This window comes from Paenibacillus sophorae, from assembly GCF_018966525.1.
GTDB classification, from domain to species: domain Bacteria; phylum Bacillota; class Bacilli; order Paenibacillales; family Paenibacillaceae; genus Paenibacillus_AQ; species Paenibacillus_AQ sophorae.
Genome location: NZ_CP076607.1, coordinates 5,465,870 through 5,694,643, shown reverse-complemented (window position 1 = coordinate 5,694,643; position 228,774 = coordinate 5,465,870). Strand labels below are relative to the sequence as shown.

Annotated in this window: 226 protein-coding genes, 15 tRNA genes, 2 rRNA genes, 3 pseudogenes and 1 riboswitch (2 of these 247 only partly in view); of the genes and pseudogenes, 195 read left to right on the top strand and 51 right to left on the bottom strand. The window is 51.5% G+C overall.

Going from position 1 to position 228,774, the window contains the following annotated elements; translation table 11 throughout:
- The 15 genes and pseudogenes from KP014_RS27655 to KP014_RS27585 form a co-directional block, all read left to right on the top strand.
- On the top strand, positions 1-395 hold the 3' portion of the coding sequence (locus tag KP014_RS27655) for an amino acid ABC transporter permease (RefSeq protein ID WP_036590472.1). It extends 322 nt beyond the left edge of the window; the window shows 395 of its 717 coding nt (coding positions 323-717); its start codon lies beyond the left edge, outside the window; the stop codon is at positions 393-395.
- A 29-nt stretch (positions 396-424) separates the two neighbouring features.
- On the top strand, positions 425-1,141 hold the full coding sequence (locus KP014_RS27650; RefSeq protein ID WP_036590469.1) for an amino acid ABC transporter ATP-binding protein: 717 nt from the start codon (positions 425-427) through the stop codon (positions 1,139-1,141).
- A 63-nt stretch (positions 1,142-1,204) separates the two neighbouring features.
- On the top strand, positions 1,205-2,011 hold the full coding sequence (locus KP014_RS27645) for a nitrilase-related carbon-nitrogen hydrolase (protein WP_216700432.1): 807 nt from the start codon (positions 1,205-1,207) through the stop codon (positions 2,009-2,011).
- A gap of 33 nt (positions 2,012-2,044) precedes the next feature.
- Positions 2,045-3,220, top strand: coding sequence for a M24 family metallopeptidase (locus KP014_RS27640; protein WP_036592873.1), 1,176 nt, complete (start codon positions 2,045-2,047; stop codon positions 3,218-3,220).
- Entirely contained in the window at positions 3,217-4,002 is a 786-nt protein-coding gene (locus tag KP014_RS27635) for an SDR family oxidoreductase (protein ID WP_036592871.1), read from the top strand. The genes KP014_RS27640 and KP014_RS27635 overlap by 4 nt, the downstream gene beginning before the upstream one ends.
- The gene (locus KP014_RS27630; RefSeq protein WP_036592870.1) at positions 3,999-5,180 is read left to right on the top strand and encodes a M20 family metallopeptidase; all 1,182 of its coding nucleotides are present in this window, start codon (positions 3,999-4,001) and stop codon (positions 5,178-5,180) included. Before KP014_RS27635 ends, KP014_RS27630 begins: the two co-directional genes overlap by 4 nt.
- A gap of 19 nt (positions 5,181-5,199) precedes the next feature.
- Positions 5,200-6,402 carry a pyridoxal phosphate-dependent aminotransferase gene (locus KP014_RS27625; protein ID WP_051499747.1) on the top strand — a complete coding sequence of 401 codons (1,203 nt, stop codon included), beginning with the start codon at positions 5,200-5,202 and terminating at the stop codon, positions 6,400-6,402.
- A 17-nt stretch (positions 6,403-6,419) separates the two neighbouring features.
- Complete coding sequence (locus KP014_RS27620) at positions 6,420-7,319, top strand: dihydrodipicolinate synthase family protein (RefSeq protein WP_216700431.1); 900 nt, start codon at positions 6,420-6,422, stop codon at positions 7,317-7,319.
- A 155-nt stretch (positions 7,320-7,474) separates the two neighbouring features.
- Positions 7,475-7,777: an ArsR/SmtB family transcription factor gene (locus KP014_RS27615; RefSeq protein ID WP_090834488.1), complete on the top strand. Its 303-nt coding sequence runs from the start codon at positions 7,475-7,477 to the stop codon at positions 7,775-7,777.
- Positions 7,729-7,947, top strand: coding sequence for an ArsR/SmtB family transcription factor (locus tag KP014_RS27610; protein ID WP_139210632.1), 219 nt, complete (start codon positions 7,729-7,731; stop codon positions 7,945-7,947). Before KP014_RS27615 ends, KP014_RS27610 begins: the two co-directional genes overlap by 49 nt.
- Positions 7,948-8,824: pseudogene (arsB, locus tag KP014_RS27605) on the top strand (arsenite/antimonite efflux transporter); the annotation flags it as partial. It abuts the gene before it with no gap.
- A 252-nt stretch (positions 8,825-9,076) separates the two neighbouring features.
- On the top strand, positions 9,077-9,541 hold the full coding sequence (locus KP014_RS27600) for a nuclear transport factor 2 family protein (RefSeq protein ID WP_036602833.1): 465 nt from the start codon (positions 9,077-9,079) through the stop codon (positions 9,539-9,541).
- Between the two features lie 61 nt (positions 9,542-9,602).
- Positions 9,603-10,187 carry a TetR/AcrR family transcriptional regulator gene (locus KP014_RS27595; RefSeq protein WP_036602831.1) on the top strand — a complete coding sequence of 195 codons (585 nt, stop codon included), beginning with the start codon at positions 9,603-9,605 and terminating at the stop codon, positions 10,185-10,187.
- 199 nt (positions 10,188-10,386) lie between these two features.
- Positions 10,387-11,811, top strand: coding sequence for an MFS transporter (locus KP014_RS27590; protein WP_036602830.1), 1,425 nt, complete (start codon positions 10,387-10,389; stop codon positions 11,809-11,811).
- 233 nt (positions 11,812-12,044) lie between these two features.
- On the top strand, positions 12,045-12,449 hold the full coding sequence (locus KP014_RS27585; protein ID WP_246590601.1) for a MerR family transcriptional regulator: 405 nt from the start codon (positions 12,045-12,047) through the stop codon (positions 12,447-12,449).
- 48 nt (positions 12,450-12,497) lie between these two features.
- Here KP014_RS27585 and KP014_RS27580 read toward each other — a convergent pair whose 3' ends face one another.
- Positions 12,498-13,523, bottom strand: coding sequence for an aldo/keto reductase (locus KP014_RS27580; RefSeq protein ID WP_036602827.1), 1,026 nt, complete (start codon positions 13,521-13,523; stop codon positions 12,498-12,500).
- Between the two features lie 223 nt (positions 13,524-13,746).
- A riboswitch (cyclic di-GMP riboswitch) is annotated at positions 13,747-13,840 on the top strand.
- A 43-nt stretch (positions 13,841-13,883) separates the two neighbouring features.
- Here KP014_RS27580 and KP014_RS27575 point away from each other — a divergent pair.
- The 12 genes from KP014_RS27575 (at position 13,884) to KP014_RS27500 (ending at position 30,861) form a co-directional block, all read left to right on the top strand.
- Positions 13,884-15,938, top strand: a complete 2,055-nt coding sequence (locus KP014_RS27575) for an S-layer homology domain-containing protein (protein ID WP_036602826.1) — start codon at positions 13,884-13,886, stop codon at positions 15,936-15,938.
- 59 nt (positions 15,939-15,997) lie between these two features.
- A complete protein-coding gene (locus KP014_RS28965; RefSeq protein WP_246590600.1) occupies positions 15,998-22,531 on the top strand; it encodes a polymorphic toxin-type HINT domain-containing protein in 6,534 nt (2,177 codons plus the stop codon).
- Between the two features lie 20 nt (positions 22,532-22,551).
- Positions 22,552-23,064: a hypothetical protein gene (locus tag KP014_RS27545; protein ID WP_036599146.1), complete on the top strand. Its 513-nt coding sequence runs from the start codon at positions 22,552-22,554 to the stop codon at positions 23,062-23,064.
- A 75-nt stretch (positions 23,065-23,139) separates the two neighbouring features.
- Entirely contained in the window at positions 23,140-24,534 is a 1,395-nt protein-coding gene (locus KP014_RS27540) for an RHS repeat domain-containing protein (RefSeq protein ID WP_090834486.1), read from the top strand.
- Between the two features lie 79 nt (positions 24,535-24,613).
- The gene (locus KP014_RS27535) at positions 24,614-25,543 is read left to right on the top strand and encodes a hypothetical protein (protein ID WP_036604503.1); all 930 of its coding nucleotides are present in this window, start codon (positions 24,614-24,616) and stop codon (positions 25,541-25,543) included.
- Between the two features lie 305 nt (positions 25,544-25,848).
- Positions 25,849-26,031: a hypothetical protein gene (locus tag KP014_RS27530; RefSeq protein ID WP_139210631.1), complete on the top strand. Its 183-nt coding sequence runs from the start codon at positions 25,849-25,851 to the stop codon at positions 26,029-26,031.
- A 189-nt stretch (positions 26,032-26,220) separates the two neighbouring features.
- The gene (locus KP014_RS27525; RefSeq protein ID WP_090834485.1) at positions 26,221-27,006 is read left to right on the top strand and encodes a hypothetical protein; all 786 of its coding nucleotides are present in this window, start codon (positions 26,221-26,223) and stop codon (positions 27,004-27,006) included.
- Positions 27,007-27,575: 569 nt separating this feature from the next.
- Positions 27,576-27,995 (top strand): hypothetical protein, encoded by a 420-nt coding sequence (locus KP014_RS27520; RefSeq protein WP_216700430.1) that lies wholly within the window; start codon positions 27,576-27,578, stop codon positions 27,993-27,995.
- Positions 27,996-28,166: 171 nt separating this feature from the next.
- The gene (locus KP014_RS27515) at positions 28,167-28,469 is read left to right on the top strand and encodes a hypothetical protein (RefSeq protein WP_090834483.1); all 303 of its coding nucleotides are present in this window, start codon (positions 28,167-28,169) and stop codon (positions 28,467-28,469) included.
- 797 nt (positions 28,470-29,266) lie between these two features.
- Positions 29,267-29,764, top strand: a complete 498-nt coding sequence (locus tag KP014_RS27510) for an NUDIX hydrolase (protein ID WP_036592543.1) — start codon at positions 29,267-29,269, stop codon at positions 29,762-29,764.
- A 67-nt stretch (positions 29,765-29,831) separates the two neighbouring features.
- Positions 29,832-30,179: a hypothetical protein gene (locus KP014_RS27505; RefSeq protein WP_036592541.1), complete on the top strand. Its 348-nt coding sequence runs from the start codon at positions 29,832-29,834 to the stop codon at positions 30,177-30,179.
- 118 nt (positions 30,180-30,297) lie between these two features.
- Entirely contained in the window at positions 30,298-30,861 is a 564-nt protein-coding gene (locus tag KP014_RS27500; RefSeq protein ID WP_139210629.1) for a hypothetical protein, read from the top strand.
- A gap of 26 nt (positions 30,862-30,887) precedes the next feature.
- Here the strand turns inward: KP014_RS27500 and KP014_RS27495 are convergent, their stop codons facing one another.
- Complete coding sequence (locus KP014_RS27495; protein ID WP_036605106.1) at positions 30,888-31,970, bottom strand: GerAB/ArcD/ProY family transporter; 1,083 nt, start codon at positions 31,968-31,970, stop codon at positions 30,888-30,890.
- A gap of 125 nt (positions 31,971-32,095) precedes the next feature.
- Here KP014_RS27495 and KP014_RS27490 point away from each other — a divergent pair, with 125 nt between their 5' ends.
- The 3 genes from KP014_RS27490 to KP014_RS27480 all read left to right on the top strand — a co-directional run bounded on the left by KP014_RS27490 (position 32,096) and on the right by KP014_RS27480 (position 35,825).
- Positions 32,096-33,499: a spore germination protein gene (locus tag KP014_RS27490; RefSeq protein WP_090834481.1), complete on the top strand. Its 1,404-nt coding sequence runs from the start codon at positions 32,096-32,098 to the stop codon at positions 33,497-33,499.
- Positions 33,500-33,507: 8 nt separating this feature from the next.
- Positions 33,508-34,632, top strand: coding sequence for a Ger(x)C family spore germination protein (locus KP014_RS27485; protein WP_175491909.1), 1,125 nt, complete (start codon positions 33,508-33,510; stop codon positions 34,630-34,632).
- A gap of 158 nt (positions 34,633-34,790) precedes the next feature.
- Entirely contained in the window at positions 34,791-35,825 is a 1,035-nt protein-coding gene (locus KP014_RS27480; RefSeq protein WP_036605103.1) for an NADH:flavin oxidoreductase/NADH oxidase, read from the top strand.
- 100 nt (positions 35,826-35,925) lie between these two features.
- Here the strand turns inward: KP014_RS27480 and KP014_RS27475 are convergent, their stop codons facing one another.
- The 3 genes from KP014_RS27475 to KP014_RS27465 all read right to left on the bottom strand — a co-directional run bounded on the left by KP014_RS27475 (position 35,926) and on the right by KP014_RS27465 (position 38,744).
- Positions 35,926-36,129, bottom strand: coding sequence for a hypothetical protein (locus tag KP014_RS27475; protein WP_036605101.1), 204 nt, complete (start codon positions 36,127-36,129; stop codon positions 35,926-35,928).
- 283 nt (positions 36,130-36,412) lie between these two features.
- A complete protein-coding gene (locus KP014_RS27470; protein ID WP_175491908.1) occupies positions 36,413-37,621 on the bottom strand; it encodes an N-acetylmuramoyl-L-alanine amidase family protein in 1,209 nt (402 codons plus the stop codon).
- Between the two features lie 25 nt (positions 37,622-37,646).
- Complete coding sequence (locus KP014_RS27465; protein WP_036597930.1) at positions 37,647-38,744, bottom strand: LLM class flavin-dependent oxidoreductase; 1,098 nt, start codon at positions 38,742-38,744, stop codon at positions 37,647-37,649.
- 178 nt (positions 38,745-38,922) lie between these two features.
- On the opposite strand from KP014_RS27465, the gene KP014_RS27460 reads away from it, so the two are divergent.
- The 16 genes from KP014_RS27460 (at position 38,923) to KP014_RS27385 (ending at position 55,530) form a co-directional block, all read left to right on the top strand.
- A complete protein-coding gene (locus tag KP014_RS27460; protein ID WP_036597932.1) occupies positions 38,923-39,696 on the top strand; it encodes a Cof-type HAD-IIB family hydrolase in 774 nt (257 codons plus the stop codon).
- 42 nt (positions 39,697-39,738) lie between these two features.
- Positions 39,739-40,602: a fumarylacetoacetate hydrolase family protein gene (locus KP014_RS27455; protein WP_090834478.1), complete on the top strand. Its 864-nt coding sequence runs from the start codon at positions 39,739-39,741 to the stop codon at positions 40,600-40,602.
- Positions 40,603-40,925: 323 nt separating this feature from the next.
- Positions 40,926-41,237: a hypothetical protein gene (locus KP014_RS27450; RefSeq protein ID WP_090834477.1), complete on the top strand. Its 312-nt coding sequence runs from the start codon at positions 40,926-40,928 to the stop codon at positions 41,235-41,237.
- Positions 41,238-41,364: 127 nt separating this feature from the next.
- Entirely contained in the window at positions 41,365-42,576 is a 1,212-nt protein-coding gene (locus KP014_RS27445) for an outer membrane protein assembly factor BamB family protein (RefSeq protein WP_090834476.1), read from the top strand.
- A 239-nt stretch (positions 42,577-42,815) separates the two neighbouring features.
- A complete protein-coding gene (metK, locus tag KP014_RS27440) occupies positions 42,816-44,042 on the top strand; it encodes a methionine adenosyltransferase (RefSeq protein ID WP_090834475.1) in 1,227 nt (408 codons plus the stop codon).
- A 65-nt stretch (positions 44,043-44,107) separates the two neighbouring features.
- Positions 44,108-44,974 carry a nucleotide-binding protein gene (locus KP014_RS27435; RefSeq protein WP_036595051.1) on the top strand — a complete coding sequence of 289 codons (867 nt, stop codon included), beginning with the start codon at positions 44,108-44,110 and terminating at the stop codon, positions 44,972-44,974.
- An 11-nt stretch (positions 44,975-44,985) separates the two neighbouring features.
- Complete coding sequence (locus KP014_RS27430) at positions 44,986-46,389, top strand: nitrogenase component 1 (RefSeq protein ID WP_036595053.1); 1,404 nt, start codon at positions 44,986-44,988, stop codon at positions 46,387-46,389.
- 1 nt (position 46,390) lies between these two features.
- Positions 46,391-47,809 carry a nitrogenase component 1 gene (locus tag KP014_RS27425; protein WP_051500033.1) on the top strand — a complete coding sequence of 473 codons (1,419 nt, stop codon included), beginning with the start codon at positions 46,391-46,393 and terminating at the stop codon, positions 47,807-47,809.
- Positions 47,760-48,995, top strand: coding sequence for a radical SAM protein (locus KP014_RS27420; RefSeq protein ID WP_036595054.1), 1,236 nt, complete (start codon positions 47,760-47,762; stop codon positions 48,993-48,995). Before KP014_RS27425 ends, KP014_RS27420 begins: the two co-directional genes overlap by 50 nt.
- 273 nt (positions 48,996-49,268) lie before the next feature.
- Entirely contained in the window at positions 49,269-50,045 is a 777-nt protein-coding gene (locus KP014_RS27415) for an ABC transporter ATP-binding protein (RefSeq protein WP_036595057.1), read from the top strand.
- Positions 50,046-50,111: 66 nt separating this feature from the next.
- Entirely contained in the window at positions 50,112-50,915 is an 804-nt protein-coding gene (locus KP014_RS27410; RefSeq protein WP_036595060.1) for an ABC transporter permease, read from the top strand.
- Positions 50,916-50,930: 15 nt separating this feature from the next.
- On the top strand, positions 50,931-51,809 hold the full coding sequence (locus tag KP014_RS27405) for an ABC transporter permease (RefSeq protein ID WP_036595063.1): 879 nt from the start codon (positions 50,931-50,933) through the stop codon (positions 51,807-51,809).
- Positions 51,810-51,880: 71 nt separating this feature from the next.
- A complete protein-coding gene (locus KP014_RS27400) occupies positions 51,881-53,488 on the top strand; it encodes an FAD-dependent oxidoreductase (protein ID WP_036595066.1) in 1,608 nt (535 codons plus the stop codon).
- Positions 53,485-53,817: a 4Fe-4S dicluster domain-containing protein gene (locus KP014_RS27395; RefSeq protein WP_036595068.1), complete on the top strand. Its 333-nt coding sequence runs from the start codon at positions 53,485-53,487 to the stop codon at positions 53,815-53,817. Before KP014_RS27400 ends, KP014_RS27395 begins: the two co-directional genes overlap by 4 nt.
- 50 nt (positions 53,818-53,867) lie before the next feature.
- A complete protein-coding gene (locus KP014_RS27390) occupies positions 53,868-54,941 on the top strand; it encodes an ABC transporter substrate-binding protein (RefSeq protein WP_036595070.1) in 1,074 nt (357 codons plus the stop codon).
- A gap of 226 nt (positions 54,942-55,167) precedes the next feature.
- Complete coding sequence (locus KP014_RS27385; protein ID WP_051500038.1) at positions 55,168-55,530, top strand: Na-translocating system protein MpsC family protein; 363 nt, start codon at positions 55,168-55,170, stop codon at positions 55,528-55,530.
- A 320-nt stretch (positions 55,531-55,850) separates the two neighbouring features.
- On the opposite strand, the gene KP014_RS27380 is transcribed toward KP014_RS27385, so the two are convergent.
- A complete protein-coding gene (locus KP014_RS27380) occupies positions 55,851-56,483 on the bottom strand; it encodes a GGDEF domain-containing protein (RefSeq protein WP_036595073.1) in 633 nt (210 codons plus the stop codon).
- A 159-nt stretch (positions 56,484-56,642) separates the two neighbouring features.
- On the opposite strand from KP014_RS27380, the gene KP014_RS27375 reads away from it, so the two are divergent.
- On the top strand, positions 56,643-58,079 hold the full coding sequence (locus KP014_RS27375) for an amino acid permease (RefSeq protein WP_090834496.1): 1,437 nt from the start codon (positions 56,643-56,645) through the stop codon (positions 58,077-58,079).
- Positions 58,080-58,108: 29 nt separating this feature from the next.
- Here the strand turns inward: KP014_RS27375 and KP014_RS27370 are convergent, their stop codons facing one another.
- On the bottom strand, positions 58,109-58,741 hold the full coding sequence (locus tag KP014_RS27370; RefSeq protein WP_036605005.1) for a LysE family translocator: 633 nt from the start codon (positions 58,739-58,741) through the stop codon (positions 58,109-58,111).
- 23 nt (positions 58,742-58,764) lie between these two features.
- On the opposite strand from KP014_RS27370, the gene KP014_RS27365 reads away from it, so the two are divergent.
- The 11 genes from KP014_RS27365 (at position 58,765) to KP014_RS27315 (ending at position 69,696) form a co-directional block, all read left to right on the top strand.
- Positions 58,765-58,998, top strand: a complete 234-nt coding sequence (locus tag KP014_RS27365; RefSeq protein WP_036605007.1) for a hypothetical protein — start codon at positions 58,765-58,767, stop codon at positions 58,996-58,998.
- Positions 58,999-59,269: 271 nt separating this feature from the next.
- Positions 59,270-60,349 (top strand): bifunctional 3-deoxy-7-phosphoheptulonate synthase/chorismate mutase, encoded by a 1,080-nt coding sequence (locus tag KP014_RS27360; RefSeq protein WP_036605009.1) that lies wholly within the window; start codon positions 59,270-59,272, stop codon positions 60,347-60,349.
- A gap of 157 nt (positions 60,350-60,506) precedes the next feature.
- Positions 60,507-60,755, top strand: coding sequence for an HPr family phosphocarrier protein (locus KP014_RS27355; protein WP_036605011.1), 249 nt, complete (start codon positions 60,507-60,509; stop codon positions 60,753-60,755).
- Positions 60,756-60,783: 28 nt separating this feature from the next.
- Entirely contained in the window at positions 60,784-60,954 is a 171-nt protein-coding gene (locus KP014_RS27350; RefSeq protein WP_175491906.1) for a hypothetical protein, read from the top strand.
- A gap of 168 nt (positions 60,955-61,122) precedes the next feature.
- A complete protein-coding gene (locus KP014_RS27345; RefSeq protein WP_051500701.1) occupies positions 61,123-61,953 on the top strand; it encodes a prohibitin family protein in 831 nt (276 codons plus the stop codon).
- A gap of 235 nt (positions 61,954-62,188) precedes the next feature.
- Positions 62,189-62,866, top strand: a complete 678-nt coding sequence (deoC, locus tag KP014_RS27340; RefSeq protein WP_036605015.1) for a deoxyribose-phosphate aldolase — start codon at positions 62,189-62,191, stop codon at positions 62,864-62,866.
- 202 nt (positions 62,867-63,068) lie between these two features.
- Entirely contained in the window at positions 63,069-64,376 is a 1,308-nt protein-coding gene (locus tag KP014_RS27335) for a homocysteine synthase (protein ID WP_090834474.1), read from the top strand.
- Positions 64,377-64,691: 315 nt separating this feature from the next.
- Positions 64,692-65,663, top strand: a complete 972-nt coding sequence (locus KP014_RS27330) for a hypothetical protein (RefSeq protein WP_090834473.1) — start codon at positions 64,692-64,694, stop codon at positions 65,661-65,663.
- A 565-nt stretch (positions 65,664-66,228) separates the two neighbouring features.
- Positions 66,229-68,280, top strand: a complete 2,052-nt coding sequence (locus KP014_RS27325) for a heavy metal translocating P-type ATPase (RefSeq protein WP_036590613.1) — start codon at positions 66,229-66,231, stop codon at positions 68,278-68,280.
- 175 nt (positions 68,281-68,455) lie between these two features.
- Positions 68,456-69,397 (top strand): thioredoxin-disulfide reductase, encoded by a 942-nt coding sequence (trxB, locus tag KP014_RS27320; protein WP_036590610.1) that lies wholly within the window; start codon positions 68,456-68,458, stop codon positions 69,395-69,397.
- A gap of 62 nt (positions 69,398-69,459) precedes the next feature.
- Positions 69,460-69,696, top strand: a complete 237-nt coding sequence (locus KP014_RS27315; RefSeq protein WP_036590607.1) for a glutaredoxin family protein — start codon at positions 69,460-69,462, stop codon at positions 69,694-69,696.
- 87 nt (positions 69,697-69,783) lie between these two features.
- Here KP014_RS27315 and KP014_RS27310 read toward each other — a convergent pair whose 3' ends face one another.
- Positions 69,784-69,984 carry a hypothetical protein gene (locus KP014_RS27310; protein WP_036590604.1) on the bottom strand — a complete coding sequence of 67 codons (201 nt, stop codon included), beginning with the start codon at positions 69,982-69,984 and terminating at the stop codon, positions 69,784-69,786.
- Positions 69,985-70,364: 380 nt separating this feature from the next.
- Here KP014_RS27310 and KP014_RS27305 point away from each other — a divergent pair, with 380 nt between their 5' ends.
- Positions 70,365-71,489, top strand: coding sequence for a transglutaminase domain-containing protein (locus KP014_RS27305; protein ID WP_036590601.1), 1,125 nt, complete (start codon positions 70,365-70,367; stop codon positions 71,487-71,489).
- Between the two features lie 203 nt (positions 71,490-71,692).
- Here the strand turns inward: KP014_RS27305 and KP014_RS27300 are convergent, their stop codons facing one another.
- A complete protein-coding gene (locus KP014_RS27300; RefSeq protein WP_036590598.1) occupies positions 71,693-72,832 on the bottom strand; it encodes a virulence factor in 1,140 nt (379 codons plus the stop codon).
- 271 nt (positions 72,833-73,103) lie between these two features.
- On the opposite strand from KP014_RS27300, the gene KP014_RS27295 reads away from it, so the two are divergent.
- The 5 genes from KP014_RS27295 (at position 73,104) to KP014_RS27275 (ending at position 80,225) form a co-directional block, all read left to right on the top strand.
- Complete coding sequence (locus KP014_RS27295) at positions 73,104-74,729, top strand: ABC-F family ATP-binding cassette domain-containing protein (protein WP_036590595.1); 1,626 nt, start codon at positions 73,104-73,106, stop codon at positions 74,727-74,729.
- A 209-nt stretch (positions 74,730-74,938) separates the two neighbouring features.
- Positions 74,939-75,625 (top strand): response regulator transcription factor, encoded by a 687-nt coding sequence (locus KP014_RS27290; RefSeq protein WP_036590592.1) that lies wholly within the window; start codon positions 74,939-74,941, stop codon positions 75,623-75,625.
- A complete protein-coding gene (locus KP014_RS27285; RefSeq protein WP_036590589.1) occupies positions 75,622-76,932 on the top strand; it encodes a sensor histidine kinase in 1,311 nt (436 codons plus the stop codon). Before KP014_RS27290 ends, KP014_RS27285 begins: the two co-directional genes overlap by 4 nt.
- Before the next feature lie 127 nt (positions 76,933-77,059).
- Entirely contained in the window at positions 77,060-77,893 is an 834-nt protein-coding gene (locus tag KP014_RS27280; protein WP_246590598.1) for an ABC transporter ATP-binding protein, read from the top strand.
- A gap of 1 nt (position 77,894) precedes the next feature.
- Positions 77,895-80,225 (top strand): FtsX-like permease family protein, encoded by a 2,331-nt coding sequence (locus tag KP014_RS27275; protein ID WP_036603426.1) that lies wholly within the window; start codon positions 77,895-77,897, stop codon positions 80,223-80,225.
- Between the two features lie 75 nt (positions 80,226-80,300).
- Here KP014_RS27275 and KP014_RS27270 read toward each other — a convergent pair whose 3' ends face one another.
- Together KP014_RS27270 and KP014_RS27265 are read right to left on the bottom strand one after the other, a co-directional pair.
- Positions 80,301-80,915, bottom strand: coding sequence for a cyclase family protein (locus KP014_RS27270; RefSeq protein WP_036603424.1), 615 nt, complete (start codon positions 80,913-80,915; stop codon positions 80,301-80,303).
- Between the two features lie 155 nt (positions 80,916-81,070).
- On the bottom strand, positions 81,071-81,253 hold the full coding sequence (locus tag KP014_RS27265; RefSeq protein WP_046723626.1) for a hypothetical protein: 183 nt from the start codon (positions 81,251-81,253) through the stop codon (positions 81,071-81,073).
- Between the two features lie 270 nt (positions 81,254-81,523).
- On the opposite strand from KP014_RS27265, the gene KP014_RS27260 reads away from it, so the two are divergent.
- The 10 genes from KP014_RS27260 to KP014_RS27215 all read left to right on the top strand — a co-directional run bounded on the left by KP014_RS27260 (position 81,524) and on the right by KP014_RS27215 (position 90,688).
- Complete coding sequence (locus KP014_RS27260; RefSeq protein ID WP_175491914.1) at positions 81,524-82,348, top strand: cation diffusion facilitator family transporter; 825 nt, start codon at positions 81,524-81,526, stop codon at positions 82,346-82,348.
- Positions 82,349-82,532: 184 nt separating this feature from the next.
- Positions 82,533-83,342: a C40 family peptidase gene (locus KP014_RS27255; RefSeq protein ID WP_036589656.1), complete on the top strand. Its 810-nt coding sequence runs from the start codon at positions 82,533-82,535 to the stop codon at positions 83,340-83,342.
- Between the two features lie 242 nt (positions 83,343-83,584).
- The gene (locus KP014_RS27250) at positions 83,585-84,202 is read left to right on the top strand and encodes a hypothetical protein (protein WP_051499427.1); all 618 of its coding nucleotides are present in this window, start codon (positions 83,585-83,587) and stop codon (positions 84,200-84,202) included.
- A gap of 236 nt (positions 84,203-84,438) precedes the next feature.
- Positions 84,439-84,939, top strand: coding sequence for a DUF948 domain-containing protein (locus tag KP014_RS27245; protein WP_036589653.1), 501 nt, complete (start codon positions 84,439-84,441; stop codon positions 84,937-84,939).
- 249 nt (positions 84,940-85,188) lie between these two features.
- On the top strand, positions 85,189-86,355 hold the full coding sequence (locus tag KP014_RS27240) for a PP2C family protein-serine/threonine phosphatase (RefSeq protein WP_036589651.1): 1,167 nt from the start codon (positions 85,189-85,191) through the stop codon (positions 86,353-86,355).
- A 100-nt stretch (positions 86,356-86,455) separates the two neighbouring features.
- The gene (locus KP014_RS27235) at positions 86,456-87,325 is read left to right on the top strand and encodes a CheR family methyltransferase (RefSeq protein ID WP_036589649.1); all 870 of its coding nucleotides are present in this window, start codon (positions 86,456-86,458) and stop codon (positions 87,323-87,325) included.
- An 18-nt stretch (positions 87,326-87,343) separates the two neighbouring features.
- Entirely contained in the window at positions 87,344-89,014 is a 1,671-nt protein-coding gene (locus KP014_RS27230) for a response regulator (protein WP_036589647.1), read from the top strand.
- A 97-nt stretch (positions 89,015-89,111) separates the two neighbouring features.
- On the top strand, positions 89,112-89,450 hold the full coding sequence (locus tag KP014_RS27225) for an STAS domain-containing protein (RefSeq protein ID WP_036589646.1): 339 nt from the start codon (positions 89,112-89,114) through the stop codon (positions 89,448-89,450).
- A gap of 18 nt (positions 89,451-89,468) precedes the next feature.
- Positions 89,469-89,921, top strand: coding sequence for an anti-sigma B factor RsbW (gene rsbW / locus KP014_RS27220; protein WP_036589642.1), 453 nt, complete (start codon positions 89,469-89,471; stop codon positions 89,919-89,921).
- Positions 89,918-90,688, top strand: a complete 771-nt coding sequence (locus tag KP014_RS27215) for a sigma-70 family RNA polymerase sigma factor (protein WP_036589640.1) — start codon at positions 89,918-89,920, stop codon at positions 90,686-90,688. The genes rsbW and KP014_RS27215 overlap by 4 nt, the downstream gene beginning before the upstream one ends.
- A gap of 76 nt (positions 90,689-90,764) precedes the next feature.
- On the opposite strand, the gene KP014_RS27210 is transcribed toward KP014_RS27215, so the two are convergent.
- Positions 90,765-91,097, bottom strand: coding sequence for a DUF5665 domain-containing protein (locus KP014_RS27210; protein ID WP_036589638.1), 333 nt, complete (start codon positions 91,095-91,097; stop codon positions 90,765-90,767).
- Between the two features lie 144 nt (positions 91,098-91,241).
- Positions 91,242-91,733: a YtxH domain-containing protein gene (locus KP014_RS27205; protein ID WP_036589635.1), complete on the bottom strand. Its 492-nt coding sequence runs from the start codon at positions 91,731-91,733 to the stop codon at positions 91,242-91,244.
- A gap of 590 nt (positions 91,734-92,323) precedes the next feature.
- Here KP014_RS27205 and KP014_RS27200 point away from each other — a divergent pair.
- Positions 92,324-93,325: an asparaginase gene (locus KP014_RS27200; protein WP_036589632.1), complete on the top strand. Its 1,002-nt coding sequence runs from the start codon at positions 92,324-92,326 to the stop codon at positions 93,323-93,325.
- Positions 93,326-93,414: 89 nt separating this feature from the next.
- On the opposite strand, the gene KP014_RS27195 is transcribed toward KP014_RS27200, so the two are convergent.
- Positions 93,415-93,636 (bottom strand): DUF1128 domain-containing protein, encoded by a 222-nt coding sequence (locus KP014_RS27195; RefSeq protein ID WP_036589629.1) that lies wholly within the window; start codon positions 93,634-93,636, stop codon positions 93,415-93,417.
- 180 nt (positions 93,637-93,816) lie between these two features.
- Between KP014_RS27195 and yyaC the strand changes: the two genes are divergently transcribed.
- Positions 93,817-94,347, top strand: a complete 531-nt coding sequence (gene yyaC / locus KP014_RS27190; protein WP_036589627.1) for a spore protease YyaC — start codon at positions 93,817-93,819, stop codon at positions 94,345-94,347.
- Between the two features lie 93 nt (positions 94,348-94,440).
- Positions 94,441-95,232 carry an alpha/beta fold hydrolase gene (locus KP014_RS27185; RefSeq protein WP_036589625.1) on the top strand — a complete coding sequence of 264 codons (792 nt, stop codon included), beginning with the start codon at positions 94,441-94,443 and terminating at the stop codon, positions 95,230-95,232.
- A gap of 62 nt (positions 95,233-95,294) precedes the next feature.
- On the opposite strand, the gene KP014_RS27180 is transcribed toward KP014_RS27185, so the two are convergent.
- Both KP014_RS27180 and KP014_RS27175 read right to left on the bottom strand, forming a co-directional pair.
- Positions 95,295-96,566 carry an MFS transporter gene (locus KP014_RS27180; RefSeq protein WP_036589665.1) on the bottom strand — a complete coding sequence of 424 codons (1,272 nt, stop codon included), beginning with the start codon at positions 96,564-96,566 and terminating at the stop codon, positions 95,295-95,297.
- Positions 96,556-97,080, bottom strand: a complete 525-nt coding sequence (locus tag KP014_RS27175) for an ArsR/SmtB family transcription factor (RefSeq protein WP_051499425.1) — start codon at positions 97,078-97,080, stop codon at positions 96,556-96,558. Before KP014_RS27175 ends, KP014_RS27180 begins: the two co-directional genes overlap by 11 nt.
- A 348-nt stretch (positions 97,081-97,428) precedes the next feature.
- Between KP014_RS27175 and KP014_RS27170 the strand changes: the two genes are divergently transcribed.
- The 4 genes from KP014_RS27170 to KP014_RS27155 all read left to right on the top strand — a co-directional run bounded on the left by KP014_RS27170 (position 97,429) and on the right by KP014_RS27155 (position 103,068).
- A complete protein-coding gene (locus tag KP014_RS27170) occupies positions 97,429-98,103 on the top strand; it encodes a DUF6483 family protein (protein ID WP_036589623.1) in 675 nt (224 codons plus the stop codon).
- Positions 98,100-98,906 carry a PhzF family phenazine biosynthesis protein gene (locus KP014_RS27165; protein WP_036589621.1) on the top strand — a complete coding sequence of 269 codons (807 nt, stop codon included), beginning with the start codon at positions 98,100-98,102 and terminating at the stop codon, positions 98,904-98,906. Before KP014_RS27170 ends, KP014_RS27165 begins: the two co-directional genes overlap by 4 nt.
- Positions 98,907-98,988: 82 nt before the next feature.
- Positions 98,989-100,176, top strand: coding sequence for a class I SAM-dependent methyltransferase (locus KP014_RS27160; protein WP_036589661.1), 1,188 nt, complete (start codon positions 98,989-98,991; stop codon positions 100,174-100,176).
- Between the two features lie 318 nt (positions 100,177-100,494).
- The gene (locus KP014_RS27155; RefSeq protein ID WP_090834469.1) at positions 100,495-103,068 is read left to right on the top strand and encodes an O-antigen ligase family protein; all 2,574 of its coding nucleotides are present in this window, start codon (positions 100,495-100,497) and stop codon (positions 103,066-103,068) included.
- Here the strand turns inward: KP014_RS27155 and KP014_RS27150 are convergent.
- Together KP014_RS27150 and KP014_RS27145 are read right to left on the bottom strand one after the other, a co-directional pair.
- Positions 103,047-103,700 (bottom strand): SdpI family protein, encoded by a 654-nt coding sequence (locus KP014_RS27150; RefSeq protein WP_036597091.1) that lies wholly within the window; start codon positions 103,698-103,700, stop codon positions 103,047-103,049. The genes KP014_RS27155 and KP014_RS27150 overlap by 22 nt on opposite strands.
- Positions 103,701-103,712: 12 nt before the next feature.
- On the bottom strand, positions 103,713-104,051 hold the full coding sequence (locus KP014_RS27145) for an autorepressor SdpR family transcription factor (protein WP_051500217.1): 339 nt from the start codon (positions 104,049-104,051) through the stop codon (positions 103,713-103,715).
- Positions 104,052-104,286: 235 nt separating this feature from the next.
- On the opposite strand from KP014_RS27145, the gene uptA reads away from it, so the two are divergent.
- The 18 genes from uptA (at position 104,287) to KP014_RS27055 (ending at position 118,897) form a co-directional block, all read left to right on the top strand.
- On the top strand, positions 104,287-104,904 hold the full coding sequence (gene uptA, locus KP014_RS27140; RefSeq protein WP_036597093.1) for an undecaprenyl phosphate transporter UptA: 618 nt from the start codon (positions 104,287-104,289) through the stop codon (positions 104,902-104,904).
- The gene (locus KP014_RS27135) at positions 104,901-105,467 is read left to right on the top strand and encodes a thioredoxin family protein (protein ID WP_036597095.1); all 567 of its coding nucleotides are present in this window, start codon (positions 104,901-104,903) and stop codon (positions 105,465-105,467) included. The genes uptA and KP014_RS27135 overlap by 4 nt, the downstream gene beginning before the upstream one ends.
- A 4-nt stretch (positions 105,468-105,471) precedes the next feature.
- A complete protein-coding gene (locus tag KP014_RS27130) occupies positions 105,472-106,098 on the top strand; it encodes an MBL fold metallo-hydrolase (RefSeq protein WP_036597097.1) in 627 nt (208 codons plus the stop codon).
- Between the two features lie 212 nt (positions 106,099-106,310).
- Positions 106,311-106,613 carry a hypothetical protein gene (locus tag KP014_RS27125; RefSeq protein WP_036597098.1) on the top strand — a complete coding sequence of 101 codons (303 nt, stop codon included), beginning with the start codon at positions 106,311-106,313 and terminating at the stop codon, positions 106,611-106,613.
- A gap of 78 nt (positions 106,614-106,691) precedes the next feature.
- Positions 106,692-107,228, top strand: coding sequence for an RNA polymerase sigma factor SigY (gene sigY / locus KP014_RS27120; protein ID WP_036597100.1), 537 nt, complete (start codon positions 106,692-106,694; stop codon positions 107,226-107,228).
- Entirely contained in the window at positions 107,215-107,622 is a 408-nt protein-coding gene (locus KP014_RS27115; RefSeq protein ID WP_036597102.1) for a YxlC family protein, read from the top strand. The genes sigY and KP014_RS27115 overlap by 14 nt, the downstream gene beginning before the upstream one ends.
- On the top strand, positions 107,619-107,861 hold the full coding sequence (locus tag KP014_RS27110) for a hypothetical protein (RefSeq protein WP_036597104.1): 243 nt from the start codon (positions 107,619-107,621) through the stop codon (positions 107,859-107,861). The genes KP014_RS27115 and KP014_RS27110 overlap by 4 nt, the downstream gene beginning before the upstream one ends.
- 22 nt (positions 107,862-107,883) lie before the next feature.
- The gene (locus KP014_RS27105) at positions 107,884-108,072 is read left to right on the top strand and encodes a PLD nuclease N-terminal domain-containing protein (RefSeq protein WP_036597106.1); all 189 of its coding nucleotides are present in this window, start codon (positions 107,884-107,886) and stop codon (positions 108,070-108,072) included.
- Positions 108,072-108,992 carry an ABC transporter ATP-binding protein gene (locus KP014_RS27100; RefSeq protein WP_036597108.1) on the top strand — a complete coding sequence of 307 codons (921 nt, stop codon included), beginning with the start codon at positions 108,072-108,074 and terminating at the stop codon, positions 108,990-108,992. Before KP014_RS27105 ends, KP014_RS27100 begins: the two co-directional genes overlap by 1 nt.
- A complete protein-coding gene (locus KP014_RS27095; protein ID WP_036597110.1) occupies positions 108,989-109,771 on the top strand; it encodes an ABC transporter permease subunit in 783 nt (260 codons plus the stop codon). Before KP014_RS27100 ends, KP014_RS27095 begins: the two co-directional genes overlap by 4 nt.
- 154 nt (positions 109,772-109,925) lie before the next feature.
- Complete coding sequence (locus KP014_RS27090) at positions 109,926-110,309, top strand: hypothetical protein (protein WP_036597112.1); 384 nt, start codon at positions 109,926-109,928, stop codon at positions 110,307-110,309.
- 288 nt (positions 110,310-110,597) lie between these two features.
- Entirely contained in the window at positions 110,598-110,885 is a 288-nt protein-coding gene (gatC, locus tag KP014_RS27085) for an Asp-tRNA(Asn)/Glu-tRNA(Gln) amidotransferase subunit GatC (RefSeq protein ID WP_036597114.1), read from the top strand.
- A gap of 25 nt (positions 110,886-110,910) precedes the next feature.
- Positions 110,911-112,368 (top strand): Asp-tRNA(Asn)/Glu-tRNA(Gln) amidotransferase subunit GatA, encoded by a 1,458-nt coding sequence (gatA, locus tag KP014_RS27080; protein ID WP_036597116.1) that lies wholly within the window; start codon positions 110,911-110,913, stop codon positions 112,366-112,368.
- A gap of 29 nt (positions 112,369-112,397) precedes the next feature.
- Positions 112,398-113,837 carry an Asp-tRNA(Asn)/Glu-tRNA(Gln) amidotransferase subunit GatB gene (gene gatB / locus KP014_RS27075; protein WP_090834468.1) on the top strand — a complete coding sequence of 480 codons (1,440 nt, stop codon included), beginning with the start codon at positions 112,398-112,400 and terminating at the stop codon, positions 113,835-113,837.
- An 82-nt stretch (positions 113,838-113,919) separates the two neighbouring features.
- Positions 113,920-114,390: a GNAT family N-acetyltransferase gene (locus KP014_RS27070; protein ID WP_036597119.1), complete on the top strand. Its 471-nt coding sequence runs from the start codon at positions 113,920-113,922 to the stop codon at positions 114,388-114,390.
- 35 nt (positions 114,391-114,425) lie between these two features.
- Entirely contained in the window at positions 114,426-116,342 is a 1,917-nt protein-coding gene (locus tag KP014_RS27065) for a DUF4097 family beta strand repeat-containing protein (protein ID WP_051500218.1), read from the top strand.
- A 132-nt stretch (positions 116,343-116,474) separates the two neighbouring features.
- Positions 116,475-116,906 carry a Fur family transcriptional regulator gene (locus KP014_RS27060; protein ID WP_036597121.1) on the top strand — a complete coding sequence of 144 codons (432 nt, stop codon included), beginning with the start codon at positions 116,475-116,477 and terminating at the stop codon, positions 116,904-116,906.
- A 278-nt stretch (positions 116,907-117,184) separates the two neighbouring features.
- Positions 117,185-118,897 (top strand): glycosyl hydrolase family 18 protein, encoded by a 1,713-nt coding sequence (locus KP014_RS27055; RefSeq protein ID WP_036597126.1) that lies wholly within the window; start codon positions 117,185-117,187, stop codon positions 118,895-118,897.
- A 107-nt stretch (positions 118,898-119,004) separates the two neighbouring features.
- Here the strand turns inward: KP014_RS27055 and KP014_RS27050 are convergent, their stop codons facing one another.
- Positions 119,005-119,370: a YgzB family protein gene (locus tag KP014_RS27050; protein ID WP_036597128.1), complete on the bottom strand. Its 366-nt coding sequence runs from the start codon at positions 119,368-119,370 to the stop codon at positions 119,005-119,007.
- A 136-nt stretch (positions 119,371-119,506) separates the two neighbouring features.
- Between KP014_RS27050 and KP014_RS27045 the strand changes: the two genes are divergently transcribed.
- The 18 genes from KP014_RS27045 to KP014_RS26960 all read left to right on the top strand — a co-directional run bounded on the left by KP014_RS27045 (position 119,507) and on the right by KP014_RS26960 (position 127,267).
- Entirely contained in the window at positions 119,507-120,379 is an 873-nt protein-coding gene (locus tag KP014_RS27045) for a nucleotidyltransferase-like protein (protein WP_036597130.1), read from the top strand.
- A gap of 508 nt (positions 120,380-120,887) precedes the next feature.
- Positions 120,888-122,442, top strand: a 16S ribosomal RNA gene (locus KP014_RS27040).
- 229 nt (positions 122,443-122,671) lie between these two features.
- Positions 122,672-125,597 (top strand): 23S ribosomal RNA (locus KP014_RS27035).
- Together the 16S and 23S rRNA genes with 15 tRNA genes alongside form the textbook arrangement of a ribosomal RNA operon.
- A gap of 61 nt (positions 125,598-125,658) precedes the next feature.
- A tRNA-Asn gene (locus tag KP014_RS27030) sits at positions 125,659-125,734 on the top strand.
- 4 nt (positions 125,735-125,738) lie between these two features.
- Positions 125,739-125,830: transfer RNA gene (locus KP014_RS27025), tRNA-Ser, on the top strand.
- A gap of 12 nt (positions 125,831-125,842) precedes the next feature.
- A tRNA-Glu gene (locus KP014_RS27020) sits at positions 125,843-125,917 on the top strand.
- Positions 125,918-125,971: 54 nt separating this feature from the next.
- Positions 125,972-126,047: transfer RNA gene (locus KP014_RS27015), tRNA-Val, on the top strand.
- A gap of 32 nt (positions 126,048-126,079) precedes the next feature.
- Positions 126,080-126,156, top strand: a tRNA-Met gene (locus KP014_RS27010).
- Positions 126,157-126,183: 27 nt separating this feature from the next.
- Positions 126,184-126,260, top strand: a tRNA-Asp gene (locus tag KP014_RS27005).
- Between the two features lie 20 nt (positions 126,261-126,280).
- Positions 126,281-126,356 (top strand) — tRNA-Phe (locus tag KP014_RS27000).
- Positions 126,357-126,376: 20 nt separating this feature from the next.
- A tRNA-Thr gene (locus tag KP014_RS26995) sits at positions 126,377-126,452 on the top strand.
- 7 nt (positions 126,453-126,459) lie between these two features.
- Positions 126,460-126,545 (top strand) — tRNA-Tyr (locus tag KP014_RS26990).
- Between the two features lie 4 nt (positions 126,546-126,549).
- Positions 126,550-126,623: transfer RNA gene (locus KP014_RS26985), tRNA-Trp, on the top strand.
- 27 nt (positions 126,624-126,650) lie between these two features.
- A tRNA-His gene (locus tag KP014_RS26980) sits at positions 126,651-126,726 on the top strand.
- A gap of 21 nt (positions 126,727-126,747) precedes the next feature.
- A tRNA-Gln gene (locus KP014_RS26975) sits at positions 126,748-126,822 on the top strand.
- A gap of 4 nt (positions 126,823-126,826) precedes the next feature.
- A tRNA-Gly gene (locus tag KP014_RS26970) sits at positions 126,827-126,901 on the top strand.
- A 9-nt stretch (positions 126,902-126,910) separates the two neighbouring features.
- Positions 126,911-126,984 (top strand) — tRNA-Cys (locus KP014_RS26965).
- A gap of 200 nt (positions 126,985-127,184) precedes the next feature.
- A tRNA-Leu gene (locus tag KP014_RS26960) sits at positions 127,185-127,267 on the top strand.
- A gap of 51 nt (positions 127,268-127,318) precedes the next feature.
- Here KP014_RS26960 and KP014_RS26955 read toward each other — a convergent pair.
- From KP014_RS26955 to KP014_RS26945, 3 genes and pseudogenes are all read right to left on the bottom strand, one after another.
- Positions 127,319-127,498 (bottom strand): annotated as a pseudogene (locus KP014_RS26955) (tyrosine-type recombinase/integrase); the annotation flags it as partial.
- A 635-nt stretch (positions 127,499-128,133) separates the two neighbouring features.
- Positions 128,134-128,898: an SDR family oxidoreductase gene (locus KP014_RS26950; RefSeq protein WP_036600700.1), complete on the bottom strand. Its 765-nt coding sequence runs from the start codon at positions 128,896-128,898 to the stop codon at positions 128,134-128,136.
- Positions 128,899-129,325: 427 nt separating this feature from the next.
- Positions 129,326-130,324, bottom strand: a complete 999-nt coding sequence (locus tag KP014_RS26945; protein WP_036600701.1) for an oxidoreductase — start codon at positions 130,322-130,324, stop codon at positions 129,326-129,328.
- A 244-nt stretch (positions 130,325-130,568) separates the two neighbouring features.
- Here KP014_RS26945 and KP014_RS26940 point away from each other — a divergent pair, with 244 nt between their 5' ends.
- From KP014_RS26940 to KP014_RS26895, 10 genes are all read left to right on the top strand, one after another.
- Positions 130,569-131,561 (top strand): AraC family transcriptional regulator, encoded by a 993-nt coding sequence (locus KP014_RS26940; protein ID WP_036600702.1) that lies wholly within the window; start codon positions 130,569-130,571, stop codon positions 131,559-131,561.
- A 129-nt stretch (positions 131,562-131,690) separates the two neighbouring features.
- Positions 131,691-132,101 carry a MarR family winged helix-turn-helix transcriptional regulator gene (locus KP014_RS26935; protein WP_036600703.1) on the top strand — a complete coding sequence of 137 codons (411 nt, stop codon included), beginning with the start codon at positions 131,691-131,693 and terminating at the stop codon, positions 132,099-132,101.
- Between the two features lie 93 nt (positions 132,102-132,194).
- Positions 132,195-133,031: an SDR family oxidoreductase gene (locus KP014_RS26930; RefSeq protein WP_036600704.1), complete on the top strand. Its 837-nt coding sequence runs from the start codon at positions 132,195-132,197 to the stop codon at positions 133,029-133,031.
- 64 nt (positions 133,032-133,095) lie between these two features.
- Complete coding sequence (locus KP014_RS26925) at positions 133,096-133,344, top strand: DUF3703 domain-containing protein (RefSeq protein ID WP_036600705.1); 249 nt, start codon at positions 133,096-133,098, stop codon at positions 133,342-133,344.
- A gap of 150 nt (positions 133,345-133,494) precedes the next feature.
- Complete coding sequence (locus tag KP014_RS26920) at positions 133,495-133,998, top strand: VOC family protein (protein ID WP_216700429.1); 504 nt, start codon at positions 133,495-133,497, stop codon at positions 133,996-133,998.
- 149 nt (positions 133,999-134,147) lie between these two features.
- Positions 134,148-134,750 carry a TetR/AcrR family transcriptional regulator gene (locus KP014_RS26915; RefSeq protein ID WP_036600706.1) on the top strand — a complete coding sequence of 201 codons (603 nt, stop codon included), beginning with the start codon at positions 134,148-134,150 and terminating at the stop codon, positions 134,748-134,750.
- A gap of 232 nt (positions 134,751-134,982) precedes the next feature.
- Positions 134,983-135,720 (top strand): SDR family NAD(P)-dependent oxidoreductase, encoded by a 738-nt coding sequence (locus tag KP014_RS26910; protein WP_036600707.1) that lies wholly within the window; start codon positions 134,983-134,985, stop codon positions 135,718-135,720.
- A 249-nt stretch (positions 135,721-135,969) separates the two neighbouring features.
- Positions 135,970-137,058 (top strand): zinc-dependent alcohol dehydrogenase, encoded by a 1,089-nt coding sequence (locus KP014_RS26905; protein WP_090834816.1) that lies wholly within the window; start codon positions 135,970-135,972, stop codon positions 137,056-137,058.
- A 28-nt stretch (positions 137,059-137,086) separates the two neighbouring features.
- The gene (locus tag KP014_RS26900; protein WP_216700428.1) at positions 137,087-137,449 is read left to right on the top strand and encodes a VOC family protein; all 363 of its coding nucleotides are present in this window, start codon (positions 137,087-137,089) and stop codon (positions 137,447-137,449) included.
- A gap of 104 nt (positions 137,450-137,553) precedes the next feature.
- Positions 137,554-138,966: an MFS transporter gene (locus KP014_RS26895; RefSeq protein ID WP_051500437.1), complete on the top strand. Its 1,413-nt coding sequence runs from the start codon at positions 137,554-137,556 to the stop codon at positions 138,964-138,966.
- A gap of 25 nt (positions 138,967-138,991) precedes the next feature.
- Here KP014_RS26895 and KP014_RS26890 read toward each other — a convergent pair whose 3' ends face one another.
- On the bottom strand, positions 138,992-139,798 hold the full coding sequence (locus tag KP014_RS26890; protein ID WP_036600709.1) for a PaaX family transcriptional regulator C-terminal domain-containing protein: 807 nt from the start codon (positions 139,796-139,798) through the stop codon (positions 138,992-138,994).
- A gap of 199 nt (positions 139,799-139,997) precedes the next feature.
- On the opposite strand from KP014_RS26890, the gene KP014_RS26885 reads away from it, so the two are divergent.
- The 3 genes from KP014_RS26885 to KP014_RS26875 all read left to right on the top strand — a co-directional run bounded on the left by KP014_RS26885 (position 139,998) and on the right by KP014_RS26875 (position 142,023).
- Positions 139,998-141,143: an MFS transporter gene (locus KP014_RS26885; protein ID WP_036600710.1), complete on the top strand. Its 1,146-nt coding sequence runs from the start codon at positions 139,998-140,000 to the stop codon at positions 141,141-141,143.
- Between the two features lie 28 nt (positions 141,144-141,171).
- Entirely contained in the window at positions 141,172-141,573 is a 402-nt protein-coding gene (locus tag KP014_RS26880; RefSeq protein WP_246590597.1) for a MerR family transcriptional regulator, read from the top strand.
- A 99-nt stretch (positions 141,574-141,672) separates the two neighbouring features.
- A complete protein-coding gene (locus KP014_RS26875; RefSeq protein WP_216700427.1) occupies positions 141,673-142,023 on the top strand; it encodes an EthD domain-containing protein in 351 nt (116 codons plus the stop codon).
- 239 nt (positions 142,024-142,262) lie between these two features.
- Here KP014_RS26875 and KP014_RS26870 read toward each other — a convergent pair whose 3' ends face one another.
- Both KP014_RS26870 and KP014_RS29200 read right to left on the bottom strand, forming a co-directional pair.
- Positions 142,263-142,640: a ParA family protein gene (locus tag KP014_RS26870; RefSeq protein ID WP_281426439.1), complete on the bottom strand. Its 378-nt coding sequence runs from the start codon at positions 142,638-142,640 to the stop codon at positions 142,263-142,265.
- Complete coding sequence (locus KP014_RS29200) at positions 142,624-142,719, bottom strand: ParA family protein (RefSeq protein WP_254776488.1); 96 nt, start codon at positions 142,717-142,719, stop codon at positions 142,624-142,626. The genes KP014_RS26870 and KP014_RS29200 overlap by 17 nt, the downstream gene beginning before the upstream one ends.
- A 475-nt stretch (positions 142,720-143,194) precedes the next feature.
- Here KP014_RS29200 and KP014_RS26865 point away from each other — a divergent pair, with 475 nt between their 5' ends.
- The 5 genes from KP014_RS26865 to KP014_RS26845 all read left to right on the top strand — a co-directional run bounded on the left by KP014_RS26865 (position 143,195) and on the right by KP014_RS26845 (position 146,210).
- Positions 143,195-144,289 (top strand): low temperature requirement protein A, encoded by a 1,095-nt coding sequence (locus KP014_RS26865; protein WP_036600712.1) that lies wholly within the window; start codon positions 143,195-143,197, stop codon positions 144,287-144,289.
- Positions 144,290-144,320: 31 nt separating this feature from the next.
- Positions 144,321-144,896, top strand: a complete 576-nt coding sequence (locus tag KP014_RS26860; protein ID WP_036600713.1) for an NADPH-dependent FMN reductase — start codon at positions 144,321-144,323, stop codon at positions 144,894-144,896.
- Between the two features lie 16 nt (positions 144,897-144,912).
- Positions 144,913-145,155 (top strand): (4Fe-4S)-binding protein, encoded by a 243-nt coding sequence (locus KP014_RS26855; RefSeq protein WP_025688521.1) that lies wholly within the window; start codon positions 144,913-144,915, stop codon positions 145,153-145,155.
- 2 nt (positions 145,156-145,157) lie between these two features.
- Complete coding sequence (locus KP014_RS26850; RefSeq protein WP_036600719.1) at positions 145,158-145,439, top strand: GNAT family N-acetyltransferase; 282 nt, start codon at positions 145,158-145,160, stop codon at positions 145,437-145,439.
- A 330-nt stretch (positions 145,440-145,769) separates the two neighbouring features.
- Positions 145,770-146,210, top strand: a complete 441-nt coding sequence (locus KP014_RS26845) for an acetylglutamate kinase (RefSeq protein WP_246590596.1) — start codon at positions 145,770-145,772, stop codon at positions 146,208-146,210.
- Between the two features lie 110 nt (positions 146,211-146,320).
- Here KP014_RS26845 and KP014_RS26840 read toward each other — a convergent pair whose 3' ends face one another.
- On the bottom strand, positions 146,321-146,467 hold the full coding sequence (locus tag KP014_RS26840) for a hypothetical protein (RefSeq protein WP_175491975.1): 147 nt from the start codon (positions 146,465-146,467) through the stop codon (positions 146,321-146,323).
- A gap of 740 nt (positions 146,468-147,207) precedes the next feature.
- Here KP014_RS26840 and KP014_RS26835 point away from each other — a divergent pair.
- From KP014_RS26835 to KP014_RS26780, 12 genes are all read left to right on the top strand, one after another.
- Positions 147,208-147,678: a NifB/NifX family molybdenum-iron cluster-binding protein gene (locus KP014_RS26835; protein WP_036600714.1), complete on the top strand. Its 471-nt coding sequence runs from the start codon at positions 147,208-147,210 to the stop codon at positions 147,676-147,678.
- A 72-nt stretch (positions 147,679-147,750) separates the two neighbouring features.
- Complete coding sequence (nifH, locus tag KP014_RS26830) at positions 147,751-148,635, top strand: nitrogenase iron protein (RefSeq protein ID WP_216700426.1); 885 nt, start codon at positions 147,751-147,753, stop codon at positions 148,633-148,635.
- A gap of 240 nt (positions 148,636-148,875) precedes the next feature.
- The gene (locus KP014_RS26825; RefSeq protein ID WP_036596689.1) at positions 148,876-149,178 is read left to right on the top strand and encodes a hypothetical protein; all 303 of its coding nucleotides are present in this window, start codon (positions 148,876-148,878) and stop codon (positions 149,176-149,178) included.
- A gap of 46 nt (positions 149,179-149,224) precedes the next feature.
- Positions 149,225-149,899 carry a PspA/IM30 family protein gene (locus tag KP014_RS26820; RefSeq protein ID WP_036596686.1) on the top strand — a complete coding sequence of 225 codons (675 nt, stop codon included), beginning with the start codon at positions 149,225-149,227 and terminating at the stop codon, positions 149,897-149,899.
- 4 nt (positions 149,900-149,903) lie between these two features.
- Positions 149,904-150,413: a PspC domain-containing protein gene (locus KP014_RS26815; protein ID WP_036596684.1), complete on the top strand. Its 510-nt coding sequence runs from the start codon at positions 149,904-149,906 to the stop codon at positions 150,411-150,413.
- A gap of 3 nt (positions 150,414-150,416) precedes the next feature.
- A complete protein-coding gene (locus tag KP014_RS26810; RefSeq protein WP_036596683.1) occupies positions 150,417-151,118 on the top strand; it encodes a PspA/IM30 family protein in 702 nt (233 codons plus the stop codon).
- A 174-nt stretch (positions 151,119-151,292) separates the two neighbouring features.
- A complete protein-coding gene (gene liaF / locus KP014_RS26805; RefSeq protein ID WP_036596680.1) occupies positions 151,293-151,940 on the top strand; it encodes a cell wall-active antibiotics response protein LiaF in 648 nt (215 codons plus the stop codon).
- A 24-nt stretch (positions 151,941-151,964) separates the two neighbouring features.
- A complete protein-coding gene (locus KP014_RS26800; RefSeq protein ID WP_036596678.1) occupies positions 151,965-153,011 on the top strand; it encodes a sensor histidine kinase in 1,047 nt (348 codons plus the stop codon).
- 324 nt (positions 153,012-153,335) lie between these two features.
- A complete protein-coding gene (locus KP014_RS26795; RefSeq protein ID WP_036596676.1) occupies positions 153,336-153,989 on the top strand; it encodes a response regulator in 654 nt (217 codons plus the stop codon).
- A 120-nt stretch (positions 153,990-154,109) separates the two neighbouring features.
- A complete protein-coding gene (locus KP014_RS26790; protein WP_036596669.1) occupies positions 154,110-154,955 on the top strand; it encodes a YwmB family TATA-box binding protein in 846 nt (281 codons plus the stop codon).
- Between the two features lie 207 nt (positions 154,956-155,162).
- The gene (zwf, locus tag KP014_RS26785) at positions 155,163-156,713 is read left to right on the top strand and encodes a glucose-6-phosphate dehydrogenase (protein ID WP_036596667.1); all 1,551 of its coding nucleotides are present in this window, start codon (positions 155,163-155,165) and stop codon (positions 156,711-156,713) included.
- Positions 156,714-157,015: 302 nt separating this feature from the next.
- Positions 157,016-158,602 carry a peptide chain release factor 3 gene (locus KP014_RS26780; RefSeq protein WP_036596664.1) on the top strand — a complete coding sequence of 529 codons (1,587 nt, stop codon included), beginning with the start codon at positions 157,016-157,018 and terminating at the stop codon, positions 158,600-158,602.
- A gap of 98 nt (positions 158,603-158,700) precedes the next feature.
- Here the strand turns inward: KP014_RS26780 and KP014_RS26775 are convergent, their stop codons facing one another.
- Positions 158,701-158,943, bottom strand: coding sequence for a small acid-soluble spore protein SspI (locus KP014_RS26775; protein ID WP_036596660.1), 243 nt, complete (start codon positions 158,941-158,943; stop codon positions 158,701-158,703).
- A 113-nt stretch (positions 158,944-159,056) separates the two neighbouring features.
- Here KP014_RS26775 and KP014_RS26770 point away from each other — a divergent pair, with 113 nt between their 5' ends.
- Positions 159,057-159,737: a potassium channel family protein gene (locus KP014_RS26770; RefSeq protein ID WP_281426481.1), complete on the top strand. Its 681-nt coding sequence runs from the start codon at positions 159,057-159,059 to the stop codon at positions 159,735-159,737.
- Between the two features lie 29 nt (positions 159,738-159,766).
- Entirely contained in the window at positions 159,767-160,558 is a 792-nt protein-coding gene (locus tag KP014_RS26765) for a TrmH family RNA methyltransferase (protein WP_090834744.1), read from the top strand.
- Between the two features lie 70 nt (positions 160,559-160,628).
- On the opposite strand, the gene KP014_RS26760 is transcribed toward KP014_RS26765, so the two are convergent.
- On the bottom strand, positions 160,629-161,165 hold the full coding sequence (locus KP014_RS26760) for a CueP family metal-binding protein (protein WP_036590532.1): 537 nt from the start codon (positions 161,163-161,165) through the stop codon (positions 160,629-160,631).
- A 600-nt stretch (positions 161,166-161,765) separates the two neighbouring features.
- Between KP014_RS26760 and KP014_RS26755 the strand changes: the two genes are divergently transcribed.
- From KP014_RS26755 to KP014_RS26745, 3 genes are read left to right on the top strand one after another with little or no spacing between them, the layout of a single operon-like run.
- Positions 161,766-162,623: an ABC transporter permease gene (locus KP014_RS26755; RefSeq protein ID WP_425517290.1), complete on the top strand. Its 858-nt coding sequence runs from the start codon at positions 161,766-161,768 to the stop codon at positions 162,621-162,623.
- A gap of 17 nt (positions 162,624-162,640) precedes the next feature.
- Entirely contained in the window at positions 162,641-163,522 is an 882-nt protein-coding gene (locus KP014_RS26750; protein WP_036590536.1) for a carbohydrate ABC transporter permease, read from the top strand.
- Between the two features lie 59 nt (positions 163,523-163,581).
- Positions 163,582-165,198, top strand: a complete 1,617-nt coding sequence (locus KP014_RS26745; RefSeq protein ID WP_036590538.1) for an ABC transporter substrate-binding protein — start codon at positions 163,582-163,584, stop codon at positions 165,196-165,198.
- 143 nt (positions 165,199-165,341) lie between these two features.
- On the opposite strand, the gene KP014_RS26740 is transcribed toward KP014_RS26745, so the two are convergent.
- Both KP014_RS26740 and KP014_RS26735 read right to left on the bottom strand, forming a co-directional pair.
- Positions 165,342-165,692 (bottom strand): hypothetical protein, encoded by a 351-nt coding sequence (locus tag KP014_RS26740; RefSeq protein WP_090834742.1) that lies wholly within the window; start codon positions 165,690-165,692, stop codon positions 165,342-165,344.
- 156 nt (positions 165,693-165,848) lie between these two features.
- Positions 165,849-166,718 (bottom strand): helix-turn-helix domain-containing protein, encoded by an 870-nt coding sequence (locus KP014_RS26735; protein WP_036590540.1) that lies wholly within the window; start codon positions 166,716-166,718, stop codon positions 165,849-165,851.
- Between the two features lie 181 nt (positions 166,719-166,899).
- Here KP014_RS26735 and KP014_RS26730 point away from each other — a divergent pair, with 181 nt between their 5' ends.
- The 6 genes from KP014_RS26730 to KP014_RS26705 all read left to right on the top strand — a co-directional run bounded on the left by KP014_RS26730 (position 166,900) and on the right by KP014_RS26705 (position 173,217).
- Positions 166,900-168,204, top strand: a complete 1,305-nt coding sequence (locus KP014_RS26730; RefSeq protein WP_036590541.1) for an ABC transporter substrate-binding protein — start codon at positions 166,900-166,902, stop codon at positions 168,202-168,204.
- A gap of 75 nt (positions 168,205-168,279) precedes the next feature.
- Positions 168,280-168,432, top strand: a complete 153-nt coding sequence (locus KP014_RS26725) for a hypothetical protein (protein ID WP_175491967.1) — start codon at positions 168,280-168,282, stop codon at positions 168,430-168,432.
- A complete protein-coding gene (locus KP014_RS26720; protein WP_036590542.1) occupies positions 168,429-169,304 on the top strand; it encodes a carbohydrate ABC transporter permease in 876 nt (291 codons plus the stop codon). The genes KP014_RS26725 and KP014_RS26720 overlap by 4 nt, the downstream gene beginning before the upstream one ends.
- Before the next feature lie 12 nt (positions 169,305-169,316).
- Positions 169,317-170,210, top strand: coding sequence for a carbohydrate ABC transporter permease (locus KP014_RS26715; RefSeq protein WP_246590595.1), 894 nt, complete (start codon positions 169,317-169,319; stop codon positions 170,208-170,210).
- Positions 170,211-170,298: 88 nt separating this feature from the next.
- A complete protein-coding gene (locus KP014_RS26710) occupies positions 170,299-171,651 on the top strand; it encodes a glycoside hydrolase family 172 protein (RefSeq protein WP_036590544.1) in 1,353 nt (450 codons plus the stop codon).
- Positions 171,652-171,711: 60 nt separating this feature from the next.
- Complete coding sequence (locus KP014_RS26705) at positions 171,712-173,217, top strand: glycoside hydrolase family 32 protein (protein ID WP_246590594.1); 1,506 nt, start codon at positions 171,712-171,714, stop codon at positions 173,215-173,217.
- A gap of 402 nt (positions 173,218-173,619) precedes the next feature.
- Here the strand turns inward: KP014_RS26705 and KP014_RS26700 are convergent, their stop codons facing one another.
- The 3 genes and pseudogenes from KP014_RS26700 to KP014_RS26690 form a co-directional block, all read right to left on the bottom strand.
- Positions 173,620-174,177 carry a stalk domain-containing protein gene (locus KP014_RS26700; RefSeq protein ID WP_051500368.1) on the bottom strand — a complete coding sequence of 186 codons (558 nt, stop codon included), beginning with the start codon at positions 174,175-174,177 and terminating at the stop codon, positions 173,620-173,622.
- 246 nt (positions 174,178-174,423) lie between these two features.
- Positions 174,424-174,723, bottom strand: a pseudogene (locus KP014_RS26695) (IS30 family transposase); the annotation flags it as partial.
- 166 nt (positions 174,724-174,889) lie between these two features.
- Complete coding sequence (locus tag KP014_RS26690; RefSeq protein WP_246590593.1) at positions 174,890-175,885, bottom strand: hypothetical protein; 996 nt, start codon at positions 175,883-175,885, stop codon at positions 174,890-174,892.
- A gap of 467 nt (positions 175,886-176,352) precedes the next feature.
- On the opposite strand from KP014_RS26690, the gene KP014_RS26685 reads away from it, so the two are divergent.
- The 7 genes from KP014_RS26685 (at position 176,353) to KP014_RS26655 (ending at position 181,402) form a co-directional block, all read left to right on the top strand.
- Positions 176,353-177,291 (top strand): hypothetical protein, encoded by a 939-nt coding sequence (locus tag KP014_RS26685; protein ID WP_036594870.1) that lies wholly within the window; start codon positions 176,353-176,355, stop codon positions 177,289-177,291.
- A gap of 23 nt (positions 177,292-177,314) precedes the next feature.
- Positions 177,315-177,887, top strand: coding sequence for a hypothetical protein (locus tag KP014_RS26680; protein WP_036594867.1), 573 nt, complete (start codon positions 177,315-177,317; stop codon positions 177,885-177,887).
- Positions 177,888-177,911: 24 nt separating this feature from the next.
- Positions 177,912-178,376, top strand: a complete 465-nt coding sequence (locus KP014_RS26675; RefSeq protein ID WP_036594865.1) for a cytochrome b/b6 domain-containing protein — start codon at positions 177,912-177,914, stop codon at positions 178,374-178,376.
- Positions 178,377-178,400: 24 nt separating this feature from the next.
- Entirely contained in the window at positions 178,401-178,700 is a 300-nt protein-coding gene (locus tag KP014_RS26670; RefSeq protein WP_036594863.1) for a hypothetical protein, read from the top strand.
- A 3-nt stretch (positions 178,701-178,703) separates the two neighbouring features.
- Positions 178,704-179,084 carry a hypothetical protein gene (locus KP014_RS26665; RefSeq protein ID WP_036594861.1) on the top strand — a complete coding sequence of 127 codons (381 nt, stop codon included), beginning with the start codon at positions 178,704-178,706 and terminating at the stop codon, positions 179,082-179,084.
- Between the two features lie 170 nt (positions 179,085-179,254).
- Entirely contained in the window at positions 179,255-179,746 is a 492-nt protein-coding gene (locus KP014_RS26660; protein WP_139210669.1) for a hypothetical protein, read from the top strand.
- A 15-nt stretch (positions 179,747-179,761) separates the two neighbouring features.
- Positions 179,762-181,402, top strand: a complete 1,641-nt coding sequence (locus KP014_RS26655) for a multicopper oxidase family protein (RefSeq protein ID WP_090834734.1) — start codon at positions 179,762-179,764, stop codon at positions 181,400-181,402.
- Positions 181,403-181,464: 62 nt separating this feature from the next.
- Here KP014_RS26655 and KP014_RS26650 read toward each other — a convergent pair whose 3' ends face one another.
- The 5 genes from KP014_RS26650 to KP014_RS26630 all read right to left on the bottom strand — a co-directional run bounded on the left by KP014_RS26650 (position 181,465) and on the right by KP014_RS26630 (position 184,812).
- On the bottom strand, positions 181,465-182,088 hold the full coding sequence (locus tag KP014_RS26650) for a class I SAM-dependent methyltransferase (protein WP_036594856.1): 624 nt from the start codon (positions 182,086-182,088) through the stop codon (positions 181,465-181,467).
- 15 nt (positions 182,089-182,103) lie between these two features.
- Positions 182,104-182,568, bottom strand: a complete 465-nt coding sequence (locus KP014_RS26645; RefSeq protein WP_036594854.1) for a hypothetical protein — start codon at positions 182,566-182,568, stop codon at positions 182,104-182,106.
- An 11-nt stretch (positions 182,569-182,579) separates the two neighbouring features.
- Positions 182,580-183,719, bottom strand: coding sequence for a ParM/StbA family protein (locus KP014_RS26640; protein WP_036594853.1), 1,140 nt, complete (start codon positions 183,717-183,719; stop codon positions 182,580-182,582).
- A gap of 27 nt (positions 183,720-183,746) precedes the next feature.
- Entirely contained in the window at positions 183,747-184,022 is a 276-nt protein-coding gene (locus tag KP014_RS26635) for a hypothetical protein (RefSeq protein WP_036594851.1), read from the bottom strand.
- Between the two features lie 208 nt (positions 184,023-184,230).
- Positions 184,231-184,812: a hypothetical protein gene (locus KP014_RS26630; protein WP_036594850.1), complete on the bottom strand. Its 582-nt coding sequence runs from the start codon at positions 184,810-184,812 to the stop codon at positions 184,231-184,233.
- A gap of 183 nt (positions 184,813-184,995) precedes the next feature.
- Here KP014_RS26630 and KP014_RS26625 point away from each other — a divergent pair, with 183 nt between their 5' ends.
- From KP014_RS26625 to KP014_RS26600, 6 genes are all read left to right on the top strand, one after another.
- Positions 184,996-186,186 (top strand): cell wall-binding repeat-containing protein, encoded by a 1,191-nt coding sequence (locus tag KP014_RS26625; protein WP_036594849.1) that lies wholly within the window; start codon positions 184,996-184,998, stop codon positions 186,184-186,186.
- 65 nt (positions 186,187-186,251) lie between these two features.
- On the top strand, positions 186,252-186,389 hold the full coding sequence (locus KP014_RS26620) for a hypothetical protein (RefSeq protein WP_216700425.1): 138 nt from the start codon (positions 186,252-186,254) through the stop codon (positions 186,387-186,389).
- 201 nt (positions 186,390-186,590) lie between these two features.
- Positions 186,591-186,800 (top strand): DUF2933 domain-containing protein, encoded by a 210-nt coding sequence (locus KP014_RS26615; RefSeq protein WP_036594848.1) that lies wholly within the window; start codon positions 186,591-186,593, stop codon positions 186,798-186,800.
- 180 nt (positions 186,801-186,980) lie between these two features.
- Positions 186,981-187,688, top strand: a complete 708-nt coding sequence (locus tag KP014_RS26610; RefSeq protein WP_175491966.1) for a response regulator transcription factor — start codon at positions 186,981-186,983, stop codon at positions 187,686-187,688.
- The gene (locus KP014_RS26605) at positions 187,685-189,094 is read left to right on the top strand and encodes a sensor histidine kinase (RefSeq protein ID WP_036594847.1); all 1,410 of its coding nucleotides are present in this window, start codon (positions 187,685-187,687) and stop codon (positions 189,092-189,094) included. Before KP014_RS26610 ends, KP014_RS26605 begins: the two co-directional genes overlap by 4 nt.
- Positions 189,091-189,291 (top strand): hypothetical protein, encoded by a 201-nt coding sequence (locus KP014_RS26600; RefSeq protein ID WP_036594846.1) that lies wholly within the window; start codon positions 189,091-189,093, stop codon positions 189,289-189,291. Before KP014_RS26605 ends, KP014_RS26600 begins: the two co-directional genes overlap by 4 nt.
- Before the next feature lie 62 nt (positions 189,292-189,353).
- Here KP014_RS26600 and KP014_RS26595 read toward each other — a convergent pair whose 3' ends face one another.
- The 5 genes from KP014_RS26595 to KP014_RS26575 all read right to left on the bottom strand — a co-directional run bounded on the left by KP014_RS26595 (position 189,354) and on the right by KP014_RS26575 (position 195,664).
- Positions 189,354-190,454, bottom strand: a complete 1,101-nt coding sequence (locus KP014_RS26595) for a glycerol dehydrogenase (RefSeq protein WP_036594844.1) — start codon at positions 190,452-190,454, stop codon at positions 189,354-189,356.
- A 248-nt stretch (positions 190,455-190,702) separates the two neighbouring features.
- On the bottom strand, positions 190,703-192,148 hold the full coding sequence (locus KP014_RS26590; RefSeq protein WP_246590592.1) for an alpha/beta hydrolase family protein: 1,446 nt from the start codon (positions 192,146-192,148) through the stop codon (positions 190,703-190,705).
- Positions 192,149-192,239: 91 nt separating this feature from the next.
- Positions 192,240-192,920 (bottom strand): ABC transporter ATP-binding protein, encoded by a 681-nt coding sequence (locus tag KP014_RS26585; protein WP_036594840.1) that lies wholly within the window; start codon positions 192,918-192,920, stop codon positions 192,240-192,242.
- Positions 192,917-194,566, bottom strand: coding sequence for an ABC transporter permease (locus KP014_RS26580; protein WP_036594838.1), 1,650 nt, complete (start codon positions 194,564-194,566; stop codon positions 192,917-192,919). Before KP014_RS26580 ends, KP014_RS26585 begins: the two co-directional genes overlap by 4 nt.
- Positions 194,567-194,569: 3 nt before the next feature.
- Positions 194,570-195,664, bottom strand: coding sequence for a Fe(3+) ABC transporter substrate-binding protein (locus KP014_RS26575; RefSeq protein ID WP_036594836.1), 1,095 nt, complete (start codon positions 195,662-195,664; stop codon positions 194,570-194,572).
- 361 nt (positions 195,665-196,025) lie between these two features.
- Between KP014_RS26575 and KP014_RS26570 the strand changes: the two genes are divergently transcribed.
- Both KP014_RS26570 and ltrA read left to right on the top strand, forming a co-directional pair.
- Complete coding sequence (locus KP014_RS26570) at positions 196,026-196,496, top strand: C40 family peptidase (protein ID WP_036594874.1); 471 nt, start codon at positions 196,026-196,028, stop codon at positions 196,494-196,496.
- Positions 196,497-196,980: 484 nt separating this feature from the next.
- Positions 196,981-198,381 carry a group II intron reverse transcriptase/maturase gene (gene ltrA, locus KP014_RS26565; protein ID WP_036589107.1) on the top strand — a complete coding sequence of 467 codons (1,401 nt, stop codon included), beginning with the start codon at positions 196,981-196,983 and terminating at the stop codon, positions 198,379-198,381.
- A 106-nt stretch (positions 198,382-198,487) separates the two neighbouring features.
- Here the strand turns inward: ltrA and KP014_RS26560 are convergent, their stop codons facing one another.
- Positions 198,488-199,426, bottom strand: a complete 939-nt coding sequence (locus KP014_RS26560; protein ID WP_036587962.1) for a substrate-binding domain-containing protein — start codon at positions 199,424-199,426, stop codon at positions 198,488-198,490.
- Between the two features lie 138 nt (positions 199,427-199,564).
- Between KP014_RS26560 and KP014_RS26555 the strand changes: the two genes are divergently transcribed.
- Positions 199,565-200,419: a sulfite exporter TauE/SafE family protein gene (locus KP014_RS26555; protein WP_090834646.1), complete on the top strand. Its 855-nt coding sequence runs from the start codon at positions 199,565-199,567 to the stop codon at positions 200,417-200,419.
- On the opposite strand, the gene KP014_RS26550 is transcribed toward KP014_RS26555, so the two are convergent.
- The gene (locus KP014_RS26550) at positions 200,391-200,960 is read right to left on the bottom strand and encodes a guanylate kinase (RefSeq protein ID WP_036587960.1); all 570 of its coding nucleotides are present in this window, start codon (positions 200,958-200,960) and stop codon (positions 200,391-200,393) included. The genes KP014_RS26555 and KP014_RS26550 overlap by 29 nt on opposite strands.
- A gap of 74 nt (positions 200,961-201,034) precedes the next feature.
- Positions 201,035-201,484 carry a GNAT family N-acetyltransferase gene (locus KP014_RS26545; RefSeq protein WP_036587959.1) on the bottom strand — a complete coding sequence of 150 codons (450 nt, stop codon included), beginning with the start codon at positions 201,482-201,484 and terminating at the stop codon, positions 201,035-201,037.
- A 177-nt stretch (positions 201,485-201,661) separates the two neighbouring features.
- Between KP014_RS26545 and KP014_RS26540 the strand changes: the two genes are divergently transcribed.
- Positions 201,662-202,114 (top strand): MarR family winged helix-turn-helix transcriptional regulator, encoded by a 453-nt coding sequence (locus tag KP014_RS26540; protein ID WP_036587957.1) that lies wholly within the window; start codon positions 201,662-201,664, stop codon positions 202,112-202,114.
- A 130-nt stretch (positions 202,115-202,244) separates the two neighbouring features.
- Here the strand turns inward: KP014_RS26540 and KP014_RS26535 are convergent, their stop codons facing one another.
- On the bottom strand, positions 202,245-202,802 hold the full coding sequence (locus KP014_RS26535) for a GbsR/MarR family transcriptional regulator (RefSeq protein ID WP_036587955.1): 558 nt from the start codon (positions 202,800-202,802) through the stop codon (positions 202,245-202,247).
- 252 nt (positions 202,803-203,054) lie between these two features.
- Here KP014_RS26535 and KP014_RS26530 point away from each other — a divergent pair, with 252 nt between their 5' ends.
- The 3 genes from KP014_RS26530 to KP014_RS26520 are packed head-to-tail and all read left to right on the top strand — an operon-like array spanning position 203,055 to position 205,992.
- Entirely contained in the window at positions 203,055-204,251 is a 1,197-nt protein-coding gene (locus KP014_RS26530; protein WP_036587953.1) for a quaternary amine ABC transporter ATP-binding protein, read from the top strand.
- A complete protein-coding gene (locus KP014_RS26525) occupies positions 204,251-205,084 on the top strand; it encodes an ABC transporter permease (RefSeq protein WP_090834648.1) in 834 nt (277 codons plus the stop codon). The genes KP014_RS26530 and KP014_RS26525 overlap by 1 nt, the downstream gene beginning before the upstream one ends.
- A gap of 14 nt (positions 205,085-205,098) precedes the next feature.
- Positions 205,099-205,992 (top strand): glycine betaine ABC transporter substrate-binding protein, encoded by an 894-nt coding sequence (locus KP014_RS26520; protein WP_246590591.1) that lies wholly within the window; start codon positions 205,099-205,101, stop codon positions 205,990-205,992.
- Between the two features lie 84 nt (positions 205,993-206,076).
- Here the strand turns inward: KP014_RS26520 and KP014_RS26515 are convergent, their stop codons facing one another.
- The 3 genes from KP014_RS26515 to KP014_RS26505 all read right to left on the bottom strand — a co-directional run bounded on the left by KP014_RS26515 (position 206,077) and on the right by KP014_RS26505 (position 208,779).
- The gene (locus KP014_RS26515; RefSeq protein WP_216700424.1) at positions 206,077-206,652 is read right to left on the bottom strand and encodes a CDP-alcohol phosphatidyltransferase family protein; all 576 of its coding nucleotides are present in this window, start codon (positions 206,650-206,652) and stop codon (positions 206,077-206,079) included.
- A gap of 127 nt (positions 206,653-206,779) precedes the next feature.
- Positions 206,780-208,249, bottom strand: coding sequence for a DUF4179 domain-containing protein (locus KP014_RS26510; protein ID WP_036596169.1), 1,470 nt, complete (start codon positions 208,247-208,249; stop codon positions 206,780-206,782).
- A gap of 20 nt (positions 208,250-208,269) precedes the next feature.
- On the bottom strand, positions 208,270-208,779 hold the full coding sequence (locus tag KP014_RS26505) for an RNA polymerase sigma factor (protein WP_090834649.1): 510 nt from the start codon (positions 208,777-208,779) through the stop codon (positions 208,270-208,272).
- A 360-nt stretch (positions 208,780-209,139) separates the two neighbouring features.
- On the opposite strand from KP014_RS26505, the gene KP014_RS26500 reads away from it, so the two are divergent.
- The 3 genes from KP014_RS26500 to yunB are packed head-to-tail and all read left to right on the top strand — an operon-like array spanning position 209,140 to position 211,074.
- Positions 209,140-209,751 (top strand): TVP38/TMEM64 family protein, encoded by a 612-nt coding sequence (locus tag KP014_RS26500; RefSeq protein WP_036596167.1) that lies wholly within the window; start codon positions 209,140-209,142, stop codon positions 209,749-209,751.
- A 25-nt stretch (positions 209,752-209,776) separates the two neighbouring features.
- Complete coding sequence (locus tag KP014_RS26495) at positions 209,777-209,917, top strand: hypothetical protein (RefSeq protein ID WP_216700423.1); 141 nt, start codon at positions 209,777-209,779, stop codon at positions 209,915-209,917.
- Positions 209,905-211,074: a sporulation protein YunB gene (gene yunB, locus KP014_RS26490; RefSeq protein ID WP_090834651.1), complete on the top strand. Its 1,170-nt coding sequence runs from the start codon at positions 209,905-209,907 to the stop codon at positions 211,072-211,074. Before KP014_RS26495 ends, yunB begins: the two co-directional genes overlap by 13 nt.
- A gap of 413 nt (positions 211,075-211,487) precedes the next feature.
- Here the strand turns inward: yunB and KP014_RS26485 are convergent, their stop codons facing one another.
- On the bottom strand, positions 211,488-212,315 hold the full coding sequence (locus KP014_RS26485) for a DUF559 domain-containing protein (RefSeq protein ID WP_343223027.1): 828 nt from the start codon (positions 212,313-212,315) through the stop codon (positions 211,488-211,490).
- Between the two features lie 98 nt (positions 212,316-212,413).
- On the opposite strand from KP014_RS26485, the gene KP014_RS29195 reads away from it, so the two are divergent.
- The 14 genes from KP014_RS29195 to KP014_RS26420 form a co-directional block, all read left to right on the top strand.
- Positions 212,414-212,542 carry a hypothetical protein gene (locus KP014_RS29195; RefSeq protein ID WP_281426438.1) on the top strand — a complete coding sequence of 43 codons (129 nt, stop codon included), beginning with the start codon at positions 212,414-212,416 and terminating at the stop codon, positions 212,540-212,542.
- Positions 212,543-212,559: 17 nt separating this feature from the next.
- Complete coding sequence (locus KP014_RS26480; protein ID WP_175491955.1) at positions 212,560-212,727, top strand: hypothetical protein; 168 nt, start codon at positions 212,560-212,562, stop codon at positions 212,725-212,727.
- A 239-nt stretch (positions 212,728-212,966) separates the two neighbouring features.
- Positions 212,967-213,056, top strand: coding sequence for a potassium-transporting ATPase subunit F (locus tag KP014_RS26475; RefSeq protein ID WP_139210660.1), 90 nt, complete (start codon positions 212,967-212,969; stop codon positions 213,054-213,056).
- Entirely contained in the window at positions 213,053-214,741 is a 1,689-nt protein-coding gene (gene kdpA, locus KP014_RS26470; RefSeq protein ID WP_036597274.1) for a potassium-transporting ATPase subunit KdpA, read from the top strand. The genes KP014_RS26475 and kdpA overlap by 4 nt, the downstream gene beginning before the upstream one ends.
- Before the next feature lie 25 nt (positions 214,742-214,766).
- Positions 214,767-216,824 (top strand): potassium-transporting ATPase subunit KdpB, encoded by a 2,058-nt coding sequence (gene kdpB / locus KP014_RS26465; RefSeq protein WP_090834652.1) that lies wholly within the window; start codon positions 214,767-214,769, stop codon positions 216,822-216,824.
- Between the two features lie 11 nt (positions 216,825-216,835).
- Complete coding sequence (kdpC, locus tag KP014_RS26460; protein WP_036605295.1) at positions 216,836-217,396, top strand: K(+)-transporting ATPase subunit C; 561 nt, start codon at positions 216,836-216,838, stop codon at positions 217,394-217,396.
- A gap of 124 nt (positions 217,397-217,520) precedes the next feature.
- Complete coding sequence (locus KP014_RS26455) at positions 217,521-220,256, top strand: sensor histidine kinase (protein WP_090834653.1); 2,736 nt, start codon at positions 217,521-217,523, stop codon at positions 220,254-220,256.
- Positions 220,219-220,920, top strand: coding sequence for a response regulator (locus KP014_RS26450; protein ID WP_036595406.1), 702 nt, complete (start codon positions 220,219-220,221; stop codon positions 220,918-220,920). Before KP014_RS26455 ends, KP014_RS26450 begins: the two co-directional genes overlap by 38 nt.
- Before the next feature lie 118 nt (positions 220,921-221,038).
- The gene (locus tag KP014_RS26445) at positions 221,039-221,701 is read left to right on the top strand and encodes an alpha/beta hydrolase (protein ID WP_036595404.1); all 663 of its coding nucleotides are present in this window, start codon (positions 221,039-221,041) and stop codon (positions 221,699-221,701) included.
- 201 nt (positions 221,702-221,902) lie between these two features.
- Positions 221,903-222,922, top strand: a complete 1,020-nt coding sequence (locus KP014_RS26440) for a thiamine pyrophosphate-dependent dehydrogenase E1 component subunit alpha (RefSeq protein ID WP_051500062.1) — start codon at positions 221,903-221,905, stop codon at positions 222,920-222,922.
- Positions 222,919-223,890 carry an alpha-ketoacid dehydrogenase subunit beta gene (locus KP014_RS26435; RefSeq protein ID WP_036595402.1) on the top strand — a complete coding sequence of 324 codons (972 nt, stop codon included), beginning with the start codon at positions 222,919-222,921 and terminating at the stop codon, positions 223,888-223,890. The genes KP014_RS26440 and KP014_RS26435 overlap by 4 nt, the downstream gene beginning before the upstream one ends.
- Positions 223,891-223,930: 40 nt before the next feature.
- On the top strand, positions 223,931-225,358 hold the full coding sequence (locus KP014_RS26430; RefSeq protein WP_090834657.1) for a dihydrolipoamide acetyltransferase family protein: 1,428 nt from the start codon (positions 223,931-223,933) through the stop codon (positions 225,356-225,358).
- Between the two features lie 14 nt (positions 225,359-225,372).
- Positions 225,373-226,758 carry a dihydrolipoyl dehydrogenase gene (gene lpdA / locus KP014_RS26425; RefSeq protein ID WP_090834659.1) on the top strand — a complete coding sequence of 462 codons (1,386 nt, stop codon included), beginning with the start codon at positions 225,373-225,375 and terminating at the stop codon, positions 226,756-226,758.
- A gap of 404 nt (positions 226,759-227,162) precedes the next feature.
- Positions 227,163-228,774: the 5' portion of a sigma-54-dependent Fis family transcriptional regulator gene (locus tag KP014_RS26420; RefSeq protein ID WP_051500554.1), read on the top strand. The gene runs 251 nt beyond the window's last position; 1,612 of the gene's 1,863 nt are visible here — the first part of the coding sequence; the start codon lies at positions 227,163-227,165; its stop codon lies beyond the right edge, outside the window.

The following is a 228,774-nucleotide window of genomic DNA, read 5'->3' as shown; positions in this document are numbered from 1 at the left end:
TGCGTTCCGGCCTCGCATCTGTAGGCAAAGGGCAGCATCGCGCGGCTAACGCTCTCGGAATGAACAGCTGGCAGCGGATGAGATACGTCGTTCTTCCCCAGGCTTTTCGCGTCATCGTCCCGCCGACAGCCAACCAGTTTATCGGCATGCTGAAGACCTCGGCGATGGCCTCGGTCGTAGGCTATACCGATCTGCTGCTGACCGCTCAACAGACCGCCAGCGCCAACTTCGATTATGTCGATACGCTGATCGCGGCCGTCATTTATTACCTTGCCTTTACGGCGCTGTTCACGCTCGTGCAATCTTACCTGGAACGGCGGATGGATATTACCCGTTCGCGAACCCGCAAACCCCGGCTGTTCTCGCTAATGAAGCGCGGGAAGTCAATCCTATAGCTTGAAAAACGGAAAGGAGGCTGAACATTGTGCTGCAAATCGAGCAGGTGTCCAAGCAATACCATGGTGATCCGATCCTAAAAGAGGTCTCCCTCGATATCCGCGAGGGCGAGCGGGTGGTTATTATCGGACCTTCCGGCTCCGGCAAGTCAACACTGCTGAGATGCATGGCGGGGCTTGAACCCATTGACGGCGGACAGATTCTGTACAATGGACAGGATGTGGGCGGATCGCGGCACGCGCGGGCAGAGATCGGCATGGTTTTTCAATCGTTCGATCTGTTCCAGCACCTGAACGCGATCCAGAATATTATGCTGGCTCCGAAAGTAGTGCGCAGGGAAAAAGAGAATGAGGTCCGGGCGCGCGCGGTTCAATTGCTGGAACGGGTACGTCTGAAAGACCGGGCGGAGCATTATCCCGAACAGCTGTCCGGAGGGCAGCAGCAGCGTATCGCGATTGCGCGGGCGCTTGCCATGAATCCGAAGCTGATGCTGTTCGACGAGCCTACCTCGGCGCTTGATCCCGAGATGACGGCCGAGGTTCTGGACGTGATCTCAGATCTCGCCAGAGACGGCATGACCGTCGTCATCGTTACGCATGAAATGGAATTCGCGCGCCGGGTAGGCGACCGCATCATCTTTATGGACCAGGGAAAGGTTGTCGAAGACCTGCCTTCATCGCAGATGGAAGAAGCCGGCAAGCATCCCCGTCTGGCGCAGTTCCTTAACCAGATTACGCAGTACTGAAGGGACAAAGGCTGAGTATCAGCTGTTTGAACTGAGGAATTCATGCTTAAAGGGGGGAGACGCTTGGCAACTGTTAAACTGGCGCTTGTGCAGTTCGAAAGCGCACTGATGGATGTTGCCGCGAATGTCCGTAAAGGCCTGAAGTTCGTTGAACAGGCTTCGCGGGAGGGAGCCGATCTGATCGTGTTCCCGGAGCTGTTCGTCACCGGGTACGATACCGACGTCATCGGCGGCCGCTATCATGAGCTGGCCGAGGATACCGGCGGTTTAACTGTCGGGGCATTCCGGGAAGCCGCCCGGACGCATAACATCAACATAGTAATCCCGATGGCCCTTAAACGGAGTGAAGGCGGGATCGCCAATGGCGCCGTTATTATAAGGCGAAACGGAGAGCTTGCGGGAACGTACAGCAAGGTTCATCTGTGGGAGGATGAAAGGAAGGTTTTTAAACCCGGGGACGTTTGTGCTCCGTATGAACTCGATTTCGGCAAGCTCGGCGTCCTGATTTGTTACGATGCGGGTTTCCCGGAGGCTGCGCGCACTCTTGCACTGCAAGGGGCGAAGCTGATCGTCACGCCATCCGCGTTTTCGCTGGAAGATAAGCACAGATGGGATATTTATTATCCGGCAAGGGCGCTTGAAAATACTTGTTTTGTGGCTGGCATCAACGGGGTGAGCCGCGAAGGCGGACTTCGGTTGTTCGGCAACAATAAGCTCGCGAATCCACGGGGTGAACTGATCCTTAGTGGAATTTTGAATGAAGAGGGCATGCAGGTGCTGGAGATCGATCTGGATGAAGCGGACGAATGCTCCAAGCTCACACCGTATTTAAGGGATTTAAGAATGGACACTTACGGCTATCAGGCTTGAAAACGATGAGTTCAGGGAAAGGGGTAGACCATATTGAGCGCCACATCATTGGTATTTTCCAGGGATGAATTTAATATCCGTCTTCAAAATGTACAACGCGAGCTCGGACTCAAGGGGCTGAACGGAATGCTGATTCACACCCCTGAGAATATTTTTTATCTGACCGGCTATCAGAGCCCGGGCTATTATATGTACCAATGCCTGGTCGTGCCGGCTTCCGGCGATCCGGTGCTTGTGCTTCGCAGAGGCGAGCTTTCCAACGTTCAAACCTACAGCTGGCTGCCTGAAAGCCAGGTCAGAACCTATGACGATACGAACGATCCGGTTGCTTTGACCGCGGATACGGTCAGAGAGATCGGCATCGCTCCCGGTGCGATTGGCCTGGAGACGGGCTCCTGGTTCCTGCCTGTCCGCAACTATCAGAAGTTTGAGAAAATGCTTGGCGATTTCCGGCTCATGGATGCCCAAGGGACGGTTGAAGCGTTCCGGGTCATCAAATCTCCGGCGGAAATTGCGTACATCCGCGAAGCCTGCACGGTGGCCGACCGTTCGATGCAGGCCGGGCTGGATGCAATCCGGGCGGGAGTGAATGAGGACGAGGCCGCCGCGGCGATGTTCTCCGGCATGATTTTGGCCGGGGGTGAGTATTTGGGGATGGAGCCGTTCATCTCCTCCGGCTACCGTTCGGGCAACATGCATGCAGCATGGGGACACAAGGTGATCGGCGACGGGGAGACGCTTCTGCTGGAAGTGGCAGGGGCCCGCAACCGGTACCACGGCGCGCTGATGCGGGCGGCCTATACCGGTACGCCAACCGATGAAATCAAACGGGTGACCGAGGTGTGCATCGCTTCCTTGAACGCCGCGATTGAAGCCGTCCGTCCGGGCGTTACCGCCGGAGAGGTGGACGAAGCCTGCCGGGGAACGATCGAACGTGCAGGGCTGTACGAGCAGTTCCGCAAACGGACCGGCTATTCGATCGGCGTCGCTTTTGCGCCGGACTGGGGAGAAGGCCATATTATGAGCCTTCAGCGGGACGATGACCGCATACTTCTGCCGGGTATGGTCTTCCACATTCCGCCGGCCCTTCGGGTTCCGAACCGCTACGGCGTCGGATTCAGCGAGACGATCCTGGTGACGGAAACCGGCTGCGAAGTGCTGACCAAGCTGCCGCGCGAGCTGACCCTAGCGAAGGGGGTAAAATCATGAGTGGACAATTCGCTGGGAAGATCGCGCTGGTAGCGGCGGCAAGCAAGGGTCTCGGCCGCGCCGTGGCGTTCGAGCTGGCGCGCGGCGGTGCGAAGGTGGCGCTGTTCAGCCGAAATGGTGCAGAGGCTAAAGATGTGGCTGCGGAAATCACCGCCGAAACGGGAATGCCCGCACTCGGCCTTCAGGCTGACGTCTGCTCCGCATCGGACCTGTTTCGCTGCGTGGAAGAGACGGTCGGTGAATTTGGCGGGCTGCATATTCTCGTCACCAATGCGGGCGGTCCTCCCGCCGGGACCTTTGAGTCGCTCAAAGAGGAAGACTGGCAGTACGCCTATGAGCTTAACGTGCTGAGCGTGGTACGTCTTGTCCAGGGTGCGCTTCCGCACTTGAAGGAACAGGGCGGCGCAATCGTCAATCTGGCTTCATCCTCGGTCAAGCAGCCCATCCCTGGGCTGACGCTCTCCAATGTGATGCGGACCGGCGTAGCCGGACTTGGCAAGACGCTGGCGGAAGAACTTGCCCCGTACGGCATCCGGGTGAATACGGTGGCTCCGGGCCGGATCGACACGGATCGGGTCCGTTCCCTGGACCGGATTCGGGCGGACAAGGCAGGGGTTACCCCGGAAGCGATAAAGGCGCAGAGCGAGAAGCAGATTCCGCTCGGGCGCTACGGGCAGCCGGATGAATTCGCCCGCGTAGTGGCTTTTCTGTGCTCGGACGGAGCGAGCTATGTAACCGGCCAGACGCTGCTGGTGGACGGCGGGATGGTGAAATCGCTATGAGCGAGGATCTTCGCACGGTAGAACCGGTGATCCGCCCCGAGCGGACGGTCGAGATACTGGCCGATCTGATCCGCTTTCAAAGCGTGAACCCAAGCGGAACGGAAGGAGAGGCGGCTGATTATGTCGCCAAAATCATGCGGGAAGCGGGCTGTGAAGTCGAGCTTCAGGAGATCGAGCCGGGACGGCCGAATGTGATCGCGCGCCTGAAAGGCACGGGCGGCGGGAAGACGATTATTCTGAATACGCATATGGATGTCGTGCCGGCCGGCGAAGGCTGGAGCTCCGATCCGTTCACCATGCTCCGCAAGGGTGACCGGGTCTACGGCCGGGGCGTAATGGATGCGAAGGGACCTTTGGCCGCCATGATGGCTGCCGTCGAAGCGATTGCCGCATCCGGCGCACAGCTTCCTGGGGACATCGTGCTTGCGGCGGTCGTGGATGAAGAGGCGGCGAGCCTGGGAGCCCGCAGGCTCCCGGACGATCTGCACGGCGATCTGGCGGTGATCGGCGAGGCGACTGACGGCAAGCTCGCGATTGCGCACCGGGGCAGCATACGCCCGGTGCTGGCGGCCGAAGGGGTTTCGGCCCATTCGTCAACGCCTCACCTTGGCGTCAATGCCGTGTCCCTTATGGCGCGCACCCTTGTGGCGCTTGAAGACTTCGCCGAGCAGGAGCTGACGAAGCGGCTGCATCCGTTAACGGGACAGTCGACCCTGTCCGTCACGGTCATTAACGGGGGAATCAAGGAATCGATGATTCCCGACCGCTGCGAGGCGCTGATCGACCGCCGGCTTATTCCCGGCGAAGCGGAAGATGACGCTCTGCGGGAGATCGAGCAGATCATCGCCGGTCTGCCCGCGCTGGACGGCAGGGTCCGCATCGACCGGCTCGTTCCGACGACCGGAGTGGCGTCGGAAACCCGCCCAGATCATCCGATGGTCGAGCTGGCTTCCGCAGCGATCGAACGGGTATACGGACATAAGCCGGAACTTACGGGCCTTACGGCCAATTGCGATATGACCCACTTCGTCAAACGGGGAATTCCTTCCGTCATATACGGACCAGGTGATTTCAGCGTGGCTCATAAAATCGACGAGTGGGTGACATTGTCAGAACTGGAGAATGCAACACGGGTCTACGCTTCCATTGCGGTGGAAGTCGCAGGCTCGTACAGATAAACAGAAGAGGTGATGGACGTTGTTAAACCAACATATTCAGTTGGCGGATTGGGTGGAGCGTGTCCTGCCGTCCCCGACTGCAATGCTGGAGTCCACGGTGGCACAGTATCAGCGGGAAGGCCGAACCGTGTACCGCTTAGGCCTCGGACAGCCGGACTTTCCAACGCCTGACCGGGCCAAAGCTGCCGCGATTCAGGCGATTCAAGATAATTTCACGGGATACACCGACACGAGCGGCATTCTGCCACTGCGCGAAGCGATATGCAGAGCGCTTCACCGGGATATGGGACTCAGCTATGAACCTGGGGATATTGTAGTTACCGTTGGAGGCAAGCATGCGTTGTTCAACGCGATTTGCACGCTGTGCCGGCCGGGAGACGAGGTGCTGATCCCGGTTCCGTATTGGGTGTCGTTTCCCGAGCAGGTTAAATTCGCCGGCGCCAAGCCGGTCTTCGTTCAGACCGATGCTTCCGCCGGATACAAAGTGACGCCGGAGACACTTGCGCCTTTGGTGAACGAGTCGACCCGTCTGCTGATTCTCAACCAGCCGAACAACCCTTCCGGCGCGGTATACAGCGCAGATGAGCTGTTGAGGCTTGCCGAGTTCTGCCGCGAGCGGGATCTTTGGGTCATCAGCGACGAGGTGTATTCCGCATTTGTATTTAAGCCGGAAGGATATACGAGCATCGCATCATTTCCCGGTATGCGGGAGCGGACTGTCGTGATCAACGCGGTGTCCAAGTCGTACGGGATGACCGGCTGGAGAATCGGTTATTCGGCAGCACCGGCGGCTGTTACCGGGGCAATGCTTCGTCTGCAGTCCCATACGACGAGCAACCCGTCATCCATTGCCCAACAAGCGGCGCTTGCAGCTATTGACGGTCCTCAAGACGATCTGACGGAAATCCGGGATGAATACGCCGCGCGCTGCGGCATTCTGGTCGAAGGGGTTCGCCGGATCAAGGGGCTGGAGTGCAGCGTGCCGGACGGCGCTTTCTATGTGTGGGTGGACGCCTCCGCCTGGCGCGGCCAAACCTTGGAGGGACGAATCATATCCACCGCCGACGATCTGGCGGATATCCTGCTGACGAAGGCCGGAGTTGCGGTGATGCCGGGAACCGGGTTCGGCAGCCCGTATCATATCCGCCTGTCTTATGCCGTTTCCCGGGACGAGATGGAGAGCGGAATCGCGGCCATGGAGTCGCTTCTAGGGAGCAAATAAAGGAGGAAGTTCAAGACATGTCCACAACTGATTTGAAAGATAAGCTTAAAGGAATTTACGTGCTCGCCATCACTCCGATGACGGATACGCTCGCCTTCGATCCGGCCGCGCTGCGGCGGAATATCGACCACTATATCGCCTCTGGCGCTCACGGCGTTATTGTCGGGGGCACCTACGCGGAGTATCCGAGCCTGACGATCGACGAACGGAAGCAGTTGTTCACCGCTGCTGCGGACGCGGTAGCCGGCCGGGTTCCGCTGGTCTGCTGCACGGCGGCCAGCGGAACCGACGAAGCCAGCGAGCTGGCGCATGCGGCCAAGCTGGCCGGAGCCGACGGCGTGATGGTAACGCCTCCGTATGTATCGGAGGTGCGGCCGCAGGATATTCTGTATCACTTCCAGCTTCTGAACGAAGCGGCCGAATTGCCGATTTTCATCTACAACAGCGCGAGCATCGGCGTCCATCTGTCGCCGGAAGAAATCGCCGAGTTGGCCAAGCTTGACAACGTCGCCGGAGTCAAGCAGGGCGCTACGGATTTGCATGCGCTGGTGCGGACTGTCGCATACGCAGGTAAAGACATCTCGGTTATGTGCGGTTCGGACGGCCTTATCCTTGGCGGACTGGCTTCCGGCTTGCCTGGCTGCACATCCACGAACGCCAACTTCATGACTTCCGAGTTCGTCGCGCTCTACAACGAATTTCAGCAAGGCGAAAATGCCCTCGCCCTGGAGCGGTATTACCGCTGGCAGCCGATCCGGGATCTGGCCCGCAAGTACGGACAGCCCGCGATGGTCAAGGCCGCGCTGGATATTATCGGCCTGCCTTCGGGACCGGTCCGGGCGCCTTTCCGTACGCTGGGGGAAGAAGCCCGAGCGGATATCGCACGCACCCTGCAGCAGACCGGCATCATAGCATAAGCATCGGCATAGGAACCTCGAAGAGAGCGATTCAAGCTTTCGGCGAGGTTTTTTTGTAATTTAACCCGCACGCCTAACTGTACCTTTCTTGATTTTAAATGATAGGAATTTTAATATTAAAGCATTACGTTCGTACACTCGAGAGGACTGTGCATATGTTCAATGTGGATATGGCCGACAAGCTCAAATTATTAGGCGACAGAACCAGACTGACGATCCTTGGCCTGCTGAAAGACAAAGAATGGTGTGTCTGCGATTTGGTCGGAATCTTAAATATGTCGCAGCCAGGCGTAAGCCAGCACTTGAGAAAGTTAAAAGCTCAGGGCATTGTCAATGAGACGAGACGCAGGCAGTGGGTATACTACTCCTTGAATGTGGAGGATAAACCCTCGTATGCGAGCTTGTTGAGATTTTCAAGACGAGTCAGCCGTCAGTCAGCCAGCATTTGCGGAAGCTGAAAGATGCGGGGTTGGTCAAGGAGAACCGGAAAGGCCAGTGGATTTTTTATTCGGTTAATCCGAGCAGCGCTCAGCGTGAACTCATTCAAAAATTGATTGCCTTCGTTCCTTCACAAGATCATGCACTGGAAGAGCTGGGTAAGAAAGGCATGAGAATTTCATGTGAATAAATGGACGTCAGCGGATTGGTTTCGGTATTGTTAGGGGGTTTCATTTTTGTTGTTACTTTAATCTTTGTCATTTGGCAGCCCCGGAATTTATCGATTGGATGGTCGGCATGCGGCGGGGCGATTTTGGCTCTGCTTGCGGGCGTAGTGAGTTTTAACGATGTGCTCGATGTTACCCTGATTGTATGGAATGCCACGTTAGCTTTTATTGCGATCATTCTCATTTCCTTAATCCTTGATAAGATCCGCTTTTTCGAATGGGCTGCCCTACATATGGCGAGAGCGGCGCGTGGGAACGGAATCCGGATGTTCATCTATGTCACCATTCTTGGCGCGGTGGTGGCCGCCTTTTTTGCCAATGACGGTGCGGCGCTCATCCTGACTCCGATTGTGCTGGCCATGGTGCGTGCGCTCAATTTTGACGAGAAAAAGGTGTTTCCGTTTATCATCGCCAGCGGATTTATTGCGGATACAACCTCACTGCCCCTCGTCGTCAGCAATCTGGTCAACATTGTATCCGCCGACTCCTTCGGAGTTATCTTTATGGAATACGCGGGGCATATGATTATGCCTACCTTGTTTTCCCTGGCGGCCAGTATCTTGGTTTTGCACCTCTTTTTTCCGCCAAAGCATCCCGAGACAGTTTAACAGCTCACAGCTAAAAAATCCCGAAGACGCCATTAAGGACAAGAAAATGTTCAAGCAGTCCTGGATTGTCCTTGCGGTTCTTCTGGCCGGGTACTTCGTCAGTGAGTTCCTGAATATTCCCGTTTCCGCTATCGCCGGGGTGATCGCGATCTTTTTCCTGCTTATGGCAAGAAGAAGTCCTTTCGTACCTACAATGGAAGTGGTTAAAGGGGCGCCTTGGGCGATCGTGTTCAGGCATCATCCTGACCATTCCTACCCTGTTTATCACCCTTAAGCAGAGAGACTGTTCCTCATGGGAATGGTCTTTTTCATTGCCTAAAATTAATAAAAATAATTCTTGACTAAATGATCTGAAAAGGATAAGATGGAATCACAAGGAGGTGGTCAATAGGAACTGCAGCACAAAATTATAATACTTAATGTAAGATATTATTTTTTTGAACATTACAGACTAAATAGTCTAAATTAAAAGGAGGAAAATAAAATGAATAACAACGGACTTACAGCAGGAGCGATTCGCGAGCGGGCACAAGAGGCATTTCGCAATCATTTGAAATATTTGTCGGGTGGAGATATTGAAGCGTGGATCAACCTTTGGCACGAAGACGGTATCCTGGAATTCCCTTACGGACCGGCAGGATTTCCTGAATACAAACAAGGTAAAGCCGACATGTACGAATATATGCTGAACTTCCCGAAACATTTCGAGGTGCAATTTACAGACCTGGAGTTCCATCCGGCTGTCGATCCCGAGCTTGTGATTGCGGAGTTCAAATCGACCGGGAAGCACAGAGAAACGGGGAACCCTTACAATCAGACGTACATCAGTGTAGTCGAAACGAAAGACGGCCTCATTACACGCTATCGGGACTTCTGGAATCCGCTAGTGGCGGTCGAATCGATTGGTAGTATGAATGAGGTTATTCAATTCTCCGGGCATCAAAAATAATATTGACTGAATGATCTGGGAAAGCTAAGATGAATGTCACAGGGAGGTGTACTTGTAAAAAATGGCGAGAAGCAAGGAATTTGATACAACGCTTGTTCTGCACAAGGCTATGGAGGTATTCGGGCATTACGGTTACGAAGGCACTTCGCTGCAAAATTTACTCGATGGGTTAGGCATAGCGCGCCAAAGTCTGTACGATACCTATGGAACCAAGCGGGATCTCTTCATCAAGGCCGTCAAACATTATGTAAATGAGAAATCGGAGGCTGTCATTTCGTATTTGGAGCGTCCAGGCTCAGTTAAGCAAGCGATTGCTGATATTTTCCATGAAATTGTGGCTGTTCTGCAGGATGAGCTGCGCCGCAAGGAATGCTTCATTATGCACAGCGCCATTGATCAAGTCCCTCATGATCCGGAAATCGCAGCGTTTTTTGAACGGGATATGACGCGTTTGGTACAAGCCTTTTATGAAGCGCTGGTTCGCGCCCGAAATCAGGGTGAACTAAGCGGAGACCGTGATTTGCTTGGTCTTGCACGTTATTTGTATCATGAGAGATATGCGCTAACCCAAGTGGCTAAATTAACCACCGATCCTAAAGTTTTGGATGATATTGCTGCCGTTACTCTTTCTAAGCTTGACAATTAATGGAGCGTAAAAAAGACGCTTCATTATATTTTCGAATTTTTAGATCAATCGGTCTGGAATGTGATAGGCTCTTATGTGAGTGGAATTCGGGGGTAGAGTCGACCATTTGTTGAACCTATTCCCGCTGTATTAAATAGGAAGAGAATTTTTTATCTATTTTTTAGACTGAAAGGTCTGATAAAGAAAAGGAGTGGATTTCATGAATTCGACTAGACACAAAGGATTGGCTTTGACGATCCTCGCACTGTCCCAATTAATTTTGGCTCTTGATTACACAATTATTTTTGTAGCTCTGCCTTCCCTTGCAGCAGATTTGGGCTTTGGTGCGAACCAGCTGCAGTGGGTCATCAGCGCGTTTTCCCTGGCCTTTGGAGGATTCCTGCTTATCGGTGGAAGATTGTCCGATTTGCTGGGCAGACGGCGGATGTTCATCATTGCCATGGGGATCTTCGGTCTAGGCTCTCTGCTTGGCGGTATCGCAGACTCTCAGCTGTTCCTCATTATGGCAAGGGGACTCCAAGGCATTGGCGGAGCACTGCTGTCACCGGCTACATTGTCACTGATCATGTCCAATTTTGAAGAAGGCCCGGAACGCAACCGTGCATTAGGCATTTGGGCGGCAATGGGTGGAGTGGGCATGTCCATTGGGTTATTGCTTGGCGGCGTGTTAACAAGCTTTATCGGCTGGGAAGCTACCTTTTTTGTCAATGTACCAATAGCTATTTTCGTTATTATCCTCGCTCCGATCACGCTTTTGGAGAGCAAGGCGGCATCGGCAAAACGCCATTTTGACGCAGCAGGCGCGATTTCCGTAACGGCCGGCATGATCTTGATTGTAAATTATCTTATTCAAGCCCCGGTCGTGGGCTGGCTTCATCCATCAGCTATTATTCCTGGCATTATCGGCGCTATTCTGCTCCTGTTGTTCGTAGTCATTGAAAATCGGACGCAAGATCCTTTGATCCCCTTTAGACTGTTTCGGATACGGAGTTTGACTGGGGCGGCGATTACCGCAGCGTTGTTCTCCGCATCATTCGGTACGTTATACTATTTCCTCACGCTATACACGCAAGAGGTTCTGCATTACTCCGCCATTCAATCCGGATTAAGCTTCCTGCCGCTGACCATTAGTGCTTTTGTAGGTGCGAAGTTGATTAACAAAATGCTGGCAACCGTAGGTGCAGCCGGTACAATTGCAAGCGGCATGGGACTTGGCGCGATTGGTTTTATGCTGCTCACCCAGCTCTCTGAGCATGGATCGGCATGGGGGATCATTCCGGGTACCGTTATCATCGGTATTGGTCAGGCCTTTATTTTTACAACGATGTTCATTGCGGCAAGCACAGGAATTGATATGAAAGAACAGGGTGTTGCATCCGCTATCGTCTCTACCGGACAACAAATTGGCGGAGCGATCGGATTGGCTGTCATTATGGCCATTATCTCTGCAAGCCTCGGTTCAAACGCTACTTTGGAAACGATGGAGCCCTCGGATTTAACCGGAGCGATCCACATGGCATTCATCATTGACGCTGTGATTGCGCTTCTTGGCATTCTCGTATCGTTCATTGCGCTTAAGCAAAAAAATGCCGCTGTTATGGAAGCGAAGTCGCTCCATGAGTAAAAGGCGTGCTTGATGACATCTTTATTTCAATGATCATAAAAGGCCATGAATGTCTGCGCGAGTAGAGTTCAAGGCCTTTTTTGGCGTATGACGGCAAGGGAAGACTGCGATGGCTATCGACCAGCCCGCCGCGCCCCCGTTGAACACTTGACTTCGATCTTACTCTAGGACCTATAATGAAGATAACGTACCTGAATCCAAGGTTCACCTAAAATAAGGCGGAGGTCAAACCTATGAGCCTCAAAATGCAGTATACGATTGGCCAAGTGGCAGAGAAGTCCAATTTGTCAATCCACACCTTAAGATATTATGAAAAAGAAGGCATCCTGCCGTTCATCAAACGAAACGAGGGCGGCATACGCATATATGAGGAAGAACATATTGAGTGGCTTAAATTCATCTGCTGCCTCCGCGATACGGGCATGTCCATTTCACAGCTGAAGGATTTTGTTGAACTTACCGTACAGGGTGACGGAACGACTGAACAGCGTATACAAATGCTTGAGCTGCAGAAAAAAACCGTTCAAGAGCAGGTCAACACCTTGATGTCATATATCGGGATGATTGACTTCAAGATCGATATGTACTCCAAAGAAAAAGACGGAATCAAGAGCACCGGACAACCAGGATCAAACTAAACAAAAGGGACGAACCCAATTGTTCGGCTCATCCCTTTTTTCTGCTGCTTATTTCTGAATGGGGTAACGATCTTCGATATAAACGCTGGGGTTCCATAATGGATACTCCGGCTGCAGACGGCTGACTTGATCAAGACGGGACAGCTCTTCCTCGTTCAAAATGATACCGGATGCTCCAAGATTATCCTGAAGCTGGTCTGGCCGTTTGGCTCCGACAATAACGCTCGTCACGGCCGGTTGATTCAGCAGCCAGGCCAGCGCGATTCTGGCGACCGAGGTTTCCCGCGCTTTTGCGATTTCCTGCAAGACATCAATCAGGCCATAACCTTTCTCCCGGTCAACCGGAGGAAAATCGAATTTGTTGCGCCGATCATCCGCCCCGCCTTGATTGTCCCGTGTATACTTGCCCGACAGAAATCCGCCGGCCAAAGGACTCCACACGAGGAGGCCCACTTTCTGATCCTGAAGCACGGGGATGATATCCCGCTCAATATCGCGTCCGGCGAGTGAATAATAAGATTGGGTTGTTTGGAAGGTATGCAGGCCCAATTCCCGGGAAATGCCGTTCGCCTTCATCATCTGCCAGCCCTGCAGGTTGGAGCAGCCGATATATCGAACCTTGCCGCTGCGAACGAGATCGTCCAGCGCACGCAAGGTCTCTTCCCAATCCGTAAGCGGATCGGGGCCGTGAATCTGGTACAGGTCGATGTAATCTGTTCCAAGACGTTTGAGGCTTTCTTCCGCTTGTTGGATAATATGGCCCCTCGATAATCCTACCTGGTTCGGACCCGGTCCCATCCGGAATCTTACCTTGGTCGCGATCACCGCTTCATGCCGCTTACCTTTAAGCGAACGTCCCAAAATCTCTTCCGACTCTCCTACTCCGTACACATTAGCGGTATCAAAAAAATTAATGCCTGCTTCGAGCGCTTCATTCACAAGCTGCCCAGCCGCCTGCTCATCAAGAGCCCCCATTACAGAACTCATCGGATCATTTTTGCCACCGAACGTCATGGTGCCTAGACAGAATTCCGACACCATCAGACCTGTGCCGCCTAGCTGTTTGTATTTCATGCTTCATCTCTCCCTTGCTGGTTGATTATTGTCTTTGCAAAATCATCATAATACCTAGAGTTTACTCTAGGTCAAGACTTGTATTTTGACGCTCATTCCTGCTAGTAATAAAGTAGTATTTGGGAAAAATAGTATAGCAATAATTTGTAACACGTTGTACAATTTTGGGGAAAGTCAAACTTTTTGACTACACATAAAGCACTAGTGATAAAGAAACCAAGTGCTTGAACAAAGGCAAACCCGTTCGAAAGTCGGGGACGCAAAGCCACGGGCCTACCGTCATGATCCAATCATGACCTGGCAGCCGGGTTGCTCAAGAGGCTTGGTTTTTTGTTGTCACTAACAGGGGGATTGGTGTTTATGAAGAGCATATTGAAGAAATGGATAGCGGGATCACTGGTCGCGGGATTAATGGCAACAGGGATAGTATCCTCTGGGCAACCGGTATCCGCTGAGACGGTCTACACCTACAAGGATGAATTGTCCTCGTTCACTATTGAGGGAAGCGGTATCCGGATATCGGGAACACATGTGGTCTGGCGGTCCAGAGCCGCAAAGTATGCCGGACAGATCTATTACGGCAATACGGATACCGGTCAAAAGCTAGAGATAACCAATCATGGTAAACCAACCGATACGCCTGTCGTTGGCGTCAATGGAAAAGGGGAGCCAATCGTAGTATGGGCTGACAAAAGAGATCAAAACGAAGGTGTCGGCAATCTGAACTGGGATATCTACAGCTACAATGTTAAGACAAAAACCGAGTCCAAGCTAAATACGGATGTCGGTCAGAATCGTATACCTTCCATAGACGGCGATTATATTGTATGGCAGACAAATCCTCAATACGAAATGTACTTATATGACCTGGCGAATAGTACCCTGAAAGATTTGGGGAAAGGGCGAGACCCGGTCATTAAGAACGGGCGCATTGTCTACAAAGGGGGTTCGGACGGCGATCTGTATGAATACGTGATTTCATCCGGAACGGTCCGCAAGCTTCTTGACCTGCCGTACACCTCTTACGTAGAGCGGTTCGTATTCAATGGCGAAGAAATTCTGTGGAAACAGCGTGATCTGGACAGAAATGGGAAGTATGTGTTCCTTGATCTGGGAGTAAGCAATCCGCAGCCGGTGGATTTGACCCAGCCGGTTGCGCTAGGCAAAACCGAATACGCGGAAATGAGTATTTCGGGCGGAACAGCAGCCTGGCTGGAGGCTAGCGGCGACAAGGCTATAGTGCGGAGTGCGGATTTAGCGACCGGGAACCTGTACAGCTTGGGCGTCATCGCACCATCGCAATTCATTGGCTTCAATGGAGAAGACTTTGCTCTGGTTAATAACGGCCGGCTGGTTAGCCGGGAAATCATTTCGAGCGACTCGGCTGCTTCAACGACTGGGGCCGCTGGGGGCACTGGGGGCACCGGGGGCACTGGGGCTGCCGGGAGCACTGGGACTGGGGTCGCTGCGCTTCAGCCAGAAGGGGATCTTATCGGCCCGAGCGGCGGAGTGGCCGCAGGCGGACAAGCGGTACGGCTTGTGTTTGAACCGGGAACATTCGGTAAGGATACACGAGTCGTATTGAAACCGAGCGAAGCGGCCACAGCGCCAAATAAAGAAATGACATGGCTTGGAGTGGCCTGGACGTGGACGTCCGAAGCGAAGCTTAATAAGCCGGCCCTGCTTACCATTGAATTGGAGCAAGCCGCTGCAACGGCCGACCGTGCTAACCGGACGGGCCTTTACCGTTATAACGGGGATACCGGAAAGTGGAGTTACGCCGGCGGAACATTCGACGTCTCTTGGCGGAACATTCGGACACAAGTTCAAGAGCCTGGTTTGTACGCTCTGTTCCTATACGAGCCTTCATTCGCGGATATGAAGATTCATTGGGCAAAAGACGAGGTCGAAGTTCTGGCATCCAAATGGATCGTGAATGGCATGAACACAGGACGCTTCGAGCCCGGCCAATCGGTTACGCGGGCCCAGTTTGCCAAGATGCTGGTTGAAGCCACGGGACTCAGAAGCCAAACGAAGGGGACAGCTTCATTCAAGGATGTTCCTGCGGGCCACTGGGCGTCGGATGCCGTAGAACAAGCGGCTGCGGCTGGCTGGATCAAAGGCTACGAAGGAAGTCTGTTTAAACCGAATGCTTCCATCACCCGTGAGGAGATGATGGTCATGCTGACGAATGCCGCCTCACTGCGGAAGGAAGAGCAGAGTGAAGCGCTAAACGCCTACGCCGATGCCGCGAAGGTCCATTCATGGGCCCAGCCGTCCGTATTGGCTGCGATCAAGAGCGGACTCATTCAGGGGAACGGTGATCGGTTGAATCCAAGAGCTACATGCACAAGAGCCGAGGCTGCGGCCGTAATTTACAGATGGCTGGGTAAGAAAGGGGAAGTGTTTCAATGACTAAGAGAAGGTCTCTAAGAAGCGTATTATGGAGGCGGTGCAAGCGTCTTGGACCGGCTATGAGATATGTTCTGTCCGTTATTATAGTACTGACTGGATTGCCTCTGCTGCCCTATCAGGAATTGCCGAAAGCCTACGCGGACACCTCGCTGCAGATTGACCAGCATACCATAAGTTCAATCTATGGCGGACAGGCAGCGGTAAAGTTCCGTTTTGATAATCCTGACCCGACGGATCCAACGCAGGCATCCCATGATACGGTCATCAAACTTGAGAAAAGCGGTTCTACGGTAGCTACACTAAATTCTAGCAGCTATCCGACCGAAACGGATAACACCTTTGTATGGAACGGCCAGATAAGCGGTAAGCCCGCACCGGAAGGCAGCTATACGATTCGAGTAACGCCTACCCTGTTTCCCAATAACGGCAATTCGGGACAGGTTGAGGTTGTCAATCCGAATCCGCCGGCGCCCAAAGGCCTGCAGGTTGTTTCAAACCCGGCAAGCGAGAAGCACATCATCCGCGGCATTGCGGAGATCGGCACCAAAGTTGAGCTTAAGATGAAGCGGATTCGGCGGGTAGGCAATAATACGACCGTTGATGACGGCCTGGTGGAGACCTTGGTTTCGGGAATTACGGTTAAGCCCCGAACGTCTCCCTGGGCGATGGACATATCTGCTGACAAGACTTACTTTGGTGAGGGTGTGTTCCCGGAACGGACAGACAACCCGGCCTCAAAATATATCGGGGAGTGGGAAATAGAGGTCAAGCTTCCCGCGTACGAAATTGCGGAGATTCAGGCCTTTGCGGTAAGGGATTTTGACAACAAACGGTCGGCTGGGTCGGAGATGCTTCGTGTGCTTCGTTATCCTGCTCCTTCCTGGGGTATCAACTGGGCCGTTGTAGCCAGCTATTATTATAATGTAATCGAGAAGAACGACATCGTGGGAAAAATCGGCGGGATTGCCAGCTTCAACGGCTTCCCGGTTGAGGACTGCAACGATCAGGTCTGCTACGGCCCAATTGATGAGGGCGTTAATCTGTTGATCATGAAGCCGCAGCAGGCGGGTGAGATCGGGCGTAAAGATGATGAGCGAATAAAAGATGAATTTGCAAACCGAAACGGATATCCGATCTCTGATGCGTTTGACCCGGTTAACCTGGCAACAGGCGACTTTGTTTTCAGACAGACGAACATCAGCGCTCAAGCGGTCATGCCGCTTGACTTGGAGCTTACCTACCACAGCAGGGATAGGTATGACGGTGATTTTGGAGTGGGCTGGCATCATTCCTATGAGCGTAAGCTGGAATTCCGGGAGAACGGCGTGCTGTATGTCGTATCCCCGGAAGGTGCAAGCCATCGCTTCGACCCGCTCGGTGACGGCCATTACGAAGGACCGGACGGCTTATACGATACCCTAGTCCGTAATAGTGACGGTACTTATACGCAGCAAACGCCGGATAGGCTTACCTATACCTATCGCAAAGACGGGAAACTGTACCGTATCGATGATAGTAACGGGAACCGAATTCAACTGTCTTATCATGGCAGCCTGCTCACCGAGATCGCCACAGAGGGCGCGAAGCTTACGCTCACTTACGGATCAGGCGGCAAAATCGTCCGGGTAACCGATCACACGGGCCGACACGCAGACTATGAATACGACGCTATAAATCATGATCTGACGGCGATGATTTTACCGGACGGCGCCAAAATTGCCTATACCTACGATGAGAAGCATCGCATGACAGGCATCAAGAACCCGAATGAAACGTCGGAGCTGCTTAACGAGTACGACGATCAGGACCGGGTTGTGCGGCAGCGGGATTTCGCCGGTGTCTGGGGAGACATTCAATATATTCCTGATTCCAACAAGACGGTAACGACGGATGCGCTTGGCCGGAAGACCGTACACGAGTATGACGAGCGGTACCGTAAAACAGCAGTAACCTATGACGATGGCACGACCGAGCGGTTCCAATACGACAAGAATGATAACATGACTCGGATGACCGACCGCAACGGTTCAGAATATGATTACCAGTATGATGGAAACGGCAATCTCATTCGCGCACAAGACCCGGAAGGCTATCAGACGGAAATCCGCTATAATGCCTTCAATCTTCCAGAGGAGATTGTCGACCCGCTCGGACGTAAGACGGTAATGACCTATGATGGAAAGGGAAATCTCACCGCCATCACCGATGCACTCGGCGGTGTTTCCAAGATCATAGTAAATGATAAGGGAGTTCCGGAATCGATTATTAACGCCAAGGGAGAGACGACATCGATTCAGAACGATCCGCAAGGATTCGCCAGCCTGATTACGGACCCGCTTGGCAACCGGCAGGAGTTGGTTCGTGACCCGCTTCACAGAGTTAACGAGATCGTAGATGCGCTCGGGCACCGGACGAAGCTCCAATACGATCCGAGGGACCGGGTTACGGCGCGCATTGATGCGCTGGGGCATACGGAGCGATATGAGTACGATAAGGACAGCAATCTTATCGGCTATACCGATGCTGCCGGTTCCCGAACCGCATACGTCTACGATAGCTATGCCAGACTGTCGTCTGAGACCGATGCCTTGGGTAACACTACCCATTATTCGTATGATAAGGTCGGAAATATGACCGAACAGACGGATGCGGCAGGCTCGAAGACGGTTTATGAGTATGATTCAAGCAACCGGATCGCGTCCATGACTGATCCGGAGGGGAATGTCAGCACATATGAGTACGATGGCACCGGGAACGTAATTGTCGTCAATCAGCCTAATGACAGCACGATCCGGATTGAATATGACAAACGAAATCTGCCTGTGAAGATGACCGATGCGGCTGGCGGAGTAACCACCTTCAGCTACGATGCGGCAGGCCAACTGACGCAGGAGATTGACCCGCTCGGTCACGCCGTACAGTATGTTTACGACGCATTAGGACGGCTGACAGAGGAGAAGGACGCGCTGGACCAAGTCACGTCCTATGGATATGACGAAGCCGGCCAGTTGGTGCGAACCGTGAAGCCGAATGGTGCGGAGTGGAAACTGGATTACGATGCCAGGGGCATGCTGGTGAAGGTTACCGATCCTCTTGGCCAAACGTCCACAATGAATCGTGACGCATTGGGTCAAGTAACCGGACTTACTGATGAGGCTGGAAAGGTAACGTCTTATGAGTATGACGCGCTTGGCAGGGTAACGAGCCTTGTTGACCCGCTGGGACATGTGACGGAGCTTACCTATGATGCCCGTGGTCAACTGACAGGACTGAAGGATGCCAAAGGGCAGTCGACCCGATATGGCTACGATGCGCTGGGCCGCCTGCTGGAGGTAACGAATGCGCTTGGTCATACCACAGCCTACAAATATGACGCGCTAGGCAATATTACATCTAAAACGGATGCTTTGGGCCGGGCTACAACATATGGTTATAATCGCCGCAGTGAACTGATTCGTGAGGCGGGTCCGCTGGGACGTATAACGGAACTTGCCTACGACAGTATGGGCAACATGACCGGTATTACATCGCCGGATGGTAAGCTGACCAGTTATGCTTATGACAGATTGAGCAGATTGACGGGTATTGCATACCCTGATGGAAAACAAGTCGGTTACGAGTATGACGCTGCCGGCCGCAGAACACGGATGACGGACGAACTGGGAACAACAACGTATGCTTACGATGCCCTGAACCGTCTGACTCAGGTTACAGATTCTAACCAGAGAACGATTAAGTATGACTGGACGGCAACCGGTCAGCGGAGCCGGATCGAATATCCGGACGGCACTTCCGTCTCCTACCAGTATGATCTGCTGGATAGAATGACCGGCGTAACCGATGCTGAGGGCCGGACGACGACCTATGACTACGATGCCCGGGGATTGCTTGTTTCCAAGAAGCTTCCGACTCTGGGAGAGAGCACATACACCTATGACGACGCTGGACAGCTGCTTCAACTGACACACAGCAATCAGTTCCAGAAGGTCATGGAGCAGTTGACGTATTCGTATGATCCTGTCGGCAACCGGATACGGAGTGATCGGAAATCAGATGGCAACGATGAAGAAGATTCTGATGAAACTGACAGTGAGGAACGAATCGTAACGGATTATGCGTATGATGCGCTGAACCAACTGGTAGAGGTGCAGACGAAGAATCCGCAATCCGCCGATCTGCCTGCAATCACTCATTATGAGTATGATGCTGTGGGGAACCGGATGCAGAAGACAAGCCAGTGGGGCGAATTGGCGCAGACGGAATCCTACACCTATGATCAGGCGGATCGTCTGACGGAGCTGGCGACCGATGACGAGATTAATAACTACCAGTATGACCCTCGCGGCAACTTGCTGGAGGTCCTGCAAAAGAGTCTGCAGCTGTCGGAGGTAGAAGGTGATGATGAACATCCTTCGGTAACCGATGATGTTTATGAAGCGCCGTCCGACACGGCTGCTAAGGAGACAGATACTGACCCGCTTCTTGCCGCTAAGGACGCTGAGTCTTGGTCGGAACCGGAAGCCATCGAGCAATATGTATGGAACGGAGCCAACCGGCTGATCCAGCAGACCAATGCCAAAGGCGACATTACCCGCTACGCCTACGACGGCGATGGCAACCGGATGAAGATGACCATCGACTACGCCCATGGCGGAACAGGGAACGGCAACGGAAACGGAAACGGTAAAGGTAATGGTAACGGCAACGGAAACGGGAAAGGTAATAATGGTAACGGCAATGGCAACGGTAATGGTAACAACGGAAACGGTAACGGCAATGGTAACAATGGCAACGGTAACGGTAATGGAAATGGTAATGGTAACGGTAACGGCAATGGGTGGGATAATTGCAAAGTCGTACCGCCGGGCTTCATTCCACCAGGGCTTGCTAAGAAGTGCGGTCAGACGGATGAGGAATATCCGGATCTGCATCCGGGCGGACCGCGGGACGGATGGGAGAAGCAGTACAAGAAAGAGCACTGGGAACTGAACTTCACCAATGACGTCAGTCTGGCGCTGCCTGAGCCTCTCCAGGTCACGGAAGCTGACAGCAGTAAATGGAAAGAGTCGTATGTCTACGGAGCCGGAGGCGAGCGCCTTAGCATGACCTACCTGCCTGCCTACGATGATAACAACGGCTGGGAACCGACGCCTGGAGCCGGCGGAGCTGAACCGGGTGTGCAGCCGAAGACGCTATGGTACATGCAGGATGCGCTTGGCAGCACCTTGGGCCTTGTGGAGAAGGACGGGCGCGTATCCTCCCGCTACCATTACGATGAATTCGGCGTACCGCAGGACGCGAAGAAGTTCGATCTCAACTGGCCGGGGCCGGATAACTTGTTCGGTTACACGGGACTGGGTTATGATTTCGCCAGCAGTAATACGTATGCTAGAGCACGCTACTACGAGCCTGAGATTGGCAGGTTTGTAAGTGAGGATACGTATAGAGGAGATATTTGGAATCCGAAGAGTTTGAATTTGTATACGTATGTGAGCAATAATCCTCTAAGATATGTTGATCCGAGTGGACATACGCCTGGGCTGCCTGGGATGCCAGACTTTAGTTGGGCAACGGATTGGTTATACAAAGATCGAACAGACGAAACGAAGGAAATGGCTGAATATGTGTTGGTTGGTGGCTATAAAATTGCTAAGTTTTTGGTAATTGACGACATTAACACAATTCTTGATCCCGATGCGTCAACATTTGACAAAGTTCTTGCAGGTGCTTCTTTTGTGCCCGTTGGTAAAGCGATAAAAGGTGGAAAGCTAGTAATAAAGCTGGCAACGAAAGAAGGCGTTACAATTGAAAGAGCCGTTGAGAAAACTTCTAAGAATATAAAATATTGGAAGGCAGCAAAACTAGGATGTAATTGTTTCGTTGCGGGGACAAAGGTAAAAACGGACAAAGGGGAGAAAAATATCGAAGACATCAAGGTCGGAGATATGGTTCTCTCAAAGGACGAAACAACTGGTGAGGTAGCTTATAAAGAGGTTACGGCTACGTTTAATCACGAAACGGATGAGATTTACAAGATCCATGTAGGTGGTCAAACAATTGAAGCGACCTTTAATCATCCGTTCTATGTGAAAGACAAAGGGTGGACGTTCGTCAAAGACCTTAAACCAGGTGACTTACTAGTTCAGAGTGACGAGCATACACTCAAGGTAGACAGCATCGAACTGGAACGAAAGCATGTCACGGTTTACAACATGACGGTAGATGACTTCCATACGTATTTCGTTAGCGATCTTGGAATTTGGGTGCATAATACTGGATCATGTAGTGTTATAACTGCAGGGAAAAATTTTAAAGACCATTTCATAAGGCATAAACAGATATTGGAAAATGCACTTGGAACTAAGTATCCTAAATATAAAACTGATAGTGCAAGGTTTTTGGAGGATATCGGTAAAATAATTGATGATGGGACAGTTAAACTTGTTGGTCGGGGTACTTTAAAGAAAGGTGGAGAAGTACTTAATATCTATAGAGGTAATGGAATGACCGTAGTAATAAATCCAAATGGAGAATTTGTAACCTTATTAGAGACAGGAAAAGGTATGGATTTAAGTATCCAGTTTATTCCCTAAGAATCGAGGGTGAAGTTTATATGCTCGAAAGTATTAAGCAATTATTAAAAAATAATCCCCTTTCAGATGTCTATTTAGCTGGTTCTATCGATATTGAAGATGGTATTGCAGATTTTTGTCCAGACATGCGTTTTTTATACTTTGAATTAGGAGAAAAGCTGATTGAGTTCGAATCGATTAATCAGTATTCAAAACTATCCTTGAAGATAGTTGATTCAGTTCGGTATCAGTTTGAATTTGATGAAGATATGTTGCCGGGTAAATCGTCAGTACGTCATATTATCTTAACAGATTCAATGTCTGCGACTAATGGTGTGAAAAATATTAATTTTTACAATTTAGAGGAGCAGGAAAGTCAACTGATATGCGATGGTTTACAGATAAGACTCGTTAATGGACAGGAATTATTCCTTGATCCTTCGTTCTATTTTGGAATCAACATAGGTGGTTTGGAGCAGAAAAAGTTTTGGGTTGAAAATCTTACAAATGATTCTGTGCCAAATGAAACCTTTATAGAGATAGTTCATGAATGACTTATTAGGACCTTGAGGGCTTAATCCTCAAGGTTCGTCTTTTATGTCCCAATGCCGAATGGATAGGGTGGCTAAATGAACCAGCTCTCGTCAGCCTTGTATGAATTTTTCCTATTTGGAAGTACGCATGGTTTCATTCAACCTGTTGATATCAGGCCGCGGAACGGATGGGAGAAGCAGTACAAGAAAGAGCACTGGGAACTGAACTTTACCAATGGCGTGAGTTTGGCGCTGCCTGAGCCGCTCCAGGTCACGGAAGCAGACAGCAGTAAATGGAAAGAGTCCTATGTATACGGAGCCGGGGGCGAACGCCTCAGCATGACCTACCTGCCGGCTTACGATGATAACAACGGCTGGGAACCGACGCCTGGAGCCGGCGGAGCTGAACCGGGTGTGCAGCCGAAGACGCTATGGTACATGCAGGATGCGCTTGGCAGCACCTTGGGCCTTGTGGAGAAGGACGGGCGCGTATCCTCCCGCTACCATTACGACGAATTCGGCGTGCCGCAGGACGCGAAGAAGTTCGATCTGAACTGGCCGGGACCGGATAACTTGTTCGGTTATACCGGACTGGGTTATGATTTTACCAGCAGCAATACGTATGCTAGAGCGCGTTACTACGAGCCTGAGATTGGCAGGTTTATAAGTGAGGATACGTTTAGAGGGGATGCTTGGAATCCACAGAGCCAGAATCTTTATACGTATGTGGAGAATAATCCGCTCATTTATGTTGATCCTACAGGATTTGCTGCGGCACTAATCGGCTATGTTTATATCATTGAAGGACCATATGACGGTAAGATTGAAACATATGTAGGATCTACAGCACAGGATATTAAGAAACGGATGGGAAATCATAAATGGAAAGAAATCGTTCGACATCCTGATTCCACAGTAAAAGCAATTGAAGTAACCGCTGATCTTGATATCAAAGGATCGCACAAAGGCACCTATTTTGGTGCTAGAAATGAAGCATTAAGGGCCGCCGAGCAAGAAGTAATTAATAAGTATAAATCGGAAGGGATAAAATTAAAGAATGTAGATGAAGCCGCTACAGCAAAAAATTTGCCTATTTGGAAATCTCGCCATTCAGTCAGTTTCGCTATGAACTCCGCAAAATTGGCTTTAAAAGGAGGTAATCGAATAAACTCTGCTATTGGAGTATTCGATATTTATAAAACGGCTATGGATTTGAGAAGATCACAATTTGAATATGCTCCTTATTATATGCAGGATGAAGGAGGAGTATTTACTATTGGATACTCGAAAGAAGGCTGGTTCTCCAAAACTAAATATCATAAAACCTATCAGACAGGACCGTCTAAAGGAAATAGAATAAACATTGATAAGGAAGAATATAAGTTCTGGAAGGCTGAAGGAGAGGCGCTTTGGGGATATTTAGATGCATGGGGCAATTTTGTTCCAGGACTATTAAACCCCGTACTGCCAAGTTCAGATATAGTTATATAAAGGTGTGAAATTAGCGGCTCTAATGAAACTGACTTTCATTAGAGCCACCCAATAAATCGAATCAGAAAGGATGAATATATTGTCAGAAGAGCTAATCGTAGATGAGTCTAAATTTACACAACTTACAACCATAGAACCGCAATATGACAGTTTGAGAATAAGCAATCCGTCGGAAATTCAAGTAGATGTTGAGGCTTTAATTACCCATTTGAAACGGATAAAAGGCATAGAAAAAGTGGAAAAACTGATAATCGACTATAATTCTTCTTTAGAAAATCTTAGAATAGTAAGCGCATTTATTAATCTGAAGGTTTTGTATGTACATGGACAACATATTCAATCATTAGATGGGATTGAATGTTTTACTGAAGGTGAATATATTAAAATTCAAACCCACCATAACCGTCGTAGAGATCTCTCTCAACTTTCGAATACAAAAGTAACAGGCATTGATCTTTATGTAGAACGAAAAGAGGATTTAACTGCTATTGTAGGGCTCAAGTATCTTAAAACCATAGACATTTATCACTCGATGGAGCCTGATTTCAATGCATGGAAAGATGTCCATTTTGAAAATCTATCATTTAAGAGATGCAAATTCAAAGAATTGGGAAATATAGCTGCGATCTCAGGCTTAGATGATATCAGTGTACTGGGTTGTCGCAGCCTGGAACGTTTCACAGGAGATAACAGCAACATCAAACGGCTGGTTTTGGATGGCAGCAAAAAGCTGGATTTAAGTACGCTAAAAACTTTCGAGGGAATTGAAGTGTTAATTGTAAATAGCTGTACCAAGGAAATGAATCTAACTGAGATTGGAGGGCTAAAGAATGTTAAACACATTGATTTTATATTATGCCAAGTGCAGGTTGATCTAATTCATCTAAAGGAATACTTCCCTAAAATAGAATCACTGCATATCTCACAGATGAAAAAAGACTATGGAATGCAATTGAAGGAACTAAATCCTGATGTGGAGATTACAAGTAGATCTTTTAGGCTTGAGTAGCAAGATAGGTCAGTTATCCGATATGGCTTATTTTCGATACACAATAAGGTTGAATGATATAATCTGATGGACGGAGATTGGAAACAGTCACCGTTCATTTTTGCTCCATGGAGTAGCTTTATAAACTAGGATACGCATAAGGGGCAGATTGATGATCCGCAGAATTTGAATAAGTACTTGAGACAGTCATTAATAATCCTAAGTAAGTAATAACAAGTTATTCAAAACATGTACTTCAACGAATGGAGCAAAGGATAGTTACAGAGGACTTGTTACAATCCTATATATATTGGGGAGAATAAGCGGTGGAAAATAAAGGTGATTACTACTGCAAACTAATCGAAAAAGTTATAGAGTTAGGTCTATGCATGGACATTAACTATGAAAGAGAAAAAATATTCAAAACCAATACTTTAGAAAAACTTGGTATTACAGTAAAAGATGCGGACTCTGCATGTAAAACGTGTCCATATTGCCCACTATGCTAACAATACAAATCCACAACCACTGTAAGGATTTTTCCTCGTTATAAAGCAATGAAAAATAGGCCGTTACTGGCCTGTTTTTCATTGTCGAGGAAACGTATTGAATGCCTCCACCAGCAATTTCTTTGTCATCTGGATATACCGGATGTCCTTCGATCTTAGAATAGCAAGCACTCCCTGAATGGCGAAGAATTGCAAAGTCGTACCGCAGGCTTCATTCCACCAGGACTTGCCAAGAAGTGTGGTCAGACGGATGAAGAATATCCGGACCTGCATCCGGGTGGACCACAGGACGGATGGGAGAAGCAGTACAAGAAAGAGCATTGGGAACTGAACTTCACCAATGACGTAAGTCTGGCGCTGCCTGAGCCGCTTCAGGTCACGGAAGCAGACAGCAGTAAATGGAAAGAGTCCTATGTGTACGGAGCCGGGGGCGAGTGTCTCAGCATGACCTACCTGCCGGCCTACGATGCAAACAAAAACACTGGCTTTGAATTTCTTATGGAACAAGCAAATCGGTTAAGAAACATTTACTATCTAGCTCAATACAAACCAGGATGGGTGAGTATCCTTAATGATTGTTTTGAGTGGGGTGAAGTAGAAGCCTTTGGTCAGAAGTTATCATGTCATATAAATGTGCCTGTTATAACTATTTCGTATTTTGATGACGATTTATTGGAGTTGAGAGTTTTCTCGAAAGGGAGTAATACAACAGTACATCTCTGGTGTTCGAATGAAACTCGCGAGGTATATGGTCTAGCAAAGAAACAAGCTGATATCAGCGTCTTATCAAACCTGCTTGGACCTGAGTATACCGAAGAAATTAATGAGATTCTTGAGATAGATGAAAGCGAAGAAGCAATTGAGAAGCTTCAAGAATTGATTCAGGTTCCTTTATGGATTCATTCTGATTGGCTTAATGATATTGACGATGCAGAGTTAAAAAATAAGTACGTGAAGTATGATTTTAATAAGTAGTTTCAAGAAAGGTATTGACATCCGATAACAATGGTTGTTTACGCTGCGGAGCTCCGTAGCACCGAGTGAGTATATACCTATTCGACGACGAACTCGAAGCACAATCTGCCTATGACCGTCAATCCCAAAATGATGCCAGTTAAAGATCCTACAGTATAAATAAATGAGGTGAAGTCGTTGTGTATCCAAAACTAATAGCACCTTTCGAAATCATACCTTTTGAGATTATGACAAAAAGAGAAGCTAACCATTAGTTTGATTGGTTCATTTCACAGATCCCTGGAATCATTAGTTAAACTATGGACTTGGTTTATTCCACGTATTGAAATGGTTCCTAAAACTATAATAGTTGTCAATAATTCCTCCCTAAGAGCAGTAGAACAAGGTCCAAATGAAAATCAACTTTTTGATCTGTTTAATATCTGGAAAGAATATTTATAAAAGTATTGAGCTAACCACATTCGGGTGTAAGAACTACTCGCATGTTTTTTTGTCTGGGAGGTATTTAGCCTGGCCAACTATATCAACCATAACTCCAAGAAAGAATGATTCGATTGAATTATCCACTTATGATGCCGCCCTTTAATGTTAATTTTGAGGAAATGAAAAGAAAGGAAGCTCAAAATCATTTTGACTGGTTCATAAGTCAAGTTCCGGAGAGAATGAATATTCTAAATAAATATTCTAACGTAGACTTGGATTTTTCTCCTAAGTCCTTAGTAGAATTGTGGGAATATTTTATCCCTCTAATTCAGCTTGTCGATTTAAGTCCATTGCAAGAAGAAGAAATTTCGAAAAATGTACCAGATGGCCTTAGAAAGGTACTCCTAAATAAAATGAATAGGAACGGTTTAACGACTGAAACCTCTGCCATATCATTAGATATCGCAACATACTTTGGTGAGTATTTCCTTAGAAATCATCATCAAATTAAATGGGGATTTGTTACAAAACCTAGATCATTATTTTATCGTACGTTATATCAATAGTAGATGGGCAGACCCTTAAAGTATCGAAAGGGGAGGCAAATGAGCATCAGCTAGTAGATTTATATCAGATATGGATTAAGTACTTAGAATAGTCTGCTATATTTGGTCATTAAAATGGGAGATGTTTATCAAGTGTATGAGTCGTAATATCTAGTAAGGAGTTCGATTTTGTTGAAGGATGAGTATAAGAAAGAGCTGGCTCTCAATAAATGTTTAGACAATGAGACTTATGCTCTTATTACTGGTTTAGTACGTACACGTAGAATGAAGAGAGACGCTGATATGCTGCACTTACAGGGGGATGACGAGGCTAATTATGGTGTAGAAGGAGAGTTTTATTTTGATCCCAATGATTTCAGTAATAAGGGTCAAACAATAGATGATTCTATACTAAATTACAATACCCCTCCGGGTTGCCAGCCTGACCTATGGTTGTTTTGGATACCTGCTAATAATGGTTGCAGTTTAATATGAGAGGGGCCTGATGACTCGGATTATATTTTAGATTGGATAGCCTATTTAATTAAAAAAATTTTTGAACCCAGAGGATATTTACTAAACGGGGGATTTCAAATTTTCGCTGAGAGAGGATTAGAAACAATAGAAATCAAAGATAATCATATTATGAAGAATGGAAAACTAGTAGAGTTAGACGAAGTATTGTTAAATATAATGATGAAAAGGGTGCAGTAATCGAACTCCTCAAATATAAAAAGAAACAAAATAATCAAAATGGAGATGAGTCCAGATCAAAAATGGGCTATAGAGATCGAGAATAGAGATCGTAAAATAGTTGCTGTCTTATCACGTGTTATCAATGGTTTAATCATTCTTTTCGAGTACTATTCAACCTGGAAGTGAAGAGGAGATACAATTAGATTTACCTTTGTAGTGTTTTATTTTGGTTAAATATTTCGAGTTAATTCCCTCAAGGTTTTTACAAACCTATTTGACTGAAGGAATCAGATGCAGTCCTCAATATTTTTGCTACTATACATACAGCCAACACACAAAAATGTGTTTTATCCTGCTTAGAAGGTTGAGTTAGGAGGAGAATGACTAAAAATCAGATTGTACAAATTATCCTGGCAGCCGTGGTTAGTTTCGCTTTAGCGTGCATCTGGGCATTTATCGCATATTTTAGCGGACTTGTTCTATCCATAGGTGAAGTATTTGAGAAAGCAGGCCTTATTCAATTTTCTCTTCTACTGTAGTATACGCTTTTTTTAGTTCATTACTTTGGATTTAAGATGACCTTGAAAGGAACGAATATGACACCACCAAAAACCGTTCTGGTCGTTAGCGTATCGATCCTGCGGGACGGCAAGGTGCTGATGATTAAGGAGAATAAACCATCCGTCCGGGATAAGTGGAATTTCCCATCCGGCCGGATCGAGCCGGGAGAAGATATTCCGGAGGCCGCGCGCCGCGAGGTCAAAGAGGAAACCGGATATGAGGTCAGGCTTACAGCGGCGACGGGGATTTATAATTTTGTCAGCAGCATGGGCGATCAGGATATTTTGTTTCATTTTACCGGGGAAATTGCCGGGGGCTCTCTTCAGCTGGAAGAGAACATCATTGTAGACAGCCGATGGGTAAGCTTACCCGAATTATTGGACTGGGACCCGAAAGAAATACGTGAAGCCGGAGTTATCGCACAAATTACAAACAACCTCATTGCCGGCATAGAGTATCCGATGGCTGTATTTCATCCGCAGCTGCCGACATGCATGCGCAATGTCACATCATCATTTTCAGAAATACGATAAAATTTTCATAAAAATTGATGGTTTTTGATGGAAACCACAGTAGCAAAGTTATAGAGGAGGCATCTTGATGATTAATCAACAGACGCTTGAAAGCTATTATGAGAAGAAGGGCAGACTGCAGCAGAATTTTCTAACGAAACAATTCCAGGCTGATCTTCCCAAGTTTTCGACGCATGAGGAGGCAGCGGGCTGGTTCAAAGAGCTTTTTGGGGACGACTTCATCTTTGTAGAGAAGACGAAAGCGGCTAACGAAACAGAATTCTACTACCTGTACGACATTATTCATGACCGCGAGAGATGGGAACGCAGAGAAAGAGATATTAAGGAGAAGGGCTTCGCGAACGGTTTGGGCATGCTGCTGTGCGCCCAGCGGGTCGATATTTACGAGGACGGTTCGGTAGAGCTGGCATTTTAACAAGCTTTAATGAAACAAGATTCAGGACAAGCAACCGGTCAATGCGCAGGCAGAGTGCATGGCTGGTTTTTGTTTTACTATCAGGATAAAGTACTAGAAAAGGCTAGGGGTCGTTGGTATGAAACTACTAAAATGCGTTTCGATTCTCATTATCCTTCTTGTTTCGTCCGGATGTGGTAACGGTACCACTTCAGCATCGAAGCAGGGTCCAAACGGAACGGCGGCTCCAAAGGCAGTCGTATCGGCAGCACCGACGGCAGCAGCAACAGCGTCTCCTACGGCAGTCCCGTCGGCGGCGCAGGCACCAGTTGTATCGGCGGTCCCGACGGCAGCTCCATCAGCGGCTGGAGAGAGTGAGGAGTTTTGGGCGAAATTGGATAAAGAGCTCGAAAGTGAAGATTACAGCTCCATTGCGGCGGAATTTGAGAAAGTCCCCAATCCAAGCGAAGACCTGACCGCCATTTATAACTTCGCCATGTACAATATTTACGGGCAGGACGGGGACGATGAGAAGTCACTCGAATATTTATACAAAATTCCGGCGGACTACCAGGGCAGACACGCGGATCTCGTATCCTATTGGAAGTTCGTTCATGAATCGTACGCTGAAGGCAAGACGGAGAATATTACGTTTGACGAGTACAAGCAGAAATATTATAAATCCGGCAAAAGCGATAACTAGAGCAGTGGAGCTCTTGCCGGTGGCTTTTATTCTGGATTTAGGCTCCCGGAGGCCCGCGTCTCCTTGAAATAGTAAAGAATGTAGATGATCAGCGGGATGACGAAGAAATTGATCAGCTGAACATACAGCAGATAGTCAAGAATGTGGAACATATCGAACAGATTCTTGGAAAACAGATAAGAGAAAATGATCGTTAGCGCGCAGACGTAATACTCTTTGAATCGTATCTTCATTCCCGACAGCCTTATCAGCTCCATAAGCGCAAACATGCAAACAACATACCGGATATACCAGCCCGCGACAACCTGCAGCATGACAAACAGCTCACCGGCTTCTAAGAAACCGAAAGCGCTGACAATCTGTGTCTGGGTCAGTTTAGGAAAGAGAAGGTCTTCCGCCCGCTCAGGGCCAAAAGTGGTGATAACGCCCAGCATGGAGAAAATCAGCATCTGGATGATGAATAAAAGAGCGATGGTGCTGTGCTTAATGAGCTTGGTTTTGTCCCGGACACTGTCAAGATAGGGAATAAAAATAATGACGCAGCTGAGCGCGCCCAAAATTTTGATGGTGGATAGAAAAAAGCCAGCGGTCATTCCATGCTCCAGAATGGGGTAGATATGCTTTATTTCTTTATACTTATGCGTAAGGAATCCCAGTATGATGCCGGATATGCTGATGAAAAAGATAACAATGATCGTCGTAATGGTCACGGAGGCAATCCCCTTTTTGACAATATAAACCGCAGACAGGGCAGTAACGGCGATAAATACCCATACCGGAGTAAGCAGCTGAAAGCCCGAATGAATGACAATGGCCTCCGCCCCGGCGCTTTCAAATATAGTTAATAGAATGGTCAGCAGAAACAAGCAAGCGAAAAAAGCCCCGACCCATTTCCCCAACGTTTTTGAATAAATATCCAGCAGATTATAGTTCCCCGTTTTTTTATGAATCTTCAGAAGCAACCAGACATACAGCAGGATAATCGGAGACGCCAGAATCATCGCAATCCAGGTGTCTCTCCCGCCAAGCTTAATAAAAGCGGTAGGAAATGTCTTCAAAGTTACAACGGCCAGACTGGTGATAATAAAAAATAATTGTTTTGAATTCATGCTTCCCACATAGAACACCTTCTTTCGGAAAAGAGATACATCTCGTCAGCAGTATCGTCAACTATTAGGAATATTATTCCGGAATCTTGGCATACTACACCGAAAGGTAAAGAAGGGCGGGGAGGATGATGGCAGTAAAAGAAGCTGAAATAACAGCTAAGTTAAGCGGTTGTTTCGATTTTGCAATTAGAGAAATTTATATTAATAAGAGCAGAATCATCCTGTTTTATCTTGAAACCATCTGCGATTCCACTTATATCAGCCAATATATCATTGACCCTTTAGCCCAATTGCAGCAGCATCCTTCAACCAAAGAAGAGATCACCACGGCCATCCTTGCCTCTAAATTCGATGAAGTATCGAATGCCAAGCAGGCTTTGGAGTGTATTTTATCAGGGAGTCCGGTAGTGATCTTTGAAGCAATTGATTATGCCATATATTGTGACGCCCAAAAAATAGAAACAAGAGCCATTGAGAAATCACAATACGAATCCTCCCTGGTGGGTTCGAATGAAAGCTTCAACGAGCTTTTGGTCAACAACATCAGCTTAATAAGAAAAAGAATGGCCACAGAAACGCTAAGAGTGGAAGGCTATGTTCTGGGCAAGCAATCGAAAACGCAGGCGGTCCTGTTATATGTTGAAGGAACTGCACCTGATGATCTTGTGGAAACGGTACGAAAAAAGCTGGAAACGATGGACAATGAGTTTGTGCTGGACATTCATTATGTAGCGGAGACTTTAAGTCCGGGAAGAACTTTATTTGACACGACCGGATTTTCCGATAAGCCGGATTCCGTGGTAGCCAAGCTTTTCGAGGGAAGAATATCGGTGATGGTAAATGGCAATCCGTTTGCGTTGACCGCGCCGTGCTTTTTTTTTGAGAACCTTCAAGCTCAAGATGACTATTCTTCCAATATGCTCTTTGCCACTTTGCTGCGTTTTGTAAGATTGGCATCCGTTATAATTTCGCTGCTGCTGCCCGGGTTTTATGTGGCGCTGACCACCCATCATTTTTCTCTCATCCCTTCGGCCTTTGTCTTTAAGCTCGCGGTTTCCCGCTCAGGGGTCCCTTTTCCGACTGTAATTGAGGTGATCTTGATGTTTCTATTCTTCGAGCTCTCAAGAGAAGCCGGACGGCGGCTTCCGAGTCAGATTGGACAGTCGCTCAGTATTGTCGGCGCATTGATTCTGGGAGATGCCGCCGTAGGCGCGGGGCTTACTTCGCAAACTACCGTTGTGATTACCGGAGTTTATGCCATAACCTCTTTTATTAACCCGAGGTTCACCTCTGCGGTGTCTGTGTGGTCGATATTCTCGATCATTATGTCAGCTTTCTTCGGGCTGCATGGATTTTATCTGGGTTTCATTTTGCTAGTCGCTCATTTGGCTTCGCTTAGAAGCTGTGATTTTCCCTATTTATTCCCGATTGGCACCGAGAAGTCATTTCGTGCTGCGAACAAGGATGTATTTGTACGGGGGCCTCTGAGAAAGATATCCAATTCCTTTGTTTACAGGGGTAGAAAATGATGAAGTACATGAAAAAGATAACGGTGCTCCTGCTGATTCTATCGATCCCGTCGTGCTTGCTGACCTCCTGCCTGGGATACAGGGATCTGGATCATATCGTGTTTGTAACCTCTATTTTGATTGATCGGGATGATGAGAATAATATCGTTTTCTATTTTGAAACCCTTAACTCTATTCGCAGCTCTTCAATGGAAGCGAATCAGGAAAAAAGAATTATCTACAAAATTGGAACCCAGAACCCCGGCGATGCGCTTAACGAACTTGAATCGCATACGAGCGCGCCTGTCACCCTGGCCCATAATAAAGTGCTGCTATTTACGGAAAGATTTGCGCGCGGCGGACTTGACCAGGCCTTTGAACTGTTCGAAAGATGGCAGGACTCCAATGCGCGCACCTTGCTGGGGATTTTCGTGGGGGATACCGATTTCTATGTTAAACCGAACCATCAGGACGAAACGATGACAGGACTGTACCTGTATGACATGCTGGGCGATATGCAATCGGTGACATCAGATGGGGTCAAGATCAATATTAAGGAATTTATGAGCCAAAAATACATTGGGGACCGGGTAAACTCCGTCCCGATTATCAATGTGTCTAAAGACGATGTTACGCAGGGACAGTATTATCTCGATGGTCTGGGGCTGATCAAGGAATACAAGCTGATTGGCAAACTAAACAGCGAGGAGACCGGTTACTATAACTTCCTCGTGGACAAAGGGGTATCCGGTAATATCAATACTAAGAATCCCGAAGACGAGACGAAGACGGTATCTCTGATGCTGCAAAATAACACGCGCTATAAGTCTAAACTGAAGCTTGAAAATGACGTCTTGAAGCTGTTTGTCAAAATAAAGCTTAATACGGATATTTCAGCAGTCCAAGGTAAGCTTAAACTGACGGACGAGACGATTGCGAAAATGGAGGAATCCATGGAGGAGAAGCTTGAGCGGAACTGCCAGAAGATGTTTCGGGAATGGAAGGATAGAAAGATCGATATTTTTGATGTCCAGGAGAAATTTGAAAGAAAATATCCTGCCGACAGGAGAAAGAATATTATTGAAAATACGGAACTGGAAGTGGATTTCAAGGTGAATATTATCGGGACATCTGCGGTCAGGGATGCAACCTAAAGGAAGGCGGTCAGCCGCGCGCCGGCCCATCAATCACCGCCGATTTATCGCCGCCTGTTGATGCGGGAGAAGACTGCCGGAAGGCAAGTTGACTTTCGCTATCATCATGCGATATTATATGCATGAACATGCATTTTGCATAATAAGGAGAGATTCCATTGACCGATTTATTTACTCCGTACAAACTTAAAGGGCTGGAACTCAAGAACCGGATTGTTCTGCCTCCGATGTGCCAGTATTCGGTAACGAATAAAGATGGCATTGCCAATGAGTGGCATCATACCCACTATGTCAGCCGGGCGGTTGGCGGGACTGGACTTATTATTATCGAAATGACCGATGTCGAGCCGGACGGCCGGATTACGGATTATGATCTGGGGCTGTGGTCCGATGAACAAATTCCGGCACTTGCCCGAATTGTGGAAGACTGCCACCGGTATGGCGCGAAGGTCGGCATCCAAATTGCGCACGCCGGCCGTAAAGCCCAAGATGCGTCGGTTCCCGTCTCTTCATCGCCGGTTCCGTTCAACGAGGAGTCGAAGACGCCGCGCGAGCTGTCGACCGATGAAGTGAAAGAGATGGTGGAGAAGTTCCGGCTGGCTGCTCGCCGGGCAGTGCAGGTGGGATTTGACACCATCGAGCTGCATGGCGCTCACGGATATTTGATCCACCAGTTCACCTCACCGCTTACCAACCGGAGAAGTGACGAGTACGGGAAGGATCTGACGAGGTTCGGCTGTGAAGTTATCGCTGCGGTCAAGGGCGAAATGCCGGAAGACATGCCGCTCATTCTGCGTATTTCCGCTCAGGAGTACGTTGAAGGCGGTTATGGAATTGAGGATAGCCTGAAATTCAGCAAAGTATTTAAGGAAGCCGGCGTAGACATGTTCCATATCAGCGCCGGAGGCGAAGGCCCGATCGCTGCGGCCGGCCGCCCGGGTACGCATGCCGCTTACCAGGTGCCGCTCGCGAGAGCGATCAAAGAGGGACTGGACGTTCCGGTCATCGCGGTTGGCCGTCTGGACGATTCCGCGCTTGCAAATGCTGTCATCGGCAACGATGAAGCCGATCTGGTTGCCGTGGGGCGCGGCATGCTGATGAACCCTTACTGGGCTCTGACCGCGGCCGTTGAGCTGCATAAGGAGACGGTAATTCCACAACAGTATGAGCGCGGCTTTGCCTTGTTTAGCTAACAGCGGCTTCATAGTTCCGTTAAGCCGGTAACAAACCGAAAACCCCGTTTCAAGACAAGTGTCCTGGAACGGGGTTATTTTATCTATGGAATGCATGCGCCTAGTTGGCGAAGTTATTGGCGATTACGTTCTCAACGCCTTTCATCTGATACAGCAGATCAGCCAGACGAGGCTTGATACTGCCGACCATGCCGATAATCGTCCGGTGGGTTTCGCGCTGCGTATAGACCTTCAGACCCTCACTTTCAAGAATGTTAACAATGGCCTGCAGTTCTTCCTGTTGGTTGGATGCAACGATCATCATAACTGAAACCTCCCTTTCCCGGATTTGATAGAATAACCTGCTTTCGCACTTTTTAGCTTTTGTGCTTTTACGCTTTTATGCTTTTAGGTGATAAAGTAAATTTAACCGATTCCATGAATTTAGTCAATAGATTTTTGTGCTTTTTTCTATGGATGGATGAAAAAAGCCTGAACGCTTCCTGCACAGAAACGTTTCAGGCTCGTTCAGACTGATGATGGCGGTGCTCTAATACCGGATGCTGCCCGGCAGTAGGACATTATTCACTTTCCTGCGGCTTGACAGCCTATTGTGTTAAATAATCGGCGATACCGTCCGCGATTGCCTGGGCGGCTTTCCTCTGGTAAGAAGCTCTGCGGACGATAGACTCGTCGGTCGGACTGGTCAGAAACCCCAATTCAACTAAGGCAGCCGGCGTTTCATTTGTCCTTAGAATATGGTAATCGCCGAAGGACAACCCGTTGCTTTTTAGGCCGATGCCCTCGCTGAGCCGGTTCTCAATGGCACGGGCCAGCTTCAAATCATCGGACTCCGAATAAAAAAATGTCAGCGTCCCCGATACTTTTTTCGGCGAGGAATTGAAATGCACGCTGATAAAAGCGTCCGCCGAGACCGACTGGGCAAGCTCTGCCCGGGTAGACAGCGAAGGCCGCTCATCGTCCTGTGTCCGCGTCATGGTCACCCGTGCGCCAGCCGCTTTCAAATAATCGCGCAGGTACAGCGCCGTCTGAAGATTCAGGTCTTTTTCCATCGTGCCGTAGGTTGTGCCGATCATCCCCGGATCGTCTCCGCCATGGCCGGGATCGACGACAATCCGCTTGCCGCGAAGACCGGCTGACGCAGGTCTGCTGACATCAGCGCTGCTGCTCGTCCTTCTTATGCCGACAGCGGAGGCTGCCGATGTTCCGGCGGTCACGTACGGCTCCGCGACCCAGCCGGTGACGCCGCCCTCTGCCCGTATGTTCAGCCATCCGGACTGGCGGGAGAGGATGGCAACGGCATCGCGGGCCTGAAGCGAACCGACAACATCATAACCGGTCCCGGGTCCGCTGCGGATACGCAGCGAGTCTGCCGTAACGGTTGCCGTGGAAGGGCGGGAGCTTGTACTCTTTTTCGCCGCAGTAACGGTTGCTTGGCTTGAAGCCGCTGAGCCGCCAGCCTTCTTGAGATAATATCCCGCTACCCAGCCTGTCATGCTTCCGGATCGAATCTTGAGCCACCCATGCTGCTCCTCCGAGACGGTAACAAGTGATCCTCCTTTGACCGAGCCCGTGACCGCCGCTCCGCCCGCCGGCTCGCTGCGCACATTAAGTGAAGTTGTGTACACCTTGGCGGTATAGCTGTCCGCCTGTGTCGTATGTGAAGTAAGTATGAGGCCAAGGAGGGTTATCGCCGCTGCTGCGGCGGCCATCCGCTTGAACACCGTTGGACGGCCAGGCCGGGCCGGATGCTTGGCCGCATTCGGCCTGAGAAAATGATATATTTGTTTATTCATCTGTAGCCTCGCTTTATGTTGGAATTTAAGCCTGAGAAGAACTCTTCTTGCGGGCAATTTCCCGGCGGACGACCGGTGCAACTTCCGTCGCAAGCAGCTCGATGGCCGAAGCGACCTTGGAGAAAGGCATGCCGCCGACATCCATCTGGGCCATGAAGCGGGTATGTCCGAACAGCTCATGCTGGTACAGAATTTTCTCGATGATCTGCTGCGGACTGCCGACGGCCAGCGCTTCGCCGGGCTGGGTGTATGCCTCGAAGTCTTCGCGGGTGAACCGAAATTCAGTTCCCGGCCGGGCCATGAAGCCGTTAAGATAGTTCAAGTAGTAAGGGTAGAAATCATCAAGCGCCTGCTTGGAAGACTTGGCGATATACCCGTGACTGGTGACGGCAATCTTGAGGCTCTCCGGTGACCGGCCGGCTTCGGCCCCCGTCTGCCGGTATAGCTCCGCCAGATGCCTGAACCGTTCCGGACTGCCGGAGAGGATGGCGATCGCCATACCGGTTCCAAGTCTTCCGGCTCTTTCCGCGCTTGCCGGAGTGCCGCCTACGCCGATCCAGAGCGGAAGCCTTGGCTGAAGGGGCCGGGGAGAAATTTCGGCGTCCTTGAGCGGCGGACGGTACGCGCCCTGCCAGTTCACGGTCTCATGCTCGCCAAGCTGCTGAAGGAGAGCGAGATTCTCGGCGAACAGCTGCTGGTAGTCGTTCAGGTCATAGCCGAATAAAGGGAAGGACTCTGTGAACGCGCCGCGTCCGGCCATGATTTCCGCGCGTCCTTCCGACAGAAGGTCGAGAGTGGCGAAATCCTCGAACAGTCTGACGGGATCGATGGTGCCAAGCACCATGGTTGTGCTGGCCAGCTTGATCCGGCTCGTAACCTGGGAAATGGCCGCAAGCACGACGGGAACCGAGGAGACGGCAAAATCCAGCCGGTGATGCTCTCCAACGCCGAATACGTCAAGCCCTGCCTCGTCGGCCAGTTTGGCAGCGGCTACAATATCCTGGAGACGGCGGTGCTGGCTCACGGCTTGTCCCGTTACGGGATCAGGGACGATATCTCCCAAGGTATATACACCAAATTCGAAACTGCCTCGGAGTGCCGATTCATTATTTTGAATAGTCATAAAGATGGCTCCTTTTACGGTCTGTGAACTTGAATCGTTGTGATTATTATAACAGTTTCCAGGTGAAACGCCTTCAGTTTCTTGCCCTTCTGAAATAAATCGTGGTAAGTTAAGGATTGCGAGAGGGAAAGAAACCGCCGGGATATCCCGCACGGCGAAGGGATAGGAGCAGGAAAATATGGCTTATAAAATTGTATTCTTTGATATCGACGGAACATTGGTCAATGAGGAGAAGGAGATTCCGAAAGATACGCTGCAGGCGGTTTCCAAATTAAAGCAGACCGGTGTTGAACCGGTAATCGCCACGGGGCGTGCGCCTTATTTTATCAAGCCTTTGGCGGAAGCGCTGGGCATCGACTCTTATGTATGCCTGAACGGAGCCTATGTCGTGTATAAAGGGAAGACGCTGTACAAGCGGCCCTTGTCCAAGGAAACGATTCAGGCGCTGATTGCGCTGGCGGCCCGGCACCGGCATGCGCTGGTGTTCCAAGGCGAGCATACCTATTTCGCGGACAGCGAGAACCACCCGTTCGTGACTGAATCCGTCAATACGCTTAAGGTGGACCAGCCTGGATTCGACCCTGAATTCTGGAAAAACAATGAGATTTATCAGATGTTCCTCCACTGCGAGGGCCATGAGGAAGCGCTGTATGAAGAACTGCTGTCCCAGCTCCGGCTGATCCGCTGGCATCCGCTTGCAATGGATGTGCTGCCGCCTGGAAGCTCCAAGGCCAAGGGCATCGAAGCTATGCTGAACATGCTTGGCATAAGCTCCGAGGAGTCGGTCGCATTCGGCGACGGCTTGAACGATAAGGAGATGCTGGAGCTGGCCGGTATGGGCATTGCCATGGGGAACGCGCATGAAGAGCTGATTCCCTATGCGGATTACGTAACCAGCCATGTGGACGAAGGCGGCATCTATAACGGCCTGGTGAAAGCGGGTTTGATTTAACCGGGGCAGTGTCCCCGGGGACAAAGGCGAGGAGGAAGGACAATGAAGCTGCTTCAATTTATAAAGGACGGACAGGCAAGACTTGGAGTAAAGACCGCGGAAGGAATTATGGATGTGGAATTAACGGCCCGCCGCAGCGGGCTGGAGCTTCCTTTTTCTATGGAAGAAGTCATCAGGAACAGCGCGGCGTTCATTCCCCGGCTTCAAGCGCTGCTGGGCGGTGACCCGCAGTGGCTGAAGGAAGAGGAGATTCAGTATGCGCCCTGCGTTACGAGTCCCCAGAAAATTATCTGTGTAGGGCTGAATTACAGAAGCCATGCGGCTGAATCCGGGCTGGAGACGCCTTTGGTTCCGGTGCTGTTCAGTAAATTTAACAACAGTCTGGCCGCTCACCGTGAGAAGATAACCCTGCCGGATGGCCCGTCGCAGATTGATTACGAAGCGGAGCTTGTTCTGGTCATCGGCAAACGGACATCCGGGGTGTCGAAGGAGGAGGCTCTTTCCAGCATATTCGGTTATACGGTCGGCAACGATCTGTCCGCAAGAGATTTGCAGTTCCGTACAAGCCAGTGGCTGGTCGGCAAATCGCTGGATGGCTTTGCCCCGGTTGGTCCCTGCGTAGTTACCGCTGATGAAGTCGACCCCGGAAGCCTGAACATTGAGTGCCGGGTCAACGGGGAGCTGCGCCAATCGGCGAATACGCGGGATATGATCTTTGGCTGCGCGGAGCTGGTCAGTTATATTTCGGCATACATAACGCTTGAACCGGGAGATCTGATCTTTACAGGCACGCCGGAAGGCGTCATTCTTGGATATCCCGAGGAAGAGCGGATATGGCTGCGATCCGGTGATGAGGTAACGGTCACGATCGAAGGATTGGGTACACTGGAGAACCGGCTCGGATAATGATTATGATTGGTAATGCCTATGCCGCACACCGGACGCGAGGATCCACGGTTCACCTCCGCGTCGCCGGATGCGCAGCGGGTAGTGGTTTCTTTGTGTGCTACTAACGAAGTGAAGTGATAATGGTATTAAGATTTAACGGCCTGAATGCGGGCGGCTCTGGAACTCAGGTCTTCGGCATTGACAGGCCGTTTTCTATTTGGATTTTACAAACGGTATGAAGAACTGTAAGGGATGAGGCAGGATGGAGAATAATCGGCCGGGCGGACTGCCGGAGATTGCGCTGAAATGGATCGCCGGACTTGGAGGCCGTCAGTGGAATTGTGGACTGGCCGAATGCCTGCCTGGGACCGGCGGGAGCCGACGTGGGCCACTGCGGGCTGAACCTGGCGCAGTTCTATGGCGTGGAGGCAGCGGATGCTTTTTTGCTGGCCTACATGGATCGGGCTGGAGCTTCATTCACCTATCATCCTTACTGGGATCTGCTGTCCCTGTTCGACGGCCTGGCCGGAGGTCCACCGCAGGTGTATGGGGGCTGGAAGGCTTTCGGGATGACGGGCTTGACCGACCGGATCGTAGCGGAGAGGATTGACCGATATCAGGCAAGCTTGATAAATAGATTGGGAGGGAACTAAGCAATGGAAACTTTTACATGGAAAATCCGCCTATCGGCGGCCGCGGTCTCTCTATTCCTGCTGGCCGCAGCCGGCACGGCGGCGTCGGCTCAAAGTGATCCGCGTACTTCGTACGTGGGAAATAATTATGATACGTCCTCGGCATCCATCCCGGCGAAAGAAATCAAGGCGCAGTGGACGGCGGCAATGGATTCGGTATCCGACGATTATGCCATGGGCAAGGGTGTCGTGGCGACCGGCGGGGGGGAAGGCGTTTATTATTCAATCCGGACAACTGGCGGCGCTCAATGTGCAGACCGGAGCGCGGGTATGGAAATTCGGCTCAGGCCTTCAGGCTCCGCTGCTCTACCGGAGCGGCGTGCTATATGCGGCATCGAAGACGGGAGCGGTATATGCAATCAATGCCTCGAACGGCAAAAAGGTGTGGGCTTCTCAAGCAGCTAGCCAGGGTGCCGTGCAGCTTGTGACGGACGGGGAACGGTTGCTGGTGAACAACGGAGACATCCAGACCTATGGACTGAAGGATGGAAAGCTGCTGTGGCGTGTCCATGAAGAAAATGGTTTCATCCAGCCGATTGTAGCCGAGGATGGCCTGGTACTGGGGCAAAATTCGGTGTCCGGAGCCTATACATACGATATTTTGCATGCCTATGATGCGGTGACGGGCAAGCAGTTGTGGAAGGCGGCCAACCATGATCTTCCCGCCGCGGTCAAAGATGGGACGGTCATTTCCCAAAGAGAAGGCACTTTGGTGGAGGCGGTGGACTTGACCTCGCTCGATATTCTGGACGGCAAGACCGGCAAAGTGCTCAAGACGGTGATCTATAATCCGCAGAATGTGAACCTTAAGGATCAAGGGCCTGGGGCAGGGAATTTCCCCGCCTGGTATAGCGGCAACAGGATTTATCTGAACGCCGGGAACAAATTATACAGCTATCCGGCGGATGCTGATCCCGCCAAGACGACCAGAGATACGTATTCCGTTGAGAGCGTCGGATTCAGGGACTTGGTGTATGCGGCCGGACCCTATGATGAACGGATTCTTTTTACGAATAATTCCGGGTTGTACGGCGTTAAAACCACCGATAAATCCACGGTATATTACGGAGGACTCCGAAACGACATTGCCCGCTTTGATCTGATCGGACACGGCCTCTATATTATTCAGACCGATGGCAGACTGATCGCGATGCATCTTTGTACGGCCATACCGGTTGTACAGTTGAAAACGGGCGGCAATGTATTCGGTCCAAGCCTCTCCGTGAACGGAATGATTATTGTGCAGAGCAAAGGAAAGGTGCAAGCTTTTAAAGAGCCGGACAGTCTCAAGATGAAATAGCGAACACGAATTATTCTATTGACAAACTTTGACTGGCAATCGTAAAATATGTTTATTAATCCTATAAGCTTAGTTGGATAAAAGTTGACCGGATAACCGGAGGCTCTGAAGAAACAGCAATGTACCTATGCGTACAGCTGCTGTAATTTTCAGGGCCTTTCTTGTTTATTATCCGGAGGCATAGACATCCTTGTCGTCTTCAGGAGTGAATAAAATCACAATGAAACGGGGTAGAAGCAATGACGAAGTATCTGTTCACATCGGAGTCTGTAACGGAAGGACATCCCGATAAAATTTGCGACCAAATATCAGATGCCATTCTGGATTCGATTCTGGAGCAGGACGCAAATGGCCGGGTGGCTTGCGAGGTGGCGGTGACTACGGGTCTGGTGCTGATCGCGGGAGAAATCTCGACTTCGGCAACCGTCAATATTCCGGCAATTGCCCGGGAGACGATCGTGCGGATCGGTTATGACCATTCCTCTCTCGGCTTCGACGGCAATACCTGCGCCATTCTCAGCTCGCTTGACGAACAATCGGCCGATATCGCCAGAGGCGTGGACAACGCGCTGGAAACCAGACAGCTTGAGAACGCGGAAGAGAACGGCGGCGAAATCGGGGCCGGCGATCAAGGCCTGATGTTCGGCTATGCGACAGATGAGACGCCGGAGCTGTTTCCGCTGCCGATTTCGCTGGCCCACCGGCTGGCCAGAAGACTGGCGGAGGCAAGAAAGAGCGGCCTGCTGCCTTATCTGCGGCCGGACGGCAAGACGCAGGTGACCGTGGAATATGATGGAGACCGTGCGGTCCGGGTAGATACCATCGTCGTCTCGACGCAGCATGCCCCTGAAATCGGGCTTGATCAAATCTGGAAGGACATTGTTCAGCATGTGGTGGAGCCGACGGTTCCGGAAGAACTGCTGGACGAGAACACCAAATACTATATTAATCCGACGGGACGCTTTGTTGTGGGCGGGCCGAACGGTGACGCCGGACTGACCGGCAGAAAAATCATTGTGGATACCTACGGCGGCTACGCGCGGCATGGCGGGGGCGCGTTCAGCGGGAAGGACCCGACGAAGGTAGACAGAAGCGCCGCGTATGCCGCGCGTTATGTAGCCAAGAATATCGTGGCGGCCGGTCTGGCGCGCAGAGCCGAAATCCAGCTTGCCTATGCGATTGGAGTGGCAAGTCCGGTTTCCGTTACGGTGAACAGCTTCGGCACCGGAATTGTGCCGGATGACCGGATCTCGGAAATCGTGAAGGCGACGTTCGACCTGAGACCGGGAGCCATCATTAAGGCGCTTGATCTCAGACGGCCGATCTACAGACAGACGGCGGCCTACGGACATTTTGGAAGAAGCGATCTGAATTTGCCATGGGAGCGCACGGATAAGGCGGAGGCATTAAAAGCCGCAGCCGCTGAACAAGTTATTGGGGCGGCTGAATCGTCTTCCGCCAAATAATCACAAAGCTGGACCGGAGTAATGGCTGGCAGATCAGAAGGATATGCCGACAGGAGGATATAAGGATGGCGAAAACAACAAAGCATATTGCAATCTACGGCAAAGGCGGCATCGGGAAGTCGACAACTACGTCCAATATCAGCGCCGCTCTCGCGGAAGCGGGCTATCGGGTGATCCAGATCGGATGCGATCCCAAAAGCGACTCTACCAATACGCTAAGAGGCGGCGACTATTTGCCGACGGTGATTGACAGCCTGAGAGACAGCGCCAAAGTGAAGCTGCAGGATGTGTCGGCGATCGGATTTAAGGGTGTGCTCTGCATCGAAGCGGGCGGCCCGGTACCTGGCGTGGGCTGCGCGGGGCGCGGCATCAATGCCGCTGTCAGCCTGCTTCAAGAGCTTAATGTCTTTGAAGAATTCGAAGCCGATTATGTGCTGTATGACGTCCTGGGAGATGTGGTGTGCGGCGGCTTCGCCGTACCGATCCGCGACGGAATTACTGACAGAGCCTATGTAGTCAGTTCCTCGGACTTCATGGCGATCTACGCCGCCAACAATCTGTTCAAGGCGATCGGCAAATACGCTCCATCCGGAGGAGCAAAGCTCGGCGGCATCATCGGAAACAGTATTCTGCCCGGTTACCCGGAATCGCTGATCACGGATTTCGCGAAGAGAACAGGCGCAGCTGTAGCCGGTTTCGTCCCACGTTCACCTGTCGTTGCCCAGAGCGAGCTCTACGGCAAAACGGTGATTGAAGCCAATCCAGGCTCGGAGCAGGCCGATGTGTACCGGAAGCTGGCCGCGCATGTGGCCGGCAACGAGAACCTGTCGGTTCCGAGTCCGCTGAATGTCACAGACCTTCGCGATTGGGCCAGAAGCTGGGGAGACGCCATCAATCAGGAGGCGGCTTCTTTCTCCGCCTCAGCACGGTAAGGAGACGAACAATGAACGAGACCAGACAACGGCTTCCCCGTACGAGGGAAAAGCGCAGGGGCGCGCTGACCGCTTACCAAGGCGACTGCGCAGCCCTGGCGGATGAACTGGAGAGGGAAGAGCCAAGGCAAAGAATCCGCACATATTCGGAAACGAGCGACGACGAGGTTATTGGCGCCATTCGGCTTTTGGGCCGAATCAGCGGCAGTGTCACCATTATTCATAGTCCGCCGGGCTGCGGCGCAATCAAGCTTGAAGATGAGCTTAAGGCAGGCGGCAGTCCCTGGTTGATTACGAATATTGAAGAGAACGACTCGATCCTGGGCGCCGATGACAAGCTCAGGGAAGCGGTGGATCTTGCGTACCGGACATGGCGTCCTGAGATTATTTTCATCCTTGCAACGCCTGTGGTGGCCATTAATAATGACGATATCCAGTCCGCAGCGACGGAAAAGGAAGACCTCTACAACATTCCGGTAGTACCGGTATTTGCCGCAGGCTTCCGTTCCAGAACTGCTGTGTACGGTTATGATCTGGTATTTCATGCGCTGGCCAAATACGTATTGAAAGGCGAGCCAAGCGCATCCCCCATCCCGGCTGTTAACTTAATCGGCGCAGCCGGAACAAGAACGGGCAATATTATCAAAGACTTGAACGGAGCTGGTGTTTCGTATAACAACGTATCAGGAAGTTTGTCGATTTCTGCATTACAGCAATCGCTGAGCGCCTCCGCCTCCATTGCCATTGATAAGGATGACGCCCGTTATCTGCTGGAATGGCTGGAAGAGGCGCATGGCGTCGTTCATTTGGAGGAAACCGCGCCGATCGGCCTTGCCGGAACGGAGCGGTGGCTGCTCGCAGCCGCCGGAGCCGGCGGCTCAACCGGACAGGCGCGGGCTTATATTCAAGAGGAGAAAGCTGCGGCGGCGCAAGCTTTGGAGCGGCAGCGGCTGGATGGAGTCTCCGTCTTTGTCGACCTCCCTCCCGAGCAGGCGTTCGGAATAGCGGATTTCGTGGAAGAGCTGGGGGGAGAAGTGGCGGCTTTAAGTTTGACTCACGCCGACAGTTCGCATGCACCAAGACTCAGGGAGTGGGCTCGCCGGAGTAATCCGCAGGTATACATTCAGCCGGGACAGCCTTTCGAGAAGATCAACGCGCTGGGGAAATTAGAGCCCGGTCTATATATCGGGAAGGGCGAGGCTGCCGTATGGGCGGCAAGAGCGGGGATCGCCGCGGTCGCTGTCGATTCCGTTGATTTGTACGGCTTCGGGGGCGTTCGGGAGCTCGCCCCGCTTGTTGCCAACGCGCTGCGCAACACGGCGCTCAGCCGCTATTTAAGCGCCGGAGGCTCCTCTTACCGGGCGGGCTGGCTGAGTAAAAGCGTGAACTGGCATATCAAGCAGGAGGTGAAATAGGATGGGAACGACGACGGCGGGAAACCGGAACAGCTGTATGCTGCATGGAGCGGTCCAGACGATCAAGTCGATTGAAGGCGCTGTGCCCATCATCCATTCCACCTCGGGCTGCGGCGTCCAGCAGTATGCCGGGGTCAGTAGCCTAAGCGGAAACGGCGGTTCAGGCTACACAGGTGGCCTCGGCATTCCGTCGACCAATTTTCTGGAAAGACAGGTCGTGTTCGGCGGAAGCTCAAGACTCAGAGAGCAGCTCAAAAATACGGTGAAGATCAAGGACGGGGACTTCTACGTGGTGCTCACCGGCTGTACGCCTGAGCTTGTCGGCGACGATGTGCCGGCGATGACCAAAGAGCTGCAGGAGCAGCAATATAAAGCCATTCATATCAGCACTCCCGGTTTTAAGGGGAGCGTCCATAACGGTTATACGGCTGCGTTGACCGGCCTGCTGCGCCAGTTCGACAAGATCACCTGTACGCCCGAAGAGCAGCATCCAACCAGAGAGAAGGATGACCGTCTGGTGAATCTGCTTGGCATCATTCCGGAGCAGGATGTGTTCTGGCGCGGAAATCTGAAGGGACTCAAGGATAGCCTGAAGGGGATCGGCGCCTCCGCGAATGTGCTGTTTGGACCGGATGCGGACGAGCAGGAGTGGACAACCATTTTCAACGCGGCACTGAATGTCTCATTCTCCGCGCACAGTCTGGAAATCTGTGAATGGCTGGAAAGCAACGCAGGCATTCCCTATGTTCACTTTGATGGATATCCGGTAGGCGCACAGCAGACCGGGGAACTGTTAAGATGCATCGGGAAGCAGCTTGATCTGGAGCAAGAGAAGGTCGAGGCATGGATCGCCCGCAAAGAAAATAACGAGAGATACTACATCCTGCAGTTTCTGGATGCTTACTACAAGCATGGCTTTCAGAAAAAGTTCGCTCTGGTTGGCGATAGCGCAGTCGTGCTCGGACCGGCCCGCTTTCTGACCGATCCGCTCGGTCTGCTGCCTTCCCTGATTGTTGTAACCGACGACCTCCCGCAGCAGGTCCGCGATTCGATTGTCCGGCAGTGGAATGAACAGCAGCCGGGTTCGGAGGCGAGAATTATATTTGAGAGCGACGCAAAGGTCATTGAGGAACTGTTGATAGCGGAGGATATTGAGCTGCTGCTAGGAAGCTCGATCGAGAGCCGCGCGGCGGAACGGAAGGGCATTCCATTTGTTCCCGTGTCATTTCCGCTTGCAGAGAGAATCGTGCTTACGAAAGGCTATGCCGGCTTTGACGGCGCGTTCACGCTGCTTGAGGATGTGGGAGACGGCATTCTAGGCAATGATTCAAGATATTTACAAGATCTAACGGGTGCGGGGAGTGATAGGGATGAGCAGGGAACAAATCCGAAGCCAGCTTTTTCAGGAATTGAAAATTAAGAATGAGGTGAATATCGAGGGAGTAGCGGCCGATCCGGCCATATTCCGGCATCTGGACCTCGGTGGTGAGTTTCAGGAGCAAGTTCATTTATGCTTTGAAATGGACCATGAAACCCATGAGGACTTCGACCTGCCCACCGGTTATTCCACACCTGGCGGTTTGCGGGTCCCATTTCACTGGGATAGCAGATCGGATTACCGGATTGTATATGACGGCGGTGAATACGTGCTGACGCAAAAGGGCAAAGGACTGTTTCCCGTGTCGTTCGACAAGCGGCCGAAATATTACGGTCTGAGCGCTTCGGATGGAACTCCCTTCTCCCGGATTGCCGGATATTCTACGGGATATGCTGGCGGAGGCACAGTATCCATCGCCTATAGCAATGAATGCTCACTGAAAGAAAAAGGACAGGATTGCCTGTTCTGCAATATCAACGCGACCAAGGATACCTACTCCGAGATTCAGGGCATCGGATGGAAAAATCCGAAGCAGATCGGCGAAGCGGTTGCCGCAGCTTACCGGCTGGATGGGGTGAAGCATACCAATCTGACCGGGGGCTTCGTGCCTGAGCGGCGGGAGGTCGATTATTATTTGGACGTCGCCGAGGCGATTCAGGAGAGCACCGGACTTCAGGATTTCAACGGAACCGCGGTTATTGGCGCCCCGCTGGATCTCAGCATTATCGACCGCTACAAGGAAGCGGGCTTCCGGACCCTGGCGCTGAATCTGGAGATGTGGGACCCGAAATTTTACGCGGCGATTCTTCCGGGCAAGGTAGCGGAATGCGGCGGACGGGAGCACTGGATCAAAGCGATCGAATACGCGGCCAAGGTGTTCGGCAAAGGCAAGGTAAGATCGGGGTTTGTCGCGGGCATCGAACCGAAGAAGGCGACGCTTGCGGGCGTGGAGTATTTCGCTTCCATCGGCGTGTTGTCCCTGACTGGGGCTTGGACGCCCAACCCGGGATCGGCGCTGGAGGGCCACCGGACGCCGCACGCTGAATGGCATTTGGATATGGCTTATCAATGTCACGAGATCTTTAAGAAATACGGATTCTCTTACCAGGACTACTTCGATATTGCGCCAAGCCCGAATTTCCTGATCCATGATCTATTCGCGATTGACGAGGAGATCGTTCCCGCGTTCGGCGAAGCAAAAGAGGGAGAACGAATAGCACAGCGGTAACCCCGCCATACGAGTAGGACGAGTAGGACTGCCTGATCGAGATCGGGCGGTCTTTTTCGAAATATAGGAAAGTATAAGCTGCTTTATTTTTTCGTTGACAGTCTTGCAAATCGATGATATTTTAATAATCATAAATCAGATGAAAATACTATGAATTAAATCACAGTATGCCGACTGTTCATGCAGAGGTGCTGCGTCGTAGACGCAATGCCTCTGCATTTTTTTATGCAAGAACGGATAAGATGGGGCTTGAATGAAAAGGAGGAGCAGACAATGGGAGAGACGCTGCTGGATATATCCAATCTGAATAAGTCTTTTGAAACCGCGGGCGGTCCGGTGCAGGCGCTGCATAATGTTGAGCTGCGTGTGGAGGAAGGGGAATTTATTACGGTCATTGGCCCGAGCGGCTGCGGTAAAAGCACGCTGCTTCGCATCGTCGCTGGTCTGGACAGCGGTTACAGCGGGACGGTGACACTGGAAGGTGCGAAGATCAACGGCCCGGGCATTGACAAGGGATTTATTTTTCAGGAGCACCGCCTTTTTCCCTGGCTGACCGTGGAGAAGAATATCGCTTCCGATCTGTCGCTGCGCGATCCCGGGGTCCGCAGAAGGGTGGATGAACTTATCGAGCTGGTGAAGCTGAAGGGCTTCGAGAAGTCATATCCCCGTGAACTGTCCGGCGGCATGGCCCAGAGGGTGGCGATTGCCCGGGCGCTGCTGCGAAATCCGAAAATTCTTCTGCTTGACGAGCCATTCGGCGCGCTGGATGCTTTTACCCGGGCGCATATGCAGTCAGTGCTGTTGGATATATGGCGCACCAACCGGACGACGATGATCTTTGTAACCCATGATATCGAAGAGGCGGTCTTTCTGGGCAACCGGGTTGTCATTCTTGAGCCGCGGCCAGGGAAGATCCGCAAAATCGTCCGCATTGATCTGCCGTATCCTCGCAAAAAGACGACTACTTCTTTTCAAGAGCTGCGGCTGAAGGTGCTCAGCGAGTTTGAAAAGGTCGAGGAACTGGAGCTAACCGACGGAGCGGGCATTTAGTCTGCCTTATATCCGATTAAATTCATTTGAATTATATGTTTTATTCGAGAGAAGGAGGGAGTATTCATGAGCAACCGTACCGTAGCGATAAGAACCGCGGGCAAGCCTGGAAAATCGGTTCAAATTCTGCTTGGTCTGCTGCTGCCGGTAACCGTTCTAGCTCTTTGGCAAACGCTGGGGCACTACGGAATCATCTCGGATATGCTGTTTCCGACGCCGTACACGATAGCAGCATCTTTTGTTTCGCTTGCGGCCTCGGGGGATTTATGGAGCAATCTTCGGATCAGCGCCGTCCGGGTCCTGCTCGGTTTTGCACTCGGCGGGGGTTCTGGCCTGGCGTTCGGGATTCTGGTCGGACTGTTCAAACGCTCGGAGAAGCTGCTTGATCCTTCACTCCAGATGATCCGCATGATTCCAAGCCTTGCGGTAGTCCCGTTGTTCATCCTCTGGTTTGGCATCGGGGAGGAGTCGAAGGTGCTGCTGATTGCCAAAGCTGCGTTCTTCCCGATTTATATTAATACTTTCATGGGGATCCGCAGCGTGGACAACAAGTTGTTCGAAGTATCCCGGGTGCTCGGCTTCAGCAGACCGAAGCAGATACTTAAGCTCGTGCTCCCGGCGGCGGTGCCGAATATTATGCTCGGCGTCCGCCTGTCGATTGGACTGTCCTGGCTCGGTCTGGTCGTTGCGGAGCTGATCGCATCCACCTCAGGCATTGGCTATATGATGTCCGATGCCCGCCAATTTGCCGATACGCCGGTTGTATTCGTCGGCATTATCATCTTCGCGGTCTGCGGTCTGCTGAGCGATGCGGCGATACGTCTGATTGAACACCGGCTGCTCCGCTGGAAAGAAGAATACAAAGGATAGAAAGGAGAGAAAGCCATGAGTGAAGGAGCCAAAATCATTATGCAGCCGGGAACAGGCGTACGGCAAGAAAGCGGAAAGCTTAAAGCGGTACTCGGAAAAGCGGCGGCAACCCGGCGGACGTTTTCATGGAAACGGTACTTGTCCAATCTTGGCGCCGGGGCGATTATTCCGATATTGGCGGTTGGATTGTGGCAGACCGCCGGGAGCGCGGGATGGGTATCACCCGAATTTCTGCCGACACCGCTGGCCATCGCCCGGTCTTTTGCCCGCCTGGCGGTATCGGGGGGGCTTGCGCACCATCTTGGAGTCAGTCTGGGGCGTGCGTTCCTGGGCTTTCTGATCGGAGGCGCGTTCGGCCTGCTGCTGGGCATCCTGACGGGTCTGTTCCGCAGAGCGGAATATTTGCTTGACCCAAGCGTTCAGGTGCTGCGTCTGGTACCCCATCTGGCGATTGCTCCGCTGATCATTCTTTGGTTCGGCTTTGGGGAAGTGTCTAAAGTGGTCATTATTCTCAGCGGCTCTTTTTTTCCTCTCTACATCAATACCTTTGTGGGTATCCGTCATATGGAGGACAAGCTGCTGGAGGTCGGAAGGGTGCTTGGTTTTAGTCCCTATCAGCGGCTGCGCCGGCTTATCCTGCCAGCGGCCCTGCCTAATATTCTTCTTGGCCTGCGCTTATCGCTGGCGGTCTCCTGGATCGGTCTGGTGGTTGCGGAGCTGATCGGCTCGCAATCGGGCGTTGGTTTCCTTATTAATGAAGCAAAGCAAAATTCCAATACGGAAATTATCTTTGTCGGCATTCTCATATTCGCCTTTGTCGGCAAGCTGATTGATTCCATTGTCCGGGTATTGGAACACCGATTATTGTTCTGGCGGGACAGCTACCGGGGATGATTTCAGAACCCGCTGTCTTGAGATGAAGATGAAGGTGAAATTTACAACATAGATTCGGGGAGGGAACAGCAATGAATGAAACGGTAAAAAAGGGTTCACTGGATTTGAAGGCGGATGTATTGGTGATTGGTGGAGGTCCGGCGGGTACATGGGCCGCTCTGACCGCCTCGGCCAGGGGCGCCAAGGTCGTGCTGGCCGACAAGGGCTACTGCGGCTCCAGCGGCGCAACCGCCCCGTCCGGAACGGGCGTCTGGTATGTGGAACCCGATAAGGAGCTTCGCGAGAATGCGAAGGCAAGCCGTTTCATTCTGGGCGGCAGCTTGGCGGAGCACAGCTGGATGGACCGGGTGCTTAGTCGGACGTATGAGAATATGAACCGTCTCGGCATGTCGGGGTATCCGTATCCGGTGGACGAATTCGGCAATCCGCATCGCCGCAACCTGCAGGGGCCGGAGTATATGAGGCTGATGCGCAAGCTGGTAAAAAAAGCGGGCGTCACAATCCTCGATCACAGCCCGGCCTTGGAACTGCTGGCCGACGGACATGGTGTAGCCGGCGCATTCGGAGTGCAGACGCAGAGCGGGGAAACCTGGCGCGTCATAGCCGGAGCGGTTGTGATCGCCACCGGCGGCTGCGCGTTCTTAAGCAAAGCGCTGGGCTGCAATGTTCTGACAGGCGACGGGCTTTTGCTTGCCGCCGAGGCGGGCGCGGCAATGTCGGGGATGGAGTTCTCCAACGCCTATGCCATCTGCCCGACATTCTCCTCCGTGACCAAGACGGCGTATTACAGCTATGCAAGCTTTTATTATGAGGACGGAAGTATAGTGGAAGGCGCGGGTTCGAAGAAGGGACGCTCCGTCATTGCCCGGAATCTTCTGGAAGGGCGTCAAGTCTATGCCCGGCTGGATCAGGCTCCTGAGGACTTACAGCCAATCCTGCGGGTCGCACAGACGAATTTCTTCCTGCCTTTTGACCGGCTGGGCATCAATCCGTTCAAGGATGCCTTTCCTGTGACGCTTCGGCTGGAAGGCACCGTCCGCGGAACCGGCGGCATCCGGATTACGGACGAGGCTTGCGGAACGGGCGTACCCGGGCTGTACGCGGCCGGGGATGCCGCAACCCGCGAACTGATCTGCGGCGGCTTTACCGGCGGCGGCAGTCACAATGCGGCCTGGGCTATATCCTCTGGCTCCTTTGCCGGAGAGGGGGCGGCCGACTATTCGCTGAGCCTTGGACGGCATGCCTCAGGCCGTGCTCCGGTCGGACTGTCTTCCTTGGCGCTTACGCAACGGACAGCGCAGCCGGACGCGGCTGTCCGAACATCAGAATATATCACTGCCGTACAGGCGGAGGTAGCGCCTTACGACGTTAACCTATTGCGTACCGGGGAACGCCTCGCGGATTCCCTCGGCCGGCTGAACCAGCTGTGGAAGGAGCAGCGCGGTCAGGAGGTGCAGCTTACGGCGCAAGGCGTTAAGCGGCGGGAAGCGGCGGCCATGACGGCAACGGCGCGCTGGATGTATTCCTCGGCGCTTGCCCGGACCGAAACAAGAGGCATGCATAAGCGCGAAGATTACAAGGCAATCGATGGGAATCAGCATTACCGGTTAATCAGCGGCGGACTGGATGAAGTCTGGGTAAAGCCGGAAGAAACGGCAAAGGAGAGTGTGCCGTCATGATAGAGGTTATCAGCGCGGACCGGTGCATCGGCTGCAATCAATGCGTGTCTGTATGCCCGACCAACGTGTTTGACCGGTCGGAAGGTAAGATTCCCGTCATTGCAAGGCAGGACGATTGCCAGACCTGCTTCATGTGTGAGCTGTACTGCCCCGTTGACGCCTTGTATGTGGCGCCGGATTCGGAAGCTGCAACGGATATTACGGAGACGGAGGTTAAGGAGCAGGGGCTGCTCGGCGGTTACCGTGAGAAAGTCGGCTGGGGAAAAGGACGACAGCCTGTGGCCAGCCACGCCTATATGGTCCAATTATCACGCCGGGCGGGTTTCTAGCGGCCCGGCATCATAATAAGCAAATGTTTAACTCGAGGGGAGAAATCGGGATGTCAAAGGTTTATAGAGAGCTTCAAGGGGTCGGCGCTAAAGCTATGCGGCTGGCGCTTATTGCAAGTGTGGTCATGGTTATGCTGATCATTTCAGCCTGCGGAAACAGCGGGAATTCGGGCGGCAATAGTTCCTCGGCTGCGGGAGGAACGGATACGGCATCGGCGACAGACAGCGGGAATGCGGCAAAGAGCAGCGTTCCGGCAGTTTTGAATTACGGCTTCATCGGGGCCAACAAGCTGAATTTGCCCGGCGGGGCGGAGGGCTGGGGTTTCTATAAGGGGATTATTCAGGAAGAACTTAAGAAATACGGTGTTACGGAAGTGAAGCTGACCAGCTTCCCGAACGGTCCCGACCAGACAGAATCGCTGATTAGCGGCCGGCTCGATTTCGGTTCCCTTGGAGACACCCCCGCGATTATTGCTTATGCAGGCGGCGCCAAGACCCGTATTATCGGCCAAGGGTCGGCCCATACCGTCGGTTACCTGATTGCCAAAAAGGATGGTCCAAAGACGGTGAAGGATCTTGAGGGCAAAACCATTGCGACGCAGAAGGGTTCATTCATGCACCGTTACCTGGTAGGACTGCTGAAAGAAGAGGGTGTCACGGACTACAAGCTTGTGCATATGCTCATTCCCGACGCCACTGCCGCCCTCGCGCGCGGAGATATCGACGCAACGACCAACAATGGTGTTCTGGCACTGAAGCAGATTGCTGCCGGTTATCCTCTCCTGGATGATTCCTCCAAGCATCCGAATCTGCTAGGCTCCAGCGTGACCGTTGTATCGGAAGATTATCTGGCGAAGTTTCCAGATTTCGCGAAAGTCTGGAATGAGGCGCGCGAGAAGGCGTTGGCCGATTTGAAGCAGCATGAGGACGAATATTACCAGTTCCTGGCCGAGATTGGGGATACGACGCCGGAAATTGCCAAGCAAGCAAACCCAATTAGCGATTTGAAGGATACGGCCTTTTCGGATGACGGACTTGCGCTGCTGGAAGGGACCAAGAACTTTCTAGTGGAAGAAAAGCTGGCCAAAAAAGATTTCAAAATCAGCGATTGGCAGTTGAAATGAATACGGCTGGCAGCTCGAATAACGCTTCACCGGACAGTTTCGGGGAAAATGAAAATGAGCGAATGCGGGCAAGATAGAAAAAAGGAAGAGGCCGGGAATTCCGGTCTTTTCTTTTGTGGGGGCTGGAAATCAAGTGCATTTTTTATATACGAAGTGCGCAGAAGATAATATACGAAGTTAGCGAACCGTTTTTTTCAGCAGGCACCTCCCCCAGGGCTACCAAGGAATGATTGTGGCTCTGATCAAAGGTGGTGAAGCTTTCACTGATGAATATGCTAAGCAGGATGAAGTCCATAACCAGATTAATGAGGTAAGCAGTAAAGTTCAGAGGTTTCCTGATTTTACGGTTTCCTGGTGGATAAATCCGCGAATGCTGATTATCAAGCGCGAAGGCATAATGATCCCGCTGGAGAAAGAATTGATTGAGCTGGGCTACGAGAATACGCTTAAGACGACCAAACGGAAGATGGAGAAGCGTTATTTGGAGACGACCACCATCGCGCCTTTGCTTGGCAAAGAATTGGCTGATATCTACGTGGACTGGGATTTTGATAAAGATAAGAGCGTCATCGCATATACGTTCAACTAATATATGGTTAAGGCGGAAGTGGGTCGGACATGCAAATGAGCCGAACATAAGCCGAAGGAAGGGGGAAGCATCCCTTTCTTCGGCTTTTTCATTTTTGCGGCAATCATGATATGGTGGGACAGTTACCAGGAGGGTTGGCGAATGGGAGAACATATTCAGAAGGTTCTGTATGTGGAAGATAATCCGCTGAATATGGCGCTGATGCATCATCTATTCAAAAAAAAGCTGCCTTCCGTCCTGCTTCTTGAAGCCGATAGCAAAAGGTGTCCCAGCAGTCACTTTCATGGCTGCTGGGACACCCGCAGTATAAAGTGTAATCCCTACGACTTTTTCTGGTCGTACATATTGCGGTCGGCGAGCGTAATCAGCACGGACACGGTGTTGTCGTCGTCCGGATACAGGGCGGAGCCAATGGAGATATTGACGGGCAGATTCATCTTGCCTGACAGGCGGGCGATGCTATTCTTGATCCGGAGCTTGATCTCTTCCACCTCGGATGGGCTGGAACACAGTCCGCACAACAGAAACTCATCTCCTCCCCAGCGGATGGCAATGGTACGCTTGCCCCTCTCCAGCAGCAGAATCTTGCTGATTTCAATAAGCACGGTGTCTCCGGTCTCATGAGTCAGCGTATCATTGATCCACTTGAAATTATCGCAGTCGATGGCGAGGACAAACACTTTATGCCGGGTGCGGTCTGCGGCTGCCATCATTTTCGCGATTCGGACATCCGTATTTCTTCGGTTCAAGAGTCCGGTCAAAGGATCTCTCTCGGAATTAAAAATGGCCCGGTCGTATTGAAGACCCGCCCAATAGCATATCACCGTAAATAGGGGGTACCCTAACCAGTCCGGCATTGTGATGTCTCTGCCGCTAAGGACGTAGTAAAGGAGATAGAGGCTGTGCAGCACAAGATAAATGCTGATGGCCAGAATCCTTCCTGTATATTTCATATAAAACACCTCATAAGTAGGCTGATAGACCTATTTTAGCAAGTATATCATACTGTTTATCGAATTATTAGTTGTAAATATTAATAAATTGTACATGAAAAAAAGCAATGAAGGCATGATATAAAAAGCATGAAAATTACTTCAAGCGAGGAAAAAAATATGGAAAAACAATCGGCTTCGAAAGACATCGGGAAGCTCAAGTGGTGGCAGTTGTCTTTGCTGGGAGTCGCGGGAACGATCGGAACGGGCTATTTTTTAGGGTCTGGCCTGGCGATTATGATCGGAGGACCGTCTGTACTGATCGCTTACCTTCTGGCCGCAGCCGGAACCTATGTTGTCTTTGACGCACTGGCGCGGATGACGGCGGATCACCCGGAGCAGGGCTCATTCCGTTCATATGCCCAGAAGGCGTTCGGCGGATGGGCGGGATTCGGAAGCGGATATGTTTACTTATGCTCCGAACTGCTTATTATGGGCAGCCAGCTTACGGCCTTGTCCATCTTCTCGCGGTTCTGGTTTCCGTCTGTTCCGATGTGGATATTCGCCGCCGGTTTCGGTTTGCTCAGTCTGATTATCGTCTTTTTTGGGAACAAAGGGTTTGACAAGGTTGAGAATGTGCTTGCCGTCATCAAAATCGCAGCGATACTCATGTTTCTGATTATTGCTGTAGGACTTCTTGCGGGTTGGATCGACGGCGGGCGGTATAAGCCGAACCTGCCGCTGACGGCTGCTGAGATTTTCCCGAGCGGCAGAATGGGGCTGTGGTCGTCATTTATTTTTGCCTTTTACGCGTATGGAGGCATTGAGGTGCTCGGCATCATGTCTTACCGGCTCCGCAAGCCGGAAGAAGCTCCCAAAGCGGGTAAGATCATGCTGCTGACCCTGGCAGTGGTGTATGCCTTGTCGATCGCCCTGGCCGTCACGATGGTGCCGCATTCTAAATTCAACTCGAAAGAGAGCCCGTTTGTGCTGGCTTTAAGCAGCGACCATCTGGCTTTTGTTCCCCATATCTTTAACGGGGTGCTGATTGTTGCCGGCTTCTCGACGATGACCGCTTCGCTGTATGCCGTAACATCCATGATCATCACGCTTGCGCAGGAAGGCGATGCTCCAGGGGTGTTCTCGCGAAAGCTGAAAGGCAAATATCCGCTGCCTGCGCTCGGGCTGATCGCGGCAGGTCTTGCGGCGACCATAGTTATGTCTCTCTTGATGCCAGGAAAAGTATATGAATATATCACCACGGCCGCTGGTCTGATGCTGCTTTATAACTGGGTGTTTATTTTGCTGTCTTCCGCCAAGCTGCTGCAGCCCGCCAAGCTCAGCGGCGTCAAACGCTGGTGCGGGCTGATATTGATATTCGCTGCGGCGGCCGGGACGATATTTCATCATGAGAGCCGGCCCGGGTTATTCATCAGCCTGCTGCTTGTGGCGCTGATTGCCGGGTGCGATGCGGTTGTCCAGCATGTGCGTAAAGGCCGGAGCGGTAAGCCGGGGGAAATGAATGAACCGCAGACGCCTGTCGATGTTCCCCTGCACGGAAGTTTGAGCGGCGGCTTTTGGATTAAGGCGATCCGTCTGCGTAAATCGCGGTCTTAAATATGCGGCTGCACCGGACCTGTGCGGCTTTAGTGGAGAAAGAGGAGCCGGGCCGCTTCCAAGCCAAAGTAAAGACCGAAGCCGACCAGCGACAGTCCGGATAATACGGACAGACATTTTAATACACGATTCGTCAAGAGTTTCCGGAAAAAGCTGGCGGCGCCGGCCATGCTGATGTCCCATAGAAGAATCCCCAGAACAATGCCGCTGCTGTAAAGAAGCAGCTGCTGCGTTGGATATTCTTCAGCAGCCTTGGCCAATACGGAACCGTAAATACCCAGCCAGAATAGAATCGACAGCGGATTGAACAGCGACATCAAAAATCCGGACAGCAAAGATTTACTGAGCCGATTATCTTCACGTCTTGATCCGGAAAATGAAACATGCCCGGCATCTTTTATGCTCTCAATGCCGGTGTAGGTCAGCACAAGAAAGCCGAACAGCCAAAGGAAAGTCTTGATATAAGGGGAATCCAGCAGATGAATGACGCCTAAATAGACAAGCAGCATATATAGAATATCCGCGCAGATGGCGCCAAGCCCGACAAACCAGGCGTGCCAGAAGCCGCTGCGTATGCCTTTGTCCAATTGTGCGGCGTTTATGGGCCCTATAGGGGCGGAAAGCGATAGACCAAGAATAATGTAGCCGATAAAGATTTCCACGGTCACGTCTCCTCGTCAGCCGAATGGATGGTATATTTTATCGTATTCAGTGCGATGGACAGGTACTACATTTTTTTGGAAAAACAGGATTTGAACAAAAACTCTTGCAACAAGGAATAATATCCATTAAGATACCAGAAGAAGTAACCGTGCTGTCCTTTCAGGGACTGCATCTTTTTCATAAACCGGCTGCAGGCCGGATTTGGTTATACCGCAAAGACATTGACGAAGAGAGTAAGCGCAAATTCCGGATCTGAACAGGGAAGGCATGCCGAAGACTGAGAGCTGCCTCTGAGACGACTGTCGCTGAAGTTCACTTCGTAGTCGGTTCCTGAAGTGCCCTTTACAGGGTATGGGTAGGGAAGCCCGCGCCCCGCGTTACAGGGTTTAAGACAGAGTTGATTCTTGCGCAGCTTGCTTGCGCGTCTCAGGAACAGCTCTAAATAAGGGTGGTACCACGGCTCCTCGTCCCTTGACGGAGAGCCTTTTTTACGTTGTTATAACAGAGAAGAGGGAGTGTAACACATTATGAGCAATGCGGAATTAGAACAATTAAGAAACCGGTTGGATGAGATCAACAGCGAACTGCTTGCGCTTATTTCGGAGCGGGCGGCGATTGTCCGTGATATCGGGGCTGTCAAGGAGAAGCAGGGAGTGCCGAAATTCGATCCCGAACGGGAAAAGAAGATGCTCGAGAAGCTCGTTGCCGAAAACAAAGGACCATTCACCGAAAGCACGATTCGCACGCTGTTCAAGCAGATCTTCAAGGCATCGCTTGACCTGCAAAGCGCCGAGCACAAGAAGAGCCTGCTGGTCAGCCGCAAGACCCGTAAGGAAGACACCGTTATCCTCCTTCCTGGAGACGTTGTGGTGGGCGGCAACGCTTCGTTGATGGTGGCCGGTCCCTGCTCGATCGAGAGCGAGAAGCAGACCCGTGCGGTAGCCGCAGCGCTGCAAAAAGCGGGTGTGCGTGTAATGCGTGGCGGTGCGTTCAAGCCCCGCACTTCGCCTTATGATTTCCAAGGACTCGGCATGGACGGACTGCGTATTCTGCGCGAAGCCGCGGATGAATACGGCCTTCTGACGATCAGTGAAATCGTGGACCCGGCGCATATCGAGCCGTCGCTCGACTATGTCGATATTATTCAGATCGGCGCGCGCAACATGCAGAACTTTGAGCTGCTCAAGGCTGCCGGCGAGGTGAACAAGCCGGTGCTGCTGAAGCGCGGACTTGCGGCGACGATGGAGGAGTTCCTGCATGCGGCGGAGTATATTATGTCTCGCGGCAATACTCAGGTCATGCTGATTGAGCGCGGCATCCGCACCTACGAGAAATGGACACGCAACACGCTGGATATTTCCGCCGTGCCGATTCTGAAGCAGGAGAGCCATCTGCCGGTTCTGGTAGACGTGACTCATTCCACCGGCCGCAAGGATATTCTCATTCCATGCGCGAAGGCTGCGCTTGCGGCGGGAGCCGACGGCATTATGGTCGAGGTTCATCCCGATCCGGCGACGGCGCTGTCCGACGCGGCGCAGCAGCTTAACATTGATGAGTTCAACACATTCTTCGACGAAGTGAAGGCGTCGGGATTGTACCGCCAATAATCGCCCGTAAAAGCGTACTGGGGCTGTCTTATACGCACCCGAAGCCGACGGATGCAGGAATGTCCCGATTTTGTCATGATTAATAGGCCGGACTCCCTTTCAAGCTGCTGCGCCCGGTGCTAAAATTTGGGGTAACAACCTTGGGAGGGACCTCTTTATGCGTGTGCACGATATTACTCTGGCCCGCGACTTTTCCTCCGATGACCTCAAGTGCATATCCATGAAAGCGGGAAGCTACCTTTCCGAGATTATTCTGCTTAAGCCGGATGCGGTCATCGATGTGAAAAGCTTGCTGGGAATGATGCTGTATCCGCTCAAAAAAGGCTTTGTCATCACCATCCGCACAAAAGGCAAGGATGAAGAAGAAGCACTGGACTTTATGTGTGAGATTATGGATCCCCGCTAAATCGGCGCCGTCCCGAAAGGCGGGAGAAATGGCTGAGAAGCTGTTTGGTGAAAAACAGGGAGTTGGGCTGGCCGTGCTCAATGAACTGGAAAGCGCAAGCTCATGGTCTATACAGCCCATGAGCTTGCGCTTTTTTGCATTCACGGATTGGAGCCGGGGCCGCCGAACCGTAATTGTGACAAACGGCTTCGTTTTTTAAATGCCCGCGCCGTTTTTTCTTGCGGGCTTGCGACCTATTACGCGGATCGGGCGTATACTTTGTATAGCGGAAGGCCGGCAGAGGCTGGGTCAGAATGACTTTGAGTTGTAGGGCACAATATCCCGGCAAGGGCTTCCCGCAAAATATTTAGGGGGAATGTTTGTGAATATGGAGATCAATCCAAAACAAAGGTCGTTTCGTTCCGGAAGGATTATCAGCACGGTTGCTGCAATACTCCTCGTGCTGCTGATCGGGGGAAATGCATTTTCATCGGTGGAATACGGACATGTGGGGCTGTACAAGACGTTCGGAAAGCTGAACGACAATGTATTGTCGCCGGGCATCCATTTTAAAATACCCTTCATCCAGTCCATCATCCAGGTCAACACGCAGGTGACCAAGGCGGAAACCGACACATCGGCTTCGTCGAAAGATCTTCAGCCCGTATCCACGCATGTAGCGGTTAACTTTTCCGTGAACAAGGAGTCGGCGTACAACCTGATGAACAATATCGGCGGAAGCTTCGATTCAGTCATCATTAATCCCGCTATCCAGGAAATAGTCAAGGAAGTTACGGCGAGATATCCTGCGGAGGATCTGATTACCCGCCGCGACGTTGTCGCCGGCGAGATCAGCGAGCATTTGAAGAACCGGCTTGCCAAATACGATTTGATCGTAAATGATATTAATATTGTAAATTTCAAATTCTCCGAAGCGTTTAACGATTCGATTGAAGCGAAGCAGGTAGCCCAGCAGCAGGCGCTGAAAGCAGAGAACGATCTGAAGCGGATCGAAATCGAGGCGAAGCAAAAGATCGCGCAGGCGCAGGCGGAAGCCCAGTCGCTCAGGCTGAAGAAGCAGGAAGTGACGCCCGAGCTAGTACAGCTGAAGCAGATCGAGGTTCAGGAGAAGGCGCTGGATAAATGGGATGGGAAGCTGCCGACCGTTACCGGAGGCGCGACTCCTTTTATCGACATCAATTCTCTGGCCGCTAAATAAGCCGAACCTTATCACCGGCGCGTGTTGAACCATATGTGTGAATCATAAAAAATGAACCTCCAACAGAGCGATCTGATTTGGAGGTTCTTTTACTGTTACTATTGTGATCGGCTGATATAGGATAAAATGTCCATTCGTAGGACCTTTGAAGGCTGTCCGCTTTGCAAAAAGGTGCCCAATTGGTATGATTAATAGAAGTGCAAGAAGTCACTATTTATTTTGGAGGAACGTGCGAATGAGCGAAATCAATCTGACCCGAATGATCGATCATACGCTGCTGAAAGCGGATGCTCGAAAAGAAGACATTGTAAAACTGGCGGAAGAAGCCAAAAGCTATAAATTCGCCTCCGTATGCGTCAACCCTGCATGGGTTTCCGTTGCCTATGAGGTGTTAAGGGACACGCCAGAGGTAAAGGTATGCACGGTAATCGGCTTTCCGCTGGGCGCTACGACGCCGGAGACAAAGGCTTTTGAAACGGTGAACGCTATCCGAAACGGCGCGGAAGAGGTTGATATGGTCATCAACATCGGCGCTCTAAAGGACGGTAACGACGAGCTGGTGAAACGCGATATCGCCGCCGTGGTGGAAGAGGCGCGCGGGAAGGCGCTGACCAAGGTCATTATTGAGACTAGCCTGCTTACGGAAGAAGAGAAGATCCGGGCCTGCAAGCTGGCTGTGGAAGCCGGGGCCGATTATGTGAAGACATCGACAGGGTTTTCTACCGGCGGGGCAACCAAAGAAGATATTGCGTTAATGCGCAGTATAGTAGGACCAGACATCGGCGTCAAAGCCTCCGGCGGCGTACGCAGCGTGGAAGACGCTCTGGTTATGGTCGGCGCGGGCGCAACGCGGATCGGCACCAGCGGCGGTGTAGCGATTGCCAAAGGAGAGCAGAATATTTCCGGTTATTAAACGACATTTCGGACAAAACAAGCTGCGGCTGAAGCGGGAAACCACTTCGGCTGCAGCTTTTTTTGAGTTTTTTCATTCTTTCTGATAATTCTTAGTGGAATAATAAGAATAAGTCTTTTCAAATGACATTCTTTGTGAGAGAATAGGTGCAGCTCTTACCTCTAACCATTTTTTTCAAATTGAAATTAGGGAGGAAATAACTATGTCAGAACAAGCCAATCTGTCGTTTGAAACGCTCGCCGTCCATGCCGGGCAGCAAATCGATCCAACTACGTTCGCCCGCGCCGTTCCGCTTTATCAGACTACTTCTTACGGATTCAGGGATGCGGAGCATGCGGCCAATCTGTTCGGATTGAAAGAGTTTGGGAACATTTACACGCGTCTGACGAATCCGACGACCGATGTGTTCGAGCAGCGGATTGCTGCGCTGGAAAGCGGGGCAGCTGCGCTGGCGACAGCTTCTGGCGCGTCGGCTATTTCCTTCTCTATTCTAAATATTGCCGGAGCCGGAGATGAAATTGTATCCTCGGCAAGCCTGTACGGGGGCACATACAATCTCTTCTCCACTACACTGCCTAAGCTGGGCATTAAAGTCAATTTCGTAGACTCGGATAATCCGGAGAATTTCCGCAGCGCCATCACCGAGAAGACCAAAGCGCTGTTTGCGGAAACGATCGGCAATCCGCGGGGCGACGTGCTGGACATTGAAGCGGTGGCCGCTATCGCGCATGAGCATGGTATCCCGCTTATTGTTGACAATACGTTTCCGAGCCCCTATCTGCTCCGCCCGATTGAGCACGGAGCCGACATCGTCGTCCATTCGGCTACCAAATTCATTGGGGGCCACGGCACCTCTATCGGCGGAGTGATTGTGGACGGAGGCAAATTCGACTGGAAGGCCAGCGGCAAGTTTCCGGGCCTGACGGAGCCGGATCCAAGCTACCACGGTCTGGTCTATGCCGACGCCCTAGGACCGATCGCCTACATTATCAAGGCCCGTGTTCAACTGCTCCGCGATATTGGAGCGTCGATCTCGCCGTTTAACTCCTGGCTGCTGCTGCAGGGGCTTGAGACGCTGCATCTGCGGGTGGAGCGCCACAGCCAGAACGCCCAGAAGGTGGCGGAATTCCTGGAAGCCCATGAAGACGTGGAATGGGTAAGCTATCCGGGACTGCCGAGCCATCCATCCTACGAGCTCGCGCAGAAGTATTTGCCGAAAGGCCAGGGAGCGATCCTGACCTTTGGCATCAAGGGAGGAAGCGAGGCGGGCCGCAAGGTGATCGAGAATGTGAAGCTGTTCTCGCATCTGGCGAATGTCGGTGATTCCAAGTCGCTGATCATTCATCCGGCCAGCACAACCCATCAGCAGCTGTCGGAAGATGAGCAGCTGTCCGCGGGTGTGACGCCCGAGCTGATCCGCCTGTCGATCGGTACGGAAGCAATCGCCGATATACTGGATGATTTGCGGCAGGCGATTGCGGCCAGCCAGGGAGTAACCGTTGGCTCATAAGGTCCGTCTCTTAACCGCCCGGCTGTCATACAGCCGGGCTATATCTTCAACATCCGGCAATCGTTAAGCGCGTACGGCGCGGATGTTACTGCCCGGCATGGCGCGTCCGCGCCGCCCTTGAGTTCTTTCCGGCTTGGGAGCCGGGAGGAAGCTGCTGAGGAGGGAAGCATTCTCTTGTATAAAGGGAAGCCCGTACCCGCATATTTCATGACCCGCCTCCGTATGCATTAGAGAGGCCGTAAAATAACAACCGGCGGGAAGTATGAGCAGGAAGCGTCCGGCGGCAACTCATAACCGAAAAAGGTGGGTGCGAAGATGAGGGATAAACTTGGGCAGGATAACGTAAGGACTGGCAGAGAATATCCGTTTTCATCCGGAACGGCGGCGGAAAAACCGGCAGATACGGAAAGCCTGTATCTGCTTGGTTCTTCCCGAGTGTTGCGTCCGGCTTTTCTAGTGCTGCCGGAAGGCCGCGAGAACCGTCTGTCTGTCCGCGAACCGGGCACCACTGCGGCTGGACCTTGCCTGGTCAGAAGTGAAGACTGGCTGAAACAGGCGGACCCGCTCTTTGCCGCCTGGCTTGCATCCGGGGATGGACAGGAGGCGGATCTGGCGCTGCGCCGGATTTATTACCGGCTGCGCGACGAATCGGCCGCGCTGCTGGGATCGGCGGACGGAGAGTGGGCCGCGGTCAGCCTGCCGGCCGTTCCGGAGCTTGACTCCCGCCCTGATCGGCTGGCCGAGCTTCAGGACATATTATTGGAAGCGCTTTTTAACGCGCTGGCGGAGCGGCAGCGCGAGGGCGGCGACTGCCGCCTGGATCTGCTGGCGCCCCATCCCGCCAGCGCGCATGAATTCGCTGCTGCGCGCGAATTCATCGAGACGGTGGCCGAACAGACTCTCGGCCACCGCTTCGCGGCGGCGTGCCATATCGGGGCGCTGATCGCCCCCGGTATCAGTCCCGCCGCCGCTGAGGAAATCGTGCGCATCGCCGATTTCCTCGTGCTGGACGGCGCAGCGGACGGGTCCGCGCCGGAGGAAAGCGCCGCCGCGGACCTGGTCTACGCGGCGGAGGGCATTCTCGCCGCCGTGCGGGGCGTGAAGCCGGCGGCGGTCGTGCTCGCCGCTGGCGGTTCGGCGGCGGCCGCGCTGGCTGATCTGTACCGGATCGGCCTGAACGGGATCTTTTGCGGCGCCGAACACCGGACGGAGGCTCTGCTTCGGGCGGCCTGCCTGGTCTGGATGGACCGCCACGAAAGCGCGGACCCGGCTACAGGCTGGCTGTAACGGCACAAGAGAAACGCGGTTTTACGGTTACTTGATCCAGACGCTGATTCGCTGCAAACGGGAAATTTGAGACGAAGCCGATTGCTCAAGCGGGCAGGGAAGTATGTCCGGTAATCACCGGAATAATAAAGAGGGAGCGCTGCATATCGGCGCTCCCTCTTTGTATTATATGTAGGTACGGCCCCCCATAATGGCCGTCCCCAAAAAACAGGCTTCATAGCGCGCAGCATACGTTATGCAGATGGGGGGGTTATCGACAGACGGGAGCGAGACAGAACACGGATCACCAAAATTTGTTAAAAATTAAGCTTGTCTACCGGTTTACAATCGGCGGATGGGGGTATATTATAATTATATGTTGCACTAAGGAAAACATTTTGTACTAATAAAACAATGAATTTCATTCTCATTTATCATGCTGTCCCGGCGTAGCCGGGGCAGCATGTGTCATTTTAAGGGCTCTAAGAATGGCTTTCATTATCAGCTGGGGATGAAGTTCAAATTAAGTCTTAGAACAGTCCGCATGGACCTGATCCAACATCAAACTTTTAGGAAGGTGTCTGCTATGCAAGCTACGAAACAACTGCCGCATATCTCTTCATATGAGGGGCAAGCCCAAAAACCCGGAGCGCCCAAAGGAAGAAAGTTCGATCCGAAAGAAATGATTCAAAACACGGAAATGCAGGCTGCGCTTGGAAGCGGGCTGCTTATGCTTCTGGCCTGGGGACTAAGCGGCTGGCTGCCGGTGCTGTCGGTCGTCGTCTATGCTGCCGCGTATACGGTCGGAGGGTGGATCAAAGCCAAAGAGGGAGTGGAGACACTCGTCAAGGAACATGATCTTGATGTCAACCTGCTCATGATCGCGGCGGCGCTTGGCGCGGCGTCAATCGGCTATTGGAACGAAGGAGCGATGCTGATCTTTATTTTTGCGCTCAGCGGAGCGCTGGAGAGCTATACGATGGACCGCAGCCGCAAGGACATCTCTTCACTGATGGCGCTCAAGCCGGCGACGGCGCTGCGCATCGACAAGGGAGCCATGAATGAGGTGGCGATCGACGAGCTGACCATCGGCGATCTGCTGCTGGTGCGTCCAGGCGAGCTGATTCCCGCCGACGGAACCGTGTACCGGGGGGAATCGTCGGTCGATCAGGCCTCGATTACCGGCGAATCGGTGCCGGTGGAGAAGGTTTACGGGGATGAAGTATTCGCGGGTACGCTGAACGGTGAAGGCGCCCTGTACATTGAGGTGACGAAATCAGCAGAGAACTCGCTGTTTGCCAAAATCGTCAAAATGGTGGAGGACGCTGAAGCCGAGGTTCCGGAATCCCAGCGCTTTATCAAGCGGTTCGAGGCGATTTATGCCCGGGCTGTGGTCGTCCTGACGCTGCTTCTCGTTTTCCTGCCTCCATTTGCGCTGGGCTGGTCTTGGGGCGCTACGTTCTATAAAGCGATGGTCTTCCTCGTTGTCGCCTCTCCATGCGCCCTGGTATCGTCCATCATGCCCGCGATGCTGTCCGCGATTTCCAAGAGCGCGCGCAAAGGCATTCTGTTCAAGGGCGGAGCGCATCTGGAAAATATGGCGCGCACCGCCGTCGTCGCCTTTGACAAGACGGGAACCTTGACGGCAGGGACGCCGGAGGTCACCGATTTCATCGCTGGCGAAGGACATAACCGGCTTGAGCTGCTGACGGTGAGTGCCTCGATTGAGAGTATGTCGCGTCATCCGCTGGCCGAAGCGATTGTCCGCAAAGCCGAAGACGAATGCCTGGAGCTGTGGAGTGTGCAGGATTCCCGTTCCTTGACCGGCTGGGGAGTGGAAGGCAGGGTGAACGGCAAGCTGTGGAGGATCGGCAAATCCAATATTTTGGATGATGGCAAATTTCCGGCTCATGGCGCGGAGACAGCAGCGGAAACCGCCAACGCTGACGGAGCCGGGTCTGACAGCAGCATGACAGACGGCGCACCGGCAGCACTGCGCGGCGAGAATCTGGCGTTCTGGAGAGAACAGCGCACAAGCCTGGAAAAAGACGGCAAGACCGTATCCGTTATTCTAGACGGAGATATAGTGGCGGGCATGATCGCTCTTCAGGATACGGTGCGCCCGGAGGCAGAGGACGCGGTGCGGAAGCTGCAGGAGCTGGGCATTAAGGTGGCGATGCTGACCGGGGACCGGGCAGCCACGGCGCAGGCCATCGGTGCGAAGACGGGGGTAGATCTCGTCTTTTCCGACCTGCTCCCGGAAGACAAAGTGAAGCATATCGCCTCGCTGCGGGAGCAGTACGGCCATACGATCATGGTCGGCGATGGCGTCAACGATGCGCCCGCGCTCGCGCAGGCGACGGTAGGCATGGGAATGGGCATGAAGGGCAGCGGCGCGGCGCTTGAAGTCGCCGATGTGGTGCTGATGAACGACAATATCGGGGAGATTGCTTCGACCATTTCGCTCGCCCGCCGCTGCCAGCGGATTGTGAAGCAGAATATGATTTTTGCCGTAAGCGTCATTGCAGTGCTCATCTTAAGCAATTTTATTAAGGGAATCGCACTCCCCTTCGGCGTCGTCGGCCATGAAGGCAGCACTATTCTCGTGATTCTGAACGGATTACGGCTGCTGCGATGATCGGAACGCATTTTACTAAAAGTTTTTAAAAATTAAATTGTTCACAAAATAGTCCTCGAACTATGGAGTCTGGCATATTGACATTTTCATCCTAGTCGAGCATAATGAAATTACTTTAGAATAATTCTAATTAAGATTTCACATATGTTCAGTCCATTACGAGGAGGATATTATGATGTATAAATCCATTATTGTCGGTACCGGACCTGCGGGTCTGACTGCCGCTATCTATTTGGCCCGGGCCAATATGAATCCGCTGGTTATTGAAGGCCCGCAGCCGGGAGGCCAGCTTACCACGACCACGGAGATCGAGAACTTCCCGGGATTCCCGGAAGGAATCCTGGGTTCGGAGCTGATGGACAATATGCGCGCGCAGGCGGAGCGTTTTGGAGCGAAATTCGTTACCGGCTGGGTGAACAGCGTGGAGCTGGGAGAGCGTCCGTTCAAGCTGAACGTTGAAGATATGGGCACGCTTGAGACCGATACGCTGATCATTTCCACCGGAGCTACAGCGAAGTATCTGGGCATTCCGGGAGAGCAGGATAATGTGGGCCGGGGCGTCAGCACCTGCGCGACCTGCGACGGCTTTTTCTTCCGGAACAAGGAGATTATCGTTGTGGGCGGCGGGGATTCGGCGCTGGAGGAAGCCGGCTTCCTGACCCGCTTCGCCTCGAAGGTGACACTGGTGCATCGCCGGGATGAACTGCGCGCTTCCAAGATTATGCAGGATCGGGTGCGCGACAACGCGAAAGTGGAATGGGCGCTGAACCGTACACCGCTTGAAGTGATCGCGGGCGATAACGGCGTTACCGGGCTGAAGGTGCTGAACAACGAGACCGGCGAAGAAGAAGTAATTGAAGCAAACGGCGTGTTCGTGGCGATCGGCCATCACCCGAATACGGCTTTCCTCGGCGGTCAGATTACCATCGATGCCAGCGGTTATATCGTAACGAATCCGGGCACTTCCGAGACGAACATTCCGGGCGTATTCGCCTGCGGCGATGTTCAGGATACCCGGTACAGACAGGCGATTACGGCGGCAGGAAGCGGCTGCAAGGCAGCAATGGACGCTGAGAAATACATTGAGAGCCTGGAGCATAGCGCGGTAGTGCTGTAAGTTTCATCGAAACGCCGCAGGTGGTATAATATTAAGCAAAAATTACTAGGAGGGAATCAACTATGGAAAATGTTGTGGTATATACATCGACCAACTGTCCGCACTGCCGTCAGGTCAAGAGCTTTTTGAATGAGAAGGGAGTTTCTTTCGAGGAGCGCAACATTGAGCAGAACGAAGAGTTCGCGCAGCAGGTATGGGATATGGGCATGCGCGCTGTTCCGATTACCGTGATCGGCGAACATAAAATCGTCGGCATGAACAAAACGCAGTTCGACAAGATATTGGCGGCTGCGCAGTAATATACAGCTATTGGTCAAAGGAAAGGGCGTCTCCGGGAGCGGAGGCGTCCTTTTTGTATTGGAGGTGAAGCGGGAGACGAAGTGCGGCTAGGCCGGTATGAGGGACATTGCGATCTGAAATACCGCGTACACGGCGATACCGCCGCCGATTAGCATGAGACCCGCCTTTTTTCTGGACTGGAACATACGCAGCACGCCGAGACTGATCATAGGTGCGATGATGAGCAGAAACAGCAGTACGGTGATGAACATCCGGGCCGAAACATCGGAAGTATCCACATAGGTCATGAAGGCTCACTCCATTTTTCGTTCGATATAAGCACTGTTAAGGCTAGCGCTTTCAAAGGATGCCAAGGATGGATAGCACCATCTGGACGACATACACAATACTTTCAATATATTTCACTAAATTCGATTGTATATTTAATGTAGCACGTTCACCTTAGGTCCGCGAGATGCGAAGCGCCGTTCAGTATGTTCAGTACATTTGAGGTACTTATGGAAATATTATTCCTAACCGATAATAGAGAAATAAAGGCGTATTGTTTGTGAATTTTAGCACTTAAGAAGTATTGGAAATCATGATGGACGCATTTAATATATGGAAGTGTAAATAAGAAACTCAACCGTTGATCAGGCAAACTCGCGCCAAGGGGGCTAAAGCAAGAATGGGTAAGATGACGAAGGCGATTGTTTTGGGCATGCTGGTTGCCGCCGCTGTGCCGCCGGCTGTGTATTGGGGGATGGATTATGCCTACGCCGCGACGAAGGGAACCCCAGTGAGTTCCGTCAGCGATATGACCCAGCAGCTGACCACTGCGATGAATAACCGCAAAGAGAGTGTTGCTTTTACATATGAAGGAAATACCTCACGCTTGAAGCCGCAGCTGCAAACCGCGCTGGATCAGGCGATGTCGAACGATCCTTACCTGAACTACATTGTGAACAGCTACAGCTTTTCCTACCGGGGCGGTTCCCGCTCGGCGGCGGTAAGCGTCAAGCTTACCTACCGTGAGTCGCTTCAGCAGACGGCTTATGTAAACGGGCAGGTCAAGATGATTTTGAACAAAATTATAGCGCCGGGGATGACGGGCGATGAAAAGGTAAAGGCGGTCCACGATTGGGTGGTGCTGAACCTGAAATATGACACGACCTACACAAAATATACGGCGTACGAAGGGCTGAAAAGCGGCAGCGCCGTATGCCAGGGCTATTCCTTGCTGACTTATAAGCTGCTGAAGGGCGCGGGAATTCCGAATAAAATCGTGGAAGGCACCGCGTGGCAGGACGGCTCGGGCCAATCGCACGCGTGGAATCTGGTTCAGCTGAGCGGACGCTGGTACCATCTGGATACGACTTGGGACGATCCCTCTCCGGATAAAGCGGGGGCCGTCAGCACGGCCTACTATCTGCGTACAGACAGCCAGATGCGCCGCGACCATACCTGGACCCGTTCCTATCCGGCTGCGGCTGTGGAATACTCCCGTACGCTCAGTGAACTGGCCAGCCTCAAAGGAAAGAAGCAGGCGGCCTATCAGAAGCTGCAGAAGGAGCTCCGGTACGACCTGTACGAAGAGAGCGGAATCGTCGATAACGCGGCTGAGCTGACCGCATTGGCGCAGCAGGCGCGGAAGAAGGGAGAAGCTTCGCTGCTGTTCCGTTATGATGGAAGCGAGAGCAGTCTGGTAAGCGACCTGCAGCAGCTGTACGAGACGGGCTTTAAGGGCTTGAGCTATAAGACATCCTTGTTTGACGATACGGGGGATTTAAAAGTGGAGCTCTACTGGCGGTAATGCCGGTGTCGTGAAAAAGATCGCTCTTCCATCCGTTCGAAAGAACGGCGGAGGGCGATCTTTGTTCGTAAAAATGGGCCGAATGTGCCTGTGTCACTCCGGAAGCCGAGTCATGCCGCATTCCGTCAGCGGCATGATCTACTCTTGCGGAACCGGCGCGCGTCCGGGAAGTAATCAAAGATGCCGTTATATATGCCGCAGCCTCAGCTGCGTCCGCGTCCTGCCATCTGCTGCCAGACCGTTCCGGCCGCTTCCTCGCCGGATTCAATACGTTCCAGCGCCATGCGCGCCTGGAGCCCGACTTCGAACTCGGGATCGTTCACCGCGGCTTCCAGCGCTCCGCGTGCTTCAGCTGTGCCGACCTCGTACAGAAATCGGGCGGCGCGCCAGCGGACGATTTTGCTGCTGTCCTTCAGCGCCCGGGTCATGACCGGCGTGGCGGCGGGATCGCCGATGTCGGACAATGTATCGCCGGCGGTGCGCCGTACGGCGGGAGCTTTGTCACTCATTGCCTCGTACAGCAGTTCCTGCGCTTCGGGCGTGCGCAGATCGCCCAGATAGACGACGGCCAGCCTGCGGATCAGCAGCTTCGGGTCCCGCAGCGCCGTTGATATTTGCGGGATCAGCTCGGGCGAAGGCGTCAAATCTTCAAGCGCCGCGTAGCGTACCCGCCAGTTTTCGCTCGTAAGGTCGCGCAGCAGTTCGTCCTGACCGCGCTTGCTGCGCTGCTCGATGAATTCGCCGCCGGCCGCCCCATGTGCGATAGCCTGCTGCACCAGCGAATCAAGACGCTCCTGCGGATAGGCGGCCTCCAGTTCCTGCTCGACTTCGCGCGCGATCTCGGGCAGCTCACCGTAGCGGACGCCGTAATCCGTCAGCTTGCGCTCTTTGATCAGGACCGCGCTAGCAACATCCGTCACCGCCTCGGTGAACCGCGGCGACAGCGCGATGCGTTCCTCACGCGCTCCGCTCTTTACCCGGATCTGCATCGGAATGGCGCGGAACATTTGGACGAACACCTGCGCCTCGCCGAAATGCGCGCCGGCATTCTCGTCCGTAAGCGTCCAGTCCTGCGCTCCGGCAGCTTCGCCGCCGAAGCGGGACTGCAGCTCCCGGAATATCTCCGCCCAGTCCGCAGAGGGCCTCCGCTCCAGCGCCGCGAAGTCGGCGGTATGAAAGACACTTTCCACCCCCGGAATGGTCAGCATCTCACGCGCCCAGGCCGGCGCAGCGTGCTGATTTTCCAGGGTATAGGTTCGGCGTATTCCCGGCTCCAGACTTTCATCCAGATGAAGCTTCATCGTATGCGGACTCGGTGTCGGTTCAATAAATGTGATCTTCATTCGGGTAAACCTCCTTAGGACGGCAGCCGCCGCATTTACTCACATAGGGTCTGCAAGGGGCGTTTACTCGCATTTTACATCAAATTTGATTGGAAATACAAAACAGCCCGGTTGCGTTCCGGCCCACCAGCGGCGCCAAGCGCCGGAATCTCATTGCTGAGGCCGCCCATTTTTGCCCTTTTCGCGGCAAATCAAGGAGTTTGCGGGCTTTTCGGTCCATTTTTGTGCTATAATATGCCGGAAACCTATGTGTAAAGGATGGTATGCAAAAATGATCAGTACAAGCGGCGTGACACTCCGTTACGGAAAGCGCGCACTTTTTGAAGATGTAAATATAAAGTTCACTCCCGGCAACTGCTACGGCCTGATCGGGGCGAACGGCGCCGGCAAATCTACGTTTCTGAAAATTATGTCCGGTGAGATCGAAGCCAATTCCGGCGAAGTTCATATCACGCCCGGCGAGCGCATGGCCGTATTGAAGCAGAACCACTTCGAATATGACGAAAACCCGGTGCTGGAAACGGTCATTATGGGACACGCTCGCCTGTATGAAATTATGAAAGAGAAGGATGCGCTGTACGCCAAGTCCGACTTCTCCGAAGCCGACGGTCTGCGGGCCGGTGAGCTGGAGGGCGAATTCGCCGAGCTGAACGGCTGGGACGCCGAGCCGGACGCTGCCGCGCTCCTGATTGGCCTCGGTATTCCGCGTGAGCTGCATGACAAGAAGATGGCGGAGCTCAGCGGCAACGAGAAGGTACGGGTACTGCTAGCCCAGGCACTGTTCGGCCGTCCGAACAACCTGCTCCTTGACGAACCTACCAACCACTTGGATCTCGAATCGATCGGTTGGCTGGAGAACTTCCTCATGGACTATGAAGGTACCGTTATCGTCGTATCCCATGACCGTCACTTCCTGAATAAAGTATGTACGCATATCGCGGACATCGACTTCGGCAAAATCCAGATGTACGTCGGCAACTATGACTTCTGGTACGAGTCCAGTCAGCTGGCCCTCACGCTTCAGCGGGAATCGAACAAGAAGAAGGAAGAGAAGATCAAGGAGCTGCAGGCGTTCATTCAGCGCTTCTCGGCCAACGCCTCGAAGTCGAAGCAGGCGACGTCGCGGAAGAAGCAGCTCGACAAGATCACGCTTGACGATATCCGTCCGTCCAACCGGAAATATCCGTTTCTTAACTTTAAACCTGAGCGCGAAGCCGGCAAGCAGCTGCTGACGGTCAGCAATTTGACCAAGAGCATCGAAGGCGAGAAGGTGCTGGACGAAGTCGGCTTTGTCGTCAACAAAGGCGACAAGATTGCTTTAGTCGGTCCGAACGGGCTGCCCAAGTCGACGCTGTTCGATGTCATCATGGGCGAAGCAGAAGCGGACTCGGGAGAATATACCTGGGGCGTCACGACATCCCAGGCTTACTTTCCGAAAGACAATTCCAAGTATTTTGAAGGTGTGAATATGAACCTGGTGGAATGGCTGCGCCAATATTCCAAGGACCAGGACGAAACGTTCCTGCGCGGCTTCCTGGGACGCATGCTGTTCTCCGGCGAAGAAGCGCTGAAGAAGGCAAGCGTATTGTCCGGGGGCGAGAAGGTGCGCTGTATGCTGGCGAAGATGATGCTGAACGGCGCGAACGTGCTCGTCTTCGACGAGCCGACCAACCACTTGGACCTCGAGTCCATCACGGCGCTGAACAACGGGCTGATCGACTTCGACGGCACGATTCTATTCACTTCGCATGACCATCAGTTCATTCAGACGATTGCGAACCGGATCATCGAGATTACGCCAAATGGTATTATCGATCGCGTGATGAGCTATGATGAGTACCTCGAAAGCGACGAAATCAAGGAACTCCGCCAGCGTATGTATCCGGTGGAAGTGTAAAATAAAACCGCAGGGTAAGTCGCGGGGCGGGGAAAGTCTCTGCCGCGCGCAAGCGGGCATATGCTTTTTACAGAAGAAGGCCGACCGGATGATGCTCCGGTCGGCTTTTTTCAAACTACATATAAATTTATCTCGGTCCCCACAAAGCGTCTGAGTAGGCTTCAAAGCCAAGACCCCGCTTGGTGGGGATATCTTGCGGAGGGAAGCTAATGCGTTACGATTGTCTGATCGTCGATGACGAGGCCGTTCTGGCTGAAACCACCAGCGAATATCTTAACCTGTTTGACGTGAAGGCGGCCTATGTGACGTCGGCGGAAGAATGTCTGGCGTTTATGCGCGAGCACGAGGTATCTCTGCTGCTCCTGGACATCAATTTGGAGGGAGCCTCCGGATTCGAGCTTTGCAAGGAGCTGCGCCGGAAGACGGAGATTCCCATTTTGTTCATTAGCGCGCGTTCGAGCGACGATGATATTGTCGTGGCGCTGAACATCGGGGGAGACGACTATATCCGGAAGCCTTACACACTGAGCGTTCTATTGGCGAAAGTTAGAGCGGTGCTGAAAAGATATGGGGGAGTCAAGCCTTCCGAAGGAATATTGCGGGCCGGAAGCCTCGAATTGGACTGCAACCGGTGCAGTCTTCGGGTCGGCGGTGAGGAAGTTCGGCTGAAGACGCTTGAATTCCGGCTGCTCGCGTATCTGGTCCGGAACAGAAACCGGGTGCTGCCCAAGGAGGAATTGTTCCGCGAGGTATGGGGCGATTCCATCACCGGAGACGGTACGCTGAATGTGCATATCCGGCATTTGCGGACCAAAATCGAGACCGACCCCGACAATCCGCGCTATATCAAGACGGTGTGGGGGACGGGCTATTTGTTCGAGGACGGAGGCGCATGAATATCGGAAAAATGCTGTGGGCCATCGGAGGCGTTCTACTGGTGGGGCTTCTTTCGTCTCTGTTCATCCTTCGGAATCAGGAAGGAGAGACAGGCGTTGATATCGTGGCCGTCAATACGGCCGTAAAGGCGGCGGAAGCGCACTGGGAAGAGATTACGAGGGGCGATTTGAACCGTTGGAAAGTCGCTCTTGCGGCGTCCGGCGGCAAATCGGAGAGCGGCTTGGCGGCTCGGCTGACACTTATTGCGGGCGATGGCCGAACGCTTTACGCCGGAGAAGACGCAGCTTTGTCGATCCACGATGCGCTAAGGAACGGCGATACCGTTGCCGATATTACCGTCGGCGGTGTTCCGGCGGGCAAATTGATTATGGCGAGCCGCGCGGCGGAGAAGGAGAAGGAGAAGGCGGCCCGCCGGGAGCTGTACGCCGCGCTTGCGGTTTCGTGGATGGTATGCGCTGCGCTGTGCGCCGCCTATCTCCTGTACCTGCACCGCTCGGTAATCCGGCCCTTCAACAAGCTGCAAAGCTTTGCTCAGCAGGTCGCCCGGGGCAATCTCGATCTGCCGCTGGCGATGGATAGGAACCGCCTGTTCGGCGCTTTCACCGAAAGCTTCGACCTGATGCGGGAGGAACTGGCGGCTGCCAGGGAGAGCGAATACCGGGCCAACCTCAGCAAAAAAGAACTGGTGGCGAGCCTCAGTCATGATATCAAAACTCCGGTCGCCTCCATTAAGGCGGTGACCGAGCTGATGCTTCTTTCCCCAAAGGAAGACAGGATGCGGAAGCGGCTGGAAGCCGTCCTCTCCAAAGCGGAGCAGATCGACGGGCTCGTCACCAACCTGTTTCATGCCACACTTGAGGAACTGGAGCAGCTCAAGGTCGTTCCGACCGAAGAGTACAGCGGCGTTCTCGGCAGAATTTTGGGAAACGCTTGTTATGGATATGACATCCGGATTGATGTCATTCCGGAGTGCATGCTCATGATGGATGTGCTGCGGATGCAGCAGGTTGTCGACAATCTGCTGGCCAATGCGGGAAAATATGCCGGAACGCCGGTCGAGGCGACTTTTGCGGCTGCTGGAGATTATCTGGTTATGCGAATCGAAGACAAGGGAGAAGGCGTCCCGAAAAGCGATCTCCCGCTGCTGTTCAATAAATTTTACCGCGGGAGCAACAGCGCGGGACACGGCGGTTCGGGGCTTGGGCTGTATCTCTCCCGCAGCTTTATGCGGCGGATGGAGGGGGATCTGGTCTGCTATAACACCCGGGGCGGATTTGCGGCGGAGCTGCGCCTGAAGCTGGTCTGACCGGTTCGGCCCGAAATTTAAGGAACGGTTAAGAATCCGGCAACGACCCGTTAAGAAGCGCTGTAGTAAGATGAAATCGAAGTTCAAATTCGAAGTCTTGTTTACAGGGCGAGGGGGAGAAATGGTAATGACGGAACTGACGCAAGAGGCGTCGCGGGCAAGGATGGGGCTGGCGAAGCCGGAGGAGAAGGGACAGGCGGCGCGCAAGACGGTGCTGACTACCGCCAAGCTGTGCAAGACCTTTTCGACCGGCGGCATTCAGCAGCATGTGCTGAAGAATCTGGATATCGAAATCGGGAGCGGCGATTTTACAATCATTATGGGCAGTTCGGGTTCGGGAAAATCCACGCTGCTCTATGCCCTTTCGGGCATGGACAAACCGACGCTGGGAGAAATTTTCTTCATGGGAAAGGAATTGTCGAAGCTGTCCGCGGACCAGCTTGCGGTATTCCGCCGGGACCACTGCGGCTTTGTCTTTCAGCAAATTTATTTGCTCGATACAATGAGCGTTCTGGATAATGTGCTGGCAAGCGGATTGCTGCGGGGTACGGGCAGGAGAGCTGTCTCCGCAAGAGCCAAGGAACTGCTGATGCAGGTAGGACTCGGGGAAGAGGCCTGGGGCAAATTTCCTTCCCAGCTTTCCGGGGGCGAGGCGCAGCGGACGGGGATCGTAAGGGCGCTGATCAACCAGCCGGCCGTGCTGTTTGCCGACGAGCCTACCGGCGCGCTCAATTCCTCGGCAAGCCGGGGCGTGCTGGATGTGCTGACCGGATTCCACCGGGAGGGACAGAGCATCGTCATGGTCACGCATGATGTTAAGACGGCGTTGCGGGGCAACCGGGTGCTGTATCTTCGCGACGGAATCATCCATGGCGAGCTAGTGCTCGGATTGTACCGGGAAGAGGAAGGCCGGGACCGTCTGGACCGGCTGAATGCTTTTCTGGAAAGTATGGGGTGGTAGCATGGCAGTGAACCATTTGGCCTTGTCGATGCTTCGCAAGCATAAAAGCTCCGCTGCCATCCTATTCGTCCTGCTTCTGCTTACAGTGCTTGTTATGAATACCGGGCTCACCCTCTTTCTCCGGCTTAACGCGTTCTACGATGCCAAGACGGCGGAGCTGTCCGGCGCTGACTTTGTCGCCAATTTGCCGGATGACGGCAGTCTGGACAAGAAGAAGACGTTTCTCCTTGACCAGCCTGCCGTAGCCAAGCTGGAGAGCGAAGAGAGCCTTGTGCTGAATGAAATTCAATTTCCATATAACGGAGGCGTCCTGTCGATCCTTCCGGTCTTTCTGGATGCGGACACAGGCCGCACGCTTTCGCCGCTGCGGCTGACCGAACGTCTTCGTAACGTGCAGGAGCCGCAAATATACGCCCCTTATATTCTGAAGAGCGGCGGGGGCTACAAATTGGGTGACAGCCTGACATTAACCGATTCCAGCCTCAAACGGCGTAGCTATATTATCGGAGGTTTTTTTCAGGATACGCTGCTTGGCAACACGCTCGGCGGTAGCTTGAAATTCTATTTTCCGCATCGCGAGTTCGCTGAATTGAAGGCCGAGCTCGGCGGAAATCATTATATATTTCTGTCGGTGCGGACGGCGAACGGCGCCCATCCGGGTAAACTGACGGATACCTTCAATAAAACCTTTCCCATGGACCCCACATCGTCCAGGATTTTGGCTGATACGGACAGCATGTCCTTGAACTACACCCTCCCTCTCACCCTGATCTCCCTTGTGCTGGTTGCGTTTGCGGTGGTCGTCCTTCTGGTGGCGGGGGTTGTAGTGAGATTCAGGGTCGCCAGCGGCATTGAAGACGATATGGAGAGCATCGGCGCACTCAAAGCCATCGGATATACTGGACGGCAGATTACGGCGGCTCTATTTCTTCAGCAGTTTGTTATTCTGTGCATCGCCGGAGCCGCCGGAGCCGTGCTGGCCTGGGCTGTGCTGCCGCTGCTTGGGAATATGATTTCTTCGTCGGTCGGTTTGCTCTGGACGCAGACCGCTGATCCCCGAATTTCGGCGCTGGGCTTTGCGCTGGTTTCGGTATTCGTATGCGCCGTTACCTACTCGTCGGCAAGAAAGGCGCTGAAGGTTACGCCGCTGACCGCACTACGGAAGGGGATCACGACCCACAGCTTTAAGCGGAACAGGTTTTCCCTGGAACACGCCAAAGGCGCCCTGCAGATGTCCCTCGGTCTAAAAAGAATGCTGCACCGTTTCAGGCAAAATGCGCTGGTGGCGGTCATTATCGCAGGCTTGACCTTTACCAGCCTGTGTTCCTTCATCCTCTATTTCAATTTGGCGAAAGACAGCTCTTTCATTTATCGTTTCATTGGAATGGAGCAATGCGATGTTATGGTGGTTGCGGAGGAAGGGCCTTCGGCCGGGAAGATATTTACGGAAATTGAAAATATGGACGGAGTAAAAAAGACAGGCATGCTGGACCGGCTGTATGCCGGTCTGGAGGACCGTTCGGTGCTCATGAACGTATCCTCCGATTATGGCCGTCTGGACTGGGAGACGCTTTATGAAGGCAGGCAGCCCGTCTATGACAATGAAATCTCCATATCCGGCGTGATGTCGCAGAGGCTGGATAAACGGATAGGCGACCTGGTCAAGGTCTCGCTGGGCGGGAAGAGCGGCGAGTACCTGATCACCGGTCTGACCCAGCAGTTCGGCAATGCGGAATCGGCCTCCGTTACGCTGGAGGGATTGCGGCGCATCCATCCGGAGTATCGGCAAAATTCGCTCAGCATCTATCTGGAAGGAGCGGACAGCAAGGAGTTTATCCGCAAGGTGAAAGCGGAATACGGGAAGGATCTCATTATGGTGATGGACGTCAAAGCTACTTTGAACAGTCAAATCGGCTCGCTTGTGAACGCCATTTTCCTGGTAACGGTAGTGGTGATGGCGGCGACCGTACTGGTCGTTGCGTTGATCCTGTATCTCGTCATCCACACTCTGATTGTCAAGCAGAGGACGGAGTTCGGCATTCTAAAAGCGATCGGGCACACCACCCGGCAGCTTATGCTGCAGGTGGCATTCGGCTTTGTTCCGGTTGTCGCCGCAGGCGTTACCGCCGGAGGGCTTGCCGGTGTCGCGCTCACGAACGGCTTTCTGTCGCTGCTCTTTGCGCGCTCAGGCATTTTCAATGCCAACTTCCGGATTCCAGCTCTGCCGGTGACGGCGATTTGCGCGGGATTTGCGGCGGCGGCCTGCCTAATGGTGCTGCTCCTCGCTAGGCGGATCAAACCGATCTCGCCGCGTACCCTGCTCGCGGAGTAACGAAAGAAGAAACGGCCGTACCGTCCTGCGTGGACAGCGCGGCCGTTTTTAATTATCGGAAATAATTGGAATTAATCAAAGGGTACGGGCAATCACCCGGGCTATGGAGGAATCGGCGTCGATATTCAGCGGAAGGGCGGTCACTTCAAACCGGGATAAGGGGAGCAGCGCCGAAAGATTCGTCAGGTTTTCGATGATCGGAATGCGGCGACCAAACAGCAGACGGTGTATCTCGAAAGGATATCTGTCCGGTGATGGAGTGTCCATGCCGACCATTTTAATCTTTTTTCGAATTAGAAGTTCCGCAAGCTCCGGTGTCAGTACCGGAAAATCGGCAAAATAGGCGGGATCTCTGAACAAATCGCCATGTCCGGTGTACAGGATTACGATCTGCCCTTCGCGAACGAGCTGTTCGTATTCGGGCTTGTATCCGATCACTCCGGCTCCCCGAACATCCAGCAAGCAGCCCTCCCCAATAAACGTGCTCAGCGGATACCCGTTCAAATATTCCGTGCAGTCCGTCATGTGCATATGCCCGTCGATATGCGTTCCCGAGTGCATGTTGATGGTCAGGAGATGATTGTTATAGCCGTCCCGGGAGAATTCGGCGGACCTTGCAAGCTGCGTTTGCAGATCCCCCGGATAGACCGGCAGCCCGTCCCGGATGGGGTGGGTCAGATCGATGATCATGGCTTTTAGACTCCTTTACTATAAACTCAAAATAAAAACGAGGCGGTTCTGAAGGCAGCGGGAGCTAAATAAAGCTGCGTTTAGGACGACCTCGTTTGATTTTCTAATCCCTTAGAAGGCTGCCCCTGTGCAAATTTGCAGTGAAGCTGCCCGGATCAGGACCCGCCGGTGCGGCGGCGCTGGTTATTCGGTTTCTTGTTGTTCTGGGTTTTGAACGTTTTGGCTGCGCCGGCTTGAAAAGCGCCCGGTTTGGAGTTGTTCTGCTGCTTCTTCTGCTCTAGCTTTTGCCGGATGGCATCGGCGAGGTTGATTTTGGGCTTGTCGCTGCTCTCGGTCATTGCGTAATCCTCCTTGAAGCTTGTAATGAGAATATTTTAATGGTTTTTGAAAACGCCGACAAGGGCAAGAATAGTTAAAGCGTTCTTTGATACAAGCGTCTTTGGTTGTAGCGATCTTTGCGGCGGGCCAACACTGTTGCTCTAGACCCACAGGTATGTGCTTTGCTAGGATAGAGTGAAACTGGAAAATATGTACTTTTGTATTTTTAAAAAGGAGTGTCGGAATTGGCTGATATTTATGAGGACATTCGAAAAGGCGAGAGGGGGGCGATGATCAGCATAGCAGCTTATATCGTCCTGTCATCTTTCAAGCTAGTCTGTGGCTATCTGTTCGCATCCAGCGCGCTGCTCGCGGACGGTTTCAATAACCTTACCGATATTGTCGCTTCTTTGGCTGTTCTGATCGGTCTGCGTATTTCACGCAAGCCGCCCGATTCGAATCATGCTTACGGACACTTTCGGGCGGAGACGGTAGCCGCGCTGTTGGCCTCTTTTATCATGGCGATGGTTGGTATCCAGGTTATTATTGAATCGGTGCGTTCCCTCTTTCAGGGACATGAGTCCGTTCCGGGTTTGTGGTCGGCCGGCGTGGCGATTGTGTGTGCTCTGGCGATGCTCGGAGTGTACTATTATAACCGCCAGCTTGCGCTCAAGATCAACAATAGTGCGCTTATGGCTGCCGCCAAGGATAATTTCTCGGACGCCATGGTCAGTATCGGCGCGGCGCTCGGCATCATCGGCGCGCAGTTCGGACTTCCGTGGCTGGACCCGGTCGCAGCGTTCGCGGTCGGCCTGCTGATCTGCAGAACGGCATGGGAAATCTTTAGCGACTCGACATACCGCCTTACGGATGGATTTGACGAGAGCCGGCTGATGGATTTACGCAGCACCATCGAGCGGACGCCTGGCGTTGAAGCCATCAAGGACATGAAGGCGCGGATTCACGGAAACCAGGTCCTAGTGGATGTAGTCGTTGAAGTTGATGCGGATCTGACCGTTATGGAAGGCCATAATATCAGCGACTCTATCGAGGAGCGCATGCATAACAAGCACAACATCATGAGCGTGCATGTTCATGTGGAACCCAAATGTTAACAATTCTCACCAAATCCAAGTAGAAATAAAGACTATAGACCTGTACTTTTCCATGAATTGGCATGCCGAATTGTGAAATTTGGTGCATGTTCCCATATCCGGGTGAGCCTATAATGATTGCAGAAAACAATAACGGCGGCGCCACCTTTGTTGATTTCTGATCATATCCATTCGGGGGAACGGTATGAACCAATTAACCAAGCAGCTACTTGCCGCGTTATTATTATCAACCGCAGTTTACGCTTCTTCAGGCGGGCTCGGGGCTCAGCCTGCCCATGCGGCTGAGAATTCGGCCGCTGTTCTGTCCAGTCCCGCCTCGCAATCGGCCGTCATTCAGTCAACGGTCCGGCTCCGCAGCGCGCCTTCCGTAGGCAGCATGGTACTCTCCTATTTGAAAGAAGGGGAGAAGGTACTGATTCTGGAAAAGACGAATGCTTATTTCTATAAGGTCCGCAACAAGGACGGAGAAATCGGCTATTGCAGCTCTCAGGACAAGTATATTGCTCTGATGGCTGCCGGAGCGGTTCCGCAGCCTTTACCGCCTGCTCCTGCGGCAGCGAGTATCGAGTCGGTCATTGGAAGAGGGATGTCCTATCTCGGTACGCCTTATGAATTCGGATCAAGCCGCAGCGACACCTCCACCTTTGATTGCTCGGATTTTGTCCGGCAGATTTATCTCGAAGCGGCGAATATCAAGCTGCCGGCCGATTCCAGACAGCAGGGGAGATGGGTCAGGGAGAATAGTTCCGCCGTAACGGATATATCGGGTCTCAAGCGGGGCGATCTGATGTTCTTTATGAGCTACAAAGGAAGCTCAGCCGCTGCTTATGCCGGGATTGACAAGTCGGCGGAGACGATTACGCATGTCGCTCTATATTTGGGAGACGGACAGATCCTGCACACGTATTCCGTATCTTCCGGGGGCGTGAGAGTGGATAAATTAAGCGCTTCTTGGACCAAGCGGTTCCTCTTCGGAGGTCCGGTTATCCACTGATAATACAGCTTGCCTAGTGCGGAAGCGACAGCAGTACAGTTTGTGACGGGTGCAATACATGAAAAAAGGGTGTTTCCATCGGCGGGTGCTAATGGGGATGCCCTTTTTGCGCTGCGGGCCGGACAATCCGGTATCCAAACCGGGGGATTTTATCTCGACCTGTCATGACAAGGCGCAGCACTGCGGTATACTAGAGATAGTTAGAGCAGAATCGTTGCAGGACAACGAAGGGAAGAGAAAATATGCCTCATTCTAATAAAAAAAGAGCGCCGGGCAAAATCCTTTTCCGGACGCTCGCCGGAGTTGTACTGTTCCTGCTCCTCGCGGGAGTAGCCGCCGCCTGGTACGCCGCACCGGTGAATAAGCTGGATATGTCTTATGACCAGGTGGATCTTGAACCAAAGCTGCTCCAAATGGCAAAAGACAGAAGCCCCGTGCTGACGCTGACCGAAGACGAGCTGAACAACCTGTGCAAAAAAGGGCTGAACGACTATCTGTCCGAGCATCCTTCATCCCTTGTCCGGATTACCGGAGCCCGGTTCCGGCAGAGCGGAGACCGGCTGACTGCGGATATTAACGGGCAGGCCGGTCCGGTGCCGTTCGGTGCGGAAGTCGGCATGATTATGGAGGTTTCGCCGGATTCGGGAGGAACGATTAGGCTGCGTCACGACTATACATCGATCCGGAACCGGAAGGTGCCAAAAGGCATACTATCCATTCCGCCGATATCGGTCCGCTTACGGGATCATATGCCGTTTATGGTAGAGGTCCACAAGATTGAACTGCTGGAGAGCGGTGTGCGCGTCTCATTTGCCGTAGACTGGGGAGATTTGCTTCGTCTGCTGATGAAGCTGAAATAAGCCCGGGAATCCTCCCTTTGCGAGGGAGGGCACCCGGGACTTGCTTCAGCTTATTTTAGTTTGCCGAGCCGCCCTATGCCCTTTTTTTCAGCATGCGATCATACAATTACAATGACCGCCCCTGCGGCAGACGCCTCGCCGAACGGTTGTTTCGGCTGTAGACCCTAGGGGTAACTATGCAATATTAAGGCAGACTTGAGGCCGATAATATTATGAATCGGAAGGAGTTTATACCCATGATCATTAGTCTCAGCGTGGCGCTTATGGCTGTCGCATTCGCAGTTCTCGTATTCTTTCTGATTAAGACTCTGAATTCCGCCAAGGATTCTCTCGACAAAGTGAGCCAGACGCTTCAGGAGGTACAGAAGACGGTCGATGAGCTTACTTATGAAGTAAAAACAACGGTAAGACACGCCAACAAGATTACGGCGGATGTGCAGGGCAAAATAGAGAAAATCGATCCTATTATGGACTCGGTCCAGAATCTGGGCGAGGTGCTCAGCGAACTGACGCTGACCATGAAACAGGTATCGGTAACGGTCATTGAGAGATTCCGCAAAAACCGGGAGCTGAAAGAGAAAGCGGAGCTTGTATCGATTAACAACGCAAAGGTGACCCCCGCTGAGGAGCGGACGATAAATTCCTACAATGCGGTAAACAGCAAGAAGGGGAGATTGGACGCCGTCCTGAAAGGTGTCGACGTCGCCGCCGGTCTTTGGCAAAGATACCGGAAGTAGCGCCCTTGCATCCTGATGAGAAATCCTTTCAGGAAGCATGGAAGGATTAACAGTCCAATAACGTAACCTCCAGCTCCACTGTGGACTGGGGGTTACTTTTAATGGAAAAGTGTCTTTTTGTCTATCTAAGGAAAGAAAAGGCGATGCCTGCAAATGTTGCGGATGGAAAATACCCGGCTAAATATCGTATGATAACATTATGCGCATTTTGGATTTTTCAGTCGAATTATGAGATTGCGAGGTGAAGTAATGAAAATTCTAATTGTTGACGACAATCCTACCAATATTATCATCATCCGTGAAATCCTAAAAAAAGAGGCGTATCGCAATGTGATTACAGCGGCTTCCGCTATTGAAATGCTGGAGCTGCTCGGGGTTGGCGGCGAGAATACCGAACTTAGGCCCAAGCATCCCGATGTCGATCTTATTCTCCTCGATATGATGATGCCCGAAATGGACGGTATCGAGGCCTGCCGGATCGTGCAGCGGTACGCGAATTTGAAGGATATTCCAATTATCATGGTAACCGCCGTCGGCGACTCCAAGAAATTGGCGGAAGCGCTGGATGCCGGCGCGGTCGATTATGTAACCAAGCCGATCAACAAGGTCGAGCTGATGGCGAGAATCCGCTTGGCTCTGCGGCTAAAGGCCGAGAAGGATTGGCATAAGGAAAGGGATCAGCGCATTCAGTATGAGCTGAAGCTTGCGGCGCTGGTGCAGAATGCAGTGCTCAGCCTGCCGCTGAGAGAAGAGCTGTTCGAAGTGCATGCCATTTATCAGCCTTCATTTGAGCTGGCCGGGGATTTATACGCCTGGTACGCGCTGGGAGACGGGCGGTATGGGGTCATTTTGCTGGATATGATGGGACACGGCATTTCATCTTCCCTGTTCTGTATGTTCATCGCTTCCGTACTCAAGGACACGGTCACGACTTACGTCGAGCCGGAGAAAGTCATCCAGGAACTGAACCGGCGCTTCAACCAGCTCTATATCGAAAAGCAGCTTGTACAATACTATTTTACAGCCATTTATCTTGTGATTGATACCAAATTACAGCGTATTGACTATGTGAATGCGGGTCATCCCCCTGCGCTGTTCTTCGAAGGCGACGCCGCCGAACCGGTGTTGCTGGAGAGCAACTGCCATCCGGTGGGGGTGTTCGACCGAATCGAGGCTTCGCCTCAAACGCTCACTTATGAACAGGAAGGCCATTTGGCGATGTATACCGACGGGCTGCTGGAGATGGTGGATGGGGACCAGCAGGAACAGCTGGAATTCCTGATCCGCGAGCTTACGGGGGAGCATGAGTGGCGGGAAGAGCCGATGAAGGCCGCTTTTTTTGATGACAAGGCTCCGGGTGAGCGTGATGACGACAAGTGTCTGGTGTGGATTTCACTGAGAAGGGGAAAGCAATAACGAATGCTTGTATTCGTAATTCCGGATTTGGGGTAATATTCTTACAGGCAGAATAATCAGCCGTTTGCCGGAAGACGGCATCGCAAGGGAGCCGGAATCAATGACAACAACAGAACGAGGAAGCGATGAGCAGCCCCTTGCAGGAACCGATAAGAACGAGCTGGAAAATATCGAAATCGAGCTTCTGCTCTGCGGTATTTATCGCCTATACGGATATGATTTCCGAAATTATTCACTGCCTTCCCTGAGGAGACGGATCTGGCATCGTGTTCATGGGGAGAACCTTTCCAGCATATCCGCGCTGCAGGAGAAGGTGCTTCATGACAGGGCCTGCTTCGAACGTCTTATTTACAGCCTTTCCGTACCGGTCACGGAGATGTTCCGGGACCCCGACATGTTCCTGACTTTCCGCCAGAAGGCCGTTCCTCTTCTGAGGAACTACCCGTATATCCGAATCTGGCATGCCGGCTGCTCTACGGGCGAAGAGGTATACTCCATGGCGATTCTGCTGAAGGAGGAGGGCTTGTACGACAAAGCGCGTATTTACGCCACCGATATAAACAACAGATCGCTTCAGCAGGCCAAGGAAGGCGTATACGAAATCAGTAAAATGCAACAGTATAGCCAAAACCACATGGAGGCGGGCGGTAAGCGCGCCTTTTCGGAATATTATACAGCGAAGTATAATTCGGTCATCTTTCAGCCTGCCTTACGCAAAAACATTACTTTTGCCGAACATAACCTGGCGACCGATACTTCATTCAACGAGTTCAATGTTATATTTTGCCGGAATGTAATGATTTACTTTAACGATGAGCTTCGAGAGCATGTCCACAGCCTGTTTTTCGAGAGCCTCAGCCGATTCGGATTGCTTGTTCTCGGAGCCAAAGAGTCCATTCATTTCACAAGGTACAGTGACAGTTACGAGCCGCTGGACAGAGTGGAAAAGATCTATCGTAAAATCAAATGATGTGTCTAGGAGGGGCCTATGGTGGGTCAAGAACCGATTCACATTCTGCTGGTAGACGATCGTCCCGAAAACTTGCTGGCGCTTGAGGCGGTGCTCGAGAGCAAGAAATACAAATTCATTAAAGCAAATTCCGGCGAAGAGGCCCTAAGCCTCCTAACAAGCCACGAATTTGCTGTCATCGTCCTTGATGTTCAGATGCCGGGAATGGATGGAATTGAGACAGCCAAGCTGATTAAGGCCCGGGACAAGACGAAGGATATTCCGATCATTTTTATTTCGGCGGGCAGCAAGGAAGCGGAGCAGTTGTTTGCCGGATATTCCGCCGGCGCCATCGACTATATGGACAAACCGCTTATTCCGCAGATTCTGAAATCAAAAATTGAAGGCTTTGTCGATATGTTCTTGACTAATAAGAAGCACCAGAACCAATCGATGCTTCTTCAGCAGAAGACGCAGGAATTGGAGCGGATGGGCAAGGAACTGCTCAAAGCGAAGGAAGATGCAGAGAGCGCCGCTAAGGCAAAGACTGCATTTTTGGCGATGATGAGCCATGAAATACGCACGCCGATGAACGGGGTCGTGGGGATGATCGACCTGCTTATGGAAACGGCGCTCACGCCGGAGCAGCAGGAATACGCGGATGTTATCCGCAGAAGCACGGACACTCTCGTCACCGTCATTAACGATATTCTGGATTACACCAAGATGGAATCCGGTAAAATGGAAGTGGAAATCCAGCTGTTCGAGCTGCGCAGCTGCATACAGGAAGTGTTCAGCCTGTTCTCGGTTGAAGCGGGCAAAAAGAATCTCGAATTGGCCTATTTTATTGACCATACTCTGCCAAATCTGTTGTACGGGGACATGGCCCGGCTTCGCCAGGTGCTGATGAATCTCGTATCCAATGCGATCAAGTTCACAAGCCGCGGCGGGGTATACTTGGTCGTCACAGGCACGGAGAGAAGAGACAATCAAATCGTTGTGGAATTTATGGTCAAGGACACCGGCATCGGTATATCCCCGGAAAAGCGCGACCGTCTGTTCCAGCCGTTCTCCCAGCTCGATTCATCGATGGCCCGAAAGTACGGCGGCACCGGGCTTGGGCTGGCCATTTGCAAATCGCTGGTGGGTATGATGGGAGGCGATATTCGGGTGGAATCCATGGAGAAGAAAGGCGCCGCCTTCATATTTACCATTACCGTGGGGCTGCCGGAGGAGGATTCAGGCGGAAGTGGCCATCAGGAGAAGGGAACCGGGTCCTCACGTTGCAAAGAAGGCAGATATAAGGTGCTTGTTGTGGACGAGCATCCCATTAACCAAAGGCTGATAGCCAGCATGCTGGAGAAGCTGGGGATCGCGGCGGATATAGCCGAGAATGGACGGCAGGCCGTGGACATGGCTCTGTCCTGCCCTTACGAGCTTATCTTTATGGATCTTCAAATGCCTGAAATGGACGGCCTGAAGGCCGCGCAAGAGATTCGCGAGGGGAGAAGGCACGATCTTCGGTCTCCCGTCATTATCGCCATGACAGCTGGCGTCGTAGACGATATTCAGAGCCGCTGCCAGGCCGCAGGCATGAACGGTTATATCAGCAAGCCGCTTAAGCTGAGCAGCATCGGGCAAATTTTATCCCGTTATTCCTGTGGGGCAAGTCTGTACCACGGCCGTGATACCACGGTCAATCCCGCATAACCTAGTAATTTCCAGAGCATGAAGTCCGATTTTTTTGTTTCATGGGCATGTCTTTAGGGTTATTGGTAAAGAAAACATCAATCAGGAGAGATTTTCTATGAATACACATAAGAGCGAAAAGTTTCATGCAACGACAAAAACCGAGGCTGGCGTTTGCACAGTCTACTTGAGAGGCGAACTCGATTTGTCGGTCGCTGCCGATTTTCGGTTGGTGATGGAGCCGCTTGTGGGGGATACTGGGCTAGATCTGGCCATTAACATGAAAGAATTGAAATATATCGACAGCACGGGAATTGGAATTCTCCTGTCGATCCTCAAGGCAAGACACGGAATGAATGTTAAATTCACCGTGGAGGAAGTTCCGCCGCAAATACAGAAGCTGTTTGATATGACCGGTATCGCCAAATTTTTTGCCTCCCAAGAGAATTCCCACTAGGAAAGGACCGAACAAAGAATGAGTGATGATATACAAAAAGTGATAATCCAGTTGCCTGCCAGTGCAGAATATGTCGATATTGTCAGACTCAATTTATACGGAATTGCCTCGAAGATGGGCTTTTCGTACGAAGATATAGAAGATATGAAAGTAGCGGTTTCCGAGGCCTGTAACAATTCAGTTCTTTACGCCTATGAGCAGGAGGATGGATTAGTCGATGTCATCTTTGAAGTAAGTGCGGACGCCCTGTCGATCACCGTCAAAGACGAGGGGGAGAGCTTTGACAAAGTGAAAGCATCTGGAGAGCGCATGGCCCTGCATGACAAGGAACTAAGCGATGTTCAAGTCGGGGGGCTCGGCTTCTATCTGATGCAGGCGCTTATGGATGAGGTTAACGTCATAAGCGAATCCGGGAAGGGGACAGTCGTAACTTTGACTAAAAAGCTTCATCTCAGCGAGGAGAGAGTATGAATGAAAGAGTGACTCCCCCAGAGTCCTTGGACGAATCCGTCTCTCTTATTTGGGAATATCAGCAGACCAAAGATAATGACATCGCCACCACTTTGATTCATAGATACGAACCGATGGTCAAGATGGCCGCAGGAAAGATTGCCCGCAACCGCCCCGATCTTTATGAAGACCTCTATCAGGTCGGTCAGATGGCTCTGATCCGCCTCCTGCAGCAATACGATATCAGCCTTGGTATTCCTTTTGAGCCCTATGCCATGAAGAGCATGATCGGGCATATGAAGAATTTTCTCCGCGATAAATCCTGGTACATACAGGTTCCCAGACGCATCAAAGAAAAAGGCGCATTGGTCCAGCAGGCGATTGACGAACTGACCGTCAAGCTGGAGCGTTCACCCGATGTGGGCGAAATCGCGCGTTACCTTGATCTGTCTGTGGAGGAAGCGGTGGAAGTTCTTGCCGGAAGGGAATGTTACCATTACGTATCGCTGGATTCCCCGCTGTCTCAGGAAGAGACCGGCGCCACGCTGGGCGAACTGATCAGCTCGGATGCGAACGACTATGATACCGTAGAGCGGCGCATGGACCTTCAGCAGGCGCTTGGACAATTGAAGGAGCAGGAGCAGAAGGTGCTGCTGCTGGCATTCCAGGAAGGGCAGTCTCAGCGGGCTATCGCCCAGAAGCTGGGTGTATCTCAGATGAGCGTATCGCGAATTCAGAAACGGGCTACCGAGAAGCTGAAACAGATTATGTCCAATTCGACGTATTGATGGACAAACTTCTCTTTAAAATAGGATAGGGCATGGAACCGCTGGAGCGGAACCATGCCCTTTATTTGGCGTGCCCTTAACTGTTGGCGTCAATGTACTTTTTGATTTCGGCGAGATACTCGCCGATGACCGGCACGTTAATAAACAGACTGACGATATAACCCAGTATGCCCAGCACAATGAATGTACCTAGAGACAGACCGAGCCCCCGGGAAATGCCGGCCATGAGATTGGTAATGATCCGCTTCTTGGGGTCTGTATAATTCTCCAGTATATCCTTGAACTCTGATTTCTCCAGTGAGTCGGCGATTTGGTCCAGCCGGGCATTCAGCCGCTTCACTTCATGGCGGAGTTCGAACGGGTGATCGTCCACTTCGTAGTTTCTTGTCTTTTCTGTCGGATTTCCCATAAAGTCCTCCTGCTTTCTTATAGCTGACGGGCCTTGGCTGCTCTGGGAATCAGGCATCATGCATACCGGCAGCCAGCTGATTGCAGCTGGCTGCCGGCTGGAGGAAGAATAGAGCTTAAATCAACCACGCTGTGAGTAAGCCGCTTAATAGCCAGCTTTGACCTCATCCGAAGCGTTCTTTGCTTCTTCGGAGATGTCCTTGGAAGCATCCTTAACGTCATCGCTTACCTCTGTGGAAGCCGTGCTGACCGTATCAGAGACTTTCTTTCCGGTTTCCTGCAAGGTAGCGGCAATTTCCTGCTTGCTGTCGCTGACGGTTGTCCTAATGTCGGATGCTTTGGACGATACGGTACTAGCCAAATCGGAAACCTTGCTGGATACGGTACCGGCCAAATCGGCCACTTTTCCACCGACTGCCGTAGCAAGAGATTTCGTCTTATCGGTAACCGTACCGGAGAATTCTTTTGTCTTGTCGGTAGCTATGCTCAGTTTGCCAGAGAGGTCGCTGCGCATCTCGCGTCCCGGTTTGGGTGCGAAGAGAAGGGCCGCAGCCGCACCGATCAGACCGCCAATAAGAAGACCTTTCGCGAAGGTTGTTCCGCTTTGCACAGGATATTCCAGTTCTTCTTTACTCATCACAATCACTCCTCAGGTAGAATAATCTGAATCCAAAGTCAGGCGGCGCGTCGTATTAGTCTGGGACCAGGCCCAGCAGGAATATGAATAGCACGGTACCGATCATTGCCGAAAGTGATGGCGAGATTGCCAGGTAACGGGGCCAAAGCTGCCGAAGTAAGTATGCTCCCAGCCAAGTACCGATAAATCCGGCAATCATCGAACCGGGATTCCGCCGGGTATATCGCCTACGGCTTTGTATCACCTATAATACCGATGACGACTGCCATCAAGATACTAACGATGATTCCCCGCTTACGAGCGCCTCCTTCGTTTGGAAGTCGGTATTACGATGAATTCATCTTAACTTCTTACTTCGTATATAAACTTTGACGTATGCCCTGAAACAGCAAGGATGTATGGGAAAGACTGGTGGAGCATAGCTGCCGAAAGAGACGAGCGGATGTGAAAGTATAGAGTAAATCGTCTTTTTTGACCCTTTACAAAAGACATCACTTGATTGCTAGATTATATAGTTCTTTCAAAATTAGATAGTTCAAACAGTTTCAATAATATAGGAAAAAACACATAGAGATAAGGGAGAGAGCAACATGGAGACGGTTTTGGTAAAGGAGTATCGGGCCAATCTGATGGAATGCGCCCACAACGGGCATATTGCCATGGTGGGGGAGAATGGAGTGTTAAAAGGATATGCGGGGGACCCCGGCTTTGTTTCCTTTACCCGTTCTTCGGCGAAGCCTCTGCAGGCGATTCCGGGCATTCGCGGCGGAATTATGGATAAATACGGTCTGAGTGCAGATGAAATCGCCCTTATGACCGCTTCGCACCGCGGGGAGAGCTATCACCTTCAGGCCTTGGAGAGCATCGCAGCCAAAACGGGTGTAACGGAAAGCTGCATGATCTGCGCTTCCAGCTATCCGCTTGACGAAGGAAGCCGCGAGGAGGCAATCCGCGGCAATGGCAAGCGAAAGCTGTACCATAACTGCTCTGGCAAGCATCTGGGGCTGCTGTCTTACAGTAAATCTAGGGCACTGCCGCTGGAAGGATACGCTCAGCCGGAGCATCCGGTTCAGCGGGAGATTCTCCAGACGGTCGCCTATATGGCGGGCCTGGCGCAAAAGGATATCAGCCTGGGAACGGACGGCTGCGGATTGCCAGTGTTCGCGCTCCCTTTGACCGGATTGGCCCATGCCTATTTGAAGCTGGCCTGTCCAGAGCTGATCGAAGATAAGGCGACGAGAGAAGCGGTAAAGGTCATCACATCGGCCATGCATGCCCATCCGGAGATGGTTGCTGGACACGGACGGCTGGACTCCCTGCTGCTGGAAGACGAGAATATCGTGTCCAAAGGCGGCTTCAAGGGCGTGTACTGCTTCGGGCTGCGGAATGAACGTCTCGGGTTTGCCTTTAAGATACTGGACGGCTCCGAAGAAGAATGGGGTCTGATTGTACGCGGCATTCTGGAGCAGATCGGATATTCGAACCGGTCGACGTTAAGTAAGCTTGCGGCGGCTTTCACGGGCTATATCGAGAATGATGAAGGAACGCGTGTCGGTCATGCGGAGACGGTATTCAAACTGGAGTTAATCTGATTGTTCCGAGCACAAGACACAGGCCCCTCCCGTCGAACCTCATTTTCACGGATCGATGGCGAGGGGCCTGTTCACTAGGGGGGCAGTTATTATTTCCGTAAGCGCCCCAGTTCTGAGACGAGAGCCTCCACCTGTGAGATACTGAGTCTGTCGCTATCCATAACGACTTCGTAAATATCCCGGATGTCTTCATACTTCTCCAGCGAGAAGGCGGAGGACTGCATGGCGGCGGCGCTGGCCATTTTCAGTTTGGTCTTGATGCTTTCGATCATATATTCCACATTACTTTGGGTCGGGGTCGATAGATCCATTAAGTTCACGTTCATCCTTTCTGCGCGTTAATCTATGTATTTTACCATGCTTAACGCTGCGGACACCATATTTTGTCGCCGAAATTGATTTATTGTAGAATGTATTGAAAAAGCGGTATCCGCTAGAGCGGTGACAGCAGTCTGCTTCACAAGTACACGATCAAAGGGGGAAAGCAGGGCATGGCAATCAGGGAACAGGGGCAGGGAGGCGGAAAGCGAAAGCTGGATGCCGGCGGCCTGACTGCTTTCTTTCGCGAAATCAGAGGGCTGCATAAGCCGGAAAAGATTACCTTCCTCTGCATCGGCACCGACCGTTCCACTGGAGACTCGCTGGGGCCGTTGACGGGAAGCCAACTGCTGGAATACGGATTTCCCCATGTGATCGGCACGCTTCCGTCCCCTTGCGATGCGAATAATCTGACGAAAAGGATGATCGAAATTCCTTCCGGGCATATCGTGATCGCCGTCGATGCCTGCCTCGGTCCGCACGCGGCCGTAGGTTATTATTTTGCCTCCATGGAACCGCTGCACCCGGCCAAATCCGTAGGACTGGCTCTGCCCGCAGTAGGGCATTACAGCCTTGCCGCCGTCGTTGATGCAAACGGACCGAAGCCGTACCGTACGCTTCAGACAACGCCGCTGAACCGTGTGATGGGCATGGCGGGAACCATTGCGACCGCAGCGGCCGCAGGATTCGGGCTGTCCCGCTGAATACGTTTCAATTACACTCGTTTGGCTTAAATAATTACTACCCAATTAGGTAGATAATTGGGTGATTATTTAAGAAGAAAGAAGGAGGCTGTCATGGAAACAGTGCGTCGTGAAGGAGTTCACATTAGTTACAGCGATCAAGGGCAGGGTGAAGTTATTGTTCTGCTTCACGGTTTCTGCGGCAGCGCGGAATACTGGGAGAAGGTTATCCCGATTTTGAGCGGAAGCTACCGCGTCATTGCGCCCGACCTGCGGGGGCATGGTTCTTCCGATGCGCCGCTTGGCGCCTATACGATTGAACAAATGGCCGATGACGTACTTTCGCTGCTGGACGCTCTTGACATTCCAAAGGTTACGCTGCTGGGCCATTCATTGGGCGGGTATATTACACTTTCGTTCGCTCAGCGTTATGCCTCGCGCCTGAATGCCTTCGGACTGATTCATTCCACAGCCTACCCGGACAGCAACGAGGCGAAGGAGAAGCGGCTTAAGGCGGTTGCTGCGATCCAATCGCAAGGAATCACCGACTTTGTGGATGGATTCGTACCCGGACTGTTCGCGCCGGAGACGGCGAAGTCCTCGCCAGAGCTGCTCCAGCGGGCGCGGGAAATCGGCTTTAAGACACCGCCCCAAGGAGCGATTGGAGCCGCCCTGGCCATGCGGGAGCGTCCCGACCGGCGCGATGTGATAACCGCCAGCGAGCTGCCGGTGCTGCTTGTGGCAGGGGAAAAGGACGGTCTTGTACCGGTGGAGAGGACCTTTACCTCGGACAAGCGGAACGCAACGAAGGCGGTCATTTCCGGCGCCGGCCATATGAGTCTGTTTGAAGAGCCGGAGCAGCTTGCCGATGCGATCAAGGATTTTGCCGCTGTCCTGGTAAGATGACGGCTGTCGTTTAAAAAGAGGGCGAGCGGCCCTCTTTTTTTGTTATGCTGCTTATTTTTTTGTTATTGAAACCGACGGATGGAGGGAATGCAGAGCACTAGAAGAATGGCGGATATGCCGAGCCCGGCGAAAATGGCAATGGTCGCGATCCCTCCGATCCAATCGGCCGTCCAGCCCACAACGATATAACCGACCGGCAGCAGCGCGAAGGAACCCATCATATCCAGACTCGCCACGCGTCCGAACGCCTCCTGAGGCACCAGGTCCTGCAGGCTGATTTCCCAGATCATCGAAAAGAGCATGATACCGAAGCCCTCCAGGGCAAATAAGGCGATGGCGGCTCCGGCGGTAGGCGCAAAGCTGAGCGAGAGCAGCGCCAGTCCGCTGATCAGAGCTCCGCCGTAAGCGATAAGTCCTCTGTTTTTCCATTCGCCCCTCATTCCCAGCAGCAGGCCTGCGACGATGGCCCCCATCCCCGAGAAGGTTACGGCAAGCCCATACAGATAAGGTTCCCAGTCGTGATGCACTTTGAACAGCCAGGGGATCAGCACACTTGTTACACCGGTGAAGCAGATGTTGATGAAACAAAAGGCCAGTATAGTAATCCACAGCCACGGGTGGCTGCGCAGAATCGCGATCCCTTCCTTGAAGTCTTCCTTCCAGTGGACAGAACGCTGAACGGATATTTCCCTGGCTTGGGACCGGCTTCCCAGCGCCTTACGGAGATACAGCAGGCAGACCATGGAGATCAGGTAAGTGAACGCGTCGATACCGAAGCCGAAGCCCGCCGACCAATGCGTAATGAGCAGCCCGCCAAGCGCGGGGCCGACCAGGCGGACCGCCTGGGTTGTTATCTGGGACAAGGAATTGGCGGCGATACGGATGTCGGGCGTGAACACGGAAGCGCGGACTGCGGCATAAGCGGGCTGGAATAGGCCGTCCAGCATACCGTACCCTCCGATCAGCACGAGCAGAAGAGGGATGCTCAGCAGATTCGTAAGCGCGAGGACAGCCGTTGCCGCCATAATCAGAAACCGCAGAATATCCGCCAGCAGCATGATTCTGACCCGGTCAACCCTGTCAACAATATGTCCGGCGAAAGGGAGCATCAGCACATTGGGCAGCATATACACAGCCATGACAATGCCCATGGTGGTCGTGGACCCCGTCAGTGAATAAACGAGCACGGGCAGAATGACCATCGTGATCGAGCTGCCCAGGAAAGAAACGAGATGGCCGAGCCATAAGAAAGGAAAAGCCCGTGACTGTGAAAAAGGCGCCGCAAACCTCCGCAGCGGGCTGATCCTCGTCTGTTCGGAGGTTTCAAGGGGCATCATGCCGCTCACCTCCATTGCTGTCCCCCGAGTCGGTAGGATGGAGCAGCCTTCCGATAATCATCTCAACCCCATATTCTTCGCCGTGGGTTGCCTTCGCCTCCCATTCGCCGATCAGCTTCATCACATCCTGCCGAAAAAGGGTCAATTCTTCCGCCGACAAGCTGAGTCTTGTTGTGAAATGCAGGGCGGTATCCTCCTTGCGGAACCCGAATCCGCTGAAGTTCGGCGAACGGAACCAGGTTGCTTTGGAGCGGTAGAATTTCTGCATAATCCCGCCGGCGGCTTCTGTCCGCACAAGCTCCAGCAGACCGCCTTCGAACAGCTTCTGAATGTGGTAATGAACATTTCCGGGCGTCTTGCCCAGTCTTTCCGCCACCTGCTTCGAGGTTAGCGGGTCGCCTGCGAGCGCGTGCATAATCTTAATCCGCAGCGCGCTCTGCAGCAGCTTCTCCTGTTCATCGGAGATGGGCAAGAGGGTGCCCTCCCGTTTGCTGACATCTGAGTCGTTCATAGGCTCTAACCTCCTGTTGTACAAATGGCTTCTAAAATAATTGCTGATCGGGCCTTTCATTGTGTTGATTAATTTTGGCATAACAATCTAATTTGGCATGAAAATCTAAATTGAAATAAAAAAACTAATTCGTAGTACGATCTGTAATATAGATCGATCTTGATTACAGATTAATATGAGACGATCCGGTATGTCAATCTTTGAATTCGCAAGAGACTTTCAGGGCATTCGATTGCAACTGCCAATAGAGAGGACTTCGCTTCCGGCCCAGGGAGCACGGTGGAATTGCGCAGGGGAATCGTTTAAGATAAGGCGTGTGAAGCTATGCTATGGAGGGAGGCGAGACGGATGTTCCGTAGAGATTACATCGTCCGGATGATCGAGGATATGACGGCGATGGTTGCCAAGGTATTCGTTCTGAAACAGGAGCGTAAGACCACGGAAGCGTTATGGGAGGTTGACGAGCTGCTGAATAAGCATTTCAGACTGAACTCCCGCTTGCTGAATTCGCTGTCCGTAGAGGATATTATCGAAATGTTCCGCCTCGGCGGAGGATTAGAAAGCGACAAGCTTCAGGGGATGGCCCGTCTGCTATATGAGGAAGGAACTATCTATGCGGCGGCGGATCAGATCCCCGAGGCGCTGCCGCGGATGATGAAGGCGCTGCATCTGTATCTGTATGCCGCGCTTCACGGCGCGGACCGCGAGCTTCTGGGCTTGCCGAAGGAGATTGACGATTGCCTAAAGGATGTGGAAGCGTACCGTCTTCCGGCGAAGACTGAGCGGCTTCTCATGTCCTACATGGAATCCATGGGCCGGTATGGAAAGGCGGAGGATTCGCTGTACCGTTTGATGGAGCAGGGTGAACGGGTCGCGAAGGAAGGCGAGGAGCTGTATGACCGGCTGCTTGACAAAGATCCCGGCGAGCTGGAGCAGGGAAATCTTCCTCTGGAAGAAGTGCGACAGGGATGGCAGGAATGGCTGAAGCTGAATAGACAGACGAAGGAGACAGGTGCCCAATGAGCGTTCCCATTTATATCGTCGATGCTTTTACCGAGCATGCCTTTGCGGGCAATCCGGCTGCGGTATGCCTGCTGGAGCAGCCCGCCTCCGAAGAATTCATGTCGCAGACGGCAGCGGAAATGAATCTGTCGGAAACGGCATTTTTGTGGCCGGAGAACGGAGGTTACCGGCTGCGCTGGTTTACGCCGGCTGCCGAGGTGAAGCTGTGCGGACACGCCACGCTCGCCAGCGCCCATACACTGTGGGAGACCGGACGCCTTCCACGTGATAAGCGGGCGGAATTCCACACCCTGAGCGGCGTGCTTACGGCGGAGCGGGACGGGGACGGGATAACGCTTTGTTTCCCGGCATATGATCTTGTCCCGGCGGAGCCGTTACCAGGGCTGGCTGCTGCGCTGGGAGCGGAAGAGGCGGACATTGAGGAAGTGTTTTTCTATGCCGATAACGCGCTTGTCCGCCTCCGCGATGAATCTGTGCTTAGAAACTTAAGTCCGGATTTTGCCGCACTGAAGAGCCTGTCTCCCCGCGCCGTTGCGATAACCGCCGAAGGCGGCGGGGAGGGTGTCGACTTTGTCTCCCGTTTCTTTGCGCCCAGTATTGGCGTGAACGAAGACCCTGTGACCGGCTCCGCGCATACGGCTCTGGCCCCTTTTTGGGCGGACAAGCTGAAGCGCCGGGAACTGACCGCTTACCAGGCATCCCGCCGCGGCGGCACACTCCGGCTAAAGATAAGCGAAGATAAGGTCTTCCTGTCCGGACATGCGGTGACGGTTGTCAGCGGATTGTTTCATGCCCGGCCCTAGCGGGGAATCCAAAGAGATCAAGCCGTCAGACGCGAAGATGCTCCTGGCACCATTTTATAAACTTTGAAAGCGGGTTGTGATTGTGGAATCCCTGAATACACTGATAGAACGCATTATCGAAGGCCGCTCCCTGATTTCGGGAACCCTGAGTCAGCTGCGCAAAAAGGAAGGCTCATCTTATACCAAGGTGGGCATCAAGCCCGTGCAGCTAAAAAATGGGCTGCATTACCAGTTTGCTTATTATACCGGCACCCAGGTGGAGCATAGGAATATCCCCGCCGAATCCGCGGCGGAAGAGCTGGGAACGCTGCTGGGCGATATCTTCCGGCAGGGACTGCTCAGCACGGAGGAAGCGGATTACCAGGTGCTGATCAGCAAGAAGCAAAAAGCAACGATCCTGACCAAACCGCCGACGAAAAAAGCGGCCGCCGACCTCTCCCATAACCGGCGTAAACAGTATGTGCTGGAGGAGGGCGAGCCGGTGCCGTTTCTCATTGAGCTTGGCATAATGAACGACAGCGGAAAGGTGCATGCCAAGAAATATGATAAGTTCCGCCAGATCAACCGGTTCCTTGAGATGGTGGAGGATGTGCTGCCTTCTCTCCCGGCGGGCAGGCCGCTGACGATCGTTGACTTTGGCTGCGGCAAATCGTATCTGACGTTTGCGCTGTATCACTATTTGGCTGTTCGGGAAAAGCGGGAGCTGAACATTGTCGGACTTGATCTCAAAGCCGATGTCATTGCCCACTGCGGCGCTCTTGCGGACAAGCTGGGATATGACAAGCTCCGTTTTCTTGTTGGCGACATCGCCGAGTACAACGAGTTGGACCGGGTCGATATGGTCGTCACGCTGCATGCCTGCGATACCGCGACCGATGCCGCGCTGGAAAAAGCGGTGCGCTGGGGCGCCTCGGTTATCCTGTCGGTGCCCTGCTGCCAGCATGAGCTGTTCGCCCAGATCGAGAATGAAATCATGGAGCCGCTGCTGTCGCACGGCATTCTCAAGGAGCGCTTCTCCGCCCTGGCGACCGACGCGATCCGGGCCAAGCTGCTGGACCTGATGGGCTACCGCACCCAACTGCTCGAATTTATCGACATGGAGCATACGCCCAAAAATATTTTGATTCGCGCAGTCAAAAGCGGCAGCGGCGACAGCGATGTAAAATGGCGCGAATATACGGCATTTCGCGATTTTTTGGGAGCGAAGCCTTATCTGGAGCGCGTGTGCGCCGACCTGCTCCCGGGGGGAGCCGTATCGAAGATCAATTAATAATCGCCGAAGAATAATATACGCCGATATCGGTGACGAAACGGGCAGCCTTCTGAATAGGAGACTGCCCGTTTTTGCTGTTTCATGCTCTATTGCCGCTGAAGAGAGGATGCTGCAGGTAGTGAAGGCAGGAGAGATAACACATGTGAATGTGGGGAGAGGAGGGTAGGGAGATCGAACAAATGGCTGGTGAAGCAGAAGGAGGAAATTAGTCGATTCGCAGCGCTTTACCGCCCCGTTCGGTGCTTGAGAGCTATGTGTTTCCCTGAGGAAAAAACCGGAAACAATAATGCTAATCACAATTCGGGGGACTGAGCGATGCGAATGAGCGGTGGGTACAGAGGGTGGGCTGCGAAGTTACAGTTGGCGGATATATACGCGGCAATGGCTGTGGGGCTTGCTTCTGCCGCCTGTCTGAAGCAGGGACTGTTTTTCTCCGAGGATTGGTACCCCATTTTGACTATCTGGTTCTTGCTGTGCGGAGCCGCTGCGGCAATCCGGCTTCAAGGGGGCGTTGAGCGACTGTCAGGAGGACTCGGGTATGCTGGCAGGGCGCAGATGATGGAGTGTAGTCTGGCAGGAGATTCAGAACGAGGAGAGGAGAGCAAATCTGCAGGAAAAAGGAGCCGGGTTCAGATGGTTATGCTGGGCGGCCCTATCGTACTGGCCGCATTATATGCCGTCGCCTGGCTGAGAGGACCCCTATCCGCGCAAGGAACCATGAATGAACTGCTGCGCTGGAGCGGCTGCGGCAGCTTCGCGATACTGGCCTGGAAGGCCGCGTCCGGCGCCAATGCAGGCCGGATGCTCTCGGCAGTCTGGCACGCGGTGGGCATGCTCCTATGTCTGAGCGGGCTGCTGTCCTTTTGTGGGGCGCTCCCGATCCCGTATGCGGTGTTTCAAAGTGCCTCGCCCGAAATCAGCGCCTCAGGCGCAAGGCTTGGAGGGCTGCTTCAGTATCCGAACGCCTTCGGCGCGGTGATGGCTGTATTTCTGCTGGAGCGTCTGTTCGCGGCAGCTCAAAGATATGCTGATGAGAGTGGCGGGCGGCACGGCCGGAAGGGCAAAGATGCAGGCAGCGCGAGTTATAGCAGAGAGGGCAATGCGCCGGGGACGGCGCATGCGGAGCCTTTCGGCCGCTGCGTCCCGGCCAAAGGGCTCCTGAGCGGCGAACTGCTGCACCTCGCGCCGCTGTTCCCCTACGCCGCCGCGCTGCTGCTCAGCGAGTCGCGCGGCGCGTGGCTCGCGGCGGCCTGCGCTGCCGCCGCCGCACTGTCCCTGCAGCGGCGGCTTGCCCTGCCGCTGCTCGCCGCTGGCGCCGCCCCCCTCGCGGCGGCGGCGCTGCTCTACCGCGGGCTGGCCGCCCTGCCCGCGGCTCCGCTGCCCGGCCTGCCGCTGCTGGCCGGGCTCTGGGCCGGCGCGCTGGCCGCCGGCCTGTGGCTGGGCCGCCGCGCGCAGCACGCGGCCGGCCGGGGACGCGCCGCCGCGCTTACGCTGGCGGCGCTGGCCTGGACGGCGGGCGGAGCCGCCGTCCTGATGCTCGTGCGCGCGCGGGGGACGGGACCGTCCTCGACGGTCGCCGCGCGCGGACTGATGTACCGCGACGCCCTGCGGTTCGCGGCGGAGGCGCCCTGGCTGGGCCGGGGCGGGGAGACGTGGCGCAGCGCCTATCTCGCTGTCCAGTCCCGCCCCTATGTGGGCAGCCAGGTGCACAGCGGATACCTCGATCTCCTCCTGAACGTCGGAGTGATCGGAGCAGCGGCCGCCGCCATAAGCCTTGCGGCGGCGGGGTGGCTGATCAAGACCCACGCGCGGCGGCTCTTGCCTCCTTTTCTGGTCATCGTCCTGCACGGCGCCGTTGATTTCGATTGGAGCTACGGCCTGTTCTGGCTGCTGCTGTTCTGGCTGCCCGCTCTGGCCCGAGCCGAATCCGCCAGGGCCGGAAGTCTTTCGGGTCGGCGTACATCCGCATGGAGATTGCCTGCAAAGATTCTGCCTGTGGAGCGTACGCTCATACTGATTCCGAAGCATATGCTTACAGATCACTTATCTAGGTTTTCAACCATAGAGCGTATGCCTACTGATCACTTATCCAGCTTTTCAACTTTAGAGCATTTGCCTGCAGATCACCTATCCAGGTTTTCGTCCCCGAAGCGAATGCACCCGATTCCTGCATCTGCCGGGCACTCGCCCGCCGGGGGCGGGCGGAGAAAGAAGTCCCTTAACCTGTACCCGCTTCCCCGAAGGCTGTTTGCCGCCGGAGCCTGCTGTCTACTGCTTACGCTCAGCCTGCTGTCTTTCCGGGCATACCAGGGAGAAGCGCTGTACCGCGCTGCGGCATCGGCCCGCCAGCCGCAGGAGGCGCTTGCGCTGCTGGAACGGTCGCTTGCCTGGAACCCGCTGTCTCCGAAGAGCGTCGTGGCGCTCGCTTCTTTTTATGAGCCGAAGCGGAAGAAGGAGATATTAATGAGCGGTCTGCATTATTCGCCGATGAACCCTACATTAAACTGGGCAATGGCCGAAGCCGTCTCGGAGGAAGGGCCTCCGGGTGAAGCCTTATACTGGCTGCGCCGCAGCCAGCAGCTTGACGTCTTTAATTACGTTAAACGGACAGAAGCCGTAAGACGAATGCTGACGATGGGTGAGCGCTATCTAGCGGAGGGAGACGGGGGAGAAGCGCTGCGCTGCGCGGAAGCGGGGCGGGAACTGCTAAGGCAGTATTTTTTGCTTGCGGCTGGAACAGCGGAAACGACTTGGCATAACGACCGGAATTTCCGGTTTACAGCCGAAGCCCGCTCCCTTCATGAACGAGTGGAAGCCCTGAGGCGGGAGGCCTCAGGGCTAAGGGGACAACGCAGGGTGGCCGAAGCCTATGCTTTTAAACGGCGGTAATCCGCCCATGAATATACATACGGGAATACGACGGCAAGCAGAAGAGCGGCGATCATGGTAAAGGCAAACCATTTTCCCGGAAGAAATGCGCTAATGATAATAATGACGCCCGCTGCTAACCAGAGCACTCCGGTGAGACGATGGGTCCGTCGCCACACTTCGGGGCTGGCCAGTGTCCAGGGCGTCTTCACGCCGAGGAAGTAGTTGTCCTTAACCTGCGGCATATAATTGCCGATGACAATAAAGGCCGCTCCGAGCACGGCGATTGCAATTCTGGAGGTGGGCAAGGAGACGCCAAGCCCGTATAATACGGAAGCGGCAAGCGCGGAGTCGAAGATCAGGGATATGGCCAGACGGATCATCGCATAAGCATTCTCGAATTTGGCGTAGCGTTCTTTTTTCGGATCAAGGGGACGCGTAATCTGCATCAACACCGGCAGCAGAACCCCAAGCCCGCCAAACAGCAAAATTGCCGAGCCCTTACTCTGAAATCCGTCGAATTCTCCCGATATACCGATATGGGACGGGAGCTGCGCGGGCAGCCGGTGATAGTTGACCAGCGCGAAGCCGACCGTAAGCAGACCCACCGCAACGGCAAAAGTGTCCTGCCATTTCCACTTGAAATCTTTCATCGTTTAATCCTCCTAAGATCGGGTGGAAGATTCATCTTCCGGTTTTGCAGATTTTGAATTTCCCCGCTTTGTCTGTTTCCCATTTTTGCCCTGGACGCCGTCTGTCAACTCGAGCAGCCAGCCGAGCACCTCTTCCAGAACGGTGGTATTGAGCGTGTACCGGATGAACTGTCCCTGCCGCTCGTCCTGTACGAGTCCCGCATGCTTGAGGGCGTTCAGGTGATGGGAAATGCTCGGTTTGGACATGTTGAAAAATTCAGCGATTTCCCCGGCGGTTCGATCCTTGTCGCGCAGCAGGCGGATGATTTGCCGGCGTGTGGGGTCGGCCAGTGCTTTAAAGGATTCGTTCATCGTTTTCAATACCCTTTCGATATTTAGATAATTGCTTAAATGTATAATAATTGGTACCGCTCTGCTTTGTCAATCGTTTCCAGCCCTTTCGCCGCCAAACTAGAAGTCGTAAGCATCCCTATGCTAGAATAAGCTAATAGAAACCTACTGCAAAGACAAGGGTGCGAGCGGGGTCCGGGATTGTACATAGGGCGCACGGATAGCATTCCGAAAGTAACGGGAGGAGGAACGAAAGTTGCATGTCATTTCTGATCTGGTCTCGCAGCTGTTCGAATGGATTCAGAGTCTGGGTTACTTCGGTATTATGATTGGACTTATGATTGAAGTCATCCCTAGCGAAATCGTCCTGGCCTACGGCGGTTATTTGGTTCATTTGGGAGAGATTAATTTCTTCGGGGCCGTTCTGTTCGGTACGATAGGCGGGGTTATAGCGCAGATTTTCGTGTATTGGATTGGACGTTACGGAGGCAGGCCGGTGCTGGAACGGTACGGCAAATACATTTTAATCAAAAAGCATCATATCGACCATGCGGAAGCCTGGTTTGAGAAGTACGGCACTGGCGTTATTTTTACAGCGCGGTTTATACCGGTGGTTCGGCACGCCATTTCCGTCCCTGCGGGAATTTCCCGCATGCCGCTCTGGCGGTTCATTATGCTCACAACGCTGGCCGTCATCCCCTGGAGCGTATTGTTTGTTTATCTAGGCATGAGCCTGGGTGAAAATTGGAAGAATATTGACGAAAAAGCCGCTGCGTATACGCATGAAATCATCATCGGCGCCATTGCGCTTATCGTCGTTTATTTTCTGTTCAAGTGGCTCCAATCCAAAAAGAAAAGAGGTAATGCGGCATGAAGCGAAATCTTGCTTCCAAATACGGACAAGGCCTGACTCCCCGTCAATTTGTGGAGGACATGACCAAGAACCAGCAGGCGTTTGAATCATGGTATGAAGCTTTTTCCTGGCAGGACGAGAGCGACCAGGAGTTTTTTGAAAGCCTTAACCACCGCGACGATCTGCGCTCGCTGATTTTGGCCGCCGACTGGTGCGGCGACGTCGTCCGCAATGTGCCTGCGGTATTCCGGATTATGGAAACGGCTGGAATCAAGACGGAAGTGCTTATTCTGGAGGATAATCAGGATGTGATGGACGATTATCTGACTATGGGCGGACGCGCTGTGCCGATTGTCATTATTGCGGATACGGGCGGGCATGTTCTGGGACATTGGGGTCCGCGCCCGCAGCATGTGCAGAAGCTCATGAACGATTTTAAAAGAGAGAATCCGGACCGCGAGGCTTCGGACTACGAAGGCAAAATCGCGGAGGTCCGCAAGGCGATGGGCCAAGCCTACGGGGAAGGAACGGAATATCAGGCAGTGATCGCCAAGGAACTGCGCGAACTGATTTCCGGGTTTTAATGCGATGCTGAACATTCGGAATTTTAGTCTCGGTCCTTTGCAGACCAATGCCTATTTGCTGACGGGAGCGGACGCCGCCAAAGGCATTATTATCGACCCGGGCATGAACCCGGCCCCGCTATTGCGGGCCATTCAGGACATGGAGATCGAAGCGATCCTGCTGACGCATGCGCATTTTGACCATATCGCCGGTGTTGACGAAATTCGCAAGCTGAAGAACTGCCCGGTTTATCTTCATGCCTTGGAGAGCGATTGGCTGACAAGCGCCAAGCTGAACGGCTCGCTTCTATGGCCGAACGTATCGCCGCCTATTACGACGGATCCCGCCGAGTTCGATCTGGACGAGGGACAAACGCTTGAGCTGATAGGGAATACATTCCGGGTCTTTCACACCCCGGGGCATTCTCCGGGAAGCGTAAGCTTTTTGTGCGGAAACGACTTGTTCGCCGGTGATGTGCTCTTCCGGCTGGGTGTCGGGCGGACCGACCTGCCTGGCGGAAGAGAGCGCGATCTGCTGGATTCCATTCAGGGCAAGCTGTTCAAGCTGGATGACGATGTCACTGTATATCCGGGACACGGCCCGCGCACGAGGATCGGCTTTGAGCGGGCGAACAATCCTTATGTGTCTTGACAGAAGATAACGGTGATCGACAAAAAGCGAGAAATAGGCTGGACAAAAGGATACAAACTTGCTACAATCACGTTAATTAAATGTAACATTTACCTAAGCGAAGCACGCAGACTGTGGAATCATCCCGGTTTGCGTTCTTTTTTTGTCTTGGTTCTTGAACAGACGCCGTCAGGCGTTTCTTCTTAGGTAAAGGGTGAACGGAGGAGCTTTTGTTGAAGAGCGGGATACGCTATCTTCTCGATTACGGGGAGTACTACGATATACTCGAATTTGCCGGCGATGAAGAAAAAATGGATAACGGTGAGGGTAAGCATGCAGCGTCAAACGGGCAGGACGGCATCCGGGAAGAAGGGGCAGCCTATGATGACTCTGCGGATGACGGCTCTGCTTCACATAACGATAAATCCGTTTCGCAGATGCCAACTATCCCTTTATTCTGGAGCTTCCCGAGGGGAAGAGGAGTAAGGCAGCCCTGGCGGAGCAGGCTGTGGGAGCACCAGAGAGATCAATTATAATTTTTTCATAAAGCCTTTGAACGATTCGTACGGACCAAACGTATTACATATGAGAAAAAATAAACGGCGGGAGAACCGATGAGCGACGAGGAATCTCAAATCATCCGCAAGGCGCAGCGCGGTGACCGTCTTGCGCTGGCGCAGCTGCTTCAGCATCATTATGCCTTTATTTATAAGTATTTGCTGAAGTTGACGATGGACCCAGCGCTGGCGGAAGATGTCACCCAGGATACGATAGTCAGATGTATGGAAAAGATCGCGTTATACAACGGCTCGTCCTCTTTTTCTTCCTGGATGATTACGATAGCGACCCGGCTGTATATCGACAGGATGAGGCGGCGCAACCGGGAAGAAGAATGGATTCGGCGTGAGCAGGGTATCCGGTCGATCCGCTGGCGGTTCGAAGCCCAAGGCGAAGAGTGGAGCGATGTGCTGGATGCCCTGTCCCGTGTTCCCTTGCCGCAGCGGATAGCGCTTTTGCTCAAGCATTATTACGGTTACAGCTACGGGGAAATAGGCAGGATTTTGGGAATTCCCGAGGGGACGGCCAAGTCGCGCGCGGCGTATGGGCTGCGGCAGCTGCGAGAGGAGTTGAAAGAGGATGACGAAGGATAATACCGGACTGGACAGCGGCAGTAAATGGGGAGAAGCGTCTGACAAGGACGGCCAGACAAAAGCGGCGGAGGAACGCGCATCCTCGGAATTTGCGCTGCCGGAGCTTATAGCGGGATTGGAACGGCTGGACCGCGCATATGCCAAGGAAGCTGCACCGCCTTCGCTTGGCGAGCTTCAGGCCCAGCTTATTGCCGCAGCCGAAAGACATAGGCGCCGCATGCTGAAGGAATGGCTATTGTTCTGGCTTGTCTCCCTGGTTCTTTTGGGGTTCTCGCTGTTGGCGATTACTTCTGCGCCGCCAGTGTACTGGATGGTTCAGGGGCTTATTCCCATCGCAGGAATTATTGCGCTCATAATGCGTCTCGGACGGAAAGGGCGCGGTGAACGGGAATGAAAGAGCATTCCAATCTGCCGCTTTGGGCTTGGGCCGTACTTGCCGTGCTGCTGATGACCCAGGGCGCGCTGTTGTTCCGTGCCGCTCGCGACCTCGGGAGATGGCGCTGGTTCTGGGGATTATGGGGGATGACAACGTTTCCGCTGCCGACGATTCTCTACTTGCTGTTTGTTGTGTTTCCCGAACGCCGCCGGAAACAGAGAGAAATCGCGGAACAGGACAATAAGATCAGAAAATAAACTCCAAGGGTGGAATGCGTAAATGAAGACAATCGATCTGTCATTATTGTGGCCGCTCTTTGCGCTGCAGGCACTGCTGGCCGTGATCGGACTTGTCTCACTGTCCAGGGCGCGCAGTGTGCGCGGACCGAAATGGATGTGGGTATTCATTATTCTGCTTGGTAATCTGCTTGGCAGCCTAGCCTATTTTACGATAGGGAGGAAAGAATAATGCCGCCGCTGCTTCAAGTTTCGGGGCTTCACAAGGTTTTTCACGGGCAGCCTTGCGTGGACGGAATCAGCTTTGATATGGAGTCGGGACGCTGCGTCGCGCTGCTCGGACCTAATGGCGCCGGCAAGACGACCACGCTGCGCATGCTCGCGGGTCTAATGAACCCGAGCCGGGGCAGTATTTTGTTCGAAGGGAAACCGATTGGGGATAGTTACCGCAGGCAGATTGGCTATCTTCCCCAATCCCCTTCTTTCTATAATTGGATGACGGGAGAAGAGTATATCCTTCTTGCCTCAAAGCTCAGCGGCATGGGCAGGAAGGAGTCTGCCGGCCGTGCCGCCGCTGTGCTTGAGCGGATGGGGCTTCAAGACGCTGCAAGGCGCCGGATCGGAGGCTACTCCGGGGGCATGAAGCAGCGTTTAGGGCTTGCGCAGGCGCTCGTCCACGCTCCGCGTCTGCTGCTGCTGGATGAGCCGGTATCGGCGCTTGATCCCATCGGCCGCCGCGAGATTATGGAACTGCTGCGGGAGATCGGCAAGGAGACGAGCGTGATTTTTTCTACACATGTGCTGCATGATGCCGAAGAGGTTTGCGACGACATTATTATGATGAGCCGGGGAAGGATTGCCGAGCACGGAACGCTGTCTTCCCTTAGAGCTAAGTATAACCGGCCGGTTATTACCCTGCGGGTGGAAGAACAGAAGGAAGCCTTGCAGTGGCTGGAGACATTGAGCACCCGTTCTTTCATCCTTGAGAGACGCATGGAAGTTGACGGTACTGTACTTCTAAAGGTCCAGGACATGGAGTCGGCAAGGTCTGTGATTCTCCGGGAAGCGGCGGAACGCGGAATCCCGCTGCTGCGTTTCGAAGCAGGTTCTTTGTCGCTGGAGGATGTATTTATGGAGGCGGTGGGAGGATGAGAAGCGCTTGGATTTTTTACCGGAAAGAAATGCTGGAGATGATCCGCAGCTATAAGGTACTGTGGATACCGGTCGTGTTCATTATCCTTGGCATCATGCAGCCGATTTCGACCTACTATATGCCAGAGATTCTGAAAATGTCAGGTGACGTGCCACAGGGGTTGCTGGAATTGTATAAGATGCCGGTAGCGGGGGAAGTCATGGCTAAGTCGATCGGGCAGTATGGCACAGTCGGACTGCTGGTGCTCGCGCTTTCGGCGATGAACAGCTTTGCCGGCGAGCGGGAGGGAGGAACCGCGGAACTGGTGCTGGCCAGACCGCTGACTCCACTTACAGCCGCATCCGCCAAATGGCTGGCGCAGATGACCCTGCTCGCGCTGTCTTTGGGGCTGGGCGCCGCATGTGCAGGCTATTATACCGTTCAATTAATCGGCGGCCTCTCCTGGAGCGCAGTGCTGGCCGCATCAGCGCTGTATGGATTATGGCTCCTATGCGCGGTCTCGCTTACGCTTCTATTCAGCGCCTGCCTTCGCGCTCCGGCCGCTGCCTTTCTGTCACTCGCAGCGGCCGCGGGTTTGGCGCTGCTGCATACGCTGCTTCCCCGGCCGCTCCACTGGTCGCCCGCCGCTCTGCCGCAGCTGTCCGCAGAGGCGCTTATGCAGCAGGGGAACGCTGCGTCTGCTTGGGTTTTTCCGGTACTGTCGGGCATAGTGCTGATTGTTCTTTGCTTTTTGGGCGCTTCGCTTCTCTTTGGCCGTAATAAACTGCCTCGATTTTAGACCCCGGCTATAAAATGTAACAACTTTTTTTCAATTTCATATTTTTGTGTATATTTTCAATTTTGCGCCGTTTCTTCCTGTAGACAGCTCTATCTTTTTTTAGTAGACTGTGAAAAAGCACAACATGAAAGATATTGGCTCAGGAGGTAGGGCGATGCTGCGTTTAGGAGAAAAGGTTGTCATTGTCGCGGACGCTTTCGAGCAGAATCTTCCTATCGGGGACTATGGGTACGTGATTGCTTACGACCGTAATCCTGATAATGCGTTTGATTATGTCATTCGCATCCCTCAGGCGAACCGGAACTTTTACGTCACGGCGGAAGACGTTGAGACGGAAGCGGATCTGCTGATCGAGGAAGCGGAGAGAACTACGCAAGAGGCATTGATTGATTATGCCCTGTCCACGCACAACGAGAAACTGTTTTACCAATTGATGAACGGTGAGGCTGAGCAGGCGGAAGATGTAGAGACCAGTCCCAAGGAGAACATGTCCCAGTCGGAATTCATCAAGCAGGTGAATCTTCGGGCCTGGATTTAAGGAAAGCCGGCGCAAGCCGGTTTTTTTGTAATATCAGAGAGTCTGAGCTGCATGAGCAAGCTTCCTGGTGTTATAGAAAACTACTGCCAAAGAAGAACTCGGCTAAAGAAGGATTCAGCAGCCTTTTACAAAAGCACCCATCGGTGCTTTTCTTGTTTTCATCCGTTTCCGAGAAGGGTTGCTCTCGTCATCTGCGGGCATAACCGCATTGAATTGTCCACGTTTCTACAATATAATTAGTAACGTTATCCGGGCGCTTTAGCCCTTTAAACAGGAGGGATACCCAAAATGAGCATTACGGTCAAGGATGTGCAGCATGTAGCCCGTCTGGCTCGTCTGCATTTAAGTCCGGAGGAAGAGGCTATGTTTACGGAGCAGATGAACTCCATTTTACAATATGCGGAGAAATTGAGCGGACTTGATACGGAAGGCGTTCAGCCGACGACTCATGTGCTGCATGTCAGCAATGTTATGCGCGAGGATGTCGTAAAGGAGAGCCTTTCGCTTGAGGAAGCACTGCTTAACGCGCCGGAAGAAGAAGACGGACAGTTCAAAGTTCCGGCGGTTTTGGAATAATTTAAATAGGTAGGGAGATGACATTTTGAGCCTGTTTCAATATCGGTTGTCTGAATTACATAATATGCTGCATTCCGCGCAAGTTTCGGTCAGCGAGCTGACTGAGGAATCGCTGTCGGCAATCGCGCGGGTGGACGGCGATGTGCACGCTTTCCTCACCCTTAATGAAGAAGGCGCCCGCGCGGCAGCCCGCGAATTGGATGACAAGCTGGCATCCGGGGCGTCAAGAGGGCTGCTGTTCGGAATGCCTGCCGGCATTAAGGACAATATTGTGACCAAAGGGCTGCGCACGACCTGCGCGAGCCGTTTCCTTGATAATTACCAGCCGATTTATGACGCAACCGTTGCCGCCAAGCTGCGCCAGGCGGACGCCGTGACGATCGGCAAGCTGAATATGGACGAGTTCGCCATGGGCGGCTCGAACGAGAACTCCGCCTACGGGGCGGTCCGCAATCCTTGGGATTTGGAGCGCGTACCGGGCGGCTCCAGCGGCGGCTCCGCTGCGGCGGTGGCTGCGGGCGAAGTATTCTTTGCCCTCGGCTCAGACACCGGCGGCTCGATCCGCCAGCCCGCTTCGTACTGCGGCGTTGTCGGCCTGAAGCCGACCTACGGCCTTGTCTCCCGCTACGGCCTCGTGGCGTTTGCCTCCTCGCTTGACCAGATCGGCCCGCTGACGCGGACCGTTGAGGATTCCGCCTATGTACTGCAGGCGATTGCCGGTTATGACGCCCAGGACTCCACGTCCGCCAAGGTCGATATTCCCGACTATTTGAGCGCTCTTACCGGCGATATCAAAGGCCTTCGCATTGCCGTGCCGAAGGAATACCTGGGCGAAGGCGTCGACGCTTCCGTCCGCGAGACGGTGCTGTCAGCGCTCAAAGTTCTGGAAGAGCTCGGCGCAGTCTGGGAAGAGGTTTCCCTGCCGCATACCGAATATGCGGTAGCGACTTATTATCTGCTTGCTTCCTCGGAGGCTTCCTCCAATCTGGCCCGTTTCGACGGGGTGCGCTACGGCGTGCGTGTTGACGAGGGCGGCAATCTGCTCGATTTGTATCATAATTCGCGCAGCCATGGTTTTGGCCTGGAAGTTAAGCGCCGGATTATGCTTGGAACCTATGCGCTCAGCTCGGGCTATTACGATGCCTACTATTTGAAGGCGCAGAAGGTGCGCACACTGATTAAGCAGGATTTTGACGAAGTATTTAAGAAGTACGACGTGGTAATTGGACCGACCGCCCCGACGACGGCGTTCAAGCTCGGCTCACAGACCGAGGACCCGCTTACCATGTATTTGAACGATATTTTGACCATTCCGGTCAATCTGGCCGGCATCCCTGCCGTCAGCATTCCTTGCGGTTTTGCCGAAGGACTGCCTGTCGGGCTGCAGATTATCGGCAAAGAATTCGATGAGAGTACGGTGCTGCGCGTCGCGCACGCCTATGAACAGCATACCGATTACCATAAGCAGCGTCCGCAGCTGTAAACGGTCGATAAGGAGGGAAAGAGATTATCATGCCATCATCCAAGTATGAAACAGTCATTGGACTGGAGGTTCACGTCGAGCTTCACACGAAGTCCAAAATTTTCTGCGGCTGCTCCACGGAATTCGGCGCGCCGCCCAATACGCATACCTGTCCCGTCTGTCTGGGACATCCCGGCGTACTGCCCGTATTAAACCGCCAGGCGGTGGATTATGCAATGAAAGCCGCCATGGCGCTGAACTGCACGATCGGCGACGTCAGCAAGTTTGACCGCAAGAACTATTTTTATCCCGATTCGCCGAAGGCTTACCAGATTTCGCAGTATGACCAGCCGATCGGCTTGAACGGATGGATCGATATCGAAGTGAACGGCGAAACGAAGCGAATCGGCATTACCCGGCTGCATCTGGAAGAGGATGCCAGCAAGCTTACGCATGTGGATGGCGGTTTCGGCACGCTCATCGACTTCAACCGGGTAGGGACTCCGCTGATTGAAATCGTCTCCGAGCCGGATCTTCGCTCCCCTGAAGAAGCCCGCGCCTATCTGGAGAAGATGCGGGCGATTATGCAGTACTGCGACGTTTCCGACGTTAAGATGGAAGAAGGCTCTATGCGCTGCGATGCGAACATCAGCCTGCGCCCCTTCGGCCAGAAGGAATTCGGCATCCGAGCCGAGCTGAAGAACATGAACTCCTTCCGCGGCGTGCTGCGCGGTCTGGAGTATGAAGAGTACCGCCAGGCGGATATTCTCGATGGAGGCGGCGAAGTCGTGCAGGAAACCCGCCGCTGGGATGACGCCCAGGGCAAGACTTTTTCCATGCGCGGCAAGGAAGAAGCCCATGACTACCGGTATTTTCCCGATCCGGACCTGATTGTGCTGCATCTTGATGACGCTTGGAAAGAAGCCATCCGTTCTTCCATTCCCGAGCTTCCGGATGCGCGGCGGGTTCGCTATAGCGAGGAGTATGGTCTGCCCGCTTACGACGCCGGAGTAATCACCGCATCCAAACCGGTCGCCGACTTCTTTGAAGGAAGCTTGAATTTCACCAGCGATGCCAAGGCCGTCGCCAACTGGATTATGGGCGATCTGCTCGCTTACCTGAACGGAAACAACCTGGAACTGTCTCAGGTTAAGATTACGCCGCAGGGACTCGGCGAAATGATTGGGCTTATCGCCAAGGGAACCATCAGCAGCAAGATTGCCAAAACCGTATTCAAAGAAATGCTCGAAACCGGCAAGCTTCCGGCACAGATTGTGGAAGAGAAGGGGCTTGTACAGATCAGCGACGAAGGCGCGATCAAGGGAATCGTGGAAGCAGTCGTGGCAGCCAACCCGCAATCCGTGGAGGACTACAAGGCAGGCAAGCAGAAAGCGATCGGCTTCCTTGTGGGTCAAGTCATGAAGGAAAGCAAAGGCAAGGCGAATCCGGGGCTTGTCAACAAGCTTTTGGCTGAAGTGTTGAACGGTTGACATAAGATACAATAAATGGGTAATTAATACTGAGGGCTTGTCGGCAGCGGCAGGCCTTCAGCAATATAAGGAGATACCCGGTATGAGCAAAATAGTGAAGCTGGACCTGCAGGACGAGGGGACGCTTAGTGACCTGTGGAGCCTTCAGCATAAAGCCTACCGCCTGGAAGCACAGTTGATCGGCTTTAATTCCATTCCTCCGCTGCTTGAGACGCGGGATACACTCAGAAATTGCGGCGAGGATTTTTACGGCTGCCTGAGTGAAGACGGGGGACTGTCGGGCGCCGTAGCCACGGAAGAAGAGCGTCCGGACAGCTTAACGATTACACGTATGATGGTCAGTCCAGATCATTTCCGTAAAGGAATTGCCGGTCGGCTGCTGGAGCATGTATTTGCGCTTTATCCGGATAAGGAGCGTTTTATTGTGTCGACGGGCAAAAAGAACGCGCCGGCGGTATCTTTATACCGCAAGCATGGCTTTATTCCCATAACTTCCTCGGAAGTAGCCCCCGGTGTCGAACTGATCGAATTTAACAGGAGCGGCAAACGTTGATTCGGCGAAATTACACGAGAAAGGAGAAGGCCCGAATGAAAAATGAACCCCGTATGACGTTGTCCGCGAAGGAGCAGGAAAGTTATTCTGTAATGGAACGCGGTGATAAGCAGCTTGTCACTGTGGAAGAGAGCGGCGGCGCAGAAGTCATTCCTCCCCGCAAAAAGCAGCGTCCCGTTAAGCGCAAGTTCATAGCCGGTCTGCTGGCAGCCATGGTCCCCGGGACCGGTCATTTGTATTTGGGCCTTCTTCGGAAAGGGATTTCCTTTCCTTTTGTGATTGTGCTGGATATAGCGGCGCTGCTGTATTTTTCTTCCATCGGCATGCAGATCAATGTGCCTCTTCTTATTTTGCTTGCTCTGTTTATTCCGGCTGTCTATTTCTATAATGTATATGATGCTCTGCAATCGGCGGACAGGATGATTCGTCTTCGCAAAATGCCTGGGGCTGCGGATACCGCCATGGATTCCGTTCAGGAGCAGCGCCGGCGTTTCATCAGCGAACCGGGAATCTCATTTGGTCTGCTCCTGCTGCTCGGAGGAATAATGCTGTTCTTTTTCCGGCAAAGACCGGTCTGGCTGAGGTACTTTATCGAGCATCAGGCAGGCGCGGCCGTGGGAATTCTCTTGATCGCGGGAGGAGTGTTCCTTGCAGCGAGGGAGATTGGTATAAAAATGTTCCGCAGGCGGCATGAAGACCGGATCGGACGCTATACCGCTTCCTTCCTGCTGATAGGAGTCGGCATTTTACTGTTCCGGGACTGGCAATGGGGAACCGACCATATGCTGCTGCTGCTGAAATGGTGGCCGGCTCTTCCTGTATTGTGGGGTTTGGAGTACCTGTCTAATTTCTTTATTTCGCGGCGTCCCGGCAAAGCCGTAACCGGTCCAAGATTCCGTCTGGATTTTCGGGGTCTTCTGCCTGCTGTCCTGCTTGGCGCAAGCGTGTTTATCGTCTCGGAGCAGGAGCATTACCTGCATCTGTGGAATAAGGTCAGCCTCAATTTGACGGCTGCCGCCGTTGACTACGGGGAGGCGAAAGGCAGCAAATTTCAGAAGCCTGTGCTGACGGTTCCGGTGGAATTGCGATCCGCCAAGCTTGCCATTGACGCGATCAACGGGGATATCGTTGTGCACCGAAGTCCGATTGATCAGATAGAGGTTACATCTACTGTGTGGGTTGACCAGTTGGAAGGGGCAAGAGCGGAAGCCATCTCGGATCAATCGTTCATTGAAGTTACCGAAGGGCCCACCATAAAGCTGACGACCAAGGGTAAAGCTTATGGTGAATCGGGCAAGCGCCAGCCGCGCATCGATTTGGATATTTCCCTTCCGGACAACCGCCGTTTCAATCTGGATATCAGAACAATGAATGGCGGTATTACGCTGCAAAATACAGAGGCGATCCAGGACATTTCACTTGAAACCGGCAACGGACCGATCATTTTGCATAAGGTCTTCGGCAGTATCAAAGGGAAGACCTACAATGGAGAAGTAAAAGTCAGAGAAATTGAGGGCGATGTGGACCTTTCCACAAACGGGGGCGATATGCGGGCTTGGGACGTTACGGGGTCTTTGAAGCTTTCAACGGCAGTCGGCAATATCAGTGCTGATCGCAGCCGAACCGATATCGACGTCTCCACCAAGAACGGCAATGTGGTGGTGAATGAGGCCAGATCGTCACTTAACGCTCAGTCTCTAAATGGAATTATTGACGTCCGTTCTCCTTATGTACAGGGTGACTGGAATATTTACAGCGCGGTTGGCGATATCAATCTCCACCTGCCTGCAGAAGGGAGCTATTCCTTGAAGGGTTCCAGCAGCTATGGCGACATCATTTCGGACATACCGGGGCTCGTCATCGACAAAAAAACGATCTCCGGCAAAGTGGGTATGGGTGAATATAAGGTGGAGGTTGAAGGGAACAGCAACTTAAATGTGATAGAAAATTGAACAAACTAATTTTTATTAAATAATAATCAATATAATTAACTGACTGCGTTGACAATATTGAAAGGTCGGTCTTACAATAAATACAAGAGCGTTTACTTAATACAAGATCGACATGTAAAGGCGGTGACAGGGATGGGAAGCGGCGTACAGCACGCATTGGAACAATTGAAAACAACCGGTGTCCGTATTACGCCTCAGCGTCATGCGATTTTAACTTATTTGATGGAATCGATGAATCATCCTACCGCAGACGAGATCTATCGTGCACTGGAGCCGAAGTTTCCGAGCATGAGCGTGGCAACCGTGTACAATAACTTGAAAATGTTCATGGAAGCCGGAATGGTTCGCGAACTGACCTATGGCGACAATTCCAGCCGCTTTGATGCTAATGTAACCGATCATTACCATATCATATGCCAGGATTGCGGCAAAATCGAGGATTTTAGTTACCCGGCGCTGCATGAGGTCGAACGCCAGGCGGAATTAACTACCGGCTTCATAGTGAACGGTTTGCGTATGGAACTTTACGGTATTTGCAGCTGCTGTGCGGGCAAGCGGCATTGATGTTGAATGATAACTTAATAATGCATAGCGTAAGACTCCGCCGTCTTGGAAGGCAGGAGACTCTTTTGCCAAAAAGTAACGAGAACGTGCGGGGTCCGAAAAAACAGCGGATAACTCACGTTTTCTTTTTTTAAAATATAAAATTTATAAGTTTCACGCTTTCAATGGCCTTATATTTCGACGAGAAACGTACTTGCGTCCTTCAAGGACGCCATTAGGCGTTTCTTCTTGGCAGCATTTTCCTCACTTTAAATTCAGCAGAGTATGGAGGATCTATTTTGAACAGAAGACAGAAGCATGGACACGGACGCGCCGTTAGGCGAAGCGGTGTTCTTCGCAGACTTGCAGGATTGTTAATCATTGCGGCAGCGGCATATGCGTTAATCTTTTATATACTGCCAAATCCCCTTCACGTCGATCCGGAGTGGAAAGGAACGGACAAGCCTATTTTCGTCAAGGGCCAATATACCGGATTTTCCGCTTCCGGAACCGGGGATAACTTGCTGCTGCCTCTTCCGATTTTGGAGAAAGCGGTAGATCCCTCTATCCGGTACGAATCCGGGACAAAGTCGGTCATTCTTTCAACGGACAGCAAGCTTTTATATATGCAGGCAGACAAGACGGCGGCCAGCCTTAACAATAAGCCGATTCAGCTTAGGCTGGCTCCCGAAGAACGGGATGGAGTCACCTATTTGCCGGCCGAACCGCTTAAAAGCTTATATGGCCTCGATGTGCAGGAGAACGCGGATACGGGAGCGGTTCTGTTAATGGCCGCCGGTGAGACGTTCCCACTCGGAGAAGTGAAGGAAGATAAGGCCGTGCTGCGTACCGAGGCGACGATTCACGCGCCCATCCTAGCCAACATGACGCCCGGGACGAAGCTAAGAATCTGGAGCCGACACGGGGAGTGGCTGTACGCTCAAATGAATAACGGTTTTGCCGGTTATGTGAAGGCGGCGGGTATTGCGGAGACCGGAATCAAGACGGTGGAGAAGACAACATCCGAACCAACCCGGGCGGAGCGCAGTTGGGACGGCAAAGCCGTGAGCTTAACCTGGGAAGCCGTGTACGACCGAAATCCGAACCCTGGTTCCATCGGCAAGCTGAACGGCGTTAATGTCGTGAGTCCTACATGGTTCAAAATTGTGGATGGCGAAGGAAACGTACGCAGCCAGGCAGATCAGGCTTATGTGAAATGGGCACACGATCAAGGGATGGAAGTATGGGGACTTCTAAGTAATGATTTCGATCCCGACTTAACCACACAAGCGTTGTCCACCTATGAAAAACGGATGAGAACGATCGTACAAATGCTGGAATACTGCGATCTTTATAATCTGGACGGCGTTAATATCGATTTTGAAAATGTATATACCAAGGATGGCGGTAATGTAACGCAATTTATGCGCGAGCTGAAGCCGATGGCCCAAGCGAAAAATCTCATTCTATCCATCGACGTCACTCCCAAATCGAACAGCGAAATGTGGTCGCTCTTTCTCGACCGGCGCTCGCTGGGAACATTGGCCGATTTTATGATCGTGATGGCTTATGATGAGCACTGGGCTTCCAGCCCTGAGGCTGGTTCGGTCGCATCGCTCTCCTGGTCGCGGAACTCGGTAGAGCGCATTCTTGAAGAAGATGCAGTGCCGGCGAAGAAGCTTGTTTTGGGCGTTCCGCTGTATACCCGCATTTGGACAGAAAAAAAGGCTGCAGGAAAGACGGAAGTAAGCTCCAAGGCGGTTAGCATGGACGCCGTTGCGGATATTATCCGCTCCAAGAAGCTGACACCCGTATTTTTCGAAAATGCCGGACAAAACTATGTGGAGTACAAGGAAGACGGAGTTCTCCGCAAAATATGGATTGAAGACAAGGTGTCGCTGCAGTCGAGAGTGAAGCTGGCCAAGTCTTTGAACCTGGGAGGTATTGCGACCTGGAACCGCAGCTTTGCGGGAGTTGGGGCATGGGAAGCGCTGAGCGGAATTCATCAATAATAATGCAAATGACAAAAGAGGCTTCCCTGAGTGGGGGCCTCTTTTTCTGTTACAGCCGGTTCTGACTCTACCGCTGCTTTTGTTTCCTTACGCTTCAGATTCGGGGATTATTGCTTAAGTTGTTCGTTTTTTAGCTGTTCGGAGGTTATGGTCGCCTGCTGCGGGTCCAAGGTAAGAATCGTATGACAGAACATGCAGCGATCCGTTTTTCCGAGCATTTTGGTCAGTTTGCCGCATTCCGGGCATTCAATCTGAACGGCGCTTGTAGACAGCATGCCTGCCCAAAAATAAATTGCAAGACTAGCCATCATGGAAACCAAGCCAATCACAAGCCCGAATGCCGCGAAAATTTTGCCCGTCTGACCCCAAAATACAATACCGGCTGTTCCCAGTATCATGAGCCCCATTCCGAACATGGTCAACAGCAGGCCCCATGTGCGAAAAGCGTTAATCTTGGCGGATTTAAAGGTCATGAGTCATTTCTCCCAGCTAAAATATAGTTCGGTCGTCCGGAAGGAACTAACATGGAAATGTAGAATAATTAGATTATAAGATAAGAGAATTATAACTGAATTGACGCAAAATCGCCAAATTTGATGGAGGACGATAATGGAATTATCCAATCTGACATTATTAAATGGAGATATTTTTGACGCGAACGCCCTTGGAGCGATTGCTTTGGACTCCCAAGGCAAGGCCCCTTTTCAGAGCGCCCTTCTTCATGAGTTCGATAGGGTTGTAATGCTTCTGCACGAGGATAGGGAAGAGAACCAGCTTGTTGGCAACATGATTGCAGGCGAATTGCGGACCCAGACTCTTAGAGTTGGGCTTTCGATATTGCAGCGCTCCATTATAACAGGAGGCAATAACGAGCTTATTACCTGTCTGCTGGAAGGAGATATTATTTGGGACCCTCAGGAAGTTCTGGAGCAGCTTCGCGCAGAGGTGAATTCCTTTGAGCAGCCGCTAAGAGAGCGGATACTGTTTATAGAGTTTGCCCGGTTTCTGCACATGTATGTGAAGTCGAAACGTTACTTGCAGGCCGGTTGTATAATGGATTCGTACAATTGTATTCTAATGGCTCTGTATCATTGGGCACGAATGGAGGTCGGCGAGGCTGGCCACTATCCGACACCAGCGGTATGGGAGCAGGTGAAGAGTCTGAACAACTCGGTCTATAAGCTGTACGAGGAATTGACAATCAGCGGCGAAACGATGGATCAGAGAATTCAGCTTGTTCAGCTTGCTTGTGAGTTCTCCCTTGTGTCCAAAATGGGCGATTGCTGCAAATGGTTCCTTGACCTCCTGGAGGAGCGGAAGGGACCGTGGAGCATAGAGGAGCTTCTCGAACTTTCTGAATTAAAATATGTAGAAGCGGAACTGCCGTTTGTTCTTCGCAAGCTGGCATCCCGATCACTGATTCGGGAAATTGCGTCGTGGAGCGACGCGGGCGGCGGGTATCGGGTGCGATATACTTTATAGTCCAATTGTCTAATTTTAAATATCGAGCTTGTTTATGAACTTGAGAGGCGTAGCGCTCTCTTTTTTTATTTTATTAAGGAAATGGGGGAGGATGACAACAATATTTATAGTTGACTGCCTGGTCGTTCATGTGATACATTATAACTCGTCCCTCGGGAGTGAACAGCGATAAAACGTTCACAGAGGCAACCGAAATAAAATTGATTCAAAAAAAAGGTTGACTAATTCGAGGGAAACGTGATATATTATAAAGGTCGCCGCGTGAGACACGGTGATGAACTGAGAGAGACATTGATCTTTGAAAACTGAACAACGAGTGAGTGGGGATTCGCTTCTAGCGAGTTCCAAAAGAGATGGATTTCACAGCGTGGTTCACGCTTTGGAAAGACCATCATGAGAATGTAAATTCTCGTCAGATGTTTCAACATGAGCTAATCGCTCTATCGATAGACTTTTCGGATGGTTATTTTCTCGGAGTGATTTGAGGAAGTGACCGCACGAAAAAACCTTATTGGAGAGTTTGATCCTGGCTCAGGACGAACGCTGGCGGCGTGCCTAATACATGCAAGTCGAGCGGATGTTATCGAAAGCTTGCTTTCGATAACATTAGCGGCGGACGGGTGAGTAACACGTAGGCAACCTGCCCCTTGAACTGGGATAACTACCGGAAACGGTAGCTAATACCGGATAATTCCTCTTGGCACCTGCTGGGAGGCTGAAAGGCGGAGCAATCTGCTGTCAAGGGATGGGCCTGCGGCGCATTAGCTAGTTGGTGGGGTAACGGCTCACCAAGGCGACGATGCGTAGCCGACCTGAGAGGGTGAACGGCCACACTGGGACTGAGACACGGCCCAGACTCCTACGGGAGGCAGCAGTAGGGAATCTTCCGCAATGGGCGAAAGCCTGACGGAGCAACGCCGCGTGAGTGATGAAGGTTTTCGGATCGTAAAGCTCTGTTGCCAGGGAAGAACGTCTTGTAGAGTAACTGCTACAAGAGTGACGGTACCTGAGAAGAAAGCCCCGGCTAACTACGTGCCAGCAGCCGCGGTAATACGTAGGGGGCAAGCGTTGTCCGGAATTATTGGGCGTAAAGCGCGCGCAGGCGGCTGTTTAAGTCTGGTGTTTAAACCATGGGCTCAACCTGTGGTCGCACTGGAAACTGGGCAGCTTGAGTGCAGAAGAGGAAAGTGGAATTCCACGTGTAGCGGTGAAATGCGTAGAGATGTGGAGGAACACCAGTGGCGAAGGCGACTTTCTGGGCTGTAACTGACGCTGAGGCGCGAAAGCGTGGGGAGCAAACAGGATTAGATACCCTGGTAGTCCACGCCGTAAACGATGAGTGCTAGGTGTTAGGGGTTTCGATACCCTTGGTGCCGAAGTTAACACAGTAAGCACTCCGCCTGGGGAGTACGGTCGCAAGACTGAAACTCAAAGGAATTGACGGGGACCCGCACAAGCAGTGGAGTATGTGGTTTAATTCGAAGCAACGCGAAGAACCTTACCAGGTCTTGACATCCCTCTGAATCGCCTAGAGATAGGCGCGGCCTTCGGGACAGAGGAGACAGGTGGTGCATGGTTGTCGTCAGCTCGTGTCGTGAGATGTTGGGTTAAGTCCCGCAACGAGCGCAACCCTTGACTTTAGTTGCCAGCAGGTGAAGCTGGGCACTCTAGAGTGACTGCCGGTGACAAACCGGAGGAAGGTGGGGATGACGTCAAATCATCATGCCCCTTATGACCTGGGCTACACACGTACTACAATGGCCGGTACAACGGGAAGCGAAGCCGCGAGGCGGAGCCAATCTTATAAAGCCGGTCTCAGTTCGGATTGCAGGCTGCAACTCGCCTGCATGAAGTCGGAATTGCTAGTAATCGCGGATCAGCATGCCGCGGTGAATACGTTCCCGGGTCTTGTACACACCGCCCGTCACACCACGAGAGTTTACAACACCCGAAGTCGGTGGGGTAACCCGCAAGGGAGCCAGCCGCCGAAGGTGGGGTAGATGATTGGGGTGAAGTCGTAACAAGGTAGCCGTATCGGAAGGTGCGGCTGGATCACCTCCTTTCTATGGAGAATCGTTTCCCGCAGCGGAAACATTCAAATCGGAAGCTTAGCTTCCAAAACTCAGGTTTAGGCCTGTTGCTCACTCGTTGCTCAGTTTTGAGAGCTCAAACTCTCAAAAGCAAGAACTTGATCCTTGAAAACTGGATACCGAAACGAAAATTGCGTTTTAGAACATCTTTTAGCTGAGCTTGTGTCAAGCGATTGAACAAGTGAAGGAAAAGTGCTTAGTTGGTTAAGCTAGTAAGAGCACACGGAGGATGCCTAGGCGCCAGGAGCCGAAGAAGGACGTGGCGAACAACGAAAAGGCCTCGGGGAGCTGTAAGCAAGCGTGGATCCGGGGGTGTCCGAATGGGGAAACCCGGCTGTGGTAATGCACAGTCACTTCTCTCTGAATTCATAGGAGAGTTAGAGGCAGACCAGGGGAACTGAAACATCTAAGTACCCTGAGGAAGAGAAAACAAGAGTGATTCCGTCAGTAGCGGCGAGCGAACGCGGAACAGCCTAAACCGAAGAGCTTGCTCTTTGGGGTTGTGGGACGTCTCACATGGAGTTACAAAGGAATAGGATAGGTGAAGAGGTCTGGAAAGGCCCGCGATAGAGGTAAAAGCCCTGTAGCCCAAATTCTGTTCCCTCCGAGACGGATCCCGAGTAGTGCGGGGCACGTGAAACCCCGTATGAATCCGGCAGGACCATCTGCCAAGGCTAAATACTCCCTGGCGACCGATAGTGAAACAGTACCGTGAGGGAAAGGTGAAAAGCACCCCGGAAGGGGAGTGAAACAGTACCTGAAACCGTGTGCTTACAAGAAGTCAGAGCCCATTTTAGGGGTGATGGCGTGCCTTTTGTAGAATGAACCGGCGAGTTACGTTTAACGTGCAAGGTTAAGGCGAGAAGCCGGAGCCGCAGCGAAAGCGAGTCTGAATAGGGCGACTAAGTACGTGGGCGTAGACCCGAAACCGTGTGATCTACCCCTGTCCAGGGTGAAGGTGCGGTAACACGCACTGGAGGCCCGAACCCACGCACGTTGAAAAGTGCGGGGATGAGGTGGGGGTAGCGGAGAAATTCCAATCGAACTCGGAGATAGCTGGTTCTCCCCGAAATAGCTTTAGGGCTAGCCTCGGATTTGAAGTCGTGGAGGTAGAGCACTGATTGGGTGCGGGGCCCGCAAGGGTTACCAAGCTCAGTCAAACTCCGAATGCCATGGACTTGCGTCCGGGAGTCAGACAGTGAGTGCTAAGATCCATTGTCAAAAGGGAAACAGCCCAGACCATCAGCTAAGGTCCCCAAGTGTGTGTTTAGTGGGAAAGGATGTGGAGTTGCACAGACAACCAGGATGTTGGCTTAGAAGCAGCCACCATTGAAAGAGTGCGTAATAGCTCACTGGTCGAGTGACTCTGCGCCGAAAATGTAACGGGGCTAAACACACCACCGAAGCTATGGCTTGATGCTTTGCATCAGGGGTAGGGGAGCGTTGTATGCGGGTTGAAGGTTGACTGTAAGGACAGCTGGACTGCATACAAGTGAGAATGCCGGTATGAGTAACGAAAAGATCAGTGAGAATCTGATCCGCCGAAAGCCCAAGGTTTCCTGAGGAAGGCTCGTCCGCTCAGGGTAAGTCGGGACCTAAGGCGAGGCCGACAGGCGTAGTCGAAGGACAACAGGTTGATATTCCTGTACCACCATAATCCGTTATGAGCAATGGGGGGACGCAGGAGGGTAGTGACGCGGACTGATGGATGTCCGTCCAAGCAGCGAGGCTGGTGTATAGGCAAATCCGTACACCATAAGGCTGGGCTGTGATGGGGAGCGAAAATTGTAGTAGCGAAGGTCATGATCTCACACTGCCAAGAAAAGCCTCTAGCCAGGAGAAGGTGCCCGTACCGCAAACCGACACAGGTAGGCGAGAAGAGAATTCTAAGGCGCGCGGAAGAACTCTCGTTAAGGAACTCGGCAAAATGACCCCGTAACTTCGGGAGAAGGGGTGCCTCGGTAGGGTGAATAGCCCGAGGGGGCCGCAGTGAAAAGGCCCAAGCGACTGTTTAGCAAAAACACAGGTCTGTGCGAAGCCGCAAGGCGAAGTATACGGGCTGACGCCTGCCCGGTGCTGGAAGGTTAAGGGGAGCGGTTAGGAGCAATCCGAAGCTGTGAACCGAAGCCCCAGTAAACGGCGGCCGTAACTATAACGGTCCTAAGGTAGCGAAATTCCTTGTCAGGTAAATTCTGACCCGCACGAATGGCGTAACGACTTGGGCGCTGTCTCAACGAGAGATCCGGTGAAATTTTAATACCTGTGAAGATGCAGGTTACCCGCGACAAGACGGAAAGACCCCATGGAGCTTTACTGCAGCTTGATATTGAACTTGGGTACGATCTGTACAGGATAGGTGGGAGCCTTGGAAGCCGGAGCGCCAGCTTCGGTGGAGGCATCGTTGGGATACCACCCTGATCGTATCTAGGTTCTAACCTGGTACCCTAAGCGGGTACGGGGACCGTGTCAGGCGGGCAGTTTGACTGGGGCGGTCGCCTCCTAAAGTGTAACGGAGGCGTCCCAAGGTTCCCTCAGAATGGTTGGAAATCATTCGAAGAGTGCAAAGGCAGAAGGGAGCTTGACTGCGAGACCTACAAGTCGAGCAGGGACGAAAGTCGGGCTTAGTGATCCGGTGGTACCGCATGGAAGGGCCATCGCTCAACGGATAAAAGCTACCCTGGGGATAACAGGCTTATCTCCCCCAAGAGTCCACATCGACGGGGAGGTTTGGCACCTCGATGTCGGCTCATCGCATCCTGGGGCTGAAGTAGGTCCCAAGGGTTGGGCTGTTCGCCCATTAAAGCGGTACGCGAGCTGGGTTCAGAACGTCGTGAGACAGTTCGGTCCCTATCTGTCGTGGGCGTAGGAAATTTGAGAGGAGCTGTCCTTAGTACGAGAGGACCGGGATGGACGTACCGCTGGTGCACCAGTTGTTCCGCCAGGAGCATGGCTGGGTAGCTACGTACGGACGGGATAAGCGCTGAAAGCATCTAAGCGTGAAGCCCCCCTCAAGATGAGATTTCCCAAGTTAGTAAGACCCCTTGAAGACGACGAGGTAGATAGGTTGGAGGTGGAAGTGCTGCAAAGCATGGAGCTGACCAATACTAATCGGTCGAGGGCTTATCCAAAATAACGCAATCTTTCGTTTCGATCCAGTTTTCAGGCGATCAAGCCTGAATTGAATATTGTTCCCTGATAGCTCAGTTGGTAGAGCACTCGACTGTTAATCGAGTTGTCACAGGTTCGAGTCCTGTTCGGGGAGCCATTATGGAGAGGTGTCCGAGTTGGCCGAAGGAGCACGATTGGAAATCGTGTAGGCGTCAAAAGCGTCTCGAGGGTTCGAATCCCTCTCTCTCCGCCATCATTTTAATGAGGCCCGTTGGTCAAGGGGTTAAGACACCTCCCTTTCACGGAGGTAACAGGGGTTCGAATCCCCTACGGGTCACCATATCTTTACTTGATTTCATGTTGTAGAATTTGATAAGATAACAATTGTTATTTTGGAGGCTTAGCTCAGCTGGGAGAGCATCTGCCTTACAAGCAGAGGGTCGGGGGTTCGATCCCCTCAGCCTCCACCATCTATACAACATTTAAATAGATATATTACTGACGCGGGGTGGAGCAGCCCGGTAGCTCGTCGGGCTCATAACCCGAAGGCCGCAGGTTCAAATCCTGCCCCCGCAACCAAATCTTCTTATCAAAGAAGTGCCTCGTGGAACCGTGGTGTAGAGGCCTAACATGCCTGCCTGTCACGCAGGAGATCGCGGGTTCGAATCCCGTCGGTTCCGCCATTTTATGAATCTCAATGTTTGGCTCGGTAGCTCAGTCGGTAGAGCAGAGGACTGAAAATCCTCGTGTCGGCGGTTCGATTCCGTCCCGAGCCACCATGAGTATAATAATTGAATAGGCCGGTGTAGCTCAACTGGTAGAGCAACTGACTTGTAATCAGTAGGTTGGGGGTTCAAGTCCTCTCGCCGGCACCATTTTCTTGGAGGATTAGCGAAGTGGCCAAACGCAGCAGACTGTAAATCTGTTCTCTTACGAGTTCGGTGGTTCGAATCCATCATCCTCCACCAGTTTAGGGGCATAGTTTAAAGGTAGAACAGCGGTCTCCAAAACCGTTAGTGTGGGTTCAATTCCTGCTGCCCCTGCCAATGTAATTTAGCATTCCTTACCATATGGCGGTCGTGGCGAAGGGGTTAACGCACCGGATTGTGGCTCCGGCATTCGTGGGTTCAAGTCCCATCGATCGCCCCATATTTTCAATTTGGAATGCATTGGGGATTAGCCAAGCGGTAAGGCAACGGACTTTGACTCCGTCACGCATAGGTTCGAATCCTATATCCCCAGCCATTTCGCGGACGTGGCTCAGCGGTAGAGCATCGCCTTGCCAAGGCGAGGGTCGCGGGTTCGATTCCCGTCGTCCGCTCCATCTTAATACGGCGCCATAGCCAAGTGGTAAGGCACAGCTCTGCAAAAGCTCTATCCCCAGTTCGAATCTGGGTGGCGCCTCCATTGCTTTTAATAAGCATATGTTAATTTGTTCTGCGCCGGTGTGGCGGAACTGGCAGACGCGCGCGACTCAAAATCGAGTTCGCAAGTCGAAGATTTACCCGCTAAAGCCTTGATATTACTGGTTTTCTTGATTCAATGGTTTTAAGTTCTCTCCTGTAGTTCTCTCCTTTTTCTTGAGAGGCAATGGAGACCATTATTTTGCCGGTGTGGCGGAATGGCAGACGCGGCGGACTCAAAATCCGCTCCTTGCAAGAGGGTGGGGGTTCGAGTCCCTTCACCGGCACTAACAGAGCAGATTTGTAAAATTGCCTTGAGCAGTTTTATGAATCTGCTTTTATATTTTTATAGCCTTATTCATGGTTGCGGCTGAATTAATTTTGGAACTAAACTCAAGGTGTGAATATGTGTTTGCGGTTGTAGAGTAATCACTATGGTCCAACCATTCTTGAACTTCTTTCATACTGACACCGTTGGCTAAAAACAGGGTGGCACAGCTGTGGCGAAGATCGCTTCCGCTTAGTCGCTTCTGGTGTTAGCAGACACAAGAGGAACGTACTTGAAACAGGACGTATAAAGTTGTCAAAGATCACGATGGCTGTAAGGAGAAAGACGCTTCATGAGCGCCCGTTTGTTCCTCCTATATAGTAAATGGGAAGATGTCACCTAAAAAGCAACCATCCCGATAAATTTCTTGATTCGTGAAAAAAATTACAAGCCGTGCGTTGAGAAATGTTCTCCACTAAGCACGGCTTGATACTCTCTTCAGAAGTAACGGTTAAGATCGAAACGGCGAACGGCCAGGATGAATGCGATCATCAATTGTTGTTTGCAATCTTCAAGCATCTACTTGTATCAGGATGAGACAGCGATTCCGAATTCCCTTTGAGGTTCCGTTCGCATAAAGAAGGTGAATTTCGTATTTTTTCATTTGATCACCTTCCCATTTTCTTCTATATAGAGAGGGTGAAACTAAAACATTTTACGGTCAATGAACTAGTGCGCTGACCGATCCAAATATAAGGTTTGTTTGGGGCTATAAACTGAGCAGCACGTACAAATCGCCTCATTCATATTTGAAATTTGATGCGGTCAAGGTACTAGGGTGGGGATTGGAAATAAAACCAAGATTCCTTCCGTTTTCAATTGGAATCAGAGAAACATGCCGCCGGAAGCCTCAATACGCTGCGCATTCACCCAGCTCATATCGGAAGTACATAAGGAAGCGACAACTCCGCCGATATCGTCGGCTTCTCCGACCCTGCCTAACGCCGTTTGCGAGCCGAAAAAATCCCTCGCCTCCTGATTTTCCTTCAATGCGCCCCCGCGAAAATCCGTAACGATCGCTCCGGGGGCGACCGTGTTGACTCGAATGCCTCTGTGTCCCCATTCTTTGGCCATATACTTCGTCAATATTTCGATTGCGCCTTTCATGGCTGCATAAGCTCCGTAGCCTTCAAGCGCAAAACGGGTCAGGCCCGTGGAAAGGTTAACAATCCCTCCGTTATCGGAAATGCGGGAAATCAACTTCTGTGTCAGGAAAAATACACCCTTGAAGTGCACGTTCATCAAGCTGTCGAATTGTTCCTCTGTTGTGTTCGCAAGCGGCGCGGTCAGCCCGAATCCCGCATTGTTGATCAGAAAGTCGAAATGCTCTTGATTCCATTTTTTTTTAAGCACGGTTGAAAGTTGGGATTCAAATGCTTCGAAAGAGGATACGTCACCCGTATCAAGTTGCAGTGCGGCAGCCTTTCGGCCGTTGCCTTCGATTTCCTTGACGACCGATTCTGCTTCTTCCTTCCGGGTATGATAAGTGACGATGACGTCAATTCCTTTGCGGGATAGCGCGATGGCGGAATTCCTGCCTAGCCCGCGGCTACCTCCTGTTACTAACGCGATCTTGTTTGTTGTATCCATTGTTCATTCTCCTTTAATACTTGATCATTCTAATTTTTTGTCTATAGTGATAATCTCACTTCGAGTTAATTGGTAGTGGAAAATTAGGTTACGGGCTCCTCGAACTGGTCTTTTTTATAACTACTAGAACGAACGTTCAATCCAATTGACGGAAGATGGAACACGTTAAATAAACCGATTTTCATCCCGATAATGGTTTAGGACAAGGGAGAATAGCAGCCTGTGAGCTTGTGCGGAAATGATAAATGTTTATGCATAGATTTGACAGGAGCTCTGAGGGCATGATTCCTTGCGAAGGGCGAAAGCCACAGGCTTCGCAACGGCTGGTGAGACTATCGTGCACACCACTCCATGTCTAATCAGTTGCTTTTCAGTGCATAAGCAATTGCTGCAAAACTGAGCACTTTCACTTTGCAATAAACAAACGTTAGAACTTCAGAGCGATAAGTTGTTCACTCAGACTCCAGAGGCGATTGGCCACTTCGGGATCGACTGCATAAGGCATGACGCCGACCTTTCGGGTCGAATCTCCGAGGGTCCACTCGACCACATCCTCCTCGGGCACCGGTCGGGCTACCTCGCAGTTCTCGCAATAGACGCCGCCAATTCCGTTGAGTTGTGGACTCGTTGCACACCAGACGCTGGTTGCTGCTCCCTGCTCCACAGTCTTCCTTCCCTTTGCCGGGTCAAAGACAAGCTTTCCGTTCTCGTCGATAGATCCGGCCGCCCGCAGCTCCTCGTCCGAGAGATGCTTTCCGAGACCGGTACCGGCAATGTTGCCTGGGTGGAGAGAGAAGGCGCGTACTCCGTCGGCCTTGCCACGTTGATCCAGTGCGAGTGCGAAAAGGATGTTGGCTGTCTTCGACTGGCCATAGGCCGACCATGGGTCGTAGTCGCGTTGTTCGAAGTTGGGATCCTCGAACACGATGGGAGAAAAGCGGTGTCCCCATGAGGATACCGATACCACTCGTGCACCGTTCGCCTGGAGCAGGGCGGGCCAAAGACGCGCCACAAGCTGAAAGTGCCCTAGGTGGTTTGTCGCGAATTGCGACTCATACCCCCGCGCATCACGTGCAAGGGGACGTGCCATGATCCCTGCGCTGTTCACTAGAATGTGCAGCGGCCGGTCGGAGGCAAGAAACCTTTCTGCGAAGTCATCAATCGAGTTGGGGTTGAGGAGGTCCATCGTTTCAATTTCAACACCGTCGAGACTGTCCAACGCACTTTTGGCCTTGTCGAGATCGCGGGCCGGGATAATGACCTCAGCACCAGCGGAACGCAGCACTCGTGCAGTCTCCAGTCCGATGCCCGAATAGCCACCGGTGACGATGGCGGTTTTTCCGCTCAAATCGCAGCCGCGGATAATCTCGCTGGCTGTCGTGCTAGCTCCAAAGCCGGAGTTGATGGGAGTTTGTTGGGTCAACATAGTATAGTAAGAAACCTCCTTTATAATTTACTCAAGGATATTATGACTTGAATAGGATAAGCGAAATAGACCGTTTCTGCAAAAACCTTGCCTAAAGCTGCAAAATGCTATATTTTTCATCGTTCGACTGTATGGTGCTGTACCGCGAAGAATGTATACTATTTAATAACGATGGAACGAAGAAATTCATAGATAGGTGGAAGTTCCGTATCCAAATGACTTATAAAAAAGGAGGTAATCATAAATGTCGAAACAGAAATTCCATACTTTATTTGGAGAGAACATCTCAACTCATCAAAAGGTATTGGATCAAATCATTACGATGACAGAGAGGATAACCAACGTAGAGGGAAGCACGCAAACGATAATTCCGTTTCTTTCTATTATCCGAAAAAGTCATCAAACCCCACTGAATCCAAGTGTTTTGACTCCTTCATTTTGTCTTATTCTTCAAGGGACAAAGAAACTGCATCTTGGGCAAGACATGATTCATTATCACTCTGGCGATTACTTGGCGTCAGTAATTGATATGCCTGCATCTGCACAAGTTATCGGCGCAACAAAAGAAACCCCATATATCGGTCTTCATGTTGATATTACGACGAAAGAAATCGCTTCTGTGGTAATGGAGGCTGAAATCAACGTTAAACCTAAGGATAAAAAGCTGAATCCCGGCGTATTCATTGGGAGATCCGATTCCGACCTTTTAAACTTATTTATCAGATTGCTCAAACTTATTGACAAACCCAAAGAAGCTCGTTTTCTGTCTCCACTCATTAAGCGTGAAATGATTTTTAATTTATTGTCAGGGGACTATGGACACTTATTTTTCCAACAGGTATTTTTTGACCAACAAGCTGACGGAATTGGCAAAGCCATCTCATGGATAAGAGAAAATTACGCCCGCTCATTTAGCGTCCAGGAGCTCGCAAAATCAAGCAACATGAGCGTTTCGGGGCTCCATCATAAGTTCAAGGCCGTCACTACAATGGGGCTTTTACAGTATCAGAAGCTACTACGGCTTCAGGAAGCAAGACGCCTCATGCTGAGCGGTTCTATGGATGCAACAACTGCGGCTCTGGAGGTTGGTTATGAAAGTCCCTCCCAATTTAGCCGAGAATACCGGAGACTTTTCGGCCTGCCTCCTCATAAAGATATAAAAGCTGTGAAAAAAAGTACTGCGGAAGGCTACGTGGAGCATGATGCAAAGACTATCGGAGTTCACACAAAAACTTGATCTTTAATCCAAAATTATTTTATAGTCTGTTTACCGAGTTGCTTTTTTATCCGAAAATAGGGAATGGTACAATAATAGCAGCTTTGGGAATCTTCCCAAGTATACATTCGTCAGAAAAGGTGTGTTTATATGGAATCATATCAATTATTATCCTATCAGATGCGTGATATTAAAAATGCACTCACCGGAGTATTGAATAGGGTGCTTCTTCGATATGACGTTTCTCCCGTAATGATGTTTACACTTGAATTGCTTCTAAAACATCCTGAATATATTGCGATGGATATTGCCTCAGAAGTTGGCGTAACACGTGGAGCTATTACTCAGTTGCTAGATAAAATGGAAAAGCAAGGACTAGTTTCTCGCCATCCTCACCCCACAAGCCGTAGAAGCCTACAGATCCGGGTGACCGATCAAGGACATGCTTTAGCGAATTCGGTCCTTAGCGAATATCATGAGCAAATTGCAAAAATGTTCGACGTGTACTCAAATGATGAAATCGCTACCCTAAGTAAACTTTTGAGTAAGCTTCCGCTGTAAACTTTTCGTAAGCAGTGTGTTGACAAAACAGTTGGCATGCATTAATGTTTAATTATTAAACAGTTTAAAAAATAAACATATGGAGTGATACTTATGAGCAGAGTAATCTGTATTACCGGTGCATCCTCCGGAATCGGGTTGGCAACCGCATTATTATTCGCGGCAGAAGGCTGGACTGTCTATGCTGGAACAAGGAATATTGAAAGAGATCAACAAAAATACATCCACAGAAACCTTAACTTCGTGAATATTGACGTTACCAAGCAAGATACAATTGAACGTGCGATCCAAACCATTGATCAGTATCATGGTCGATTGGATTTGCTTTTTTGCAATGCGGGCTTCGGATACGTGAAAGCATTGAACCAGACGGAAATCAAAGATGTCCAAGAAGTCTTTGATACCAATGTCTACGGCGTTATTCGTACCATCCGGGAGGCATTCCCTTTAATGCGCAAAGCAGGCGGTGGACATATCGTCGCCACCTCAAGTATTAGCGGCTTAGTTGGTCAAGCTCTGAATGAGGTGTACTGCGCCAGTAAATTTGCTCTTGAGGGTTTAATTGAGAGTTTGGCCACGTATTATAAGCCGTATTTCAATATCGACGTTACGCTTATTGAACCTGGGGCTATCAATACGAATTTTAGTAATACGGTTATGTCCCAAATTGCTGCAAATGGCGGAATTCCTGAAGATGAATTTAAACCGGTATTCGATGCATTCATCTCGACTTTTGGTTCAGTCAACGCCGACCCTCAATCTCCTGAATCCGTGGCTAAAGTCGTGCTTGAATTGACACGTCTGGAGGAAAAGCCTCTGCGTATTCGGACTTCGGATGAAGCTGAACGCTTTGTGAGTTACAAGGTGGAGAACGACCCCAATGGTTTGAGTTGCTTATATGAAACGCGCAACATCCAATTGGGATTGTAAGTCATGACTTTATTCCTCAATCGGTGGCTTCCTGTTGACCACCTATTAACAAGGAGACATGAACATGGGGGAAAAGAACTTCGATCTCTTTGAACAAGAAATGGAAACTGGCAAAAATCTCGCCATCCAAGGGAAGTGGAAAGATGCATATCGTCACTTCGAAATCGCCCATGAACTCGGTCATAGCGTTAGAAAACGTCATTTGGCCGCACATCGTTCTGCCCTTCAAGCTGCTATAAAGACAAAACATCCAGGACGTATCTTTTATCAATTGTTCTTCCTTGGATTTGCAACTCTCACTTCAACACCGTGAAAATATTAAGGTTTCCGTTAAATGCCCTCATGTCTGAGCTTTTCACCATTCAAAAAGAAACCAGCTTGGCAGTGGAAGCGATGAAGTCAGTAGAAAAGAGGGGGATAGATTTGGACAGAGTTGCGATATTTATCTTAATAGGAGAACGAAATGTATGTTGAAAATCAAGCTTCAGACTCTAAAACAACGGGGGCGAGTAAAATGAATATTGCTACAGTAGGTACATTCACCTTTGACCATATGGGCCTTTCGGTCGCCGACCTTGATGCTCAGCGCCGCTTCTACGGTAAAGCCTTGGGTCTTGTTGAGGAAGAAGAACATTTCGAGATGCCCGAGGCGAAAATTAGATCAGTAATCCTTCGTGCTCCCGACGGGCTGAAAATCGAGCTCATAGAACGCGGTGAATCTAAACCCCAGAAATTTAAAGATCCATTTGACGCTTCTGGCACACAAGGTTACTTTCATTGGGCACTTTATGTGAAAGATCTAGAGAAGGTGTATTCGGATATCCTCGCTGCAGGTGCTGTTAGTGTCTCTCCTCCAGCGGATGCAGTTCGTCCTGGGGCCCGCTTTGCCTACGTGAAGGATCCGGAAGGCAATCTGATTGAGCTTATTCAGCCAGCCGCAGGTGATAAAGGCACCAAAACAAATTAACGCAATCGGCTGGATTCCGCCAAATTAAAAACATTATCTTTTCCATCACAACAATTATCAGACAATCAACTTTATTGACTGAAGAGCGCATTAGGTGTATTCTAAGTTAGAATGAACGTTCGATTTGGAAGTGGGAAAGGAGGAGCCGAATGTTTGAGAAATACAACAAGGTGCAGCGAGCCGTCTTGGAAACGACACTTAATATCATTATTCGGAAGGAATTACAGGCGACCTCGATGGCGCTAATAGCAAAGGAATCTGGCGTATCGACGGGGAGCATTTATCACTATTTCCAAAGTAAAGAAGATATTGTGAACGAGTTGTACAAAGCAATTGTCACGTTTAACGGAGAGTATGTGCGTGAAGGTTTATTGCAGGGCAGAACAATTCGTGAAAAGTTCGAGTTGGGTTGGAACCGGGTGATCGACTTGGGTAAAAAATATCCGCAGGGTTTTCAATTTATTGAGCAGTATTCGTTCTCGCCTTACATTTACGAGGATGTGAAGAAGGCTGTCTATACAGGCGGTTGGTGCGGGCCTATGAACAAGTTATACGAAGAAGCAATTCAGCAGATGTTGTTTATCCCGCTGAATCCGAAAATGATGGTGCAGATGCATTACGGGACTTTTGTTTACATGTTGAAAGCCCATCTGCACGGTATCTTCGAATTAACCACCGACAGCGTACACGAAGCAATCCGTTCCTGCTGGAATGCCGTACGTCTCATGGATAATGCGCTGACGGAACGATAGGCTCGCTCGAACAAGCCTTTTTTATAACCACTAGAACGAACGTTCAATCTTATTTCAGGGAGATGGGTTACGATGAATATATAAGATGGATTGATAAAGAATAGAATGAACATTCGTTTTAGTTGATCTGTGTTAATGAAGGAGTGGCTCAAAAAAACCTAAGGTTGGAATTTTCGTCATCAGATTAGAAGGGACGCTTAATCATAAATAAAAATATCTGGAGGTTTTGAAAATGAAAAACAAGGTAGCCTTAGTGGTAGGTGCAACAAGTGGTATAGGTAAATCGACTGCAGTGATATTAGCATCTAAGGGAGCTAAGGTTGTCATCGCAGCCCGCCGTAAAGAGAAGGGACAACAAGTTGTGGAAGAAATTCGTGCTCTGGGTGGAGAAGCAGTTTTCTTGAAGATGGATGTTGCGAGTGAAGAAAGCATACGCGAAGGCATTCAGTGGATCGTTGATCAATATGGAAGGTTGGATTTAGCAGTAAATTGCGCAGGAATAAGTAAAACACCTGCTCCTTTGGTTGATACCGAAACAAAGGATCTCCAAGATGCGTTACAAACGAATGTTATAGGCTTGTTTGCCTGTATGAAATACGAAGTTCAACAAATGTTGAAAACAGGAGGCGGAGCCATTGTGAATGTTTCCTCCATTGCTGGAATTAGACCTACCAATCTTTCTAGTGCTTATAGTGCATCGAAATTCGCTGTTGAGGCTTTAACTAAAGTAGCTGCCAAAGAAATGGCTAATCAAAATATTCGAATTAATTCCATCGCACCTGGCCCAACCAAATCTGAAATTACGGAAGGACTTGGTGATGCAGTGATTGAAAAATTTTCGCAAATGATTCCAATGAAAAGAATCGCTGAATCAGAAGAAATTGCAAAAGGCATTGTTTTCCTACTCTCAGAAGAAGCATCTTTCACAATTGGTACAACATTAGTTATGGATGGCGGCTTTATTATTTAAGCTGTTTTAATCAAAATCATTGATTTGGATCCGCGCCCTGCGCGGTTCTTTTTTTATAGGATACCAGTTCATGCCCTTCGACAGTATGAGAAGAGGTTGTGTTACGAACTTAAATCGATGGTAAACCACGCTTAGTCATAACGCTGACGTGCCTCATCTGTATAATATAAATATTTACTTTCGCATTTTAATATGTTATATTTCTTCCTGACGCTGGCATTTGCATTTTTTTAAAGGAGGAAGTCACCTATGAGCAACACGATGAAGGCATGGCAGATCAAAGGATTCGGCAGTGGATTACAGCTCAAGGAAGTTCCGAAGCCAGAAGTACGTCCGGGAAGTGTACTGGTCCGAATCGAAGCTTCGTCGCTGATGTCGTATCTGAAAGAATATGTCGAAGGCAAGCTCCCGACCTATTTGCCGCCGAAAGGCTGGTTCACTCCCGGAGGGAACGGCTACGGGGTTATCGAGGCCGTCGGTCCCGACGTGTGGCATTTGAAGCCTGGGCAGCGTGTCATTCTATCCTCGCATCTGGTCTCGGGCGAGAACGTGCCCGAAAAAGGGCAAATTTTGATCGGCGTCACCCATTTCGGTGGCATAGGCGAACAAATGCAGGCCGACTGGGCCGACGGCACCCTTGCCGAATATGCGCTGTTCCCAGTCATGGCGGTCACCCCCGTGGAAGGATTGGACAATATTGCTCCGGAGCAGTTCGCCGTCTTCAGCCGCTGCGTCGTACCATACGGCGGACTCGTGCGAGGCCGATTGGCGGCGGGTGAAACGGTCGTCGTCACCGGCGCGACCGGGGCTTACGGAACGGCGGCGGTGCTCGTGGCGCTGGCTATGGGAGCGGGCAAGGTAATCGCCGCGGGCCGCAACACAACGTCGCTAGAGGTGCTGGCCAAAACAGCCGGCAACCGAGTTGCGACCGTGGCGCTAAGCGGCGACGTCCGGAAGGACAGTGAAGCCCTGCGCGAAGCGGCAGGGGGCGGAGCCGACATGGCCTTCGATATGATCGGCCAGGCCGGAGACCCAAACGCTACGCTGGCAGCTCTCGGCAGCTTGCGGCAGCGCGGCCGGCTCGTGCTGATGGGCAGCATGACCTCGCCTTTACCTGTGAACTACATGCAAATGATGTTCAACAGCCTGGAGATCATCGGCCACTTCATGTACGACGCCGACGCCCATTTCAAGCTGCTGAATCTGCTGAGAAGCGGACAGCTTGATATGAGCCCGATTGCTGCGAAAGTATATCCGCTCAAGGATTTGCCGGAAGCGATGGAAGCCGCGGAGGCGGCAAGCAATCTCGAATGCGTCGTTATACGCCACGACATGTAATTTATTGGAGAGGATGAATGTTATGCTCGTGACCGACCGGATACTTCGCCTTTATACCGACAAAGAGAAATTCGACAGCACGATCGCCTTCTACGAGAATATTCAAGGCACTGCCTGCGAGATGCGCTTCGATATTGCCGAACTAGATATCAAGGGCGCCAAAATCGGTAGCGTTCTTATTTTGTCCGGCGACAAGGAGTCGCTTGACCCGGTTCGCGACATCCAGGCTATCTTTTACGTCGATTCCCTCGACGAGTTCGAGCCGTGGCTGAAGGAGAACGGGGCTGTAATTTTGCACGGCCCGCACTCGAACGCGTTCGGCAAAAACATGATGGTTCGGAATCCCGACGGACTGATGGTTGAGTATTTCGAGGCCAAAACCGACAACTGACCTTTCTCGAAGTTTGCCGCGGTGCGCGCCTCTTCAGGCGCGTGCTGCTGGCATTTTGGCCCCGAAGACTTGCCCAGATATGAGAGGAAGAGGGTGAGTGAAACATGAATGACCAACTCGCGGCTTTCCATTCAAACAATCGCCTAAAGATGGATTCAACCGTCAGAAAAATGACCGGCATTGTTGCTATGGCGGCACTGCTGAATCCCCTTAACTCGTCAATGATCTCGGTTGCGCTTCTGAAAATCGCTTTCTATTATCATATTTCGATCGCGCAGACGTCCTGGCTGATTTTAGGTTATTTCCTGATGACGGCCATCGGCCAGCCGGTTATGGGCAAGCTTGCCGATCTGTACGGGCCCCGCCGTATTTTCAGCGCCGGGCTCATTTTCGTTGCCTTGTTCAGCCTGTTTTCCGTTTGGGCGCCGTCGTTCGGGTGGCTGGTAGCCCTGCGCATTTTGCAGGCGTTCAGCAATACGGCGTTATTTCCGGCAGGGATGGCGCTGCTCCAGGCTTCTGCAGCCGCAGCCGGGACGAATAACGGGAAAATTCCCGTTTCGGCTACAGGGATGATTTCCTTCACGAACAATATTACGGCAGCGCTCGGTCCGGTCATCGGCGGTTTTCTTGTATATTTCATCGATTGGCGGTCCATTTTCTGGATTAATGTGCCTATTGTAATGCTGATTATGGCTTTATTCCGCCTTTGGATTCCCCGAGAACAATCCTCGGCCGTCACTGACCGGAGTGTGGCAGTCTGGCGGATCCAGCTTGATATTCCGGGCATTCTGCTTTTTAGCAGCTCGCTTTTCGGGTTCATCTATTTTCTGCAGTCCATGAAGAGCGGCCCGCTTTGGTGGATGCTTATTGCTGCCGCGACTCTGTTTGGCGTGCTGGTCGGCTACGAATTGCGCAGGGAGAACCCGTTTATCAATGTGAGGCTTCTGAAGTCTGATTTGAAACTATTGATGGTGTATGTGCAGTACGCAGGTACAAGTTTTGTGTATTACTGCATCCTCTATGGGTTGCCTTTGTGGCTGCAGCTGCTGCGGGGATACTCGGAGAAGGAGTCGGGACTTATTCTGCTGCCGCTGCTGGTATCCGGAATCGTGGCGACGCAGGTGGCGGTCCCCATCGTTTCCCGCTACACGTACAGAAAATCGATCGTCGTCGGGTACATGTTCCTGGTCCTTGGTACGGTGCTATTGCTGTTCGTAAAATTGGATACCGGATTAATATGGCTGCTGGCCGTTCTCGCTATACTTGGCATCCCGAACGGCCTTGCCAATGTTGGCTGGCAGACGGCTCTGTTCACGCTTGCCAAACCGGGGGAGACAGGCGCTGCGTCCGGGTTGTTCCTTACCTTCCGCTCTTTGGGGAGTATTTTGGCGACGAGCCTGATCGGCGCCGTCTTCAGCGGTAAGGCAACGACGGGCAGCCTCGATGAAGTCGCCGCCGTCATCTTTGCCGCAAGTCTCGTAATGGCTGCGATGAGCTTCAGCCGCAAGCTTGTTTAACAGCTTAAGTCGTCATTGTCGATATTCAGTCCCTCGACACGATCAGGGAATACAGCTCTTTGTCGCTTTGGAGCAGGGGAACGAGCTTATGGTCGATATAAAAATGATACAATTCCCGAGCCTTCGGCATTTTCCAATCGTCCGGCAGCAACTCTCTCGGCAGGAATGGGTCTTCTAGCAAAATTTCACCGAACGCCTCTCCGGCCTCCAAAATAAGCAGCAAGACATCCCACGGCATAAGCTCCGCGCTGTTCTCCATGAAAGCCGACGATTCTTTGATCTTGTCGTTGATCCAGCCGATAAACCAGGCGTATTTCTCATTCAGCTCCTGGACGGGCCAAATCCGTACCGCATCGATCGCCGTGATCGGACCGTAACGCAGCTCGCCGATTGCAGTGCGGATCCATGATGCGTCCAGGCCGCACTGCTCGACCAACTGGAGCACGGCGTTCTCGCGATTGAACGGGCATACGAAGACGCCGTCGAACAAGAGCCCGTAACCGATTTGCATAAGCTCGCGGCGGAACGAATTCCGCGTTGAACGATGCTGCTCGGGAATGCTGAACATGACGAAATGCCAGCGCCCGTCCCACGACGTATCCATGCCGGAAAATTTCAGCTGCAGGCTCTCGATAACCCGGACGCCTGCTTCCGCCAAATTATATTTCCGGTCTTCGGCCACGATGTAGCCTTTCTTCTTTAAGGAAGAGAGCGTATTGCGAATAACCTGTTCGGATTTGCCGCGACCCTTGAAAATCCGAATAAACTCGGAGGTCGAAATTGCTCGCCGATGCAGGAGCATGTACAGGATTTGTTTTTCTAAGGACAGCATGAAAGCACCTCGATCCCTATGGCATTCGCCCTTCATTATAAAGATTACGGTAAAGGGAAGCAAACCATTTTATAATAAAAATATTTTCTTGCACATCGTTTTAAGTTATATTTTGCAGGGGTATCTCAGACGTGAGGCGGATGTCCCTGTGAGAGAATAAGCCGCAATCAATTTGAACGAAGAAAGGAGAGAACCGATAATGAAGAGTATCTTAAGCATATATTTTCTGATTGCATTCGTAATAGGTACGGATACGTTTCTGGTGTCGCCGCTGCTGCCGACGCTTCGGCAGCAGTTTCATATCAGCGTCGAAGCATCAGGCTGGATGATCGGGGCGTATGCACTGGGGTATGCCTTGTTCGCTCTTATAGCGGGGCCGGTTTCGGACGGTTTGAACAGGAAAAAGATCATGCTATTTGGCATCCTTGGTTTTGCGGTTTCTACCTTCCTGTGCGGCTTGGCGTGGAACTTTTGGTCGATGTTTGCGTTTCGGGCGCTGGCCGGCATTTTTGCGGCATTTACGTCTCCGCAGGTGTGGGCGACGATTCCAGTTCTAGTTCCCGCCCCGAAGGTGACGAAATCGATGGGCATTGTATCGGCCGGTTTCGCAGTCTCGCAGACGGTCGGCGTGCCGATCGGCAGCTACTTGGCCGCGCATTCCTGGAAGATGCCGTTTTTTATCATCGGGGGAATCGCTTTTGCACTGTTCGCGTTGATTTTATGGATCGTCCCCCAATTTAAGTCGGCGGCTGCCGGCAGGCAGCCTTCTATAATGGATCGTTACGCCGAGCTGCTCGGCGCGAACGGGGCGAAAGGGTCCTATCTGGCCTTTTTTGCGATTTTGACGGGCGCTTTCGCCGTATTCACGTTTATCGGCAACTGGCTCTCGGACAAGTTCGGGATGAATGTGTCAGAGATCGGTCACGTGTTCATTTTCATGGGCCTTGGCAACTTGATCGGCAGTTTTATCGGCGGCCATGCGGCGGCGAGACTAGGCGGGCGAGCCGTGCTGATGGGGGGGATCGGCATGATGGCAATGCTTTATTTGCTGCTCAATTTCGCAGCGTCGCCGCTGCTGGTGCATCTGTGCTTCTTCGTCTTGTATCTAGTCTTTGGGACCGTTTTTCCGATCATGATGGCGCTGTTCCAGACGCTATCCTCCACTGCCCGTGGGACAATCGCAGCGCTATCGAACGTGGTCAACTACGCCGCAACGACAGTCGGGGCCTATTTCGCCGGACTTTTGTACGCGCAGTTGAACGGATTTTTCGGGGTGACGGTCTTTGCGGTACTGTGCTGCGCGGTATCCATCGGGCTGTGGGCTAAAAGTCAACCAAAAACCTAAAAAATCTGCTTGGAGTTGGAGGTTGGAAATGATGATGTATTCCGTGAGTCAGATTTCACAAATGAGCGGTTTACCTGCGTCTACGATAAGATTTTACGAAAAGGAAGGAATTATCCCAAACGTAAATCGTAATACGAGCGGAAGAAGGCAATATTCAGATGAAGATTTATTATTGCTGGAATTAGTGATTTGTTTGAAAGACACCGGAATGATGATTGAAGAAATTAAACAATATACCCATCTAATCGTGCAAGGAAATGAAACAATAGGGCTACGAAGAGAAATTTTACTGGCACATAAAAAGAATGTTGAACAACAATTGATGCGGATTAGAGAGAATTTGGAACAATTGAATCAAAAAATTGCTGTTTATGATGGACTAGTTACAGTTGAAAAAAATCTCGACAAACTCAAAAAATTAAGTTTTTAATTGCTTGACTTAAACTTAACTTTAAGTTGTATCGTATAGGTAACAGCTTAAGGGGTTACTTTCCTTGAGTTTTGCCATACTCGTACAAACCTTTAGAAAATGGAAGGTGAAGAACTGATGTTCACGATGATGACTGTAATTCGGAAGAAACCTGAGATTTCAACCGAAGATTTTCGGCACTTCATGGAATTTGACTACGGACCGACCTATGTTAAGCTTCCCGAGACGAGGGAGTACATCCAGCACTACCTATCGGACGTTATGACCGATGGAGCAGAGCTTCCAATCGACGCGATCGTCCAGATCAGCTTCGATTCTAAGGAAGAGATGATGAAGGCTTTACAGGCCGACAGCTACAAGAATGCTGCCAAGATGCGCGAGAAGTACATGAGAGAAACCTCGGTAGGTATTCACTCCGCGGTCGTCGAGAAGACGCTGAAGTTGGTCTAGCTGAAGACGATCTTTTACGAGGTCTCGGAAAAGCGATAGCACAGGCCACAAGGAAGCTGGTCACATTTGTATTCTGACCCCTGCGACCATAAATGCGGATTTTTAACTCTTAGCGTTAGCCCGGGGAATTTCTTCCCCGGGTTTTTAATTTAAGGCTTTAGCCCGTTGAGTATGCGAAGCGTGCGAAACAAAAAACCACCTGCTATGCGGGTGGTGTAGTCAAGGCTTATAGCAAAAAATCACCTGAACTCATTCGTTATAATAGAGTTGTTCAAGCTACTATGCAACTGTGCGGATTTATTTATGGGAATAGATTGAATATCTCCTTTCGGTAATGGCGCTTCAGCCTCCTGGAACGATTGTTCCGAGAGCTTTAGCAGTTCGTCAATGCTGGTGACGGACAATTCGATATTACTGGGGATGAGGGTAATGTTGCCTTGGGAGTGCAGATACTCCTCGGCAGCGGGAAGTGGCTTGTCACTCATAATGGCATCCAGAATGTTGTACACGCTGACCGACAATTGATCTGGTTGTTCAATTCCAAAGCAAAGGCTAAGGTTGCCTTGCGGGTCGAAATCCACCAGCAGCACCTTTTTGTTTTCATGGGGATAAGGCATGGGCGAGATTATATGCAGATGTGGCCTTGCCGGTGCCGCCCTTTTGGTTGGCGATGGTAATTGTCTTGGCTTTTGTCATGGGTAACCCTCCCTGGAGCGTTCGCTCTATTAATTTGTCAATGGCAGGGAGTGGGCCGGTTCTTGTCAGATTCTTTCCAAGTTCTTCCCAACGTGCAAAAATGACCTCATTATGGGTTCGCGCCGGAAAGCCTTGCGGGGCTTAGGGAAAACGGAAAAACCCGCAAAAAACCTTGATTTATCAAGGCTTTTCACGGGTTGAGGATTCCTCATCTTTGACCTAACTTCTGCTACTGGCTCAGTAGCTGGAGCGACTCAAAATCGTGAGGGAAACCGTGGAGGTTCGAGTCCTCTCACCGGCATCATTAAAACAGACTCATAAAATTGCTTTTAAGCGGTTTTGTGAGTCTGTTTTTTTATATTCTCAAACAGCTGCTCATGACGTTGAAGTGAACACTTGAATTTGCAAGATGCAGATACAGTTAACTTAAAATATTATATAATGGTCATATACGAAACAAGAAAGGAGTTTTAGCTTGGGAGAAAAGAAAGTTACATGGCTAGAGCTCTTTTATGATTTGATATTTGTGGCCGCTTTTTCGAAATCAACGCATGTTTTACTTCATGTTGAAGAAGGGTATATTCATCTAGAGTATTTATTGAAATTCGTCTTGATTTTTATCCCGATCTGGTGGGCGTGGGTTGGACAAACGATGTTTATTAATCGCTTTGGAGAGGACTTTTGGCATCAGCGGATGTTTTTGATTTTACAAATGTTATTTGTTCTTATCATGACATCCAGCCTGTCGGTAGATTTTGATCAATACTATATTTCCTTTCTTATTGGTTATGTTGGACTTAGAGTAATGACAGCGGTCCAATATCTTGTTGTTCTGAGATCAGAAGAAAAAGGAAATCGAAGAAATACAGCGCACTATTTGGGAACGCGCTTTTGGTTTGGAATTATTATCTCCCTATCTTCCCTCTTTTTTGATTCATGGATTCGATATGCTGCATTGTACGCAGGTATTATTGTTGAAATGATCGTGCCTATTGCGGGACGCAAACATTTGGTGAAATCACCGACCCATACGGGGCACTTGTTAGAACGCTTTGGTTTATTGACTCTAATTCTTTTTGGCGAGTCAGTCGTCAGTACACTTTCAGTGCTGCAGCCGCAAAAAGGGGACTGGGACTCGATTTCGTTTTCGATCCTTGCATTTACTCTGATTGTATCTATCTGGTGGCAGTATTACGATAATGTGGAGAAGAAAGTGGACAAGTCGGTCCAAACAGCCGGCCAAACTGTTATTTACGGGCACCTGTTTATTTTAATGTCATTGAGCATGATTGCCTCGTCTATACAGCTATTGTACTTGCAGGAGGTCTATTATTCATTTATCCTGTACTACTTATTTGGTTCTGTGTTTATTTATTTCATTGCCACTTCTCTTGTCTTCCATAAATACAGGTACGAGCACCAACGGTTAAAAATCAATCATCTCGGGCTGTTTACAGCGATTTTAGCTGCTTGTCTTACCGTCAATTTGATTCTGACCGTTCCAAACATCATAATCCTGGCACAATTAACTTTGTTTTTTATCGTCTATGCGAAATTAACGACCACTTAGACTAAAAACCAAGAAGAAGAGGAGAGCAAAGATGAGCGAAAACAAACTTAGTATCACTGCCATTTGTGGAAGTCTTCGTGAAGGTTCTTTCAATAGAAAGGTGTTAAAGGCAATGGAAGAGCTTGCGCCAAAGCATTGGGAGATTCATCACGTTGACATATCGGCGATCCCACTTTACAATTCGGACATTGAGAGCCACGGCGATCCGCAGTCGGTTGTTGAATTAAAAGAAAGCATTCGAACAGCGGACGGTGTGCTGATTATCACTCCTGAATATAACATGGGAATTCCGGGTGTTTTGAAAAACGCTTTGGACTGGGCCTCACGTCCGGCTAGAAGCTCAGTGCTGATTCAAAAGCCTTTTGCGATTGCAGGAGCTACTCCAGGCGGAGGGGGGACAGCTCAGTCACAAGCACAGGTGAGGCAGACACTGCTTGCCATGAATGCCTATACGATGCCGGGGCCGAAAGTTCTCATCGGCAGCGTTCATGAAAAACTGAATGAAACCACTGGAGAATTGAACGACGAATCAACGCTTCGCCATTTGGAAAGATTTCTGATAGCTTTCGAACAATGGATCTTAATCTTTAAACAATCTCAAAAGTGAAAGGTGTGAAGGAATAATGAGTCAACAGAAATTGTACTACGGTAAAGATATAGAGGTTATGTTTAATTCGGAGATATGTACTCATTCCGGTATTTGCGTAAAGGGGTTTCCTGCCGTTTTTGATTTAAGCAAACGCCCTTGGGTTAATCCCGATGCCGCCCCTGCAGAGGAAATCGCCCGGCATATCGACAAATGTCCAAGCGGAGCACTGACGTATAAACGTTTAGACGGAGAAAATTCAAAAAAGGAAGAGGAATGAACATGCACACTGTAAATCATGATACAGCTAATAAAAGATTCCTTATTCGAGATAACGGCGCAATTGCTGCGGAAATGACATATGTAACTTCAAGTCCGGAGCTTTATATTATTGATCACACATTGGTCAACAATGCTTACCGAGGACAGGGGCTTGGCGACAAACTTGTCAAAGCAATGGTGGAATACGCGCGGGAAAACGGTATTAAGATTGTACCCTTATGTCCGTTTGCCAAGGGAAGATTCGAGCATTACTCCGAATACGCGGATGTTCTCAATAAATAAAGATCAGTACCCAATGAACCCTCCCTCACATATAGATATTAGGCAAATAACTATGTTGGGGAGGAAACATGCATGTTCTACTCAGCGCCGTGGGCATCAGATCCGCGGTATCAATCTTCGTTTTATTCAGTGGAGGGTGTCTATCCAGGGATTTACCCTTACAGTTTTCATTATGGGCAGATGAGTGGTATTCCTTATGCGCAACCATTAATCCCATACTTAAGAAGTAAGTCTGACCCAATACAAAGCTCTGCGTGCATTAGTAAGGCTGAAGCTGAATTAAACCAAATCTGACGGATGCTCTGGGAGCAGCATGTTGCTTGGACGAGGATGGTTATCATAAGCATCGCGGAGGGCCTGCCGGATGAGGCGCTGGTGACAGAACGTCTTCTCCGAAATGCTCCGGACATGGCTGCTGTGTTAAGACGTTACTATGGCGACGAGATCGCCTCACGGTTCAGCGCTTTAATGAGAGATCATTTTGTATTGGCAGCAGAGCTGGTTAAAGCGGTGAAGGCCGGAAACAACAAAGCAGCCTCGGAAGCGGAGAAAAAATGGTACGCCAATGCGGATGAAATCGCCGCTTTCCTAAGCAGTATCAATCCAAACTGGCCAAAGCGAGTCTTGATGAAGATGCTGCATGAGCATTTGCGGCTGCTCAAAGATGAAGCTGTCTTCCGGCTATCCGGAAATTATAAATCGGATATCGAGATATACGATCAGATTGAGAAGCAGGCACTGGAAATGGCGATGCCTTTACGGCTGGGATAGTAAAACAGTTTCCAAACTTATTCGTCAACTAATGAATGATTAGAGGTGCTGTGGGTTCGTTATCATCGACACAGAGCGACCCATTTTTCTACACAGCCAATGGACATTTTCTACAAGGTGCCATCCATAAGATGGGTGAACAGAGGAACCTGGTTTCGTTCAATATGGACGGCGACCACGGTTCCTTGTTCTTTTGCGTAGTTAATAATCATCAGTTCCAGTTCATTTTCCAGTTGTTCCAATGCTTGAAGGTTCATTGCGGGTTCACTTCTAGCAGAGATTTTGTGTAATGACTCCCCAGTATTTCGGCAGAGCGGATGGCATGGTACAGCATATCTTCCGTTACATCAAGCGGCTCACGCAAAATAAGGGGGGATTGCAGACGACTTTTGCAGCTGTCCGTTGTTTCTCCTCCGTCGGCTCTGCAACTTCAATGTCTCTCAAGTTTCAAAAATAGGAACCAAAATGAATTTGTAATGCAATCCTATAGGAGGGCAAGGCGCATCGTTCATGAAAGCATTCATGACGTTGAACATCAAAAGCTTAAGATGGTCTGAATTTAATGCTAATGCACAGGGTGAGACTGATTTCGGATCGATTTTGTTCTGCAGCAGAAGAGCCGGATTTCGGCGTTTATGTCGCAACTAGAAGGAGTGGATAAGGCAGGTTTGTGAACAAATAATGCTCGTTAGGAACGGCATTGAGGCATGGCAATCACTTCGCAAATATATCAATGGTTGGAAAGAATTAATGAAAGCGGTACCTTCAGGTGGAAAAAGTGGAAAATCGCAGGGTTATGTTATGTAACCTAACGCCAATCTTGAACGATTTGTCAACGATGAATGTATGCGCTTAACATTCATTGACGGGATTTGAATTGAAAGGATAATATATCTCTTAAGAACAACAACATCTACATGCCAAGTCAAGAAATGTAACATTTGTTACACTCGCATCTGAATTATTCGCAAATCTCATTTGAAGGAGAGGCGGTCGGGTGGAATTAATCGGTGACGATGAAGCAAGCCGGAATCAGACGGAGGTAACCAATGCGGACGCCGAGCGAAAAAATGAATCGGCCGATCATCTCAATCCCGAGACCCCGGTAATCAGAATAGCTGTTGCGACACGGGGCGGCGGCAAGGTTAATGTCCACTTTGGACATGCGAGTGAATTTTGGGTCTACGATGTTTCGGGTCGGACGACGACTTTTTTGGAAGTGCGTCACGTTCAGGCCTATTGCAATGGGAGGACAGAGAGCGGCGAACCGGTCGACAAGAAGAAGATTTTTGACGATACGGCCGCTTTGTTCGCGGACTGTCAGGCGATTCTTTGTTCCGGAATTGGCGATTCCCCGCGCAGTAAGCTTTTGCAGAGAGGAATAGCAGCGATTTCCGGCAAAGGCGACATTGAAGAACTGCTGCTGGAAAGCGCCGAGTTCTACGCCAGTTTGGGTTTATCAAGATGATGTCCGTCAGAATTGTGCATTTAATTGCATTTCTATTAATCTGAATAATCTATATATTGGAGGATGAGAAATATGGCTAAAGCAAGACAAATCGCATTCTATGGTAAAGGCGGTATCGGTAAATCCACGACTTCCCAGAACACTTTGGCTCAGCTGGCAACGACTTTCGGCCAAAAAATCATGATCGTAGGTTGTGACCCTAAAGCCGACTCCACACGTCTGATCTTGAACACGAAAGCTCAACAAACGGTACTTCACCTGGCTGCTGAAATGGGTTCGGTAGAAGACCTCGAACTCGAAGACGTAGTAGCAACCGGCTTTGGCGACATCCTCTGCGTTGAGTCCGGCGGTCCGGAACCAGGCGTAGGCTGCGCAGGCCGCGGTATCATCACTTCCATCAACTTTCTGGAAGAGCAAGGCGCATACGAAGGTATGGACTTCATCTCCTACGACGTACTCGGTGACGTTGTATGCGGCGGTTTCGCAATGCCGATCCGTGAGAACAAAGCACAAGAGATTTACATCGTATGTTCCGGTGAAATGATGGCTATGTACGCAGCCAACAACATCGCACGCGGTATCCTGAAGTATGCACAAAGCGGCAGTGTTCGTCTGGGCGGCCTGATCTGTAACAGCCGTAACACCGACCGTGAAGACGAGCTGATCATGGAACTTGCGCGTCGTCTGAACACGCAAATGATCCACTTCGTGCCTCGCGACAATGTCGTACAACATGCCGAGCTGAGAAGAATGACGGTTACTCAATACAACCCTGAGCATAACCAAGCCAACGAATACAAACAACTGGCTGACAAAATCCTGCACAACGAAATGCTGAATATTCCGACTCCAATCGAAATGGACGAACTGGAACAACTGCTGATCGATTTCGGTGTGGTAGAAGACGAAGAAACGGCTATCAAGAAATTGGAAGCTAAAGAAGCAACCGGCGCCTGATCGAAGAGAACGTCTGCGACTGCGTATAGATTATTAGAGTAATGGAACAGGCTTGTAAAACGGCTGGATCAGCCGTTTTACAAGCCTGTTTGTGTTATTCACCTTTCTTTCGGACGGCAGTCTTACATATGCCCCGCCTAAGGTCCAGTTTCAAAAACCGTCCCCGGTCCGTTTTGGGCGGACTCGATTCAGCCTACAATAAGAGCATAAGGTGAAGGACAACGAAAGGCGGTGAAAAAAATGCAAAGAAACAGAGGAAACGGTCTTGCGATTGTACTGATTGTCATCGGCGCTATTATGCTGCTGGGTATGGCGCTTCCGCTGATACATGGGATTTTCAGGCTGCTGTTCCCGGTACTGCTGGTTGTTCTCGGTTACTACGGAATTAAGAGCGGACGCAAGGTGATCGGCTGGATCGTAATGTTTATCGGGGTCATGTCCCTGATCGCCAAACTGTCGTGGCTGATCGGACCGCTGCTCGGCTTGGCACTGGTCGTATGGGGAGTAACCGTACTTAAAGGCAAGAGAGGCAACTATTATTAAAGCTTAAGCAGAACTAAAATTAACGGCAAGGAGGGAGCGGCACATTATGAGCGTCTTTCGTCGCATGCGGGACATTACCGTAGCCAATTTAAATGAAAAGCTTGAACAAAGTCAAGACCCCGTGAAGCTAATCGATCAATTTCTGTACACGACCCGTGAGGAAATCAGTGAAGCCGAAAGATTGTACCAACAGTACGCGAATCATACGAAGCAGCTTCAGCATCAGGTCGACCAGGCGACTTCCATGAGGAACAAACGGGAGGAGCAGGCGCTGCTGGCGCTGAAAGCGGGCGAGGATAATCTGGCAAAGCTGGCTCTGCAGGAGAAAATCATTTACGAGGAAAAGCTGGAGCAGTACGGTGGTCTTCTGGAGCAAAGCCGGCAGTCTCTATTCGAACTGGAGCAGCAGCTCGGCGAACTGAGGATGGAGTATCAATCGGTCTACAGCAAACGCCAGTATTATGCGGCCCGGATGGAGACGCTCCGGCTGCAGCAGCGGATGAACCAGCGGGCAGGCACCTACGGCGGCGGGGATATTCCGAAAATGTTCGGACGCCTGGAAGACCGGCTGACCGACTGGGAGCTTGAAGCCAAAAGTCTTCGCGACCTGCGGCGGATGGGCCAGGAATACGCGGTTCAGGCGGGCGAGACGGTCGCCACCGTTCTGGAGCGGGAACTGGCCAAGCTGAAGGAGAAGCTGAACAAAGATGGAAAGGAGTAGCGTTATGACGAGGTTATATCGATCTACCCGCGACAAAGTGCTGACAGGACTCACCGGCGGATTGGCGGAGGTGATCGGCATCGACTCCACGCTGCTGCGGATACTGCTGTTGATCAGCATTCCCTTTACGGGCGGCGCCGTTATTCCGGTGTATTTCATCGCAGCACTGATCTTTCCGAAGGAGCCGGGGCCTTATCCGCCGTACGGCTTCGGTCCTGAAATGGCGGACGGCGGTTATGGTCCGCATTATAAAGGCGAAGACGGATATGGACGCCGGGGATGCGGTCCGCGAGGCCCATTCGGCCACTCCGGTCCATTCGGTTCATCCGGATCGCGGCCTTATGGCCGCAGCGACCATTATGATCCGCGATACAGCAAGACAGCAGGGTATTCCGCGCAAGACTCCGGTCTGGACGATATGATGAAGGATATCGAGAAGAAAGCGATGCAAAAAGAAATCGAAGAGCTTAGACGCAAGCTTGCCAAATACGAAGACAAGAAGGGAGAAGTGTAAAACATGGGAGTTTTTAAAAGAATTAAAGATATGACCAAAGCATCTGTTAACGATCTGCTGGATAAGGTGGAAGACCCAATTGTCATGCTGAACCAGTATCTGCGCGACATGGAAGGAGAGATTCACGAGGCGGAGGTTACGGTTGCCAAGCAAATGGCCAATGAACGCCGGATGAAGCAGCGTGTGGAGGAAGCGGAGAAATTGTCCGGACAGCGCGGCGCGCAAGCCGAGCTTGCCTTGAAGAATGGCCAGGAAGAAGTGGCGCGCAAGCTGCTTGAGGAGAAAATTTACTTCGACCAAAAATATGGCGAATACAGCGAACTGCATTCCCAAGCGGATGCCCATGCCAAGGAATTGGTTCAGCAGCTGCATGATATGAAGGATGAGTTCTACAAGCTGCGCAACAAGCGCAATGAGCTCGTATCCCGGGCTCAAATGGCTAAAGCGAAGAAGCAAATGTCGCAAATCAGCAGCGTTCACAGCATTGAAAGTGGCAGCGCTTCGCTTGGATTCCACCGTATGGAAGAGAAGATCATGCAGCTTGAAGCCGAAGCCGATGTGCTGCGCACTCCTTACCGGCCGACGGCCGCAGCCGCGTACAGTCCTGTCGACGCCGAGAAGCAGCTTAAGGTGGAGGAACAGCTGAACGCGCTGAAGAGCAAGCTGAACGGCTCAGCTGAGCCTTCCGTGAGCAAGGAAGAATAGGGCGAATATACAGTCATAGGATAATGACTGTTCCATAAATACAAGTTGATGTGATATGCTGAAGCGAGGGTAAAGCCATACGGATGGATCCACCATGCCGTCATGGCTTTTCCGGCCGTTTGGTCCCGGGTTGCTCGGGGTTGTCCGGACTACAATACATCAGGAGGTGCGAGGATGGAGAAGCGAAACCGTTTGATTGCCATAGGACTGATTGGTGTCGGATGCTTGATGATTTTTGGCAGATGGATCGGTTTTTTTTCCATTGTCGCCCTTTTATTTCTACTGCTGGGCATCTATCTGACAACTTCGGGTAAGATCAAACAGGGCTATACGCTGCTGGGAATTGGCGCGGTGCTGCTGCTGCTGGATCATCTGGTGCTGGTGCTGGGAATCTGCCTGATCTCGCTTGGCATGTTTTTTGTCAAATCCAAAGGGCTGCAGCGGGGGAGAAACTATCTTCAGAAACAGAATTTCTCTTCAAGCTTTAACTGGGACCGGTCGCCCTGGGTGATGCATAGTCTCAGCGCCTGGCATGTGCTGGGCGAAACGGATCTGGACCTGTCGCTGGCGATGGCTGAGGATAAGGAAACGATTATGCTGTTTCAGGGGATTTTTGGAGATATGGACCTGCATCTGGCCGACGGCTACGGTGTGGAGATTGAAGCCTTCGTGCTGTTCGGCTCCATTGAATTCGGCAGTCAGCGCGATACGGGCATGCTGAACCGGTTAAACTGGAAATCGCCGGGCTACGAGAGCAGTGAACATCGGGTGAAGGTCAGCGTTTCCTATTTGATGGGAGATTTGGATGTAAGATTGCCTTAGTGGATAAGGAGGGGAGGGCTCCGGATGGATCATAAAAAGAATGCCAACATCATATCGCGCAGTATGGGCGAGGGAGCCTTGTTCTCCTTTGTCCTTCTGCTGGTTATCCTGTACATGATGTATACATATGGATTTATGCGCCCTTTTGAAAGTTGGAGCTATGGGCTGCAGACGGCTTCGGTCGTGCTTCTGCCGATCGGTCTTGGCGTAGGCTTCGGATTCTTCCAGAGCTTCCGCGTCAAACGCAGACTTGAACGAATGCGGGAAACGCTGCTGCTGTGGGAAAAAGGCAACCTGACGCTGTCCATGCCGCCACTCGGCGAGGACGAACTGGGCAGGCTCGCGGAACAGCTCAACGTGATCGGCGGCAAGTGGGAGAATCAGGTGACGACGCTCCAGCGGCTGTCGACGAATAACGCCCAGCTTGCCGAACAGGCGAGGCTGACGGCAATTGTGGAGGAGCGGCAGCGTCTGGCCCGGGAACTGCATGATGCGGTCTCCCAGCAGCTGTTCGCCATTTCGATGACGGCAACAGCCGTTGGCCGGACGCTTGAAAAGGACTTCGACAAAGCCCAGCGCCAAATCGCCCTGATCGAGGAGATGGCTGCCGTGGCCCAGTCGGAGATGAGAGCGCTGCTGCTGCATTTGCGCCCGGTTTATCTGGATGGAAAAGGTCTGGAACAGGGCATTCGGGAGCTGATCAAGGAGCTGAAGGTGAAGGTGCCTATAGACATCCTGTTCGAGATGGATTCCGGCATACAACTGGTAAAGGGCGTCGAGAACCACCTGTTCCGCATTGTTCAGGAGGCCATTTCCAACACGCTGAGGCATGCCAAAGCGGAGAAATTGGAGATTCGCATCCATCGCCGCGGCGACACGGTCCGGATGACCATTCGCGATGACGGCATCGGATTTGAAATGGATGATTACAAGCAGACATCGTACGGCCTTTCCAATATGCAGGAGCGTATTACGGAAACGGGAGGGTTCATCCAGTTCATCACGGCGCCAGGCAAAGGTACGCGTATCGAGATTACGGTGCCGCTGCTCAGCGAGGACAAGGGGATCTAGATCAAGCATGGTCCTTCAGGCTTGGCTCGGGTAAGTGTTATTGGAGAATGCCAACACAGCAGGAATTCTTTCGTCTAATTTTCAGCTAATGGAGCCTTTCCGAACAAAGGAACAGGATTAGCCGGTCCGTGATGTATAAGGCGGTTTATTTATCAGGTTACGGGCCGCGCCCAGTTTAGGGGAATTAGAGGGGAGAACTCTGGCTACAGCGTAGCTACTAAAGTACTCCAATTGGAGATTTGCCGGGCCGTCCGTTCGGAGAGAATTCTGCTTGAAGCAATCCGGAAGATATCTGTGCTCACAAACATTTGGGAGGGATTGGCCATGGAGAATGGCGAACCGATTAAAGTGCTGCTGGTGGACGACCATGAAATGGTCAGAATCGGACTGGCTGCGGTGCTGGGGACTGAGGAAGGAATCGAAGTGGTCGGCGAGGCCGGAAACGGTGAGGAAGGCATTCGCTTGGCGCAGGAGTACAAGCCGGATGTTGTGCTCATGGACCTGGTGATGGAAGGAATGGATGGCATTGAGACAACGAGGCAGGTAATGAGGCTGTACCCCGAGTGTAAGGTGATTGTGCTGACAAGCTATTTGGATGATGAAAAAATGTACCCGGTCATCGAGGCCGGCGCTTTCAGCTACCTGCTCAAAACCTCGCGCGCCAGTGAAGTGGCGGATGCGATCCGGGCGGCGGCCCGGGGACAGTCCGTTCTGGTCTCGGAGGTCGCATCCAAAATGATGAACCGGTTCCGCAGCGACGCCCGGATTGAAGCTCCGGCTCATTCGGAGCTGACCGACCGGGAGATGGAAGTGCTGAAGCTTCTGGCGCAGGGGAAATCAAACCAGGATATTGCCGACCAGCTTATTATCGGCATCAAGACGGTGAAGTTCCACGTCACGAACATTCTTGCCAAACTGGGCGTGGAAGACCGCACGCAGGCGGCCATCTACGCTTACAAGAACGGCCTGGCCGAGTAGCGCCTCCGGAACAGGCGGCAGCCGGCAGAACGAGCTGGCTTTTTGCTTCGGTATAAAATCTCTCAAAACGGTTATCCTGTCTAGTAGATTGCTAGATCGGAACCGAGAGGGAGAGAGACGATGGAAAACCGGGGAAAGAGCTCAAACAAGGGAACGCTGCTGCTTATTGGTCTGTGCTGTGCGGCACTGCTGCTGGCGTGCTTTCGAAACGGAGTGGAAGCCAGTCCCGCCGCTAGGGGCTATTCCAAAGCCCTGCCGCCAGACGGGGTTGGCCGGAAATCCGAGGTCCGCGCAGAACTGGCCGGTACACCGTCCGGGACGGTCTCGCTGCTAACGGATCTCGGCCGCAGTGTGACAGAACCAGACTCTCCGCTGCGTCTTGTCTTTAAATGGCAGGGAAGCTACACAGGGGAAGAGGGCAAAGCATTCTCCGCCGCAAACTCCCTCTCGAAGTCGCTCGGACTTCAAACCGTCGTCAAGTCGGAAGAAGAAGGCCATGCCGCTTACCGTTCCTCCTCGAATACCGGAGAAATGAAGACCTCATTATTCTGGAGTGAAATGGGGGAAGGCGAGAGTTATGTAATCGTTACGCTGGAAACGGCCGATCTGTCCCGAACAGCGGGACTAGCCGGGGCTGCCCAGAAGGCCGGCATGATGATGACATCCGCGAGGATCGCCGCGGACTGGAATGTCTCCCTGCAGGGCACTGCCAAGGAGCACGAGGACGCCAGTCAGGCGCTGAAGCTGACGGAGCGTATGCTTGCAGGCAAACTGCAAGGCATGAGCGCAGCTGAAACTTACGAAGACGAGACAACCGCCAGCACCTCCTACACCGTGCCATCCATGCTGCATACCGTGCAGAGCGGAACGCATCGCCTGGCCGTACAGGCAGCGATTCACCAAGACGTTGCCAAAGGCAGCAGCCGGGTAACTATCGGTTTCCCGCTGATTACGATTGAATATTGACTTTTTCAGCTTATATAAGCTCAATTATAGAGAACGATAAGAAACAGTAATCGAATTTTGCTGAAATCCGAGAGAAACTGTCAGGAATGTAATAGCATCCTTTTTCGGAATATGATAAAATGGCATCACGTCACTATAACCTTTTTACTAAAAATAGACGTGAAAATGGATTTTAATAAACTATATTATAGAGAAAGATGAGGAGCCATGGCTGAAAATCAAACCTTTGACGAATTGAATACACCAGGTGCTGTTTTTTTTATTTTTGGTGCAACCGGCGACTTGGCCCGGCGTAAGCTTTTTCCGGCCATCTACAGCTTGTACCGCGAGGGAAAGCTGGCTGAGGATTTTGCGGTAATCGGCGTGGCGCGTCGTCCACGGACTCCCGAAGAATTCAAAGAAGATGTGAAGGCATCGATACAAGAGTTTAGCCGTTACCAGGCGATAGACGATAACGAATGGACTAGATTTGTCAATCATTTTGAGTATAAGTCGCTCGATATCAACAATGTTGACGGGTTCCGCGAGCTGAAGGCGCAGACGGAAGCGCTGGAAGAGCGGTTCCGCATTCCGGGCAACCGGCTGTTCTACCTGGCGCTCGCTCCCGAGCTGTTCGGCGGCGTCTCCTTTAACCTGAAAGCCGGCGGCATGCTGGACGGACAGGGCTGGAACCGCCTGGTGATTGAGAAGCCTTTCGGTTACGATCTGGAATCGGCCGAGAAGCTGAACGAGCAGATCCGCCAGGTCTTCAAGGAAGAGGAAATTTACCGGATCGACCATTATCTTGGCAAGGAAATGGTGCAGAACATCGAAGTGATCCGTTTTGCCAACGCCTTTTTCGAGCCGCTCTGGAACAAGCAGCATATTGCCAACATCCAAATTACGCTTGCTGAAACCGTCGGCGTCGAAGAGCGCGGCGGCTATTATGACCATGCCGGAGCGCTGCGGGATATGGCTCAGAACCATATGCTTCAGCTGCTGACCATGATTGCGATGGAGCCGCCAAGCCGTCTGCTGGCGGAAGATATCCGCGACGAGAAGGTCAAGGTGCTGCGTTCGCTCCGTCCGTATGCAACCGGGGAAGAAGTGCGCCAGAACGTGGTGCGCGGGCAATATACGCAGGGTCTGTTCAATGGCAAGTCTGCGCCGGCTTACCGTCAGGAAGACAAGGTGAATCCGGAATCCACCACGGAAACGTATTTTGCGGCCCGGGTATTCGTGGATAATTTCCGCTGGGCGGGCGTACCGTTCTACATCCGCACAGGCAAACGCCTGCCGGCAAAGACGACCGAGGTGGTCGTGGAGTTCAAACGGACGCCTACCAATGTCTACTTAGGTCAGAAGCATAACCTCGAGCCGAACCTGCTCGTCATCCGCGTTAACCCGATGGAAGGCATTTATGTGAAGATCAATGCCAAGAAGCCGGGCTCGGAATCGGAAATTCAGCCGCTGGCAATGGATTTCTGTCAAAGTTGTCTGATCGGCATCAACTCGCCGGAAGCCTACGAGCGCCTGCTGCATGATGCCGCGCAGGGGGATTCCACATACTTCACCCGCTGGGACGAGGTATCCTCGGCCTGGTCGTTCGTCGACCATATCGCCAAAGCCTGGAGAGAGGATGGCAGCGATCTGGCTTCTTATCCGGCAGGTTCTTGGGGGCCGGTTGAAGCGGCTGAGCTGCTTGAACAGGACGGCTTCCACTGGTGGCCGGTCAACGGGCAGAAAGAAGACAATGTTGTATGGTCAGTGAACAATTAAAATGGTTAGCCGGATAGATATATAGAAATCTCCCTGCCCTAGAGCCCTAGAGCGGGGAGATTTTTTTCTCGGAGCTTGTATTTAGGTAGATAATGCCGCCCAAATTTTGATATACTTTAAAGGATGCCCGCTTTAATATGTCCTTCGGCTGTGAGAGATGAAGGCTGACAGGCTGCGGGAAAGGACGGCTAACTTAGCGATAGGAGCAAAGAATAATGGCCATTCAGCCGATTTGATACAGGTTTTTCTCTTAAGACGTTAATACGGAACGTGAACAATTCAGATATGAAGGGATATGTGCAATGAGTCAAACGATGGATCAGAATTTGCAGCAGGAAGTGGATAAACGCAGAACATTCGCGATTATTTCCCACCCTGACGCAGGTAAAACGACACTCACGGAGAAGCTGCTGCTGTTCGGCGGCGCGATCCGGCTGGCGGGAACGGTCAAGGCCCGCAAAGCAAGCAAGCATGCGACAAGCGACTGGATGGAAATCGAGAAGCAGCGCGGAATCTCCGTTACTTCCTCGGTTATGCAGTTCGATTATAACGGCCATCGGATCAACATTCTGGATACGCCGGGTCACCAGGATTTCAGTGAGGATACCTACCGCACATTGACTGCCGCCGACAGCGCGGTCATGCTGATCGACGTCGCCAAAGGCGTCGAAGCGCAGACGATCAAGCTGTTCCAGGTGTGCGCGAAGCGGGGCATTCCGATCTTTACGTTCATCAACAAGCTCGACCGTGAGGGCCGCAATCCCTTTGAGTTGATGGAGGAGCTGGAGCAGGTGCTGGGCATCCGTTCGGTGCCGATGAACTGGCCGATCGGTACGGGACGTGAGCTGAGCGGCGTCTATGACCGCATGAAGAATCAGGTGGAGCTGTTCCAAGGAGACGATCATTCGGTCATTAAGGTGCAGAAGGTGGAAGACTACCGCGATCCCGTAATCCGCGAGATGGCGGGCGACTATCTGCACGACCAGCTGTGCCAGGATCTTGAGCTGCTTGATGTTGCGGGAGATCCCTTCGATTATGAGAAGGTGTTGCGCGGCGAATTGACGCCGGTCTTCTTTGGCAGTGCGATCAACAACTTCGGCGTGCAGACGTTCCTGGAAAATTTCCTGCAGCTCGCTCCTAAGCCGGAACCGCGCCGCAGTACAGCTGGTATCGTGGAACCGACAAACGGGAAGTTTACCGGCTATGTATTCAAAATCCAGGCGAATATGAACCCGGCCCATCGCGACCGGATTGCTTTCCTGCGCATCGTTTCCGGCAAATTCGAGCGCGGTATGAGCGTGAAGCATGTGCGCGCCGGCAAGGATATCAAGCTGTCGCAGCCGCAGCAGTTTCTTGCTCAGGACCGCGATATCGTCGAAGAGGCGTATCCGGGAGATATTATTGGTCTGTTCGACCCCGGCATATTCCGCATCGGCGATTCGCTTAGCCAAGCGGGGGATGTGGTGTTTGATGAACTACCGACTTTCTCCCCCGAGATTTTCGCCAAGGTCAGCATTAAAAATGCGCTGAAGTCGAAGCAGTTCCAGAAGGGAATCGATCAACTGACGGAGGAAGGCATGATTCAGGTGTTCCGTACGGTCAGCTTCGACGATATTCTGCTGGGTGTGGTCGGACAGCTGCAATTTGAAGTGTTCGAGTACCGGATGAAGGGTGAGTACGGCGTGGATGTGCAGCTTCAGCGGATGCCGTATCAGTTCGCGCGCTGGATTGTGGACGAGAACAAGCCGGACCCAAGCAAGTTCCGGATCAATTCGGCGCTCGTTACGGATAAAAAAGGGAATTTTGTCGTGCTGTTCGAGAACGAGTACGCGATGCGAACGGCAATCGAGAAAAATCCGACGGCGAAGTTTCTGGAAACGGCGCCTTAAGTTTAAGATGATGGGCAGGCTATGCCGGAATTAAAGAGGACAAAAGCCTCCGTCTCTTGCGCGTTTTGCGCAAGGGTACGGAGGCTTTTTCCAATGCTTCAACTGCCGCTGGTAAGCGAACCGGGAGTGACGGACTTTAGATGTTCGTGCAGCATCGTGACGACATTGTCTTTTTTAGCGGGATTAAGGTCTTTCCAGATCATTTCAAAGACGGCGCCGAGTCCCGGCAGCGCGGTTTCTGGACCGTCCACCGAACCGTCAATCATTTCCCGCAGTTCGGTTTTGGAATGACCCTGGACTTTATGGATGACGGCCTGGCGCAAGTCGAGCGTAATGGACATGTGGAGGGCTCCTTTTTCAAAAGTGTGTACTATGCTGAACATAATATGCCCTGCCCCGGGGCCTAAAATTCAAGTTTATTTCGCCTTGTGCTATACTGTTTTGAGACAATCGACTGCATACGGGGGGAGAGCAGATGGCCAAAAAGCAATTCGCTATTATCGGAATGGGCCGGTTCGGTTCCAGCGTCGCCAAGGCGCTCAGCGGTATGGGCTACGATGTGCTGGCTATTGATTCGGACGAGCAGCGTGTACAGGAAATCTCCGCAATCGTAACGCATGCCGTATCGGCGGATTCGACGGATGAGGAAGCGCTGCGCGCGCTGGGCGTCCGCAATTTTGACGTTGTCGTGGTAGCGATCGGCGAGGATATTCAATCCAGTATTTTGACCACGCTCATTCTGAAGGATCTCGGCGTGCCAGCCATTCTCGTCAAGGCCAAGAGCGAACTGCACGGTAAAGTGCTGAGCAAGATCGGAGCCGACAAGGTTATTTATCCGGAAAGGGATATGGGGATGCGGGTGGCACATCATCTGGCCTCGCCGAATATTCTCGACTATATCGAGCTGTCGCCGGATTACAGTATTCTGGATATGAAGGTGCCCGGAGCGATGCTCGGCAAGAACCTCAAAGAACTCGATATCCGCGCCAAATATGGCTGCAACGTAATGGCGATCCGCCGGGGGGATGAAATGAATATTACCCCGAATGCGGACGATAGGCTGATGAGCGGCGATGTGCTGGTCATTGTAGGACACAAGGATAATCTAACTCGGCTGGAAATGGCCTATCAATAAGAATCAATGGAGTTGAAAGGTTGAATTCAATGGAAATTATGTCTCCGCAAAATGCGCGGGTTAAAGAGTGGGCCGGATTACTTGAGAAAAAACACCGCGACAGGAGCGGAAAATACATCGTCGAGGGCGTTCATCTTGTCCAGGAAGCGCTGCTGGCGGAAGCGGATGTCGAAATCCTGGCTTACGATATCGATAAAGGAATGCCTGCGGAGCTTGGTGGTCTGCTTCAGTCTGTTCCAGGCATGGAGACCGTCGCGGTCTCTGCAGCGGTGATTGCCAAATGCAGCAGCACCAGTACGCCGCAGCCCGTGTTCGCAGTCATCCGCAAAGAGCGGGATGGGGCTGCAGCGGCGCTGGACAAGCCGGACAGCCTCGTTATTGTGCTGGACGGCGTGCAGGACCCTGGCAATGTCGGCACCATTATCCGCAGCGCGGACGCGGCGGGAGCGGACGGAGTCATTCTGGGCAACGGCTGCGCCGATCTGTACAATCCGAAGACCATCCGTTCCACCATGGGCTCAATGTTCCATCTGCCCGTTGTGGAAGGCGATCTGGCGGAGATTCTGCCGGAGGCCCGGCAGCGCGGCGTAATGCTCATCAGCACCTCGCTGCAAGGCGTGGACTCCTGCTACAGCCACGATTTCCGCAGCGGCAGCCAGTGGCTGCTGATCGGCAGCGAGGGCCGGGGCATCTCGCCGGAAACGGCGCGGATGGTGGACAAGAGCATCATCATCCCGATGAAGGGCCGGGCCGAATCGCTGAACGCGGCGATGGCGGCGACGATTTTATTGTTTGAGGCGATGCGGCAGCGGGGGATCTAGCGTGAATATACTCACACCCGTGTGAGTTGTAGTTTAGATTTACACTAGTTTGGAACGTATTTTGTAATCATTAAGTCAATTGCATGGTGGAAATACAGGTATTATCGTCTTCAAAAGTAGAGATTTCTGATTCGCTGCTTTTGCCGCCATGCTCAATTGTTACGTGGAAGGTTTGGTCGCGCGGGAGCCAAAAATCGATAAAGCCATTGTCGAAAGATTGGAGTTCATCTTTAATTACGACCTTGCCGTCCCGATCCGTTATGGTTACGTTGAATTTCTCATTCGCCATTTCTCCCTGGCAGCCCGTCAAGCTGTGAGTGGCACAAGGATGCGTCTTATTCACATATGGAGCAATAGAAACGAAAAATTCGTTCTTGGGCAGGCTGTAGGTCGTTTTGTCATTGTTGTCTGCAGTCACGGTAAGTTCATCCGATGTAATCGATGCAGATTTAGCGTTAAGCTTCCCTGAACTGTAGTTATTTACCAATTGTTTGATGTCAGGGGCTGTCTGTTTTACAGTCTCCTGTGTTTTGTCCCCGCCAGCGATGATGTATGCTCCCAATACGACAGCAATCAAAGCCGCAGCTATAAAAATCTTCTTTCTCATTCTCAAACTCCTTTTCTCGGATCGAACTCTTCTTTAAGGTCATATAAATCACACCCGCCTGTGAATTGTAATTTAGATTGGCACCGATTTGCAATATCGTTTGGCACACTGATAAAGCCAGTCCTGATAATCAAGGAATCCTTGATTTTTAGGACTTTGCATAATGATTTTACAAATGCACAATTTAGTTTACATTTATCTTACTTTTATTGCGCAATAATTCTATATTTATTTCTGATAATTTTAGATGTTTTAAGGTAGATAAATAGATTATTCTATATAATTAGTAGATTTTTTTGTGATTTAACAAAATTATTCATGCTTTTTTATAAACATCTTAATTGTCAAATGAACAATTTATTTTTTACAAAATGTATTGACGCACGGTGAAGTCTTTGATAAATTGTAAATGCGAAAGGAAATAAGTGTAAATGTAAGCCCTTTAATTTGTTCTCTTGCTGCATCGAAATATAAAAATGTACAAGAATGGAGGTAAAGGCAATGCAGAACTCAGTAGAAGTGGATTACAGAAAAAAAACGGTGATAAGACAAAAGAGCTCCACGTTTGAATATTTGAAGAAGCATTATTTTCTTTATTTAATGCTCGCACCAGCTGTGATCCTGACCCTTATTTTTAAATACGGTCCTATGTATGGTGCAATTATTGCCTTTAAAGATTTCAGCCCGATCAAAGGAATTATGGGAAGTGAATGGGTAGGCTTTTATAACTTTGAGAAATTCCTATCTTCCCCTAATTTTACAGTTATATTTATGAATACGCTTAAATTAAGTCTTTTTGGTTTGATTTTGGGCTTCCCCGTTCCCATCCTGCTGGCCTTGATGTTGAATCAGGTGCGCAGGGCTGGAGTCAAAAAGAACATCCAATTATTGTTGTACGCCCCTAACTTTATTTCCGTCGTCGTCGTGGTTGGGATGCTGTTCATCTTCTTGTCCCCAACAGGACCAATCAACCAGCTGTTTAACTTGTTTACCGATGAACCGATTATGTTCATGTCTCGTCCGGAGTACTTCCGGTGGATCTATATTCTTTCGGATATTTGGACAGGGGCGGGATGGGCATCTATTATCTATGTGGCCGCTCTTGCCAACGTTGATCCCGAGCTGCACAATGCGGCAAATCTGGATGGCGCTAATCTTCTTCAAAGAATCCGTCATATTGATCTTCCAACCATTCGTCCGATTATGGCCATTGTATTTATCCTTGCAGCGGGCAACATCATGTCGATTGGTTTTGAAAAGGCTTACTTAATGCAAACGGCAACGAACTTGCCGACAGCAGAGATTATTCCGACTTACGTTTACAAGATCGGTTTACAGGCCGGCGACTATGCATACTCATCAGCAGTGGGGTTGTTTAACTCGGTCATCAATGTCATCTTGCTCGTCACAGTTAACTTCATTGTGAAGAAACTAAATGAGGGTGAAGGTCTTTACTAAGAAAGGAGTCACAAGTCATGTTCATCAAACATTCCCGGCTGGACCGCGTTATTCTCATGCTGAACTCCACCTTTTTAATTTTGGCCGTACTGATGGTGGTTCTTCCGCTCATTTATGTCGTCATTGCATCCTTCATGGATCCTTCGGTGCTGCTCAGCCAAGGGTTATCGTTCAACATCTCGGATTGGTCGTTGGAGGGATACAAGAAGATTCTTACTAATCCAGCCATGATACGAGGTTTTGGAAACGCTGTATTTTACGCTGCTTCATTTGCTATCCTTACCGTTATGGTCTCTATTTGCGCAGGATATGCCTTGTCTGATGACAGGCTAAAGGGAAGAAGTTTATTTATGACATTGTTCCTCATTACGATGTTCTTTGGAGGAGGACTTGTTCCAACTTACCTGCTGGTCAAGAATCTGGGTCTTCTAAATACGGTTTGGGCCGTGATCATTCCCGGGGCAGTCAACGTATGGAACATTATTTTGTCCAGAACCTTCTTTAAAGGAGTGCCCAAAGAACTGAGGGAAGCCGCCAATGTGGACGGGGCGTCGGAGATGAAGATATTCCTCAGCATTGTATTGCCGCTCTCTAAACCCATTATCTTCGTACTTGCTCTTTATGCCTTTGTTGGCCAGTGGAATTCCTACTTTGATGCCATGATCTATTTGGATAATCCGAGCCTTCATCCGCTGCAGCTTGTTCTTCGTTCCATCCTGATTCAGAATCAGGTCGATCCAAGCATGATCAGTGATCAGCTCGCCATGGCGGAAATGAAAAAATTGTCTGAAATCATCAAGTATGCCGCGATTGTTGTGTCCAGCTTGCCTCTCCTTGTGATGTATCCGTTCTTTCAAAAGTATTTTGAAAAGGGTGTCATGGTCGGTTCCCTTAAATAGGAAACGAGCTGCACATAGATGGAATATTTTCATTCATCCTAATTTGGAGGTCATATCCTATGAAAAGACTAAAAAAATCAAAAGTTTTAGCAAAAGCAGCTTCCGCCACTGTACTTGCTTCTCTTGTAATCCTTACTGCTTGCAGTAGCGGAGGAGGAGGAGGGAATGCGGCTAGTGATAAACAAGATCCAAACGGTAAAATAACTCTGAATTTTATAACGCAAAGCTCACCGCTGGCGCCAGCAGATCCCAATGAAAAGCTGATCAATAAACGTCTCGAAGAAAAAACGAATGTGCATATTAATTGGAAAAACTTCACCAAAGACGTGTTTGTGGAAAAAAGAAACCTGGCGGTCGCAAGCGGCAGTCTTCCCGATGCTATTTTCAATGCGGACTACAGCGACTATGAGCTGCTCAAGCTCGCTAAAAACGGCACCCTCATTCCGCTGAATGATCTGATCGACAAGTATATGCCGAACTTAAAAAAAGTGCTGGAAGAAGCCCCTGAATACAAGGCCATGATTACGGCGCCGGACGGCAACATTTATGGATTTCCATGGATTGAAGAGCTGGGTGAAGGAAAAGAACGAATTCAGGCTGTAGACAGCATGGCTTGGATCAATGTGGATTGGCTCAAGAAGCTTGGGCTGAAAATGCCGACAACAACGGAAGAACTGAAGAAAGTGCTGATCGCGTTCAAGACACAAGATCCGAATGGCAACGGTCAGGCGGATGAAATTCCGTTGTCCTTTATTAACAAGCCGGGTGCGGAAGATCTGACTTACCTCTTTGCCGCTTTCGGAGAGGGTGAGAACCCTGACCATGCGGTCGTAAGCAATGATGGCAAAGTGATCTTTGCGCCAGCGGATGAAGGCTATAAAAACGCTGTATCCTATATCAATGAGCTTTATAAAGAAGGCCTGATTGATGTGGAAGCGTATACACAGGACTGGAGTACTTACCTTGCCAAAGGGAAGGCGCAAAGATACGGTCTGTACTTCTCCTGGGACAAAGCCAATATCTCCGGAGCAAACGATTCTTATCAAGTATTGCCGCCGCTCGCAGGTCCCGATGGTCAAATTAACGTAGCCCGTACCAATGGTCTTGGCCTTGGCCGCGGTAAAATGGTTGTTACAAGCGCGAATAAAAACCTGGAAGCGACTGCAAAATGGGTCGATCAGCTGTATGATCCGATTCAGTCCGTACAGGACAACTGGGGAACCTACGGGGACACCACGCAGCAGAATATCTTTGAATTTGATGAAGCCAAAGGCATGCTGAAGCATCTGCCGCTCGAAGGCGCAGCTCCCGTTGAGCTTCGTGAGAAAACAAGCATCGGCGGACCGCTGGCTGTTCTTAACTCCTACTATGGCAAATACACGACCGTGCCGGATGATGCCAAAGGCAGAATGGAGATCATCAAGAACATCATGGCTCCGCACATGAAAGAGGATAACGTAATGCCAAGCGTATTCAACTCGATTGAAGAGCTGGACCGCCTCACGACGATTGAAGCCGATCTGTTCGCCTATGTCCTCAGAATGCGCACCGAATGGTACCAGAACGGCAAAGTGAATGAGCAGTGGGGAGATTATCAGAAAGAGCTGAAACGCCTCGGCTTGGATGAATGGCTGAAGATTAAACAGGATGGTTATGATAGAGCAACGAAAAAATAATAAATAGACGGTAGAGGCCGTGTTCCAAGCAGTTACGCTGCTGAACACCGCCTCCTTTTATATAAAAGAAAGATGGTCTTTAATTTCGGGCGGATTGATAAAAAAAGAGTACACTCACTTCAAGCATACTCTTTTGGTCTAACCTATGTAGTTTTCGCACTTTTTTTCTTGGCTGCTGCTTTTCTTTTGACCAACTCTCTATGTCCTGCAAAGCTCATAAACATAAATATCAAGTTAATAACGGCAAACAAAATATAACTTAAGTCAAGGCCAAATGCCAGCACTATCGCAATGACTTCAGCTATAAACAGAATTACAAAAGTTGTCAACGGCATGGTGAAGATGAAGACCCATGCAATAAGCTGGATGAATAGTAAAATCCCGCTTAACATACGCATGATTTCTCCATCGTAGTCCATAGGCTGTGTCGTCCAAAACTTAAATCCCATAAACAGAAGCCATAATGCTAACAGCAGTCCTGTAGCGACTCTCAATCTTAATTCTCCCCCCCTTGTATGTGATTTAAGACCTAAGACCATATTATCATAACCTGGGAAAAATGGACTACCTTATCAATTGTTTTTTTACTAGCAATATAAAAGAGGGCGCGCCGATGATTCGGAGGAAGCGCTTACGGAGCGAAAATAGTATTAACCCTTACGGCGGTAATAAGAAGGGCTCTTGCCTTCGACCGTTTTGAAAAATCGGCTGAACGCGTGAATGCTGGAGAACCCCAAGTTCTCGGCGATGATGGTCAGCGGGTCGGCGGTGAACTGGATCATATGCCTGGCCGCATGCGCGCGCATGAGCTGATGATATTGGATGGGACTCATGCCGAAGGCCTGCTGAAAAAGGCGGACCAGATAGTGCTTGCTGATTCCGGACATCCTTGCGATTTCATCCAGGCTGACTTTACGGTTCGTATTGTGCATTAGATATTGTTTAATGTGCATCAGGGCGTGCATATTGGTCTCGACATGGGAATTGAGGCTCCAGTAATTTTCGCGCAGCAGTTGAGTCCAGAGCTGAATGAATAAGCCTTTGACCTTGAACTCGTAGTACGGCATTTTCGTTTCGTATTCGTAGATGATGTCCAGCAGCATTTTTTCAATAAACACGGGATTCTTCAGCCGCAGGTGGCTGGATAAGGGAACGGGCATTTCATCGATAATATCAGGGCGGAAATAAGCCAATTCCTCCGGTTCGATTTCTTCAATCGGCCGGAATGACACTTTCACCTTCTCGCTGTCCTCCGTATAGAAGAAGTCGAAATGGATATGGGGCTGGCGGAGGCGCTGCTTCCCGACCTTCTTGATTTTATGCCGTTGCTTCGGACGGAACAGAAAAATGTCGCCCCGAACGCCTTCATAGACCGCATCCTCGATCGTCACGATCACCTTGCCCTCCATAATGTACAGCAGCTCATAATCGAATAATTGCCTCTCTTTTATAACCCAGGAACCTTCCACAATATTATCCATCGCTACACGGATGTAAGGCGAAATTTGGTGCAGAATCATGAAAACCAAGCCCCCTTCTCCTTTTATGAAAGCGTATCACAAAAGCAATAAATGATAAATAAAAAATAAGCTATGCTAAATACTCAGCCTAAAAATAGGGTTACGATAAAGATGTACTTCAAAGGCAGAAGCAATATTTGCCATCTTGAAGAATAACGATACAGAGGGGGACATGCAAACCATGAAGAACAGATTTTCGATTATTCTGATGGCATGTTTGTTGATTCTCAGTTTGGCGGCCTGCGGCAGCAATTCCACCCCTAAAAATGAAAACGCTTCATCCGAGGTGGGTCCGGTCACTTTATCGATCGCCATGCACGTAGCCAATGTCAAGGAACAAGAGCCTTATATGTATGGCATTATTCAAAAGTTCCAGGAGAAATACCCTGATATCAAGATCGATCTTACGGGAGCGGAAACCCAGGAGCATGTCAAGAAAATGAAAATGATGTCCCAGTCGGGTAATCTCCCGGACATTTTCTGGATGCTGCCGGCTCCGGCCAAGGAAATGAATCAGGCAGGATTGCTGCTGGATTTGAGCGATTTCCTGAAGAGCAATCCTGAGATTACTGCAGGCATTGATTCCCAAATGGTAAGCGATTACCAGGATGGGGGCAAGCAGTTCGGGCTGCCTTACCAGGCGCTCGTGACCGGATTATGGTACAACAAGGCGTTGTTCGATCAATACAAAGTCAAAGTGCCGGAAACATATGAGGAGCTGCTGGCGGCGGCAAAAGTGTTCAAAGCGAACAACGTCGTTACCATTGCGAAGGGCTCGAAGGATACGTTCAGCACATGGGCTTTCCTCGGCATGCTGACCCGTTATGGATTCTTTGACAAGATAGCCGACATTGAGAGCGGTAAAGAGAAGTTTAACAATCCCGACTTTTTGAAGCTGTTCAACAAGATTGACGAGCTTCGGGTGAACGGGGCTTTCCCGGAAAATGTCTCGACGCTGTCCTACTTCCAGGCGGTCGAAATGTTTACCGGCGGCAAGGCCGCCATGCTGGATGCCGGTGTGTGGGAGACAAAGAAGATTGAAGGCAGTCCGATCGCCAAGACGGCAGGCTTCTCCTGGGGCCCTACCTTCTCCGACGGCGTCGGCAACCAGAAGATTGCCATGGCTGTCGCTGCGGCTCCGCTGGTTGCAAGCGCGAAAGTGAAGGATGACCCGGCCAAGTATGACGCGGTTCAGAAGTTTTTCGCTTTCTTTTACAGTCAGGAAGGTGCAGCGGTGATGGCCGAGAACGAGGCGCCGCCGGTCGTGAAATATACGGGAACTGTGGACAAGGAGAAATATCCGGTATACGCGGAAGTGATCAATAAGCTGAATGAGCCGGGGTGGGAACGGCCAAGGGCTCAACCCGACTTGGTGGTCAGCGAAGCGGTGGGCAATCAGCTTAACGACAGTATTTACGGCGTAATCAATGGCATTTACAAACCGGAACAAGCGCTGGATCTGATCGACCAGAAGATGGCGAAGTAACAGGAAAGCGTCGGCTGCCGGCATTCAGGTGCCCGGCGGCAGCCAATCCAAACCTTCGGAAAGGTGGTTGATGTCATGATTGGAAGCTTTGCTCTATGTGCGCTGATCCTCCTGCTGATTGCAGCGGCAAGCTCCATACGATCCGAAGCCATTTCCCAGCATTACTCTGAGTCGGAAACGGTATCCGGAGCAGCAGCCAAACCTATTGGATGGGGGAGAAAGAGATGATTTGGCTCAGTAAACGAAGATACATTCTATTCATGCTGATCCCCACGCTGATTGTATATCTGGGCTACATCATCATGCCCGTGCTCATCTCCTTCTACTATAGTCTGACCGAATATACGGGAATCGGCGCGGCGAGATTTATAGGATTAGATAATTTCAGCAGGCTCTGGCATGATTCTCTGTTCTGGATATCGTTAAAAAATACGCTGATTGTGCTGGCTGTCGCCCTGCTGCTGCTTCTGCCGGGAGCTTTTCTGCTCGCCCTGCTGCTCAATGTAAAGGTTAGAGGGGGCAATGCCGTGAAAGCGCTGAATTTTGCGCCCAGCATTGTCGCTCCGATCCTGGTGGGTCTAATCTGGGTGTTTATTCTCGACCCGCAAATGGGGATGATCAACGTGATCCTGACCAAGCTGGGACTCGGGCAGCTGGCTCAGCCGTGGATTGGGGGAAAGACCTTAACCCCATATTCCATCGGGATTGTGTTTACCTGGCAGATGATCGGGTTTCTGGCAACCATCTTCCTGGCCGGACTCAAGATGATTCCAAGGGATGTCTACGAATCCAGCTCCATGGACGGGGCGAATAAGGTCCAGCAGATGTTCCGGATCACCATTCCGATGATGAACGAAACAGTCAAGATTAATGTCATTCTGATCATTACTGGCGTATTCAAAATCTTTGAAACCGTACTGCTGCTGACGAACGGAGGACCCAATCATTTATCGGAGGTCATGGTTACCTACATGTACAATGTAACCTTTACCTCAGGGGAGTACGGCTACGGTATGGCCATCGCCACGGTTACCTTTCTGCTGACCTTGATCTTTTCCCTGGTCTACATGAGCTTGAGCAGAAAGAGCATTGAGGAATAGGGGGAGAGGCAGATGAATTCTATATCCCGTGCCACGACAAGCTCTGCTGTGAAGGAAGCGAAACGTGTGAAAAAGGGGCGAATGAGCGGCAATGCGGGTATGAGTGTGTTGGCTTACATCATCACCCTGCTGGTGTTGTTTCCTTTCCTGTGGATGATTCTGCTGTCGTTCAAGACGAACAGCGATATTCTGAATAATCCGTTCAGCCTGCCCGAGTCGCTGAGCTTTGACAATTACGAACGGGCGCTTACGACGCTGAATTTGGGGCTGCTGTATAAAAATACGTTCATCATTGCCGTCATCACTATCGTGATTGAAGTCTTAATTACGTTCATGAGCTCCTATGCCTTAACGCGCATGGTATTCCACTCCGAACGCTTGAGATGTTCCGTGACCGCGTTTCTGCTCGCGGGATTAGCCATACCTGCGTTCATCCTGTTGTTTCCGGTATACAGGCTGACCCTATCCTTCGGGCTGCTCAATACGTACGCTTCGCTGATCATTCCCTATATCGCGACTTCGATTTCCTTCAATACGCTGCTGTTTACAGGCTTTCTCCGCGGATTTCCGAGAGAGGTGGAGGAAGCGGCAATTATCGACGGATGCGGTCTCCTTACGCTGGGCAAGTCGGTCGTATTCCCGATTATTATGCCGGTGGTCGCCACGGTGTTCATTTTCAATATGCTGTATATCTGGAATGAGTTCCCGTTCGCGGTAACCTTAATCAGCGATGAAACGATGACCACGATCTCGCTTGGCATTTCCCAGTTCAAAGGCCGCTTTAACATTGATTACGGCGGCATTATTGCGGCGAGCACGCTGCTCATTATCCCGCAGCTCGTGTTCTTCGCCGTCTTTCAAAGATTCATTATCGAAGGCATGACGGCCGGGGCTGTAAAGGGCTAACAGAAAACTGCCGAAAACGTGCCGACAACCTGCGGCAATAACTCTTTTTATCATAGAAAAATTATTTATCGCAAAGGAGAAATTACGCATGCATACTCAATCGTTGAACTTGCTCGGGAATTTAACTCAGGTGAAGGAGGTCCGCTCGGCGCGTGTATCCAGCTGGGATCAGGACGGGCGAAATCAGGATTATTGGATGATTCCGGCCGGCGGCTCCGTCGTACTTGGCGATATGGAAGGACCGGGCAGCATCAATCATATCTGGATGACCTCGTTCTGCCGTAGGGTTCACGGGCCAAGCGTAATGAATCCCGAGTGGGGCGGCAATATCGCGCCTGTTAACGAAATTCACAACGCGCTCGGCGTAACCTGGGAATCGGCCGATCCTGCCTGGTACCGTAAGGTGCTGATCCGAATGACCTGGGACGATGAGTCTCATCCAAGCGTGCTTGTACCGTACGGCGACTTCTTCTGCATCGGCCATTCGATGCCCGGCAACTTCGCCTCCCTTCCGTTTACCGTCTCGGTGAAACCGGAGGAGCAGTTCAAATTCGGCGGAGTGGCTTCAGTCAACTGCTATCTGCCGATGCCTTTCAATAAACGGGCCCTGATCGAGATCATTAACGAGAACGATGTGCCGTTCGGCTTGTACTTCCATATCGATTACGAGCTGTACAAGCAGCCGCTCGGCGATGATACCGCTTATTTCCATGCACAGTGGCGCCGCGAGAATCCATGCGACGGCTGGGGGCCGAATCTTCAGGTGAACACGCCGGAAGTAAATCGGGTGGCCAATCTGGACGGTGCCGGTAACTATGTCATTCTGGAAACGGAAGGCAAAGGCCACTATATCGGCTGCAATCTCTCCGTTACCCATTTTCAGGGCAGCTGGTGGGGCGAGGGGGACGATATGTTCTTCATCGACGGAGAGAAGCTGCCGAGCATCGTCGGCACGGGCGCCGAGGATTATTTCAATCACGCCTGGGGGATGCAAAAGAATGCGTTCCCGTTCCACGGCTCCATTGTGCATGAGAGCGATGTTCCGGGCTATCAGGTATCCTACCGATTCCATATCACCGACCCGGTGCATTTCTCGGAGAGCCTTAAAGTAACGATCGAGCATGGCCATGCCAATCACCTGTCCGACGACTGGTCGTCGACCGCTTATTGGTACCAGACCCTGCCTTCCAAGCCGTTCGGCATTCTGCCGGTGGAGGAGCGAATTCAGCGTATGCCGCAATTTCCGAGCCCCGGCACGCTGAAGAAGGTCGTTCTGAACGAAGAAATGGAGGAATCCTACAGGCTGGCTAAAGAACGAATGGATGGCTATGCCAAAGGGCGCGAAGAGCAGGTTCAGAAAAAAGTGGACAGAGTGGCTTGGCATTCCGAAGGCAATATCCGGCAAAGCCAAAGCGTGCGCGATACGTTCAAATCCAAATAAAAGAGAAGGTTGGGCGGAGCCTGTACAGGCTCCAGCCTTACTAAATTAGGAGGGATGACGGTGGAGCTGCCAACTCAAGGAGCGTTGCTGCATCGGGAAGCGTTATTAAAAGCGGAACAGTCCATTTCCAAGATAAAGGACATTGTCGGCAAGGACCCGGGCCGGCTGAAATATCATTTTATGGCGCCGGCCTATTGGATCAACGATCCGAATGGCCTGATTTTTTACAAAGGCGAATATCATCTGTTCTACCAGCATTATCCGTATGCGGCCAAATGGGGCGCCATGCACTGGGGCCACGCCAAAAGCAAGGATCTCGTCCACTGGGAGCATCTGCCGATCGCGCTTGCCCCAAGCGAGCCTTATGATCTGGATGAGCGGGGAGGCGTCTTTTCGGGCAGCGCGGTCGACGACAATGGCGTTCTGTCCGTCCTCTATACGGGGACGGTCATTAAAGACGGCGCTCTGATACAATCCCAATGTCTCGCTACCAGCCAGGATGGAATCACCTTTGAGAAGTACGAGGGCAATCCAGTCATTCCCGTTCCGCCGGAGGATGGCTCCGCTGATTTCCGCGATCCGAAAGTTTGGCAGCATGATGGAACGTGGTACATGGTCATTGGCTCCAGTAAAGACGGAAAGGGAAAGGCTTTGCTCTACAAATCCCCGGATCTTCGGGATTGGAACTACGCCTGCGTGCTGGCCGAAAGCGACGGAACGATGGGAACGATGTGGGAGTGCCCGGATTTCTTCCCTCTGGATGGACGCTATGTGCTTATGTTCTCGCCGATGGGTATGGGGGAACGCAAAACCATCTATCTGGTTGGAGACATGGACTATGAAACCGGAAGATTTACCTGGGATACGATGGGCGATGTGGATCACGGGTTTGAATACTATGCTCCGCAGTCCTTTCTGGACGGCAAAGGCAGACGGATCATCATCGCCTGGCTGAACGCCTGGGACTGGATGCCGTGGTTTAAGGACTTCGGGCCGACCGCTGTCAATCACTGGTGCGGCGCCATGTCGGCGCCGCGGACCGTGGAGCTGGACAGCGATGGCCGGCTGAAATTTAGGCCGGTCAAGGAACTGGAGGTTCTTCGCAGGGAGCATTACCATATCGAGCAGACCGCAGTCACACCGGGAGCTTCGGTGATCCCCAAATATGTGGGCAGCGACTGCCTGGAGATTAAGGCCGAGTTCGAAATGTCCGGCTGCACGGCCGAAGAAATCGGTTTCGTGCTAAGGGGCGCAGGTGACGGCTCGCAGCAGACTCTGCTCGTGTACAATACGAAGACGGGCGCGCTGCGCTTTGACCGCACCCGCTCCGACGGCTGGAGCGAGGGCGTCCGGTTGGCGGCTCTGGAGAGAACGGGGGAAGAACCGTTAAGGCTGCATATTTTTGTCGATACCTGTGCAGTAGAGGTGTATACCGATGATTATCGGACCGTCATGACCAATAATATCTATCCGGAACCGGCCAGTGTCATGGTGGAAGTCTTCGCAAGCGGCGGCAGTGTGAATCTCGCGTCGCTGGACATCTGGAAGCTGCGGTCGGCGTGGTAATCGGTTAGCCCGCTCGAATGCCAAGTTACAGCAGGGGCTATCCCTAAGTGATCCTGGATGACGTAGGGATAGCTCCCTTTTCATTTTGTAAAACCAAAGAAGCTGTTATAAGGCCCTCATCATTGAAATGGACTATGTTTAAGTCATTGGCAAAAACATAGTCCTGTTGATTAACGCTTTTAATAGCTATTTATTTGATTTTTTCAATAAGCATAAGATTCATCCCCTGACTGCAGAGGGAGGGGTCTCCTATTTCTGATAAAATTTGATTTGCATCAAGAGAAAAAGAAGTTTAAAACTCAAAGCAAGGCTCGTACTGGGGGGGACTTTCCCCGTTACGAGCCTTTTTGACAATATAATGTTTGACTATACGCTGTGTTTGCTTGAAATTCGAGTGTTTTGTTACTTAAATACGACGTTTACATGCATATAGTGCTCTTTATCTGCAAGTCCGTCGGTCCAATCAATATTGAGGAAAGATAATTTACTTTCCCATTGTGCTCTTTCAGCGGCAACTTGCTCTTTATCATTATATCTATCAGCATATCGATCAAAAATAAAAGCAAGTACATAAGCGTTAAGACTAACCCTTCCATTTACGATACTAACCCACTCAGATGGCAGTATAACCTGGTTATCACTTGCAGTAATTGATTTACCAGAGAGGTTAATAAGTAATTGCTTACCCTGGTTTGTTATAGTTGCTAATTTTTTGGAGTTATCCCAAGTCAACGAATCTACCTGTTTAGCGAATATATCTTTGATAGGGATATAAATAGAGCTGTATGTGGTTGTTGTAAGCTTATCGTCCGCGGAAAGGTTGAGAACAGATTTTGTAGCTGTACTATAATGCTGTTTAGAGGTAGCCACAAAAGCTTTGTCAGCAGGACTTGCTCCGACCAAAGAAGCAAAAGTTAGCATATAAAAAAGCATTATACATGGAATGGTTAAAACTTTCATTCTTTTCTCCTTTCAAAAATGGAATATATTTCACATATTTTTAGACACTCTTTGATCAAAAAAGTTTCTGCTAAAAACTGGTTGTGTCAATTAATTTTTTGTCGTAATTGCACCTGATTTTGTTACTGCAACAGCAATATGTACCATAAGTTTTACCATTATAAGTATGGGTGCTCAACATAGGAGAGGTTAAATCTGTTGAGGTGCCACTTGTGGTGGTAACAGTGGAACTCGTATATGTCATATTTAACCAACCCTAGATTGCCACCACATCATGAAGGCTTCGTGAGCTGATTTCCAGCCGAGGCATTTGCGCGGACGATGGTTGATGAGCCGGAGGGCCTCGGCAAGTTCCTTATCGGAAACGGTAGCGAAGTCATGACCTTTAGGAAAGAATTCGCGCAAGAGGCCATTACCGTTCTCGTTGGAGCCTCGCTGCCATGAAGAATAGGGATCGGCAAAGTAGACCTTGAGGCCGAGATTATGCTCCAGTAAAGGATAACAGGCAAATTCCTTGCCCCGATCCACCGTTGCGCTCAGCATGGCCGGAAGTTCCGGTGATCCCCAAATATGTGGGCAGCGACTGCCTGGAGATCAAGGCAGAGTTCGAAATATCCGGCTGTATGGCCGAAAAAATCGGGTTCGTGCACGGCTACCTTGTAAGGCTTGCCTTCTTTCTTTTTCTAGCAGTTTTTGGACGGATCCCTTATTACTATGGGGCAGCGCAAATCTTTGATATGTGATCGAGAACATCAGAGGAACGTCCGTATTTGCACATAGCGTCACAATCGCAGCGAAGATCGGAGAACAAAATGTAGGAAATACGATGGACGTTCTCCTGTCGCAGTGATGGGCGGAGCAGCTGAGCTTGGACTTCTTTTTCCCGGTTATCGGGACAAATCAGGTAAAGCCGGCAATCGCGATTTCCGAGCGACAACGATAAATCATGCAGCCTTAGAATCCCTGAGTAGATGGAAGTGCTTTTTTCAACTTCAAAAGCGGAAATGATGTTGTTCTGATCATCCAGCCAGATCACATCGATGAAGGATATCGTCTCTGCCACGGATTTCGGAACGTTCAGTGACGGCAGAGAAGAGACTGAAAATTCTCCAAGAACATGTCGATTCCACTGGCGTTTATGATCGTTCTGAGCGATCCACACCTGATAGCCCAGCGTACTCCCGAGTCTGGCCAGATGATACTGCATTTCACTATGCTCATTTTTCTCTTTGATATCATTGGTTACGTCCATATGCCTCTTGAGATGGGTCTTTTCCCGTTTGGCAGCTTCCGACTTCAGATATTTCTCTGCATTTTCGCTAATAATGATTCGCCCTGCCCCGATTTCAAACATGAACCCCGCGATCGCCCCTAAGTCTTTTGAAAAGGCTGAACGGTAGGCTTCATTCATTTCCATTAGCTCTTCCCGCATCTCCAAATATGCTGGCCATGATCCCAACTTGATCTTACGCCCAAGCAACTGGTTAAACCCATTGACGATTGCCGTATTGAACGGCGGAAACAGTGTAGGGTGAAGAAAATATAGTATGTTAGCTACAGCTGGTCCCAGCCCTTTTATTTGTAAACTGTCTAAGTTCAATATTTCCGTCAGGACATTTTTTTCCTGGGTCGTCTGGGAAACAGACTTCAAGAACCTTCCAAAAGCAAGCTGATGCTCTTCATTTTCGTAAATATCGGGAATACGCATCTTCGGCTTCCAGTAAAAGGCGTGAGCCGCTCCTTCAAAGACTTGCTTCTGTTCACATATCGCCGCCAGTACAAATTCAAGCGGAGACCCTTTAAAATCATTTCCGAATGTCCTTGACTCAATGGCATGTATTACATCGTAAAGTCCGCTCTTTATTGTACGAAAAGCCTTTAATCGATCACTGTTATTTAGAAACCATGTATGATACACAGATTCCGGATCCGATTTATATTCTTTGATATGCTGTTCGATATTCGATACCATGTTCCACCATTTCCTCCATTATGAGACTTGAAAAACCATACTCCGAATTATAATGCGGAACATGCGCAGCTGCTGTGCGTTTTAATTATCTTGAAAAACATGCTTTCCTCATTGTTTCTTCATACTTTCCCCAAAGTGAATTGGTATTCTTGAGCTACAACATAGACATCGATGTACTCTTCATAAAAGGGGGTGAGAATGTTTTGAAAGCAATTCGCAACATTATTGGTTTCGTTCTTATAATCATTATCCTGTCCGGCCTTGGATATATCGGATGGTTTGTCTCAAAAAGCGGTCTCATATCTTGGAATAACTTTGGAGCCTCGGCCAATGAAACAAGCACGCACAGTGGGCACTCTGCCATGCAGCAACCGGAGACAACTTCGAGTATGAATGTGAATCCTACCAATGCGCTGCAGGAGAAAGTATCGAGCGCGAATCAAACGGTAAAGCAGATGTCAGATTTGATGTCGGAATACCCTTATGCTATTCCAGCGAGCGCAGCGACTTATGGCAACGGTGAATCAGGTGGAGCCGGCAGCCAGGCGGGAGTGCAACATCCGGTACGGGTTCAGAACGATCAGAGAGGCATATATATTCTGTCCGAAAGTGTATATCTGTTAAATCAGCTGGACCAAATGCTGAAATCTCAGACCGGATTAACTGAATCGGCCAGTCCAACCTATCAGACGTATGTTAACCGTTATAACCTGTTAGTTCAGAGCCGGACGACGCTTAACAGCGTATATCTCAAGCTCAATGATGCCAAAGATTTGTTCCTGTCTAACGTCTCGGGAGCCCCGGCGGCAGCTTATAGTGGACTTGGTGATATCCAGAAAGCGAACAAGGCCATTTATCAAATGGCACAAACCGTTATGGAAATGGATAGCCTGAACCGGTGGGTCGACAATGAAATTGAACAAACCGTTGTACAGGCTCGGAATCTCTCTGCCACGGAAGCGTCGAATACGGTTTCCGAAAGCCAATCCAATCGTTTTAGCATTAGGGGCATTCAAATTCCAGGGCTCATGACGACGATTGCCGTATTGTTCATTATTTTATTGGCGGTCGGATTAATTGGAATAATTCGAAGCCTGGTCGTATCGAGGCCGGAACCGGCTAACACGGAAGAGAACATTTGATTTAGAAGGAGGAGAAACAAGAAATGATGGATATGGATATGTCCGGAAATGTTCAAGGCACGATGAATATGGGGACTAATGGAGGCACAGGGAGTGTTATTAGCGGAATACTCTCAACGGTAACTCAACTGCTGTTGGTGGCTTTGATCATCAGCATTGTTGTCGGACTTGCCGTATGGCTTAAAAACACGTACTTCAAAGAGTCTTATAACAAAGGAAAACAGGTGATTAGCAATGATCCGATGTTGAAAACGATTTTTGTTCTGGCATCCACGTTTATCGGCGTAATCATCGTTTTATATCTGCTGGGAATTTTGATGAATGGCGGATTGAATCCGAATCGGATCGGGTTTGTATCCACTTGGAGCGTTGCGGGAATATTGACCTTCTTTGTAAAACTGCTGACCATTCTTTTTGTAGTAGCGTTGATCGCGTTCTTGTACAGTTATGTGAAGCACAATATCAATAAGACTCCTGTCGCCTCTTCCAATGGGGCTGTACTTACAGCAGGAAATGAAGTGAAATCCAATCAAAACGAGGAAGCACCTCATGCCACTAAGGCAAGTCCGGATGAACCGGAAACGAACAAAGACTAAAACGGATTGAGGTTGATGTGGGTAATGAAGTTTGATTTTATCCTTCACTGGCTATGGGCGCTTGTGTTCTCCATCTTGGCACTGAGCGGAATTGCAATGGCAGGAGCGAAATATGGTTGGGTGATGCAGTATGATATTGCGACGGCGGATATCGTACACCGCTTGGCAGCGGTTGTGTATGTCCTGCTGACCCTGATTGTCATCATCTACGAAATTATTCGTATCCTAAGACGGGATAGGACCAAAAAGCCATGGCTTGTGTTCGGCCCATCCGGTTATGGACTCTTTACCTTCATTACCACTCTGATTTTTATTATTACCGGAGCTGTTATCTGGCTCTTCATGGATAGTAACCACGCCGCAACAGCTTTTACAATGTGGATTCATGAAAAATTGACTTATCTGGCAGTAGCGAGCGTGATCTGGCACATCTATATGAAGTCCCATGCACTAAAGTGGCCTAAGAAAAAGGAACGGAAGGCAAGATGATCGAAGAAGGGAGGGGCCTTTGTCATGTGGATGCAGAAAAAATGGTTTACGCTGTTGATCTGGTTTGTTACTACCTCATTTTTCTTTGCTTTTGGCGCAATATTAATCTCGATGTTCCGCTTCGGACCGACTGAGCAGGAGGCTATGAGCTTCATGATGGGTATGATGAAGGCCATGGAGACCTCCCTGATGGGATTGTCGATGCAAGTGAAGGAAGATGCAAATGTACAAAGGTTAGTGTATGAGAGCGTTCAATTCGCATTTCCTCTATTAGCGATTAGCATAGCAGGCGGCGTCTACGTACGGTGCAGAAGAAAGGTGTAACCCATGTTCAACAAACAAAAACGGCCGTTCTGGCAGCTCAGCTCCGTGTTTGCAGTCATCATCGTGCTTGTGCTGGCGCATTCCTGGAGCAATAGAACAGAAAATGCGGCGCAAATGGATGCTTCCATGGCAGACATGATGAGCAATGAAATCCTGGGGAATACAACCGTGCCGGACTTGTTCACTCTCGGTGCAATGGACAGTGTGGAAGTGTCATCAGGCAATGGCGAGCATAGCGGGCACCATGACCAAACTGGGACACTGTATGCCATTCATCTTATAACAACGGCATTACTTCTATTTACACTGCCTGTAATTCTAGCAGGGGCCTTATTTCTTGCGATCGTATGGCCGAAATCAAGCAAACGGAGGAAAACAAATTGAATGTTCTCGGAGCCTTTGGAAACTTGTATATGGCATCTCTGCTGATCCTTCTCGTCGTTGGTTTGCTCTTTGCAATTTATTATCTGTTAAAAAAAACGTATGGCTATATTAGCGGTGTAAGCGAACAAAGAGGAAGTAAAACAACGGGTACAATTGGAGGAATATTAATAATGAAAACAAATGGTTGGTTAAAGTTGGCGGTTTTCTCGTTCGTCGGTTTAATTATCTCTGTAGTATTGCTTAATGTAACCAATCCTGCAAACTCCGGTACAGTTACGTCAACGAATAGTCAGCATAATAGTCATGTTAACGGAACTGCCGGATTCGGAGCGACAATGCAGGGAACAATGAGCGGCACTGTGCCGATGGATCAAATGAATCAAATGATGCAGCGCATGAACCAGCTGCAGCAGGATATGATGCAGATGCAGCAGCAGTACATGGGCGGCATGCAGCCCAATATGAATATGGGCAATTCGGGCAGCATGGGAACCTCCGGCAGCTCGGGCGGCATGATGGATGACATGGACATGATGAATATGGGCAGCGGCAGCAGTATGAACAACGGCGGCAATATGAACAACAGCGGCAGCATGAACAACAGCGGCAGCATGAACAACGGCGGAAACATGAACAATGGCAGCAACATGGGAATGATGTAACTGGAGGAATGAGGCTTGAGCAATAAAACTCTTATTGTATTGTTCTTCTTGGCCTTGATCATCGGCGGGACGGCAGCCGGTATCTTTATCACTGAAACTTCGGGTTCCAAAGGTGGGGCGGCTGCGGGCAGTACAGTTCAAGAAGATGCCAGCACAGCAAACCAACCTATGAACCATAGTTCACACGTAATGGCCGATACAGCTACAGCGGGCAGTACGGAGGAAGCAACTCCCCCCAGTCCGTCCCCTTCCCCTGAAGCCACTGCGGGTACTGTTCAAGAGGGAACGGCGGCTTTGCCGCAGCCTAAACCCGGGCAGGCTGTAAAAGGTTTTACTCTGACAGCTATGGAAAGCAATTGGGAATTAGCATCCGGCGCGACCCAAGCGGTCTGGACTTACAATGGCACGGTCCCTGGCCAGGAAATTCGTGTTACTCAAGGAGATTTTGTAAGGATTACGCTGAAGAATGAACTTAATGTACCTGTCACTATTCATTGGCATGGTTATCCTGTACCCGCAGGATCGGATGGTGTGCCCGGAGTTACACAAGAAGCGGTTAAGCCGGGTGAAGCCTATACCTACGAGTTCTCAGCCGATGTGGCGGGAACGTATTGGTATCATTCTCACCAGGAAAGCTCCGTGCAGGTAGACAAGGGACTCTATGGCGCTCTTGTTGTGGAGCCGAAACAATTCGAACAGCCGGACAAAGACTTTACATTAATTCTGGATGAATGGATGAGTGAAGGTGGAGACGCTCACAGCGCTCACGGATCAGCAAGCATGAGCGATGAAGAAATGATGGCTGCCATGTACAACATTTATACGGTTAACGGTAAATCCGGTTCGCTGATTACGCCTCTGGAAACTAAATTGGGAGACACCGTTCGATTGCGTTTCATTAACGCAGGCTATCGTTCCCATGGAATCCACATTCCTGGAGAGTTCCGGGTAGTAAGTACGGATGGACAGGATATAGCGGAGCCGGCCACCCTCCAAAATCAAATCGTAACCATCGCTCCCGGGGAACGCTATGATGTGGAGTTGAACATTGTCTCGCCAAAGGATTTTGCAATTGATGCGCATGATGACAATAAATATAACGATCAATTGGTTATTCCGGTTAAGGTATCGGGAAGCAAGGGCGAAGAAATGGAAGTGCAGCACGATCATTTAACCGCATTTGACCTTTTGAATTACGGCAAGCCAGCCGAATCCGAATTAAGCAAGGTCCAAAAATTTGCACTGGAGTATACAGCCGTACTGAATTCCAAGATGAATGGAAATCAACAAGTGTATACGATTAACGATAAAGTCTTTTCAGAACTCCCGGCTCTTCAGGTGAAAACCGGTGATTATGTAAAGCTGACGTTTGAGAATAAAGGCACGGTGGATCATCCGATGCATGTACACGGCCACTTTTTCCAAGTCCTTGAGAAAAACGGGGTTAAAGTAGAAAGTACGATCATGAAGGATACCGTTCTAGTTAAGCCCGGAGAGAAGATCGTTATCGCCTTTAAGGCCGATAATCCCGGAAACTGGATGATTCACTGCCATGAGCTTCACCATGCTGCGGGAGGAATGGCGCAACAATTGGCTTATACCGATTATAAGTCCGGTTACACTCCCCCTTCTAATGCAGCGAATAAACCGGAATAGATGAATGAGAATAACAAAAACCGGAGGCCGTTAGCCTTCGGTTTCCTATTGCAATCATAATTTTAATTTCCATGCTTATTGGGGTTTAACACGAGTCTGCGGACGATGGAACCCATCAAGGATACGTTCTCCTCAATGATAAAACCTGCTTTTTCAATATTTTGCAGTGTTCTGCGGTTGATGTTAGCACCCCATATTCTGACTGTAATTGGATTGAACACATCCATTAATAATCCTGCAAAAGGCTGCTCGCTGCGCATATGTTCCAGCAGAAGCACCTTGCCGCCCGGCTTGCACACTCTTCGGATTTCCAGTAAACCGGCTACAGGATCAGGCACAGAACAAAAGACGCAGGTCGCTATGACATAATCAAATGAATGGTCGGGAAAAGCCATATGCTGGGCGTCCATCTCCAAAAGGGTTACTTGAAATGGAGCGTGGATTGCTTTTTGTTTGGCATAGCGAAGCATACCCGGACTGAAATCAATACCGGTAACGCCCGCTGCGTGTGCTGGGTAATAGGACAAATTAGCTCCAGTCCCCACTCCTACCTCCAATACCTCACCGTCCACACCAATAAGCAATTCAGCCCGCCATTCTTTTTTTATCATCCGATCCATTAGGTCAAAGATTCCAGATATCCGGTCATACCGTTTTCTAATAGTGTCTGTTCTATTTTCGTTCATCCTTCATGACTCCTCCTAATCTTCGTCAAGAAAGAATCCTACGAGTTTGGTATGGTAAGATGTGCTGATCCGAAAGGAATCATGGTTAGATGGAGCCGCCGTATTGTCCGATTCTGTGGGCAGGGGGACTTCACTTATTTCAGGATTCGTTAGGGATGGCGTTAAGCAATTGGAAGAAGAAATGGAAGACATGCCGCTAGTCAATTGCGAAATCCAGTTCATTAGCAATTGCTTCGTAAAGGGATGATTGAACCACTCCTGCTGTTCCTTAGTAAGATGCTCCGGCAGCGGAATGACAACATGCGGTTTTTCCTTTAGGCATGCCTGATTTAGCGATTCGATCAGCAACTGCGCAATTTTGTTGCTGAAAGTTCTTTCGCCAGACTGTTTTAATTGTTCCAAATAGGCAAGAATCGTCTGCGGAGTATTTTCAGGCAAAGTAATGGTTATCGTATGAGATTGCGGTGAGGAAGAACCCATTCTTGGACCACCTACTTTGTTGTGGCAGACACTTGTTCATTTTTATATTGAAGGTAGACAGCCAGTAATTTGTAATATGCCCTTGCAATCATCCATATCGAATCCTTCGCTCCGACAAAACGAAGCGGATAGCCCTCTTCCTGTTCATTTATCTTCTCAAGGTAAGGTTTAAGAAGTAAGGAACCGCCGCCGATTTGATAGGAAACGCGGATGCTGGGAACCTTGCTCCAAGAGTTCCTGATCAGTTTATATTCTTCGCGGGCGATCTTAGCCAATACTTCGTCCACAATGGACTGAATACTGATTCGTTTCCCTCTGAACCAGATATAATTGCGCTCCTCTTTGTTTACCGAAGTAATGACTTCAACTAGCTGTTGTCTGTTCAAAAACCGGTATCCGATTTCGTGCTGGACCCGTTCTATGATTTCATCCAGATAGGGGGAAACCCCCTCTTTAATTCCATCCGAATAAATATTGTCCACGGTCCCATCCTCATGAATAATAGCCGCATCGGTAGACAGCCCGCCAATATCATTAATAAGCACGGTCATCCGTGTCAATTCCTCATTACGGACCGTTCCATCCTCATTCGTCGTCAGATCAATTAACGCGACATGACCTTCAATATTAACCAGCACTTCTTCAAATTTCAATCGTACCACTTTGCCGCCGATTTCCGGAGTGGTTTTGAACCGCACTTCATGAGTATTTTCTTTTAGCTTTGCTTTAAAGGTTTTACGTTTTCCCCGCTTAGCTTCACTTAAGGGCAGACCCGTTGAGAGATAATAAGTCGCTTCGATAACTCCATCCTGTTCGCTCAATGTTTGGGCAGCGTCATAAGCTAATGCAGTCAGCAGCATAACCACAGGTTGATCGGCTTCCGACTTTTCACTAACCGTTGAGAGCTCGTCATTATGTGTGTATCCTCCGGCCAGATTACCGACAGCATAAATTCCTTGACCGCGCTTAAGCGCACCGGAAAGGATCTCTACATGGAGACCGTCGAGGGGATGTTTCTCAAATTCCACAATATCACGGGATGGGCCGATTTCGGCGATAACATTTGGAATATAGACTTCCTGATCCAGCCCTTGAACATAGGCCTTTAACGCATCGTTGCCAATATCTACTGCGGCTTGCCTGATACTCATGACAATTTCCTCCCTTATTAGCCTGTCCTAATCCTTGTTTTCCAAAGTGATGGCAGTGTCATTGAAAAAGTTCCGCTTCACATAATCGAGCGCGAGGCTGCTGCTTTCGCTATTCTCAGTAGGACGGTCTTGAGGCGAGATTATGTTTTCAGAGGAGAGAGGGGTCGGATAGTTCTGGCTTGAAGCATGGGCATACAATTGGAGAAACCTCAATATTCCCAAAGTAATCGTTGCCAAGGTAAGAAGTATGAATAGGAGAAGAACAAAGGCAATGGAATCTGCAAATAAAGAATCACTGATCATTCAATAACCCTCCATGCTTAAACCATTTTTCGAAAAAAACATGACTGTTCATCTCCTTTTTGCCTGAGTGTCCATCAATTTTTATACTAAATTTACCATATAAATATGTTGAATCTATGTAGATTTTTAGTAGAAGTATAAAAAAGAGGGGCGAGTCCAATCTAGTAGCAGATAAGTAGGAGGAGGTATACGATTTGAATGCCAAGGATTATTTCATGTTCATCATAGAATGGTTTGGATGCTTATTGTTTTGATTTAAAGTGCCGGGTGAGCAACTGGTGGAGTAAAGAATAATTAAAGCAGTGATAGCCAGAAACATAAGCGATGGGGTACTAAAGATCCAAGGTGATCGTTTCAGAATAGATTCCTCGATCTGACCTTGGAGCATCAGGGTGTGAACAAATTGGAGGAACCCGCAGGCGACCATAAAAATAAAAATCACTCGATTCCACTCGGACGAAGGCAGCATAACGATAAGCATCGCCCCCATCAAACCGGCCATCATGCCGGATAGAGCCCCGTTCAGAAATGCTCCGATATGGATTAAAGAGCCTGTGATCCCTCCTGCGAGTATGCCTGTCAGTACACTGATCAATAATGATAGGAATATGTTCGATGAAAATCCTGCTCCAATGATCGTTCCACTGCCAAGGCCGGCAATCATCCCGTTTGCCATTGGCGAAATCATTGCAATAGTACCCGTTACGGTGGAACGGAAGCGATGAATAAAGCCAAACGACCAACAAATAATAAAAGTATAGAAGATGGCTGCAATTATCCAGTTGGACATGAGTACAACCCCCTGCTTGTTTATATTGTATCGTATGAGTCTTGGGTCAACGTACATGCCTGACTTTTTCAGTTTTAAGTTCAACCTAATAATTATTATTATTTAGAAAAGATTCTACATAGTTTCTACATATTTTTAGGGTAAAGTGGCATTAAGTCTAACATTTCAAATTGGAGGGTAACGATGAAAAAAGGTTTCGCAGTTGTTAGTTTGACTTTAGTTTTAAGTGCAGTACTTGCCGGCTGCCAAATCGGGAATAGAGCGGCTGAACCGACAGCGGAAGACACCACTAATTCATCCGTTGCAGTTCCTTGGGTGGGCACTAAAAATACAACACGGATTAATACATCTGATCCGGTTGAGGCGGCTGTTCTGGTCTCCCGGACGCTCTGGACAGCGGTATCCGAAAGTAACAGACCGGCAAGCGTTGTGTTAACGGATGTGAGCAACTGGCAGATTGCTGCGGCGAGCACCGATCTCATTCACCATCCGAGCAATGGCCCGGTTCTTTTCTTCGAGAAGGAAAGTGTCCCTGAGGCGACGCTGGAGGAATTAAAACGGTTGAACCCGATGGGTGCAGAGGGCAATGATAATATTCAAATCGTGATTGTTGGTCCTGTATCTGCAAGTGTTGAGGAACAGTTAAAAGGTCTGGATATGAAGATTGACAAGATCGAAGGCGAGGAGCCGGCCGCCGTAGCCCAAGCGATTGACACGTATTATGCTAAAGTTGCGGGCGAGCTGCCGCAGGCCGTCGTGGTTGGGTCTGTGGACAGTCCGGAATATACGCTTCCTGCAGTAAACTGGATTGCGCATATGCCTGAACCTCTGCTTTACGTAACGAAGGACGAAATTCCTGCACCAACCGTGGAGGCATTAAATGAACGCGGAGGCAATGCAATTATTTATCTAATTGGACCAGAATCCGTTGTTTCCGGCAACGTGGAAAATGAACTGAAATCCTATGGAACGGTAACCCGGATTTCCGGCAATGATCCATACGCAAACTCGATTGCCTTTGCTCAGTTTAAAGATAAGGGTACTCAGTTTGGCTGGGGAATCGCCACACCTGGACATAACCTGTCGTTCTTAACTCAGGATTCCACCATGCTTGCCATTGCTGCGGCTCCATTCTCTCACTTGGGCAAACATGCTCCGTTGATTTTTACCAATAAGGACGGCATGCCGGATTCCGTCATGGAATACACAGCGGCTCTTCAACCGAAGTTCCAGGACTCGCCGGCAGAAGGACCGTACAATCATGCTTGGATCACAGGCGACAGCTCAACCCTTTCAAACGCCGCACAAAGCGAAATCGATGATATGCTGGAAATTTCGCCTGCTTCCGGTGGCAACCCGCACGCTGGCCATTAAAAATAATTCAGAACTCCACAGGGAATTCATAGGAGCTTCATGGCTTCCACAATTTGCTGCCATTCATGAAGGAAATGCACCCTAGTCTATCCGAGAAGCAGTTACTTGATATGCATCAATCCGGCGACATGAGCAAAATGATGCAAGATACCGACATGGACAACATTAATGATGATGTCCATGCACAACATGATGAAATCTAATAACGACATGTCTGATAATATGCTATGAATGAACAAGCTGACACCGGTAATGGACGGATCGTCAGCTTGTTTTTTTTAAATAAATAATTAGTGCAAACATAACCCAAGTACATGGATACCTCGATTTTTCAACATATTTTCTTCATAATCACTCCTTACAATAAGAGTATAAATTAATAAAGCATATGGGAGGCATTTATTATGAATTGGTCTTGGTTGCTAACGCTGATTTGTCCGTTGATGATGATATTCATGATGTTTGGAATGCGTGGGGGACATAACCATGGGAGCCATAAGAAACAAGTGACAACAGAACAGCTTCAGGAAGAACTGTTAGAATTGAAGGCACAAAACGAGCTAATGCGCCAAGAAATACAGAACTTGAAAATTATAGAGAGTGAAGAGAGGTAATATTGATGAGTTGCTGCGGGAGTCATAACCATGGAAGTGAACGAAACGGGAACAAAAATGATGATCAAGGAAACAGTAAGACTTTGTCCCCTTTCCCATTTAGTATTAATGCCCCTAATGATGCGAAACAAAAAGCATTGAGTAAAAGATCAAACTAAAAGAACGAAGAAGGTGGGCATTGTGTCGAAACTTCAAGTGTTAATTGTAGATGATGAATGGAATATGAGGAACCTGCTCCGGATTTATTTGATGAAGGAAGGATTCCAGATTAAGGAAGCGTCTACAGGGCTGGAGGCGTTATCCATGGTCAAAAAGCATTCCTTTGATATTATTTTACTCGATGTCATGATGCCTGATATGGATGGCTGGCAAGTATGCAAGGCGATCAGAGAAACAGAAACGGTTCCGATATTAATGCTAACGGCGCGTACTGAAACCAAGGATAAGATTCATGGATTGGGGATAGGCGCCGACGATTATTTAACAAAGCCATTTGATTCAGAAGAGCTCCTGGCTAGAATGTATTCGTTAATCCGCAGATCAACGATTACACAGACTTCGCTGCCTCAGCAGTGGGTGCTTGAATTTCCGCAAATGACCATAATCCCCGACGCGCGGGAGGTTCGGATTCAGGAGGAGTTGATTGATTTTACCCCGAAGGAGTTCGATCTGCTGGCTGTATTAGCCCAAAGCAGGCAGCGCGCTTTCAGCAGGGAGGAACTCGTCGAAAGGATATGGGGATATGATTATGAGGGCGAAGTCCGGGTGGTGGATACCCATATCAAGAACATACGTGAAAAACTGCAGAAAGCGGGAATGACTTACAATCCTATTCAAACCGTGTGGGGAGTAGGCTATAAGTTTTATGTTTCCGGAGAACAGGAATGAGGAACAACCGTATCGGATTGAAACTTGGCCTGATTATCATCACCTTATTCTTAATCGTGCTGGTATTTCTGGGATTCTCCATTGAACGAATGTTTACTAACTATTATTATGCCCGCATGCAGACCGAAACGGAGGAGCTTACTTCCCACTTTGCGGTAATGGCGGACTCCACCGATGCAATGTCTGAGCAAACAATGAAGACGTTTGCCGAGTTCTCAAATGTAAGTATTTTTAATATGCGGCAGGATGGAGCGGTGATTCTTCATTCGGGAGTCCACGATTCATCAGACAGAACCTTTATCCGGACCTCTGATCTGAATAAGATTTTTTCCGGGAAAAAGGTGAACTTACTATACGAGGATACTACAGGACATCGTTATTTTGTGTCGGGGCAACCCATTCAGGGAGGCGAAGGTGTTGCTTCCGCTCTTTATGTTATGTCATCTACGGAACAGATGGAGCAATCGTTGTCCGGTGTGCGGAATTTACTGATCCTCTCCGGAATGGGCGCATTCTTACTGGCCCTCGGGATCACGTGGATTATCGCCCAATTTCTATCCCGTCCGCTTCTGCAAATGCAAAAGGCGACCCGCAAAATTGCCGCCGGTGAGCTGGAAACGAGACTGGAACTCAAAACCCGGGATGAAATGGGAGCCTTAGCCGAAGCAATCAATGATTTAGCGGTTGATCTTCAGCGTTACCGGGATACACGTCAGGAATTTTTTGCCAATATATCTCATGAGCTGCGTACCCCGATCACTTATCTGGAGGGTTATTCCCGGGTGGTGAAGGAGGAGCTATATGAGACCGAAGCGGAGAAAAATCAATACTTGGATATTATCTACGAAGAATCGGTCCGGCTTCAGCATCTGGTCGATGATTTGTTTGACCTGGCAAAAATGGAAGAAGGGAAAATCACACTGGTTCTTGAATGGGTTGATTTGTCAGAGCTGGCTGAACACGCGGTCAGGAAGGTTGAACTGAAGGCCAGAGGAAAAAATTTAAGTTTATCGATCCTGCAATCCGGAACGGCCTCATGCATATGGGCAGATAGTAAACGGATGGAGCAGATAGTACTGAACTTGCTCGAAAATGCCATTCGTTATACAGAGCGGGGAGGCATTAAGGTACATTTATTATATGAAGCTGCTTCTGCAACATTTATTGTAGAGGATACCGGAATGGGGATTCCTGCGGATGAACTCCCTTATATTTTTGAACGGTTTTATAGAGTGGAAAAGTCTCGCTCCCGTCAATTTGGAGGTACCGGATTAGGATTATCGATCGTGAAGAAATTAGTAGAGCTGCAGGAAGGGAAAATACAAGTTTCCAGTAAAATAGGAGAAGGCACCCGCTTTGAAATCCGATTTGCCCTGCAATCAGAGTATGGGGAGGAGAGCACATGAAAAAAATAGAGTGGCTGATTGCCATTCTTTTTATAGGAATGGGTTTAACGTGTATGACCATACCGGCGCTATCTTTCCAAAGCAATTCTCTAATGCATTTTGGCGGTTATATCAAAACGTTCTTAATCTGCGCTGTACTACTTATCGCATTTATAATTCTGCTGGCAAATTGGATTCGTATGAGAAAAAAACGTTGAAAGAGGCCCTTACAGCCGTTTCAGATGGCTAGAAGGGCCTCATTGGACGTAAAATTCAGTTCTTATTTATAAGAATTTGCAATCGCGTTGGCTACAACAATCGCGTTATACACATCCTCCGGTTCAACCGGGAACGGCATATTGCCCATCGTGTCCCCTTCCGCACAGGCGGCTTCCGCTACCTGGCGCCACTCGGACTCGATGAATTCCGTACATCCCAGATCTTCAAGCGTCAAAGGAAGACCTACATCCTTGATTAGCTTAATCACGGTTTCGAGCTCATCGAGCGGTGCATTCTCAAGCACCAGTTGGGCCAGAAGGCCAAAGGTTACTTTCTCGCCATGCTGGGCTCTATGTAGTGAAGGCACAGCTGTCATCCCGTTATGGATAGCATGCGCGGCCGCCAGACCGCCGGATTCCGCACCGACCCCGCTCAAATAAATGGTTGCTTCGATCGTTTCCTCAACCGCGCGGGTATACACCTTTTGCTCGACAGCGCGTTGTGCCTTGACTGCATGCTGCAGCAGCGCTTCATAGCACATTGTTGCAATGCCAAGACCTGTTGTGGAAGGCTTCATCAGCACAAGGTTATCGCCATTTGCGGCGTAGCAAGCCCGGGCTTCAAAATAGGTTGCGAGCGCATCGCCGATGCCTGCGGCAAAGAACCGTGCAGGCGCGGCCGCTAGTATGCCTGTATCGGCAATTACAACATCCGGATTGCTCGGCAGGAAGAGATATTCGTCAAAGGAACCGTCTTTCTTGTAAATGACGGACAGGGCCGTACAAGGAGCGTCTGTCGATGCCAGAGTAGGAAAAATAACAACCGGCAATTTCTCGTAATAGGCCGTTGCTTTTGCCGTATCAAGCGTTTTTCCCCCGCCGATGCCCACGATAATATTGGCTCCGGCTTTGCGGGCCAACTCACGGTTGCGCTCAATTTCTTCCTTGGTGCATTCATAGTTGAATTTTTCAAACGTCGCCTTATTTCCCGCCGCGGTGATCGAAGCGCCTGCTTCGTTCTTTGCGCGCTCCAGGATGAACTCGTCGCAAATGACATAGGCGTTGTCGCCGAAGCCATGAATGTGCTCATTCAAATGGGCAAGCAAGCCATGTCCAGTAATAAATTTCTTAGGGGAGGTGATTGATCGTACAAATGATGTCATAATTACCAGTCCTTTCAATTCAATTTTGTGTATTTAAACATTGTTTATTATAAAACTTACCAATTGATCTGGCAAATATTGTGTTATGTATTTACTAAAAATTAATAGATTTGTCACAAAATGAACTATTTTTTTCGATTTTGGGTTCCATCCGGCTGAAATCATAACAAAAAAACTGCCGAACTCTTGCGAGGACGACAGTTTTTATATTTCTATGTTAAGAATCGCTGTTTCAAAAGATGGTGAACTTACAGCTTCTGAAATTCCGCCTCCGGATAATTGGCATCAGGTCCGTTGATCAGCTCGCCCGCGCCTCCTTTTAAATATTTGTCGAAAAAATCCAAAATGTATTGGTCTACAAGGAACGCCCCCCGGTGTCCTTCAATACTGCCGGTCATTCCCATATACTTAATCAGCGGCGAATAGAGTTGCAGATCCGTAAAATTGTAATGGGCGGTTCCTTTGATATGAATACTTTTACCACCGTGTTCAATAACGTGGCGGGTTATCTCCATTTCCTTGGCTATCCGTCCTCTTATCTCCTCGGGAATAGTATGATCATCCAAGGCTTCAATCATTTTCTCGGAATCATCGGATTGTAAGAACATAAACGGCTTGTTCATGTGATCGCGGTCCAATTCAAACAGCGTCCCATCCATATTAATCCCGGCTTTGATTTGGTCCAGCAGATAGGCTGCGTTATATGCGGTTGCCCCGCCAAAAGAATGGCCCATAATTCCAACGTTGTCCAAATCGATTTTGCCTTTAAAATCACTCTCCATCCGTCCTGCATTTAATGCTTCCAATTGGCTTAGCACAAACTCCACATCCTGAGTCCATATCTCTCCGATAGCGCGGGCCTTATCATAGACATCCTCAGCAGACAGTTCCGTTGTGAACCCCGTTATCCGGCCGTCCGAAAATGCCGTTGCCGCCGTGCTGTACGTATGGTCGATAGCGGCTACGATATATCCGTGGCTTGCCAGATTTTCGGCTTGCGAGGCATGCAGAATTCTGCTGGTGCCCATTCCATGGTTTATGATAATCAAGGGGTAAGGTTTGTCAGATGTTAAGATAGCTGCATTCTTGAATGAATGGCTGCGTGTATACTTCCAGTAATCCAAGGCGAACGCAGGCAGGTGGAACCCCTCGGCAAAAGCAGAGATATAATTGTGAAAGATTTGCGGGTCCTGCGGGAAAAGCAACTGTGGCTGGCCATCCGTTTTTTTCGCTGGATACCATACTTGTACTACGAGCTCGCGTTTATCTCCCGGATCGGTTGTAAGAGTCTCCTCACGGTTCATGTCGATCCAATCAAAGGTAACCGTTCCAACCGTGTCTGCTCCGTCCGGCTTGGGCAAATCAAATACCGGCAGGCTTACAGCCAGAATGGTCGATATAATAAGCAGAACACTGAGTACAAGGATGCTTATGTATTTGAGAAAATGCGGTTTTTTAACGACTCGAACCGGTCTGAATAGGTTAAACAGAATGCTTGCCAATAGGATAAGAGTAACTAAATAAAGTGGAACCAGCTGCCACCGGTAGCCTTCCAGAAACAGCTGCAAGACTAGAAATGCTGACAATCCGGCACCAAGCAGCATACTCCTTGCTTTTTTTTCGAAGGTTGTTTTACCAAACATAAAATACAACAATACCAACAAATCAATAGCTGCCAGTGCTATTTCAAACATGCGCATCGCTTAATCCCCTTAATTCTTCTTGTTTACAGTGATAATAACGAATCAAGGTTAATTCTGCGGGCGGGTTAAGTTTAAAATTGGGTTAAGCTTGGTTGATTTGTACCCGTTCGGCTAAATCGGACTCCGGACCGAGGTGAATCGAACGGTCGCTGATCGCCTCCACATCCTGCCGGTCGTGGGTGACGAACAAGCAGGTCATCTGCGCTTTCTTTAAAATGGTCCGCAGCTCGGAACGGATTGCGTCCTTCAGTCCCGCATCCAGGTTGCTGAAAGGTTCGTCCATAAGCAGAACCGCCGGCTTCTGCGCAAGCGCCCGGGCCAGCGCCACCCTCTGCTGCTGTCCGCCGCTCAGTTCATGCGGGTAACGCTCCTTGAATTCGCCAAGCTGAACAAGATCAAGCATTTCCTCCAGCCGCTTGGCCCGCTCTTTGCGGGGGAGACGGTGCAGGGCGAACTCGATATTTTTGCGGACCGTCATATGAGGGAACAGGGCGTAATCCTGAAACACCATGCCGACGCCCCGCCGCTCCGGCTGGATATAGCAGCCCTCATTCACAACGGGAGCCCCGTTGATCCGAATCTCCCCGCCCGATGGGAATTCCAGCCCCGCAATCAGCCGCAGCAGCGTGCTTTTTCCGTTGCCGCTTGCGCCTACGATCCCGACGATATCTCCTTTTTCAATGGAACAGGAGAACCGGTCGATCACCGGGGACTTGCCCCGCTCATAAGAGAAGGATAGATTCCGGATGTCTACGATACTCATTGCTCCCACCTCCTGTCTAAATAATGCATAACGTAAACCGAGATCAAGCTGATGCCAATGATAAGCAAAGAGGGAATGGCCGCCTCGAAAATCTGTTCATCGCTGGCATACCGGTAAGCTTTTGTAGCCAAAGTCTCGAAATTGAAGGGTCTAAGGATTAAAGCCAGCGGCAGCTCCTTGCAGATTTCCACAAAGGTCAGGAGGCATCCGCTCATCACCGCTCCCTTAATCAAAGGCAGATCCACCTTGAAAAAGGTTGCCGTCATTCCGTGCCCCAGCATCCGGGACGCTTCCGTATATTTCCGGCCCATTTTCTCAAACCCGACTTCCACGGTGTTATACCCGGTAGCCATAAACCGGATCACGTACCCCGCGATCAGCATCGCGAGAGTCAGGCTGAGCACGAGAGGGATTCCCCCCAGCGTGAGCAGATGATGGAAGGCGGCCCAGACTTTATCCAGCTTCAAAAAAACGACCAGCACACCGATGGCGATGATCGCCCCGGGCATCGAATAACCGGCGGTTATCGCCTTGGAGAGGACAAATGAAGCGGTGGAACGCGTCCGGTTGGACGCAGCGGCAATCAGCGAAAAAATCATGATGATCAAAGTGGAGACGACAGCCACGATCAAGGTTTGATAGATCAGCCGGAACAATCCCGCATTCCACATGCTGTCAAAGGTCCAGCCCGCCCATACGATTAATTGCAGAAGCGGGAACAAAAAGGCCGCGCACCAGACGATCATGCAGAACAGGCCAGCCGCCCACCCGCGAGTTCCCGTTAAGCGCCTCGGTACAAGCGGCCTCGACTTACTCGTCGTCGAGCTGTATGCGCGCCGTTTGCGCAGCAGCATTTCGACCAGGAACAAGCCGATGACAATAATCATGAGCCAGGCGGCAAGCCGCATCGCCGAATCGGCGTCATACATCCCAAACCAGGTCTGGAAGATCGCTGTCGAGACGGTCTGTATGCCAAAATAGCTTGTGACCCCGTAATCGCTCAGCACCTCAAATATGACCAGGCTGACGCTTCCCGCAATCGCCGGCCGGGATAAAGGAAGCGCGATCCGCAGGAATATGGACAAGCCATTCCTTCCCAGCAGCCGGGCGTTCTCAATATAAGAGGCGCTCTGTCTTTCCAGAAACGATTTGGTAATCAAATATACATAAGGAAACAAAAACAAAGTGAATATAAGGACCGCGCCCCGCATGGAGGAGACGGTAATCAGCTCCTGATTAGGAACAATTCCGAACCGGTTCCGCAGCGTCGTCTGGACAACGCCGGTGTAGCTGAACATCGTGCTGTATGTAAAAGCGGCAATGTATGGAGGAATGGCTAGTGGAAGAATCAGCGCCCATCTGAAGAACCGTTTTCCCGGAAAATCAAAGACTGCCGTAAGCCAGGCCAGCGTTACCCCGAGCAATGCTGTAAGCACGGCAACCGTCAGCGTCAGCTGAACCGTCTGGGCGATATAATCTTTTACGAGGTACTGCCTGATTTGAACCCAATTGTCATTCGGCGGATTAAAGATCGAGAGCAGTACAAAAAGAATGGGCAGCAAAATAACTGCCGCCCCCGCCAAGCTTATGATCCGCCAACCGCTAAGGCGTCGTTTTATCTGTACCTTAACCGCGTTTGGATGCATAAGTTATTTCCAGCCAGTCTTGTTCATGATTTCAATCGCTTTGGCATTATGAACGCCCAGTTTGTTGAAATCGATTTGCTGCGTTTTAAAAGTTCCCCAGGATTTGAGCAGCTCGGGCAGCTCGGCTTTGGTATTGACCGGAAACTCATAGTTCTCATTAGTAACCATGGTCTGCGCTTCTACGCCGGTCAGGAATTCAATCAGCTTGACGGCATTTTCCTTGTTTTTGCTGTACTTGGTTACGCCTGCGCCGCTGATATTCACATGTGTGCCTGTCGTTTGCTGGTTCGGGAAGAAGACGCCGATGCTTTGTCCGACCTTCACTTCTTCCGGATCATCCGAATTAATCAGCAGGCCCACGTAGTAAGAATTCATCAGCGCTACATCGCCTACGCCGGCAACAATCGCTTTGGCCTGGTCACGGTCGTTTCCTTCCGGAGTACGCGCCAGATTGGCGACAAAGCCTTTGGACCATTCTTCCGCTTTCTCTTCGCCGTTCAATTCAATGAAGGAGGACAGAAGGGACTGGTTATACAAACTCGCGGAAGGACGGACAAGCACTTTGCCTTTCCAGGCCGGGCTGGTCAGATCCTCATAGGTCGAGAGCTGCTCCGGCTTTACGCGATCCTTGGAGTAGACGATTACACGGGCGCGTGTGGAGAGTCCTATCCATTGATTGTCCGGATCGCGGAGTTCTTTGGGAACATTTTGGTCGATCGTTTCGGAAGTGGCTGGCTGAAGCAATCCGGCCTGTTTGGCATTGTTCAAGACGCCACCGTCGACCGTAAGGAACAGGTCTGCCTGCGTGCTTTCGCCTTCGCGCTTCAGACGCTCAATCAGTTCCTCCGCTTTGCCGTCAATCACGTTCACTTTGATTCCGGTCTCTTCCGTGAATTTCTTATACAGCAGCGCGTCTACATCATAGCTGCGGGCGGAATAGATATTGACGACTTGCTCCGCTGCCTGTGCGCTCGGCTTAGCCGTCGCTCCTGCGTTCGACGAACCGGCTTCACTCGCCTTGTCCGCTCCGCATCCGGCCAGTAGACCGGCTGCAAGCACCCCCGTAAGCAATGGAGCAAAAAATTTACGCTTCACCATTTTCAAACATCCCCCTAAGATAATGATTATTATTCTCAATTAGCAACATGATAACTTTAGTGCTTTCTTTATGTCAATAAGATTAAATTTAAATTTTTCGGAATTTATAATAGTCATTTTAAATAAGCACATTTTCGTCACAATCTCACCTATGGAATTCCACATCCTGGGATATAGGGAGATGCGGTTACAACTTTGTTCTTTTTAACGAAATAAAAGGTTGCCCGGACATTGCTTTTTTCCTTATAAAAAACGGGGTTACATAAGGATTGACAGTCTTCTTTTTCGTATATTAAAGTGTGAATAGTTACAAAATATTAACGAATTGCCGAATTTCGTTCTAGAAAACGGGGGAACCATTCTGAAGAAAGTCATCCTGTCGCTGATCGCAGCCGCTGTCATATTTACTTCCGCCGCACCCAGTACATATGCAAGTGAGGTTAAGCTTGAGAGTGTCGTGAACCAAGTTCTAGGAACACCATACCTTTATGGCGGTACTACAACCTCAGGTTTTGATTGTTCCGGATTTATCCTGTATGTATTAAATAAATTTAATGTTGATGATTTGCCACGCACCTCCCAGTCCCAAGCCAGGGTTGGAACTCCGGTATCGAAAGAAGATCTTCGCGTTGGCGATCTGGTGTTTTTTAATACGTTCGGCAAGGGGATTTCCCATGCGGGAATCTACATCGGTGACGGTCAGTTTGCTCACTCATCCAGCCGTAAGGGAGTAAGAATAAGCAAGCTGTCGGATGCGTATTATCAAGACCGTTATGTTACCGCCCGCCGGGTAGTGAATGAGCAGAGTTATTCTAAGATGGTTAGTGAATAGATGAAAATAAAAGGACAAGCCCTTGGTATTTCATGGGCTTGTCCTTATTAGTGTGCGCCCGGCATGGGCGATAACTCGGCGGTGAAAGTCCGCTACAGGCTTGGCAGTAGGAACTGTTAGCCAAAGGCAAGGGTGTCCGCCGCGAGGCGGAATCTGAAGGAAGCCGGAGGCAAACCCTCGGTCTGACGAACAGAAATCACATAGAAGGCATCATGGGACGGACGAGCTTGCACTACAAAGCAAAGTCCAATACTGCCCGAATCCCAGGGTGTAAATGTGGCAGATGGATGAGGGGAAGGTTATCGCTCTTACCCGGGGAGATCTCACAGACGCCCGGTAGGAAAAAAAAAAAAAAAATCCGAAAGACGGAGTAAAGCTTGCTGTGAGAAGTCAGCAGAGGCCATAGTACCGGGAAGTTTTTTTTTCTCGGGAAGGGCCGAACAATCGTAAGTCTCGAGTACATACAGGAAGGAGAGTCGGCGCGATGAAAGCAGAATACCGAAAGGGCTGCCCGCAAAGGGAACGTGTGGAACATGAAGAGTATGCGGGAGCGCGGAGTGCCGGCATTCGGGAAAGTAGAGAAAGAGACGGTGCAACAGACTTGCTGGAACAGATTCTGGACAGAGACAATCTGAACAGAGCCTACAAGCAGGTCAAACGCAACCATGGAGCGCCTGGAATCGACGGAATGACCGTAGAAGATGCGCTGCCATGGCTGCAGGAACATAGAGACGAGCTGTTGCAAAATATCCGGGAAGGCCGATACAAGCCAAGCCCGGTACGGCGCAAGGAAATTCCCAAACCCGATGGAAGTGGAGTACGGAAGCTTGGCATACCCACAGTCGTGGACCGAGTGATCCAGCAGGCGATCGCCCAGCAGTTGCAGCCGCTGTTTGAGCCGCTCTTCTCAGACGGAAGTTACGGCTACCGCCCTGGGCGGAGCGCGCAGCAGGCCATCCGTAAGGTGAAAGATTACGCGCAGCAAGGCTATGGTCACGCGGTAGAAATCGACCTTTCGAAATACTTCGACACACTGAACCATGAACTGCTGATGAATCTTTTGCGCAAACAAATTCAGAACAAGCGTGTAACCGAACTGATTAAGAAATATTTGAAAAGTGGGGTTATGGAGAATGGGGTGCACTGCAAAACGGAGGAAGGCTCTCCGCAGGGAGGCCCTTTATCTCCGCTGCTCGCGAACATCTATCTGAACGAATTCGACCAGGAGATGAACAGACGGGGAGTGAACGTTATCCGGTATGCGGATGACATCGTGGTGCTAGCCAAAAGCAAACGGGCAGCGACGCGGCTTCTGGAGTCTTGCCGGAAGTACCTGGAGAACAAATTGAGACTCCAGATGAATATGCGGAAAAGCAAGGTAGTCAGCGTAGTGGCCCGGAAGTATTTCAAATTCCTTGGTTTTGCCCTGGGAAAGAACAGAAATGGGGTGTATATTCGCGCCCATGGGCAATCCCTCGCAAAAGCAAAGAAGAAGCTGAAAGAACTAACGAGCCGCAGTCAGGGCAGGAATGTTCGCCAAGTCATGGAGAAAGTGAAAGTCTACATTCGCGGATGGATCGGCTACTACTATGTAGCCGACATGAAACGGATATTGAAAAGCTGGAGCGAATGGCTGCGAAGACGCCTGCGGATGTACATCTGGAAACAGTGGAAGAAGCCGAGAACCAAGGTACAGAACCTGCGCAAGCTGGGGATACCGGAATGGCAGGCTTACCAGTGGGGGAACTCCCGTCTGGGGTACTGGCGCATCGCCGGAAGCCCGGTGCTGTCTCGTTCCATAACAAACGAAAAGCTCGCACAGGCAGGATATTATGACTTTCCTGCGCAGTACGAGCGTTTACGTCAATTGCACTTAAACGGTTGAACCGCCGTATACCGAACGGTACGTACGGTGGTGTGAGAGGTCGGCTACTCAGTTAATGGGTAGCCTCCTACTCGATTTGGTTAAGAAACACGGCCTCTTTCAAGCTTCACACCTCTCCCACAATCTCCCCGCAGCGCGAAGTATCGTAGCCTCCTAGCCCGCTTACTTCATGCTTGAATTCGGGCGACCGCAGAGTTGCCAGGAGTGCCTGGAAATGCGGCTTGTCCATATCCTCCTTGTAAAAGACAAGATCGTACCGCTCCTTCTTGAGCGGGATGAAATCGACGCCGGACACCTGCTGCGCCGCTTTCTCCGTTCCGATCCCCACATCGGCAATTCCCCGCGCGACGGCGCTTGCCACGGCGATATGGCTCATCTCTTCATGCCCGTAGCCCTGAATGGAATGGGCATCTGCGTTCATACTGCGCAGCCATTCGTCCAGCATGATGCGGGTTCCCGAACCTTTTTCCCGATTGGCAAAGAGGATTCCCGGTTCCAATAGACTCTCCCAGGAGCGCATATTCTTCGGGTTGCCGGGAGCGACATAGAATCCCTGATTGCGGAACACCAGATTAACGATTACGCACCGGTGCCCGGGCAGCAGTCTGCGGACGTAAGGAATGTTAAATTCATCGGTTTCACCATCCCATAAATGAGCGGCGGCGAGATTCGCAGTCCCCCGGTAAAGAGAGAGAAGCCCGTCAAGACTGCCGACATAGGAACGCAGGGAGCGGATGGAGGGGTTTCTTTTTTCAATATGCCGGGAAAGCACGTCAAGAACAATATCCTGGCCGCATATGATGAGTCCATGATTATCCAGAATCAGCTTCTCCATGGAAACCGCCGGCGCTTCGGGCTGATGCTTTGGAGCAGCATAGGAAGGGCGGGTGTATGCTTCCAGATCGGATGGAGCGACCCGCAGTTTTTTTCCGATCCGATAGGAGGGAAGCTCCCCTCGTTTGATAAGATCATACACGGTGCCTTTGGAAATTTTGAGAATTTTGGAAACCTCTTCGGGTGAATAGGATAGGGTGTTATCGGACATGTGGAAGATCACCTCGTCAATATTCGTTCAAATGTTGCTCTTGTCAATTATTATAGGCTAGGATACACTTTTTTTAAATCCGGTTTTGTTATGTTTCGTGGCGTTTTGTTCGATTTTGTGAGAGAGGAGCCGTTTTTAATGAATGAAAAAGGAAAAAAATCACTGCTTGCATTGCTAACAGGAACGCCAATCGGCTGCCTGGGCGGGTTAATCGGACTCGGCGGGGCGGAATTCCGTCTCCCTGTGTTGGTAGGTTTGTTCAAATATTCTACACGGCAGGCAGTTGCGTTCAATTTGGCCGTCAGCCTGGTTACCCTGATCTCCTCGCTGGCTTTTCGTCTTCCTCAGGCTCCGCTTAAAGAGCTGACGGCCATCCTGCCGGTCATTGCCTCTTTTATCGCCGGGGGGATGATTGGCGCATACACGGGGGCGAACTACTCCAAGCGCTTGTCCGAGCGCACGCTCGAGAAAGTTATTCTCATTCTGCTCGTCTCCATTGGCGTATTGCTTGTTGCGGAAGGCTTCTCTCCAGTTGTCTCCAGCGGAATTCCGATGCCGCTGACGGTTGCCATTCTCGTTGGGATTGCTTTTGGGATAGGAATCGGTATTGTGAGCAGTTTGCTCGGGGTTGCCGGAGGGGAATTGATTATTCCGACTCTGCTGCTCGTTTACGGGGTGGACATTAAGATAGCGGGCACCGCCAGCGTCCTAATTAGTCTGCCGACGGTGGTGATCGGGATGATCAAGCATGCTTCCAATGGGGCGTATGCGGAGAAAAAAGAGTGGAGGGAACTGGTCTTTCCGATGGGGCTCGGTTCGATTCTGGGTTCGTTCATAGGCGGCCTTTTAATCGCTTATATTTCTTCCAGCTTGTTGAAATTGGTGCTGGGCTTCATTCTTATCCTGTCTGCCATCAAGATGTTTACAAAAGCACTCAAATCCGCACGGGTAAGCAGTGTAGTCGTTACGTCTCCCGCCGATGGGAAGCAATGATTTCCCGCACGCGCTTCAGCGTCTCCGCGAAATCGGTTCCGTCGTTATTCCACAGGACGGCGTCTGCAGGCTGCATATAGGCTTCGGTAAGCTCCTGCTTACGGGCCTTGCGCAGCCTGTTTGCCCTTTCAGCCGCATCTCCGTCTCTTTCAACAAGCCTTCTGGTGAGAGAGGCGAGGTTCGCTCCGATGTAGACTGCGAGGATATGCTCTGTGTAGCGCTCTTTAAGCGCAAGCACGCCGGCAAGATCCAGGATGATACTGGCATCCACCGGACCGGCTATAGCTTCCTCGATGCTGGAACGCAGCGTTCCATACCATTCTCCGTTATATTCGGTCCACTCGATCAGCTCCCCGCACGTCATTTTCTCGCGGAAGCTCTCTTTGTCCAGGAACAGGTAATGCACGCCATCAATTTCATTCGCCCGCGCAGGGCGGGTCGTTGCTGTGATGATTCTGGGAAATCCTGGGGCCGTCAGCTGCCGCTGAATTTCGGTTTTGCCGGAAGCGGACGGACCGTACAGCACAATAATGCGTCCCAATGCCAACACTCCTTTTTAGAGAATAGGTGCAAAAGCTCATAAGGAGATTTATAAGCCAGATAGCGGGAAAAAGACTACTCTCCCGCCGACAGAAGCATTTCGATATGCGGAATTCCATCTTCCAGATAGACGTCCGACACCGGCTCGAAGCCGAAGGAGGCGTAGAAGTCTCTGAGATAGGCCTGCGCATGGATCTTAATGCGTGTTTCCCGCAAGCTGTCTCTGACAAAATCCAGCCCCCTGCCGAACAGTTCTCTGCCGAGGCCCGTTCCCCGGAGCTTCGGATCGACGATGAACCGGCCGACGGACGCTTCGGGGTAAGCCACGCCCGGGGGCAGAATGCGAAGGTAGGCGATAATCTCGCCTTGGTCCTCCAGGAACAGATGATGGCAGGCCGGGTCCTTGCCGTCTACTTCGGAATAAGGGCAGTTCTGTTCAACGACGAAAATGTTGGTTCTTGCTTTCAAAATATTATACAGCTCCAGATTGGACAGCTCGTCAAATGCCTTCAGATGCCAGTTCATCAGCGCTCACCTCGTAAAGTCTTGGGATTTCAGGCCGCAGTTCAATAATTGCCGCATCCGCTTCTGGCTTTCCGGTTCGGATCGGGTCATAATGGAACCAGGGATGTCTTAATGTCTATTAGTATAAGTCTATTTTGTTGTATTTACAACAAAATACCGGAAATAGGAGCGTTGAAATTGAGAGAGATTTTACGTGAAATCGGGATGATTGCCAGGGCGTTCGACTCAATCAGCAATATCGAATTCAAGGAATTGGAGCTTACGAAGGGGCAGTATTTGTACCTAATCCGCATCTGCGAGCAGCCCGGGATGATTCAGGAGAAGCTTGCCGAGATGATCAAGGTGGACCGTACGACTGCAGCGCGCGCCATTGCCAAGCTGGAGCTTCAAGGGTTGATCGAGAAGCACAACGATCCGGACAACCGAAAGATCAAAAAGCTGTATCCCACGGCTAAAGGGGAAGAAGTCTATCCTTTTTTGAAAAGAGAATCGGACTATTCCGACCAATCGGCCCTGGCGGGCTTGTCCGGTGAGGAAATCGAAACTCTGTACAAGCTCCTGAAGAGGGTAAGGAGGAACGTGGAGCAGGACTGGGAATATGTGAAAAAAGGCAACAAGCGAAGCTATTAGGCTGTCCGCGCCTGCCTTCGCTTGCCCGGAGAGGAACAGCCAAAAGCGGCAGGCAGCGGCACCCTGGGCAAAAATAAAGACGATGGCAGCCTCACGGCCAAGCTCCATCGCCTTCGTCCGAAAGGGAATACTATTCTTCTTTCGGAATTAGTTCAAAAATTTTGCCGGTTTCCAGAGCCACGATCAGCTTCAGCAGCCAGCGGTAATATTTTATCGCGTCTTCGATTTTGTCCTCATCCTTGCTCAGCAGAGCGGCCAGCGCTTCATCCTCGCTGTACTCTTCTTTAATCGCCCGGATCTCGCTTAAGGATCTAGACAGGGCGTTCATGTTGCTTTCCACCGCTTTTCTCCACTTAATCGAGAAATAATCGCTGAAATTCTGGTACCAGTCGGATGAGGCCTCGAACAAATCCTTCCGTGTTCCTTTCCCCCATACCTTATCGATCATCTTCAGATCAAGCAGCGTCCGCACACCCGTACTCATGGACGTCTTGCTCATGCCCATCGATTTGCTCAGCTCGTCCAGCGTAACCGGACCCTGCTTGAAATACATATATCCGTACAAATGGCCGATGGACAGAGTAACGCCGTACAGATCCATGTTCTTGCCGATGGAATCGATGACGCGCTCCCGGGCCTTGCTGATTCTCTCTATTTGCTCGGGCGCCAGCCCTTCTAAATCATTCATGCCGTCCCTCCTGCAGGAAGCTTTATAACTGCACAATCTCTCCTAGTGTATTGTAATCACATCCCCCAATGAAGTAAAGAACCCAAACCGGAAAGGAATTTGGAGTAAAACAGAGTATTCTTTATGAAAAGTACGTAAAGTAAAAACTGTACGTTAAATTATAACGGTATATGCGCTTTGCTTCTCTTTCCGGTCGTCCGTTAGACTGTAACGAGTGAATTGACCCGGAAAATACGGGAGAAGGAGGTCCATATGCCTATACTTGAAGTGAAGCTGCTTACGAAAATATTCGGTCAGGACGCCCGCAAAGGGCTTGCGCTGCTGGAGCAGGGCTGGTCCAAGGAAAAAATCGCTAAGGAAGCCAAGCTGACGGTCGGAGTGAATCAGGCCGATTTTCATATTAAAGAAGGAGAAATATTCGTCATTATGGGTTTGTCGGGCAGCGGCAAGTCGACGCTTGTCCGGCTGCTTAACCGGCTGATCGACCCTACGGCGGGACAGGTCTTGTTCCGTGGACAAGATGTGGTCAAGATGAATGCCGAAGAGCTTCGTCAGTTCCGCCGCAAAAATATCGGTATGGTCTTCCAGAAGTTCGGCTTGTTTCCGCACCGGACGGTGCTCGGGAATGCCGAATACGGGCTTGAGGTGCAGGGCGTCGATAAAAAGAAACGCAGAGAGCTGGCGCAGCAGGCGCTGGAGCTGGTCGGACTTGGCGGATGGGAGAACCATCGTCCCGATCAGCTTAGCGGCGGGATGCAGCAGCGGGTCGGTCTGGCCCGGGGCCTTGCGAATGATCCGGACATTCTGCTGATGGACGAGGCGTTCAGCGCGCTTGATCCCTTGATCCGCAAGGATATGCAGCAGGAACTTCTGGAGCTGCAGGACCGGGTGAAGAAGACGATTGTCTTCATTACGCATGATTTGGACGAGGCGCTGCGGATTGGCGACCGGATCGCCTTGATGAAAGACGGCGTTATTGTGCAGATCGGTACGCCAGAGGAAATTCTTATCCAGCCTGCCAACAAATATGTGGAGCGGTTCGTGGAGGACGTGGATTTGTCGAAGGTACTCACCGCGGCCCATGTAATGAGGCAGCCGGAGATGATCCGGCCCGAACGCGGACCGCGCGTCGCGCTGCAGCTGATGCGCGACAGCGGCGTGTCCAGCCTGTATGTGGCTGACAAGGATATGAAGCTCTTGGGCGTGATTACCGCCGATGACGCCGCGCGGGCGCTTAAAGAGCAGCAGTCGATTACCGATTGTCTGCGGCGGGAAATCCCGCAGGTTCGTCCGGACACACTGCTGAATGATTTGTTCGAGCTTATGGCGGAGTCGCACTTGCCGCTCGCCGTGATAGATGAACAGGGCCGTCTGAACGGCATTGTCATCAAAGGAGCCGTGCTGTCCGCCCTTGCGGGCAATGCGGTGCCGGAAGGAGGGCTTGCCTGATGAATATTCCGAAACTGCCGCTCGGCAGGCTGGTGGAGAAGCTGGAGGAATGGCTGACGCTATATTTCGGTCCGGTCTTTGACTTCATCCATTCCGTTATCGGAGGGATGGTAGAGGGGATTGAAGCCGTACTCACCTTTCTGCCCGCACTGGTTGTCATTCTGCTAATAACGGCGCTTGCTTATTGGATTGGAAAATGGCGGCTTGCGCTGTTCGCGCTGATCGGGCTGCTGCTCATCGACAATCTTGGGCTGTGGGGGCCTTCGATGCAGTCGCTTGCGCTCGTGCTGGCGGCATCCGTGCTGGCCGTACTGATCGGTGTGCCCATCGGTATTCTATGCGCGCAAAGCGGAAAGGCAAGAAATATCGTCACGCCTGTTCTCGACTTCATGCAGACGATGCCCGCCTTCGTCTATCTGCTTCCGGCGGTGTCTTTTTTCTCGCTGGGCGTTGTTCCGGGTGTGATCGCTTCAATTATTTTTGCCATTCCGCCCACGATTCGCCTGACGAATCTCGGCATTCGCCAGGTCTCTTCGGAACTGGTGGAGGCCGCCGACGCATTCGGCTCGACACCGAACCAGAAGCTGTTTAAGCTGCAGCTTCCGATTGCCATGCCGACCATTATGGCCGGGATCAATCAGACGATCATGCTGTCTCTGTCGATGGTCGTCATCTCGTCCATGATCGGCGCGCAGGGGGTCGGAGCCTATGTATACCGCGCCGTGTCCCAGGCCAAGACCGGCGCCGGCTTCGAGGCGGGACTCGCGATTGTCGTAATCGCCATCCTGCTGGACCGCATGACGCAGAACGCGCTTAAAATCAAGCACAAATAGGAGGATTTACATTAATGAAAAAGAGAAATCGCCGAAAGTTTATGTCCATTACCCTGCCTTTGCTCCTGCTGGCCGCCGTTATGCTGGCAGGCTGCTCGTCCTCGTCCTCGGGGAGCGGTTCGCAAACCGTCAAGCTGGCTTACGTGGCCTGGGATTCCGAAATTGCCAGCACCTATGTTGTCAAGGAAGTGCTGGAGTCGAAGCTGAACAAGACGGTTGAGCTGCTTCAGGTTGACGCAGGGCCGATGTTCGCCGGGGTAGCGGGCGGAAGTGCGGACGCGATGGTCGCAGCCTGGCTGCCGAGCACGCATGCTTCCTACATGGAGAAATACGGAAAAGATCTGGAAGATCTGGGCGCCAACCTGGATGGAACGAAAATTGGACTGACGGTTCCGGCCTACATGAAAGTGGATTCGATTGAAGATCTGAATGGCAGCGCGGTCGCAGATTCGCTGGATCATAAAATTATCGGCATCGAGCCGGGCGCGGGCATTATGTCGGCAACGGAAAAAGCGCTGAAGGATTATAAGCTGGACGGTTATACGCTGGTGGAAAGCTCGTCGGCGGCGATGGCGCAGGAGCTGCAAAAGGCCTATGACGCCAATCAGCCGATTGTCGTAACCGGCTGGACGCCGCATTGGATGTTCGCCAACATGGACCTTAAATATCTGAGTGATCCCCAAGGCGTGTACGGCGGCGATGAGCAGATTCATACATTAGCCCGTAAAGGTCTGAATGACGATCAGCCGGATGTTCACCAGTTCCTGGACCAGTTCCAGTGGACGCCGGATGATATGGCGCAGGTTATGATAGCCATTCAGGGCGGACAATCCCCGGAGGAAGCGGCCAAGGCTTGGGTTGAATCCAACCCGGACAAAGTCATGAAGTGGATGGCGGGTATTGAGTAAGTTCGCCTGACGGGATGCCCGGCGACAAGAACATATGTTGTTAAGAGCCTTCAGGAATGAAGGCTTTTACGCCTATCACACGTCTCATGATTTAATCCTCTTCCAGTTAATACAGCCTGTATCCCTTGATAGCTCTTTAGATTTTATATTTATAATCAGTTCTTCGATTGCTGAAAAACTTGCCAATCCACAAAGTAAACTTGAGGTTATGGTTAGTCCAAATATACTATACAGAAATGGGAAGCAGAATAGCATAAGCCCTGTTGCCTTATTAGCATATGTATGTATGAAAGATAAAGCGTGGTATTTTACAAATCCAATTATCAATGACCCTATGCGAATAAGAGCAACGGCTCCGATCCAGCATAATATCCATAACGGAAGATGAAGAATCGGAAGAAAGACAGACAGTGTAACACCTATGAAAATTGCATCTGCGACACTGTCTATACTTGCACCTAATTGACTGGTGCTTTTTGTCTTTCTCGCTATATATCCATCAAGAGCATCGCTTGCGCCACATACGATATAGAGGCCAAAAAATAGAGCAGATAACGGTTTTACAAACAACAGTATCACAGAGCAAATTAGCCGCATCACTGTGAGAACATTTGGTATATGTTTTATTATTCTATGAAAGTGAAATAATTCGCTTGGCAAAGTCATACTCCTTTTAACGACAGCTTCTAAATCACGAAATTCTGCATTAGGTTTACATCAGGTATATGCACAACCAGTTACCTTTATTATAAACGTTAACGCGATGCCGTTTAAATAACTTTAGCCCCTAATTCTTCGAGTACAGCTCTACGGCCTGTGTGTCCCAAATCGGATTTATAAACTTCTCAATCGGTATGGTCAGAGGCTGCGGATAATTCTTGGCATCTTCTCCAAAGTTATAACGAATCTCGTTCACCGCCGTACCATCCTTTGACCTAGAGACGCCGAAGCTGCCTGATGGCGCTCTTTTGTGTACTTTACCCTGCGCATCGGTGAAGCTGTCGGCCAGCCAGGTATAAGTGTTCAAATATTGGGCATTGTCAATCTTTTGCCGTAACAGAATTTCTCCAGCTTCCGGATTGCTCTCTGGCGTGGGCTCGACAAGTTCAAGACCGCTTCCCGGCGCTTCAATAATCTGTTTCTTGACTAGATCGACAACAATTTTCATCTGATCCTTATCGACAGCCGAAATGCCGAATGTTTTTAATGTTACGGAGTCTGGCTGGCTGTACTGGCTGTTCTTGAAAACCAGCGTGGCCTTGGAATCATCCGTGTAGACTTCGGAATTGTCAGATGTGATGATGCCGGGGTAATATAATTTTTCGGTAGTGTCCCCTTTTTTACCGATCAGAACAGGATTAATCAATTGGAAAATTCGTTTCTCGTTGTTCTTATCATACTCTAAATCCACATAGGTACCCATCGGGGTATACAGTACTTGACGCACGTTGATTTTTTGTCCGTCTACGGTCAAGGTGCGATTGGCAGACAATGTATGCTGCTGGTCTTTGAACATGTCGGGATCGAGCTCGAACGCAACATCCAGATCAGTCCGGTACTTGCTGTTGCTGGAACCGCTGGAAGCGAGCGCCTCCTCTGAAGTCTCGGTAAGAGCAACGTTGAGGTTCACCTTTTTCGAATATTGAACTGATGGCGAAAGGTTGGTGGAGTATATAAAATCTACGGATTGGCCCGCCGGGATCCGGCTCTCGCTGCCCAGCATATCTAATGATGTGCCTTTATGCGGATACGGGTCCTTAAAGGCTCCAAATTGAAGCGAGAAATCTGCGTGTATTACTTCTTTGTCCGTATTATTATGGACACTGTACAGGACAAACACTTTTCGGCCATCCGTAACAGCGCCGGCCACATCGACACGGTAACCTTTGTTTTCCGCGCTCTGGCGAACCGGCTTTACGAGATTCTGTTCCAGCGCGCTTGCAAGTGAAGGATCTAACCTGTAGCTCAAGCGGTACTCTTTGAAATTGTCCCAATTTTTAGTGCTGGCCGTTTGCACTGAATGTTCAGCAACTTCCTTTGCCGGTAATCCGATGAAAGAGAACGTAATCAGAACTGCGGCCGCTGCGGCTATGGCCACACCCACTCCATATGAATAGATGCGCCGCTTCTCGCGCTTCTTCCCCCGCATTATTCCACCTCGCATAGCGTTATAGATTTTCATTTCCTGGAACGTATCGGCGTGCCGGTTCACTTCATGAGCATTCTGATGCAGAATGCGTTCTTCTTTTTCTATCATTTCATTCGCCTCCCGTATGTCTACAGATAATTCCGAAGCTGCCTCAGTCCTTCGCGCAGCCAGGTTTTGATCGTGCCTTCGGGTTTTTTCAGCACCTTTGCAATTTGGGCGGTTGTCATGTCCTGGTAGTATTTTAGGATCACGGCATGCCGGTATCGCGGCTTCATCCGATTCATCGCCCGTTCCAGGTCGATCCGTTCGTTGCTTTTCATTTCCTGCGCCGCTTCCTCCACCAGCTTCTCGGCTGGAAACATGCGCTTTTTGCGCCGGAGTTCATCCATGCAGCAGTTGATGGTAATCCGGATCAGCCAGGGCGTAAAGGATTGCTCGTCCTTAAGCTTTTTGCGCTTCATCCATGCCCGGCATGACGCTTCCTGCACCACTTCCAGCGCGTCCGTTTCCGTTCCCAGGTAGCTGAAAGCGATCACGTACATTTTGCGGTGTTCGACGTACAGCCGTTCAAAAAAAGTTTCTTCATCCATCAGCGCAAAATCCTCTAATCTGACCTCGTCCATTGTATTTCCCACCATTCACCACTCCCCCTTTTTATAATTAGTGTTGGCATTGGGAAGAAGTCATCTAAATTCATGTTCTATAACAGTAAGACGCGGCAGACCGGGAAAACGATTGATTTTCCAAAAATGATCACGGCTAACACGGGAACCGCCAGTCTGTGCGCCGCTAAGTATTTTACAGTAGATTAACAAGTATGCTATGATGAAAAAACCTAGATTGCTAATTTTTCATACTATAATATTCTTTTGTTCTTAATTGACAATCCATAGTGAATTTTCGTTTACAAACACCCCGTCCGGGGTGTTTTCTTTGAAATATCTGAATATGATCAGAAGCAGGGCTGAGAGCAAGGAGTACAGAGAGGAGAGCGATGCATGACAGATACGGTAAACGCCTGGATTGACTGGCTGCTGCAGGTGCTGGGCCTTAGCGGACCCGCAATTCTCTTGGTTACGATCCCGCTCGCGCTCCTTCAGAGCCTGTTCGGATTTTTCCCATTCGTTATATTGATCGTGCTGCATGTCTCGGTATTCGATGTAATCTGCGGGATGCTGATCAGCTGGCTGATCTGTAACTTGGGAGGGCTGTTCGTATTTTATCTGTCCCGGAGGTATTTGTTTCACTGGTTTGACCGGAAATGGGGCAGGAAGCTGAAGCGTTATGACAAATGGCAGCGTTATTTGGCCCGTTACGGCATCTGGACGTTGGTGCTGCTTCGCACAATACCTATTATTCCCAATAATGTGATTAATATCATGTCTGCGGTGTCTCCTCTGCCCCTCCCGGCTTTTATCTGGGGAACGGCGCTCGGAAATCTGTCCTATATTTGGCTGTTCGGTACGATCGGTTCTTCGCTCATTGTTCCGAGAGAGGAATGGAGTTTTTATCTGACTGGTTACGGTATGTTCATCATCGTCCTTGCCGCCGTCTTCATCTGGAAGCATTGGGGCCATCTGCAGGAGGATAAGCGGGAGCGGATGGTTTGATTCGGCTTTAAAAAAATAGAAACGTTTGCGTATCGAAATTGAACGCTTGTCCGGTGTGCCGCGCCGGATAAGCGTTCTTCTTTTTTGGGCGGGCGGCGAATACGATACAGTAGACGGCGGCTTGACCGCCGAAAGGCGGGAGGAAAGAGCGCTATGGGCAGAATAAAAAAGTGGGGAAACCGGCGGCTTCAGCTGCCATCCGCCTGGCGCCTGCCGCGGATCAGCTTTACGCCGCCCGTTCGAAAAAGTTCGTTCAAGTCCGGCGGTTCCGGCATTTTTCGTTCTGTAAACCGGCACTCAGGGAGCGGGCGCAGCGGATTTGGGGATGGGGGATGGACGCCGCTGCGTTCCAGCGGAGCGCGCTTCAAGTCCAGGCCCGCCAAAGCTCCGCGCCCTGCCGGTTTCTGGAGCCGGCGGCCGGAAAACGGCGATCGGCTGGGGCAAGCGGCCGACGGACGGCGCCGCAGACCGCGAAGCCGCCGCAGGTTCTGGCTGCTGACGTTTCTGCTGCTGCTTGTCGCCGTGCTGCTTGGCCTCGGCTATGTGGAACGGCATCTGACGCCGCCGATCGTCCATCTGGCGCAGATCCGCGTGAAGCAGGTCGCGACCGAGGCGATTAACAAGGCCATTGCCTCCCAGGTGGCAAGCGGCAGCAGCGCCGAGAAGCTGATTGACTGGAAGACAGACGGCTCAGGCAAAATCTCCGGCTTTATGCTCAACTATGCGGAGCATATGCGCATTACTTCGCAGGCGGCGGAAGTCATTCAATCAACCCTGGACGGCCTGCATAATCAGACCGAGCATATTCCGCTCGGCCAGGCGCTGGATAGTCCGCTGATCGCTTCTTTCGGTCCGGATATTCCGATAAAGATCGAGCCGCAGGGCGCGGTCAAGGTCGAACTGAATACCCGCCAGCAGAATGCGGGAATCAATATGATCCTGGTTGAAGTGTATATTCATATCGTTACCGAGGTGTCGGTGATCGTTCCTTTTGACATGGAGCCGCAGGTGGTCGATACGGAAATTCCCGTCTCTTATCTGATGGTTGTCGGGGATGTCCCGATGTATTATTACGACAACCAAGGCAGACCCGTCGGCGAGGGAAGCGCCGGAGCGCCGAATATTGCGCTGCCCGCTCCGTCCTCCGGCGGCGGTGTAAGCACGCAGGGCTCTAGCGGCGGCGCTGTGCAAGGAGGAAGCGGCGCGCAGGGCTCGGGCGCGCAGAGCGGCCCGTCGGCGGGGACTCCGGCGGGGAGCGGCGCGAACAGTAGCGACATCACCGGAAGCGGCGGCGGTGGCGCGCCGTCTACGGTGGAGCCGTAAGAGGGCCGGCGGGCGCAGAGCGCAGCCGGATGCGGGCGGTCGGTAGAGAGGCGCGCTGCGCCGGGCCCGGGGTGCGAAGCCAGGGCCCGCAGAGCGGTGCGAGCGGCGGTGGCAGAAGCGACGGCGCCATTGCGCCCCGTCGCCCAGGCCAGTAAGCCCCGCAGATCCGCTGCGCGGCCGTAAGCGGGCACCGGTTGGGGGGCCAACTGAAGATTTCCTTATTGAACGGGAATTTCTCCCGTTTATAAGCCGGAAATCTTCCCGATTTCCAAATAAACTGGAAAAACTCCTGTTTATTTCCCCATTTTCTCTACTTTTTGGTGTTGAGGAAAGAATAAGCTGGAGTTTTTCCGCCTTAATGTACTTTTTTGGATGAAATATGAGAATTAAGCCGGAGAATTTCCGTTACAGCGTTACAGGTAATAGTCAAGAACGCCATTAGACAGTTCATAGCCGACTGCCCGTTCACTTTTGCCACGACGGACTGGATTCAGTAAGCCTTTGGCGCACAGCTTTTTGAGAATTTGAACAGCCGTCTTGGAGTCGACTTCAAAATGCCGGGCGACATCCACCGGCCGTAGAGGTTTGGCGGCGTGAACGGCGAGCCGGAGCACCTCTTTTTCGGCCAGCACCGCTCTGGAGACGGGAGCAGCCGATGGCCGGTAGCGGCTCAGTACCATGCGCAGCAAGGTGACACATAACTGCGGACGCCGTTCAATATCGTCATAGGCAAAGGAAATCACCTGGTATCCCATAGCGTGCAGAAAGGTCTCCCGGTTCAATTCATTACAATACTTCATCCGGTCCATATCGCGCACATGCGGGCCAAATCCTTTGATTTCTATAATCAGCTTGGCGTATCCCGGGAGCCAGGCAAAGTCGGCAAAATAAGACCTGCCCCGCCAATCCAACACTTCATACTCCGGATGCAGATCATTCATACGGCCCGTCAAAGGCCACCAGACCTTTTCCAGAAACAGCGATTCGGCGTGCAGATGCCCCCTTTTCAGCCTGGATTGGCGTTCTCCTGTCCGGTGTGCAAGATGATATTGAATAAACTGCTGATAGGCTTCGTTAAAGTCCATTTTTTCCTCCCCAAAATAAAAAGCGCCCCGGCTCACTCGGTTGAGTGAAGCGGGACGTTCTTCGTCATAGCCCTTATTATAATGTAGTTCTACATCAGCGGAAAGGGAAAAACCATCGAATTTCTTCTTCGTTTGCAACCGGTGCCGTTTGGCCACGATCAGGACCGTTGTTCATGCTCTCGCTGTTTAATCCCCCCCACTCCCCCCCCGTCATGAACAGCTATCCCCATCATAGACACCTATCACAGATACCAATGGAGGGACACACTGGCCGAAGAGCAGACATGCTGCATGCTGCGAACCAGCCGGGAGGACTGGTGTCTACGATACCCTCCGGCATCAGCGTGGAGGAGCCGTACAAAATCGGCGAGACGATCAAATAATTGTCCAATCTGAAACGATGCTTAATATTCGGCAAAACCTGTTCTGGGCGCTTGGATACAATACGCTCGGCATACCGGTTGCCGCAGCAGGCCTCCTCGCTCCATGGATTGCCGGAGCTGCGATGGCATTCAGCTCCGTTTCCGTCGTGCTGAACGCGCTCAGGCTGCAGCGGCTGAAAGTGTAGCGATACGATGCAAAGGCAGAAAAAGAGAGAAGGGGCGATCCCTAAGTCATCGCAGATGACTTAGGGATCGCCCCTCTTTTTGCTGTACAGTCATGGCTTCTCCGGCAGATGGTGGCGCGAACAGCCGATTCGCCCGTCTTAACGAAATCTTTATACGGCATTGGGGTTTCTTAACACTGTATTTATACGCCCGCTGGTAATATGAAACTCGTAAAGAGAAGCGAAATGGAGGAGCGGAAATGGCGACGGTGGTAATAATCGCAGGGCTGGCCGCAGCCGCAATGTTTGTGTATTTGCTCTATGTCTTATTCTGGGGTGATGGGAAATGAGAGAGGCGATGTTTCAGGATCTGCTGTTTCTCGTACTGCTGGTGGGGCTGTCCGTCCCGCTCGGCGTCTATATTTACAAGGTGATGATGGGAGAAAAAGTATTCTGGTCCCGGATCATGCAGCCAATAGAGCGGGGAATTTACCGGATCATCGGGGTTAAAGAGGACGATGGCATGAGTCCGGGCCAATATACGGGCGCGGTGCTTATCTTCAGCGGAATCGGCTTGATCGCTTTGTTCCTGCTTCTGATGCTGCAGGGTCTGCTTCCGCTTAATCCGGAGCATCAGAAGGCTATGGGCTGGGATCTGGCGTTCAACACGGCGGTCAGCTTCATTACCAATACGAACTGGCAGGCTTATTCCGGGGAATCGGCTTTGTCGTATCTGACACAGAGCTTGGGGCTCACGGTGCAAAATTTTGTGTCTGCCGGAATGGGCATTGCGGTGCTGTTCGCTCTCATCCGGGGCTTTGTCCGCAAATCTCAAGGAACGGTCGGGAACTTCTGGAAAGACATGGTCCGCATTCATATCTATGTATTGATTCCGCTTTCCGCGATCCTTGCGCTGCTGCTGGTCTCTCAAGGGGTTGTGCAGACTCTCTCCCCTTATGCGCATGTTACGAACCTGGAGAACGGCGCCGCAAGCGTCGTGCCGCTCGGTCCGGCGGCAAGCCAGATCGCCATCAAGCAGCTCGGCACGAACGGCGGCGGCTTCTTCGGAATGAACTCGGCGTTCCCGCTGGAGAATCCGACCGCGTTCTCCAACCTGCTTCAACTGCTGTCCATTCTGCTGATTCCCGCCTCGCTATGCGTGTCGTTCGGGAAGGCGGTCAAGGACCGGGGTCAGGGCCGGGTCATTTACGCGGCAATGTTGATTCTGTTCATCCTGTGTCTTGTTGGAATTACGGCCAGCGAACGGTACGGAGCGCCCCTGATACACGGGGTAGCCTCTTCGGGGAATATGGAGGGCAAAGAAGTCGTCCACGGTGTCGGAACATCGGCGCTCTGGGCGGCGGCGACTACTGCGGCATCCAACGGATCGGTCAATGCGATGCATGACAGCTTTACTCCGCTGGCGGGCGGTCTGCTGATGTTCCTGATGCAGCTGGGAGAAATCGTGTTCGGCGGCGTGGGCAGCGGGCTGTACGGCATGCTCGCCTTCGTTATTCTGACCGTATTCATCGCGGGGCTGATGGTCGGGCGGACGCCGGAGTATCTGGGCAAAAAAATTGCGCCGTTCGATATGAAAATGGTCTGCCTGATCGTGCTGGCGCCCCCGCTGCTGACGCTGCTCGGAACCGCCGCCGCCGTGCTGATGCCGCAGGCGGGAACGTGGCTGACCAATTCGGGCGCGCATGGCTTTTCGGAAATCCTGTACGCTTTCACTTCCCTTGGGAACAACAACGGCAGCGCCTTTGGCGGCTATGCGGCGAATAATGCGTTCACCAACATCGTCGGCGGGTTCGTTATGCTGATGGTACGCTACATTCCGATGGCGGGAGTGATCTATTTGGCGGGCAGCCTGTCCGGCAAGAAAAGTGTGGCGGCGGGCGAAGGCACGCTGTCCACGAGCAGCGCAATGTTTGCCTTTCTGCTGATTGCAATCATTATGCTGATCGGCGCGCTCAGCTTTTTGCCGGCGCTTGCGCTCGGGCCGATTGCCGATTACTTTACGAACCGCGGTTAAAGCTGATTATAGAGGTGTGATAACAATGGGAGAAAATTATAAACAACCGGCTATATTGTATGATGCGCTCCGTCAATCCTTCGTGAAGCTGTCGCCGCGCATTCAGGTGAAAAACCCGGTTATGCTGGTCGTGTACGTCGGCGCTTGGTTCACGACGCTATTATATCTGCTGGCCTTTGCCGGCATTCGGGATGAAGCCGCCGGCTACACGCTGGCGATTGCGCTGATTCTCTGGTTTACCGTCCTGTTCGCCAATTTTGCCGAGGCGATCGCGGAAGGAAGAGGCCGGGCGCAGGCGGACAGCCTGCGCAGCGCAAGAAAAGAGGTCAAAGCCAAAAAATTGAAGTCCGCCGCAAGCCGCGAAGAATATACGGAGGTGCTGTCCGACAAGCTGCTGAAAGGTGATATCGTGCTGGTGGAAGCCGGGGAGCAAATTCCGATGGACGGCGAAGTTATTGAGGGAGCGGCTTCGGTTGACGAGAGTGCGATTACCGGCGAGTCCGCGCCTGTTATCCGTGAATCCGGGGGCGACCGCAGCGCGGTAACCGGCGGAACGACGGTCGTATCCGACTGGCTCATCATCCGGGTGACGGCGGAAGCGGGGAACAGCTTTCTGGACAAAATGATCGCCATGGTAGAAGGCGCCTCCCGCAAAAAAACACCGAATGAAATCGCGCTGCAAATCCTGCTCGTCAGCCTGACGATCATTTTTCTGGTCGTCTGCGCCGCCCTGCTGCCGTTCTCATCCTTCGCCAGCCGCCAGTCGGGAACGGGTGCATCCGTATCGCTGACCAATATCATCGCGCTGCTCGTTTGTCTGGCGCCGACCACGATTGGGGCGCTGCTGTCGTCCATTGGGATTGCCGGCATGAGCCGGTTGAACCGGGCTAATGTGCTGGCAATGAGCGGCCGGGCAATCGAAGCCGCGGGCGATGTCGACGTGCTGCTGCTCGACAAGACCGGCACGATTACGCTCGGCAACAGGCAGGCCAGCGAATTCATCCCGGTCTCCGGCGTGACGGAAGCAGAGCTTGCCGACTCGGCCCAAATGTCCTCGCTCGCGGACGAGACGCCGGAAGGACGGAGCATTGTCATTCTGGCCAAGGAAAGATTCGGCATACGGGGCCGCGATCTGGCGAAGCTTGAAGCGAAATTCGTGGAGTTCACGGCCAAGACGAGAATGAGCGGCATTGATTACAAGGGCAGCGAGATTCGCAAAGGAGCGGCGGACGCCGTCAAGGGATACGTTCAGGAGAAAGGCGGAGCTTACCCGCAGGAATGTGAAGAGATTGTAAAGCAGGTGGCGACCGCCGGCGGCACGCCACTGGTTGTGGCCCGGGACGGTAAGGTGCTCGGCGTCGTTCATTTGAAGGATATCGTCAAGAACGGCGTCAAAGAACGCTTTGACGACCTGCGGAAGATGGGCATCAAGACGATTATGATTACCGGCGACAATCCGATGACGGCCGCAGCCATCGCAGCCGAAGCGGGCGTTGATGATTTTCTGGCCGAGGCCACGCCGGAAGCGAAGCTTGCGCTGATCCGCGATTATCAGTCCAAGGGCCATCTGGTGGCGATGACCGGGGATGGAACCAATGATGCGCCGGCGCTAGCCCAGGCGGATGTCGCGGTTGCCATGAATACGGGAACGCAGGCGGCTAAGGAGGCCGGGAATATGGTCGATCTTGATTCCAACCCGACCAAGCTGATTGAGATTGTGCGAATCGGCAAACAGCTTCTCATGACCCGGGGGGCGCTGACGACCTTCAGTGTAGCCAATGACGTTGCCAAATATTTTGCGATTATCCCGGTGCTGTTCTTCGGCATCTATCCGCAGCTTACGGCGCTAAATGTCATGGGACTGAGCAGCGCCAAAAGCTCCATTCTATCGGCAATAATCTATAATGCGGTAATTATCATCCTGCTCATTCCCCTTTCTCTCAAAGGGGTCAAGTACAAGGAGATGCCCGCCCGGAAACTGCTGCAACGAAATATTTGGATCTACGGTCTCGGAGGCATAGTCGCGCCGTTCGCCGCCATTAAGCTGATTGATCTACTTCTGACCGCTTGCGGTCTCGCATGAGGTGAATGGATATGAAACGCAGCTTCAAAATATTACGTCCCGCCCTGTTAAGCTTCATTGTCATGACCGTGCTATGCGGTATAATTTATCCTGGAGTCATTACGGCCTTGTCCCAGTCGCTCATGCCAAGCCAGGCGGACGGCAGTCTGATCACCGTGAAATTAACAGACGGCGACAGCCGTACGGTGGGCTCGGCGCTGATCGGCCAGCCCTTCACGGAAGGCCGGTATTTGATTGGCAGACCGATGGGCGTAAGCAACCTGTCGCCGACCAGCAGCGAGCAGCTGGGCAAGGTTCGGGAGAGAGCGGCTTGGTGGAACGGCCTCGACCCGGCGAATAAGCAGGATATTCCCGCCGAACTTGTGACCGCGTCCGGCAGCGGCGTCGATCCCAACCTGTCGCCGGCGGCTGCGAAATATCAGGCTGCCCGCATCGCCCGGGCAAGAGGCATCCCCGTGAAGACGGTGAATGAAATAATCGACAACTATACAACAGACCGCTTTCTCGGTGTCTGGGGTGAACCGGCGGTAAATGTGCTGAAGGTTAATCTGGCACTGGACGGCCTGCTCTGATCGAAGAGGGCGTGCTTAAAGCCTGCGGCTCTTCAATAATCTGCGAGAAACGGTGATTGTCTCTATCCGGACGCCGTCCTCTGGAAGAGGACGGCGCAGCCGTTTCTACTTAAGGCGGTGAACCATGTTATCTTATCAAGACGAACGCCCGGACCCCGATGAACTGTTGAAGGATATCCCTTCCGAACAGGGCTTAAGGACCGGAAAGCTCAAAATCTTCTTCGGGTATGCCGCCGGTGTGGGCAAGACGTACGCCATGCTGGACGATGCCAGGGAACAGCTTCAGCGCGGGGTTGACGTGCTGGTCGGATATGTCGAGCCGCATACCCGCCCGGAAACGCTGCAGCTGCTCGAAGGCCTCCCGACGCTGGCTCCCAAAGTCGTGGAGCATAAACATATCCGTCTGCGCGAGTTCGATTTGGATCAGGCGCTCGAGCGAAAGCCGGAGCTTATCCTCGTAGACGAGCTTGCGCATTCCAATGCGGACGGCGTGCGGAACAAGAAGCGCTACCAGGATGTCGAGGAACTGCTTCAGGCGGGAATCGACGTATACACGACTGTTAACGTCCAGCATATCGAGAGCTTGAACGATGTGGTCCAGGGAATTACGAAAGTCGTTGTCCGGGAGACGATTCCCGATTATGTGTTTGACTGCGCGGACAAGGTCAAGCTGATCGACATCGATCCGGATGAACTGCTCAAACGCTTTACAGAGGGTAAAATTTATCGTCCCGAGCGTGCAGCGACGGCGATGGATCATTTTTTCACCAATAGCAATCTTAGACTGCTGCGTGAAATCGCCATGAGGAAGGCGGCGGACCGGATCAGTCACGATAACCTATCCGAGCGCCGGACTCCCGGGAAGTCCGCGGGCATCAAATGGCTGGTCTGCATCAGCCCGTCGCCAACCTCCGCCAAATGCATCCGGTGGACCGCCCGTACGGCCGAAGCGTTTCACGCCCCATGGACGGCGGTGTACGTGGAGCGCGCGGATGGCGAACAAGGGGGCGGCTTCCCGGACAAGAGCGTCCGCGACAATATGGAGCTTGCGGAGCGGCTTGGCGCCGAGGTCGTTACGCTCAGCGGATACGATGTGGCTTCCTGCATTGCGGAATACGCCAAGCTGTCGGATATTACGAATATCGTCATCGGAAAGAGCCGGACCAAGAAGCGCTTTGGCCGCCGGTTTGAGATGGCTCTGGAGGATAAATTGCTGTCCAGGCTGCCTCAGACGGAAATTCATATCATTCCCGACAGCGCCGCGCTGAAGCCGTACCGAAAGCCGAAGGTCCGCTTGCCCGCCGACCGCTTGTATTTTTCTCGGGCTGACACGCTGAAGGCGATGGGCATTCTGGCCGCGGCTACCCTTTGCTCTTTCGGCCTGCACAGGATGAATGTTGGCGACCAGAATATTATTATGGTCTATATTTTATCGGTGCTAATCGTCTCGCGGATAACCACCGGCTATGCCTACGGCGTGGCCGCTTCCGTGCTTAGCGTCTTAATGTTCAACTTTCTGTTCACTTATCCGTATTTTTCATTCTCGGCGGTTCAGGCGGGCTATCCGCTGACATTCGTGATTATGCTCGTCGTGGCCTTGACAACCAGCGCTTTGACGGTCCGCAACCGAATGCAGGCGCGCGTGGCGGTGGAGCGTGAGCGGCGGACCGAGGTGCTGTACGAAATCAATAAAAAATTGCTGATTACCCGCGAACTGGAGCAGATCGTTAAGCTGACAAGCAGCTATATCGTCAAGCTGTTTGGCCGTTCCGTTATTTTTTATACGAGCGATCCGGCGGACGGAATGGAAGGAAGCTTGCTGGCGGCGTACGGAGAGGATGCCTCCCTCCTGCAAACCTCCGAGGAGGCGGCGGTGGCGCATTGGGTATTCGCCAACCAGAAGCGCGCCGGAGCCGGAACGGATACACTACAGGGCGCCAACGGATTTTACATGCCGGTCATTTCCCAGGCCCGCGTGCTGGGCGTTATCGGTATTTCCTGCTTCGGCGGGGCTTTGCTGGGACCCGGCCAGCGGTCATTCCTCCGGATGATCGCCTCCCAGGTGGCGATGGCATTGGAGCGGCAGCGTCTGTCTGACGAGCAGCGCCGCATCCTGCTCGACTCCGAGAAGGAGAAGATGCGCAGCAATCTGCTCCGGGCGATCTCGCATGACCTGCGCACGCCGCTGACAGGCATACTTGGGGCAAGCTCGGCGATGCTGGAGAGCGGCGACGCTTTGGACCAGGAGGTCAAAGGGCGGCTCCTTCAGCATATCAAGGAAGATTCCCAGTGGCTGATCCGAATGGTAGAAAATTTGCTTTCCATCACGCGAATCAAGGAAGGAAGCGTCAATGTCAGCAAAACGGCGGAAGCGGCGGAGGAAATTGTCGCTGAGGCAATCAGCCGAATCCGAAGCCGGTTCAAGGACCGGAATATTAACGTCAAGGTACCCGACGAGCTGCTGATGGTGCCGATGGACGGCACGTTGATCGAGCAGGTCATCATCAATCTTGTGGAGAATGCGATCAAGCATTCCGGGGAGAATACGCTGATCGAGGTTACATTAATGAAGAAAGGTAATAACGCGGTGCTGGAGGTGAGTGACAACGGGGAGGGCATCGACGAGCGGGAACTGCCGCATTTGTTCGACAGCTATGCCGCTTCCGGCGGCAGAAGCCCCGACTCCTCGCGGGGGATGGGAATTGGCCTGTCCATCTGCATGTCCATTGTCAAAGCCCACCGCGGCAAATTGGAGGCAGAGAATAAACGGAGCGGCGGAGCGGTGTTCCGCGTGATTCTGCCGCTGGAGGAGGAGGCATCCAATGAATGGAAAAGTCCTGATTCTGGTCGTCGAGGATGAGGCCGGAATCAGCACCTATATTTCGACCGTATTGAATTCGAATGATTATGCGGTGCTCCGGACGGACAAAGGGGAGGAAGCCGTCTCTTTGGCAGCCTCACACCATCCCGACCTCATGCTGCTCGATCTCGGCTTGCCGGATATCGACGGCATCGAGGTGCTGCGGCGGGTGCGCCAGTGGAGCAGCATGCCCATCGTCGTCGTCTCGGCGCGCGGCCATGAGCGGGAGAAGGTGGAGGCGCTCGATCTCGGCGCGGACGATTATATTACGAAGCCTTTCGGCACTTCGGAGCTGTTGGCCCGCATCCGGACGGCGATCCGCCACAACCGGAAGGGCGAAGGCAGCCCTGCGCAGGAGAAGATCAGCATCGGCCAGATGTCGATTGATTATGAAAAGCGTACGGTAACGGTGGAGGGCCGGGAGATTCATTTTACGCCGATCGAATATAAAATCATTACGCTGCTCGCAAGGCATGCCGGGAAGGTGCTGACCCATGATTTTCTGATTCGGGAAATATGGGGGCCCTATACGAACGAGAACCAGACGTTGAGGGTGAACATGGCCAATATTCGCAGAAAGATTGAAGCCAATCCGGCGGAGCCGAAATACATCGTCACGGAGGTGGGCGTGGGGTACCGGATGAAGGACGGCGATCATCTGTGAAGCTGCCCTGAGCGGGCGAACTGGCGGGGCGCCTGCTCTGCACTTTTGTATCTCTTTAAGCGGCAGGCTTATAATAAACTCATCGTAACACCGAACCGCCGCGAAAAGAGGAATGGTCATGGAACGCTGCTTATTCATTCACGGATTTACCGGAGGTATTTTTGAAATCGAGCCTCTGTCGGAATATTTGGAACAGCATCATTGTCTAACCCGCACGTTCACGCTGGAGGGGCACACCGGCCGAAGAGCCGATATGCTGCGGGCGAACCGGGAGGATTGGTACCGGCAGGCTGGAAAAGAGCTGGAAGAGCTTGCGGAGAACAGGTACGGGGTGCATGTGATCGGCTTCTCGATGGGTGCGTTAATCGCCTCCTTTCTGGCCGCCCGGCATAAAGCCGTGGTCAAATCGCTGACGCTGCTGGCCGCTCCGGTGTTCCCGCTGAATCCGGCCGAAATTATCAAGACGCTGGGCAGCCTCACGATGCTGAAGAACTATGTGAGCAAGTTCGGCTCGACTCCGGTCCATGCCAACCGTGAATTTGGCCGGATCGTCCGCGAGAGCTTTGACCTGTACCCGCAGATCGAGGCGCCGACCTTGATTGTGCAGGGAAAAAAGGACCATCTGGTCAAGACTAAGAGCGCAGCCTATCTGCAGCAGCATATCGGTTCTCCCGTCAAGGAAGTCCTGCTGATCGAACGCAGCGGCCATATGCTGTGCTACTGCGAGGAGAAAGACAAGGTCATGGGTGAGGTTCTTCAGTTCATCTGCGGCGCTTCCTAAATTCCCATATTTCCCGCTTCTTCCCGAAATGGGAACAATTTCGCCGAGCCTTTCCCATAATGGGAAGGGCTTTTTGGTGCTTCGCTTCATACTTCGGCCATTTCATTGCTTTCTTTCAGACATTAAATATTGGCACGGAAATTGCATCCTAATATATAAGTGAAAGGCAAATCATCAGAAGGAGGTTTCAGGAGGGGGAGCATGGCATTACATTCAGAAACGGGAGGGATTCACTTGAGCATTTCAAAAGAATTGTTGAGTGAGATGTACCGGAAAATGCTGAGAATTCGCAAGTTTGAAAAGACGGCTTCGGTGTTCTTCGCGGAAGGCAAGATTCCGGGCTTTGTGCATTTATATATCGGTGAAGAGGCCATCGCCGTCGGCACATGCGCAAACTTAAGGGACGACGACTTTATTACGAGCACCCACCGGGGGCATGGGCATATCGTCGCCAAGGGCGGCAATCTGAAGTACATGATGGCGGAATTATTCGGCAAAGAAACGGGTTACTGTAAAGGCAAAGGAGGGTCCATGCACATTGCGGACGCTGAACTGGGCATCCTTGGCGCCAACGGCATCGTCGGGGCCGGACATCTGATCGCCACGGGATCGGCCTGGAGCGCGCAGTACAGAGGCACCGACCAGGTGAGCGTATGCTTTTTTGGAGACGCTTCCACGAATCAAAGCACCTTCCATGAGGCGATGAATTTGGCCAGTCTGTGGAAGCTTCCGGTTATTTTTGTCTGCGAGAACAATCTGTACGGCATCTCCGTCAGCCAGGCGAGACACCAGAATATTAAGGATATTTCGCAGCGGGCGGTCGGGTACGGCATGCCTGCGCTCTCGGCGGACGGCAACGATGTGCTTACGGTCTATGAGAAGGTGGGTCAGGCGGTGAGCCGGGCGCGTGCGGGCGAAGGACCAACGCTGCTGGAATTTAAAACTTACAGACAGCACGGCCATTTTGAAGGCGATTCGGGTGCATACCGGCCTAAGGAGGAAGTGGAGGCCTGGCTGCAAAAGGACCCGCTTCCAAGATTCGAAAGCCATCTGCTGGAAAGCAGCATTCTGACGGAGGAGGAGCTTGAGGCGGTCCGCCGCGAGGTGGATGAGGAAATCCGGGAAGCGCTGGAGTTCGCCGACGCAAGCCCGTATCCCGCTCCGGAGTCTTCCGTGCAGGACATTTACTCAGATTTGATCGAGGAGGCGCGAATCAGATGAGAAAAATAACCTATGGCGAGGGCATCCGCGAAGCCTTGCGGGAGAAAATGCTGGAGAACAAGGACGTCGTTCTGCTGGGCGAGGATGTCGGCCCTTACGGCGGCACCTTCGGCGTCACAAAAGGGCTGTGGGAGCAGTTTGGCGAAGAGCGGGTTCGTGACACACCGATTTCGGAAGGGGTTATTGTCGGGGCTTCGGTGGGAGCGGCAGCAACGGGACTCCGGCCGGTGGCGGAGCTGATGTTCATTGATTTTCTTACCTTCGGCATGGATGGGCTGGTTAACCAAGCGGCCAAGATGAGATATATGTTCGGCGGCAAAATCTCCGTTCCGCTCGTGCTGCGGCTCCCCGCAGGCGGCGGCATCAGCGCCGGAGCGCAGCATTCCGGTTCCCTTGAGGCGTGGGTGACGCATGTGCCCGGGCTTAAGGTCGTGTACCCGTCCAATGCTGCGGACGCATGGGGTCTTATGCTGACCGCGATTGACGACGACAACCCGGTGGTCTATATCGAGAGCAAGGTGCTGTATTCGCAAAAAAGCGAAGTGCCGGATAAGGTGTCCAAGGTTCCTTTCGGCTCGGCCGCTATTGCGCGGGAAGGCGCCGATGTCTCGATCATCACCTATGGCAAACAGGTTCATGACGCGTTGAAGGCGGCGGCCGCGCTCGCCAAAGACGGCATCGAGGCCGAGGTCATAGATCTTCGGTCGCTCTATCCGCTGGATAAAGAGACGATCTTTAGGTCTGTCGCCAAGACGCACCGGGCGCTGGTCGTTACGGAGGAAGTGAAGCGCGGCGGCTATGGCGGCGAGCTGTCGGCGCTTGTATCAGAGCAGTGCTTCGATGAGCTGGACGCTCCCGTCGTCCGGATCGGCGCGCTGGATTCTCCGGTTCCATACTCCCAGGTATTGGAATCGCTGGTGCTGCCGAGTGTAGAGGATATTGTCAAAGGCGTCAAAGAGATGTTCTAAACCCTGCGGCCCATTACTTGCAAAATCATGGAGGTGCGTCATGGCTGAACTGGTCGTATTGCCCAAGCTGGGGCTGACAATGACTGAAGGAACTGTCTCCAATTGGCGGAAGGCCAAGGGAGACCGCGTCGAGCAGGGGGACATTCTGTTCGATGTGGAGACCGATAAAATATCCAATGAAATTGAAGCCAAGACCAGCGGAGTGCTTAGGGAGATTCTGGTCGAGGAAGGAACGGTGGAAGTTTTTCATCCTCTGGCGATTATTGCGGACGCGAGCGAGGATATATCCGCGCTGCTTCCGGCGGGCGCTACCGGCAAGCCGTCAGAGGGAGAGCCGACGGCTTCCGGGAATGAGGCATCCGGCCTAACCGTTTCCGGGGAGGAGGCGGAAGCTGCGGAGGAAGAAGCTGTCCAGGAAGGGCCAGCCGCGCACGGCGGCCGGATCAAGGCATCGCCGCTGGCGCGGCGAACGGCAAAAGAGCTGGGAGTGGAGCTGTCTTCTTTAAAAGGCACGGGGCCGCAGGGCCGGATAACGGACGGCGACGTGCGGCATTATGCCGAGAGCGTCCAGCACGGCTCGCCTAAGGTTAGAATTTCTCCGGCTGCGGCGAAGGAAGCGGCGGCGCTTGGCGTAAATCCCGCTGACATTCACAAGGACGGCAGAATTATGAAGGAGGATGTTCGCTCTTTTGCCGCCACGGGAGGGGCTGTCTCCGCAATCGCAGGCCAGGCTCCTGCTTCAGTATCCGGCTCCCGGTCAGCGGCTTCGGCGCGGAATGCAGATACGGAGGAGCAGGCCGTGTCACGGGTTCCGATGAGCGCCATGCGCAAGGTAATCGCCAAACGTATGCGCGAAAGCGTGGATATTTCACCAACCGTTACCTACAACATGCGGGTGGATACCACCGCGCTTGCCGCCCTTAGACGGCAGCTGAAGGATTCGCGGAAGATCACTTACACCGATCTGCTGGTCGCGATTACCGCCAAAGCGCTGCTCGAGTTCCCGCTGCTTAATTGCTCCATCGAAGGCAACGACCTCGTATTGAGAAACGCGGTTCACATTGGCGTGGCTGTCGGCCTGGATAGCGGTCTGGTCGTGCCGGTTGTCCGAAACGCCCAGCTGAAAGGCCTGGGCGAAATCTCGGATGAAGTGCGCTTCCTTGCCGAAGGCGCGAGAAATAATACGCTGACCCCGGCAGACATGACCGGCGGGACCTTTACCATAACGAACCTCGGGATGTACGGCATGGAATCCTTCTCCCCGATCATCAACCAGCCCGAAGTGGCGATTCTCGGCGTAAATACCATCGTCGATACGCCGGTTGCCGTGAACGGCGAAGTGGTTATCAAGCCGCTGATGAATCTCAGCCTGACGGCGGACCACCGTGCGGTGGATGGCGCGGATGCCGCCGGGTTTTTGCAGAGAATTAAGGCGTATGCGGAGAATCCGGCGCTGCTGCTGCTGTGAAAGGAGAATACGGGATGAAAATTGTGGTGCTGGGAGGCGGTCCGGGCGGTTACGTTGCCGCGATAAGGGCCGCCCAGTTGGGAGCGGAAGTGACACTGGTGGAGAAAAAAGCTTTGGGCGGAACTTGCCTCAATGTCGGCTGTATTCCGACCAAAGTGCTGCTGCATACATCGGAGCTGTATACGGCGCTGAAGCGCGAATCAGCCGAAATCGGTCTTGACGTTCCGCAGATTGCGGTGGACTGGAAGAAGCTGCAAAAGCGCAAGGACAAGATTGTCCGGATCAACACCGGTGGAATCGACGCGCTGCTTAAGAAGAACAAAGTGGCCAAAATTATCGGCACCGGCAGGTTTACCGGCGTGCACGAGCTGGAAGTGAGCAAGGAAGACGGCAGCACACAGACGATAGGCTTTGACCGGGCAATCGTCGCCACCGGTTCGGTGCCGTCGCGGGTGCCGATTCCCGGGACGGAGCTTTCCGCTGTTATCACAAGCGACGAGGCCCTGTCGCTGCCGGAGGTGCCGGGCAGCCTCTGCATTATCGGCGGAGGAGTAATCGGCTGCGAGTTCGCCAGTATATACAGCAGCCTCGGCTGCAAGGTTACGATTATAGAGATGCTGCCGGAGCTGATCGCCGTGATGGACCGCGACATCGTCCGTTGCCTGCGGAAAGAATTCGCTGCCGCCGGCGTGGACGTTCACACGGAAACCCGCGTTGAGCGAATTGAGCAAACGCCGAAGGGCCTGTCCATAACGGCGGTCGCGCCTTCCGGTCCGATTACCGCCACAGCGGAGAAAGTGCTGCTGTCCATTGGCCGCCGTCCGATGACGTCGGGGCTCGGGCTGGAGATTCTCGGCGTCTCTATAAAGAAAGGCGCCATCGAGGTCGACCGCAATATGCAAACGGCGGTGCCGTCCATTTACGCCATCGGCGACTGCATCGGCGGAATCATGCTGGCGCATGTCGCCTCGGCGGAAGGCATCGTTGCGGTGGAGCATATTATGGGGAAGCCGTCTCCGGTCGATTTCCGGACGGTTCCGTCCTGCGTGTATACGAGACCGGAGCTGGCTTCGGTCGGATTGACCGAAGACGACGCCCGGGAACAGGGATTGGAAGTGAAGACGGGAAGCTTCCCGCTTCAGGCCAACGCCAAATCCATGATTATGGGTGAAACGGGCGGTTTGGTCAAATATGTAACCGATGCGCGGACCGGTGAGATTCTTGGGGTTCATATCGCCGGACCAAGGGCTACGGATATAATCGCGCAAGGCGCGCTGGCAATTCGGCTGGAAGCGACGCTGGATGAAATCGAAACAACGGTGCATGCGCATCCTACCGTTTCCGAAGCTTTGCTCGAAGCGGCGCTTGCCGTGAATCACCGTGCGATCCATTCGCATTAAGCGAAGCCTCCCTTCTTCAGCCTGCGGATAAGATGAACGGACGCTGCCCGTTTCCCATATTGGGAAATTGTCATGAGAAGTTCATCTTATCCGTTATTTTGCGTGTATCAGCTTCCAGCCGGCCCCTTATAATAAAAGTATGATTGTAAGCGCATACAATGCCGATTTGCGTTCACCTGCGCGCGGTGGCCGATACGTGTTGGCAGTCGGCAACGCAGTTTCTTGAGGGCGGAAGTGAACGTTTACTGCGCGGGAAGCGGTTAAAAGCACGCAAGGACAAGGGGAGGCGCCTTATTATGATCAGTTATCCGACTACAGTGAGAAGCTGGGATGCTTTTGAAGAACATGGGGAGGTCCCAGAAGGAATACGGCCTGTTATCGCCGCTTCATGGAGGAGATGTCGGATGGCTGGGGTTAACCCGCAGCAGGGAAAAGGGGTGCAGGTATCCAAGGAGGAGCTGGCGCGGCGGATGGAAGAGAAGAGCCTGCTCATTTCCGTAGCCAAACCGATTATGAACAGCATCTATCAAGTGATCAAGGATACGGTTTACGCCATCGTTCTGACCGACCAGGATGGAGTGCTGCTCAGCACCCTGCTTAACAAAAAGATTGAGCCGGAGTGCGCGAAGGTGAATTTCTTCGAGGGGGCAAAATGGGATGAGCTCAGCGTCGGCACCAACGCCGTCGGAACCGCGCTGGCCGTCGACATGCCGATACAGGTGCTCGGGGGCGAGCATTACTGCGAATCGCATCACGCTTGGACCTGCTCAGCAGCCCCTATTCATGATAGCTCCGGGAGAGTGATCGGATGCCTGGACCTGTCAGGCAAAGCGGAGGATGTGCATCCCCACACCTTCGGCATCGCCGTGTCGGCCGTAAGCAGCATCGAAGAACAGCTTAACGTGCTGGAGACGAACCAGCTGATGAATGCCGTATTTCAATCGATGCAGGACGGACTGCTGGTCATTGATACGGAATACCGGATCAGACAGTTTAATGAACGGCTGGCCTCCATTTTTATGCTGGCGATGGAAGAGGTTCGGAGGCTGGATATTAAGGAACTGCTGCAGGATGTCGATCTGGACGGCGTGTTCCGGAACAAGCGCTGCATCAGTTATGCGGATTGCACGCTTACGGTTAATGGCAGAAAGATCGATTGCATGGCCAATATCTTACCGTACTCCTTTGGCGATCGGGTCATCGGGGCGTCGCTTACGATCCGGGAAGCCAGGCAGGTGCGCAGAGAGGTCAATCAGCTTGCCGGCTTCAAGGCGAACTACCGGTTTGAGGATATCGTAACCCATAATCCTTATATGCAGGAACAGATCGATTTTGCAAGGAAAATCGCCAGAACGAACTGCACGGTTCTGATCGAAGGAGAGAGCGGAACCGGTAAAGAACTGTTTGCCCAGTCCATTCATAACGCCAGCTCGCGCGCGGACGGGCCGTTTATCGCCATTAATTGCGCGGCGCTCCCGAGAGAATTGGTAGAAAGTGAACTGTTCGGGTATGAAAAAGGCTCCTTTACCGGCGCGCTGCGTGAAGGCAATCCCGGAAAGTTCGAGCTGGCGAATGGCGGAACCCTATTTCTGGACGAAATCGGGGAACTGCCGCTGGAGATCCAAGCCAAGCTGCTGCGGGTGCTGGATAACCACAAGGTCCGGCGGCTCGGCGGCAAGCATGAACGCACGTTGGACGTCCGGGTCATAGCGGCCACCAACCGCGATCTGCTGGAGGAAATCGCGCAGAAGACTTACCGCAGCGACTTGTATTACCGGCTGAATGTCATTAACCTCAAGCTGCTTCCGCTGAGGGAGCGTGCCGAGGATCTCGCGCCGCTTGCTCAGCTCTTCCTGCACAAGTGCAATCGGGATAATCCCGGGCCGGCCAAACGGTTTGGCCCCGCTTTTCTGGAAAGACTGCAAGACCGGCAGTGGAAAGGGAATGCGCGTGAACTGCAAAACGCGGTTCAGCGCGCCTACTATTTATGCGGCTCGGATTGTATTTCCGAATCGG

Coding starts and splice junctions, on each gene's coding strand:
- gatB (WP_090834468.1), top strand. CDS start 112,398: ATGCCATCATCCAAGTATGAAACAGTCATTGGACTGGAGGTTCACGTC.
- KP014_RS26560 (WP_036587962.1), bottom strand. CDS start 199,426: ATGTCCGATAACACCCTATCCTATTCACCCGAAGAGGTTTCCAAAATT.
- KP014_RS26745 (WP_036590538.1), top strand. CDS start 163,582: ATGAAAAGACTAAAAAAATCAAAAGTTTTAGCAAAAGCAGCTTCCGCC.
- KP014_RS27180 (WP_036589665.1), bottom strand. CDS start 96,566: ATGCCCCTTGAAACCTCCGAACAGACGAGGATCAGCCCGCTGCGGAGG.
- KP014_RS27375 (WP_090834496.1), top strand. CDS start 56,643: ATGGAAAAACAATCGGCTTCGAAAGACATCGGGAAGCTCAAGTGGTGG.
- KP014_RS26905 (WP_090834816.1), top strand. CDS start 135,970: ATGAGCAACACGATGAAGGCATGGCAGATCAAAGGATTCGGCAGTGGA.
- kdpC (WP_036605295.1), top strand. CDS start 216,836: ATGAAACGCAGCTTCAAAATATTACGTCCCGCCCTGTTAAGCTTCATT.
- KP014_RS26520 (WP_246590591.1), top strand. CDS start 205,099: ATGAAAAAGAGAAATCGCCGAAAGTTTATGTCCATTACCCTGCCTTTG.
- KP014_RS27620 (WP_216700431.1), top strand. CDS start 6,420: ATGTCCACAACTGATTTGAAAGATAAGCTTAAAGGAATTTACGTGCTC.
- deoC (WP_036605015.1), top strand. CDS start 62,189: ATGAGCGAAATCAATCTGACCCGAATGATCGATCATACGCTGCTGAAA.
- KP014_RS26535 (WP_036587955.1), bottom strand. CDS start 202,802: ATGAATGATTTAGAAGGGCTGGCGCCCGAGCAAATAGAGAGAATCAGC.
- KP014_RS27455 (WP_090834478.1), top strand. CDS start 39,739: ATGAAGCTGCTTCAATTTATAAAGGACGGACAGGCAAGACTTGGAGTA.
- KP014_RS27425 (WP_051500033.1), top strand. CDS start 46,391: ATGGGAACGACGACGGCGGGAAACCGGAACAGCTGTATGCTGCATGGA.
- KP014_RS26600 (WP_036594846.1), top strand. CDS start 189,091: ATGAAAAAAATAGAGTGGCTGATTGCCATTCTTTTTATAGGAATGGGT.
- KP014_RS26635 (WP_036594851.1), bottom strand. CDS start 184,022: ATGATCAGTGATTCTTTATTTGCAGATTCCATTGCCTTTGTTCTTCTC.
- KP014_RS27290 (WP_036590592.1), top strand. CDS start 74,939: ATGCGTTACGATTGTCTGATCGTCGATGACGAGGCCGTTCTGGCTGAA.
- KP014_RS26715 (WP_246590595.1), top strand. CDS start 169,317: ATGAATTCTATATCCCGTGCCACGACAAGCTCTGCTGTGAAGGAAGCG.
- KP014_RS27185 (WP_036589625.1), top strand. CDS start 94,441: ATGGAAACAGTGCGTCGTGAAGGAGTTCACATTAGTTACAGCGATCAA.
- sigY (WP_036597100.1), top strand. CDS start 106,692: ATGAGCGACGAGGAATCTCAAATCATCCGCAAGGCGCAGCGCGGTGAC.
- KP014_RS26530 (WP_036587953.1), top strand. CDS start 203,055: ATGCCTATACTTGAAGTGAAGCTGCTTACGAAAATATTCGGTCAGGAC.
- KP014_RS26645 (WP_036594854.1), bottom strand. CDS start 182,568: ATGGGTTCTTCCTCACCGCAATCTCATACGATAACCATTACTTTGCCT.
- KP014_RS26875 (WP_216700427.1), top strand. CDS start 141,673: ATGGAAGGTGAAGAACTGATGTTCACGATGATGACTGTAATTCGGAAG.
- KP014_RS26845 (WP_246590596.1), top strand. CDS start 145,770: ATGGTTATCATAAGCATCGCGGAGGGCCTGCCGGATGAGGCGCTGGTG.
- KP014_RS27500 (WP_139210629.1), top strand. CDS start 30,298: ATGAAACTACTAAAATGCGTTTCGATTCTCATTATCCTTCTTGTTTCG.
- KP014_RS27545 (WP_036599146.1), top strand. CDS start 22,552: ATGCTCGAAAGTATTAAGCAATTATTAAAAAATAATCCCCTTTCAGAT.
- KP014_RS27210 (WP_036589638.1), bottom strand. CDS start 91,097: ATGGGAAATCCGACAGAAAAGACAAGAAACTACGAAGTGGACGATCAC.
- KP014_RS26475 (WP_139210660.1), top strand. CDS start 212,967: ATGGCGACGGTGGTAATAATCGCAGGGCTGGCCGCAGCCGCAATGTTT.
- KP014_RS26765 (WP_090834744.1), top strand. CDS start 159,767: ATGGAAATTATGTCTCCGCAAAATGCGCGGGTTAAAGAGTGGGCCGGA.
- KP014_RS27635 (WP_036592871.1), top strand. CDS start 3,217: ATGAGTGGACAATTCGCTGGGAAGATCGCGCTGGTAGCGGCGGCAAGC.
- KP014_RS27350 (WP_175491906.1), top strand. CDS start 60,784: ATGGCTGAGAAGCTGTTTGGTGAAAAACAGGGAGTTGGGCTGGCCGTG.
- kdpA (WP_036597274.1), top strand. CDS start 213,053: ATGAGAGAGGCGATGTTTCAGGATCTGCTGTTTCTCGTACTGCTGGTG.
- KP014_RS29195 (WP_281426438.1), top strand. CDS start 212,414: ATGGAGGGACACACTGGCCGAAGAGCAGACATGCTGCATGCTGCGAAC.
- KP014_RS27505 (WP_036592541.1), top strand. CDS start 29,832: ATGATTAATCAACAGACGCTTGAAAGCTATTATGAGAAGAAGGGCAGA.
- KP014_RS27540 (WP_090834486.1), top strand. CDS start 23,140: ATGAACCAGCTCTCGTCAGCCTTGTATGAATTTTTCCTATTTGGAAGT.
- liaF (WP_036596680.1), top strand. CDS start 151,293: ATGGAGAAGCGAAACCGTTTGATTGCCATAGGACTGATTGGTGTCGGA.
- KP014_RS27165 (WP_036589621.1), top strand. CDS start 98,100: ATGAGCGTTCCCATTTATATCGTCGATGCTTTTACCGAGCATGCCTTT.
- KP014_RS27405 (WP_036595063.1), top strand. CDS start 50,931: ATGAGTGAAGGAGCCAAAATCATTATGCAGCCGGGAACAGGCGTACGG.
- KP014_RS27215 (WP_036589640.1), top strand. CDS start 89,918: ATGAATGAAAGAGTGACTCCCCCAGAGTCCTTGGACGAATCCGTCTCT.
- KP014_RS27245 (WP_036589653.1), top strand. CDS start 84,439: ATGATCATTAGTCTCAGCGTGGCGCTTATGGCTGTCGCATTCGCAGTT.
- KP014_RS26625 (WP_036594849.1), top strand. CDS start 184,996: ATGAAAAAAGGTTTCGCAGTTGTTAGTTTGACTTTAGTTTTAAGTGCA.
- KP014_RS27300 (WP_036590598.1), bottom strand. CDS start 72,832: ATGAAGATCACATTTATTGAACCGACACCGAGTCCGCATACGATGAAG.
- KP014_RS26680 (WP_036594867.1), top strand. CDS start 177,315: ATGATGGATATGGATATGTCCGGAAATGTTCAAGGCACGATGAATATG.
- KP014_RS27310 (WP_036590604.1), bottom strand. CDS start 69,984: ATGACCTATGTGGATACTTCCGATGTTTCGGCCCGGATGTTCATCACC.
- KP014_RS26815 (WP_036596684.1), top strand. CDS start 149,904: ATGACGAGGTTATATCGATCTACCCGCGACAAAGTGCTGACAGGACTC.
- KP014_RS26820 (WP_036596686.1), top strand. CDS start 149,225: ATGAGCGTCTTTCGTCGCATGCGGGACATTACCGTAGCCAATTTAAAT.
- KP014_RS26945 (WP_036600701.1), bottom strand. CDS start 130,324: ATGTTGACCCAACAAACTCCCATCAACTCCGGCTTTGGAGCTAGCACG.
- KP014_RS27270 (WP_036603424.1), bottom strand. CDS start 80,915: ATGATCATCGATCTGACCCACCCCATCCGGGACGGGCTGCCGGTCTAT.
- KP014_RS27380 (WP_036595073.1), bottom strand. CDS start 56,483: ATGAAATATACAGGAAGGATTCTGGCCATCAGCATTTATCTTGTGCTG.
- KP014_RS27100 (WP_036597108.1), top strand. CDS start 108,072: ATGCCGCCGCTGCTTCAAGTTTCGGGGCTTCACAAGGTTTTTCACGGG.
- KP014_RS27520 (WP_216700430.1), top strand. CDS start 27,576: ATGATGCCGCCCTTTAATGTTAATTTTGAGGAAATGAAAAGAAAGGAA.
- KP014_RS27365 (WP_036605007.1), top strand. CDS start 58,765: ATGGATGGTATATTTTATCGTATTCAGTGCGATGGACAGGTACTACAT.
- KP014_RS26590 (WP_246590592.1), bottom strand. CDS start 192,148: ATGTTTGAAATAGCACTGGCAGCTATTGATTTGTTGGTATTGTTGTAT.
- KP014_RS26750 (WP_036590536.1), top strand. CDS start 162,641: ATGTTCATCAAACATTCCCGGCTGGACCGCGTTATTCTCATGCTGAAC.
- KP014_RS26430 (WP_090834657.1), top strand. CDS start 223,931: ATGGCTGAACTGGTCGTATTGCCCAAGCTGGGGCTGACAATGACTGAA.
- KP014_RS26660 (WP_139210669.1), top strand. CDS start 179,255: ATGAAAACAAATGGTTGGTTAAAGTTGGCGGTTTTCTCGTTCGTCGGT.
- zwf (WP_036596667.1), top strand. CDS start 155,163: ATGGCTGAAAATCAAACCTTTGACGAATTGAATACACCAGGTGCTGTT.
- KP014_RS26840 (WP_175491975.1), bottom strand. CDS start 146,467: ATGAACCTTCAAGCATTGGAACAACTGGAAAATGAACTGGAACTGATG.
- KP014_RS27060 (WP_036597121.1), top strand. CDS start 116,475: ATGGGAAGCGGCGTACAGCACGCATTGGAACAATTGAAAACAACCGGT.
- KP014_RS27390 (WP_036595070.1), top strand. CDS start 53,868: ATGTCAAAGGTTTATAGAGAGCTTCAAGGGGTCGGCGCTAAAGCTATG.
- KP014_RS26720 (WP_036590542.1), top strand. CDS start 168,429: ATGATTTGGCTCAGTAAACGAAGATACATTCTATTCATGCTGATCCCC.
- KP014_RS27235 (WP_036589649.1), top strand. CDS start 86,456: ATGACAACAACAGAACGAGGAAGCGATGAGCAGCCCCTTGCAGGAACC.
- KP014_RS26580 (WP_036594838.1), bottom strand. CDS start 194,566: ATGCATCCAAACGCGGTTAAGGTACAGATAAAACGACGCCTTAGCGGT.
- KP014_RS27400 (WP_036595066.1), top strand. CDS start 51,881: ATGAATGAAACGGTAAAAAAGGGTTCACTGGATTTGAAGGCGGATGTA.
- KP014_RS27490 (WP_090834481.1), top strand. CDS start 32,096: ATGATGGCAGTAAAAGAAGCTGAAATAACAGCTAAGTTAAGCGGTTGT.
- KP014_RS27445 (WP_090834476.1), top strand. CDS start 41,365: ATGATACGTCCTCGGCATCCATCCCGGCGAAAGAAATCAAGGCGCAGT.
- KP014_RS26780 (WP_036596664.1), top strand. CDS start 157,016: ATGAGTCAAACGATGGATCAGAATTTGCAGCAGGAAGTGGATAAACGC.
- KP014_RS26615 (WP_036594848.1), top strand. CDS start 186,591: ATGAATTGGTCTTGGTTGCTAACGCTGATTTGTCCGTTGATGATGATA.
- KP014_RS26925 (WP_036600705.1), top strand. CDS start 133,096: ATGGGGGAAAAGAACTTCGATCTCTTTGAACAAGAAATGGAAACTGGC.
- KP014_RS27135 (WP_036597095.1), top strand. CDS start 104,901: ATGAAGCGAAATCTTGCTTCCAAATACGGACAAGGCCTGACTCCCCGT.
- KP014_RS26455 (WP_090834653.1), top strand. CDS start 217,521: ATGTTATCTTATCAAGACGAACGCCCGGACCCCGATGAACTGTTGAAG.
- KP014_RS26760 (WP_036590532.1), bottom strand. CDS start 161,165: ATGAGAAAGAAGATTTTTATAGCTGCGGCTTTGATTGCTGTCGTATTG.
- KP014_RS27495 (WP_036605106.1), bottom strand. CDS start 31,970: ATGAATTCAAAACAATTATTTTTTATTATCACCAGTCTGGCCGTTGTA.
- KP014_RS27250 (WP_051499427.1), top strand. CDS start 83,585: ATGCCTCATTCTAATAAAAAAAGAGCGCCGGGCAAAATCCTTTTCCGG.
- KP014_RS28965 (WP_246590600.1), top strand. CDS start 15,998: ATGAGATATGTTCTGTCCGTTATTATAGTACTGACTGGATTGCCTCTG.
- KP014_RS26545 (WP_036587959.1), bottom strand. CDS start 201,484: ATGAACTGGCATCTGAAGGCATTTGACGAGCTGTCCAATCTGGAGCTG.
- KP014_RS27325 (WP_036590613.1), top strand. CDS start 66,229: ATGCAAGCTACGAAACAACTGCCGCATATCTCTTCATATGAGGGGCAA.
- KP014_RS26850 (WP_036600719.1), top strand. CDS start 145,158: ATGCACACTGTAAATCATGATACAGCTAATAAAAGATTCCTTATTCGA.
- KP014_RS27575 (WP_036602826.1), top strand. CDS start 13,884: ATGAAGAGCATATTGAAGAAATGGATAGCGGGATCACTGGTCGCGGGA.
- KP014_RS27335 (WP_090834474.1), top strand. CDS start 63,069: ATGTCAGAACAAGCCAATCTGTCGTTTGAAACGCTCGCCGTCCATGCC.
- KP014_RS27600 (WP_036602833.1), top strand. CDS start 9,077: ATGAATAACAACGGACTTACAGCAGGAGCGATTCGCGAGCGGGCACAA.
- KP014_RS26650 (WP_036594856.1), bottom strand. CDS start 182,088: ATGAACGAAAATAGAACAGACACTATTAGAAAACGGTATGACCGGATA.
- KP014_RS27435 (WP_036595051.1), top strand. CDS start 44,108: ATGGCGAAAACAACAAAGCATATTGCAATCTACGGCAAAGGCGGCATC.
- KP014_RS26675 (WP_036594865.1), top strand. CDS start 177,912: ATGAAGTTTGATTTTATCCTTCACTGGCTATGGGCGCTTGTGTTCTCC.
- KP014_RS26855 (WP_025688521.1), top strand. CDS start 144,913: ATGAGTCAACAGAAATTGTACTACGGTAAAGATATAGAGGTTATGTTT.
- KP014_RS26910 (WP_036600707.1), top strand. CDS start 134,983: ATGAAAAACAAGGTAGCCTTAGTGGTAGGTGCAACAAGTGGTATAGGT.
- KP014_RS26525 (WP_090834648.1), top strand. CDS start 204,251: ATGAATATTCCGAAACTGCCGCTCGGCAGGCTGGTGGAGAAGCTGGAG.
- KP014_RS26735 (WP_036590540.1), bottom strand. CDS start 166,718: ATGATTCTGCACCAAATTTCGCCTTACATCCGTGTAGCGATGGATAAT.
- nifH (WP_216700426.1), top strand. CDS start 147,751: ATGGCTAAAGCAAGACAAATCGCATTCTATGGTAAAGGCGGTATCGGT.
- KP014_RS27115 (WP_036597102.1), top strand. CDS start 107,215: ATGACGAAGGATAATACCGGACTGGACAGCGGCAGTAAATGGGGAGAA.
- KP014_RS27175 (WP_051499425.1), bottom strand. CDS start 97,080: ATGAACGACTCAGATGTCAGCAAACGGGAGGGCACCCTCTTGCCCATC.
- KP014_RS27395 (WP_036595068.1), top strand. CDS start 53,485: ATGATAGAGGTTATCAGCGCGGACCGGTGCATCGGCTGCAATCAATGC.
- KP014_RS26575 (WP_036594836.1), bottom strand. CDS start 195,664: ATGGTGAAGCGTAAATTTTTTGCTCCATTGCTTACGGGGGTGCTTGCA.
- KP014_RS26640 (WP_036594853.1), bottom strand. CDS start 183,719: ATGAGTATCAGGCAAGCCGCAGTAGATATTGGCAACGATGCGTTAAAG.
- KP014_RS27295 (WP_036590595.1), top strand. CDS start 73,104: ATGATCAGTACAAGCGGCGTGACACTCCGTTACGGAAAGCGCGCACTT.
- yunB (WP_090834651.1), top strand. CDS start 209,905: ATGGGCAGAATAAAAAAGTGGGGAAACCGGCGGCTTCAGCTGCCATCC.
- KP014_RS27195 (WP_036589629.1), bottom strand. CDS start 93,636: ATGGATCTATCGACCCCGACCCAAAGTAATGTGGAATATATGATCGAA.
- lpdA (WP_090834659.1), top strand. CDS start 225,373: ATGAAAATTGTGGTGCTGGGAGGCGGTCCGGGCGGTTACGTTGCCGCG.
- KP014_RS26810 (WP_036596683.1), top strand. CDS start 150,417: ATGGGAGTTTTTAAAAGAATTAAAGATATGACCAAAGCATCTGTTAAC.
- KP014_RS26510 (WP_036596169.1), bottom strand. CDS start 208,249: ATGATAGAAAAAGAAGAACGCATTCTGCATCAGAATGCTCATGAAGTG.
- KP014_RS26790 (WP_036596669.1), top strand. CDS start 154,110: ATGGAAAACCGGGGAAAGAGCTCAAACAAGGGAACGCTGCTGCTTATT.
- trxB (WP_036590610.1), top strand. CDS start 68,456: ATGTATAAATCCATTATTGTCGGTACCGGACCTGCGGGTCTGACTGCC.
- KP014_RS26825 (WP_036596689.1), top strand. CDS start 148,876: ATGCAAAGAAACAGAGGAAACGGTCTTGCGATTGTACTGATTGTCATC.
- KP014_RS26880 (WP_246590597.1), top strand. CDS start 141,172: ATGATGATGTATTCCGTGAGTCAGATTTCACAAATGAGCGGTTTACCT.
- KP014_RS27465 (WP_036597930.1), bottom strand. CDS start 38,744: ATGACTATTCAAAATAATGAATCGGCACTCCGAGGCAGTTTCGAATTT.
- KP014_RS26500 (WP_036596167.1), top strand. CDS start 209,140: ATGACAGATACGGTAAACGCCTGGATTGACTGGCTGCTGCAGGTGCTG.
- KP014_RS27630 (WP_036592870.1), top strand. CDS start 3,999: ATGAGCGAGGATCTTCGCACGGTAGAACCGGTGATCCGCCCCGAGCGG.
- KP014_RS27170 (WP_036589623.1), top strand. CDS start 97,429: ATGTTCCGTAGAGATTACATCGTCCGGATGATCGAGGATATGACGGCG.
- KP014_RS27415 (WP_036595057.1), top strand. CDS start 49,269: ATGGGAGAGACGCTGCTGGATATATCCAATCTGAATAAGTCTTTTGAA.
- KP014_RS27155 (WP_090834469.1), top strand. CDS start 100,495: ATGCGAATGAGCGGTGGGTACAGAGGGTGGGCTGCGAAGTTACAGTTG.
- KP014_RS26630 (WP_036594850.1), bottom strand. CDS start 184,812: ATGTCCAACTGGATAATTGCAGCCATCTTCTATACTTTTATTATTTGT.
- KP014_RS26605 (WP_036594847.1), top strand. CDS start 187,685: ATGAGGAACAACCGTATCGGATTGAAACTTGGCCTGATTATCATCACC.
- yyaC (WP_036589627.1), top strand. CDS start 93,817: ATGGCAATCAGGGAACAGGGGCAGGGAGGCGGAAAGCGAAAGCTGGAT.
- KP014_RS26710 (WP_036590544.1), top strand. CDS start 170,299: ATGCATACTCAATCGTTGAACTTGCTCGGGAATTTAACTCAGGTGAAG.
- gatC (WP_036597114.1), top strand. CDS start 110,598: ATGAGCATTACGGTCAAGGATGTGCAGCATGTAGCCCGTCTGGCTCGT.
- KP014_RS26860 (WP_036600713.1), top strand. CDS start 144,321: ATGAGCGAAAACAAACTTAGTATCACTGCCATTTGTGGAAGTCTTCGT.
- KP014_RS27615 (WP_090834488.1), top strand. CDS start 7,475: ATGTTCAATGTGGATATGGCCGACAAGCTCAAATTATTAGGCGACAGA.
- KP014_RS27305 (WP_036590601.1), top strand. CDS start 70,365: ATGGGTAAGATGACGAAGGCGATTGTTTTGGGCATGCTGGTTGCCGCC.
- KP014_RS29200 (WP_254776488.1), bottom strand. CDS start 142,719: ATGACAAAAGCCAAGACAATTACCATCGCCAACCAAAAGGGCGGCACC.
- KP014_RS26895 (WP_051500437.1), top strand. CDS start 137,554: ATGAATGACCAACTCGCGGCTTTCCATTCAAACAATCGCCTAAAGATG.
- KP014_RS27485 (WP_175491909.1), top strand. CDS start 33,508: ATGAAAAAGATAACGGTGCTCCTGCTGATTCTATCGATCCCGTCGTGC.
- KP014_RS27090 (WP_036597112.1), top strand. CDS start 109,926: ATGCTGCGTTTAGGAGAAAAGGTTGTCATTGTCGCGGACGCTTTCGAG.
- KP014_RS27230 (WP_036589647.1), top strand. CDS start 87,344: ATGGTGGGTCAAGAACCGATTCACATTCTGCTGGTAGACGATCGTCCC.
- KP014_RS26890 (WP_036600709.1), bottom strand. CDS start 139,798: ATGCTGTCCTTAGAAAAACAAATCCTGTACATGCTCCTGCATCGGCGA.
- KP014_RS27260 (WP_175491914.1), top strand. CDS start 81,524: ATGATCAGCATAGCAGCTTATATCGTCCTGTCATCTTTCAAGCTAGTC.
- ltrA (WP_036589107.1), top strand. CDS start 196,981: ATGAAAGCAGAATACCGAAAGGGCTGCCCGCAAAGGGAACGTGTGGAA.
- KP014_RS26755 (WP_425517290.1), top strand. CDS start 161,766: ATGCTCGCACCAGCTGTGATCCTGACCCTTATTTTTAAATACGGTCCT.
- KP014_RS27045 (WP_036597130.1), top strand. CDS start 119,507: ATGGAATTATCCAATCTGACATTATTAAATGGAGATATTTTTGACGCG.
- KP014_RS27460 (WP_036597932.1), top strand. CDS start 38,923: ATGGCTTATAAAATTGTATTCTTTGATATCGACGGAACATTGGTCAAT.
- KP014_RS26690 (WP_246590593.1), bottom strand. CDS start 175,885: ATGCGTATTCCCGATATTTACGAAAATGAAGAGCATCAGCTTGCTTTT.
- KP014_RS26435 (WP_036595402.1), top strand. CDS start 222,919: ATGAGAAAAATAACCTATGGCGAGGGCATCCGCGAAGCCTTGCGGGAG.
- KP014_RS27095 (WP_036597110.1), top strand. CDS start 108,989: ATGAGAAGCGCTTGGATTTTTTACCGGAAAGAAATGCTGGAGATGATC.
- KP014_RS26800 (WP_036596678.1), top strand. CDS start 151,965: ATGGATCATAAAAAGAATGCCAACATCATATCGCGCAGTATGGGCGAG.
- KP014_RS27585 (WP_246590601.1), top strand. CDS start 12,045: ATGAGCCTCAAAATGCAGTATACGATTGGCCAAGTGGCAGAGAAGTCC.
- KP014_RS27430 (WP_036595053.1), top strand. CDS start 44,986: ATGAACGAGACCAGACAACGGCTTCCCCGTACGAGGGAAAAGCGCAGG.
- KP014_RS27410 (WP_036595060.1), top strand. CDS start 50,112: ATGAGCAACCGTACCGTAGCGATAAGAACCGCGGGCAAGCCTGGAAAA.
- KP014_RS26795 (WP_036596676.1), top strand. CDS start 153,336: ATGGAGAATGGCGAACCGATTAAAGTGCTGCTGGTGGACGACCATGAA.
- KP014_RS27315 (WP_036590607.1), top strand. CDS start 69,460: ATGGAAAATGTTGTGGTATATACATCGACCAACTGTCCGCACTGCCGT.
- KP014_RS27280 (WP_246590598.1), top strand. CDS start 77,060: ATGACGGAACTGACGCAAGAGGCGTCGCGGGCAAGGATGGGGCTGGCG.
- KP014_RS27110 (WP_036597104.1), top strand. CDS start 107,619: ATGAAAGAGCATTCCAATCTGCCGCTTTGGGCTTGGGCCGTACTTGCC.
- KP014_RS26885 (WP_036600710.1), top strand. CDS start 139,998: ATGAAGAGTATCTTAAGCATATATTTTCTGATTGCATTCGTAATAGGT.
- KP014_RS26450 (WP_036595406.1), top strand. CDS start 220,219: ATGAATGGAAAAGTCCTGATTCTGGTCGTCGAGGATGAGGCCGGAATC.
- KP014_RS26935 (WP_036600703.1), top strand. CDS start 131,691: ATGGAATCATATCAATTATTATCCTATCAGATGCGTGATATTAAAAAT.
- KP014_RS27580 (WP_036602827.1), bottom strand. CDS start 13,523: ATGAAATACAAACAGCTAGGCGGCACAGGTCTGATGGTGTCGGAATTC.
- KP014_RS26595 (WP_036594844.1), bottom strand. CDS start 190,454: ATGACATCATTTGTACGATCAATCACCTCCCCTAAGAAATTTATTACT.
- KP014_RS26870 (WP_281426439.1), bottom strand. CDS start 142,640: ATGCCTTATCCCCATGAAAACAAAAAGGTGCTGCTGGTGGATTTCGAC.
- KP014_RS26445 (WP_036595404.1), top strand. CDS start 221,039: ATGGAACGCTGCTTATTCATTCACGGATTTACCGGAGGTATTTTTGAA.
- KP014_RS27595 (WP_036602831.1), top strand. CDS start 9,603: ATGGCGAGAAGCAAGGAATTTGATACAACGCTTGTTCTGCACAAGGCT.
- KP014_RS27200 (WP_036589632.1), top strand. CDS start 92,324: ATGGAGACGGTTTTGGTAAAGGAGTATCGGGCCAATCTGATGGAATGC.
- KP014_RS27475 (WP_036605101.1), bottom strand. CDS start 36,129: ATGATGATCGTTGCATCCAACCAACAGGAAGAACTGCAGGCCATTGTT.
- KP014_RS27275 (WP_036603426.1), top strand. CDS start 77,895: ATGGCAGTGAACCATTTGGCCTTGTCGATGCTTCGCAAGCATAAAAGC.
- KP014_RS26920 (WP_216700429.1), top strand. CDS start 133,495: ATGTATGTTGAAAATCAAGCTTCAGACTCTAAAACAACGGGGGCGAGT.
- KP014_RS27265 (WP_046723626.1), bottom strand. CDS start 81,253: ATGACCGAGAGCAGCGACAAGCCCAAAATCAACCTCGCCGATGCCATC.
- KP014_RS27590 (WP_036602830.1), top strand. CDS start 10,387: ATGAATTCGACTAGACACAAAGGATTGGCTTTGACGATCCTCGCACTG.
- KP014_RS27205 (WP_036589635.1), bottom strand. CDS start 91,733: ATGAGTAAAGAAGAACTGGAATATCCTGTGCAAAGCGGAACAACCTTC.
- KP014_RS26440 (WP_051500062.1), top strand. CDS start 221,903: ATGGCATTACATTCAGAAACGGGAGGGATTCACTTGAGCATTTCAAAA.
- KP014_RS27285 (WP_036590589.1), top strand. CDS start 75,622: ATGAATATCGGAAAAATGCTGTGGGCCATCGGAGGCGTTCTACTGGTG.
- KP014_RS27360 (WP_036605009.1), top strand. CDS start 59,270: ATGAGCAATGCGGAATTAGAACAATTAAGAAACCGGTTGGATGAGATC.
- KP014_RS27225 (WP_036589646.1), top strand. CDS start 89,112: ATGAATACACATAAGAGCGAAAAGTTTCATGCAACGACAAAAACCGAG.
- KP014_RS27355 (WP_036605011.1), top strand. CDS start 60,507: ATGCGTGTGCACGATATTACTCTGGCCCGCGACTTTTCCTCCGATGAC.
- kdpB (WP_090834652.1), top strand. CDS start 214,767: ATGGGAGAAAATTATAAACAACCGGCTATATTGTATGATGCGCTCCGT.
- KP014_RS26725 (WP_175491967.1), top strand. CDS start 168,280: ATGATTGGAAGCTTTGCTCTATGTGCGCTGATCCTCCTGCTGATTGCA.
- KP014_RS26700 (WP_051500368.1), bottom strand. CDS start 174,177: ATGAAAGTTTTAACCATTCCATGTATAATGCTTTTTTATATGCTAACT.
- KP014_RS27420 (WP_036595054.1), top strand. CDS start 47,760: ATGAGCAGGGAACAAATCCGAAGCCAGCTTTTTCAGGAATTGAAAATT.
- KP014_RS26940 (WP_036600702.1), top strand. CDS start 130,569: ATGTCGAAACAGAAATTCCATACTTTATTTGGAGAGAACATCTCAACT.
- KP014_RS27070 (WP_036597119.1), top strand. CDS start 113,920: ATGAGCAAAATAGTGAAGCTGGACCTGCAGGACGAGGGGACGCTTAGT.
- KP014_RS26585 (WP_036594840.1), bottom strand. CDS start 192,920: ATGAGTATCGTAGACATCCGGAATCTATCCTTCTCTTATGAGCGGGGC.
- KP014_RS27330 (WP_090834473.1), top strand. CDS start 64,692: ATGAGGGATAAACTTGGGCAGGATAACGTAAGGACTGGCAGAGAATAT.
- KP014_RS27105 (WP_036597106.1), top strand. CDS start 107,884: ATGAAGACAATCGATCTGTCATTATTGTGGCCGCTCTTTGCGCTGCAG.
- KP014_RS27145 (WP_051500217.1), bottom strand. CDS start 104,051: ATGAACGAATCCTTTAAAGCACTGGCCGACCCCACACGCCGGCAAATC.
- KP014_RS27130 (WP_036597097.1), top strand. CDS start 105,472: ATGCTGAACATTCGGAATTTTAGTCTCGGTCCTTTGCAGACCAATGCC.
- KP014_RS27345 (WP_051500701.1), top strand. CDS start 61,123: ATGGAGATCAATCCAAAACAAAGGTCGTTTCGTTCCGGAAGGATTATC.
- KP014_RS27510 (WP_036592543.1), top strand. CDS start 29,267: ATGACACCACCAAAAACCGTTCTGGTCGTTAGCGTATCGATCCTGCGG.
- KP014_RS27255 (WP_036589656.1), top strand. CDS start 82,533: ATGAACCAATTAACCAAGCAGCTACTTGCCGCGTTATTATTATCAACC.
- KP014_RS26775 (WP_036596660.1), bottom strand. CDS start 158,943: ATGTCCATTACGCTCGACTTGCGCCAGGCCGTCATCCATAAAGTCCAG.
- KP014_RS26915 (WP_036600706.1), top strand. CDS start 134,148: ATGTTTGAGAAATACAACAAGGTGCAGCGAGCCGTCTTGGAAACGACA.
- KP014_RS26505 (WP_090834649.1), bottom strand. CDS start 208,779: ATGGTGGGAAATACAATGGACGAGGTCAGATTAGAGGATTTTGCGCTG.
- KP014_RS27050 (WP_036597128.1), bottom strand. CDS start 119,370: ATGACCTTTAAATCCGCCAAGATTAACGCTTTTCGCACATGGGGCCTG.
- KP014_RS27470 (WP_175491908.1), bottom strand. CDS start 37,621: ATGAATAAACAAATATATCATTTTCTCAGGCCGAATGCGGCCAAGCAT.
- KP014_RS27065 (WP_051500218.1), top strand. CDS start 114,426: ATGAAAAATGAACCCCGTATGACGTTGTCCGCGAAGGAGCAGGAAAGT.
- KP014_RS26555 (WP_090834646.1), top strand. CDS start 199,565: ATGAATGAAAAAGGAAAAAAATCACTGCTTGCATTGCTAACAGGAACG.
- KP014_RS26930 (WP_036600704.1), top strand. CDS start 132,195: ATGAGCAGAGTAATCTGTATTACCGGTGCATCCTCCGGAATCGGGTTG.
- KP014_RS26670 (WP_036594863.1), top strand. CDS start 178,401: ATGTGGATGCAGAAAAAATGGTTTACGCTGTTGATCTGGTTTGTTACT.
- rsbW (WP_036589642.1), top strand. CDS start 89,469: ATGAGTGATGATATACAAAAAGTGATAATCCAGTTGCCTGCCAGTGCA.
- KP014_RS27240 (WP_036589651.1), top strand. CDS start 85,189: ATGAAAATTCTAATTGTTGACGACAATCCTACCAATATTATCATCATC.
- KP014_RS26665 (WP_036594861.1), top strand. CDS start 178,704: ATGTTCAACAAACAAAAACGGCCGTTCTGGCAGCTCAGCTCCGTGTTT.
- KP014_RS26730 (WP_036590541.1), top strand. CDS start 166,900: ATGAAGAACAGATTTTCGATTATTCTGATGGCATGTTTGTTGATTCTC.
- KP014_RS26620 (WP_216700425.1), top strand. CDS start 186,252: ATGAAGGAAATGCACCCTAGTCTATCCGAGAAGCAGTTACTTGATATG.
- KP014_RS26950 (WP_036600700.1), bottom strand. CDS start 128,898: ATGGATACAACAAACAAGATCGCGTTAGTAACAGGAGGTAGCCGCGGG.
- KP014_RS26480 (WP_175491955.1), top strand. CDS start 212,560: ATGCTTAATATTCGGCAAAACCTGTTCTGGGCGCTTGGATACAATACG.
- KP014_RS27150 (WP_036597091.1), bottom strand. CDS start 103,700: ATGAAAGATTTCAAGTGGAAATGGCAGGACACTTTTGCCGTTGCGGTG.
- KP014_RS27385 (WP_051500038.1), top strand. CDS start 55,168: ATGATTGTGGCTCTGATCAAAGGTGGTGAAGCTTTCACTGATGAATAT.
- metK (WP_090834475.1), top strand. CDS start 42,816: ATGACGAAGTATCTGTTCACATCGGAGTCTGTAACGGAAGGACATCCC.